This is a genomic window from Lactobacillus sp. M0393 (genome assembly GCF_016102025.1).
Classification (GTDB): Bacteria; Bacillota; Bacilli; order Lactobacillales; family Lactobacillaceae; genus Lactobacillus; species Lactobacillus melliventris.
Genome location: NZ_JACFPK010000005.1, coordinates 1 through 201,865 on the forward strand (window position 1 = coordinate 1; position 201,865 = coordinate 201,865).

Genomic DNA, 201,865 nt, shown 5'->3' on the forward strand with positions numbered 1-201,865 from the left:
AAGATGTCCTCCTTTTTTATGCAATAAAAAACCTATTAACAGCTTACCACATGGATAAGTCATCAACAGGATAAATTATAGAGCCTTTAATCTTAAAGTTTTATTTTCAAGTACATAGTGTGTAAAATGTGCATGTTTAAATTCAATATCGTCATAATAATGAGCAACCTCAATCACTGTACAATCTAAATTTTGAATAATTTTATTTATTTTGTCCGACATTTTTGGATCTAAACTAGAAGTTGCTTCATCAATTAAAATAATTTTTTTATTAAAAAGAAGAGCTCTAGCAATTTCGATTCGCTGCCGTTGTCCACCAGATAAGTTTTTCCCACTTTCACCATAATATCTATTTAAAGCATCGTTACCTAGTTCATTAATCAATCCTACTTTTTCAAGAACAAATAAACAATCTTTAGTTGAGAAATCCTCGCCTAAAGTTAGATTAAAACGCAAAGTATCATTAAATAAGTTGGGATTTTGTCTTATATAAGCAATCCTACCAGATTCGAGAATATTGTTTATTTTACTATTCTTTTCCCTCAAATAAATTTTTCCGCTACTTGGTTTAATAGAACCCTGAATCAAATTAAGTATTGTCGATTTACCAACACCAGAAGCTCCTGTAATCAAAATTTTTTCTCCAAAAGTAATATTTAAATTCAAATTATTGATAATCTGTTTACCATTTGAGTACGTAAAATAAACATTTTCAAAACAAATTTTTGGCTTAATATCTTTCGATATTTTTTTAGGAGCTTTAAATTCAATCATATGTTCACTATAAGATTTTCGAATTTCTTGAGTAGTTTTTATCTTACTAAGATACTCTGAAACTGTTCCTAATGGACCTACGACTCTGTCACTAGCCATAAAAATACCAATCAAAGCTGCAGAAGATATCTTTCTTTGAATAACTAAAAGCAAGCCAATACCAATAGGTAAAATATAACTAACAACTGAAAGAATTGAAGCGACAAAAAAAGTAACAGCTTGCCAGTTATTCATAAGTAAATAAGAATTTTCGGATTCATTTAAATACTTATCTGTATCATTGTACATATACTTTTCAGCTAAATAAGTTTTGATAGTATTGGCTCCATTAAATAAATCAGTTACCTTACTTAAAAATCTACTACTATCTTCCTGCCACTTTGAAGAAGTGGCAGTTAATTTTTTACCAAAAATCTTTGGAGTTATCATAGGTAATAAAGAAAATAAAATAAACAAAATTCCAATAGGTATGCTTAAACTTAAAATATAAATTCCAGAGATTAATGCCATTAACAAAGACGCAAATACTTCAAACATCAGACTAAAGTAATCTGTTTCAACCAATTTAAAATCATTAAATATTTTTGAGACATTATCCGCAGTATCACTACTAAAAGTTGAAGTATTAATTTGCCCATAAATAAAATTACTTTTGAGCTTTACATTAAGCTTTTTTATTGCTAAATTTATTAACATTTTTCTTAAAGTCATTGAAAAATACACAATAGCCATTGCTGAAAAGCTTTTGACAGCATAAAACATTACTTCTAAAAATGTTGAGTTATGATTAAAATTTGCTATAGAAGAAAGTACCTGTGCCAAAACTACTCCATCAAATGATGAAATAATTGTTGTTATTATTATTGAAAATACGAGCCAATTAGGTAACCATCTAATTATGTTTTTTATTTTCATTTTTATCACCGTTGTATATTAAATTAATATATAATACTTAATTGATTGATATTCTATTTTTGGAAAACAAATACCAATACCACCACTTTTCAGGAGTCTTAACTATTATACTGTTTATCAGTCTGTGAATATTATTATTAATCTGTCCTACTGTCATATCTTTTATATTTATCTTGGAATAAAATCTTAATTCATAATGAGGAAAATCATCTATTCTTGTAAAAGTAACTGGTTGTATATTTGAATTATTTCGTTTAGCTAAGGCTGCTAATCCGTACGCTACGGGAAAGAAATTATCTAAATACTTAGTACGATACTTGGGTTTAGGACCTAATGTATATTCTGGAAATTCAAGTATATTTTTTGAATTTTTTAATAAATTATCCAACTTAAAAAGAGCATTAACTGGGTTAGATGTGTCTAAAACTTCTGTTATGTACTTTTTTAAGCTCGATAACATTACATCTAAAATGGACCGCATATGCTCCCCTTCATCACCATTAGCTAATGGAACATTTTGAATTTTTAAACTCGCCAATATTATTGGTATAGAATAAAAATCTCCCCAATGTGGACTAAAAATTATCGTATTTCCTCTCTTAATATCATTTAATTTTTCTTCATTTATAATAATTAAATTATTTTTTAGAAAACACTTTGTCTGAGAAAATAAATAAACAAATATAGCATCAGTTTCTTGAAACAAAATATAGTTAGCCCATTTTTTGCTCAGTGACTCTTGGTTTTTTAAATTAGTAAACTTCATGGCTTTACTTGCAATTGTCACAAGGTCTTGAATATTTTCTTTTTTTCGTTTATTTCAATTTGTCTAATTAAAGAAATTTCTTTCCAAATCAAATCAAGTTGATTACTTTTTTTTAATACTTGGAAAAGACGTTGATCATCTAGATCACTCAAATACATAGAAAAATCATAAATCATTCTGTTGACTCTTTTCTTATCATAGTCTTTCTTATTTGATACAAGTTCATATCAAACTCATTAAAAGAGTTTATCAATAACAAGTTATCATTATTATGGCTCTTTTGCTATACTTTTAGTTTCTGCCTTGATATGATTAAATCACCACAAAATAAATACAAAAAGGTGGAAACTAACATGTACAAAGATTATATCACAGGCCAAACTGCTTTAACACTTAATTTAGACTTTACTATTCCTAATAATCACTTAGCGACCGTGATTGGTTGGTTCGTTGACTCGATCCCAGAAGAAGTTTTGCTGGGTGATACTGCCAAAACTGGGCGGCCTGCTTATCACCCGGCTATGATGCTGAAGATTTTGCTCTTTGCTTATTCTCGCAGAGTGTTTTCAGGCAGAAAGATTGAGCTGCTGCTAGCAGAAAATCTGCCGCTGATGGTATTAGCTGAGCACCAGCAGATTTCATATCATACGATCAATAACTTTAGATCAAGCGACCACGCTAACGAATTGGTTAAGAAAAGCTTCCTTTACTTTACTAATCTTTTAGAGGCAGAAGGCCTGATCAATGAAGGGGCGCTCTTCATTGATGGCACAAAAATTGCAGCTGATGCTAATCGCTATACTTTTGTTTGGCGCAAGGCAGTCGAGAAGTTTCATGAAAAGTTAAAAGGTCAAGCGGTTGAGCTTTATGACGAACTGATTACCAAAGAAGTCGTTAAAGCAATGGCGCAAGAGCAAGTGCAGACCAGCCAAGGTTTGACCGAACTAGCGCGTGAAACCGAAGCTGAGATTGAAAAACTGACTGAGGAAATTGCGCAAGAGCCTAAAGTCATTCCTGGTGGTTCTCCTAAAAAAGCCAGAAGACGTGGTCTTAAGAAGCTGCTTCATCAGCTAAAAAAAGATTATGTTCCTAGAATGAAGAAATATGAAGAAGCAGAAAAAATCTTTGCCGGGCGCAATAGTTATTCTAAGACAGACCATGACACGACTTTCATGCATATGAAAGAAGATCATATGAAGAATGGGCAGCTCAAGCCAGGCTACAATATTCAAGCAGCGACTACGAATCAATATGTAGTTGACTTTGCTTTGTATCCTAATCCAACTGACTTTAAGACCCTAGAACCATTTTTAAAACAAATGACGACACTGGATAAGTTTGACAAGATTGTCGCCGATGCTGGTTATGGCAGTGAATATAACTACTCACTGCTAGAAGACAAGTATTCAAATAAAAAGTACTACATTCCCTATACTATGTACGAAAAGGAACAAACTCGGAAATATAAGAATGATCCGACTAAGCTGATTAACTGGTTCTACAATGAAAAAGACGATTACTACCTTAATCAAAATGGCGTTAAATTCAACTTCAAATATTATAGCCAGCGCCAGGAGCGCTCGACTGGTCAAGTACGTGATTTTAAGGTCTATGAAGCAGATGAAGTACAACTAACGCCGGAACTAGAGCAATTGGCAAAAACCAAAAGCGGATATCAACGCCAAGTACGCTATAATCCTAACTGGCAGTACTTAAAAGAAAAAGCCAAAGCAGTTCTCCAAAGTCCCGAAGGCAGACACAACTATAGCATGAGAAAGTATGATGTCGAGCCCGTTTTCGGGCATTTGAAGAACGTCTTTGGCATGCGCCGAACCCATTTAAGAGGGAAAAAGAAGGTAGAAACCGATGTTGGAATAGCCTTCATGATGATGAATTTAAGCAAATATTGGCACAGAAGCTGGCCTAAGGACTATTCTTTTTTATTCAAGAATAAAAAAAGACAGAAAAAGACGATCAAATTAAGAGTTAAATTGATCGTCTTTTGTTATCTGGGAGTTAGTTTTTTCCCGGACACTTTTTGTTTATATTTTAAAATTATAAAAAGTACTTTATTGTTTCTTTTGTAATAAGAACGTAATATAATTACATTATTATTACTAAAAGATGAAATAATGAGGTATAAAAATGAAAAAGGACTTTCATAAATTTTCTAAAACTGTCATAGCTGCGGCTTTGCTAAGCCTTCCTGTCGGAGCAGTTTTTTCTGTAAACAATGTTGGAGCAAAAACTGTTACAAGCGCAGAAAAACTCTTTCACTATTCTAAAAAGACTTTGTCCAAAAAGTTTGCTAAGGCCGGTTATGTTTTTAAACTAACTGATGCCACAAAGGGAGCCTTATATAAGTCTACTGGTAAACCCTATAGTACTAAAGTCATTAAAAAGATTGTAAAGAACAATACACTTTTTAAAGTTAAAAAAGTTACGCCAATTCATAATGGCATGTTTGTGGATTTAGTTTCAAAAGATGGTAAATATAAGGGTTCTACTACATATCTAACTGGTATATATAACAAAAATACAGAAGATGAAAAGCTGAAACCTTTGGTGCAGGCAGAGCTGGATGTTATGACAGCTAGAGATAATAATAAGCCAACTGCAGAACTATTAGCTAAAGCTGAAACATTAGCTAATGAATTGACAGGACACGAAAAGAAAATCGCACTGACATCTATCAAAGAACTAAAAGAATTCGTTAAGTATGGGACTATGGGAGAAATACCAGTGCTATTAATTGGAAAGTATCCTGATTAATTAAAGGAATAGATCAAGTATAGAATTATGTGGTAATACAGCTACTACTGATTGAAAATTGTTCAAAGACTTATTATAGATAAGATAAATAATATAGTTTAAGTAAAATATAAAGCCTGAAGTATGATTGCTTCGGGCTTTTTTATTAAATAATTGTTTGTATGGCTTGCAGGAAGACGTACTTTTTATTTGAGAAAAAAATTTTTTATTCTGATTGAGAGTTATAATAAAAAAGTAACTAAAATGAAAGGTCAATTAAGGAGTTATAAATGCTATTAGGTTCAATAGAAGCTGGCGGTACCAAGTTTGTTTGTGCAGTCGGCAATGAAAATTATCAAATTAAAGATCAAACAACTTTTCCCACCACGACACCAGAAGAAACTTTACAGAAAACAGTGGATTACTTTAAGCAATTTGCCGTTGATGCCATTGGAATTGCATCTTTTGGACCGATTGAGGTGCGGAAAACAGCACCTAATTATGGCTTTATCACTGATACACCCAAAAAGGGATGGAACAATACTGACTTTGTCGGATTTTTGACTAAAACAATTAAAGTCCCAGTTTTCTTTACTACTGATGTTAATGGTTCGGCTTTTGGGGAATACGTGATGTCACAGTTATCAAATGAAGATGTTGACTCTCTTGTTTACTATACAATTGGTACTGGAGTAGGTGGCGGAGCTATTATTAATGGTAAGTTGGTAGGCTCTTTAGGCCACCCTGAAATGGGTCACGTAAAAGTTAAACGTCATCCAGATGACTTGGATTTTGCAGGAATTTGTCCTTTTCATAAAGATTGCCTGGAAGGTTTAGTTTCAGGTCCTACTTTTGAAGCTCGCCTTAATAAAGCCGGTAAAGATGTGCCGCTTTCAGATCCTGTTTGGGATATTATGAGTTACTACGTAGCTCAGGCTGCCTTGCAAGTCACCTTAATTTTACGACCTGACAAAATTGTTTTTGGCGGCGGTGTTACTAGTGAAAAGTTTCTAGAAAAAGTGCGGCGTGATTTTGCGACATTATTGAATAATTATGTCCACGTGCCGCCATTGGAGCAATACATCACTATGCCGGAAATTAGTAATAATGGTTCTGCGACTGTTGGTGACTTTGCTTTGGCAAAACGGTTATTGAGAGAATAATTCATTTTAGTAATTTTACAAAAATAGCGAAACCTGAAATTAATTTTTTTAATTTCAGGTTTTTATTATGGAACATATTTTTACTCAGTGGATTTCTAGCCTGTACTTTTTTGGATTGTAACCGTATTGTTTTTTAAAATAGGAACTAAAAGACCTAGAATTTGAAAAACCATTTTTAAAGGCAATTTTATTGATTGATAAGTCTGTCATTGTTAAGTCAAAGTATGCATGTTTTAAACGCACTTTAGTTAAGTACTCTGAAAAAGAAATACCTGAATGCTTTTTAAAAAATTTAGAGAAGTATGTGCTAGAGTATGAAAATAATTTGGCAGTTTCCGCTAATGTTATTGGATAATGATAATTTTCTTCTATATAAATCATTATTTTTGATAAAATTTCTTCGTATTTTTGAGAGGTATTGATCATCTGTGTATCAAAATCTCCTACTTTAAATTCGGTCAACAGTAAAAAAATAATGTCATTAATACAAGCTTTTATCCTAAAACTTAGCTCTAGCCCTTGATTTCGTTCTTGAATAATATTTAATTCTTCCATATAATTTCTTAATTTTACTAAGGAAATATAATTTTTATCAGATAGTTTTGTGTCAAATTCATAAGTGCTAAAAATATCTTTATATTCACACAAACACTCTTTTTCAATGGTTAGTCGTAATAGTTGAAATGGCACTTTTGATTTTATTGAATGACTTTTAAGACTATTTATAAAAAGTATTCTATTTTTTGTCAAATTATGATTTTTAGAACCAATTTTAACTGTTGCATTGCCTGAATAGCAAAGTAATAGTTCGAAAGAATTATGCCACCGACTTGATTGTGAAAAATTATTACTTTTATTTGAAATAATATTAGTCGAATATAATTGCTTAACCTTATAGTTCATCGGCATGTAACTCATTTTTGTTTTCCTTACTTAATTATGTTGTAGCAAAAGTTTGCACAAAAGAAACTAATTATTTTGTTTTTGGTAGCGCTTTATTTTAATAAACTAAATTTAGATTAAGTGCTTAATTATTTTTTGTCAAAACAATTTTTTTAGAAAGGAAAAATAGAATGAACGAAAACAAAGCGACATTAACTGACAGATTTACTGCTGTGGCAGCTAAAATTGCTAATATTACTTACCTTAAGATTTTAAGGGATGCTTTCCAAGTTATTATGCCAATGTTTATCTTAGCTGGTATTGGTACATTATTAAATAGTGTAATTTTTCCAGCTTTAACGAATGGCGATTTGTTAGCAAAATTGCAAGTATTTGGAACTTTAATTAGTAATGCAACATTAAATATTTCAGCAATGCTCGTTGCGCCGATGATTTCATATTATTTAGCAAAGGCTAGAAAATTTGATTCCCCAATGTCTGCCGTAATAGTTACAATTGGTAGTTTATTTGCAATTATGCCAATAATTAATCAGGCTACGATAAAAGGCACCGATAAAGTGACAGAAGTTATTGGAGTAGTAACTTTTGACAAAATTGGTACTAACGGTATGTTTGCTGGCATTATTATTGGCTTTGTGGCGACAGAAATTTTTATTAAATTGTCAAAATTAAAGGCTTTAAAAATTAATTTAGGGCAAGGAATTCCTCCTGCTGTTGCTACTAGTTTTGAATTAATGATACCAATTTTCATAACCATTTTAATTATCTGTTTAGTATCAACTCTCTTAGTTGATTTATGGAATACAAGTGTAATTGATTTTATTACAATGGCTATTCAAAAACCTTTAACTAAAGTTGGTAATAGCTTTATTGGTTTTACATTTTTATTTGCGCTTGCGAATTTTGTGTTTTCAATTGGTATTCACCCTTCAACCATTACAAGTTCAATTATGAAAGCTCCTCTTATGGTTGCTATGAATGAGAATATGACTGCAGCAGCAGCTGGTCGTCAAGCTCCTAATATAATTAATTATTCATTTAGACTTGTTTTTGGTCAAATGGGAGGTACGGGTGCTACACTTGGTCTTTTAATCGCTATTTTATTATTTACAAAATATAAGCCGTTTAAACAGGTATCAAAATTAGCTCTTGCTCCTGCAATCTTTAATATTAATGAACCAATTGTATTCGGACTTCCAGTAGTATTTAATGTTTCTTTGATGATTCCCTTTGTGTTGGGGCCAATTATTGGAACAACAATAGGTTACGCAATGACAGCTATAGGTTTTATTAAGCCACTAACAGTATTAGTCCCATGGACTATTCCTCCATTCATTAATGGCTTTTTAGCCAGTGGAGGAGATTGGAAAGTAGTTTTAGTGCAAATTATCATAGTAGCAGTTCACGTTATATTATATCTGCCATTTTTGAAAGTATCAGAAAAGATAGCAAAACAACAAGTTGACTAAATATTTATAGTTTGAGGAGCATCATGAATAGTAAAGTTTTTCCAGAAAATTTTTTATGGGGTGGAGCAGTTGCCGCTAATCAGATAGAAGGTGCCTGGCTTGAAGACGGCAAGCTACCAAGTGTAATTGATACAGTCGTTGGTCTTCACTCCCGAAAACCAAGTATCAAATGGAATCAAAATAAGAAAATATGGGAACTTAATCTAGATCCTACAAAAACTTATTTGACTCATGAAGCGATCGATTTTTACCATCATTTTGACGAAGATTTAGAGCTAATGCATGAGCTTGGCTTGAAAGCTTTTCGAACAAGTATTGCTTGGTCTAGAATTTATCCAAAGGGTGATGAGGATAAACCAAATGACAAAGGATTAGAGTTTTATGATCAGCTTATTGATACCATTATTAGTAAAGGAATGGAACCAATAATAACGTTGAGTCATTATGAAACTCCATTTAATTTGGTAGCTAAATACGGCGGTTGGACTAACCGTAAAATGATCGATTTTTTTATTAAGTATTGTCAAACTGTTTTTCAGCGATATAAAGGCAAAGTTCACTATTGGATGACTTTTAATGAAATTAACAATTTGATGAAATATCCTTATGTAGCGGGTGGTATATTACCGATACCACCTAGAAATCTAGATGATCCTCTATCTGATATAAGTTTAAAAGATTGTTTTCAGGCTAGTCATAACATGTTTGTGGCAAATGCACGAGCTATTCAGATATTAAGAAAGATTGACAGCAAAGCAAAGATGGGACTAATGTGTAGCTTTTCTCAGCTTGCACTATATCCTAATACCCCAAATCCCAAAAATGTTTTTGGTGCTTATCTTTTTACCAGAAAATCATTTTTCTTTAGTGATGTAATGTGCCGGGGACATTATCCTATGTATATTATTCGTTATTGGAAAGAAAGTAATTTAGCTCCAGAAATTGAGCAAGGGGATTTAGAACTAATTCAGAATTTTACATGTGACTATATCGGATTTAGCTATTATAAAAGTAGTGTCTTTGATGTAGATAAAAAAATGAAAGTAGATACTGGAGGGCCGATTGGTATTGAAAATTCCTTTTTAAAGGTGAAAGCACCACAACCTTGGAACTGGCCGATTGATCCCGAAGGGTTACGTTATGTTTTAAACATATTAACCGACCGTTACGAATTACCCCTTTTTATTGTAGAAAATGGTCTAGGTATGGATGAACATCCAGATAAAAAAGGCTGCATTTATGATAAAGAACGATGTGACTATCTTAAGATGCATATAGAGCAAATTGCTAAAGCAATTCAAGATGGTTGCAATGTAATTGGTTACTTATGGTGGGGGCCTATTGACATTGTTTCAGCTGGTACAGGAGAAATGAAAAAACGCTATGGCTTCGTTTACGTTGATAGAAACAATGACGGTAGTGGCACTTTAAAAAGAATCAAAAAATTTAGTTTTAACTATTACAAGCAAATCATTGAATCGAATGGGACAGATCTTTGAGAAAATCGTTAACAAACAAAAACGGCAGAGCTGATACTCTACCGTTTTTTGTATTTCACAATTTTAGTCTAATAAATCAAACTTAAGTGTTGCTAGATTATGACCTTCATTGACCATGTTACCCAGCAGTTCAATAGTGTTGTTGTAAACTTGATCAGCCATCTTTTGGTTGGCCTCAGTTAATAAATCTTCAGCTTCTTTACCTGAAAGACCAGCTGCTTTTTTATCAGTTTCATGTTGAATGAAGTGACATTGTGCCAATGATTTTTGCTCAAAGTCATTTTCTAGTTCACCGTAGACCTTAAAGTTAGTGTCACCCAATTGTGCTGTTAATTTGTTTAACCAGAAAATTTTATTCAAATCGAACTTTGGACCAGTCTGGAAACTGGCTGGTGTGTTGTTGACATTCGTGTAGAATGGGACAAAGCTGTTAAAAGTATTTGGACCAAAGCAAAGCCATTGCACGCCAGCAATTTCTTCAGGCACGTCATTTCTAACTTGCAGGATATGAGTTTCGAAGTTGCGATTAAGGGCAATTGGACGGAAAGTCTTCTTTTGTTCAGGGGTACCTTGATCGCCATAAGGATCAAATGGCGTATCTTGATAGTGAGAACTCTCGATAAAACAAATATCCTCAATACTAATCTTACGGTTAGCATGACAAATAAAAGGTTGGTCTTGATCACTTGGTTTGCCACCGAATTCTGGATCAAAGTAATTGTGAACAAACCAGGCACGTGGATTGTTGTAATGAGCATCTTTAATAGTTGAGCTACCAAAGATATGCCGCATGTTGTAACCATCGCGGTCAGGATTTAAGTGGTATTCCTTAATCAAGTCTTCTAAGGTGTCATCAGCTAAGAAGCCATCTTTACCAAAGTGGAATTCGTCGATATTCAAACGGTTAGGAGCAACAACGTAGGCGTCATCAGGAATACGGCGTGCAATCCAGTGGTGGCCACCAATAGTTTCCAGGTACCAAACCTCATCGTGGTCGGCAAAAGCCATACCATTCATTTCGTAAGTACCGTATTTTTCCAGCAAATAACCAATCCGTTTAACGCCATCAAGGGCACTGTGGATATAAGGCAATGTTAAAGTAACAAAGTCTTCTTCACCAAGTCCACCCTCAGTAACCAGTGGATCAATCCCTTGAATACGTGCGTTAGTGGTAATAGTTTCAGTAGCAGTCATTGCTACGTTTTCTGAGTTAATTCCGGCTGCACCCCAGATGCCGCTTTCGCCAGAAACATCAGGTGCACTGGTATAACGCAAAGGCTTTTCTGCTAAATCTGCATCATCAATCTTTTGGTGACTAATGACACTTTCATAGTGCTTAGGTTGCTTTTCAGGGGTAATAAGTTCAAACCCTTCAGGAATTATTTCACGGCCACCATCTTCACTTCTGGCAATCATAGCTGAACCGTCAATGGTGGCATTTTTGCCGACAAGAATAGTCGTACATTCTGCTTTTTTCATCTTATCTGTCCTTTCAAATTACTTAATCTATATTGTATTAAAAAAGGCGGGCTGTTTGCAAAAAAATGAGTAAACTTAAACCTAAATTATTATTACTTTTACGAAGTTGGGATTTTAACTAAATTCTAATTGATGATTGACGAAAAATGTAAAAGTTGTTTTACTAAAATAGTCAAATAAGTTTGACAGGAGAGTGAACTAGTGAAAAATAGAATTGCTCAATTGCGTAAAAGCAAAGGTACTCACAGGCTCAATTAGCCGAAACTGCTCATGTTACTCGGCAAACAATCAGCGCCATTGAAAATGATAAGTATGATCCATCTTTAGGACTCGCTTTTCAGTTGGTGCAGATATTAGGGGTAACAGTTGATGAATTATTCCTATATGAAGGCGAGAATTAAAATGATTAATACTAAGAAAAACATAATTTATGGTGCGTTTTCATACTGCTACCTTGATTAGCAAAAAACCGGTAAACTACTTTTGTGCTAAGTCGCTGTGGCATTGCCCGCATCTGTGAAATGAAAGAATTAGGCTAATGACTATAGAAAAATTTTTACAAGAAAAATTGCAAGCAGACTTAACAAAGATCACACACGAGTCACAAAACAGCACTTTTGTTGGTGATAGTGCAAAATTTGAGCAAAAAATTTTTGTCAAAGTCTTTGCACAAGCAGGAAAATTTTTAACTGAAAAAGCTGTTAACGAGCAACTAAATACTCGTGTATTAGACTCTTTTGTTGTCAAACAGACGCAACAATTTGTTTTGGTCATGAAAGATTTGGCGCCTTCTGATATTAAAGAAGAAATCAATCCTGATATGGTATTTAACATGGGCATAGAATTGTCTCACTTCCATCAAAAAGTCAAACCATTTTCTGGCATATACCAAAATAATCAACTATTCAATAAGGCAAAACGCGACATTGATAACTTAAATAAGCCCGAAATCAAAAACAAGCTGCTGAAATTGCTAGCACAGTTTACAGCCGAAAGAGCAGGTATTGAAAAAGATTTAACAGTTCATGCAAATACTGTTTTACACGGAGATGTCGGCTTGCGCAATTATAAAATCGTTGCCGGTCATCTTAGTTTAATTGACTTTGAACGAGCGCGCATGGGAGTAAATTATCAAGACTTCATTAAGCTTTTTTACCAGGACTTTGGTTTAAATAAAGAATTGATCGTTTCTTTTGTCAAAGGATATGAAAAATGTGGTCAGAAAGTTGCAATTACTCCAGTGACACAGGCCTTTCTCATTTTTATCACTGCTATTGGAATTATGAAGTATACAGAAAAGATTGTGGATAAGCCATTTGAAAAAATTGGAGAGCAAATGCTTGCAACTTGCAGTTTATTTCTAAATACAGGGAGTTCGGAGGAGAAATTAACCAACATGAATGCTATTATTCTCTAAAAGTAAAAAAGCATCTTCTTACCTGAAGATGCTTTTTTGGGGTAAATAGAATTATCTCAAGGGTAAAGACAATTTCATTTACGTGATATTTGCAGTTTGAGTATTTTGTTTTGCTTTTCTATCACCTCCTTTAAGTAAAAAGTTTAGAATTGTTGCGGATAAGCTAGTAATCACGATGCCGTTGCTTAAAAACAATTGCACAGTAGCCGGTAGATTTTTGAAAAATTGGGGATAAATAGTAACACCGAGTCCCAGTCCAATTGAGATAGCAATAATTAAGACATTGTTATTGTCACTTAAATCAACTTTGGCCAGTGTCTTGATACCTTGAACTGCAATCATAGTGAACATTACGAGCATTGCACCGCCCAAAACTGGGGTAGGGATGATAGTTACCATTGCGCCAATTTTAGGTAACAAACCCATAGCCATTAGTAGACCACCGGCCCAGTAAATCGGACGTTTAGTTTTAATGCCTGATAATTGTAAAAGGCCGACATTCTGCGAAAAAGTGGTATAAGGAAAAGCATTAAATAAACCACCAAAAATCTGCGCGATACCTTCTGCGCGGTAGCCTTTTTTCAAATCTTCTTCAGTTACGTCATGGTGTAAGAGGTCACCGATGGCGAAGAATACGCCAGTTGATTCGACCATTGAGACTAAAGCTATGATGATCATGGTCAGACTGGAAGACCATTCAAATTTCGGCACTCCGAAGTAAAAGAGTTGAGGTAGGTGGAACCAAGATGCTTCCATTACGGGAGTGAATGAAACGAGTCCCATGCAAGCGGCAATACCAGTTCCGGCAACAAGACCGATTAAAACTGAAATTGACCTGATGAATCCTTTAGTCCAAATTTCTAATGCCAAGATGATAAACATGGTGCAAAAGGCTAGAAACAGGTTTTGACCACTGCCAAAACTTTTAGCAGCTGAATTGCCACCACCCATGTTTTGAATTGCGACCGGAACGAGGGTTAATCCAATAGTAGTAATTAATGTGCCTGTTACGACAGGCGGAAAGAATTTTTTGATTTTAGCAAAAACGCCTGAGATTAAAACGACAAAAATCCCGGCAACAATGATGGCACCATACATGTCGTTGATTGAGAATTTCTGCCCAATCATTTGCAAGGGGGCAACCGCCTGAATGGCGCAACCTAAAATGACAGGAAAACCAATACCGAAGTACTTGTTGCGCATTAATTGTAATAGCGTAGCTAGGCCGCACATGAAAATGTCAATTGAAACAAGGTAAGTCATTTGTGCAGGAGAAAATTTTAATGCATTGCCAATTAACAGAGGTACCGCAACAGCACCGGAATACATTGCTAACAGGTGCTGTAAACCTAAAACAGCTGCTTTTTGCTGACTAACTTCTTTTTCTGCCATTAGTTTTCTCCCACAAAACGTACTTGATTGTTAGCTAAACTAGCGATTTCTGCCAATGCTTCAAGGCGATAGCCGTGTTCTTTAATCCAGTCGCTGCCGCCTTGGAAAGTTTTGGCTACTACGATACCAACACCAGCTACCTCAGCACCAGCCTGGTTAGCAATATTAATCATGCCTTTAACTGCTTCACCGTTTGCCAGAAAGTCATCAATAATTAACAGGTGATCATCTTTGTGCAAAAATTTTTGTTCAACACAAATTTGATTAGTGACTTTCTTGGTGTAGGAATAAACATCTGCCCAATAGACAGCATCATTAAGTGTAGCTGGCTTTTTCTTGCGGGCAAAGACCATTGGCACATGTAATTCATAGGCTGCCATTATTCCAGGGGCAATTCCGGAAGCTTCACAGGTCAACACCTTTGTGACACCACTATCCTTAAATAGCCGACTAAATTCTTCTCCGACTTTCTTCATTAGTTCGGGATCTACTTGATGATTTAAAAACGAATTAATTTTTAAAACGTTACCGGGTAGAACTTCTCCGTCACTGCGAATCCGGTCTTCTAATAACTTCACTTTTTCCTCCTTCAAGACAAAAAGGGCTTTTCCTACCAAAACTATGGTAAAAAAAGCCCTTTAAACCAGTATTTTAACTACTTTAAATGCATATTATCCATAGTTCAGAATTTACGGTTCTGAGTAGAAACTGCCGACCACATTACGGCAATATATAGATTTTTATTTTGCTATTGCAAGCATTGTAACAGAGTCGCATAATATGTGCAAGATTAATTTTAAATGAAATTGCGAATTATATTAAGTAAATAGGTATAAATAATTCGTAAAATCTCTCTTTAGAGCTAAAAAATTATTGACCACTGCTGCATTTCTTAGTAAAGTTGATATAGTATGAATTTAGTGAGTAAAGGAGCTTGGATGTCGGTGAAAAAGAATATTAGTGATTTTGATGAAATTATTGTGCTGGATTTTGGTAGTCAATATAATCAACTAATCACACGCAGGTTGCGGGATTTTGGGATTTATTCCGAGTTGTTGCCCCATGATATTAGTATGGACCAAATAAGAAAGATTAATCCCAAAGGGATTATTTTTTCTGGGGGTCCTAACAGTATTTACGACCAAAATGCTTTGAAAGTAGATCCCGCAATTTTTAAGTTGGGCATTCCTATCTTAGGTATTTGTTACGGGATGCAACTGATGACTTCTTATTTAAACGGCAAGGTTGAAAAAGCTGCTAATTCTGAATATGGTCGTGCCGACATCGAGGTTGAAGACACTAACTCCGTTTTATTTGCTGGGCTGCCCAAAGATGAGTATGTGTGGATGAGTCACGGTGATTTGGTCACTAGTACTCCTGCTGGTTTTGAAACAGTCGCTTCAAGTAAGAATTGTCCAATTGCCGCTATCGCTAACGATCAAGCTAAAATGTATGGTATTCAATTCCACGCGGAAGTGCGCAATACGCAGTATGGCCTTGATATTTTGCGTAATTTTGCCTTTAAAGTTTGCGGCGCTACGGCTGATTGGTCAATGACCGATTTTATTGACTTGCAAATTGCTGAAATTAGAAAAACCGTGGGGGATAAGAAAGTAATTCTGGGACTATCTGGCGGGGTAGACTCCAGCGTCACCGCGACACTTTTACACAAAGCGATTGGCAACCAGTTGACAGCCATTTTTGTGGATCACGGCATGTTGCGCAAAAATGAAGGCGATGAAGTAATGGCTGCCTTGAACCGTGATTTAGGCGTTAACATTATTCGGGTAAATGCCCAAGAGCGCTTTTTAAATAAACTGAAGGGTGTCACCGATCCAGAGCAAAAGCGTAAAATCATTGGCAAAGAGTTTATTGAGGTGTTTGCGGATGAAGCAAAGAAAATTAAAGATGTGGACTTTTTAGCCCAAGGCACCCTTTACACTGATGTGATTGAGAGCGGCACAAATACCGCCCAGACAATCAAGTCGCATCATAACGTTGGTGGGTTACCTAAAGATTTACACTTTAAATTAATTGAACCTTTGCGCAAGTTATTTAAGGACGAAGTGCGTGAACTAGGTGAAAAATTAGGCATTCCGCATGATTTAGTTTGGCGGCAGCCATTCCCGGGACCCGGTCTGGGCATTCGCGTTCTCGGCGAAGTAACTGAGGACAAACTCAAGCTTGTGCGTGATAGTGACGCAATCCTGCGAGATGAAATTAAAAAAGCCGGTTTACAGGAAAAAGTATGGCAATACTTCACCGTTTTACTTGGTATCAAATCCGTTGGCGTGATGGGTGACGGTCGCACTTACGACTATACCATTGGTATTCGTGCTGTTACATCAATTGATGGGATGACCGCTGACTTTGCTCGCTTGCCGTGGGATGTTTTACAAAAAATTTCAACGCGCATTGTCGACGAAGTGCCAAACATTAACCGCGTAGTTTATGATGTTACCAGTAAGCCACCATCAACGATTGAATGGGAGTAAGAGGGTAAATTAGCTCTGTTAGCTACTAGCTTTCAGAGCTTTTTATTTTCATTCGCAATTTTTATGAGCGAACATGTTTAATATTTTTATTTTATAAAAATGAGTTAGAAATAGTTTCTTTAGTTGTTTAAAACAAAGTTAATATCATAAAATAATATTAAAGATTGCATTAATGTAAATTTTTGAGGAAAATAGCAGTATAAATGCGTATTAATAAGGGAGGTGTTTTTAATGGTAACTAGATTAGACATAAATCCACGTGTTTTGGCTTATTATATTGACAATTCCGGTGTTTCTAAAGATTATTTACAAATGAAAGTTCAGAATATTGATGCTTTTTTAGACGGCAGTAAAACCCCTACTTTTAATCAACTTTCAAAAATTGCTAAACTTATTGATGTGCCGACTGGCTTGCTGCTTCTTTCAGATCCAGTTGAGGCTGATAAGAATACACTTAAATTTAGAACGATTAATTCAAATCGGATTGAAAAGATTAGTAATGAACTTAGAGATACGATTGTTGAAATGCAAACAAAACAGGATTTTCTGCGAAATGAAATTGATTATGAACTCGATTTTATCGGAAAATATTCAATTAAAAATGCTTACCAGCAAGTTGTAGATGATATTCGTAATTATCTCGATATTCCAATTAACTATCAGAAAAATGCGGGAAAGAATGCGTTGAAATATTTTAGAGATAAAATGAGTCAAATAGGCATTTTTATCTTCTTTAATGGATCGGTAAAAAGCAACACGCATCGAAGTTTGTCGCTAGAAGAATTCAGAGGCTTTGTCTTAAGTGACAAAAAAGCTCCCATTATTTTTGTCAATTCTAAGGATAGCGAAGCAGGTCGATTATTTACACTTGTTCATGAATTAGTTCATCTTTTTCTTGATCAGGAAGAAATATTCAGTTTAGTTGATACAGGATCATACAAGTTTGATCCCACGGAAACTTTTGTTAATAGAGTTACAGCGGAAATATTGCTGCCAAATGAGGAAATTAGAAAACTGAATAACTACGATATTGAATTTTTAGCTCACGAATTTCCTGTTAGTAAATTTGTTATTGTACGTAAATTGTATGACATGAAAATTTTGAAAAAAAATGAATATGATGAAAAAGTTTCACAGCTAAAAGAAGAATTTGCAAAAATCCCGGTAGATAAAAAAACTAGGGGTGGAAACTATGATAATAATATCAGATTTCGTTTTGATCAGACCTTTGTACATTATATTGAAAATGCAATAAAACAAAATAAGATTACTTATACGGACGCTTTTAATATTGCTGGTGTTAGTTATAAATCGTTTAAGATTCTGACGGGGGGCAGAATGTAATGGAAAAATATTTGCTGGATACTAATATCTATATAAATTTTTATGAACGGTATTATCGGGTAAAGTATTTTCCCAGTTTTTGGGCTAAGCTACCTGCCATTTTAAATAAATATGTTGTCATTCCCGAAATTGTGGTCGATGAAAACTACCAAGCCCCTAAATTTAGAAAATGGTTGGATAAAAATTATTTAAAAGAAATAATAAACCATAAAAACTATGCAATACAATGGGCCAAAGTACTACAATATATTGACGACTGTGAATATTATAAAGATGAAGCTTTATCAGCTGACAGAGGATGGGCACATGAGAAAATTGCAGATCCTTGGCTTATTGCTATTGCAAAAGAAGAAAATTTAACCATTGTAACAAGTGAAATTCGGAATCCTAATTTGCACAATCCAAATTGTAATAAGGCCGCAAAAATACCTGATGTGTGCGATGACTTAGATGTTGATTGCATTGACATGAATGATTTCTTTGAGAAAATCAATTTGTGTATTTGAATTTTTAGATCGAGCTAGTTATTTACTAAACTAAAAATAGCAAGAGTTGAAAAACAATCAGAACATAATAAGTTGAGAACAAATTGGTGCTAAACTGATTTGTAAAAATTAAGTTTGTTCTGATTGTTTTTATATATAAGTCTTTGAAAAAAGGAGCAGCAAATATGACGGAAAACGTATTATTTCAACACGGGACTATGCAAATGTTGGTTGAAGGCTTGTTGGAAGGTACTTTACCGCTGTCAGAATTGTTAAAGCACGGCAATATCGGCATTGGAACGGGTGATGGCGTTGATGGTGAAATAGTAATATTGGACGGTGTCGGTTACAAAATAGATGTTAGTGGTCCGGCTGTGAAACTGCCAGATAACTTTAAAGTGACTTATGCTGACGTTAGTTTTGCGGATTATCACAAATTCAAAAGCTATCAAAATGTCGAATTGGCGGAAATGCTAAAAGATGTTTTGACCAAAAATAACGCCCAAAATCAATTTTTCGCAATATTGACTAAAGGTGTTTTCCAAAAAATTCGCACGAGATCTTCTAAAAAATCTCATAAGCCATATCCGTCTCTAGGGAAAATTGCGGAAAATCAAGTCGAATTTGAAACTGAAAATATCACTGGAACAATGATTACTTATTATATTCCATCTGTTTTTCAGGGTGTTGGAGTATCAGGATTTCACAATCATTTTTTGGCCGACGATTTAAGCTTTGGCGGTCATGTTTTGGCAGCTACAGTGAAAGATGTAACAGTCAGCGTTCAGCCAATAGAAGACTTTGAATTGCATTTACCGATAGATAATCAGGAATTTTTAAATGCCAATTTAAGTGACACCAGCAAGTTGGACAATGTTATTTCGAAGTCGGAATAAATTTATTATTAAGATAAAAATAAGGAGTGTTCAACTATAGTTGAAACTATAATTGAGCATTTTTTAATGACTCAAATTTTTTAAAAATAGAGTGGCTAATAATTTTAACAATACACTTCAGAAAGTAAGAATTTACCAAAGAAGTAAAAAACCTTTTAATTACTGTCATTACTGTAAACCAACAAATCAAAAATTAAATACTTTTCCACTAATTCTTTTTAAAGAATTAGTTTTTTATAACCAGCCATTATATTTTGCTTGCTAATTTGACACCCGTACTCATTCATTTTATTATTAGATAAATTTAATAAAATTGATTTAGCATAAAATGAAAGACGCAAGCACATGACATTAAAGGGACTGATTGGCTCCAATAAACGACGAGCAATTTTTATTATCTTACTTTATTTTATTTTCGCTGTTACCGGCTCACTTGACCAATATTTTTTTCAATTTGCAGTTAACGGACTTAGTGTGGGCAACTTGCCTGTTTATATTCGCTGGCAATTAATTGAATTTATCCCGGTAGTTTGTGGTGTATTTATTCTGCCTTTAGCGACTTACCTTTTTAACGCACAGATTCAGGAATATCTTGATCAATTAAGAGGGCAAATGGTAGATCATTTTTATACTGAAAACGATGCGACAGTCGCGCAAATGCAGAATTATCTGCAAAGCAATCTCGACGCTTTAACCAACGATTTTGCTCTGCCCTGGGTTAATGTTCTTAGCAATTTGTTCATCATTTTGCTTTCTGCCGGTGTCCTTTTTAGCTTAAACTGGTCTTTTGTTTTACTAACTGCAATTTTTGTTCTAATTGATTTAAGCTTACCCAAAATAATGGCGCGCATGACTTCAGAGGCAAGTAGAAAAGTGATGCAAAATACCAGTGCCTTTTTAACAGGAATTGGCGAGTGGATCAATGGCTTAAATGAACTACGGAGGTACCATTCATGGACGATCTTAAATAAAGAAATGAGCAGCTACGCTGAGAAGTTGGAAAAGTCTAAAGTCAATCAAATCAATAAAAACTGTGCTTCCAATACAATTAATGGAATTGGCAATACCTTAGGGCAAATGTCCATTGCCTTTTTAGCGGGCATCCTGTTTTTAACTGGTCAAATAAAAATTGGGGCGGCATTAGCTTCGACTTCTTTTGCTTTTGGTATTTTTTCAGCTGTATCCTCCATTACAAGTGCTGCGGTCAAGATTAAATCTACTAAAAATATCAATCAAACTACGGCTAGTTTGATTTCTAACACTAAATCCAAGCCGAATGGATCATCTGCTCAAATTGCTCAAATTGAAATTAAAAATTTGGCGCTTAAATATCCTAATGGTCCAATAATTAAATACCCTGATTTTGTGATCAATAAGGGTGAAAAAGTTTTGCTTACAGGTGACAGCGGAACTGGCAAGTCAACACTGTTCCATGCTCTTTTGGGTAAGATCAAGCCTTATCAAGGACAAATTATTTTTAGAAATAATGCGGGGCAGATTTTTCAACCAAATTTAAACCGGATCAGTTACATTGCTCAAGATCCGCAATTGTTTCCAGGAACAATTGCGGAAAATATCGTGATGTTTCATCGACAATTGTTGGATCAAGTGCCTAATTTAATTAATAAAGTGCAATTGCAAAGCGACATTGCGAGATTTCCCCAGGGGACTGATACCCAAGTTGATTTGGATAAAAACAATTTATCCGGTGGTCAAAGACAAAAGATTATCCTTGCCAGATCAGAAATTTTCGCTGATGAAATTATTTTGCTGGACGAAGCGACAAGTGCCATTGATAGTAAAGCAACTAAGCAAATTATTGCTGAACTTGTTCACACTAATAAGACTTTGATCATGATTGCTCATAATCTTAATTCTGAAGTTAAAAATATGTTTGATAAAACGATTCGGTTATCAAGCCAGAAGGAGAACCACAATGACTTTTAAAAACTTCTTTCATATTAATCGAATTCGTTTCATATTCATTGTGCTTTTTAGCCTTTTGCAACCTTTGGTTTTAATTGGCGCATCATACTTAAATATGTGGGAATTTACCGCTTTGCGCCAGCATGACGGCCAAGCCTGGTTGTTAATCATTACTTTTACAACATTAGCTTATCTTTCGTCGTATGCTTTTGACTGGGGTTCTGAATATTTACTGACACGACAAGTTCAAGAATTTAATCACACTTTAAGAAGCAAAATAGTAAGCCACGTCTATCATGACCGTAAAAATTATCAAAATTCGCAAGTTAAAAATCGCCTGACTAATGATCTTAATACGGTTAACAATCAGTCCTTTAACTTAATTCCTGTCATTTGCAATTTTCTAGGCTATGTTATTTTCTCAGTAATTGCCCTGCTGACTATGCACTGGAGTTTGTTGCTGCTTATCTTAATTTCGGTAGCCGTTTCCCTGATTTTACCCAAAATAATTGAAAAGCCACTGCAAAAAGCTACGGAGAAAGTATCCCATCAAAACAGACAATATTTGGATCTGATTGAAAAATGGTTGAGCGGTATTGCTGAGTTAGAGCGGTATCTTGCTGGCGATAAATTAACTAGCGTGATGCACAAGGGCGCTCAGGATTTAGAAAAAGCCAACCTCAAGCAGACAAGGGAACAACAAGTTCTGTCCATTATTACCAATGGTGTTGCGCAAATTATGATCCTGATATTGTTCGTCTGGACGGGTATTTTAATTAAAAGCGGACTAGTCACGTTTGGTGCGATTGCGGTTATCGGTAATTTTAGCCACTATATTTCGCTGGCAATCGAATACTTGCCATTCTATTTCGGCTTAATTAAGGGCACCAAAACTTTAAGAAATAATGTTACTGCAGCGACTTTACCAGTAAAAACCGATGAACAAAACTTAGCAACACCTTATGCTTTTAGTACAAAAGATTTGGCAGTTAGTTTTCCTAATGGTGAAACTTTGAATTTCCCTGATATCACTGTCAATTATGGTGAAAAAATTTTACTATCAGGTGACAGCGGAACAGGCAAATCAACTTTATTTAAACTACTTTTAGGGATTTTGCCACCGAGTTCGGGGAAAATAGCATTTAAGGATCAAGAGGGAAAAGTGATTAAACCGGATTTAGCTAAAATCGGCTACATTGCCCAAGATCCTGTTTTATTTCCCAGCACCATTAAAAACAATATTACAATGTTCAATCCCAAATTAGACTTGCTGGCCGAACCTGCAGCTCTAGCAGTAGGTTTGGGCGCAGATATTGCCAAGTTTTCTCATGGCTTGAATACAGAAATAAACTTGCAAAAACTAAATGTTTCTGGCGGCCAAAGGCAAAAAATAATTCTTGCGCGCTCGCAAATACATGACAGTAAAATCTTACTGATTGATGAAGGCACAAGTGCAATTGATCAGGCAGGAACCAGAGCAATCCTGCAAGAACTCCTTGAAATGCCAGGCACTGTCATTTTTATCGCCCATAATTTTGATAAAAACCTGCAACTGCTGTTTGACCGCGAGATTCATCTAAGTAAATAGTGATAGTTAAAAGGCGTTAATCAAATTTTTGATTAACACCTTTTTTTATTGTTTCAGTGCAGCAACTGAATCACGCAATTTCATCTCAGGGTGATGTACCACTGAAGCAAATTTCTTACCATTTATTAAAGCTAAAATTCCTTTGCCTGCCTCTTGACCAACGGAAGTTCTCTGATAATTCATAGTCGTCAGGCTAGGGTTTAAGTAAGCAGATGAATCGTAGTTATCGAAACCAACTACAGAAATATCCTGGGGAATTTTGATTTTTAGCTTTTTCAATTTGTCAATGACTAAAACAGCTAATTCATCATGATAACATGCTATTGCTGTAGGCGGTTCGGGACTATTTAAATAGATATCAATTTTTTTACTAATAACAGAGAAAGGATCATGTGAGCTGTACATAATTAAATTACTACTAGCTAAATTAACATTATTTTCCTGATAAGCAGCGATAAAGCCCTTCATCCGTTCGACCCCTTGAAGATCGTCTGTTTGAAAGATACCTAAAATTCGGCGATGATTTTGCTGCAATAAATAAGTTGTCAATTCATTTTCTGACTCTCTATCCGAATTCACAATAGCAGGGAAATTAAATTCAGAGTATTCCGCATTAATAAACAATAAGGGTATTTTGCTTTTTGCAATCCGGCGGTAAATATCGGCATTTTGGCAAGGCTTGGCACTTTCACTGGGTTCAACGATTAAACCGGCCACTTGTGAATCAAGCATTTTAATCAAACTTGATCGTTCAGTTTGAGGATAGTTATGAGTATTAGCTAAAAGCAAAGAATAGCCCTGTGGTTCAATTTCCGAATCAATTTGAGCAATAATCTTGGGAAAAATGTAATCTGCAATGTGAGTACAAATTAATCCGATGGTTTTGCTTTGTGGATTGGCTTGCCATTTTTTATTCCAATCCTGGATGTACATTCCGCTTCCTTGGACTTTGTAGATTAAATGCTCATTTTGCAATTCAGTTAAGGCTTTTCTAACAGCATAACGAGTGACCTTGAAGCGGCGCATTAACTCGTCTTCTGTCGGTAGTTTTTGGTTAACTTCATAATTACCAAATGTTATTTCATTTTTAAGTGTTTCCACAACGTTTATGTAATCGCTTTTCATTGTACAATCTCCTAAAATTCATTTGAATAAATTTTAGCTAATATTTTTAAAATTATTGTTCTTTAATTAAAATCATAACATAGTTCAATTTTAAAAGGTAACTTATATTTATCTTTTGCTGAAATATTGGCATTTTTATAAAGAATAAAGGTATAAACGTAAACAATAAATTTATGCTAAAAAAGCCCAATAAAAATAAATAAAATTTCTAAAATAGCTAAAATGCCGTGAAATTAAGAGTTTAGAAAGCTTAAAAATTTTCAAAAACATTCGAATGAATTTTTAATACTATTGAATTATTCAAATAAAAAATATATCATGAAAGTGCTTTCCAAAGAAAGCTAAGGATAGAATTCTACCGTGAGGAAAGAGGCGTTTAAATGAACATTACTAAAATTGTTCAACTCATTCAAAGGGGGCAAACAGCATTAGGAATTGAATTCGGTTCTACGCAAATTAAGGCAGTTTTAATCAGCCCTGATTTTCAGCCGCTGGCTTCTGGCAGCTTTTCATGGAAAAACAGATTGCAAGATGGTATTTGGACCTATTCTGAAGGAGATATTTTAACTGGTTTAAGGCAAAGTTATGCCCAGTTAGCTGCTATGGTCAGCAGTAAATATCATGTCAAAATTGAAAGAATAGGAGCCATAGGTGTTAGTGCAATGATGCACGGCTATTTGGCGTTTGATACTAATGGCAAACTGCTAGTCCCATTCAGAACATGGCGTAACACCATTACGGAAGATGCAGCAGAAGAACTAACCAAGCTGTTTAACTTTAATATTCCTTTACGTTGGAGCATCGCTCATTTATATCATGCGATACTGCAAAACGAGTATCATGTTAAAGATATTGCTTACATCACAACTTTAGCTGGTTATGTTCACTGGAAATTATCTGGTGAAAAAAATATTGGAGTTGGGGACGCTTCAGGAATGTTTCCAATTGATAGTGATGGTCAGTTTGACCAAACATGTCTTCGCAAATTTTCTAGTTTAGAAAAGGTGAAACAGTATCCGTGGCAAATCGAAGATATTTTACCTCAAGTTTTAAAAGCTGGTGAAGTTGCAGGCTATTTAACTGAAAAAGGGGCTGCTTTACTTGATCCAACTGGTACTTTAAAAGCCGGTAGTGTTATGGCACCACCTGAAGGAGATGCTGGAACCGGCATGATTAGTACCAACAGCGTTAGACTGCGCACAGGAAACATCTCTGTTGGTACATCAGAATTTTCAATGGTTGTTTTAGATAAGCCTTTGCAAAAAGTACACAGGGATATTGATATTGTGACAACTCCCACAGGACTGCCAGTGGCAATGGTTCACATAAATAACTGTTCTTCAGATATTAATGCTTGGTCGCAAGTTTTTAGCGAATTTGCAGGTAGGTTAGGTAAAAATATCAGTGCAGACGAACTATTTAGCACTTTGTTTTTAGATACTACAAAGTCAGATCCTGATGCCGGTGGCATAGTTAACTATAGCTACTTTTCAGGTGAGCCGGTAACGAAGACAACAGAAGGAAGGCCGTTGCTAATTAGAACACCTAACAGCAAATTTACTTTAGCTAATTTTATGTTGGCAGAGCTTTATTCAGCTTTTGCACCACTCAAGATTGGAATGGATATTTTAACTAATGAGGAGAAAGTGACAACGGATGTCATGATTGCTCAAGGTGGACTATTTAAGACGCCTGTTGTGGCTCAACAAGTTTTATCTAATGTTTTGAATATGCCAATTTCCGTTATGACTAATGCTAGTGCTGGTGGTCCTTGGGGTATGGCAATTTTAGCCCAATATGTATCATCCGGTGCTCAAGAAAAGCTGGAGGACTATTTAGATGAGAAGGTTTTTGTTGACTCGGAGATAATGACACTGAGTCCTGAACAAAAAGGAGTTGCAGGTGCGGGCAAGTACATTGAGCGTTACCGTTCGGCTCTATCTTTGGAAAATTCAGCGTCTATTTTGAAAGATGAGGAACGTTAAATGCTGGAGCAACTAAAGGAAGAAGTTTACAAGGCTAATATGCAGTTGCCTCAATTAGGATTAGTTACTTTTACTTGGGGTAACGTTTCTGGAATTGATCGTGATCAAGGATTATTTGTCATTAAGCCCTCAGGAGTTGAATACGATAAGCTAAAACCTGAGGACATGGTGGTAGTTGATTTGGCGGGCAAAGTAGTCGAAGGAAAATTGAATCCATCAAGTGATACTCCCACACACACATATTTATATAATCATTTTCCAAAGATTGGTGGGATTGTTCATACTCATTCACCTTGGGCAGTAGCTTTTGCGGCTGCCAAGATGGATATTCCAGCACTTAACACCACACACGCCGATACTTTTTACACAGATGTTCCAGCAGCTGACGCACTGACAAAAGAAGAAATTGCAGAAGATTACGAAGGCAATACTGGCAAAACTATCGTCCGTACGTTTGATGAGCGCCACTTAGATTATGAAGCTACACCAGGAGCCTTAGTTAGTCAACATGGTCCGTTTTGCTGGGGGCAAACACCAGCCCAGGCTGTTTATAATGCCAAAGTTTTAGAAGTTGTAGCTGAAGAAGACTATCATACGCTGCAATTGACTAGAGCAAACAGCCGGCTGCCCCAATACTTGTTAGACAAGCATTATTACCGTAAGCATGGCAAGGATGCATATTATGGTCAAAATAACGCGCAATCACAGACGCATGCAAAAAGAAGATAAAAATTTAGGAGGAAATAATTATGGAAACTAATACTTATACTAATCCCTTAATAATTCAAAGAGCGGATCCGTATATTTATAAGCATACAGACGGCTACTATTATTTTACAGCCTCTGTACCATCTTATAATCGCATTGAATTAAGAAGAGCAAGAACCCTTGAAGGACTGGCACATGCAGCTCCCAGAACTATTTGGCGTAAACATGATAGTGGAGAAATGAGCCAATTAATATGGGCACCGGAAATTCACTATATTGATGGTAAGTGGTTCATTTACTTCGCTGCAGCAGAAACAAAAGAATTAGATAAAAATGGTATGTTTCAACACAGAATGTTTTGCATCGAATGTGATGAGGGTAACCCGATTACCAAGGAAGAAAATTGGATTGAGCATGGTCAAATAAAGACTGGTATGGACAGCTTTTCATTAGATGCAACCTGTTTTGAATACAAGAATGTCTTGTATTATGTTTGGGCTCAAAAGGATCCAAATATTAAAGGAAATTCAAATATTTATATAGCTGAAATGGAAAATCCATGGACATTAAAGACTAAGCCTGTAATGTTAACCAAGCCTGAGTATGATTGGGAGACAAAGATTTTCTGGGTAAATGAAGGTCCTGCTGTAATTCATCATGGTGATAAGTTCTTCCTTACTTATTCAGCAAGTGCAACTGATGAGAACTATTGTATGGGTATGCTTGTGGCTTCAGACACAGCAGATTTGTTAGACCCTACCAGCTGGAAAAAGAGTTCAAAGCCGGTATTTCAAAGCGATTTAGCACATCACCAATATGGACCTGGTCACAATTCATTTACCAAGGCAGAAGATGATAAGACTGATATTTTAGTTTACCACTGCAGAGACTATACGGATATTAAAGGAGATCCTTTGTACGATCCAAACCGTCATACTAAGATTCAGGCTTTCACTTGGGACGAAAATGGCATGCCTGTTTTTGGTAAACCAGTTCCGTATAACTATCAGTAATAAATAGAGGAGAAAAAATGAATAGTGAAGTAAAAAAAGAAAATAAACATTTTTGGGGTTTCCCGTTTACCCATTTTAGTTACTTCTTTATTTGGGCAACTGTAAATGGTTACTTGACTCTATGGATGGAGCAAGTAGGTCATCTAAATGGCGCGCAATCAGGTCTGGTGTTCTCAATGATGGCAGGAATTTCACTAATCTTCCAGCCTTTCTTTGGAGTAATCTCTGACAAATTGCTTTTCAGGAAAGATTTGATATTAATTATTGGTGTAGTAGGAATTTTTATCGGGCCTTACTTCCAATGGGCTTTCATACCATTAATGAAAATTAATTCATTTTTGGTTGCCTTTGTTACCGGTGTTTTCCTCAGCTTTGTTTTAAATGGTGGTGTTAGTGTAGTTGAACAATACGTTCAGCGTGCTAGTTTAGCCAACGGCTTTGAATATTCCCACTCACGTTTAGGTGGTTCTTTAGCCGGAATTGTGGCTTCATTAGTAGCAGGTCGTCTGTTTCTGTGGAAACCAGATTCAATTTTCTGGATGTGTTCTATTGCTGCTATAATTTTTGTTTGCTTGTTGTTGTTTAGCGATAAAATTAATATGGATAATGCATCAGCTGCCGGTGATACATCTAATTCATTAAATATGCAGATTGTTGGTTCCGTATTTAAGAATAAGAACTTCTGGTATTTATGTATCTTTTATGTTGGTGCATCAGCTATCTTTGATGTTTTTGATCAGCAATTCATTATCTTTTTTAAGACATTCTTTGCTACTGCAGCTCAAGGTACTTTAGTATACAGCTATATGTCATCTGCTCAAACTTTAATCGAATTTATCTTAATGTTTCCAATGCCTTGGATTATCAATAAGATTGGAGCTAAAAAGGGCTTAATTGCTTATGGCTTTTTAACTTGTATTCGTATTTTAGGTTCTGCTTTATCTCCAACTTGGGGTTGGATAGTTGTATTTAGACTGCTGGCTGGTCTGGAAATGCCATTGCTTTTAACTTCAATCATGAAATACATTGCCGGTGCGTTTGATATTAGATTATATGCTACTGTTTATGCATTAGCTTCAAACTTTGCCAAGCAAATATCTGTTTTTATCTTTTCATCAGTAGCAGGTCATATGTATGATGGTTTTGGTTATCAACATACATATGTCATGATGGGTATCTTCGTCTTTGTTATTACTCTCTTTTCAGCATTTGCTTTAAAGAAAGAAGACCCAGTACAAGCTGGTGAAGTTGCAGAAAGTAACGCTTCAAGTAGTACCCAATCAAGTTCTGTGGAGAATAAATAATGGTAAAAGCCTCTTTTAAAATTAATTCAGACAATATAATCGGTAAAATTGACCCACGTATGTGGGGCTCTTTAACTGAGCAGCTAGGTCGTTGTGTTTATAACGGTATTTATCAACCGGATCATCCTTTAGCTAATAAAGATGGTTTTCGCACCGATGTAATTGAAGCTATCAAGAAATTAAAGGTTCCCCTAATTAGATATCCAGGAGGAAACTTTGTTTCAGGCTATAACTGGGAAGATGGCATAGGTCCTAAAGATACAAGACCTGTCAGACTAGATTTAGCATGGAAAAGTATTGAGACCAACCAATTTGGTTTACACGAATTTTTAAATTGGTGCAAATGTATTGGTGCTGAAGCTGATATGGCTATTAATCTAGGTACCCGTGGAATAGATGCCGCTCGCAATTTGATCGAATACTGCAACTTTCCAGGTGGTACTTATTGGAGTGATTTGCGCATTAAGAACGGTCAAAAAGAACCATTCAATATTAAATTATGGAGTCTCGGTAATGAAATGGATGGAGAGTGGCAAATAGGTCATAAAAATGCCCATGAATATGGTAGATTGGCTCATGAAACCGCTAAGGCAATGAAAATAGTTGATCCTTCAATTGAATTAATAGCTTGTGGAAGTTCGCTACATACTATAGATACTTTTGGCTCATGGGAAGAGACTATTTTAGATAACGTTTATGAAGATGTAGACTACTTATCACTTCATCAATATTATGAGGACAATGATCACGATATTAAAAAATTCCTTTCGTCTTCAGTTGATTTGGATAGTTTTATTAGTGAAGTGGTTTCTATTTGTGATGCTGTTAAGGCACGTAAGCGCGTAGATAAGACCATGTATTTGGCTATGGACGAGTGGAATGTTTGGTACCATTCAAAAGAAAATGATGATAAACAAAAACCATGGCAAGTAGCACCACATTTGTTAGAAGATCATTATACATTTGCGGATGCACTTGTGGTAGGTTCACTCGCTCTAACTTTATTAAAGCATGCTGACAGGATTAAGATTGGCTGCTTGGCACAACTGGTAAATGTTATTGCGCCAATTATGACTAACAATGAAGGAACCCCATCAGTATGGTATCAATCAATCTTTTATCCATTTATGCAAATTTCAAACTTTGCACAAGGCGAATCGCTTAAGGTTGATAGTAAAGTAGAAAACTATACTGTAGTAAACAGAGACGTACCATATCTCAGTTCAGCTGTAGCAGTCAACAAAGCAACAAATGAAATAGTCTTATTTATTGAAAATAAGGCTGATGAACCAGCACAGTTTGAATATCAACTCTGCAATTTTCCAAATGTCAGCTTAAAAAAAGCAACTCAATTTGCAGGGTATGATCTTGACGCGACAAATGAAAATCAATTAATGCATATTTCAGATTTAAAAGATGTTGCTATCGACAATAATACTGTGAAAGGAAAACTCGATGCATATTCATGGAATATGATTCGTTTAAGTCTTTAATTAATTATTGTTAAAGCTTAGTTTAGACATTTTTAAAAATAAAAGGAGGACAAATAATGTTAAATGTACCAAAATATGAATTTTGGTTTGCAGTTGGTAGTCAACACCTTTATGGTGAAGAAACCTTGCGCAGTGTAGCTGAAGATGCGCAAAAAATTGCTGACGGTTTAAATGAAAAAGGCAATTTACCTTACAAGGTTGTGTTTAAAAAGGTTTTAACTACAGCTGATGAAATTACCCATTTTATGAAAGAAGTCAATTACAGGGATGAAGTTGCCGGTGTAATCACATGGATGCATACATTTTCACCCGCTAAAAACTGGATTCGCGGTACAAAACTATTACAAAAACCGTTGTTACACTTTGCAACCCAATTTTTAAATTACATTCCTTATGACACAATTGACTTTGACTATATGAACTTGAATCAAAGTGCTCATGGTGATCGTGAATATGGCTATATTAATGCTCGCTTGCAAAAGCATAATAAGATTATCTATGGCTATTGGCAGGATCCAAAGATCATGAAGCAAATTGCTGACTGGGAAAATGTTGCAGTTGCTTATGATGAATCGTTCAATTTAAAAGTTTGCCGCTTTGGTGACACGATGCGGAATGTGGCCGTTACTGAAGGTGATAAGGTTCAAGCTCAAATTCAATTAGGCTGGACTGTTGACTATTACGGTGTTGGCGACTTAGTTGCTGAAATGGCAAAAGTCAAAGAATCTGAAATCGATGACGAATTTGCTGATTTGAAAGCAAAATATATTTTAGTCCAAGGCGCTATGGATCCAGATGCTTACAATAAAACGGTGCGCTACCAGTTAAAACAGTATATTGCAATGAAACATTTCTTGGAGCGCGGTGGCTATACCGCTGTTACCAGCAATTTCGAAGATTTACATGGACTAGAGCAATTACAAGGTTTATCAGCTCAACTGTTAATGCGTGACGGCTATGGCTTTGCAGGTGAAGGTGATTGGAAGACTGCAGCCTTACTGAGAACTTTCAAGATCATGACTCATAATCAAAAGACTGCCTTCATGGAAGATTACACTCTTGATCTGCGTCCGGGTCATGAAGCAATTTTGGGCTCCCACATGCTTGAAGTTGACCCGTCGATTGCCTCTGAAAAGCCACGGGTTGAAGTTCATCCATTGGATATTGGCGGTAAAGCTGATCCGGCCAGATTAGTCTTTTCAGGTTCTGAAGGAGACGCTATTGATGTTACCTTAGCCGACTTTAGAAATAACTTTAAGCTTGTTACTTATGCAGTTGATGCTCATAAGGCTGAAAAAGAAACACCACACTTGCCTGTAGCTAAACAATTATGGACCCCAAAGGTAGGCTTAGAAAAAGGTGCTACTGAGTGGATCAAAGCTGGTGGTGGTCACCATACTGTCTTCTCCTTTGCAGCAACAGAAGGTCAGGTTACTGATCTTGCAACAATGTATGGCATTGACTTATGCAGTATCAAATAAAATCAAATCGCTAACTAATAAATCCCAAACACATACGCTTAAGATTTCTTAGAATAAATACACTATTTCAATAGTATAATTGAAGTAGTGTATTTTAGTAATGCGATCAAGTAAACTGGAGAAAAAGATGGAAGACATTGAGGAAACATTTGAAAATTATCAAGGTAACGAAATCAAAAAAGTTACGTTAAAAAATGATCATGGCATAACAATTTCATGCTTATCGCTGGGAGCTGTCTGGTACGAATTTTTGGTACCAGATAAAAATAAACAACAAAAGAATTTGTTGATGAACTTTGATCATTGTGCAGATTATTATTCTAACGGTTTATGTTGCTGCCAATCAATTGGACGTGTAGCTGGCAGAATTAAAAAAGGCCAGTTCACTTTAGATAGGGTTAATGTGCAAGTTCCCACCAACGAAAATGGCAATACACTGCATGGTGGTAATAACGGCTTTCGCTTTTTAAACTGGCAAGTGCAAACCGCTAAAACTGCTAACAGTGTAAGTGCAATATTTACACACCAGATTAAAGAAGATCATGATGGATTTCCTGGCGATATGCTGGTTACCATTACCTATACTTTAGATAATGAAGATAAAGTAACAATCTCTTATAAAGCTGAAAATGGTACGCAAACAACACTGTTTAATCCTACTTGTCATGCTTACTTTAATTTAAGTGACCAGCCTAATTTAAGTACGCACGAAATTAAGATAAATAGTAAGGAACATTTACAACTTGACCCTGAGTTAATTCCGACTGGAAAAATGCTGGCAAATGCCAATACTCCGTATGATTTTCATGATTTTAACAATTTAGCTGCTGCATTAGAAGCCAATAAAGGTTTCGATGACGCGTTTGTTATTAATGGCACGGAAAATCAAATGAAATCTGTGGCTACTTTGAGAGAAAAAGAAAGTGGCCGTCAAATTACTATTTCAAGTGAAAGCAATTGTTTAGTGATGTATACCATGACGCAGGAGCAAACTGGAGTAAAATTTAAGCGGGATAACGGTTCAATTGCGCAGCCAAGTGAAGCTGTCGCTTTAGAAGCGCAAATATTACCAGATGCAATTAATCACCGAGATTTTGGAGATATTGTTTTACCTGCTAATACTACCAAGAAACATCAAATCGTTTTTGCTTTTGAGCAGCATTAAGTTTCTATCAAATCATATGTGGAAGGCTACTAAATGTAGCCTTTTTTATATTTCATGATTTAATTTCGTCTTTTTGTGTTGAATATTTGGTTGCTTATCTATAAGTTTGCTACAAATTTTTATTTTATTAGTATGATGGCTCTAATTAGAAAAAGGAGATGCCAATTATGCTGATTGAAACAAAAGAACTGACGAAAAAATTTGGTAATAAGGTTGCTGTCAGCAAAGCTAATATTCAAATTAAAGAGGGCCAGCTTGTTGCTTATTTAGGAACAAATGGTGCGGGTAAATCTACCACGATTAATATGCTAACCGGATTATTAAAGCCTACTTCAGGTGTCATTTCATATGCGGCAGATTTGAAAATAGGCTTAGTTTTTCAGAATAGCATTTTAGATAATGAGTTAACGGTTAAAGATAATCTTTATTTAAGAGCAAAGATGTACCGCAACTTTTCCCAGGAGTGGCTTGAACAATTAATTGACTTAATCGGTATTAAAAATTTTTTAAAGCAAAAGTTCGGCACTTTATCAGGCGGTCAAAAGAGAAGGGTAGACATAGCCAGGGCTCTTATTTGTAAACCAAATTTACTGTTTCTAGACGAACCAACTACAGGGCTTGATATTCAAACCAGAAATGCTATTTGGGAATTATTGACCAAACTGCAACAACAACAAGAACTCACTATTTTCTTGACAACGCATTATTTAGAAGAAGCTGAAAATGCTGATCAAATGTACATTTTGGAAAATGGTCGAATCCTAGCTAGTGGTTCTGCTGCAGAAATTAAGAGCCAATATGCTCCTAATAAATTAATACTCACCGTTGGCGATATTCAGTCTTTGAACACTAATCAAAAAGTTATTCGGCTTAATCGTGAGCAAGTTGAAATTGATTCCTTATCAGCGCAAGAAACCATTGAATTATTAAAAAACAATCAAGCAAATATTGCTGACTTTACTTATTCTAAAGGAACGATCAATGATGCGTTTTTGCAGATTACAGGAAAGGAGATACAATAAATGGTTGCTTTGTTTCGCAGAAATTTAAAAATCTATTTTTCTAACATTACTGGTGTAATTATGTCATGCCTCGGTGCACTGATATCTTTCTTTATTTATATTGGCTTTTTGCAAAACAATCTAGAAAAAAGTTGGCAAAATTTACCACATGTTACTAAAATATTAGATTTGTGGATGATAGCCGGTATTGTTGCAGTTTCTGGTATTACTACGGCTTTTCAAGCTCTTGGCCAGCAAGTTACTGATCAAGAAACTCATGCTGTTGCCGATTTTCAACTGACAGGTTTATCACAATTCAAACAAAATCTTGCTTATGTTTTGAGCGGGGGAGTAGTTAGCTTCCTTATGCAAATAATCACGTTTATTGTGATGGCAGCTTATTTTGCACTAGTAGATAAAGTAAAAATTCCTCAAGAAGCATATCTACCTGGGCTTGTATTTATTTTCGTGGGTGCAATTGCAGCAACTTTACTTGATGAGATAATTGTGCTGTTCATGCATTCCAGCACTACTTTTAGCCGATTTTCCGCTGTATTAGGTGCTGCTGCCGGTTTCGCGGTTGCGACTTATTTACCATATGGTATATTGGTTTCTGGAGCACAAAATTTGGTAAAATTAGTACCAAGTAGTTATGAGGCAGCTGCTCTAAGAGGCTTTTTACTTAAGCCAACATTAGCTACTCTCCCCACTAATGTAAAACGGCATTTAATTAATTATTTAGGGATACAGTTCAAAATTAATAGTAACAGGCTAAATAATATGCTTGTTTTGCTATTAATGATTGCAATACTAATTTTAGTGATTATTATGCTTTCGCTTATCACTGATAGAAGGCGCAATAAGTAAAGTGAAGATTGAATTTAAGACGGACTCTGCTTTAAACAAAGAAGACATTGAAGTTGAAATTAAGGCAGCTCAAAAAAGTGAAGTAGTTGATAATTTAATAGATTATTTGCATAAATTCGGCGAAAAGAAATATCATCTTTTACCAATTAAGGTAGAAGACCGCATAGTAACAATTAAACCTACTGAGATTATTAAAGTAGAAATCCAAACAACAGATATCACATTTTATACTACTAAAGACATAATAAAAACCACTGGTCGCTTATATCAGGTACTTGAAAAATTGGGTGATGGGTTTATTCAGGTTTCTAAACATGGCATTATCAATATTAATTTTCTGGAATCGATAGAAGTAGGCTTTGCAGGAAATATGATCGCACTTTTAAAAAATAATTTAAAAGCTGACGTTTCCAGATTATATTTGCCGGCATTAAAAAAAGAATTGGGGCTATAAAAATGAGAAAATTGAGTAATTTCATTAACTATTTCTTTACCGGTGTGGGCTTTGGTGCAGCTACTTATTTGATAATACTGACTTTTGCTTCTCCTAGTATTCCTACCCGTTTAGGTGTTATTTCTGTTTTTATTATTTCAGGGTTAATAGGCATTTTATCAATGATTTTTGCAATGGATGTACCACCTGCTATTGCCTTCAGTGTTCATATCATAGGCACATTTTTACTGGTGTTATTAATGTCTTGGATAAATAAGTGGCCGATTAATTTTTGGTTGATAGGCGTATTTATATTAGTTTATATCGTTATTTGGCTAATTGTTATTTTGTCGCAAGTACACACGGTGAATAAAATCAATTCTAGAATAAAAAAAAGAAATTCTAAAAAATAGAATTGATTAAATTTGCTTTACTTTTTAAATATAAAATATGTTTTAAAATCATAAATCATCAGTTATATTTTATCCTTATGCTCTAAAATTATTGCAATTTAGAATAACAAGTTTAAATTACTTATGTAGGAATAAACAATAGGAATATTATGGTGATCTCAAGAAAATAGCTAAAAATTTAGATAGTATCTAAAAAAAGCATTGAGCAATAAAGCTCAGTGCTCTTTTAGATTAGTAAAAAAATTTAAAGTCAAATCACAAAAAACTCACTTTGCTAATTCTATTTCGTTCTTTTCAGCCACTCTAAAGAAAGGCAAATAGATAAAAATGCCAATCACAATCAATAGAGTTTCAAAAATAACATTTCGCCAATCCATTGAACTAATATAGGCTTGGAAAAAGTACGGTGTGAATGATGGATCAACTATATAGCCTAAACCAATCCAGTGCAAACTTTCTGCCACATAAGTCAAAACTAAGTTAATTATTGGTGCGATTAAAAACGGAATTCCTAGAATAGGATTAAAGCAAATAGGTGCTCCGAAAATGACTGGTTCGTTTATACTACAAATTCCTGGAATAATTGATAATCTACCCAAAACTCGGAATTTTTCCACTTTACTTGTCATCATCAAAAGAACTAATGCCAAAGAATTTCCTGACCCGCCTAAAACTGCAATCCGAAACATTTGTAAATTCATAATATTTGTTGGCATATTTCCCTTGGCAACCAGTGCAGCATTTGCGCCAGTAGCAGCTATTCCAGTAGCGAATATAATGGGGAAAATAACGTTACTACCATTAACTCCGATTAACCAAAGTAGATTTCCAATTGTAACGATTAAAATATAGCCCCACAAGCTGTTAGCAAGAAATGTAGCTGGCGTAAGGCATTTAATTATAAAGGTCGTAAAATCAGAATGTGTAATGCTGACAAGGATTAAATTTGCTCCATAAAAAATGACAATATTTACTAAGAGCGGAATCAAGGAATTGATAAAATTTGCTACCATTGGTGGAATTGTTTCAGGAAGCTTAATTTTCCAATTCTTTTTATCAATTAACTTATTAATATCTACGGATAGAAGTCCAATTATAATCGCTACAAATAATCCATTTGTACCTAAATTGTTTAAACTAATACTATTATTTTTGTTAACGGTAGTTGTGACCATTAGGTAAACCACCATTGAAATCATTCCGTCTGTTTCAGGATGAAAGCGGTGATTTCCTTTGCTGAGTTCATAGGCAATACCAAAGGCACTAATCATCCCGAATATACCCATAGTCATATTGTACGGTAAAGTAATTTGAGCAGAATGGGCTATAGCCCAATATTTCCAACCAGCGATTAATTTAACAAAGAAATTGGCTGTTGCCGGATTATATTTCTCTATTATTATTGGTGGATTTGCTAATATTAGGAAAAATGAACCAATAACTAAAAAGGGCAATCCAAAAAGCATGCCATTAGAAATGGCTTGAAGATGTTTTTCATTTCCTATTTTTTGGCCAATTGGGGTTAAAGTTTTATCAAGTTTGTTAATGATAGAGTATTTTCCCATTTTTTGTTTAGTCATAGTTTTCTCCTATTGAATAAAAGCAGCATTAAACTTGATAAGTGTTAAATTTAAAAGCGTTCTTAATAACCTTACTTTCATCCCAATTTTCTTTGATTTTGTGATATTCCTCCCAATAATTGTTGCTGACTTTAAGTTGTGGGGTAACTTTAGAATCAACTTCCAAAAAATGCATACTGCCACGATGCATTTTTTTACCTCTAGTTGTATGTTTATCCAATGCATAATCTGGTATCTCTGGAACATAGCCTAAAGCAAATTTTTTAATAATAATATTTTTAAGAAGATCGGACGAACGGTCTTTAGTTGATTCACAAAGATAGCGAATTGCGTGAACAAACATCATTGCCCTATCAGGTTCATTATAACTAAAGCTTTTTCTCATTTGGTTAAGACTGTTAATCAATATTGCTGCTTGAGGGTTTCCCATACCGATATCTTCAACTGAAATTGCTTGAAGCCGGCGCCAAAGTTTTTCTTCCATATCTGGAGATGAAATATACATTTCGTAAGCAAATTCACAGGCAGCTCTCTCTTTTCCCTTGCGGATTGATTTTTGCAAAGCAGAAATTACTTCATCTGCAGCCAAGCCATTACGAGTTTTTGTTCTAGCCCAAGGATCAGCTAGAAACTCAGAATTGTTAGTTGGATTGAGATTGTTTTTTTCTTCAGCCATAATATTCCTTTCTTATTTATGAAAAGTTTTATATAAAATTTAAAGTATATAAATTTAGAAAATAAACTAATTTGAAGAATCTAAATAAGCTATTTAATTAGTTGTTAAATAAAACTATTAATTATCTATCCCATTATTTCGACTCACTCTTTTGTGCAAAAGTTATATTTTCTAAACAAATTTATAATAATAAATTAGGTCAAAAAATAAAGATTTTGCACCTTTTTGTGAACATGTTTTTATTTATTAAAAATATGTTTATTTTTAGCCGTTTATTTAATAAAAATAATTCAAAACAAAAAGCTTATGGTATTGAAAATAATTCAAGCATAAGCTATATAGTTAGAAAAATAATTTTAAATTTTTTTATACAAAAGTGTGCTAAAAAAAGGATATTTAATTAAAAAGTTCCTATTAAGCCAAACAAAAAATGTTGTTGAAAGAATAATTGATCGGATTATATAATACATTATGAGTAATAATTTGTTTCAATTTGAGGATATTGGTCATTTTTTAACTTATTGAAACTGTATTTATATTTGTAAAAGGAGAAAAACAGTGAGCATAGAAACAGTTTGTGAAAAGTATCAATTGAATGCAGATGAAAAAAGAATATTAATATACATGAATAAGAATCGCGCAAGTTTAAAAAATATGAGTATTCGAAAATTAGCTAAGAAGACATATTCTTCACCAAGTTTTATTATAAAAACTTGCAAAAAAATGAACTTATCAGGATATTCTGAACTCGTTTTTCTGATAACAGATACACCTGTTTTTCCTAGTAATTTAGAAATGGATTTTCAAATAAAAAAATACACAAAACCTTTTCTAAAGCTCATGAATAAACACAAAAATTCAATGATCATGATTTTAGGGAGTGGATTTTCACAAAATTTAGCAAACTATATGAATGAGTACTTAAATATGAATGGCTTGAGGTGCACGGCAAACTCCCATTTGGAATTGCTGAGAGAAAACGGAAACGTGCTAATTATTGCTATTAGTAATTCCGGAGAGACAAAAAGACTAGCTGAATTATGTGGACAAGCTCACGATAATGGATGTGATGTATTAGCCTTTGTTGGCGACAAAAGTTCTACTATTGCAAAGCATGCTACTCTTACAATAAGTACAGAAACTTTTAACCCTTCATCATTTGACAGTCATTATCCACAGCTATTTTTTGGTACCACATTAATCTATTTTGAATTATTAATGAGTAACTTTCTATTAAATAAATAAAGACGTATAATTTTATTTCAAGTGCTTAATATTATATTTGAGTGGTTTATAAATAGCTTTTAAGTACGATTTTTCTTTTGCACATAAACATAAACCGGCCAGCCACTAAGCGTCAGTAAAATACCTGTAAGTGATAAAAGTGGCTGGGTAAACGTGGTGGTAACAACAATAAATAACGCACCACAGATTGCTAGAATTGGTGGAATAGGGTACCAGGGAGTTTTGTATGGTCGTAAAAGATCTGGTTGTTTTTTACGTAAGATAAGAACTCCTAAAAATAATAAAATTGAAAAAATCCAGGAAACATAGACTAACATGTTTGTTAATGAGTCAAATGTACCGGAAAAAATCATAATGGTGGCAATTACGCATTCAAAAATCATACTGTTTGTAGGCACGATAGTTTTAGAATTTAGTTTGCTGAAAAAGCCTGCAGCTGGCAGCTTCTTTTCTTTACCTAAAACGTAAGGCATTCTTGATCCCAAAAGAAGGTGTCCATTAATGGCACCAAACACGGATACCAATATTCCTGTAGCGACTAGAGTGCCACCTACACTGCCAAATAGTTTTTTAGCAGTAAGCAGAGCTGTTGTTTGGTTACCTACGACTTTAGACCAGGGGATAACTCTGACATAGCTCCAATTAAGAAGAGTGTAAAAGATTGTTACTCCGAAAAGTCCCCAGATGATCGCTTTGGCCAACGTTTTTGCCGGGTTTTTAATTTCACTGGCTAAATTACCGATACTTAGCCAGCCGTCATAGGCAAAAAGTACGGCCAAAAGAGCTTGCCCAAAAGCCATTGCACCTGAAGCAGAAGAAATGTGTGGTGCTGGAGCACCAGCTAATTGGTTAGGCCCTCTGTAAAACAAAGCAAAAATGATAATTGCCGCAATTGGGAGTAGTTTAATAACTAAAGTTATTTTTTGCACTTGACCGCTCAATTTAGAACCGATCCAATTTATCAATAGGATTGTCAACATGACAATTAGGGCAATTACCGTAGTAGACAAGCCCTTAAAATGTGGTATTTCTTTTAACTGAGTGGCAAACACGATTGAAAGTGCTGCAATATTTGCTGGATAATAGACAATTATCAGAGACCAGCCAAAAAGAAAGGCTATTTTAGGTCCGTAAATTTCTTCCAGATATCTGACAGGTCCACCATCTTTAGGATAAATTGACGCTAATTCAGCTATGCTTAGTCCTGCCATTAGTGTGATAAAACCGGCAAAAGGCCAAACGATGATACTAAGCCATGCATTATGAGTCAATGCGGAGACATTAGCAATTTTAAAAAAAGCACCGCCACCAATCATGGTGCCCATGACAGTTGCTAATGCGGCGAAAAAGTTAAGTTCTCTTTTCATATTTTTACCTTACTTATTTAAGTTAAACTGTATTATATTCTTTCTCTAAGAAAATAAAAAGAACTGTTAACGCCACTTAAGCAAAAATAAATAAAAATTAAATGAAAAAATTACAAAACTCAGGTTTTGTTGCAAGCAGATTTTGATATGATATGATTTGAGTTGAATCAGGCAAAAATTTTATTTTTGAGGAGCAGAAATGAATAAAGTTACAGTTATTGGCAGTATTAATTTGGATACCAACTTACGTGTCAAGCAAATGCCCAGACCCGGTGAAACAATTCATGCTACAGATCACTATTCAGCTGCGGGAGGTAAAGGTGCTAATCAAGCAGTAGCTGCAGCTAGAGCAGGATCTGAGGTAAGTTTTATTGGCGGAGTTGGCGCTGACGCACCAGGAAAAGAAATGCTGAACTTGCTTAAAAGCGAAAATATTGATACTAGTGGCATAATTACTGCCACTAAAGAATCTACTGGTCAAGCATTTATCACGGTTGATGACAATGGTCAAAATTCGATTACTATTTATGCTGGAGCTAATTACGCTTTTGGAGCAAATGAGGTTTTGCAAAACCAAAGTTTAATAAAAAATGCAGATTTTGTTATAGCACAGTTTGAAACACAGCTTGCAGCTACAATTAAGGGCTTTGAAATTGCTCATGAAGCAGGTGTTAGAACAATTTTAAATCCGGCTCCAGGAATGGCTCAAATTCCTGCAGAATTACTGAAACTGACCGACATCATTACACCAAATGAAACAGAGGCTGAAACTATTACAGGCGTTAAAGTAACTGTTGAAAAAGCCGCACAAAAGGCTGCTGCTAAATTGCACGAGCAAGGCGTGGGTACAGTTATCATTACTATTGGCGATAAGGGTGCATTTTATTCTTATCAAAGTAAAAATGAGCTCATTCCTGCTTTTAAAGTTAAAGCTGTCGATACTACAGCTGCTGGTGACACATTTATTGGGGCAATGGCAAGTGTGTTGCACCCAGATCTGTCCAATTTAAAAGAAGCCATTCTTTTTGCCAATAAAGCCTCGTCACTTACCGTTCAAAAGTACGGTGCCCAACCTTCAATTCCTTATAGAAAAGATATTAAATAAAAACCCAAAAGTATTTGTCTTTTAAAGATTAAGATTCAAAAATTTTTTCTTTAAATTGTAACCTTGAAAGCCCTATCTTTGTATAATAGAGGAGTAATTGAGTTTGGCTGACAATATGTCAGATATTTTAAGGGAGAGGTACTTAATTATGACAACAAAAATAGGTATTATTGGTGACGGTCACGTTGGTTGCACTGTTGCTCACGAATTAATAATTTCAGGATTAGTCGATGACTTGGTAATGATCGACGTTAATGAAGGCAAAGTCAAAGCCGACGCAATTGATTTTGAGGATGCTATGGCTAATTTGCCAAATCATGCCAACATTATTGTTAATGACTATGACGCATTGAAAGATGCCGACATTGTCATTAGCACTTTAGGTAAAATATCTTTAGAAACACAAGGCGATCGTTTTCAAGAATTGGAATATAATAAAAAACAGCTGAGTCCGATTACAGAGTCTATTAAAAATAGCGGCTTCAACGGAATTTTGATTGTTATTTCCAATCCGGTAGATGCAATTACCAGTCTTTATCAGCAACTAACAGGCTTACCAAAAGAGCATGTGATAGGAACTGGAACTTTGCTAGATACAGCCAGGATGAAGAAAGTTGTTGCTAAAAAGTTTAACGTCGACCCTCGTTCTGTGAGTGGCTTTGCACTAGGTGAACATGGTAATTCGCAATTTACTGCCTGGTCAACTGTAAAAGTATTCGAAAAGCCTATAACTGAACTAGCTAAGAATGAGTCATGGCAACCAAGTGACCTTGAGGATGAAATTAGATTCGGTGGCCAAACTGTTTTTATGGGTAAGCATTACACTAACTATGGAGTTTCCGCTGCTGGCGTTAGAATTGTTCGTGCTGTTTTGACAGATTCTCGGACTGAATTGCCTGTTTCGAGTTATCAAGAAAAATACGGTACATATATGTCTTATCCAGCAATTGTTGGCCGCGAGGGAATTGTCCGCAAGATTGATTTACAATTAACTGCGGCAGAAGAAGAATTATTGCAAAAGTCTGCTGCAGCAATTAAGGAAAAATCACAGGCTTAAAATTAAAAAAGTCAGTTTATATGATAATACCCCCAAATTGTGAACAAATTTGGGGGTATTATTGTGGTTAAATTATTAATAATCAATTCAAAAAATTATACTCTAAAAACGGTGCTCAACTTATTAAGCTAATGCTTGAGTAACTTGACTCTTTTTATTAGGTAAATCTTCAAAGCCTAAAACTAAAGTCATAACAAAAGACACAACTGCAGCAATAATCATAGCAATGATAGCTGTCCATAAATTATTTAAATTATTAGGATTTGCTGGATTAATCCACATTGGTAGGGTAATTAGTCCTGGCGTCATAAAAACATATGCATTTAACCCCATGAAGCCCGCATATAGTCCCCCACAAAATCCACCAATCATACAGGCATACATTGGTTTACGCAAACGCAGTGTGACACCATATAAACATGGTTCAGTTATACCAGCAAAAAGCGCTGTTAAACCTGCTGAAATCGCAGTACCTCTAAGCTCTGAATTTTTTGTTTTGAACGCAATTGCTAAAGTTGCAGATGCTTGGGTGATATTATGCATAAGCGTTAAAGCTCTAGTTAATGGATCTACACCATTTTTATTAATTGCCTCGAGTCCAGCAATTGCCAGTGCTGAGTGCATACCGGTTGTGACTATCCAAAAATAAACTAGCGCTAACAAGGCCAATGACAAAGGTCCTAATTTGCCACTTAAGAAAAAGACAATTTTAGATAAGGCAAAAGATACTGCCGTCATTGCAGGACCTATGGCTATCAATGTTAACGGAACAATAATTAGGATGGTTAATAATGGTGACATAAAAGGCTTAATGGAATTCAACAAGTGCTTATCTAAGAAGCGCTGGATATATGACATTATCCAAATTGCCATGATTGCTGGAATAATAGTGCTGCCATAACTAATAGACATTACTGGTAGTCCAAAGATAGATAACGGCTTACCGCTTGCCACCAATTTGATAAAAGTTGGATTTAATAATGCACATCCAACTAGCGCTGCCAGGTAAGAGTTGGCTTTGAATTGTTTTGCTGCTGCTAAGGCTACAAAAACTGGTAAGAAATAAAAGGCAGAATCAAATATTAACAACAAAATTTGATAAGTCATATCCTTTTCGGATACGAGATGCACCATTTTAGCAATTAAAATTAAACATTTTCCCATACCACCTGCTACTAATACTGGTATTAGAGGAGTGATACATCCAACAATCGCACTTAAAACTTTAGAAATTATGTTTGTATGTTCTTTACTTTGGATTTTAGGTACTTCTTGGGCTTCAGAATTGTTGCCATTTTCGATTGCTATTAATTCTTGAAAAGCGTTATAGACATCATCAACACGATTACCAATGACTATTTGAATTTGGTCTCCCTGCTTAACAACACCTATTACTCCAGAAATTAATTTGATTTTTTCAATATTTATTAATTCTGAATTTTTAGGAATTATTCGTAAACGAGTCGCGCAATGCCAAGTTTTTTCTATATTCTGTTTTCCGCCAACCAGTGGCAATATAGCTTGAGCAATTTCTTTACTATTCATTATTAGTTCCTTCTTTCTCAAACAAATTTTTCCCTTGAGAATCAATTACTTGCCGATACCAATAAAAGCTTTTTTTAGGCCAGCGTCGTTGTGATCCCTGTCCTTTATTATTACGATCGACATAAATAAAACCATATCTTTTATCCATTTCTGCCGTGGAGGAGCTGACAATATCTATCAATCCCCAAACCAAATAGCCTATTACTTCAATGTGGTCTACGTTAATTACTTTTTCTAGCTGGACAAGATGTTGTTGATGATAGCTGATTCGATAATCGTCAATAATACTTTTATCATCATTTACAACATCTTGCGCCCCTAGGCCATTTTCAACAATAAACAGAGGAACCTGAAAGCGATTATATAAATCTTGACAGAGAATTCTTAATCCTAGAGGGTCTATTTGCCAACCCCAATCGCTTTGCTTCAAATAAGGATTGCTTTTACCCTTAATTGTGTTACCTTCTACTTGGGCTACATTTTTTTCTGTTCCAACAGTTACTGACATGTAATAGCTAAAGGCTAAATAATCACAAGTACCTGTAGAAATTGTTTTTAAGTCCTGATTAGTGATATCTAAATTTAGATCTTCTGTTAACATCTTGAAGGTCGATCTGGGGTAGCTTCCTTTTATTTGAACGTCACCAGACAAGTATGTATAATGTCTTAATTGCTGTGCCAGCATGCTATCTTGCGGTTTACAAGAATAAGGATATGCGGTCAAGCCTGTAATCATACAACCAAAGTGTGCTTGAGGATCAATTTTTCTGCCATATTCAACAATCTTTGCACTAGCAACATACTGATTGTGCATTGCTTGGTACTCATTCTTTTTGGTAATCAAGTTAGCTGTTAACCCTGCACTAACAAAAGGATGCCTTAGCACACTGTCTATTTCATTAAATGGTATCCAATAATTCACTAAGTCATGAAATAAATCGATTGCTGTTGTAGCAAAATGGATAAAACTTGCCATGACTTCACGACTAGTCCAGCCGTTATTTTCAACTACTAGTTTAATTGGCATTTCATAGTGTGATAATGTGACAACAGGTTCAATATTATGATCTCGTAAAGTTTTAAATAAATTACGGTAATAAGTAACAGCTTTATTATTAGGTTTAGATTCACTTCCCGTGGGAAATAATCTTGTCCAGGCAATTGACATTCGAAAAGCATTAATATGCATCTGTGAAAGTAAGGCAATGTCATCCTGATAATTATGATAAAAATCAATCCTAGACCTTTTAGGGTAATATTGGTCATTTTGATCTTTTAAAAAATCATTGATTTTTTCAACTGAAAGATGATTTTGATCAGTAGCATTACATTGCATAATATCAGCAGTTGAGGGGCCTTTTCCGTCTTCATTCCAAGCTCCTTCAGATTGATTAGCTGAAATGGCACCGCCCCATAAAAATTTTTTAGGAAATAACTTTGTCCTTTTCATACAGAAACCTCTAAACTTTTCAATATATGTTAACGCTAACATTATGGCTAAACTTTATCATTAAATTCAGTTATGTGCAATGGCACAATGTATGAAAATATATTGTGCAAAAGATCAATTAGGAGAATAATATGCTTGATATAGACACACTTATTAAATTAAATTATCAAAAAATGACGCGGCAAGAACGAAAAGTAGCTGATAATTTAATCAAATATCCCAGATTTGCTCTCGAAAAAAATATTTCAAATTTAGCTCTGAGCATAAATGTCTCTCGTAATACCATTACAAGGTTTTGCAAGGCGCTTGGTTTTAGCGGATACGCGGAATTTAAATATGAATATAGTAAATTTATCAATCGCAATCTACGAAATAAAACCAGTTGTAATAATAATTTTATTCATGAAATAGTCACCACATATAAAGACAAAATCGGAGAGATTGAAACAAAAGGGAAACTTGAAAATAAAGATATTATGCAGTTAGCAAAAAGTATTGTTCAAGGCAAGCCACTAAAAATTATAGGAACGGGTAAATCAAGTCCGGTAGCTCAGCAAATGAAATATAGTTTACAAACTCTGGGTATTTATGCTCAAATAATGGATTCAATCTACTATTCTAATGATTTTAGCTATTTGTTTAATAAAGATGATGTAGTTTTAGTTTATACTGTGTCTGGGCACAGCATTCTAACTAATGCTGTTATGAAGGGTGCAATAGAGAAAAAAGCTAATGTCTACATGGTTACAACAAATGAAAACATTGATGCACCTTTGAAATCACTTTTCGTATTGCCTAATGTTAGTGTTAATAACTCTTTTTTATTCAGTAATCATACCTTTTTCTACATTTTTAATGATATTTTATGTAATTATATTGATATTTTGCTAAATAATGAAAGCTTGTAAGTATAGGGAAAAATTATCAATCATTTACAAAAAGCGTTAAGCGTAACTCAAGATAATTTGGGAATGCTTAACGCTTTTTATATGCAGAATTGAATTTTGTGAACGAGTAATCAATTCAATTAATTGACAAAAAGTAAGTAAGCGCATAGCATTAGAGACACTTATAGTTGCTAACAAAAAGGAAGTGAAAATAAGGAGAAGGCAAGTCTGACTATAAAAGGGAAAATAACAGTGATTCCTGATAAAAGTAGTTGGAACTTAGTTTTTCACTTGTTGCGATGGTGTTAGCAATTATGACATTTAAATCTGCGAATAAATCTGATTCGTAGATTTTTTGTTTTTCTGACTGCTTGATTCTCTAACTCTTAGATCAGGTCGTCTACTTAAAAGTGGGAGGTAAAAAATGAGTTGGCAGATAATTACACAGAGTTTGCCTATTTTTTTGAAAGCCTTTGAGTTGACCCTTTGGCTATCGTGTGAGGGAATTGTGTGCTCAATCCTCGTGGGTATTTTTTGCAGTTTAGTGCAGTATTTTAAAGTGCCCGTTTTGCATCAAATAGTCACAGCCTATGTGGAATTGGCACGAAATACACCTTTATTGATCCAATTATTTTTTCTATATTATGCTTTTCCAGTCATTGGCTTAAAAATGTCGGCTCAAACTTGCGGGATTATCGGTCTGGTATTCTTGGGTGGAGCATACATGGCTGAAGGCTTTACAGGCGGTTTTGCCGGGGTCAGTCCAAGTCAAATTGATGATGGCAAAGCCCTAGGGATGAATAACTTGCAATTAGCACGTTATGTGGTCTTTCCACAGGGTTTTGCTTTGAGTATGCCAGCCTTAACGGCTAACGTGATCTTCTTAATCAAAGAGACATCAATCTTTTCGGTTATTGCAATTCCCGAGCTGACTAACACTGCTTTGGACTTGATCGGGCTGTATTACCGTTCCAATGAATATCTACTGGTATTGGTCATAGCCTATGCCATTATTTTGATTCCGGTTATTTTGCTTTTAAACTATTTAGAAAGGAAGGTTCGCTATGGCACATTCGGCGATTAATGTTTTGTTTACCGGTAATAACTTCAGTAGAATTTTGCAAGGCCTGTGGACCTCCGTTTGGATTGCTGGGGTTAGCTTAATAATTGGCTTAATTTTGGGCACGCTTTTAGGAATATTGCGGACTTTACCTAATAAAATAATGCGCTTCATTTTACGACTGTATCTGGAATTTTTTAGAATAGTTCCCACAATCGTATTACTCTTCTTATTTTATTATATTTTGCCACGTACCTTCCATATTAACTGGCCAGCTAGTTGGATGGCGGTTTTAGCATTTTCTTTATGGGTTGCAGCTGAATTTAGCGATATTGTTCGTGGCGCACTTGAATCAGTTCCACTTGTGCAAAAAGAATCGGGCTTGGCTTTAGGCTTAAGCAGAATGCAACTCTTGCGCTATGTCTTATTACCTCAAGCTGTGCAATTGGAACTACCGGCAACTATTAATCTGGCAACAAGAGTAATCAAAACGACTTCTTTATTAATGATGATCAGCATCATGGACGTGATTGCTATTGGTCAACAGATTATTGAAGCTAATAATCAAAAATATCCAACAGCCGTTTTTTGGATTTATGGTCTGATTTTCTTCCTGTATTTCATAATAGATTATCCGTTATCAAAATGGTCTAAACGTTTAGCGGCAAAGCAGAATAGGTGAGGCAAATGACAAAAGAAGTTTTACGAGTTGAACATTTAAATAAGTTTTATGGCGATTGGCAGGCTTTGCATGATATTAGTTTCACCCTTCATCAAGGCGAAGTTTTGACATTATTAGGACCTTCCGGCTCTGGCAAAAGTACGCTAATCAGGTGCCTAAATGGTTTAGAAGATTTCAAGAGTGGCACGATTTATTTTAAGGGTGAGAAAATTGCAGCCACTTCCAAAAACTGGCAAGAGTTACGCCAAAAAATTGGCATGGTTTTTCAAAGTTATGATTTATTTCCCAATTTTACGGTTCTTGAAAATATTTTGTTAGCGCCAGTAAAGGTGCAAAAAAGAGCTGAAGATGAAGTTAAAAAAGAAGCTTTAAAGCTGCTAAAACGCGTTGGGTTAGAAAAGTACGTTAATTCTTATCCCCGTGAACTGTCTGGTGGACAAAAGCAAAGAATTGCTATTGTTAGGGCGTTAGCCATGCATCCCGAAATAATGCTGTTTGATGAAGTTACAGCTTCTCTTGATCCCGAAATGGTTCGAGGAGTTTTACAAATTATGACTGACTTATCCCAAGTTGATCATATGACAATGATTATTGTGACCCACGAAATGAATTTTGCGCGTCAAATAGCAGATCAGGTTTTATTTCTTGAAAATGGCAAAATTTTAGAAAACACGCCAGGGAAAGAATTTTTTAAACATCCCCAAACAGATAGGGCACGCGCTTTCTTAACAAGTATGGATTTTTAAGGAGAAAATAATGCAGAAAAATAAAAATAGAAATATTATCATCACCGTTTTAATTGTCTTGATAATTGTAGTGGCAGCTTTTTTTGGCATTAAGTCAACAAATAATAATAGTAACAAAGCTAATGAAAGCAGTGTGAGTGCAATTAAAAAGCGGGGCACGTTACGAGTTGCCGTATTTGGCGATTTACCGCCATATGGTTGGGTTGATGACAATGGTAATCGCGTAGGCTACGACGTTCGTCTTGCTCGCCAAATGGCTAAGGATATGGGTGTTAAGGTTAAATTTACCCAAGTAAATGCCAATAATCGTGTTGATACTTTAAATTCGAATAAAGCCGATATAGTTTTAGCTAACTTCACTGAAACACCAGAACGTAAACAAGTCGTTGATTTTGCAAAACCATACATGAAAGTATCCGTTGGGGTTATTTCACCTAAGAATGCTCCGATTACAAGTGCCAAACAGTTAAAGGGCAAAAATTTAATTGTAAATAAGGGCACAACAGCAGAAAATTACTTCACAAAAAAAGGCGGAGTTGATTTACTGAAATTTGATTCCAAAACGCAGCAGTTTAATGCTTTTAAAAACAAACGTGCTGTCGCTTTAGCGGATGACAATTCATACCTCTATGCTTGGGTCAAAAAGAATCCTAATTATACAGTCGGAATTAAAAACATTGGTCCTAATCAATTTATTGCCCCCGCAGTTAAACAAGGGAATAAGTCACTTTTAAACTGGACTAATAAAGAAATCACTAGATTGGCAGACAAAAAGTTCTTCACAGATGACTATAATAAAGAACTCAAACCATATTTTGGCAAGGAAGTTAAACCAAGCGACATTGTTTTAAATTAACTCTGCTGCTATAATAAATAAGTCTTGAATTTTACTATTAAAAATGTTAAGGTATTAAGCGTTAATCGATTAATCTATGACTTGAAATAGGAGTCATGGCAAAGGAGTAATAAATATGAAACAAGGTATTCATCCAGATTACCAACAAGTAGTCTTTATGGATTCAGCAACTGGTGCTAAATTTGTTGCTGGCTCAACATTAAAGTCCAAAGAAACAGTGGATTATGAAGGTAAAACTTACCCATTGATTCGTGTTGAAATTACTTCGGATTCTCACCCATTCTATACTGGCAAGCAAAAGTTTGCTCAGGCCGATGGTCGAATCGAAAAGTTCAACAAGAAGTATGGCATGAACAACAAGTAATATCTTCAATCTGGTGGAAGGCAGTCCCATTGGGGCTGCTTTTTTATGTAAAGCCTAATTGTTATACTACATAAATAAGGAGTATAATTAACTACTTCAGCAAAAACTCTTTTCGGCTAGGAGATAAAAAGATGAAAATGCAACTGGCAGAGATAGCCAAAGCAATAAATTCAAAGTGTGAAGGCAACGATCAGACCGTTATTACTTCTGTTGCCTTTGATTCTAGAAAAATCGCCGCTGGTGGATTATTTGTCCCACTAAAGGGCGAAAGAGACGGTCATGACTTTATCAGCAGCGCAATTAGCAACGGTGCAAGTGCCACATTATGGCAGAAGGATCATCCCAATAAACCCGACAATATTGCAGTTTTAGAAGTGGATGATCCATTAAGCAGTATGCAGCAATTGGCCCAATATTATTTAAATAAAGTCAATCCTACTGTAGTTGCCATTACAGGTTCAAATGGTAAGACTACGACCAAAGATATGACGGCAGCAGTTTTAGCAAAAAGGTTTAATGTGCATAAAACTGCTGCTAACTTTAACAATGAAATTGGCGTACCCATGACAATTTTAGATATGAAACCAAATACTGAAATCTTGGTTTTGGAAATGGGGATGGATCATGCAGGGCAACTTCATCAACTAAGTAAACTAACCCGCCCTGATGTCACTGTCATTACAATGATTGGTGAGGCTCACATTGAATTTTTAGGTTCTCGTGCTGGAATTGCTGATGCCAAGATGGAAATTACCGATTTCTTACGCGAAGATGGTGAGTTCATATATAACGGGGATGAACCGCTTTTACGTGAACGGGCGGCAAAAATACCACAAGCAAAAGTTACCTTTGGTTTTGCAAAAAATGATACAGTTTATGCAACAGGTTATCGCAGTTACAAGCATCATGCTACTTTTACGATTAATAATTCTGCTCATAAATTTACTATTCCTATGATTGGCAAACATAATGTTTCTAATGCACTTTCGGCTCTTTGTGTTGGCAGGCATTTTGGTGAAAGTGATGAAGAAATTGCCACAGCCTTAGAAAAGTTCACTCCGACAGCGGATAGAATGGAATGGGAAAAAGGCGATGTAGGAGAAGATATTATGAGCGATGTTTATAATTCCAATCCTACTGCTGTGCGTGCCGTGATAACCAGTTTTGGTCAGATCCAGGTTCCAGCTGGAAGTCGCAGGATCGCCGTTTTGGGTGATATGTTAGAATTAGGCCAAAGATCTGCCAAGCTTCACGCTGGGCTGGCAGATTGTCTTGACCCGCAGGTAATTAATGAAGTTTATTTGTATGGTACAGAAATGAAAAATCTGGCAAATGCACTTAAAGAAAAGTATAAACCAGAGAATTTGCATTATTATACCCCAGAACAAATGCAACACATGGTTTCAGATTTAAGAAATGATATTAAGCCGAATGACATTGTTGTTTTAAAGGGTTCGCATGGAATGCACCTGGAAAAAGTAGTAAAACGGCTTAGATAAGGAGAATTTAGTGAAATTTTCAGAATTAGGATTAAAAGATGAGCTTTTAAAAGCAATTAAGCGCTCAGGCTTTGAAGAAGCAACACCAATACAAGAGCAAACAATTCCTTTGGCTTTAGAAGGCAGGGATGTAATTGGTCAAGCTCAGACAGGTACTGGTAAGACTGCGGCCTTTGCGCTGCCTATCTTGCAGAACTTAGATAAGCATAATAAGGTAATTCAGGCTTTAATTATTGAACCTACTCGTGAATTGGCCATTCAAACTCAGGAAGAACTGTTCAGACTGGGTCGCGATGAGAATGCTCGCGTGCAAGTTGTTTACGGCGGCGCTGATATTGGACGGCAAATTCGTTCACTTAAAAATCATGTGCCTGCGATTTTAGTAGGTACACCGGGAAGATTACTTGACCACTTAAAGCGCAAGACAATTGACTTAGAAAATGTTAATACCATTGTTTTAGATGAAGCTGATGAAATGCTGGACATGGGTTTTATCCAAGACATTGAAAGTATTTTAGGCTATGTTAAAAACCGGAAACAGACACTACTGTTTAGTGCGACGATGCCTAAACCGATTTTGAACATTAGTGAAAAGTTTATGCATAATCCGGAAATTGTACGGATTAAAACTAAAGAACTAACTGCAGATTTAATTGATCAATACTTTGTTCGGGCAAAAGATTCAGAAAAATTTGACATCATGTGCCGTTTGATTGATGTTGAAAGCCCAGATCTGGCAGTAGTATTTGTTAGAACTAAACGCCGTGTTGACGAAGTTACCAGGGGACTTCAGGCCCGTGGCTACAATGCAGCGGGAATTCACGGTGATTTGACCCAAGCTCGCAGACTTACTGTTTTAAAAAGGTTCCGTGCTGGTAAACTAGATATTTTAGTTGCTACAGACGTGGCTGCACGTGGATTGGATATTTCGGGCGTTACTCACGTCTATAATTACGATATTCCGCAAGACCCCGACTCTTATGTTCACCGCATCGGTCGTACCGGCCGTGCCGGACAAAATGGTAGTTCAATCACTTTTGTTACGCCAAATGAAATTGGTTATATGCGTACAATAGAGCAATTAACCAAGAAAAAGATGACTCCTTTGCGTCCGCCATCTGATGATCAGGCTTTAAGGGGCCAACTTAAAGTGGCTAAATCTAAGATAGAAGACATAATGAAAGATGATCTATCTAAATATACTGATGATGCCAACGAATTATTAGAAAATTATTCAGCAGTTGATTTGGTATCAGCTTTTCTGAAGAATTTGTCAAAAGATTCTTCAAATGTTGAGGTCAAAATTAGTTCTGAAAAACCATTGCCGTATAAGGGTAATGGTCGTGGTGGCCGCGGTCGCTATAGTCATGGCAGAAATAGTCGTGGAGGCTATCGCGGTGATCGTAACCGCAGCCGCGGCAATTATCGTGGAGGCCATTCTCGCCGCTCCGGTAATGGCAAAAATTTTATTATTAAAAATAAAAAAGGGTAATGTTTTTACTAAAAAGAGTTGTGACAGTTTACAACTCTTTTTTGCTAATATACTTTTATTATTGTGAGGATAAGAAAATGATTGTTGGAGTTGGCATTGACGCTGTTGAAATTGAGCGAGTTAAAAAGATAGTAGCCAAAGGGGATAACTTTGCCCGCAAAGTTTTGACCCCAAAAGAATTTGCCCAATACCAAAAACTAGCAGGCAGACGCAAAGTAGAATATTTAGGCGGCCGCTTTTCAATTAAGGAATCTTTTGTTAAAGCACTGGGAACCGGTTTTAGCAAAGAAGTTGGTCTGCAAGATATAGAAACTTTATGGGATAAAGTAGGACATCCGGTCACAACCTCACCTAAATTTGCCGGCAAGATTTTTCCTAGTATTACTCATGATAGACATGAGATAGTTACATTAATTGTTTTGGAGAAGTAAGAAATGGTACCTGGAATTCATAGACCTGCAGCTGTGTGTGTCGATTTAGCTGCAATAAGACAAAATATTCAAGAAGAAATTAAACATTTGGCGCCAGGACAAAAACTGTTTGCCGTTGTTAAAGCAAATGCATATGGCCATGGTGCAGTAAGAGTAGCTCAAGAAGCAGTTAAGGCAGGTGCCAGCGGCTTTTGTGTTGCCATTTTAGATGAAGCTCTGGAATTAAGACAAGCCGGAATAGTCCAGCCAATTTTGGTACTGGGCGTTACGCCCGTAAAGTATGCCTCACTTGCAGCTGTGAATGGTGTCTCATTAGCTGTGCCTAACTTAAAGTGGCTCAAGGCAGTCGAATCTAACTTGATTCAAGATCAGCTGCAACTAAAAATTCATTTGGCAGTAGATTCCGGAATGGGACGCATTGGTTTTAGTGGAGATGATGAATTTATTGCCGCAAATGAATTATTATTAAATAATCCCAATTTTGATGTTGAAGGGCTGTTTACGCACTTTGCCTCCGCAGACAGCAGCGATGATTCATATTTTCAAGTGCAAGTCACGCGCTTTAACCACTTTAAAAAATTGTTGAAAATAAAACCCAAATGGATTCATGTAGACAACACTGCAGCCAGTGTTTTTGATAAAAAAGTTCATAGTGATCTGGTTCGTTTTGGTATTGGCATATACGGCCTGAATCCGTCCTCAAATCCTGCAAGTGCTGACTTAGAAACCGCAATTAAGTTAAAGCCGGCTATGTCTTTTGTTAGTGAACTGGTACAAGTCCATACTATTCACAAGGGTCAGGGTGTAGGTTATGGTTCAACATACATTGCTGACGAGGATCAAATTATTGGTACAGTTCCAGTAGGTTATGCTGATGGTTTTATTCGCAAATTTCAGGGTTTTAAAATTAAAGTTGGTTCTGAATACTGTCCTATTGTCGGTCGCATTTGCATGGATCAGTTAATGGTGCAATTGCCCTATGAAATGGCAGTAGGAACTAAAGTAGTTTTGATATCAAATGATCCGGTAGCGCCAAATTCTCTCAAAAAAGCTGCTGACTATGTTGACAGCATTCATTATGAAGTTGCTTGTTTACTAGATGATCGTTTGCCAAGAAAATATTATAATTGACAATAAATAAAAGCACATCGTCTCGATGTGCTTTTATAGTAGCAAAAATTAATTGCTTTCGTCTTGGTTAATGTAAACACCAGGATTTTCATCACTCATAAGGGTCATACCGGCCTGTAAGTCTTCAATTTCAGCGACAACATAACCTTTCTTTTCAAGACGTTTAACGATTTCTTTTAAAACGTCTTCGGTGAGCCCAGCAGGTAATGTAAATAAAATACGTCTTACAGCATTATCTGTTTTACCAGCAGTAGGTGCGTCCAGGCTCATTACACCCGCTATTGCACAGTACTTACTGATAATTTTGCTCATTTTTGCTAAATTACCCCTTGAATTATCAGTTAAAACAGTGAGAACATACGACCCATTTTTAATATTCCAGGCATCTGATAACATATCGAGCAATCTTGAGTGCGTCAAAATACCATAGAATTTGTTCTCTTCGTCTAACACTGAAATGTAAGGCAAGTCCTTAATTGTGAAGAAAACTTTAAAGAAAGGCGAATTAACCTTGATAGTTTTAGTGGCATTTTTTAATAAGTAGGTAACTGGCAAATTCATATCCTTACCTTGAGATTTATGGCGGTAGATATGCATTTTATAAATATTACCACGGAAAATTGTGCCAGTGTCGTCCAAGATTGGCACACATCGGAATCCAGAATCTTCCAAAGTTTTTAAAGCTTCTTCAAGCGTAGCGTGTTCGTTGACTGTGGTTAAATAATCTTTTTTAATAACCAAAGATTTGATTAGCATTAAACTGCCTCCGTTGTAAAAATAATCTAAACGATTATATCATATAAATGAAAAAATTAGATTAAATGAAAATTAAAAGAAAAACATTATTCAAATTGATTTTAGCACTTGCCGTACAAATTAAAAAGCCTAATTAATCAATGAAATCAAAGTGTAATAGTCTTTATGGAAACCAGACCGATTGATTGTGCTATCATTAATAAGACTATAAATAAGGGGAAGTTAAATGAAAATTATAGCAGGTCTAGGTAATCCAGGCAAAAAATATGATGGAACAAAACATAATACAGGCTTTATGGCTTTAGATCACTTTTTACAAAAAAATGCTTTAAATTTGGAAAGAGCAAAGTTTGAAGGTAAATATACTAAACAAAAAATAGCGGGAATTGACGTGATTTTACTTGAACCACAAACTTTTATGAATGATTCAGGCAGATCTGTAGCCCAATTTGCTCATTTTTTCAAAGTTGAGCCCCAAGACATTTTGATTGTTCATGATGACATGGACATGCCATTAGGTAAAATCCGTATTCGTGCAAATGGCAAATCTGGAGGTCATAATGGTATTAAAAGTATTATTCGTGATTTAGGCACCAATAATTTTAACAGACTGAAAATTGGTATCCGCCATCCAGCAAACGTAACAGAAGCAAGTGTAGTCTCCTGGGTTTTATCACCGTTTAATACTGAACAAAAACAGTTGATGGATGAAGCTTTTGCCACAGCTAGTGAAGTCATAACTGACTTTATTGCAGGCAAAAGCCCACAGTATTTAATGAATAAATATAATTAAAATGCGTTTAACTAACATTATAGAAAAAGATCATGATCTGATAAATTTTATTGCTAATACTAGCAACACCAAAAATTCTTTGATCACCGGAGCTAATGCCGGTGCTTTTGATTTGCTTTTGTGCCAAATAGTTGAAACTTTAAAAAAGCCGCTAGTGGTTTTTGAAGAAAATGAAAACAAGGCCCAAAAACTATATAGTGAACTTAATGCAATTATGCCTGAAGACAGAGTGCAAATTTTTCCAGTAGATGCATCGATAGCGACTCAAACGGCAGTTACTTCGCCTGATGAATTAAGTAGTCGTATTCAGGCGCTTAACTTTTTGCTGAGTCAGAACCAGGGCATCGTGATTACTACTCCGCAGGGCTTACAGTATAAATTGTCTAAACCGCAAGAATACCAAGCAGCAAGACGGGAGTTTGAGCCCGAAAAAGAATTTGATTTAGCTGAACTGACTAATTGGTTTGTGCAGGTAGGCTTTCGCCGCGAAAATCTGGTAGCTAAACCTGGCGAATTTGCATTACGAGGAGATATTCTAGATGTTTACCCACTTGACCGCGAAAATCCTGTCAGAATTGAATTTTTTGGTGACGAAATTGATACTATAAAAGAATTTGATTTAGCCAGTCAACGCAGTCAAAAGCAGATTGATAAAATAGTCGTTACTGCTGCTCAAGATCGCGTTTTTGCCGCTGATAATTTTAAACGTGCTGCACAGAAGATAGCAAAAGCTATGGCAGATTCTCCTGCTGGTGAAAAGGAAGTTAAGGAACATTTTGCGGAGTCCTTAGACGAATTAAATAGCGGTTCATTACCTCAAAACTACACTTTTTTAACAGACTTTCTGATTGATAATCCTGATAATCTCCTTGATTATTTAGCAAGTTCTGGCTTGGTTCTGCTTGATGACTGGCCGTTAATTGAGCAGGCTGTTAAAACAGTAGATGAACAGAATGCCGGTTTTATTGCTGATGAACTAAAAACTGGTGCTATGATACCTGGCCAACAGCTATACAGTGACTTTCATAGAAATTGGGCGCAAGATAAACATAGTCACCTTTATTTTTCATTATTTCAACGCAGTATTGGTCGCGTTAAGCTAGGGCAATTATTTGACTGGCAGACAAGAGAACCTGAGCAGTTTTTCAGTCAGATGCCTCTTATCAAGTCTGAAATAGCATCATATCAGAAAAAACAGCAAACGGTAATTTTGCAGGCAGATAATAATAAGAGGGCAAAACAAATTAGTCAGACGATGGCTGAGTTTGGCATGGATGTGGCAATTGTTAAGCCAGATGACCTAGTCGAGAAGCAAACGCAAATTGTGGTTGGCGAGTTTGCCAGCGGCTTTAATTTACCCAATAATAATCTGGTTTATTTAACTGAACGAGAACTTTTTAACAAAGTAACGCACCACAGTCGCCGTATTAAAACCATGGAAAATGCCCAAAGACTGCGCAGTTATACTGAATTGAAACCAGGCGACTATGTTGTTCACGTTAATCATGGAATTGGCCGCTTTGAAGGTATAAAAACTTTAGAAAATAATGGTGTCAAAAGAGACTATATTACTATTACCTACCAACATGGTGATCAATTATTTGTTCCCGCTGACCAGCTGAAATTAGTGCAAAAATATGTTGCTTCTGAAGGCAAAAGACCACATGTTAACAAGCTAGGTGGTAGTGAATGGGCAAAGACCAAGAGTAGAGTTCAATCTAAGGTCGAAGATATTGCCGATGAATTAATAGATTTGTATGCCAAAAGAGAAGCGGAAAAGGGCTTTGCTTTTTCAAAAGACGATGATTTGCAACGGCAGTTTGAAGATGCTTTTCCTTATGTCGAAACTCCGGACCAACTGCGTTCAATTAAGGAAATCAAACATGACATGGAACAAGAAAGGCCGATGGACAGGCTACTTGTGGGTGATGTTGGCTTTGGTAAAACTGAAGTAGCCTTAAGAGCAGCGTTTAAAGCGATTGAAGATAACAAGCAAGTTGCCTTTTTGGTACCTACAACAATTTTGGCACAGCAACATTATGAAACTATCCATGACCGGTTTAAAAATTTCCCCGTCAATTATGCTGTTTTATCCCGTTTTCAAACTCCAGCTGAAGCCAAAAAAATTACTGAAGGTTTAAGAAATGGCAAGATTGATCTAGTGGTTGGAACGCATAGATTATTGTCAAAAGATGTTAAGTTCAAAGACTTAGGCTTACTCATTGTTGATGAAGAGCAAAGATTTGGCGTAAAGCACAAAGAGAGGCTTAAAGAACTGAAAACCAACATCGATGTTTTAACGCTGACTGCAACACCGATTCCTCGTACGCTGCACATGTCAATGATTGGTGTGAGGGATTTATCAGTTATGGAAACCCCGCCATCCAATCGTTACCCGATTCAAACCTATGTAATGGAACAAATACCAAGCGTTGTTAAGGAAGCCTGTCTGCGGGAAATTCAGCGTGGAGGACAAGTCTTCTATTTGCATAATCGTATTGGTGATATTGGTGATGTTGTGCTGGAACTCGAAGCTCTCATGCCTACAGCCAGGATTGTCAGTGTTCATGGCCGTATGAGTAAAAACCAAATGGAAGATATTCTGTATCGGTTTTTAAATAGAGAATTTGATATCTTGGTTACAACTACCATCATTGAAACCGGAATAGACATGCCGAATGTCAATACCATGTTAATTGAAAATGCAGATCATTATGGCTTAAGTCAGCTTTACCAGTTGCGTGGCAGAATTGGTCGTAGTGCTCGCTTGGCGTACGCTTATTTTTTATATCAGCCCAATAAGGTTCTGACAGAAATTGGAGAAAAAAGGTTGGATGCCATACGTGATTTTACCGAACTTGGATCAGGATTCAAAATTGCTATGCGTGATTTGTCAATTCGTGGAGCTGGCAATATGCTTGGAGCAGAGCAGCATGGCTTTATTGACAGTGTCGGGTATGATCTGTATTCACAAATGCTTTCTGATGCAATTAAAAATCGGAAAAACAAAAAGAAAGTCAGAAAGAGCAACGCTGAAATTGATATGGGACTTGAAGCATACATTCCAGAAAAATATATTAGTGATCAAGAAGAAAAAATCGAATTTTATAAGAAAATTAAATCTGCCAGTCCTGCTGATATCGAGCAAATTAAAGATGAGTTAATTGATCGCTTTGGTAATTATCCTGAACCGGTCGAAAATTTACTGGCAATTTCACAGTTAAAGGCTGAAGCAGATTTAGCACAGGTCAGAAATATTACCAAAATTAATAACCAGCAGGTAAAAGTTGAATTTGGATTAGAAGCTTCAAAAGAATTACAGGGACCTAATATTTTTAAGGCTCTTGAACATGTTTCATTTAAAGCAAAAATCAATCTTTCTCCGGCTAACAGGCTGATTGTGTTGTTGGAACTTCCTGATAATCTGCATCAGAGACAATTGTTTACTAATTTAATTACTTTTATGACAGCTGCCAGTGATATTATTCAAAGATAGGAGAAAAAATGAGAATTGATAAATTTTTAAAAGTTTCCAGACTAGTTAAAAGGCGTCCGATAGCTAAAGAAATGGCTGATCAGGGTCGAATTAAGGTAAATGATCACGTGGTTAAATCCAGTTATGGCGTTAAGATTGGCGATATTATCGAAGTAGGTTATGGTTCTAAACAGGTAAAAGCTAAGGTTTGTGCAATTAAAGAAACTACTAAAAAAGCAGAAGCCAGTGAATTATATGAATTAATAAATTAGTTTGGTCTTTAATGACATTTATAGGTGGTCTTGTTATAATTAAAATAGTATTTGTTTTTGGTAGTAGAGGTCAAAATTATGAACGGTCCACGTATATACAATTCAGTTAGCCCGGAGGAGCAACTGGCTCGTCTGAAGCGTAAACAAGAAAAAAGAGCAAAAGAAGTCCACCGTGTAAGACGTAATCGCATTGTTGCGTTTTTCGTTGCTATTTTTGCGTTTTTAGGAGTACAGATTGGCGTTACGCACTCTCAGACAGAACATATTAACAGTCAAGTGCGGACTTCTAAGAAGGAATTGAAGAAAATAAATAATCAAAAACAAGTTTTATTAGCTAAGCGCAATGACTTGAAGGATAGTGATTACGTGGCTAAACTGGTTCGTTCTAAATTTTTGTACTCTAAGCCAAACGAAACAATTTACAATTTACCTGAAGGAAAAAACAATAATTAATGAAATATCAAGTTGGACAGAGAGTTACAGGTATTATCAATAATATTAATGACTTAGGCATCTTTGTCACTCTTTCTCATCATCAAACAGGGCTAATTCATCATAGTGATTTTAACAATAATTGGTTGCGGGAAAAGAATAATTATCGTGTTGGAGAACAGATTCGCGTAGTTGTCCTTCATAATTATAAAGGCAAAATCGCCCTTTCAAGAATGAGGGTTAATGATCCGGATTTAATTGATCATACTAACCCTTTTTCTAATACTAAAATGGCAGATTTTACCAAGACTTTAACGCAAACTGTGAATGATGCCCAAAAAGAAATAAAAAAATTAGAACAAGATTTGGTCAGTTATGCGGATTGATGACTTTTTTAAGATAAATCATTTGCCGCTGGCTGCTAAAACCCTTGTAGTTGCAGTTAGTGGTGGACCAGATTCATTAGCTTTATTGGACTTGTTATACCAAATAAAGGAGCAATACCGTTTTAGACTGCTGGCAGCTCATTTGGATCATCAACTTCGGCTTGACTCTTTTAAAGAAGAAAAAGTAATTTCTGCATATTGTCAAAATAAAAGTATCGAGTTAATTAATGAAAAATGGCCTAAATGTTTACAACCTATAGTTGGCGTTGAAGCTGCTGCCAGAAAATATCGTTATGATTTTTTAGTTAAAATAATGCGCAATTATCAGGGAGATTATTTACTAACGGCACATCATATGGATGACTTGCTTGAAAATATTCTACTTAAATTTATTCGCTCTGGTAATCCTAGTGAAATGAACAGCTTGAAGGCAATTAGCAAAATGCAGGGAATGACTTTGCTAAGGCCCCTTTTGAATATTCAAAAAGCTGATTTATTAAAATATGATAAAAGGAACCACATACCATACGTAATCGATCAAACTAATAATGAGGACGATACTTTGCGCAACAAGTTGCGTCATCATGTGATTCCTTTATTAAAAAAAGAAAATAAGCAAATTGGTCAAAATGCTCTTAGATTTAGTAAAGAGGTTAGTTTGCTAACATCAATCGTCGATGAAAGATTTGCTCAGTTTGACCAGCCGAAAAAGTTTTTAAATGTAGCATATCGTCTAAAAACTAGTGCTCTCAAACAATTGAATAGTGAGCAAAAGCAGGCTTTTTGGCAACATTTTATATGGCAGACCTGGCAGGAGCGAGTCAATCAAAATTTGGCGAATTATACGTTACTTGTTTATCAAGGCTTTTTTTATCTTTTTAAACAGTTGCCAGCTAGGCCAGCAAATAAAGAAATTATTCTCGATCAAGTATTTTCATTTAATAAGCGTAAATTTTTGCTTTCTTTAAAAGCAGACAAACCCTATAAATTGCTTGGAAGTTTTGGGGCAACTAATAAAAAGCAATTAACCACAGGGTCAATTTTACCCGGAACAAAGCTTTTATTAAAAGATGGCAGCCATGTAAAGAGCAAGAAAAAGTTTGCTCAAAGTGGTATTCCGAATATATTGCGGCCATACTGTTTGACTATTTATGATGGTGATAAAGTGGTTTTCATTGAACAGACTTATTCTAATCAGCAAGTGTGTTCTGGTGAAAAATGCTTTTATTTATATGAAGATAATTGATAAAAATTTTTAAATTATTAGAGTACAGATGAAATTTGTGATAAACTTTTATTCGTATATCTCTAGAAACTTTGCGGAGGTTTTATATGAAAAATAACCGGAATCGGCTGTTTTCAAACGGTTTATTCTATATAGTTGTTTTCCTGCTTTTAATAGGAGGAATCAACTGGGCAATTGGCGGATCAAATAATTCTGGTAGCAGTGAGAATATTAGTTACTCTGAATTTGTAAGTGATTTGCGTAAGGGAAAAGTTAAAAACTTTAATGTTCAACCTGCAAATGGTGTTTATACTGTTTCAGGTAGCTATAAAGAAACACAAGAAAGTAAAAACCAGTCAGATAGTAATTTTGATTTTTTTAATGGCAATTCAGGATCAAAAGTAACACGGTTTTCCACTACGATGCTACAAAATGATTCCAGCGTATCCAACGTGCAAAGACTAGCTCAAAAGAGCGGTACTAAGATGACGACTCAGGGTGAGTCACAATCTGGAAACTGGATCTCGACTATTGTCATGCTTGTGCCGACCATTCTTTTCATAGTTATGCTTTGGATGATGGTCAGTCAAAGTGGCGGAGGCCGAGGCGGCAACGGCGGAATTATGAATTTTGGTCGTTCTCATGTTAAGCCTGAGGATCCCAAGAAGAATAAAGTGCGCTTTTCTGATGTTGCCGGCGAAGAGGAGGAAAAGCAGGAACTGGTAGAAGTGGTTGAATTCTTAAAGAATCCGGCTAAATTTACCAAGTTAGGCGCTAAGATACCTTCAGGTGTTTTACTTGAGGGTCCTCCGGGTACTGGTAAGACATTGCTGGCTCGTGCCGTAGCGGGAGAAGCAAATGTTCCTTTCTTCTCAATTTCAGGTTCAGACTTTGTTGAAATGTTTGTCGGTGTTGGTGCCAGTCGTGTACGTGACTTGTTTACTAATGCCAAGAAAAACGCACCAAGTATTATTTTCATAGATGAAATTGATGCTATTGGGCGCAGACGTGGTGGTAATGCCAGTGGCGGCGGTAACGATGAACGTGAACAGACTTTGAACCAGTTGTTAGTTGAGATGGACGGCTTTGAAGGCAATGAAGGCGTTATTGTTATTGCAGCTACCAACCGTTCTGACGTATTGGATCCAGCTCTATTGCGGCCAGGTCGTTTTGACAGAAAAGTATTAGTTGGTACACCTGATGTTAGAGGCCGTGAAGCTATTTTGCGCGTTCACGCTAAGAATATGCCTTTGGCCGATGATGTTGATTTAAAGGAAATTGCTCGTCAAACACCAGGTTTTGTTGGTGCAGACCTAGCTAACTTACTTAATGAAGCTGCACTGCTAGCAGCCAGACGAAACGGTAATAATATTACTGCTGCAGATTTGGATGAAGCTGAAGACCGTGTCATTGCGGGTCCTGCTAAGAGAAACAGTTTGATTTCTCAAAAGGAAAGACGCAGAGTTGCCTTTCACGAGGCTGGTCACTCCATTTGTGGTTTAGTGCTTAGTGATTCAAGAACGGTGCGTAAAGTTACTATCGTGCCTCACGGCAGAACAGGTGGCTATAACTTGATGTTGCCTAAAGATGATCAGTTCCTGCTAACCAAGAAGCAGTTAATGGAACAAATCGTTGGTCTGATGGGTGGTCGTGCTGGTGAAGAGGTTGTAGTTGGAGACCAGTCAACAGGTGCTTCTAATGACTTCGAACAAGCCACACAGATTGCCCACAGCATGGTGGTTAATTACGGAATGACTGACTCATTAGGAATGGTGGAACTTGAAAAAGAGGGCGAAACTAATCCTTATGGTTTTAAACCGTATAGTGAAGCAACTTCAGCTAAAATTGACGAGGCGGTTAAGAAATTACTTGATGAGGCCCACGCTAAAGCAGTTGAAATTGTTAAAAACAACCGTGAAAAACATCGCATTATAGCTGAAGCTTTACTTAAGTATGAAACTTTAGATGAAAAGCAGATTATGTCTCTGTACACAACTGGCAAGATGCCTGAAAAAACGGAGCAAGAATATCCAAGCGAATCCAAAGCATCAACTTATGAAGAAGCTAAGGCTGCTGCTGAAAAGAAAGAAAACCAATCGCAGAAGAAAAATACTGTAAATTCCGAAAAGGCGCAGGAAGAAAGAGATGTCTTTCTAGAGTCACCCGCCCAAAAGAATGAGGAAGCAGAAGAAAGTAATCCTGAGAATCCAGAAAAAGCTGAATTCCCCAAAGAGTCTGAGCTAGATTCAGAAGAAAAAACATCTGATTTTAAATCTTCTGAGTCAGAAAAGGATTCTGTGGATCAGCAAGATTCAAAGGATAATGATAATTCACATAGTGAAGATGATCATCCTCAAGAATAATAATTAATAGGGCCTACTTTAGGCTCTATTTTTTTAGGAGAATAAAATGAGTGATTATTTAATTAAAGCAATTGATAAGACTAAAAATTTACGTTTGTTAACGATTACTGCCAAGGATTTGGTTCAAGAAGCACAAACCCGGCATGATACTTGGTCAGCTTCTTCCGCTGTTCTTGGACGTACTTTGCTCGCGGGTGTTTTACTGGCAGGAGCAGAGCTCACAGATAAGGAAGAATTGACGATCAGACTTTTGGGCAATGGTCCAGTAGGTCCAACGATAGTCACAGCCAAATCAGACTTAACTGTTAAGGGTTATGTTAAAAATCCCCATATTGCTTTACCACCAAAAGAAAATGGTCATATTGATGTTAAAAAAGCCGTCGGTGCAGGATGGCTTGAAGTTACTAAAGATTTGGGCTTAAAAGAGCCCTATACGGGTCAAGTACCTATTGTTTCTGGTGAGATTGCAGAAGATATTGCATATTATTTAACCAAATCTGAGCAGATTCCTTCGGCTGTTGGCTTGTCAGTTTTTGTTAATCCCAATAATACTATAGGTGAGGCAAGTGGATTTATGCTGCAAGCATTGCCGGGTGCTTCAGACAGTTTAATAACTAAGACTATTGAACGAATCAATAAGTTGCCAGCACTTTCTAGTGCTTTTTTGACTGGTTTGACTCCTGAAAAATTGGCAACTATGATTCTCGACGATGACTGTAAGATTTTAGAAAAAGATGAAGTTGCCTTCAAGTGTGATTGTTCTAAGGAAAAGTATGGTAAGATTTTAGCAACAATGAAGAAAAGTCAGCTTGAAACCATGATTAATGAGGATCACGGAGCAGAATTGACCTGTAGTTTTTGTGGTAATAAATACCACTATACAGAAGATGAATTAAAAGCAATTTTGACTAAAATTAATTAATAAGTTATTGTCATATAAGTGATAAGTATGTTTTATTCATTTTAGTTAAAATTTTGAAAAGGAAAGAAAATGGTTGGGAAATATTTACGACAGGTAGCTGATAGAATTGGAATACTAAAAATAGTATTTTTTGGTGTGTTTCTTTTTGTCGCCTATGCCGTGTATTTTGCACAACCATATTTAATTACTGCATTATTTCAAGCCCATTTAAGTACAAATTTGCAAATATTGTTAGTCCTTGCTCTTGCAGTCTCATTGATGATGATGCCGTTAATAAACAGTTGTAATAATTCATTTATTCAGGCTGTAAGAAAATTTTCTAAACAAATTTTATGGGAGTCAATTGTTAATAAGCCTTTTAGCTACTTTTCTGATAAGCCAGTGGGAAAGGTTCAAAGCTACATTAAAGATGTTTCATTTGCATGTCGAGAGTTGGAGCAATCCGGCCTGGAAGTAATAGTGCAAATGTCTGTCATGCTTATTATGTATACAATAATGTTAAGTCTACAAAATATCTTTGTCGGTATTTTGTATTTATTATTCTTTATTAGTTATATGTTGATTTCGGTGTGGATGGCCAGACGAAATAGGGATAATGTAGCTGCATCGCTTAAAAGTGCTTCTAAAGTCAACGAATATATCATTGATTATTACAGTAACATTGAAACGATTTTATCAACTAATTCCAAAGACTTTGAAGAACGGAATATGGATAAAATATTGAATGGTGAACAAAAGACTTTTATCAAAGTTCAACGAATTACTAACGAGGCATCTCTGTTTCAGCAATTTTTAATTGTGATTTTGGCTTGCATTATTACGGTTTTAGGGCAATTTTTAATTGGCACTAAAGAAAATCAAGCACTCTCTTTGATCCTCATTCTGCTATATTCTATTGTTAATTTGTCTGGCTTTGGTACCCAGTATTTAGCGATTGAAGAATTTCTCAACAGAATTCGTTCTGGCCTCTCGGAATTAGAGTACGGGGAAAAATCAACTGAGCATCCATTACCTGTTCAATTCGATTCAAATAAAAAAGCAATAATCTTCAAACATCTCAGTTATTCTTACAAAAAGAAACAAGATGTTTTTAAAGATTTGAACTTAGAGTTTAAAAAAGGCAGAATAACCGCACTTGTAGGACCTAACGGCACTGGTAAAAGTACGTTACTTAAACTGTTAACTGGTTTTTATCAGCCACAAGCTGGTCAAATTATTTTGCCTTTTGCCAGTAAGCCACAACTTATGTACTTGCCGCAAAATGCACAATTATTTAACCGCTCAATTATGGAGAATATTTGCTACCCCGATAATAAAGTTTCACCTGATATTTTGCTAAAACTGATTGAAGAAATCAATTTAACCACCTTGATTCATTCTGTTACCGATTTAACCAATAAAACACCAGGAGACTTTAAAAATAAAATATCTGGTGGTGAAAAACAAAAGATTTTGTTTTTAAGAGCTATTGTTGCGAAACCCCAGATTTTATTATTAGATGAATTTACCAGTAACTTAGATGAAAAGACTATTACTATTGTTTACCACATGATCAAAAAATATTTGCCAGGGACTACTATTATCAGTGTCGTTCATCGTTTTGAAGAATTGCAATATTATGACGAAGTGGTGCGACTAGAGCAGAATTATAGCTAAAAATCATGCCCACTTTTTCGGCTTTTCTAGAGATTAAAAGTGCGGTTAGTACCAACTTTGCTATAATGAAAGAGTTGAATGAAAAGTAAAGGAGAAAATAAATGCTAAACGTATATATAGTTCGTCACGGCCAAACGGACACTAATAAAACTTTTGGTATAAATGGCTCAGGAACTAACTTACCATTAAATGAAACAGGCAGACAACAAGCTGAAAATTTACGCGACAGTTTTGACATTAACAAGATTGATTATGTATATTCCAGTCCTTTAAAAAGAGCGCGTGAAACAGCAGAAATTTTAAACCAGGGTAAACATGAGATTTTGATTGATGACCGTTTAACCGAAATGAATTATGGCAACTGGGATGGTAAAGATGTTCACGAAATAATTGCAAAGTATCCTCAAGTATTTGATGAACTGGGTTATTTCAAAGAAAATTACAGTGATTATTGCACCGGTGAAACCTACCAGCATTTGGCAGACAGACTAATGGATTTCTGGCATGACCTAATTAATAATCATGAAAATGAGTCGGTTTTATTAGTGTTTCATGGCACTGCTTCTCGTTCTCTGGTCCAGAATGTTTTGCAGATACCTAAAATTGCTTTGGTTGGTGAAATACAAAATGCTGGTGTAATTAACATTTCAGTTGATGAAGCTAGCCAAAAACCGTTTTTGCGTTATTATAATAGAGTTGCACCTGGAAAATTTTTTATCGAAAAGTAATTAAAGATTGATATAGATATCAAGGGTTAACTTTTTGTTACGAAAAGTACCATGAATTTTGCTTATAGAATCCTTTTTGTTATGATGTTAAAGTATTTGAAAGGATGATTTGGTGAATAATAGCTGGAAAATTCGCGAAATAACCATCCCAAACCGGGTTGTTGTAGCGCCGATGGCCGGAGTATCGAATTCGGCTTTTCGGATGATTTGTAAGAAATTCGGTGCCGGCTTGGTTGTGTGCGAGATGATTTCTGATCATGGAATCATTTATCGTAATAAAAAGACAATGTCGATGATGCAGGTTGATCCGCGTGAACACCCAATGAGTATTCAAATTTTTGGTGGTACAGAGGAAACACTGCTTGAAGCGGCACAATATATTGATCAACACACGGCGGCTGATATTATTGATATTAATATGGGGTGTCCGGTGCCAAAAATTACTAAGACCGATGCAGGGTCGAAGTGGCTTTTGGATGCTAACAAAATTTATCAAATGGTGCACGCCGTAGTCCAAAATGTTTCTAAGCCCGTTTCCGTTAAAATGCGGATTGGTTGGGATCGTAAGCATATTTTTGCGGTTGAAAATGCCTTGGCTGCCCAAGAAGCGGGTGCCAGTATGATTGCGATGCACGGCAGAACGCGGAAACAAATGTATGCCGGTGAAGCAGACTGGGAGACGCTTCATGAGGTAGCTCAAGTACTTGACGTGCCATTTGTTGCTAACGGCGACATTACAACACCTGAACTTGCTAAAAAGGCCTTAGATGAAATTGGCTGTACCGCCGTCATGATTGGCCGCGCTGCTTTAGGTAATCCGTGGATTGTCAAAGATATGGTGCATTATTTAGACACTGGTGAAAAGCTCGCACCTCAGACGGTTCGTGAGCGGGTAGCAACTGCTAAACACCAGTTGAAGGGCCTAGTAGATCTTAAAGGTGAAAAAATTGCTGTCCCAGAGTTTAGGCAACAAGCAGCATATTATTTGAAGGGAATTCCCCGTTCAGCCCGTACTCGTGCTAAAATAAATGAAGTTTGGACGGCACAAGAGGTTTATGACTTACTTGACAATTTTGTTGAGGACTACGAAACAAGGCAAGCACAAAAGGCTGCTAGAAGCGAAAATAGAAAGATAATGGAGGAAAAGTAATTGGCTAAAAGTGAAATGAACGACCAATTAATCGTTCGCCGCCAAAAAATGGAAGAATTACGCGAAAATGGGATTGAGCCATTTGGCATGAGAAAATTTGATCGGCAAGATTTGGCTCGAACTTTAAATGAAAAATACGCACAAGATGATAAGGATGAGTTAAATAGCGAGCTCCCTAAGACCAAAGTTGCTGGCAGAATGTTGGCAAAAAGAGGTAAGGGTAAAGTTGGTTTTGCTGATCTTTATGACAGAACTGGTAAGATTCAGATTTACGTTCGTAAAGATATCGTCGGTGAAGAAAACTACCAGATTTTCAAAAAATCTGATATTGGTGACTTCTTAGGTATCGATGGCGAAGTGATGAAGACCGATACTGGTGAATTAACCATTCGGGCTTTGCACGTAACTTTCTTATCTAAAGCTTTACGGCCTTTGCCAGATAAATACCATGGTTTGAAAGATGTTGAACAAATCTACCGTCAACGTTATTTGGACTTAATTACTAATCACGAAAGTTATGAACGTTTTGTTAACCGGACTAAGATTATTCAAGCAATCCGTGATTTCTTGAATGGTAAGGACTTCTTGGAAGTTGAAACGCCAGTTTTACACAATATCCCTGGTGGTGCTGAAGCTCGGCCATTTATTACTCACCACAATGCTCTTGATATTGACTTATACATGAGAATAGCACTTGAATTACCTCTTAAGCGCTTGATTGTCGGTGATATGGAACGGGTTTACGAAATTGGTCGTGTGTTCAGAAATGAAGGTCTAGATACTCACCATAACCCAGAATTTACTGAACTGGAAACCTATGCCGCATACTGGGACTTCCACGATGTGATGGATGAAGCAGAAGGCATTATTCGGGCAGCTGCTAACGTTGTTACGGATGATGGTAAGGTAACTTACCAGGGTACCGAAATTGATCTTGGCAAGCCATTCCGTCGTGTTCACATGGTTGATTTGATTAAAGAAAAAACCGGCGTTGATTTCTGGAAAGAAATGAGCGTTGAGGAAGCAACTAAGATTGCTGAAGATCATGATATCAAGGTGGAAAGCTTTTGGAAGGTTGGTCACATTATTAACGCTTTCTTTGAAAAATACTGTGAAGAAACAATTGTTGACCCAACCTTTGTCTATGGTCACCCAGTTGAAATTTCACCACTGGCTAAAAAGAATGCTGATGATCCTCGGTTTACTGATCGCTTTGAAATCTATATCATGGGTGAAGAATACGGTAATGCCTTTTCTGAATTGAATGACCCAGATGATCAACGTGAACGGTTTGAAGCACAAATGGCAGAGCGTGAAGCCGGTAACGATGAAGCTGATATGATTGATGAAGATTACTTGCGGGCAATGGAATACGGAATGCCGCCTACAGGTGGTCTCGGCATCGGTATTGACCGTTTGGTAATGCTTTTAACTGATGCACCAGCAATTAGGGATGTTTTACTCTTCCCAACAATGCGTCCTGAAAGAATTGAAGACATCGAACGCGAAGTTGAAGAAGACATGAAAAAGAAAAAAGATAATTAACATAATATGTCTGTAAAAAGCAAGACTTTAATTTTAATGGTTTGCTTTTTTGTAACCAATTAATAGTAATGGCTGTAAGTCACTTTTTAACATTAAATCTAACTGAAAGAGAAAAGTTTAAATGACTATTGTATATTTTGTTCGGCATGCCGAACCAGACTTAAGTAATCACAACGACTTAACCAGGCCGTTATCCAAAAAAGGGTTGGCTGATTGCCAAAAATTAGTAGAATATTTTAGCAATCAAAACATAAGTGCCATTTATTCCAGCCCATATAAACGCGCGGTTGAGACTATTCAGCCCGTTGCCAAACAAAAAAAGTTAAAAGTTAAGCGAATTGAAGCTTTTAGAGAAAGAAAAGTCGGTGATAGCTGGATTTCTAACTTCCATGAATTTTGTGAATCCCAATGGGCTAATTTCGATTATAAATTGCCTAAAGGCGAATCTTTACGACAAACGCAACAAAGAAATATTAAGGCCTTGGAATTTGTCATTAAGAATCACGAAAAACAGCGAGTAATTATTGCCGGTCATGGCAACGCTATTGGCACGGTCATTAATTATTTTGACCCTACCTTTGACTACTTAAAGTTTAAGGCCATTCAGCCAATTATGCCTTTTATTGTTAAATTTTCGTTTGCAGATGAGTTTAAACAATATCGGATAATTAAATTGTGATAAGTTGGCTAAAAAGACCAGAAAAAGGTTGTTTGATCAATAGCCCATTTCGGTATAGTATTTCGTGATTTTTTCCTTTAAAATAACCTGTAAATCTTTGGTAGCATCAAAGAAGAAGTACCAGTTTTGTAAAAGGCGTAACCAAGTACTTAATTTACGCCATGACAGCAAATCGTCTTTTTGCAATTCCTGATATCGCGCTACGTCGCTTTGATTAATAAGTTCAATGAAGCTGCTAAGGGCAATTTTGTCAGTTTTAACACCTTGGTAAAAGGCAAAAGCAAGGCGCTGCTCCTCATCATCGACAAAGGGCGCGTCCATCTTTTTAAAAATTGTCGGGATTATTTGCATAACCCTGCTTTGCTCCTGTTTCAAAAACTTAGGATGGCTTAAAGCTGCCCCCAGAAAGTCACTACCGTGGGCAATGCTATGGGCCCAGCCTTTGCCTTCAACATAGCCGCGATAATCTTTTTCACGCAGGAGGTAGTCAATGCTCCATGCAAAAAGCTGCTTTCGTTGCTCGTTCGTCAAAATTTCCGTTTCCTGATCTGTTTCGAGTATGACGGAGCCTAATAAGGCACTGAATGATCTTAAAAAAACATTGTCATTTTGTGGTTTAGCAATATCTTTAAAGAGCTTCTTTTCTGTTATAAATGTATTAATAATAGTTTGTTCTTGCTCATGAGTAAATGCGCGTTCTAAAAAGCCGCGGGCAAATAAAGTATAGACAAGATCATCGCGAATAACTGGATCTAAGTTACCGATATTGCCCAGCAACAATTGCACTTGATTATCCGTAAATTTTAATTCGCCTTCGGGGCATCTGACTAATTTTTCTAGGCTATGTTTCATTTTTAATCACCAACCTTAATACAGAATTTTTCATTAATTATATATCTTGATCAATTATCAGAGCTATAGGTGGGAGGTAATTATTACTAAAAGATCGTAGAAGTTCAAAGTTTTTTCCTTTGCTGACTCCCAAAAACGCTAGGTTTGATGTGCCAGTTGCAATTTCGTGAATTTTTTTGTCAAAAAGGGTTGCAAATCAGATAGGGTTTGCTATAATAATATTTGTCTTGCGGAAGTAGTTCAGTGGTAGAACATCACCTTGCCATGGTGGGGGTCGCGGGTTCGAATCCCGTCTTCCGCTCTAAAAAATAAAAACTCACCGCGCGGTGAGTTTTTTTGTTAATCGGGAAATAGCTCAGCTTGGTAGAGCGCTACGTTCGGGACGTAGAGGTCGCAGGTTCGAATCCTGTTTTCCCGATAAAGAAGATTTTGCCTTTATATCAGATGGCTTAAACGCTGGTATAAAGGCATTTTTGTTTTTTTAAATTTTCTGAAACTAGCTCAAAATGAGCTAAAAAACTTCATATTAGACTTCATATTTTTAAGCAGACGTGCAAGTGGGCTAATCTTAGATATTTAGCTAATAGAATAGTTTCATAGTAAAAGGCGTTGATACATCGGTAATTTAGAGGGATGATAAGTCCTTTGAAAGTTGTTCAGAAAATCAAAAAAGAGTTTTAATTGGAGTCTATATACTTGATAAACTCAATCGTGATATAAGTGGAGAATATTGGTTATAAACAATTATGCTATTACTATTTAAAGCACACAGCGATTGATGAGTTTATTGGCAATTTTACTAGAGCTCAAAAAAGTATGAATCTTAACCCTTCATTTAAGTTACTAAAATAAGCTGCAATACTATTCTGTGTACTACAATTTTTTTTTAAGCCTTTACTTTAGACTAAATTTGCTTTAAGGAAAAACGTTTTGGTTTTTTAAGGTTTTCATTTTCAACAGAACATTCCCCCAATAGCTGAAACGGGTTTTTGCTGCATTGCTACTCCTAATTGAACTCATCACAAAACTTTTGTTGTTTTACATTCAGTTTATGTTTCATATCATTTCATTATCTATCGATTTTTGTGCATAAAAATAGCCGAGTTATTAACTCGACTATATTATTTAAGTTTTACTCAACCTTTTTAAAACTCGTATTAAAGGTTTATTATTCTGAATCTGATTATTTCTATATTCATGTATAAGTTGTTCTTCTTGTTTACTTCTAGGCCTAGATGATTTTCTGATTTGTTCTTCAGAAGGAGAAATTAATCTAAATTTATTTTCCATGATGTTATCCTCCTACCTTCCTAATTCTACAAACTACCACAATTAAATTCAACTGTCTATTATTTTAAACTGTGGAACGTAAGTTATAAGGTAATTAAGCATATCAAAATCTACTATAACATGGTCCTTAATAAATAATTTGACGTTTTCTTCCGAATACTCATCATTAGCAATTTTAAGTGAAACGTTATAGAGCTGTTTTTCTAAGTCCGTTTTTGGCCCTAAATTAAAGATCAAAAAATTATTTTGCAAAAAGTCTACAGTTGCTAATAAAGCTGTTCTTTTGTTCCCATTGCTAAATGCCTGGTATCTGGCGATTGTATACCATAGACTAGCAGCTTTAGTGATTATTGTTGGTAGACGATTTTCTCCGAAAACAATTGAATTCTCAACTCTGTATAATAAGTTTTCAATTATGCCAGGCTCTTTTAAATAATAGTCACCGCTATATGATTCTTCATTAAAAATTTCTTGAGATTTAAAGTTTAGTTCACAAGTTCGTTTTACTGTTAAATAACTTATCGGCTGAGCTATAGCCAGTAACCTCTTTAAACCATTTAAAGTTGGAATTTCCATAATTGATGTACCATCTTCATTTGGCACTATCTTATTCCTATTGCTTTCGGTAGGTATTGGTTTCCACTTTTCTTTGGTAAGTAGTCCCTCACCAATTATTTCAGCAAATTCATTTAATTGCATTGTATTATCTTTTGCGTTGGGATCAAAAGGAAAAATTACAAGTCCATCATATTCTTGGTTTTTATAGTGAAATCTTTGCATACTGTTTCTCATATAAAAATTATATTATGTTCAAATTTTATCATTATCTTTAGGAAGCGTATTGGCATTATAACTTCTTCTGTTTAGTTCTCGAGTATAAATTCTTGTCACTAACCATTTAGAATACTCAAAGCAATAATATAAAAAAACAGTTATAAAAGCTAGTTTAAGGAAATAAATATATTGAATTTTATTAGGTGAAAACAATACATTTATTTTTAGATTAGGGCAACATTTGTTAGCATAACCAGCTGTAATCAATTATTTTATAGTTTTTTAACTTAATGGTTAGTATTCTTCAATGTACGAAATATCTTATACTTCTGGAAAGGCTAAAATCGACTTCATATGTCGAAATTATTGCTATAATCGTTGATATAAAGGTATTTTAAAAACTGAGTACAATATCTGTTTTCCCGATAATATATAGATTTATTCTCATGCTGGTAATTTATTTTTGCTAGTATGAGAATTTTTAGTTTTTTGGAAGTTATAACAGCCCACTAAGATTTTTGCACAAGTATTCTGTTGAAAAATTTATTTCTAATTTAAATAATAAAGAAGGATTGGGTCGCACGAAGTGCTTGTCTTTGATATAATGATTGCAAAGTTTTTTGACATGACACTTATATTTAGCCTCAAACAGAATATTTTACAAATTCTCAAAAAGGTTTATAGTGTATACACGTCATTTTTAAAGGTGGTGCTATGATGAAAAAATCTTATACGACTAGTGCAAATCAAGTATTAGAAATTGCACGAGAGCAAGCACAGAATTTTCATCATCGTTTGATTGGTACTGAACACATACTACTTGCGATGGTAATTGAATCTGATGGTGAAGCCGGCAAAAATTTGCGGGCTTGGGGTGCAACACCGAAAGCGATTCGTGAAGAAATTGAACGTTATACAGGCTATGGCTCAGCTGGCAAAACCAGTTACATGCAGATGTCACCACGCCTCAGCATGGTTTTGGCATATGCTGGCACTTTAGCTGAACGAGAAGGTTCTGCTAAAATTAAAACCTGCCATATTTTATTAGGAATGGTCCTCAATGAGCAGATATTGGCTTCTGTGATTTTGCGTAATTTAAACATTGATCTTGATGGTTTGCGTAATGACATCCTGCACAGTTTAGGTGAAGATGAACAAGATATGGATGAAAATGATCAAGAGGATAGCAGTTGGTCAGGTTTTAATGGCTCTGAAGAAAGCACCAGTAGAAATTCCAGCACACCAACTCTTGATCAGGTTTCAGTCAACCTCAACGAGAGGGCTGAAAATGGTGAAATAGATCCAGTCATTGGGCGTGATCGTGAAGTAGCACGAGTGATTGAAATTTTATCTCGGCGTAATAAAAATAATCCTGTGTTGATTGGTGAACCAGGTGTAGGCAAGACGGCAGTGGCAGAAGCCATTGCAAGCGCCATTGTTGCTAAAAAAGTACCGCACGATTTATTAAAGAAGCAAGTGGTCTCACTGGATTTAGGTGGACTTGTTGCTGGTACAAAATATCGTGGTGAATTTGAAGACCGGATGAAAAAAATCATCAAGGAAATTACTGAGAATGGCAATATTATTCTCTTTGTTGATGAAATGCACACTCTCATTGGAGCTGGAGGCGCTGAAGGCTCGATTGATGCTGCGAATATTTTAAAACCATCTCTAGCTCGAGGTGATATTCAAATGATTGGTGCTACCACTTTTGATGAATATCAAAAATATGTTGAAAAAGACCAGGCTTTAGCTCGTCGGTTCCAAATCGTGAGGTTAAATGAACCTTCTCGTGCTGAAACTTTAGCAATTTTGAATGGCTTAAAACCAAAATACGAAAAATTTCATCATGTAAAAATATCTAATTCTGCTTTAGAAAATGCAATTGATCTTTCTAGCCGCTATATTTCTGAGCGTTATTTACCAGATAAGGCAATTGATTTAATTGATGAGGCAAGTGCTGCAGTTAAAATTAAGTCAGGTAAAGGTTCTAACAATCAGTTATTACAACTTAATGATCAAATCGAGAAAGTCATTGGCGAAAAGAATCATGCTGCAGTTAACCAGAATTTTGCTAAAGCTGCACAACTCCAGGAAAGACAAAATAGTTTGCAAAGAAGACAAGATGAATTAACAACAAAGCTTGATGAATCAACTAGTAAAGGTGCTATAGTTCAACCTGAAGATGTTGCTAAAGTAGTTTCTAATTGGACCGGTGTTCCCGTTACCCAAATGAATCGGGATGAAACTAAACACTTAGCCAATTTGGAAAAAGACTTACATAAGCGCATTATTGGTCAGGACAAAGCAGTTTCTGCTGTCAGCAGGGCGGTCAGGCGAAGTCGCAGCGGCATTAAAGATGAAAATCGACCAATTGGTTCATTCCTATTTTTAGGTCCGACAGGGGTCGGTAAAACTGAACTAGCAAAAGCAATCGCTGCAGCAATTTTTGGCTCTGAGAACAACTTGATTAGAATTGACATGTCTGAATATATGGATCAAATAGCTAATAGTAAATTGATTGGTTCTGCTCCGGGCTATGTTGGCTATGATGAGGGCGGGCAGCTAACTGAACAGGTTCGCCGCCATCCATATTCAGTAGTATTATTGGATGAAGTTGAAAAAGCTCACCCTGATGTATTCAACTTGTTGCTACAGGTTTTGGAAGATGGCTTTTTAACCGATTCCAAGGGCCGTAAAGTAGACTTTAAAAATACTATTATTATCATGACTTCCAATTTGGGTTCCCGTTCATTATTTGAGACGCAGGCTCTAGGATTTAATGCTGATAATACTAGTCAAACCAAGCTGCGGCAAGATCGCGTTCGTCAAGCACTTAAAGAGTTCTTCAGACCTGAATTTTTAAACAGGATTGATGAAACTATTATTTTTGACGAACTTGATCAAAAGCAATTACGTCAAATAGTTACGCTTTTAACTCGTAAATTGATTGACCGCTTGCATAAACAAGGAGTTCAACTGAAAATTTCCACAGCTGCTTTGGATAAGATTGCAAAAGATGGTTATAATCCTGAAATGGGAGCAAGACCGCTGCGCCGTGCAATTCAGAAGGATATTGAAGATAAGATTGCTTCAATGCTGATTAAAGGTGACCTTAAGAATGGTGATATTCTTAAAGTTGGGTGCAGTCATAATCACTTAAAATTTGATGTTTTGAAACAAAAAGATAATAATTTAGTCGGCGCAAAGTGAATTAATTGACACACGAATTTTATTTTGTTATAGTAGTGCGTGATTAAAAAGCTGATTTTCAGGATTTTGCTGATCTATTGTCCAGCAAAATAATAATAGACAAAAACGACAAAGGTTGTTTTTGTCTTTTTTATGCATAAATTTCCGGCTTTTTGAAATTGTAATCAAAATGTAATATTAGCTTTCTCTGACAGAAAGGGTGTTTTCTCCTTGTTAAATGGACACGTAGTGAATTTTGGCAAACATCGGACAAGGCGCAGTTTTTCCCGCATTAAAGAAGTGCTGGATCTGCCTAACTTGACAGATGTGCAAACCGAATCATACCAATGGTTTTTGGATGAGGGTATTAAAGACGTTTTTGATGATATTATGCCAATTAGTGACTTTTCAGGTAAGCTTTCCCTGGAATATTTGGGCTATAAACTGCAAAAACCAAAATATACCGTTGATGAAGCACGTGATCATGATGCAACTTATGCTGCACCAATGCACGTTACTTTAAAACTGACCAATCAAAAAACCGGTGAGATTAAGACTCAAGATGTTTTCTTTGGTGATTTACCATTAATGACTGAATCTGGCTCATTTATTATTAATGGTGCTGAAAGGGTCATCGTTTCTCAATTAGTTAGATCACCAAGTGTTTATTATTCTGGTGATTATGACAAGAATGGTCGGCAAATTTTTGGTACTACTGTGATACCAAACCGTGGTGCCTGGCTTGAGTATGAAACTGATGCTAAGAATGTTTCTTACGTTCGCGTTGATCGTACTCGTAAATTGCCACTAACTGTTTTAATCAGGGCACTGGGAATTAGTTCGGATGACGAGATTTTAGACCTCTTTGGTCAGAGTGATACATTGCAATTCACTTTGGATAAAGATGTACATAAGAATCCGGCTGATTCTCGTGTAGCTGAAGCGCTAAAAGATATTTATGAGCGCCTGCGTCCCGGTGAACCAAAAACGACTGACTCTTCACGTTCACTTCTTTATGCACGTTTCTTTGACCCACGTCGCTATGATTTAGCACCCGTTGGTCGATATAAAGTTAATAAGAAGTTATCTTTAAAGAGTCGCTTGTATGGTCAAACTCTGGCAGAAACTTTGGCAGACCCTGATACAGGTGAAATTATCGTTAAAAAGGGTACAGTTGTGACCCATGAAGTGATGGATACTCTAGAAAAGTATCTTGATCGCGATGACTTTAAGATGGTTACTTATCAACCATCCAAAGAGGGCGTTTTACCTGATCCAATTAATGTTCAAGAGATAAAAGTTTACTCGAAGGTAAATCCTGAACGTGTTGTTAAATTAATTTCTAACGGTCATATTGACAAAAAAGTTAAGTATTTAACTCCAGCTGACGTGGTTGCTTCTATTAATTATTTCTTCTTGTTGCAAGATGAAATTGGTAACACTGATGATATTGATCACTTAGGTAACCGTCGTATTCGTCGTGTTGGTGAATTGTTGCAAAACCAGTTTAGAATTGGTTTGGCCCGGATGGAACGTGTTGTTAGAGAAAGAATGTCAATTCAAGACCCTTCAACTGTGACGCCGCAACAATTAATTAATATCAGGCCAATTGTGGCAAGTATTAAAGAGTTCTTTGGTTCATCACAACTGTCACAGTTTATGGACCAGCACAACCCGCTGGGTGAATTAACTCATAAGCGCCGTATGTCTGCTTTGGGGCCTGGTGGTTTAACACGTGATCGTGCTGGATACGAGGTGCGGGATGTTCACTATACTCAATATGGTCGTTTGTGCCCAATTGAGACTCCTGAAGGTCCTAACATTGGTTTGATTAACTCTCTTGCTACATACGCAGTTATTAATAAATATGGCTTTATTGAAACGCCATATCGTCGGGTTTCCTGGACCACACACAAGGTAACTAATAAAATTGATTACCTCACCGCTGATGTTGAGGATAACTACATTATCGCTGGTGCCAATACTCCACTTAATCCGGATGGTTCATTTAAAGATGATCTTGTTTTAGCACGTCATAAGGAAGATAACGTCGAAGTTAGTCCAGATAAAATTGACTACATGGATGTTATTCCTAAACAAGTTGTTTCTGTTGCTTCAGCATGTATTCCGTTTTTGGAAAATGATGACTCTAACCGTGCTTTAATGGGCGCTAACCAGCAAAGACAAGCTGCACCTTTAATTAATCCTCACAGCTGTCTTGTTGGTACTGGAATGGAATATCGTGCAGCACATGATTCCGGTGCAGCAGTTTTGGCTAAAGCCGCTGGTACAGTTGAATATGTCGATGCCAACACTATCAGAGTAAGACGTGCTGACAGTACACTAGATAAGTACACTCTGGAAAAATATCGTCGTTCAAACAACTCGAAATCATACAATCAGACTCCTAACGTTAAGTTAGGCGACAAAGTTGTAAAGAGTGAAGTAATTGCCAATGGACCAACAATGGATCATGGCGAATTGGCTTTGGGTCAAAACCCAGTTATCGCTTTTATGACTTGGAACATGTATAACTACGAAGATGCCATCATGCTTTCTGAACGTCTGGTAAAAGATGATGTTTACACTTCAATCAGTATTGAAGATTATGAATCAGAAGCCCGTGACACTAAACTTGGCCCTGAAGAGATTACACGTGAATTGCCAAACGTTGGTGAGGATGCACTTAAGGATCTCGATGGTCAAGGTATTGTCCGTGTAGGTGCTGAAGTTCATGACGGAGACATTTTGGTAGGAAAAGTTACGCCTAAGGGTGTTACTGAACTATCAGCTGAAGAAAGACTGCTGCATGCCATTTTTGGTGAAAAAGCTCGTGAAGTGCGTGATACCTCATTACGTGTTCCTCACGGTGGTGGCGGTATTGTCCGTGATGTCAAAGTTTATACTAGAGAAAATGGTGATGAACTATCTCCTGGTGTCAATACCTTAGTTCGTGTTTACATTGCACAAAAGAGAAAGATTCAAGTTGGCGATAAAATGTCTGGCCGTCACGGTAACAAAGGTACTGTTGCCGCAGTTGTACCAGAAGAAGATATGCCATATTTACCAGATGGTACTCCAGTTGATATTTGTTTAAACCCAATGGGTGTTCCTTCACGTATGAATATTGGTCAGCTTTTGGAATTACACCTTGGCCGTGCTGCAGATAACTTGGGTATTCATGTTGCTACACCAGTATTTGATGGAGCAAGTGAAGACGATGTTTGGGATACTGTTCATAAGGCCGGTATTGATAAAGATGGTAAAACAGTTCTTTATGATGGCCGTACCGGTGAGCCTTTCCACAACCGGGTTTCTGTTGGTATCATGCACTATCTGAAGTTGACCCACATGGTTGACGACAAGATTCACGCACGTTCAATTGGGCCTTACTCATTAGTAACGCAACAACCTCTTGGTGGTAAAGCACAGTTTGGTGGACAGCGTTTTGGTGAAATGGAAGTTTGGGCTCTGGAAGCTTATGGTGCAGCATACACTTTGCAGGAAATTTTGACTTATAAATCAGATGATGTTGTTGGCCGTGTCAAAGCTTATGAAGCTATTGTCAAGGGTGAAAGAATTCCAAAACCAGGTGTTCCTGAATCATTCCGTGTCCTAGTTAAAGAATTGCAATCTTTAGGATTGGATATTCGTGTTCTTGACATGAATCATAAAGAAATTGAATTGCGTGATATGGATGATGATTCAAATGAGCATTTGAACATTGATACTCTTTCAAAGATGGCTGAAGAGCAACAAAAGAAGAAGTTGGCCGCAGAAACTGCAGATTCTGAAGATAATGAAGAAGCAGCAGAGGAATTGGATACCCCTGTAGATCAGTCTGACGATGATAATAAGATTTCTCAATAAGTAGGAGGTTAAACTTTTGATCGACGTAAATAAATTTGAAAGCATGCAAATTGGCCTTGCATCTCCGAATAAAATTCGCAGCTGGTCATACGGTGAAGTTAAAAAACCAGAAACTATTAATTACCGTACTTTAAAGCCGGAAAAAGATGGTTTGTTTGATGAACGAATTTTCGGACCGACTAAGGATTGGTCATGTGCATGTGGTAAATATAAAGGTGTGAGATACCGCGGGATCGTCTGTGATCGTTGTGGTGTTGAAGTTACCTCCTCTAAAGTTAGAAGAGAACGAATGGGTCATATTGAATTGGCCGCACCAGTTACTCATATTTGGTATTTTAAAGGGATTCCATCAAGAATGGGACTCATTTTGGATATTTCTCCGAGGCTTCTTGAAGAAGTTATCTATTTTGCAGCTTACATTGTAATTGATCCTGGTGATACCGATCTTGAATTTAAACAACTTTTAACAGAGGCAGAATACCGGGAACAGAAAGAAAAATACGGTAATCGCTTTACGGCCAAAATGGGTGCTGAAGCAATTCGTGATTTGTTGCGTAAAGTTGATTTAAATAAGGAAGTTACCGATTTAAAGAAAGAATTGGAAACTGCTACTGGTCAAAAACGTACACGTGCTATCAGAAGACTTGATATTCTGGATGCATTTAAAGATTCTGGTAATAAACCGGAATGGATGGTTATAGATGCTGTCCCAGTTATACCACCAGACTTGCGCCCGATGGTTCAACTTGAAGGTGGACGGTTTGCGACCTCTGACCTAAATGATTTATACAGAAGAGTAATTAACCGTAACAATCGTTTAAAGAGACTGTTAGATCTAAATGCACCTAATATTATTGTGCAAAACGAAAAACGGATGCTACAAGAAGCAGTAGATGCTTTAATCGATAATGGCCGCCGTGGACGTTCTGTAGTAGGACCAGGTAACCGCCCGCTGAAATCTTTATCGCATATGCTTAAAGGTAAGCAGGGACGTTTCCGTCAGAACCTGCTTGGTAAACGTGTTGACTATTCCGGTCGTTCCGTTATTGATGTTTCACCAAAATTGAAATTCTATCAATGTGGTGTTCCGCGTCCGATGGCCTTGGAATTGTTTAAACCATTTGTCATGCATGAGCTTGTTAAGCGTAAGATTGCTACAAATATCAAGAGTGCTAAGCGGAAAATTGACCGCGAAGACGATGATGTCTGGGATGTACTTGAGGATGTTATTAAGGAAAGAACGGTATTGCTAAACCGTGCCCCTACTTTGCACCGTTTGAGTATTCAGGCCTTCGAACCAGTTTTGGTACCTGGAAAGTCCATTCGTCTGCACCCACTTGCTTGTGAGGCTTACAACGCTGACTTTGATGGTGACCAGATGGCGATTCACGTGCCTCTGTCAGATGAGGCTGTTGCTGAATCAAGAATGTTAATGCTGGCTGCTCACCATATTCTTGCTCCTAAGGATGGTAAACCAATTGTTACTCCATCACAGGATATCGTTTTGGGTAACTACTGGTTGACTCAGGCTGAAAAGGGTCGTGAAGGTGAAGGAATGATTTTCAATTCACCTGATGAAGCGACAGTTGCTTACACTAACGGTGACATTCATTACCACACTATTATCGGAATGTCTGCTGACTCAATGCCGAAGAAAGCATGGCCTAAAGGTTATGAACATGGCATTTTTGTTACTACATACGGCAGAATCATTTTCAATCAAATTTTCCCAGAAGATTATTTCTACGTTAATGAACCAACTGAAGAAAACTTGAATAATCCTCTTGCTGCCAAGTACTTCTTGGAGCCTGGCGAAGATATTCATGAGAAAATTGACAGCGTGGCAAATGACTTGATTTCTACACCATTTAAGAAGTCCTTCTTGTCTGATTCTATTGCTACAATTTACAAGTATTACAAGGTTCAAAGAACTTCAGAATATCTTGATGATTTGAAGACTTTAGGCTATACCAGTTCGACCACTTCTGGTATTACGATTGGTATGACCGACGTTCCCGAAATTCAGGATAAAGATGAAAAAGTTGCAAAAGCCCACAAACAAGTTGATGTGGTGTCTAAGCAGTTTAGACGTGGTTTAATTACCGAACAGGAACGTCATGATCGTGTAATTAGCATTTGGAATGATTGTAAGGATCAAGTCCAAGATGAAATTGCTCAGATTTATGACCCGCGTAATCCTATTACCATCATGGCTGACTCTGGTGCGCGTGGTAATATTTCAAACTTTACCCAACTTGCTGGTATGCGTGGCTTAATGGCTACTCCAAACGGTGGTTTGTTCGAAATTCCAGTTACTTCCAACTTTAAGGAAGGCTTGTCAGTTCTAGAACTGTTCATGTCAACTCACGGTGCACGTAAGGGTATGACGGATACTGCTTTAAAGACTGCACAATCTGGTTACTTAACTCGGCGGTTAGTCGATGTTGCGCAAGACGTTATTATCCGTGAAGATGATTGTGGTACCGATCGCGGTATTGATGTTCACGCAATCATGGAAGGTGACGAATTAATTGAGCCACTCTACGATCGCTTATTGGGACGCTTTACTGCCGAAACGGTTAAAGATCCTAGAACCGGTGCCACAATTATTGGTCGTAACGTCATGATGGATGAAAACTTGGCTCACCAAATTTGCGATGCAGGTGTGACTAATGTAAAGATTAGATCAATCTTAACTTGTGACACGCCACACGGTGTTTGCCGCAAGTGTTATGGTATGAACTTAGCTACAGGTGAAGAAGTTGAAGTTGGTGAAGCAGTTGGTACTGTTGCCGCTCAATCAATTGGTGAACCTGGTACGCAGCTGACTTTGCGTACTTTCCACAATGGTGGTGTTGCCGGTGCTGAAGATATTACTCAAGGTCTTCCTCGTGTGCAAGAGTTGTTTGAAGCTCGTAACCCTAAGGGTCGTGCCATAATTTCTGAAGTTGATGGTGTAGTTGATTCAATTCAGGAGAATCCTGCTGAACATACTCGTGAAATCACTGTTAAAGGCAGAATCGATACTAGAAGTTATAGCGTGCCTTATACTGCTTCGGTAGCTGTTGCCGAGGGCGATGAAGTTCAACGTGGCGATAAGTTAACTCTTGGTTCAATTGATCCGAAAGAGTTGATTCAAGTTACCGATACTTTAACTACTGAAGAGTACATTCTGGTTGAAGTCCAAAAAGCATATAGAATGCAGGGTGTTGATATTTCTGACAAGCACGTCGAAGTATTAACCAGACAGATGTTACAAAAAGTTCGTGTGCTTGATCCTGGTGAGACCGACTTGTTGCCTGGCGAGATTATGGATATTGGTCAATTTAAAGATCGCAACACATCTGTGATTATTTCTGGTGGTATACCTGCAACTGCACAAAGTGTAATTCTGGGTATTACCAAAGCTGCCCTTGAAACTAACAGTTTCTTATCAGCTGCTTCATTCCAGGAAACAACTCGTGTCCTAACAGATGCTTCTATTCGTGGCAAGAATGATCCATTACTTGGATTAAAGGAAAATGTTATTATCGGTAAGATCATTCCAGCTGGTACTGGGCTTCCAATTTATCGTGATATGGAACCCGAGTCAGATGTAAAGAAACCTAAATCTGTTTACTCAATCGCAGACATTGAGAAGAAGATGAAGGAAGCCGATCAGGCTAGGGAATCATAAACTCAATTAATCAAAAAAACTGTTCCGTTAGAAATTCCTAAAGGAGCAGTTTTTTGTTTACCCGCAATTTTTACTTTAAAATCTTACCAAATATAATATATGATATTGTCCATAAAATAATGCCAACAATCAGAAAGAAACCGAATATTTTTACTAAGTCTAGTATTGATTTTGTTGGAAACCAGCCGCTGAATACTAAACAAGGATATACGGTAACCAGCATGATTAGAAAATGAACGACAGATTGTTTTGTTAATGACCAACTTTTGACATCATAAATAACAGAGGTTGCTGCAACTGCAGTTATTATTAGTTCCGTGATAAATGTCGATTTAACGCTATAATCATCGATATATTGTAATTTCATAATCCATGAAAATATACTCATAATAATAAAAGGTATACCTCCACGTATTATTGCAGATAAAATATAGTGCATGATTTTTCCCCTTAATTAATTTTATATATAAGATTTTATTATAGGCTAAATCGTAATAGAAGATACGGGTTTTAGCTAAATGAGTTTTATAGTTATAACCCAGCTAAAAAATTTTGTCATTTGTAATTTTATGAATTATTAGTGATAATTTTATTAAATAATGTTATAATCGGAAAAAGGCACGAGGGAGATGTTGATGGTGAAAGAAGACGATTTTTCTTTAAAGAGACTTGTATTATTAGCATTATTAACTGCGATTAACGTCGTTATTAGTCGAATTTTCATTATTCCTATGCCTTTGACTCACGGTAATATTAATTTATGTGATGCAATTATTTATTTAGTGGCACTTTTGTTTGGTCCTGTAGCTGGAGGTGTAGTTGGTGGTCTTTCCGGATTTCTACTTGATCTTCTGGGTGGATACGGCCAGTTTATGCTCTTTTCTCTTGTTGTCCATGGTTTAGAAGGTTTCTTTGTTGGATTAGTCTTTAGATACTGGAACTTAAAAAATCAAGTAGTTAAGGGAGCTGTTGCCGGAGTTATAGGAGTATTTTTGATGGTTGCCGGGTATTTTGTTACTAATACAGTCCTTTATACTTGGGCAGCTGGCTTTGCCAGTCTTTTTACCAACACAATTCAAGGAGCAGTTGGGATAGTATTAGCCCTAGTACTACTGCCGAGTTTTCAGAGCTTGATGGCAAGATACAGTTAACATATGCTTGAAAAAATAATTTTATGGTTTATAGGAGCTGCCATCTTATTTTATTTAAGATGCAGCTTTTTATTTACATAAAAGTTGAATGATTAAACCAATATAAATGAAAGGAATAAATGCTACAGGTTCTTTTTTGCTTACCTCATCCCCAATAAAAAAGCTAAGTAAAATAATTGAAGCAGTCAAAAAAGTTAAATTTGCAAATTTAGGGTCAAAACAAAAAGTTAAAACAAGATAGATTATTAAATCTCCCTTGCCAATTTTATTTTTTATTGTTTCATAAAGAAAAAGTAAAAAAATGGGACAAAACTCCACTAAATCTGTAATATTGATTTGCTCAAAAGTTTTAATTATACGCAAAGCTGAAATAAAAAGGGTTGGAGCAACGAACGCAATATCAAACTCTTTTGACTGATAATCACTGATAGCAGCTAGGAGTATGTTAAACAAGACAATCGCTGTGATTGCATCAGGAGGATTGCTAAAATCGATCTTAAGGAAAGTAAACCCTCCTAAAAACTCTGTTACAAAATATTCAGCAGGAATCTGAATTTTGCAATAACGACAACGACCTTTGAGTAATAAGTAAGAAATTAATGGTATCTCATCAAATATGTTTAGTTGCTGATTACAGTTAGTGCATTTTGACCGGCTAAAAATAAAGTCTTCTTTTCCAGCTCTTTCGACAACAACGCAGGCATGAGAAGCCAGACAGGTTCCAATCAAAAAATTGCTAATTTTAAAAATCAAGTTCATTTTATTACCCCACTAGAACTAAATACGAAAAAACTAATATAAATTTTTTAGCTAATAAAAATAATTTGCATTTTTGATTCAAGCGAGTACAATAGTCATTGTGTATTTTGAAGATTTATCTGGGACCAAAAAAAAGAAACTCCTGGATGTGTGAACAAAATAATTTTTTTAGGAGGAAAATTTAATGCCAACCATTAACCAATTGGTAAGAAAAGGCCGTCACAACAAGACGACTAAATCAAAGTCACCTGCTTTAAGCTACGGCTACAACAGTATGAAGAAAGAGCTAGTAGCTAACCCAGCACCTCAAATGCGTGGAGTAGCTACTCGTGTCGGTACCATGACACCAAAGAAGCCAAACTCAGCTTTACGGAAATATGCTCGTGTTCGTCTTTCAAACTTAATCGAAGTAACTGCATACATTCCAGGTGAAGGCCATAATTTGCAAGAACACTCAGTTGTTTTAATTCGTGGTGGTCGTGTAAAGGACCTTCCTGGTGTTCGTTATCACATTATCCGCGGTGCGTTAGATACTGCGGGTGTTGATGGTAGAAAGCAAGGCCGTTCCAAGTACGGTGCCAAGAAAGATTAAGGAGGAGTAAATAATGCCTAGAAAAGGACATGTTGCTAAAAGAGATATTTTAGCGGATCCAGTATACAATTCAAAGCTCGTAACCAAGTTGATCAACCACTTAATGATTGATGGTAAGAGAGCTAAGGCATCTTCAATCCTTTATGATGCTTTTGACATTGTTAAAGAAAAGACTGGCAAGGAGCCACTCGATGTTTTTGAAGAAGCTATGAACAATATTATGCCAGTTTTGGAAGTTAGAGCACGCCGTATTGGTGGTTCAAACTACCAGATCCCAGTAGAAGTTCGTCCTGAAAGAAGAACTACTCTTGGTTTAAGATGGTTAGTTTCATATGCTCGTTTACGTAATGAACATACTATGGATGAACGCTTAGCTAATGAAATTATCGATGCTTCAAACAATACTGGCTCAGCTGTTAAAAAGCGTGAAGATGTTCACCGTATGGCTGAAGCCAACCGTGCATTTGCACACTATCGTTTCTAATTTTTTAGGGAAAGGAAAAAATCTATGGCTAATAAGCGTGAATTTCCATTAGAAAAAACACGTAACATTGGTATTATGGCCCACATTGATGCGGGTAAGACTACTACTACAGAGCGTATTCTTTATTACACTGGAAAAATCCATAAAATCGGCGAAACCCATGAGGGTGATTCCCAAATGGACTGGATGGATGAAGAAAAAGAACGTGGTATTACCATTACTTCAGCTGCTACTACAGCACAATGGCATGATTACAGAATTAACATTATTGATACCCCAGGACACGTTGACTTCACTATTGAGGTAGAGCGTTCACTTCGTGTACTTGATGGTGCTGTTACTGTTCTTGATGCCCAAGCCGGAGTTGAACCTCAGACTGAAAATGTTTGGCGTCAAGCTGAAACTTACGGTGTTCCTCGAATTGTTTTTGTAAACAAGATGGACAAGATTGGTGCAGATTTTGATAATTCTGTTAAGTCTTTACATGAACGTTTAAATGCCAATGCTCTGGCTGTTCAAATGCCAATTGGTTCTGCAGAGAGCTTTGAGGGTGTTATAGACTTACTCAACATGGTAGCTGATGTTTATGATGAAGATAAACTTGGTTCCAAGTGGGACACTATTCCTGTTCCTGATGAGTATAAAGAAGAAGCAGAAAAGCGTCGCGGTGAGTTAATTGAACAAGTAGCAGACGTTGATGATGACATCATGGAAAAGTATCTTAATGGTGACGAAATTTCCGTTGATGAATTAAAGGCTGCTATTCGTAAAGCTACATTGGATTTGAAGATTTTCCCAGTATTTGCAGGTTCAGCATTTAAGAACAAGGGTGTGCAAATGATGCTTGATGGTGTAGTTGACTACTTACCATCTCCATTAGATGTTAAGCCTTATGTTGCTCACGATCCAAAAACTGGTGAGGAAGTTGAACTAGTTGCTGGAGACGAAAAGCCATTCTCTGCTTTAGCATTTAAGATTGCTACTGACCCATTTGTTGGTCGTTTAACTTATATTCGTGTTTACACTGGTTCACTTGAATCAGGTTCATATGTTTTGAATGCTTCAAAGAATGGCCGTGAACGTGTTGGCCGTTTGTTGCAAATGCATGCCAACTCAAGAAGTGAGATTCCTGAAGTCTTCTCAGGTGATATTGCTGGTGCCATTGGGTTAAAGAACACTACTACTGGTGATTCCTTAACTGATCCTGACCACCCATTAATTTTGGAAAGTTTAGAAGTTCCAGATCCAGTTATTCAAGTTTCAATTGAGCCAGAATCTAAAGCTGACCGTGATAAGCTTGATGTTGCTTTGCAAAAATTGACTGAAGAGGATCCAACTTTTAGAGCAGAAACTAATGCAGAAACTGGTCAAACTTTGATCTCCGGAATGGGTGAATTGCACCTGCAAATCATGGTTGAACGTATGAAGCGTGAATTCCATGTTGAAGCTAAGATTGGTGAACCACAAGTTGCCTATCGTGAAACCTTTACTAAGCCTGCTAAAGCACAAGGTAAGTTTGTTCGTCAGTCTGGTGGTAAGGGTCAATACGGTGACGTTTGGATTGAATTTACTCCAAATGAAAGAGGAAAAGGTTACGAATTTGAAGATGCCATTGTTGGTGGTGTTGTTCCTCGCGAATTTATTCCAGCTGTTGATGCAGGTCTGCAAGAATCCATGAAAAATGGTATCTTAGCTGGTTACCCGTTGATTGATGTCAAGGCTAAACTTTATGATGGTAGTTACCACGAAGTCGACTCATCTGAAGCTGCCTTCAAGGTTGCTGCTTCATTGGCTTTGAGAAATGCGGCTCCTAAAGCTGGTGCTGTTATCCTTGAACCTATTATGAAGGTTCAAGTAATCACACCTGAAGATTACTTAGGTGACGTAATGGGCTCCATTACAGCTCGTCGTGGTACAATGGATAATATGCAAGACCGTGCTGGAGCTAAGGTGTTGAATTCAATGGTTCCACTTGCAGAAATGTTTGGTTATGCTACTACTTTGCGTTCTTCAACACAGGGTCGTGGTACGTTTACAATGGTCTTTGACCACTATTCACCAACTCCTAAATCTATCCAAGAAGAAATTATTAAAAAGCGTGGGGGTAACGCAGAATAATTTCTGATAGTTAATGGGGTATAATTTTAAAATTGATATAAGAGCTATTGGTAGATCCAGTAGCTCTTTTTTATGCGCAATGTAATTTTAATAATAAACTCTGTCTTTATAAACTAGATTTTGTCATGTCAACCTAACCTAGTTATTTTCACCAAATTGAGCAAAAACATTGCTATAAAATATTTCCTGTTGTATTTTAGTTGCTGCTAAAAAATATTACTTTATAAAAGTTAAAATTTTATAATTGCTGATATAAAGTCAAGAAAAATATCCTTTAAGCCTTGATATTCAAGCTTAAAACAGGTATACTATCTTTTGTGTGTCTAGGGCTTTTTCTGCCCTAAAAGCACATTTTGTTGTAAAGCGTTGATACAAAAGGTTGCGGCACACCAGGCTGCATTGCCACAGAGGTAGTGCCGGGAATTTTTGTGGAAGCTAGTCATCTTTTAAAGAAGACGTTGAGGAGGTAATTTAATGGCAAGTCAATCAATTCGTATCAGACTTAAGTCATACGAACATGGTATTCTCGATGAATCAGCTGCTAAAATTGTAGCTACTGCTAAGAGAACTGGAGCTGAAATTTCAGGTCCTGTTCCACTGCCAACAGAAAGGGTATTGTTTACTGTTTTACGTTCACCACATATGAACAAAGATTCACGTGAACAATTTGAAATTCGTACGCATAAGCGTTTAATCGATATTTTAAATCCAACACCTAAGACTGTTGACTCTTTAATGAAGCTTGATTTACCAAGCGGTGTTGACATCGAAATTAAACTTTAATTTTTAAAAGAAAGAGGTGTAATCATGACCAAAGGAATCTTAGGAAGAAAAGTTGGTATGACCCAAATCTTCACTAAAGATGGTATCCTTGTGCCTGTAACTGTTGTTGAAGCTACTCCTAACGTTGTTATGCAAGTTAAGACAGTTGAATCTGACGGCTACGAAGCAATTCAATTAGGATACCAAGACAAGCGTGAAGTTTTGAGCAACAAACCAGAAAAAGGTCATGCTGCAAAAGCAAAGACTTCGCCTAAGCGCTTCATACGTGAAATCCGCGGAGTTGAGCTTAAGGACTACGAAGTCGGCTCAGAAGTTACTGTGGACACATTTAAGGAAGGCGACGTAGTTGACGTCACTGGTACTACAAGAGGTCATGGATACCAAGGTAACATTAAACGTTGGGGCCAATCACGTGGACCAGAAACTCACGGTTCAAGATATCACAGAATTCCTGGTTCAATGGGTTCCATCATCAACCGTGTTCCTAAGGGCAAACGCCTGCCAGGACACATGGGAATGAAGAAAGTTACCATTGAAAACTTAGTAATTGAAAAAGTTGTAGCAGATAAGAATGTATTGTTAATCAAGGGTAATGTACCTGGTGCTAAGAATTCATTGCTTACTGTTAGATCTGCTGTAAAGAATAATAAATAGGAAGGAGGACTAGAATGGCTAATTTAAAAGTTATCGATCAAAAAGGCAAAGATGCTGGTGAAGTTACTTTAAATGATGATGTATTTGGTATTAAGCCAAATGAAAGCGTAGTTTTTGACGCAATTATCAGACAGAGAGCTGGCAGACGTCAAGGTACCTCAAAGGTCAAAAATAGATCCGCTGTTCGCGGCGGTGGTAAGAAGCCATGGAAACAAAAGGGTACTGGACGTGCTCGTCAAGGCTCTATCCGTTCCCCACAATGGCGTGGCGGTGGTGTAGTTTTCGGACCAACTCCACGTTCTTATGCATATTCAATGCCAAGAAAGCAACGGCGCTTGGCTATCAAGTCTGTTCTTTCCCAGAAATTGATTGATGAAGATTTAGTAGTTTTAGATCAACTGACAATGTCAGCTCCTAAGACCAAAGAATTCAAGTCAATCTTGGACGGCTTAAAAGTTGAAGGCAAAGTTTTAGTTGTTTCTGATGATAAGAATGTTCAATATTCAGCTAGAAACTTGCCAAACGTTAAGGTAATCACTGCTAATGGCTTGAATGTTGAAGATGTTGTTAATTATGACAAATTAGTTTTGACTAAAGAAGCTATTGAAAAGATTGAAAAGAATGTTGAGGGGGCTTCAACGAAATGAGTGCACATGATATCATTTTAAGACCTGTCATTACTGAAAAGTCAACGAACTTAATGGATGATAAGAAGTACACTTTCAACGTGCTTTTAACTGCAACCAAGACTCAAGTTCGTGATGCTGTTGAAGAAATTTTTGATGTTAAGGTTAAAAAAGTTAATATCATGAATGTTCGTGGTAAGGATAAGCGTGTTGGCCGTTATTCAGGCAAAACCGCTCGTACCCGTAAGGCAATAGTTACCTTAACTGAAGATTCAAACGATATCAAAATTTTCAAAGACGATAGCAACAATAAAGAAGAAAATAAGTAATAGGAGGTCAGTCAATTGGCTATTAAAATTTATAAGCCAACCACAAATGGTCGCCGTAATATGACTACTTCTGACTTTGCTGAAATTACTAAGAGCAAACCAGAACGTACCCTACTTGAGTCACAATCACATACTGCAGGTCGTAACTCTTATGGTCATATTACAAGTAGACACCGTGGCGGTGGACATAAGCAAAAATACCGTATCATCGATTTTAAGCGTAATAAAGACAATGCTAAAGCTGTAGTTAAGGCTATCGAATACGATCCAAACAGAACTGCTAATATTGCACTTCTTCACTACACTGACGGTATTAAAGCTTATATCCTGGCACCAAAAGGTTTAACAGTCGGCGATGTGGTTGAATCTGGTGCTAACGCAGATATTAAACCAGGAAATGCTTTGCCTTTAAAGAACATTCCAACTGGTACTTCAATTCATAATATTGAATTAAGACCTGGCAAAGGTGGTCAGCTTGTTAGAAGTGCTGGAGCCAGCGCTCAAGTTTTGGGCAATGATGGTAAGTACACATTAGTTAAATTACAAAGTGGTGAGGTTCGCAAGATTTTATCAGTTTGTCGTGCAACTATCGGTGTCGTAGGTAATGAACAACATTCATTAATCCAATTAGGTAAAGCTGGACGTAGTCGCTGGTTGGGTAGACGCCCACAGTCTCGTGGTTCCGTAATGAACCCTAACGATCACCCACATGGTGGTGGTGAAGGTAAGGCTCCTGTAGGTCGTCCACAACCGATGACTCCATGGGGCAAGAAAGCTCGTGGTATTAAGACTAGAAATAGTAAGAGAGCCAGCGAGAAATTGATTGTTCGTCACCGTAAGGGTAGCAAATAATAGAAGGAGGGTAATTTAATGAGCCGTAGTATTAAAAAAGGGCCTTTTGCTGATGCATCTTTATTAAAGAAAGTTGATGCACAAGCAGACACAGATAAAAAACAGGTTATTAAAACTTGGTCACGTCGTTCAACTATTTTTCCTTCTTTTGTTGGTTTGACTATAGCTGTTTACGATGGTAGAAAGCATGTTCCAGTATACATTACTGAGGACATGGTTGGTCATAAGTTAGGTGAATTTGTTCCAACGAGAACTTTCCGCGGACACAAGACATCTGACGACAAGGCTACTTCAAAATAGAGAAAGGAGAAACACTTAAATGGCAGAACAAGTTAGTTCAGCTAGGGCAGAGGCAAGAACAGTTCGTATTGCTCCAAGAAAAGCACGTTTAGTCGTTGATTTGATTCGTGGCAAAGACGTAGCTGAAGCATTGGCAATCTTGCAATTTACGCCTAGAGCTGCTTCCCCAATCGTTGAAAAAGTTTTACGCTCAGCAATTGCAAATGCAGAACACAATTACGATCTTGAAAGTGCTAATCTTTATGTGTCTGAAGCATACGTAAACGAGGGAGCTACTTTAAAGAGATTTAGACCACGTGCCAAGGGTATGGCTTCTCCGATTAACAAGAGAACTAGTCATGTAGTTGTAGTAGTGTCAGAAAAGAACGATTAAGGGAGGTATATTAATGGGTCAGAAAATTAACCCAAATGGTTTTCGTCTCGGCGTGATACGTGACTGGGAATCTAAATGGTATGCTGACAGAGGATACAAAGAAACCTTAAATGAAGACCTGCGCATCAGAAAATTCATTGATAAGAAATTAAAGAATGCCTCTGTTTCTACTGTTGAAATTGAACGTGCAGCCAATAGAATCAACGTATCAATCAATACTTCTAAACCAGGTATGGTGATTGGTAAAGGTGGTTCTGAAGTTGAAGCATTGAGAAGAGAATTAAATGCTTTGACTAAAAAGCAGGTTCACGTTAATATTATTGAAATTAAGAAGCCAGATCTTGATGCTAAATTGGTAGCTGAAAGTATTGCTAGTCAACTTGAAGCTCGTATTGCTTTTAGACGTGCTACGCGTCAAGCAACTCAAAGAACAATGCGTGCCGGTGCTAAAGGAATCAGAGTACAAACTTCTGGTCGTTTAAATGGTGCTGACATGGCAAGAAGAGAATGGCATACAGAAGGCCGTGTTCCATTACAAACTTTAAGAGCTGATATTGATTATGCTTGGGTAAATGCTTACACCACCTATGGTGAAATTGGCGTTCAAGTATGGATTAACCGGGGTGAAATCTTACCTTCTAAAAGTAAGAAGCCCGAAAAAGCTGCGAAGGGAGGAAACAAATAATGCCTCTAGTACCAAAAAGGGTAAAACACCGTCGTGAGTTTCGTGGTAAAATGCGTGGTGCCGCTAAGGGTGGTAAAACTATCGCTTTTGGTGAATATGGATTAGAAGCCCTTGAATCCCACTGGATTACTACTCAACAAATCGAAGCTGCTCGTGTTGCGATGACTCGTTATATGAAGCGTGGCGGTAAAGTTTGGATTAGAATTTTCCCTCAAAAGTCTTACACTGCTAAAGGTGTTGGTGTACGTATGGGTTCTGGTAAAGGTGCACCAGCAGGCTGGGTAGCTGTAGTCAAGAGAGAAAAGATCATGTTTGAAATTGGTGGCGTTAACGAAGCAACTGCTCGTGAAGCTTTGAGACTTGCTGCAACTAAGCTTCCAATTAAATGTAAGTTCGTGTCTAGAAGTTCGGAAGTAGGTGGCAATTCTAATGAAGGCTAAGGAAATCAGAGCATTAACCACTGATCAAATGTTAGACAAAGAAAAACAATACAAAGAAGAACTCTTTAATTTGCGTTTTCAACAAGCAACGGGTCAATTAGAAAATACCGCTCGCCTAAGCAAAGTCCGTAAAAATATTGCTAGAATTAAAACAATTCTTAGTGAAAAAGCATTGGAAAAAGATTAGTGGAAGGGAGTTATTAACTTGAGCGAATCAATCGAAAGAAATCATCGTCACGTATATCAAGGCCAAGTAATTTCTGATAAGAATGACAAAACTATCACTGTAGTTGTTGATACTTATAAGAATCACCCTGTTTACAAGAAGCGTATCAGATATTCAAAGAAATACTACGCACAAGATGATAAAAATGAAGCTAAAGTTGGCGATACTGTTCGTATCATGGAAACTCGTCCATTATCTCGTACAAAGCGCTTTCGTTTAGTTAAAATTGTTAAAAAATCTGTTTAATTTTGCGGATTTAGTGAGGGGAGGATTATATAGTGATTCAAAATGAATCCCGTTTGAAGGTTGCTGATAACTCAGGTGCCAGAGAACTTTTAGTTATTAGAGTCTTAGGTGGATCAAGACGTAAGACTGGTAACATTGGTGATATTGTGGTAGCAACTGTTAAACAAGCAACACCAGGTGGCGTTGTCAAAAAAGGTGACGTTGTCAAGGCCGTCATTGTTAGAACAAAATCAGGCGCCCGTCGTGAAGATGGTTCATACATCAAATTTGATGAAAATGCTGGAGTAGTTATCAATGCAGATAAGAGCCCACGCGGTACTCGTATCTTTGGGCCTGTTGCACGTGAGCTGCGTGAGCACGACTTTATGAAAATCGTCTCTCTTGCTCCTGAAGTCTTATAATAAGTGAGGTGCACTGATGTTTGTTAAAACTGGTGACAAAGTAAAAGTTATTGCCGGAAAAGACAAAGGTAAAGAAGGCATTGTTTTATCTGTTAATGTTAAAAAGAACCGTGTGGTTGTTAAAGGCGTTAATAAGATTAAAAAACACCAAAAGCCTTCACAGACTAATGCTAATGGTGGTGTAGTTGAATCAGAAGGTTCAATTCACGCATCAAACGTTAAAGTCATTGCAAAGTCTGAAGGCAAAGCAAATGATAATAAAGAAGAAACTAAGAAGTAGAAGGGAGGACACAAATGGCAAATTATTTAGCTCAAGAATATAAAGAAAAAATTGTTCCTGCATTGCAAGAAAAGTTTGATTACAGCTCAGTTATGCAAGTACCAAAGATTGAGAAAATCGTTTTGAACATGGGTGTTGGTGATGCTGTTTCCAACGCTAAAAACTTAGACGAAGCTGTTGAAGAATTAACTTTAATTTCAGGTCAAAAGCCTTTGGTAACAAAAGCCAAAAAGTCAATCGCTAACTTCCGCTTGCGTGAAGGTATGTCTATCGGTGCTAAGGTTACACTTAGAGGAGATAGAATGTATGACTTCTTGTATAAGTTAATCAGTGTTTCACTTCCTCGTGTTCGCGACTTCCGCGGTGTTTCAAGCCGTTCATTTGATGGTCGTGGTAACTACACTTTAGGTATTAAGGAACAATTAATTTTCCCAGAAATTGACTTTGATAAAGTTAATAGAACCAGGGGTTTGGATGTTGTTATCGTTACTACTGCCAATACAGATGAGGAAGCTAGAGAACTTCTAAGTCAATTTGGTATGCCGTTTGCAAAATAATGGAGGACATTAATGGCTAAGACATCACAAAAAATTAGAAATCATCGTCCTGCTAAATTTTCTTCACGTGAATACACTCGTTGCGAGAGATGTGGTCGCCCACGTTCTGTTTATCGTAAGTTTGGCTTATGCCGTATTTGCTTGAAAGATTTAGCTCACAAAGGTCAAATTCCAGGCCTTAAAAAGGCTAGTTGGTAATACGGATAGGAGGATAGCATAAATGGTCATGACAGATCCGATCGCAGATTACTTGACTAGAATTAGAAATGCCAATATGGCAAAGCACAATTCAGTTGAAGTTCCTGCATCAAATATTAAAAAATCTATTTCAGAAATTTTGAAACGCGAAGGCTTCATCCGTGATTACGAAGTTACCGATGACAACAAGCAAGGTATGATTAAGATTTTCCTGAAATATGGTCCTGACGGAGAACGTGTCATTTCAGGCTTAAAGCGAATTTCTAAGCCAGGTCTTAGAACTTACGTAAGCGCTGAAAATTTACCTAAGGTACTTAATGGCTTAGGTATTGCCATCGTTTCTACTTCTGCTGGTGTAATTACCGACAAGGAAGCAAGACAAAAAGATGTTGGTGGCGAAGTTATCGCCTATGTATGGTAATTCTGACAGAAAGGAGAACAATCAATGAGCCGTATCGGTTTAAAAACAATTGAAGTCCCAGATAGTGTCACTGTTACCAAGAAGGGTGACAATATCACTGTTAAAGGACCTAAAGGTGAATTAACCAGATATTTCGATCCAAAAATCACTTTTAAACAAGAAGATGGTAAAATTAACTTCTCACGTTCTAGTGAAAGCGACAAAGCTCTTCATGGTACTGAGAGAGCTAATTTAGCCTCTATGGTTGAAGGTGTGGTTGATGGATATAAGAAAACTTTAAAGTTAATCGGTGTTGGTTACCGTGCAACAGCACAAGGTAATAAACTCACTTTAAATGTTGGTTACTCACACCCAGTTGTAATGACTGCACCAGAAGGTGTTTCAGTGAAAGCTACTTCAGCTACAGACATTGAAGTAGAAGGAATTTCTAAGCAAAATGTTGGACAATTTGCTGCTGAAATTCGCGATGTACGTCCACCAGAGCCCTACAAAGGTAAAGGTATTCGTTATACTGACGAATATGTACGTCGTAAGGAAGGTAAGACAGGTAAATAGAAAATAATTTTTGAGGTGAAATTGTGATTTCAAAACCAGATAAGAACAAATTGCGCTTAAAGCGTCACAAACGTATTCGTAGCAAAATTTCTGGTACTGCTGAGCGCCCACGCTTAAGCGTTTTCCGTTCAAACAAAAACATCTACGCTCAATTAATTGATGACGTAGCGGGTGTAACGCTAGCAAGTGCCTCAACTTTAGATGATGCTGTAGCTAAGGATCAGACTAAAGTAGAACAAGCTCAAGCTGTTGGCAAGAATATTGCTGAAGCAGCGAAAGCTAAAAACATTACTAGTGTAGTGTTTGACAGAAGTGGTTATTTATACCACGGCCGTATTTCAGCTTTGGCAGATGCCGCTCGTGAAAACGGATTAGAGTTCTAGGAAAGGAGATAAATACATGGCAAACCGCAACGATTCTCGCAATAATCGCAGAAATAAGGACGACATCGAAGATCAGTTAGTAGCAATTAATCGTGTCACCAAGGTTGTCAAGGGTGGTCAACGAATGAGATTTGCTGCCTTGGTAATCGTTGGCGACAAAAAAGGTCGTGTAGGCTTTGGTACTGGTAAAGCTCAAGAAGTTCCAGAAGCAATCCGTAAGGCCGTTGAAGCTGGTAAAAAGAACATGATCAAAGTTCCTAAGGTTGGCACTACTATTCCTCATGAAGTAATTGGTCATTATGGCTCAGGTAATATTATGATTAAACCTGCTCCAGCTGGTTCTGGTGTTGCTGCTGGTGGTGCCGTTCGTATCGTTATGGATATGGCTGGTATTGCTGATGTTACTTCCAAGTCACTTGGTTCTAATACTCCAATTAATGTTGTTCGTGCAACAATAGATGGTTTGAAGAAACTTAGAACAAGTGAAGACGTTGAAAAGCTTCGTCACGCTGAATTAGATTAGGGAGACAGAATAAATGACTGAATTAAAAGTTACTTTAATTAGAAGTGCTGTACACCGTCTGCCTAACCAAAGAAAAGTTGTGAAAGCTCTTGGTTTAGGTAGAATTAACAGTACAACTACTTTACCAGACAATGCTGCAACTCGTGGTGCATTGATGAAAATTGCCCACTTGATTTCAGTTGAAGAGATTAATAATTAGTTAATTGAGGAGGTGCCAAATTAATGAAGCTTCATGAATTACATGCTGCTGAAGGTTCACGCAATACTAGAAAACGTGTTGGTCGTGGTACTTCAAGTGGTTTTGGAAAAACTTCTGGCCGTGGCCAAAAGGGACAATTGTCTCGCCAAGGCGGTCATACCCGTTTAGGCTTTGAAGGTGGTCAAATGCCATTATTCAGAACTATGCCAAAGCGTGGATTTAAGAACGTTAACCGCAAAGAGTATGCAATCATTAACTTAGATGATTTAAACAAGTTTGAAGATGGTAACGAAGTTACAGTTGCTAGTCTTAAAGAAAAAGGTTTGGTAAAGAAAGAATTATCAGGCGTTAAGTTGCTTGCAAAAGGTGAGTTAAAAGTTAAGTTAAACGTAAAGATTAACAAAGTTTCCGCCGCTGCGAAGAAAGCAGTTGAAGATGCAGGCGGATCTGTTGAGGTGATCTAATGTTTTCGACCTTGAAGAACGCCTTTAAGGATAAAGAAATTAGAAATAAAATTTATTTCACACTCTTTATTCTTTTGATTTACCGAATTGGAGCTAATATCACTGTTCCAGGTGTCAACGCAAAAGCGATTACTCAAGTTGCACAAACTGGTTTGGTCCCAATGCTGGATACTGTTTCTGGTGGTGGACTTGATAACTATTCAATATTCTCTTTAGGTGTTTCACCTTACATTACTGCACAAATTGTTATTCAACTTTTACAAATGGACATAGTTCCAACGTTGGTAGAATGGGGTAAACAAGGAGAAGTAGGACGCCGTAAGACTAATAACGTAACCCGTGTGCTTGCATTGTTTGTGGCATTTATCCAAAGTATTGGTATCACGCTTGGTTTCAATGCTTTGACTGAGATGGGGTTAGTCAAGTCACAGACTTGGCAGTCCTACTTTGAGATTGCAATTGTAATGACTGCCGGAACAATGTTGCTAACCTGGTTAGGTGATGAAATCACTGATAAGGGTCTGGGCAATGGAGTTTCTGTTATTATTTTTGCAGGTATTATTGCTAGGCTACCGCGAGGACTGTGGCAGCTATATAAAGAAGACGTTATTAACAACAGTGTGAGTGATCGTTGGCAAGGGATTTTGTTCTTCATCGCGATTATCATTGCAATACTTATCGTAACGCAAGTAGTTACATGGGTAGAACAGGCAGATCGCCGAATTCCAATACAATATACAAGAAGAGCAACTATTAGTGGCTCTGAAAGTTTTTTGCCATTGAAAGTTAATGTTTCTGGTGTTATTCCAGTTATTTTTGCTAGTTCTTTCATCATCACACCGGCAACAATTTTAATGGCTTTCCAAAAGTCTCAAGGCGACCAGCAGTGGTACAAGATAATGACTAATATCTTTAGTATGCAAACTACACCTGGGGTTATAATTTATACTGTTTTAATAATTCTATTCACGTTCTTCTATGCTTTTGTTCAGGTTAACCCTGAGAAGCTGGCAAAGAACTTGCAGAAGCAGGGCGCTTATATCCCAAGTGTTTGGCCGGGTAAAGATACACAAGATTATGTTTCTAAGGTATTGATTAGATTATCAACAGTAGGATCTGTATTTTTAGGACTTGTAGCTTTATTACCACAACTTGCTACTAATTTTTGGGATTTACCAAGTTCAATTGGATTAGGCGGTACCAGTCTTTTAATTGTTATTGGTGTCGTCTTGGAACTATCTCGTCAAATTAACGGATTGTTAATGAAGAGAGAATACGTTGGATTCATCAGATAGGGACGGATAAATGATTAATATATTTCTTTTAGGTTTGCCTGGTGCTGGCAAAGGTACGGTATCAGAACAAATTGTCGATAAATATCATCTAACTCATATTTCAACTGGGGATATGTTTAGAGAAGCAATGGCTAATGAGACTAAAGTTGGTCTTGAAGCTAAAAGTTACATTGATAAAGGTGATTTGGTACCGGACGAAGTTACTGCCAAATTAGTTGAAGAACGTATAGGGCAACCTGATATTAAAGAGGGTTACATCTTAGATGGTTTTCCACGGACTATTGTTCAGGCGGAACTTTTTGAAGATATTGCTAAACGCGTCAATAAACAATTAACAAACGTAATTTCACTTGAAGTTAAAGAAGAAACTTTAGTAAAACGTTTGTCAGCACGCTTTATGTGCAAAAATTGTGGTGCTACTTATAATAAGATTACAAAAATGCCCCAAGTTAAAGGGACTTGTGATCGTTGTGGCAGTCATGACTTTTATCAACGTGAAGATGACAAGCCTGAAGTAGTAAAAAATCGTTTAGAAGTAAATGAAAAGATGAATACACCGCTAAAGGACTTTTACCAGAAAAAAGGTTTGTTAACTGTTGTTGATGGTGAACAAACCCCTGAAGAAGTTTTCAAGAATGTTGATGCGGTTTTAAGTAAAAAGCAATAATTTGTATATTTACTTTTCCGTGTTATAATTTCAAAGTATGACTGTTTAAATGCGGAGGAACGGCTTTGGCAAAAGATGATGTCATAGAAGTAAAAGGTAAGGTTGTTGATACCTTGCCTAATGCTATGTTTAAAGTTGAATTGGAAAATGGAGCAGTGATTTTAGCACATGTTTCCGGTAAGATTAGAATGCATTATATTCGAATTTTACCTGGAGACCGTGTTACAGTTGAACTTTCTCCTTATGATTTAACTAAAGGTAGAATAACTTATCGATTTATAAAGTAATAACGGAGGGAAACATGAAGGTTAGACCATCTGTTAAACCAATGTGTGAACATTGTAAGATAATTAAAAGAAATGGTCGTGTAATGGTTATTTGCTCTGCAAATCCAAAGCACAAGCAACGTCAAGGTTAGAAAAATAGGAGGTGCAATTTATGGCACGTATTGCTGGTGTTGACTTACCAAGAGATAAAAGAATAGTTGTTGCATTAACTTATATTTATGGTATTGGTGAACCAACAGCACAAAAGATTTGTGCGGATGCTGGTGTTTCTGAAGACATACGTTCAAAAGATTTGACTCCAGATGACCAAGAGAAGCTTCGTGCAGAAGTTGATAAATACCGTGTTGAAGGTGACTTACGTAGAGAAGTCAGCATGAACATTAAGCGGTTAATTGATATTGGTTCATATCGTGGTATTCGCCACCGTCGTGGACTTCCAGTTCGTGGTCAAAATACCAAGAATAATGCTCGTACACGTAAGGGTAGTAAAAAGAATAAATAAAAATTTTAAGGAGGTTTATTGATGCCTAAAACAGCACGTAAACGCCGTGTGAAGAAGCACGTTGAAAAAGGCGTTGCTCATATCCATTCTACGTTTAACAATACTTTAGTCATGATTACTGACGTTCAAGGCAATGCAATTGCTTGGTCTTCAGCTGGTGCATTAGGCTTTAAAGGTAGTCGTAAGTCTACACCATTTGCGGCACAAATGGCAGCCGAAGCAGCAGCTAAGAGCGCAATGGATCAAGGCATGAAACATGTTGAAGTTTCTGTTAAAGGTCCGGGTGCTGGCCGTGAATCTGCTATTAGATCGCTACAAGCGACTGGGCTTGAAATCACCGCAATTCGTGATGTTACCCCAGTTCCTCACAATGGTTCTAGACCACCAAAACGTCGTCGTGTTTAATTTTGTTCTTAATGAAGGACATTGCGTTTTGAAAGGGGCCTAGTAATGATTGAATTTGAAAAACCAAATATTACCGTTGTGGACCAAGAAAAGTCGTATGGTAAATTTGTTATTGAACCACTTGAACGAGGCTTTGGTACTACTTTAGGTAACTCATTACGTAGAGTTTTACTGACATCTATCCCAGGTACAGGACTTGTTTACGTTCAAATAGATGATGTCTTACACGAATTCTCAACCGTTCCAGGCGTAAGAGAAGATGTCGCTAAGATAATCCTGAACCTTAAGAAACTTGAATTAAAGTCTTTTTCAGATGAACAAAAAATTATTGAAATTGACGTAGAGGGTCCGGCTACTGTAACCGCCGATGATCTCAAAGCTGACGCTGATATTCAAATCCTGAATCCTGACCAATATATTTGTACTATTGCTGATGGTGGTCATTTGCATATGCAAATCGCTGTCCAAAATGGCCGTGGCTACGTTGCAGCAAGTGACAACAAGAGTGAGGATATGCCAATTGGGGTTATTCCGGTTGATTCTTTGTTTTCACCAATAAAGAAAGTTAATTACCAAGTTGAATCAACTCGTGTTGGTAAAAGAGACGATTTTGATAAGCTCACCTTAGAGATTTGGACAGATGGTTCAATCAAGCCTAACGATGCCCTCAGTTTCGCTGCTAAAATTTTAGTCGCACACTTTAAAGTGTTTGAAACTGCTGATGCAAATACTAAATTCAATGATGTGATGGTTGAAAAAGAGGACGATACGGCAGAAAAGAAGCTTGAAATGACAATTGAAGAGCTTGATCTTTCTGTTCGTTCATACAATTGTCTTAAACGTGCCGGAATTAATACACTGCAAGAACTGACTGATAAGACAGAAGCAGATATGATGCGTGTACGCAATTTAGGACGGAAATCGTTGGAAGAAGTTAAAAACAAGTTAGCTGACTTGGGACTATCACTTCGTCAAGAAGATTAATTTCGAAAAATAAAGGAGGTAAACTGATGGCATACCGTAAATTGGGACGAGACAGTGCACATAGAAAAGCAATGTTAAGAGAAATGACTACTCAATTGATCATGAATGAACGCATTACTACTACTGAAACACGTGCTAAAGAAGTTCGCAAGACTGCCGAAAAGATGATCACTTTAGGTAAGCGTGGAGATTTAGCCGCAAGAAGAAGAGCCGCTGCTTTTATTCGTGATGAAGTTGCAGATATTCATGAAGAAAAAGATGCAGTAGTTGTTAAATCAGCTTTACAGAAGCTTTTTAGCGATGTGGCACCTCGTTACAAAGACAGAAATGGTGGTTACACCAGAATTATGAAGCTTGCTACTGCCCGTAAAGGTGATGCAGCTCCAATGGTTATTTTAGAATTAGTTTAATTCGAATAATCTAAACTTAATAGCTATTAAGAATTATCCGTGAGAGTGAGAATAAGCGTTAAGATGATGACGAAAGTTTAGTCTAGCTTAGATGAAGTAATTTATCCCTCCTCATGGATGATTTTTTTTGCTTTAGATTTTAGTTAATAGACAGTGTTCAAATAAAACTTAATTGACTTTTACCTCATATTCAGTTTTAATACTTTAATTTAGTGAGGCAAAATGAATTACACTGCTGCAAACAAAGTAAAAATCACTTAATTAAAAGCTACTCCTTTTTGATATTGCTAAAATTTATTAAAAAAAAGCCAGATAGTAATGATAAAAATAGAAAGATTGCAAACTTTGTTCAGAAATCATAATATTTTTGGTACAATTGAATCAGACTTTTTAGGATGGTGAGAGTATGACAACTGACAGTATTATCAAAATAAAAAATGTAAGCTTTACGTATCCAGAGTCAGAAACTCCCGCTATAGACAACATTAGTCTTGATATTAAACGGGGTTCATGGACATCAATTATTGGCCATAATGGCAGTGGCAAGTCGACAATTATCCGCCTGATTAATGGTTTACTGGTACCTGATGAAAAAGGAAAACCTGAAATTGAAGTGGACGGCTTAAAACTAAATGATGATACGGTTTGGGAAGTTCGAAACAAAGTTGGAATTGTCTTTCAAAATCCTGACAATCAATTTGTGGGAGCTACAGTGGCTGATGATGTCGCATTTGGCCTAGAGAATCGCGGAGTTTCTCACACTGAAATGGTAAAGATTGTTCCTGAAGCAATTAAAGCGGTGGGGATGAGCGAATATATCAATGCTGAACCAGCAAATCTTTCAGGAGGACAAAAACAAAGAGTAGCAATTGCTGGGATACTGGCTATTAAGCCCAAAATTATTGTGCTGGATGAAGCTACGTCAATGCTTGATCCTGAAGGTAGAGACCAAATATTATCAATAGTGCAAGCGATGAAGAATAAATATGACTTGACAGTAATCTCAATTACGCATGATATTGATGAAGCTAATATGGCTGACCAGGTTTTGGTAATGAATGATGGTAAATTAATTACTAAGGGCAGTACTAAAGATGTCTTTAGTCAAGTTGATCTGTTAAAAAATTTGGGCTTGGATGTACCATTTTATGAGCAAGTTAAAGCAAAGTTACTGGCTGACTCTGTTAAAATTCCAGCTAGTATAGATTCAGAAAAAGAGTTGATCAATTACTTATGTCAATTAAATTCGAACATGTAAGTTACATTTATTCTCCAGAAACACCACTTGAAAAAAAAGGTTTAGACAATGTTTCTTTTAAGCTGCAAGATGGTTCTTTTAATGCAATAATTGGTCATACTGGTAGTGGTAAATCGACACTTATGCAACATTTTAATGCTCTAATTAGACCTACATCTGGGAAAATAGAAATAGCTGGCACAACTATCACACCAGAAACTACCAATAAAAATTTAAAAGAATTGAGAAGACATGTTAGTCTGGTTTTTCAATTTCCAGAAGCACAGCTATTTGAAAATACAGTAATAGATGATATTGCTTTTGGACCTAAAAACTTTGGTTATGATAATGAAAAAGCCCTTGCAAGTGCCAGGTTTTGGCTAAAAAAAGTTGGTTTACCTGAAGAGATTGGTAAACGATCACCTTTTGAGTTATCTGGCGGACAAATGAGAAGGGTAGCGATAGCTGGTGTTATGGCTTATGAGCCAGATATTCTCTGTTTAGATGAACCAGCCGCTGGTCTTGATCCTGAAGCACGTAAACAAATGATGGCTCTTTTTTCTGAGTATCAAAAAGAAGGACATACTGTAATATTAGTTACTCATAATATGGATGATGTAGCTAATTATGCTGAAAATGTTTTAGTCATGGAGCACGGTAAAATGATTAAACAAGCTGCACCAAGAGACATTTTTAAAGATCGTAATTGGTTACAAGAGCATCATTTAGAAGAGCCTAAGCCATCCTTGTTTGCAACTAAATTGCAAAACTATCAGTTTGCAAAATTACCATTAACTATAGCTGACTTGGTAAAAGATATAGAAACCAATTTAAAGGAGTGAGAATGTGAGTAAAATCTTAATTGGCCGGTATGTAGCTGGTGATTCGATAATTTATCGTATGGATCCAAGAGGAAAATTACTAGCAACTATTATTTTTATTTTATTCGTATTTTTAGCCAATAATCCAGTTTCTTATCTAATTGTAACCATTTTTAGTATAGCTGCTGTAGCTGCCACTAAGCTAAAACCAAAAGTCTTTTGGGATGGAGTTAAACCCCTAATTTGGTTAATTTTGTTCACATCCTTTTTGCAGTTGTTTTTCTCAGTTGGTGGAACCGTCTATTGGCAGTGGACAATTTTTGCATTGTCTAGTTATGGTATCACTAATGCTATTTATATTTTTATCCGCTTTACAGTGATCATCTTAATTTCTACAGTAATGACTGTTACTACTAAACCACTTGAAATTGCTGATGCTATTGAATGGCTATTAAAACCGTTGAAAATAGTTCATGTTCCAGTCGATAAAATTGCTCTAATAATGTCAATAGCTTTACGATTTGTACCAACTTTATTTGATGAAACTTTAAAAATTATGAATGCCCAACGTTCACGAGGCGCAGATTTTAATAATGGCGGACTTGTTACCAGGGCAAAGGCGATTACTCCTCTCCTGGTTCCGCTATTTATTAATTCGTTAGAAACAGCAATCGATTTATCAACTGCGATGGAATCGCGTGGTTATCGGGGAGATCAAGGCAGGACAAAATTCAGAATCTTAAAATGGTCCAATGTTGATCTTATTAACTTGTGTTATTTCATTTTACTATTAGGGCTTTTATTAATATTTAGGACACATTAATGACAACAAGATATAAAATGACGGTTGCTTATGACGGACACCTTTTCCATGGCTTCCAGTATCAACCACATCAAAGAACTGTGCAAGGAACGATTGAAACTGCCTTATCTAAAATGACTAAGGGCAAAAATGTGGTTGTTGAGGGTTCAGGTCGTACTGATGCAGGAGTTCATGCATTGGGGCAGGTAATTCATTTTGACTATCCTGATAAACAAATTCCACCAGAAAGAATGATTTGTGCGTTAAATTCGCTCATGCCGCTCGACATTGTTTTTAAAAAATGTGACATCGTAGATGAAAATTTTCATGTGCGATATAGCGCTAAAGGTAAGTGGTATCGCTATCGCGTTAGTTTAGACAGATTTGTCGACCCCTTTAAGCGTCTATATACGGGACATTATCCTTATCCAGTTGATGTGGAAAAAATGAAAAAGGCTTCTCTTGATTTACTGGGAACACATGATTTTACCAGCTTTGCAGCTAGTGGTGGCCAAATTAAGAACAAGGTTCGTACCATGTTTTATGTAAATATCCAAAAAGATAAGCAGAATAATGAAATTGTCTTTGATTTTATCTGCTCTGGTTTTCTTTACAATATGGTCCGTATTTTAGTAGCAATGTTATTAGAAATTGGTAGGGGTAAGCGCCCTGTTAATGATATTCCCCGGGTAATAATGGCAAAGGATCGGGAGCAGGTAAGAGAAACTGCTCAAGCCAGTGGATTATTCTTATACCATGTTTTTTATGATGATATACCTAAAAAATATAGGCTCGACAGGGAATAATATTGACTTTTTAGTTGAAAAGAATTATTATATTTAAGTATGTTTGTCCACGATAGGCCCCGGAATCTTATTGTTTTCAAACAACGTATAAACGGAGGAAATTAAATTGCGTACTACACAGTTAGCAAAACCTAATGAAATTGAACGTAAGTGGTATGTTATTGACGCAACAGATGTATCTTTAGGTCGTCTGTCAACAGCAGTAGCAACTATTTTAAGAGGTAAGAATAAGCCTCAATATACACCAAACGTTGACACTGGTGATAACGTCATTATAATTAATGCCGCTAAACTAAAGTTAACAGGTAAGAAAGCTACTGACAAGATTTACTACCATCACTCTGATTACCGTGGTGGCATAAAGGCCACTCCAGCTGGAGACTTGCTGGCTAATAATCCAGTTAGATTAGTTGAATTGTCAGTTAAGGGTATGCTTCCTAAAAACACTCTTGGTCACCAAGAATTTATGAAGATGCATGTTTATGCTGGTGCTGATCACAAGCACGAAGCACAAAAGCCTGAAGAATTAGACATTAACAAATTAATCTAGGAGGTTAAATAATGGCACAACAAGTTGCATATGCAGGTACCGGTCGGCGCAAGAATTCTGTTGCACGTGTTCGTTTAGTACCAGGTAGCGGCAAGATTACCGCTAATAATAAAGATATTGATCAATACATTCCTTTTCCTAATTTAGTTAAGGATTTGAAGCAACCATTGACTTTGACTGAAACTGAAAATCAATATGATGTTAAGGTTAATGTCAATGGCGGAGGTTTCTCAGGTCAAGCTGGAGCTATTCGTTTAGGAATTGCTCGTGCTCTTCTTGAAGTAGATCCTGATTTTCGTGGTCCACTGAAGAAGGCAGGTTTCTTAACTCGTGATCCAAGAATGGTTGAACGTAAGAAACCAGGTCTTAAGAAGGCTCGTAAGGCTTCACAATTTAGTAAACGTTAATCAGTACGATTATATCAAGATTTCAAAGCACGTCATGGTTCACACCATGACGTGCTTTTTTGGTACTTTTTAACTAAATTCACACACTTTCACATCAATACTTAAAAAAAGCAATATGCTGTTTGACTTTGATAATCCTAATTTGAAGTAGTTTAATGGTTATATATATGATGTTGCAATCTTAGTGAGGTATAAAATGGGTTCCAAACCGGTAATAGATGTGCTAAATTTAAGTAAGCGGTACGCAGATTTTCAACTACAAATTAACAATTTGAAAATAAATGAAGGAAGTATTGTTGGTTTAGTTGGTGAAAATGGGTCAGGTAAGTCAACTTTTTTGAATTTACTATTAAATCAAATAAAAAGTGAAATAGGCAATGTAAAAATTTTTGGTTTAGATTATGTTAAAGATGAAAACCAGATAAAACTTAACTTAGGTGTAATTTTGGAGCAAAATTATTTTCCAAACTCATTTTCTGTTCAACAAATTGAAAAAATGCTAGAAAAAATTTATCCCCGGTGGGATAAAAAACTCTATCACAATTTAATTGATGAGTTTGATTTGCCTACCAATAAGCCTATTAGTAATTTTTCAAGAGGGATGCTTGTTAAATTAAATTTTGCTGCCACCCTTTCTCATCATCCTAGACTCTTAATTGCTGATGAAGCAACCAGTGGGCTTGATCCAATTATAAGGAAAGAAATCTTGTCTTTGCTAAAAGAATATGTAAGCGATAATCAAATGACGGTATTATTGTCTTCACATATCTTAAGCGATTTAGAACAAGTTGCTGACTATTTTGTTTTTATTAAAAATGGCAATATTTTATTAAAGGGTGGCTGGAGCGAATTGCTTAACCACTATACAATTAAAACCGAAATAATAGGCTTGCCATTGAAAAACATCAAATATAAATTATGCCAAGATAACTTGGTTCAATATCTAGTTGATGTATCACAAGAAAGTGTTGATTATAAAGATTATGCTTCATTAGAAGAAATATTGCTATTTTTAGTAAAAGGAGTGAGGATGGATGAAGGGACTTCTCTATAAGGATTTGCAACTTATTTTAAATAAGGTAAGTTTAATAGGTAGATTGCTAATTATATTTGTACTACTTTTGGTGACAATTTTTTGTAGAGAGTCTGGAACGATTTTTCTTTCAATCATTGGACCGATTGGTTTAGCATCAATACCAACTAGTCTATTAGTTGCTGACCAAGAAAATGGATGGAACAGATTTGTCGGTATTTTCCCTATTCCTAAAAAAAACATAGTTTTGGCTAGATACATTTTTTGTATTTCTTTAATTCTATTTATTAGCTTTATAACTTTAATTTTAAGCATTGGCACTGCTCTGATTTTCCAACAATTTAGTCTGCAAATCCATATATTGATAGCGATAATTGGCTTATTGATTGGTATCATGTATGTAGTTCTCTTACTTCCAGCAGTTTATGCTTTCGGTACGTTTGGCAGCACGATCGTAAATGTACTGGTCTTAATCCTTATCATGGGAGTGATTTATATTTTGCAGAAAACGACTTGGGGTCTATTGTTCATCACTTGGATTAGTAATACTAATTCTTTACTGCTAGTAATCGCAAGCTGTATCTTAATTGCAGTAATATCCATCGTTTCAATGATAATTTCAACAAAAGTATATTCCAACACATTTAAGTAGTTAGGAGCTTGAACTATTATGAGTAAAAAATTATATCATCAAATAGCTGTTGCTTTAGCAATAGTTTCAATTGTACTCGCAGTCGGGATACTAATCTGGGGAGAAAAAGGGACTGCTTTTATTGCAATTATTCCCGCTGTAATTGCAGATTTAATAGAACGGAAGGTAAAGAAAGTAAAATAATTAAGCTTTTTATTCCTAACTTTTTAGAAAGACACTGGCTGTGTAGGCAAGTGACATTCCAATTTATGTTCTATTAAAATAATTAACTGGGAGTGTCCTACAAGATTGTAACCAAAGTAAGTTATTGAGTGGTATGAGTTGCTTGTATTTATAAGCTCAGTTCATATATTTTGGGAGTAAATTAACACCACTCACATGAAGTTAGTAGAAATTTATTGAAACAGTGTTTTTCAGAAAAGTGTGGGAATACCTGATATTAAAAGCTTTTTGAAATTTAGTCAAATAAATGTTATTCAAACTAGGTCTTAAGAAAGCGCGTAAGGTTTTACAATTTAGTAAGCGCTAATTATTTATTTTAACGAATTACACCATTTATTATAAAAATTTAAGGCACCAACATAAGTTCGGTACCTTTTGTTTAGATTAGATAGGATTAAAGTAGAATTATGACAAAAACTGAATTAACCCGTTTTCGCATTAAAAAAGGAAAAGAAGCGAAGGCACAGGAATGGATGGACTTTTTAAATAAACATCATCAAGATACTGTAGCAACAATGGCGGGAGAAAGAATGTATATTGAGACTGTATTTAAAGAGGAGTGTGCGGATGGTTACACATACTTTTATTGGTATTCTATGCAAGGAGAAGGAGGAAATGCAGTCGAAGATTCGGATAGTTATATTGATCAAAAACACTTAGAATATTGGGACGAGTGTATAGATACTGCATATAGGCCAGTGGATATGAAAGTGATGGAAAAACTAGTAGCACCTAAAATCAAAAGTATTATGGATGCTGATTAAATAAAAAATCTAATAAGGTGTAGTTATTTGAATAAAAGAAAGGCAAAAAACGTCAGATATTTGATGTGAACCCTAAAATTAGGACACTTTATATTAGCTGCTAACTGAGGACTAACTGCCGATATTCAATCGGAGTTAGTCCTTTTAGTTTGATCTTGATTCTTTTCTGATTGTAATACTCAATGTAGTCTCTGATTGCGTCTTCCAGTTCAGTGAGATTCTTAAACTGCTTTTCAAAGCCATAAAACATTTCTCGCTTGAGTATCCCGAAGAAGCCTTCCATTAACCCATCATCAAGCGAATTGCCCTTGCGTGACATTGACTGGCTAATGCCATGGTTTTTGAGCCACGCTTGAAACTGACCATTTTGGTATTGCCAGCCTTGATCGGTGTGGAAGATCAAGCCATTCAGTGCCGGATGCTTGTCCCAGGCCTTTCTTAACATATCCATGGTCTGTTTAAGATTAGGGCTGCGGGAAATAGTATAGGAAACAATCTCTTGGGTGCAGCCGTCAATGATCGGTGATAAGTAGGTCTTTTGCCCCTTGAGCTTGAACTCAGTTATATCCGAATACCATTTGTGATTGGGGTAAACCGCACTGAAGCTGCGTTTAATCAAGTCAGACTTAATCGGACCCTGAGTGCCGCGATAGCTGCTGTATTTGTGCCAGCGTTTACTGACTATGCCAAACAATTTCAGCTTGTTCATTAAGCGCTGCACCTTTTTATGGTTGACTAATAAACCGCGACGTCTTAGTTCTGCAGTAATGCGGCGATAGCCATAGCGGTGCTTGTGTTCCTCATAAATGGCTTTGATTTTAGCCATTATTTCTCGATTATCCCAATCTTTGTCCTTCTTCTTTAAAGTGTAGTAGTAATTACTACGGGATAAGTGCGGCAGGTCAGGATTGGCATTAATGGTATCAAGAATAAAAGTTACGCTGACTTTAAGCTCGCGCCTTAGTTGGGTAACTGCCTGGGCTATTTCCGAGGCTTGCGGTTCTTGGTCCGCTGGTCGACTAAGACGCTCAATTTTTTTACGAATTCGTTCTCGATTTTCAGCTTCAAGTTCTGCTGGCGTAAGCGTTCGTTCTCTTGCTTGAGCCGATGATTTTCCTGTTTGATCAGCTGTTCTCTTTTGGTCATGGGGCGGTCGTCCTCTCTGCTTGTTAACGATATTATACCCATTTTTACGATATTCGCGCAGCCAATTAGACAACATGCCACGACTTTTTAAACCTAAATCTAGTGCTACGTGATAAAGGGGTTCATGGTCAACTATGATTCGCTTGAGAGCTTGCTCCTTAAAATTACTTGTATAAGCAGTGTAAGGCTGATCTAAAATAGCTAGACCGTGACGGTCAATTAAAGCTAACAAGTAACTAATATTAGTCCTGCCAACCCGATAACGCTGACTTAGCTCAGCAGGGCTGATTTGATAATCGTGCCAAAGATGATAGATTTCAATTTTATCTTGTTTAGATAATTTAGACATAAAAATGACCCCCAAATTTGTCCTAAATTTGGGGGTCATATCAATTATCTGGCGTTTTTTAATGTTGCAATTATTTATTCATATCTTAAAGCAGTGATGGGATCTAATTTTGCTGCTCGTTTGGCAGGCAGTGTTCCTGCTAAAAAGGTAATTAGACAGATGATGCCAATAATTAGTAAGCTACTAGTCCAGTTGAACTGAATTAAGGTAAAACCATCCAGTCCTTTTAAGAATGACTTAGCAGCAAAATTGTTTATGGCACTACCTAAGCCCATTGCCAGTAATAATCCCAATGAAGAGCCAAACAAACCAATTAAGATCGCTTCGCAGCTGAAGATGGAAAATACTTTACCTTTGCTAAGCCCTAATGCCTTCATAAGACCAATTTCTTTTGTACGATCTCTCACTGACATGTACAGGGTATTAATTACTCCAAAGCAGGCAGCTACTAATGCGATAGCTCCAAAAACAATTAAAACCCCAGTGACTGCGTTGAATGTTAGGAAAAGTTCATTGACTGCTTCCTTAAGAGTCATACCGGAATATCCTTTTTTAGTTAAATTATCCTCAACTTTCTTAATGCTGCTGGCACTCTTGTTAACAGGAGTAGCAATAACACTAACATACTTATCTTTTAATGCATGCGGAAGACCTTTTTGGTTGGCGGCAATTATTTTTCGCCCTAAGCCATTACTGTAAATAGCAAAACCTTTTGATACTATACTATCGTTTCTGACTCCAACAACCGTAGCAGATATTTTTGTTTTTTTCTTGGTAACGGGTGATTTTGTCACTAGAGTAACTTTTTTACCGAGTGCATCTTGAGCATTTTTGAAACCATAAGATTTAACCATTGGTTTAGTGATTAAAATCTGGGCCTTTTTTCCGCTAGTTGCAACTTGGTGACCAACTTTCAGGTCGTAATTGATTCCTTCCGTTATTTGCGCAATTATAAGATATTTAGTTTTATTAGGGCCTTGGACATAGTCAACATCACAGTCCTTTAACGCTTTAAAATCTTTTAAGCCTTTAACAGATTTGATTTTTTTAACGTCGTTTTTGTCCATCATACCATCAGCGTTTTGACTGCTCTTCTTGGTATTATATTTTTGAAGTTCATTCGTATCTTGACTGGAACTCCCAGGCAAAATTGACATTTGCTCAGTTTTACCAACATTGCCGACTTGCTTTTTCAAATAATCATTAACACCATTATTAATACCCATAGTAATGGCAATAGTTAGGGAACCAATGAAAACAGCAATAATGGTTAGGAATGTCCTTCCTTTATTGTGCCATAAGTTTGTAGCCGCCGAGTTAAGAATATCATGAAATCTCATTGCTGTGTTCCTCCTACCACTTGACCATCTTTAATCTGAATCTGACGTTCACACTTTTTGGCTAAATCCGGATCGTGGGTAACAATTATTAAAGTGATATTTTTTTCTTGATGTAATTTAAATAAAATATTTTCAATATTCTCGCTGGTAGCTGAATCCAAATTTCCTGTCGGCTCATCAGCAAAAATGATTTGGGGATCATTGACTAAAGCACGTGCAATACAGACCCGTTGCTTTTGTCCCCCTGATAGAGCACTGGCCTTATTTTTGACTTTACTTTCTAATCCAACTGCCTTGATTGCTGCTAGAGCTTTTGTACGGCGCTCTCTGCCTGTGACTCCAGCTATTTTTAGAGGGAGCATGACATTTTCCAATACGCTGTCTTGAGCGTTTAAGAAAAACTGTTGAAAAACAAAACCAAATGTTTGATTGCGCAGCTTATTTAATGCTTTATTCTTAATTTTACTTGTGGGTTCATTATTTAAAAAGACGCTGCCAGTAGTGGGGTGGTCAAGAAGTGCCAGGATGTGCATCAAGGTAGACTTACCCGAACCACTTTTGCCAATGATAGCCACCGAATCACCTTTGTTAATCTGTAAATTTATTCCACGTAAGGCATCAAACTTAGTTGCACCTTTGCCATAGGTGCGAGTTACACCACGAGTTTCAAGTAAACTCATAGATTTTCCTTCTTTCTTTGTATCACTGTAATATATATATAATACACCATGACTAAAAAAAGGCAAATATTTTTTTAAAATAATTTCAGATTAGGCAAACCAGGGTTCCATAACTTTTATCTCTGGTTTTTCAAAATCAATTTGTGTTAGCGCGCCGTATGGCAGAGCAGCACGGGGATAAGCATGTCCAATATTTACATTATATAAAATTGGTGTATTAAAGGTAGCAGTCTCTTCCAGTAAGACTTTTTTATACTCAGAAAAATATTTTTTATCCTGCGGTTTACCAACTAAAATAGCCCGCACATTGCCTAAAATACCCACTTCAGCCAATTTAGCTACTTCTTTACGATAAAATTCAGGAGCTGGTTTTTCTTCGCATGTTTCTATAAATAATATTTTATCTTGAGCTTCTTCCTCTGTAAGCATGAGATGATATTGACTGGCGATAGGCGGTTCGTCTTCATAACGATTAGGGACTAAGTCATCGTAAAGGCTATCAATACAACCACCCCATAGTCTTCCCAGAATTTTTCTGTGACCGCGTAGCACCTCATAACCAGTATCTTGGTGGTTTATCCTTTTTTTGCCAACTTGGCTGATTGAATAATCAGTTCTTTCTTCATACCAGGTTTCACTAGCAGGAATGATGGTTGCAGGTGAATTCTCAAAATAATGATTTAAAGTTTTTTTGGTGTAAGGTAAAAGTTCGTTTTCTAGCTCTGCAAAATCAGTTAAAAAGCTTGGACCATAAAAAGTTTGCATTCCTAACCTGTAAAACATTAAATGATTATTCGTGGTATCAGAAAAACCACTAAACAACTTGGGATGCTCAAAAACAGCAGTTTTAAATTCCTGATCTGCCATTAAATAAGGCAGTGTCTTGTAGGTATCATCCCCACCAATTGCGGCAATGATTCCTTTGATATCTGGTTCTAAAAATGCTGCTTTTAAATCGGCAGCGCGTTCAGCAGGATGACTTTTGATGTATTTAATACCGCTGAGAGCATGGGGCATAAAAACAGGCTGTAAACCAAGTTGCTTCATGTGCTTAATTCCTTGTTTAAGTTCATGAGAAGCAAAATTCTCTCCCAGAGTACCAGCTGATAAACTGACTATTGCTATCTTATCTCCAACCTGAAAATGTTGTGGTTTCATTAACATAGATTGAACCTCCATTATTAAAAATAGTTATTAGTTTTTAATCTTACTATAAAAACTTGGCCTAGAAAACCTTAGTGAATGTGTAAATTTAAGAAACAAACAAAGGGATAAAGGTTTACAAAATTTGAGAATGCAAAAATAATTCAGTGAAAGTTCCATTAATTGCTTGAAAGCATTTTGATTAAGCTCTACAATATTATATATAATATAATAATGAAGGAAATAATTATGACGATAGTAATTTCAAATCGTCTTCTGGATGGAGTTGTCTTAGCTTTTATTAAAGAAAACAGTGGTTATAGTCGTGGAATAACAAACTGGGCTAAAACAACTTTTGGTATTTCTAAGTCTGCCATCTATCCTGTCTTGAAAAGATTAAGGGAAAACAAATTCTTATTAGTTGGTACCAGGCTTTTTCAGGGAAGAAGCAGGAATTACTACCAAATTACTGCTTCAGGTAAAGCAGAATTAAAAACAATTAAAAAAGAGTGGTACAGTTTTAGCACTAAGATAAATCAAATTATGGGAGAAGAAAATGAATAAAGTTATTGATAATTATATTTTGCAGTTAAAGCAAAATCTTGTTAATTTGCCTAATTCTGATATGCAAGATGTTGTGGAATTTTATCAGGAGTTTTTACTGGACGGCAATTACCATAACGAATCAGAGATAATTGCTGAGTTAGGTATTCCCAAGCAATTAGCACGCAAAATTATGGCGGACTATTCAGTTTCAATACCTGAAAGAGAAGAGGCACACAAAACCAGCTCCAAGTCTAACTTAAAAACCATTTGGGTTATTTTATTGGGAGTTCTGGCTGCACCTATCGGCATACCATTAGCATTAGCAGCAGTAATAGTTATGGTAGCAGTATTGATTGCATTGGCCGCAATCTTTATTGCTTTAGCTATCATTATTACCTCTTTATTCATCGCTGGTGCTTTTATATTGATTAGATCGTTTGGACTGCTTTTTGGTGGCTACTGGGCTTCAGGCTTTTTCTATGTTGGAGGAGGTTTAGTTTTAACATGTATCAGCTTAATGCTATTCCCAGTAATTATGAAGTTTATTCGCTTCCTAACTGCAGAATGTGCTGCTTTTTTTCAACACATTGGCCGGAAAATTTTCAAGCAGCGTTACTATAAAACCAATGTTTAGATGAGTGAGGAGGATTGGATTAATTATGAAAAAGTTTTATCGTATATGTGGATTGGCCATAACTGTTGGTCTTGTTATGATGCTCGTTGGCTGGTCTAATAACGGTGTAAGACCAATAATTGCTAATCATAACCACTTTACTTTGACCGCTATTGATGATTCTACGCTCACACGTATATATACTTCAAACCACAAATTTAATAAAGTTTTTATTCAAACTGATTCCTCTGATGTTTTTCTTCATTCGGGCAAAAAATACCAAGTTAATGTTACTGGAGTTAATCCAGATGCAGTACAAGTCAAATTAGCAAATAACCGTTTGGATATCTATGAGCCCAGACCTATTGCAATCAATTGGCGTAAAATTGGTTCCAAAATTGACGTAACTGTCCCTCAAAATGTTCACTATACCGAATTTGATAGCGACAGTGACCACGGAAACATCAGGTTAAAAGACCTGAAAGCTAATGCAAATTTTGTGAGTTGTATAGATGGTTATTTAGATATTGATAATATTGACGCGAAAAATACAAGTTTAATAACTGGTGGCAACCATAGATTAACAATTAATAACTCTGATCTGGGTAATGCAGAAGTTAAAATAGATGGAGGTTGGTGCAGACTTTTAAATTGTCGTTCAACAGTGACTCTGGATGCTTCTAACGCTAATATTACAGTTAACAATTCACAACTTAGCAATAGAAATTCTTTTACTTTACAAAGTAGCAATTTAGTAATTAAAAATACGCCTAACCTAAGTTACCAGTTGACAGCAGATGGCAAAGCAATTAGGTATAAGGGTTCAAAGCCTTATGAAAACTTCATCAAAAAGAACTCCAAGAAAAATTTTCTTTTGGTTGATTCAACAGAAGGAACTATTACTATTAAGTAAAAATTATAGCAGGCTCTTTTATCATCAAACTAAGTCCTGAAAGTCAAATAACTTTCAGGGCTATTTTTATAGTTAAACTTTTAGAAAAAACTTAGATTATAAAACGGCTTGTATTAAACAAACCTAGTTAAACAGGATTATGACTACATTAAATATGATTTTTCCAATTTAAATGGAAAATACTTGTACTTACAAATTAATTATTAAAAGATAATATATTTATTGAAAAGGTTTTCAAATAAGAAAAGAAGTGAAGACATAAATGAAATTTTCTGCCGATGATGTTTTTTTAGATGTCAATGAAGCTAGCGTAGAAGACTTTTTACAATATGCAGCCAAAGCGGCATATGATGCAGGCTATACCAATGACATAGAAAAATTAGATCAAAGTTTTTTGGCAAGAGAGCAAGAATTTTCAACAGGACTTGAAGATGGCTTTGCAATTCCGCATGCTAAAACAACAGCGGTTAAAAAACCGGGTTTTCTTTATTTTAGATTAAGTCAGCCTTTAAACTGGAAGACATATGATAAAAAGCCAGTCACTGATGTTTTTGCATTGATGGTCCCACCCGAAAATGCAGGAGACAAACATTTGCAAATGCTGGCCAATTTATCAACGGCATTGTTGGAAAAAGATTTTAAAGAAAAATTACGCAGCCTTTCTTCTAAAGAAATGATTGCACAATTTATTAATGAAAAGATTGGAGAATAAAAAATGAATGTAGTAGGAGTTTCTGCTTGTCCAGCAGGCTTGGCCCATACCCCAATGGCAGCTAAGGCTTTAGAAAAAGCTGGTAAGGAATTAAATTGGAATGTCAAAATTGAGCAACAAGGAATGATGGGACCAGTTAACGCTATTTCCCAGAAAGAAGCAGATGCAGCTGATTTTGTCTTAATTGCTTCTGATCAAAAAATAACTAGTATGGACAGATTTAAGGGCAAGCCAGTTATTCGAGTAGATATTAACACTTGCATTAAGTCACCTAAAGCTGTTTTGAAGAAATGTGCTGCTGCAATTAAGAAGGAGAATTAGTATGAAAAGAATTTTGAAAGAGTGGGAAGGAGCAATCATGAGTGGGATCTCATACATGATCCCAACTGTTATCGGTGGTGCACTTGTTGTTGGTGTACCGCAATTGATTGGTATGTGCTTTGGCTATGGTAATTTATCTAAGTTTGCTAAAACCGGTGGCTTTTTCCATATTCTTTATCAAATAAACTCAGTAGGTTGGATTGGTATTGGCTTAGTTAACTTGGTAATTGGTGGCTATATTGCTTACGCTCTCGGTGACAAACCAGCTTTAGGTGCTGGTTTTATCGGTGGTCAGTTAGCTACTAATAATCAACTTGGCTTTATTGGAGCCATCGCTGCTGGACTCATTGCCGGCTATGTAGCACGTTGGTGCCGCAAGATTAAAGTTCCAGATAAATGGAATTCGGCAATTGAACTTATTGTCATGCCGCTTTTAACTGTTGGCTCAGTGGCGCTCTTTGTAGGTGTTATTTTAACGCCACCACTAGCTTGGATTAATAATGGCTTAACATCTTGGGTTAAGTATATGGTCGAACAAAAGACTAATGCTGTCTTATTAGCTGCCATTATGGGAGGCATGATCGGTGTTGACCTGGGTGGACCAGTTAATAAAGCAGCTTGGGGAGTAGGAAACTTCTTCTTTATAGAAGGCATTTATCAGCCATGTTTATATACCAACATTGCTATTTGCGCTATTCCAATGGGTTATGCGCTTATGAGTTTCATTTGGCCTAAGAAGCGCTTTTCTGCCGAATTATTAGAAATGGGACATAACAACTTAATTATGGGAACTTTTGGTATTACTGAAGGTGCGATTCCATTCATGATGAAGGCCCCACAACTGATAATTGTTAATGTACTTGGTGGAGCTCTAGGTTCGGCCACAGGTGCATTTTTAGGAGTGAAATCCCATATTCCACCTTTAGGCGGTTTACCCGGAATTTTGACTGCAGATAATATTTTTGCTTATCTTGCTGGTATTTTTGTTTGTGCTTTATTTATAGCTATAGTTGCACCATTAATTGCTGACTTTACAGATAAGGATTCATCTGGTGATGAATCAGTGAGTGACGACGACATCGAGTTAAATATTCAGTAGAAATAAAAACTATAGTTTAAGAAAATATTCCTTTTAAGCTATAGTTTTTTTATTTAGGAGACAGAATGATAAAAAAAGTTTTTGTTGTCCCGCATACTCACTGGGACAGAGAATGGTTTTTTACTTCAGAACGAGCTAAAGCATATTTAATCAAAGACTTAAAAGATGTAATTGATCATTTAGAAAAAAACGAAAAGTACGGTAGCTTTTTATTAGATGGTCAAACTTCTTTAATTGAAGATTATTTATCTTGGCGTCCGCAAGATATTGAGCGTGTAAAAAAATTAGTTAAAGAAAAGAAACTTTTCTTAGGACCATGGTATACCCAAACTGATCAGTTCATGGCATCTGGTGAAAGTATCATTAATAACCTCAGAATCGGGACAAGTGCCGCATCAGATTTAGGCGGATACATGAATGTAGCTTATGTGCCGGACTCGTTTGGTCAAGAGTCAAGTTTGCCGCAAATATACTCTAGTTTTGGCATCAAAGATGCAGTTTTATATCGTGGCTTTTCAATGGCGGACACTAAAAAATCTGAATTTATTTGGCAGGGTGAAGATGGTTCCCGAATCAATGTGTTTCGCATGGCTTGTGGCTATTTTATCGGGGGCGTAATTGATGAAAATAAGTTATCAGCATTAATGAAAACTGAACCCTTCAAAACTGTAGTCCAACAAGCAACAACAAATAACATTTTATTTCCGAATGGTTCAGATATGGCTCCATTAAGACATGACTTGCCAGATTTAATTACAAAGTTAAATGATGCTAACGAGAAAGAATACCGATTTAAGGTAGCATCGTTGCCAGAATATATTGACGCAGTGAAAAAAGATAAGCCTGACATGGCAGTGGTTAGAGGTGAGCAGGATTGTGGCAAAGATATGCGTGTTCACAAGTCGATCTATTCTTCTCGAGCAGATATCAAAAAATTAAATACGGAATTACAAAATTATCTCACTAACATTGTACAGCCTGTTTTATCCATGGGCAGTTATTTTGGTCTAGATTATCCTTTTGCAGCAATAAAAAGCTTGTGGCAAAAAATGGGTAAAAATGCGGCACACGATTCAATGGGTAATTGTGTATCTGATAGAGTTAACAATGCGATAAAAATGCGGTATCTGGAAGTGAAGGATACTGCTGAAAGCTTAGTTGATTCTACTTTACGGTTCATTTCTACACATATTAAAAGTGAAAAGCATCCGATTACTTTGACAGTATTTAATACATTGCCCTTTGTAAGAGACGAAGTAATTAATAAGACTCTGTATATTCCAAGTCGCAATTTTAAGATTGTCGATTATGAAAACAATGAGATAGCATACGAAATTAATTCAATCAAAGATAACACTAATTTGATAAAGGGTGCTACTATCCAACTAAATCCGGGAGAAAATATTTATACCCCGAAAAAAGTTTACTGTATCAACTTGAATATTGATTTTGGTGAAATTCCGCCTTATGGTTATAAGCAATTTTACCTAATACCACTTGAGGACAAGGAAATAGAGTTAAATAAATTAGCAATTGCTGATACGAAAATTGAAAATGAGTATTATCAAATTTCTGTTAACACAGATGGCAGTTTGAATATTTTAGATAAACTGAATAAAAAGCTTTATTCAAATCAAGCAATTCTAGAAGAAAACGGTGACGGGGGAGATTCATATAATTATTCACCTGCAAAAAAAGATTTAATAATCTATTCGACTAGTCAAAAACATCAGGTGCAGGTATCTCATGGTAAATTGGAAGATAAATTAATTATCTTGTTTAATTACATGGTTCCTAAAAATTTGGAAATGAGAAGTCAGGGAATAACCGACACTAAAATGCCTGTAAAAATGGTTGTTAAATTAACCAAGTCCGCTCAAATGATTAAGTTTAAAGTTCAAGTTGATAATACTAAGCCGTTGAGTCACAGACTCTGCGTTGATTTTGCTAGTCAACTTGATACTAATTTTAGTATTGCAGATATTCAATTTGGCACAATCAAACGTCCTCTTGCAAAAGAGAAAGACTTAGCAGATTGGACGCAAAATCAAGAAAAATGGCAAGAAAAACCAATTTCTATCAATACAATGCAAAGTTTTGTGTGTCTTTCAAATGCTAAAAGAAATATAGCTGTTATTCCACAAGTGGTCAGAGAATATGAGTGTACTAGTAAAAAAGATTCTGTTATAAGGCTAACTCTTTTCCGCACTTTTGGCATGCTAGGCAAAAGTGATTTATTATATCGTCCTGGTCGCGCCTCCGGGGATGAAACAGTCCCGACGCCTAACGCGCAATTAAATCATAAATTGGAATTTAAATTTGCACTGACTACAGGACAATCCAGTTATGATCAGTCAAATTTAGCTAATGAAGTTAAAGACTACGAATCTCCTTTGCAAGTCTATGAATATGCAGAATTTTTAAACGGTAGGCTAACTTTTCCACTGAATCTGTGTAGACAGTTTTTAGAACCTGAATTTAGCTTATTTAAAACTGAAAACAAGTTGACAGTAAGTACAATTGAAAGATCAAGGTCTGGTCTAGGATATTGTTTACGACTCTATAACCCCAAATTTCACCAAGTGAGTGAACAAATTACGTTTGCTAAACAGCCAAAGATAGTTCAACTAGTTGATTTAAGGGAGCGTATTTTACAAGATTTAAAAATTAAGAATAAGCAAGTAATTTTACCAAAAATTGGGCACGCTAAGTTTATGACAATTTATTTTGAGTTTTAGGAGATATTATGGTTAAAGCATATTTTGTTAATCACACTCATTGGGATCGTGAATGGTACTTTACTACGCAAGATGCACAGGTATTGAGCGATCAATTATTTACAGAAGTATTGAACGAACTTGAAGAACATCCGGAGGCTAATTTTACTCTTGATGGTCAGATGTCTATTGTAGATGAATACGTTGAGATTCATCCTGAAGCCAAAGGTAGAATTCATAAATTAGTTAATCGGGGACAACTCTTCATTGGGCCTTGGTATACTCAAACAGACGCTCTTGCCCCTAATGCTGAATCTTTAATAAGAAATCTGATTATCGGAATTTTAGATGCCAGACAAAATTATGGTGAACCGATGCTATTAGGTTATTTACCAGATACCTTTGGCTTCAACGCTAATTTACCGATGATTTTAAATCAAGTGGGAATTTATGACTTTCTATCATGGCGCGGTACGAATTTTAAAAGACAAACTAAATCCGTCTATTTTAAATGGAAAGCGTTAGGTGGAAAAGCAGTATTTGCTGCCAATTTCCCTTTAGGCTATTTTACTGGGCAAATAGATCTGGAATCAAAGCGCAATTTAAAGGACTTTGTCAAAAATCGGCTAGATAAAGGGATAGATTTTGAAGCATTACATGGCAATAATTCTGAAGTCCTTGTACCTTCCGGCATAGACCAAATGAATATAATTCATGATCTTTCAAAGACAATTGCTCAAGTAAATCAGTATTCTAAACATGATGTTTTAATTAGTTCATATCCAGAATTTATGCAAAAATTGCGGACAAAAAAATTACCTGAATTTCAAGGAGAACTAAGATATCCAACTTATTCCAGAGTTCATAGAACCATTTGCTCTGTCAGATCTAGAAATAAACGTAAAAACTTTAAACTTGAACAAGTTATAACTCGGCGTTTGGAACCTTTAATGGTAATTGCTCAATATGCAGGTATTCCAATTTCAAATGGCATAGTTGTTAAGTTATGGAAATTGTTGTTCAAAGCGCAACCACACGATACGATGGGGGGCAGTGTTACTGATAACGTGGCGTTAGACATCAATGAGCGCTACAAACAGGCTTTTGAAATAGCAGATGGTTTAGAAAATTACATTAAGAAAAGGTTGGCTCAACGGCTTTCATTATCAGATCATGACGTTTTGGTTTTTAATACTGATCCTTATAGCTTTAAGGGACGGAAAGTCGTAGAAATTATTTCCAGTTCGTCTAATGTTAAGTTTCCAACTCAAAATAAAGCAGTCATTGTGGACTGTAAAGAAGTCAAATCTAGACCTCATATTATGCAGTTAACTCCTAATGGTTATGAATTTAAAGATGAATCTGGCTATTTCAAATTAAAAGTTAGTTTATATATCGAAATGAAGGGATTAGGATATCAGGTTATTCATTTTGAGAATAGTGAGAGCGTAGTGCCTAAGCTTAGGCTACAAAAGGGCAGTTCAATCGCAAATAAGGAAGCCACAGTTAATTATCTGGATGGCAAATTTAATTTAGTTACTAAAAATAAAACTTTTACGGATGTCATCAGTGTTTATGATCAAGCAAATGATGGTGACACATATGACTTTTCGCCACTGAAAAATGATCGCGAAATGCGCCTTCCGTGGCAGGGAAAAATTAAGGTTGCTAAGGCAAAAGAGATCGAGACACTGCAATTAAGTGGTTCCTGGTCATTACCTTACGATTTAGAGGACAGAGCTAACAGTCAAAATGCGAAGCAAGTAGCGGTAAATTTCAAGCTTACTTTGACTATGGTTGCTAATTCTCCAGTGATATCAGCTAAGTTGATAGTGGATAATCAAGCTCTTGCTCACCGCTTAAGACTTAGATTAAAAACTGGTCTTGAGACAGATAATGTTCATGCACAAATCCAGGGTGGATTCAGAAGAACAACTAATGAAAAAATTGCTGATAACTGGAACGATGAATTTGTTGAAAAACCGGTGAATATTTATATTTTTGATCGTTGTGTCGGTATGAATAATTCAAAGGTAGGATTGTACTTTTTAGGAGAAGGTCAAAAAGAATATGAAAAAAAGGATGATTCACTTTTTATTACTTTAATGGCTACAACTGGTCAGTTGGGAAAACCAAACTTATTATGGCGACCAGGCAGAGCTTCAGGTGACACTACTTCCGTTGGCCATGTGATGATGCCTACTCCAATGGCACAAGAGTTGGGTGTTAATGAGTTTAATTTTGGCTTATATGTTCCAAGCGGAAGTCAATTAAGAGAAGAAAAACTGTCTCAAGTTATTTCTAAATGGTATTCTCCTTCAGTCAGTTACCAAATGCAGAAACATAATTTGTTCGTAAATAGACTAGATAATAAATTGTGGGATGTGGAGTTTGCACAAAATTTGCCTCAACTTAAGAAAACCGAAAATTGGCTGAATATTAACAGTGACATTGAAGTTGCTGCACTTTATTTGTCTTATACAATAAAAAAACATTTGGTACTGCGTCTGTCTAATATGACTAACACAGAAAAAGATGTTTCATATCTTAAAAATAAAGATTTTATTGAAGTTGATGGCTTAGAAAAAATTATTGCACAAGATTTTAAAATTGCGCCTTATGACATGATTACTTTAGTAAAAAAGATTTAGGTTAAGCGCAAGTATTTACTGAAAGAAGTGCAAATGAAAATGAGGTGATAATTTGAAACTATCCTATAAACGATTAGGACAAATTCTTGAACTTTTGTTGAATGATTCTGCCAATCGCTACGTTTCAACCTCCTTTTTAGCACAAAAGTGTCATGTAAGCACTAGAACTATCAGATCCGATATTCAAGCTTTAAATAAAGAATTAACTATTTTTAAGGTGACTATCAAAAATAAACGGGGTGCTGGTTTTTATTTAACAAATGTAGATGCAGAAACTAGAGCTAAGTTACTCAAAGTTGCTAAAAGTGATTTGCCAGTTACTAGGTCAGAGGAGCGTATTGCTGCAGTTGAGCAATATTTACTGGTAAATGATAGGGTAAAACTATCAGATATAGTGGAAAAGTTTTTCATTAGTGATAATACCTTTTTTTCATACCTTGTAACTATCAAAAAAGAGTTTAGCAAATTTAATCTTAAGGTTAATAAATCAAATGATTATTATAGAGTAAAAGGTTCTGAAGCAGATAAACGAAACTTTATTATTGCAAAGTTAATTAATAAAAAATCAGATAATTATATTATTGACTTCACGGAAAAAGAAAGAACTATTTTAGCTAATGTCGATCTAGATAAGTTAAAAAAACTTATCCATGCATTTTTAAGACATTATAGTTATCATATTTCTGACATTAACACTAAAAATATTATTTTACATTTCGCACTAACTATTTCACGAATCAAATTAAACTTTCACTTGGAAGCAAGTACACATGCAAATATCAAAAAGGATGTACTGAAAAATTTAAAAGAATTATTTGTAAAAATAGAAAGTAAATTTGCAATTAAACTAAATCAAAAAGAAAAAGATGATTTGGTATATCATTTTGCATTAAACTTTCCTGAATGTGTTATTTATACCAATAAGTCTAATGCTAAAGAAAGTATTGCAAAAGCGGTCACCTTTTTCCTGCAAAATATTAAGAGTGAATTTGCTATCAACCTATTAAACGATCAAGAATTGCGGGTGAATTTAATTCAGCATTTGACGAATTTAGTTAAGATTAAAAAAGTAAATGGTAAGCGTAAAAACCCATTATTAAATGTGATCTTGTCGACCTTTCCGTATGCCTATGAAATTACTGCCTATTCTGCTCCCATTTTGGAACACATGCTAGATCTTAAATTAGATGACGATGAGTTGTCTTTTATAACTCTTCATATTGGTGCTTCAATTGAAAGACAAGGCAATCGTTCTTCAAAAAAGAATGCTGCATTGATCTGTGGTTCTGGAGTATCAACTGCAGTTTTGGTAAGGGCAAAATTGGAAACACAGTTTGCCTCGTTTTTGAACATTACCGGTACTTATACTTATGATGAATACTTAGAAGGCAAAGCAAATAATAACGATTTTTTGATTTCAATGGTACCTATTAACAATGCTGCCGTGCCAGTAATACAAATAGATTTAGCAAATTTTCACAATGATATGTTACAATTATCAGATTATTTAAAATCTCTCAATAATCCATATCGGACAATTGATAAGTTGTTTGATGAAGATAATATTTATCTATTAAAAGAGAAATTGTCTAAAAATGAACTCTTAAATATGTTAATTAAAAAATTAGAGCAAAAAAAGATCGTCAATAAAGACTTCAAAGAAAAAGTATATGAAAGAGAAAAAATGTACTCAACAGCAGTTGGTGGTAAAATTGCAATACCGCACTCTTTAGGCTATGCTACCAATAAATCTAAGGTTTGTTTTGCACGTCTTTCACAGCCGATTATGTGGGATGAAAAAAATGAAGTGAAATACGTTTTTTTATTAGCAATTGCTCGACAGGACTATTTAAGTATTCAAAAATTATTTGATTTTATTGTCGATTTACAGACTAATTCTACATTTAGAGATATTATTGATAAAAGCTCTACTCCTAAAGATGTTAAAACAGCAATCAGTAAATTGATTCAAAATAGTTATTGAGATGATCTGATTTTAAATAATTAACTAGAAAATAATGGCTTTTTGTCAACAGGCATTACAACATTTTTAATTATTTATTTTAGAGGATCGTAATATTCCTTGGTTAATGTAAGTACATTAGCAAACAATTTATATAATTAATAAAAGCACAAGATTTGGATTTCCAACTTGTGCTCTTTGTTTGTATATTACTGAAATTTAAACCTGATTTAAAGTTAATTCGCCTTGATCGTATCTGTTTCTAATTATAGTACTAAAGGTAGTACCTAATTAAATTTATAGAATTTTTCAAAACCACAAAGCATTTTTAAGATATGTTAAAGTACCTTCAGTTAACCCATCATCAAGGAAATTGTTTTAAGTTCCATGGTTTTTAACCATAAAAATACCCCCAAATTTGTCATAGACTTTGGGGGTTCATACCAATATTTATTGACTTTTATTTATATATGAGTTTCAATTTTTAATCATTCAATATCGGCATGGTTTTGTATCATTTGTTCCTCTGTAATATTAAGTTCTTTCATTAATCTCAAAACGATGCTGTCAAATAGAAGTAGTGAAAACTGTTCAAACAAAGCTCCCATTGGTTGAATAGATTTATTGTGCTCAAATTTAGATTGGGCATTAATTTGCACAACTATTTCACAAAATTGCGCTAATGGACTATTGTTATCAACAGTAAAGAGAATTTCTTTTAAACCGTTATTTTTTGCTATCTTCGCCTGGGCTATTAGTTTCTCTGATTTTCCCGAAGCAGAATTAAATATTAATAAGTCATTTGAATGTGTATGAGGAGAAGAAATTTCTCCAACAACGCTAACTTCTAGTCCCAATTGCAGTAACCTGTTAGCAAAGGATTTTATCATTAAGCCTGAACGACCTGAACCTGAAAAATAGATATGATTACTATTTATTATTAATTGACAGATTCTATTTAAAGTTTTTTCATCTACTGGATCATCAACATTATTGATTTCTTCGCATATTTTTTTTAATTCAAATGCCATATATTTTCCTAATTCAATTTTTGATAAAGATATTCTTCTAACTCTTTATCTTTCTTATTTTTAACACTTTGTAGAAAATCTTTATTTTGAAATAGTTTCATAAGGGTACGCAACATGGTTAAATGTTCATCACCTTTTGCTAAAGCTAAATTAAAAATAAAACTACATTTCACATCTTTTGATTTATCATCCATGCGACCAAATTTTACTGGATGAGAAAATCGAACAAAGCTAACACTGCTTGTGTTGACAAAGTTTTGATTTCCATGTGGAATCGCAATGCCTAAATCAGAATTAACTTGTAATCCTGTAGGAAAATCTTTTTCCCTTTCAATGCAGGCCTTAGTAAATTCATTAGATATTAATTTTTCAGCTAATAACGGTTTTCCAGCAATTTTGATAGCTTTTTGATAGTCTGGAATAATATCATTATTTGATTGTACAAAGATTTTCATTATTTGGTCAGCTCGTCTTTTATTTCTTCTAAAACTGAGTCCTCATTTATACCCGTTAAAAGGGCAGTTCCTACAATTATTGGTGTTGTAACATTTGGCTTATCCAATTTAGTGGATGAAACGATTAAATCATAGCCATTGAAAACATCATCTGTGCAGTCCATCAAAGATTTTTTATCTAAATTCACGTCAGAAACGCTTTGGTCATTCAAATAATCTTGTAGTTCTGCCAACATAACAGAAGATGATGCAATTCCATTTCCACAAACTACTAACACTTTTTTCATGATATATCTCCTTAATTTCTATTTAGCTAAAGAATTTTGTCTACGTTCATACTTTTTAAGCCAATAACCAAAAGCAACTATTATCACGGCAATCACAATATATGACCACAAGCCAAGACGAGAAGCTTCAGCAAACAAACCTGTAAATGGATTAGCTGATGGATTTAATGATGAATACATAACGCCATTTTTAGCACCACTGCCAAATTCTCTGAATACTTGGGTTGTTGGTTTGGCCATCCAAGAAGCTATATATAATCCTGGAGTAAACATTAAAATTGAAGTAATCCAAGTTCTAATAATGTTGCCATGAAAAATAGGAACCATACATGCAATAAAGAATACAAATTGGGATAAGTCACCCATCGGCATGACTTTATTGCCAGGAAGAAAGACTGCAATAATTTCGATGACTGGGATTAAAAGCAAGGCTGGTGCAATTACGTCAGGATTTCCTATTACTAGTGCAGTATCCATACCTACTGTAATATCACGGCCTTTGAAGGCTTTAGTCATTTTCTTTCGAACAGCATTTGATAAAGGCACCAGACCTTCCATCATGATGGAAGTCATTTTTGGTAACAAGAGCATAACGGCTGCTAGGTACATACCTAAATGTAAACTTTGAATTATTGTATCGCCAGGATTTGACCAGTTATAACCTGCAAACCCCAAGAGAACACCAATGATAAAACCTACAATAGTGGGGTCACCAAACACGCCAAATTTTTTCTGAATAGTTTCAGCGGTTACATTCCATTTTCTGACTCCTGGAATATGATCAAAAATCCAATTCATAGGGTAGGCAAAAATCATATATGTATTTGCAACGGGGTGTGAAATAGAAACTCCTTCAGGTAAATTAAAGAATTTTTCATTCTGCTTAGCTCCTAAATCAGCCATAAATAATGCCCACATATGAAAAATACCAGCGGTAAGTAAACCATACCAGAAATTACCAGAGTAAGCATATACAATCGCGCCCATTGAGGCGTTCTGGTGTAGGTTGAAAACATCAACATTTATACAGTCTGTCAATTTTAACAGTAATAAAATAATATTAATACCTACGCACAAAGGAATTATAACTGCTCCGACTTTTGAGCCGAAACCCATAACTGCTGTCGCTGCGCCACCAACGTCAATTGCTTGCAATGAAGAGCCAGTTCTTTTAGCTAAGCCAGTAATTGCTGGTTGCATTTTATCAAGCATGAAAGAAGTGACCATGGTCAAAGCTATAAAACCAATACCAACTTTCATGGCAGAAGAAATTGATTCTGCCCATGACCGACCTACAGCTTTCATTAACACTAAAAATATTAAAGGAATAAAAATAAAGTTACCAAGATTATTAATAAATTGAGTAATTATTTCCATTTTTAACTCCTATTCTTCCGTGAAACCCATGTTCCAAGCTACATAATCAGGCTTTTTCAGATTACGGTCATCATCTTTTTTGGCTTCCAATAAGTTTGCTCTAGAATTTGGTCTGGAATTTTTAAAATCAAATGGTTCATCTAAGAAAGCATCAAGTACCATTTCCATGTAAGGTAAACCATTTACTCTCGCTCCCAAGCCTATGATTTGGACATTGTTGCTTAACCTTGCCCTTTTAGCAGAGTACGGATTAGTTACTGCTGTTGCTCTTATACCCCAGTGTTTATTAGCCTGCATAGTAAAACCAATTCCTGTGCCACATATATATACACCTAATCTGCACTCATCTTTTTGAATAACTTCTGCCATCTTATCAGCTAATTTAGCAAAAGTATTCTTGCCATCTTCAGGCTTTTTAACGGGATCCCAAACGACTCTGTAATTCTTTTCTTCCTCCAAGTATTTCTTGATGGCTTCTTTCCGCTCGAAACCAATATCATCACATGCTATTGCTATTTTTTTCATACAATTTCCTTTCTGTAAACGCTTAATGTTATTACAAAGCCAATTATAAAATTTGTTTTAATTGGTGTCAACCGCAAAAATATACTTTTTTAGTAATTAAAAGCAATTAAAACCAATTTTTATAGCATAGAAGTAACAAAAATTATAATCTATGATATTCTTGAGTAAAAAGTTTAAAAGGTGAGTAAATAAATGAAATTAACGAATAAAAGAAGAAATGATATTTTAACTGAAATCATAAAGAAAGGTAGTGTTACAGTTCATCACCTTTCAAACGAATTTTCAGTTAGCTACGAGACTATCCGTAAAGATTTAACTTTCCTAGACCAAAAAGGTTACATTATTAAAGAACATGGTGGAGCGACAGCCTTAAATAGTCTTATTGAAAACTCGTTTACTGTGAGACAAGAAAAGCAAATCAAATTAAAAAAATTAATAGCAGTTGCAGCATTCAAACTTATATTAGATAATTCGTCGATTATTCTTGGGTCAGGTAGCACAGTTTTAGAGTTGGCAAAATTATTAGTAGCTAAAAAGAATTTAAAAATTTATACTGATTCTTTTCCTGTAGCAACTGCGTTAGCAAATTCAGACAATGAACTTTATTTTTTTGGTGGAAAAATTAGAGCTAAATCATCCTCGGTTTATGGGGGATGGACTAATGAAGCAATTAATAGTATAAAAGCTAATATGTGTTTTATAGGTTCAGATAATTTTGCTGGTCATAACGGTCCAACGACGCCTTCATATTCTGATTATGGTGTTGATAAGCTTTTATTAGAGCATTCAAATAAAAAATATGTTCTAGCTGATTCTACTAAATTTGAAGGATCGAGTCTTTATCAAATAACAAATTGGGAAAATATAACTGCCTTAATAACTAATGTAATTTCGAAAGCTCAAGTAGATAGTTTGGCTTCTTTAACTAATATTATTCAAGCAAAAAATTCTTAAGTAAAAAAGACAATTAGCAATTAAGAACATAAAAAATAACCAGTCAGTACAAAAGTGGCTGGTTATTTTAATAAATTTAGTTTTTAATCAACTACAATCGTGTCGTACTCTTATTTGAACATAATCACTGTTAACGGCTTATAAAAGAAGTAAGAATTTTTGCTTAAGCTGTGTTGACAAAAAAGTATGTTCGACTATTAGTCAGATTTTAAAAAGTAATTTATAAAACGCTTTAAATAACAAAATTAATTATTTAGCAAAAAATTGAGCTTTTTCAGCCTTATAATGCTAACAGTATAAGCATTAAAGTAGCTCAAAAATAACAATTCATGTAAAATAATAATAAGCTTGTATAGGAAAGAGGATGCTTAGTTTAGAAATTAAATTTTTAAGCTAAAGACAATTTATAAAAAACGTTGTTAATTAACAACTACTTTTTAAATACTAAATGAGCAGAAAACTTCGGATAGCTATCAGAGGCTTTCTGCTTTTTTAAAAGTAAATAACTCATTGTCTTTAATACATAAAATTAAATTGAGGCCTTTAAAGAGCCAAATAACTTCGGTAAATTAACTTATCTATACAAACAGCTTAACTGTAATTTATTTCATAAGCGAATAATGGAGGAGATAGCATGTCCCAAAAGTCAGAACTACTATTCACGAAAACCCCCAAGTCCGGTTTAACTGCTGCTGAAGTAGAACAAAAGCGCGGTGAATTCGGCACTAATGAGTTGCTCGAAAAACGCCCGGTTCCATTGTATAGAAAAATATGGCATCATCTTAAAGATATTTCATCTCTTGTGCTTTTATTAGCAATAATTCTAGCGACATATATGGCTGTTTTTCAAAACGGCGGTTGGACCAAAACCATTGTAATCAGCCTAATTTTGGTCATTAATGTGGTAATTGGAATGTACCAGGAAGCTTCTGCGGAAAGATCACTTGCAGCTCTCAAAGAAATGAGTTTGCCAACAGCTAATGGTCGGCGTGATGGGCACGATGTGACAATCGCTGCTGCAGAACTAGTGCCCGGAGATTTGATTTATCTTAACACTGGTGATCAGGTTCCAGCAGATGCTGTGATTTTAGATGAAACTAATTTGGCGGTTGATGAAGCAATTTTAACCGGTGAAAGTTTACCTGTTTCTAAAAAAAGCTTTCAACCAAAAAATAATTTGACTAGTGATGAACGTGTGTACTCAGGAACTTCAGTTGTTAGTGGCCGGGCATTTGTTCAAGTTAATGCAATTGGTATGGCAACTGAGCTCGGTAAAATTGCGGGTCTTTTAAATGAAACTCATAAACGGGAAACTCCTCTTCAAGGTAAGTTAGACAGCCTGTCAAAATGGATGACATTTTTTGCTGGTCTAGGTGGACTGATGATTTTTGCCTTAAGCATAGGACTGCAAAATAATAGCTTAACTGATAGCTTAATGATTGGGCTATCTTTAGCAGTTGCGGCTGTACCTGAAACTTTGCCAATTATTGTTACTATCAGTTTATCCCGCGGTGTCAAAAGAATGGCTAACCGCAATGCTATTATCAGACAGATTGGTGCCGTAGAAACAATTGGCAATGTTGACGTTATTGCGACTGATAAAACAGGTACTTTAACTCAAAATAAAATGACTATTACCAAGTATTGGACTCCAGAAACCGGCATTAAAAAAGCTGCTGATTTACCAGACGCTGGTCAAAATTTGTTAAAGATGTTAGGTTTAGCTAATAATGCTAAAATCATGGAAAAAGACGGTTCAGAAGAAGTTGTTGGTGATGCTACTGAAGTTGCAATTGTGAACTGGTTACACGCGCAGGGAAGTTCTCGCCAGCTGTTAGAAGAAAAAGCCCCTCGGATAGCGGAAGATCCGTTTGATTCTGATAAAAAAATGATGTCCACTGTCCATCGTCTAGATAATGGCAACCAATTGGTAATTGTCAAAGGGGCTTGGGATAGATTACCCTTAGATGAAAAAGAACCAATTAAAGCGGGCCAAAAGGCTCATGATGATCTGGCTAGAGCAGCGCTAAGGGTGCTGGCAGTAGGATATAAAATAATTCCTGCTACTGCTGATCCAACCAATTGGAATGAAAATAACTCTAACTTGCAGCTTGCAGGTATGATTGGCTTAATTGACCCACCTCGGCCGGAAGCAAGAGCGGCTGTTCATAGAGCAAAACAAGCAGGTATCAAAACCATAATGATAACTGGCGACCATCTTGTGACCGCTGAAGCAATTGCTAAAGAAATTGGCATTTTGGAGTCAGGCCAAAAAGCAATTACAGGAACCGATTTACAGAAAATGTCGGACACTGAATTAAAAAATTGTATTCAAGATATCAGTGTTTATGCTCGTGTTACTCCTAGTGATAAAATTCGGATAGTTCAAGCTTGGCAAGAACTTAATAAAACAGTTGCCATGACAGGTGATGGTGTGAACGATGCACCAGCATTGAAAGCTGCGGATGTTGGTATTGCCATGGGTATCACAGGCACAGAAGTGGCAAAAGAATCTGCGGATATGGTTCTGACTGATGATAACTTTGCTACAATTATTAAAGCTGTGGCGGAGGGTAGAACAGTCTACCAAAATATTATTAAAGCGGTAGAGTTCTTAATTGGTGTTAATTTTGCTCAAATGTTCTTAATGGTTATCAGTACAATTTTGGGTTGGGGTGCACCACTATTAGCTGAACAATTATTAATTATCAATGTGCTTGCCGATGGGTTACCAGGATTCTTTATTAGTAAAGAACCGGGTGAACCAAATATAATGGATCAAGATCCAATAGGTAATGAGGAGAGCCTTCTTGGACGCGGATTAATGCAAAGAATGATTGTTAGAGCGACAACTTTCACAGTTTTAACTCTGGGAGTTTACGCCTATGGTAAATTTGTTATTTCACCTAATGACGCGCAAGTGAGTATGACTTTAGTCTTTTTAGTTTTAGCCCTTGGCTCCATGATTGATATCTACGCTATTAAAGATTCTCAACCAATCACTGTGCAAACATTTAAATCCAATAAAATGCTTAATTGGGGACTGTTACTAAGTATGATACTGGTTTTATCGCTGACACTCTTACCTCGTTTGCGACAGTTTTTGCACTTGGCCTTGCTACCCGTTCAAGGCTGGCTGGTCGTTTTGATTGGTAGTTTAATTCCTATTTTTGTTTTGGAAATGAATAAACGTTTGACTAGCAACATTAAAATGGAAGTAGAAAAAAATAGTTGCTAAAGAATTGATTTCAAAATAAGTCTTGAAAGTTGTCTTACTTTTAGGGCTTATTTATTTTGTCAAAATTGTTAAGCGTTTTACATTTTTTATAGTTAAATAATTAATTATTATTGACATATAAATGTAATAAAGTTACAATTTCGTTACAAGTAATTAATATAGTTTGCTTTTTGAGCTTTGAAAATGAAACACAAGTATTTGAGAACAGTTTTATGTTCTACAGTCACCCTTTTTTCCTTTACGGCGCTGGCTAATTCAACTATAGTTAAAGCTGAAAATATTGACACCGCCAAGTCAGCAGCGGTTAGTCGGACAACCGAACCGGGTATGACCGTTACGCCTGCTAAACGGTTTGCTAAAGAAGGTTACGTATTTAAATTGGCACGGAATGCTGTTGTTTATCCCGCAGTTAATGATGTTATCAATGATACTTCTAAACCATTTGGCAAAAGCTGGGTTAAGAAAATGGCAGATAAAAATGTCAAATTTAAGATTACTGAATTTGGTACCAGTAAGGTTGAATTACTCGCGCATATAGTTGATCAAAGTGGCAAAAATCACGGCTGGGTTAGCTTCTTTAATGGCGATCTTTATAATAAAAATGTTAAGAAAAAAGCTTTACAGCCATTGATCAAAGCAGAATTAAAAGTCATGGATTTACAATTTGAAGGCAAAAAGCCGTCATTGATTCCTGCTAAAAATGAGGCTCGAAAGTTACAAGGTCAAAACAAAAAGATTGCCAATAAATCAATAAAGGAAATAAAAGGCTGGATTGCTTATAAAGGAGATTTAGCTTATACACATTATCCATCATTATTGGTTGGTAAATAGTGATTATTTATAAAAATGAGTCTAGGAAATACTCTAACCTAACTAAAAAGGCTGACAGATCACGTCAATAAAACGTTGATTTGTCGGTCTTTTTAAATTGTAAAATTTTTTAATTTAACTTCAAAGAGCCATTTTTCCTAGACTCATTTTGTTTCAAATAGAACAATTAAAAGACTAATGACTCAAATCAACTGGTAATAAATTTTAAGCTAGAGCTTTTTGTCTTTTAGTTTCTAATACTTTAAAGTCGTGTTGAATAGATTGAGTGATTTTAGACGTTGTGTCAGGGTCCAGAACAAACTTGGTCATTGTTGGGCAGTCTTCGGGTTGAATATATAAACTTCTGCTTGAAACATCATATCCTGCCCAGTAACCAGAATAATCACATTTGTCTTCACCCTCGTGAAGATGTTCTAGTCCCCGTGGAATCATGACGGATTTAAAGACGTTATATAATTGTGGAATTCCTTGATCAGAGTGGAATGGTGCTAAAAATTTAGAAATAAATGTACCACGAACAAAACGTGATGGTGCGGTATAGTCACCGGGTAAACCTAATAATCCAGAACCACTTTCAATTTGTTTAATATCTAGTTGATCAGTAATTTGGTGATGACCCAAATTGTGATTAGTTAAATGTAAGTAATTCCGTAAATTGTCAAGATGCCAAGGATATTCCGGACTATTGGTCATCACACCAATGCCATCATAAATTTTGAAGGCACCATTGTTAACTGGTTCTATGATTACGCTTTTGCCGCTAGAATCACTAAAGGTATAATGCATTGGAATTGGAGTAGGGATGCCCGTGTCAGCATGTTCCCAATCAGGATAATTAGTTTTTTCCTGACCTAAATGTTTGAATGCTTCTTTAATTTCTGCGATAGAACCAAAATTACTTAAAACATAGGCAACAACTTCTTCACCAATGATTGGCTTTAATCCGCGCTTTTTAAGATTTTCTACTGTATCCCAAGAGGCCTCTTCTAAAAATTGTGCATCTCCTACGATTCCAGCACTATTAATGCCATCGTTAAAGAAAAGCGAATCATTGACGTTGATACCCATAAATGGATATTTAGTCGTCCAACTTTGGTGCAAACCTTTTAATTCATAATTTGCAGGAAATGTAGTCATTTTGCTATCCGCACTTGGTTTGAAGGGGTCGAAGGTAAAGTCCATTGTCCGTCCCCAAAATACGTCCCCACTATCTGACTTGATTGCAATAGTTGTGCACATTTTAATACCTCCTGTTATTAAATTTTAAGTGTAATTTAATTCTATCATGTTTATTTAAAGCTAGGCAATTAAGTGCTTTGTTTCTGGTTTTGACTGAAAAAGTTAGTAAAGTATTGAATAATCATAATGGCAAAATAAAAGGGTGAAGCAGTTAAGCTTCACCTTTATTATTGGTGTTAAATTATAAACTGTCTTGAATATTATCGGCTAGGTAATTGTATAGCATGCCCACCTTTAGGTTCTTAGTGTCAATTCCCAGCGCTTCCGCAATTGCGTATGCAAATGCCCAGGCAGTTGCAGGACCACGACTGGTAATTACTTTGTGAACATTATCAGTAACAGTAATAGTTTCCTTGAAATGTCCGCTTGGAGCATCTTTTTTAGTTTGTTCTTCAAAGCCAGGGTAGCAAGTATAATCAGCATCAGCTATAACGCCATAACGGGCAAGAGCAATGGGGGCAGCACACATTGCGGCATCCCATTGGTTAGCGTTATGCCGTTTTATCATCAGATCTGCCAGTTTTTTATTATCCCGTAAATTTTCTGCTCCGGTTGTTCCACCTGGAAGAGCTACTACGTCATAATCCAATAGACTATCGTCAACAGTTTTATCACAAGTAAGTTTGATATTGTGTGCACCATTTACCCTTGTACTAGTAAGCCCAACCATATCAGCTTGAATACCTAAGCGTCGTAATACATCAATAACGCTTAAACCTTCAACTTCTTCACAACCATCGGCAAAAATCACAGCTACTTTTTTCATTTGTTTTACCTCACAATTCTTATACTTTATTATAAACTAGCTTAATTCTAGGTAAAATAATAAATCACTTAATTTATTTAAATGTAAGGTTGGGTGAGGGCTAATTGGCATTTTTACTTTTTTAGGGGCAAGCCAAAGAGAATCTAGGTTAGCATTTGCGGCACCCTGAATTTCATCGACTAAGTTTGTACCAATCACTAGACAAGTAGCTGGCGACAGATTTTGCTGGTGCAATATTGTTGTCAAAACCTTTTTATCTGGTAATTTACTAGTCAAGTCATCTTTAAAATAAACTGCGGAAAAATAATTTAATAGTTCTGTGCTCTGCATGCGGGATGAAGCCACGTCCTTTTTTTCTTTTGTCAGCAAAATCAAGTTAACTTTATTTTTCACTTCATCTAAAAAAGGCAAGACATCTTTATTTAACTGATCTTGTTTTTGCAGCTGGTTGTCAAAAGCCTGTTTCGCAGAAATCCAGTCATTTTTAAAGAATTCCTGCAAAGTTAATTTAATGCGTTCATCAAATCCTAGTAATTTAATCTTTTCCTGTACTGAGTTATATTGTATGCGCTGAGCTGGACCAAATTCTCTGCCTGCCAACTTCAAAGTCTGACTAAGTGCATTTAGTTCTGCAACTTTTTCGTTTAATAAGCTTCCTTCAAGAATAAAAATTAAAGTTTCATATTTTGCCAAGTGTACTTTTCCTTTCATTAACTAACCCTCTGCATTATAACGATTAGCTAAGCTAAATTAAAGACAAATATTTATGAACAAGTTTTTACTCATAATTTTTCTGAGTTCTCACACAGCCACCTGAATAGTTTTATTATTTTTACCATAGTTCAAGGATTTTTGATTAACATGTTAAAAATTATTGTTTTTTGTAAAAATTGTGATACTATTTAGATAAATATCTAATTAGATATTTGTCTAAATAGAAAGGAAACTAATGTGAGCTTTGAAACTAGTTTTAAAGCATTGTCCGATCCAGTGCGTCGCAAAATATTGCAGCTTTTAAAAAATGGACCAATGTCGGCAGGAGATATTGCTAATCATTTTAATATGACTAAAGCTACTATTTCCTACCACCTTAATATGCTGAAAAAGGCTGATTTAATTGAAGAGGAACACGAAAAAAACTTTATTTATTATTCGCTAAACACTTCTATTATAGAAGAAATTATGGGTTGGTTTGTGGACCTGAAAGGAGATCATGATGAAAAAGAATAGTATTCGTCAAACAGAATTAATCTCGTTTCTGCTAATCTTATTTCCAATTTTGACCGGAGCATTTTTATATAATCGTTTGCCGCAAAAAATGGCCACACACTTTGGGATGACTGATATGCCAAATGCTTTTAGCAATAAATTATGGGTTATTATTGGTCTGCCTTTTTTGGGAATTATGCTTCAAGTAATGGTTTTTTTTATATTACACAATCAAAAAGAAACCAAAAATCTTGATTTTAAGATAGTTAATATTACCCTTTGGCTTGTTCCTGTTATTACTAATATCGTAAATCTGTCACTTTATGCCTATGCACTGGGTCATAAAGTAAAAGGCTCCTTTATACTTAGTGCTTTTTTGGGACTGTTCTTTATTATTTTTGGTAATTATCTGCCTAAAGTTAGTCCTAATCATGTCGTTGGCATTAAATTACCATGGACTTTGAATAATACGGAAAATTGGCGTAAAACACACAGATTTGCCGGATGGATCTTTTTTATCAGCGGCATTATTCTGCTTCTAACTTCTTATTGGGAAATGTATTGGACGGTTATATCCGTCACTATTATAGTTATTTTGATTCCAACTTCTTACTCATATTTATTGAGTAAGAAAGGGTATTAAGTAACTTAAGAAACTGAGAGATGAATTTAAAGTAAAATATTTATTTTAAAGAAGAATGGGCTTTATTATCGACTAAAGTTAATTCTTTTTTTGTGTGCAAAAACTGTATGTTTCAGTAATTATTAGTTAAAGACAAATTTGTTAAAGCCAATTTCATTATTAAATAGATAATTGGTCAGAATTAAAATACCTGCTTAAATTATTTTGCAAGAGCATTATAATAGAAATTAACTTTAAAAAGGGAGTTAGTTTGAATGGCAGCTATTTTTTCAGTAATTTTTATCTTAATTGGAGGCGTGGCCAGTGGATTGTTGTCGTCAGTAGCTTCAATGGCTTCTCTTGCTTCATATCCGGTATTACTAGCTGTTGGTATTCCACCAGTTTATGCCAACGTCACAAATGATGCTGCCTTGATTTGGACTAGTATTGGTTCTACTATTTCTTCGACAAAGGAACTTAAAGGACATTGGCACCAAGTTGCCTTTTACTCGATATTTACGGTTGTAGGTTCTTTAATTGGCTGTCGTTTATTATTAGCTTTCCCATCGAGTGTTTTTGAAAAAGTGGTACCAATTTTTATTGCTGGTTCGGGTGTTTTAGTAATTGTTTCAGGTAAGCATCATAGTTTAGAGCCGCATAAAAGACCACTGTGGCAGGAAATTTTTTATATTGCTGCATTATTAGGTATGGGCGTTTACACTGGCTATTTTGGAGCAGCCGGCGGAGTAATTGTGCTGGTTTTGTTAACTTATATTACTGATGAAAAGTTTATTGTCGTTAATGCAATCAAAAATGTCATCTGCGGCCTGGCTAATCTGGTAGCACTAATTGTCTTTATTTTTACTTCGCGTATATATTGGCTGCAGGCTATTCCTCTTGCTATCGGCATGTTTATAGGTGGCTATTTGGGGATGGATGTCTTGCGCAAAGTTCCGGCCAAATATGTCCGCATCTTTATTGCAACTTTAGCTTTTATTCAAGCTGGGTATTTCTTTTACAAAGCATATATGTTATAGTTTAAAACACGCTATAAAGGAAGGAGAATGCAAATTGGCAACGGAAATTTATTTTGTCCGCCACGGCGAAACAATGTTTAACCAGTTAAACAAAGTTCAAGGATGGTGTGATTCTCCCTTAACGGTTAAAGGAATTAATGATCTGAAGATTACTGCGCGAGCTTTAAGTCAAGTTCATTTTGACAATATGTATTCTTCTGATTTAAAACGTGCAATTGATACAGTTCACCTGATGAAAGATGCCAATCAAGTTTCAGAAATCGGTAAAATAAAAAAATTACCCGAATTTCGGGAAGTATTTTTTGGTTCATTTGAAGGTGATGATATTGAAGATACATGGAGACAGGTTGCACTGGCAGCAGGTGTTGGACCACAAACAGATGTAACCAAAATTATCAATCAAGTTGGTATTTATGAGTTTCGCGAAGCAACCAAAAAGGCCGATCCACGTCATTTAGCTGAAAATAAAAAAGAACTGGATGAACGAATGGTAAGGGCGATTAATGTTCTTCATGAATTAACTAAAAATGAAAAGAGAGTTTTGTTAGTTTCTCATGGTGATTTTTTAAAAACCCTGGCAATTAAATATTGGAATCAGAGTGACGGTCTTCATGATATTAATTTTCCCAATAATGGTAGTGTAACTCGGGGAATACTTCGTGAAGATGGCAATTTTGAAATTATAGATTATAATATAAATGCTGAAGATATGTAAAGTCCTGCTTAAAAGTAGGACTTTTTTCGCCCTTAGGCATTGAAAGGAAATTTATGAAGGATCACACTACAAAGAAATTTGCGTATGTAACTGGGTTGAATGTTGTTATTACGGCCGCTGAATTTATTGGTGGATTTGTTTCGGGGTCTTTATCCTTATTATCAGACGCAGTTCATAATCTCAGCGATGTTGGTGCAATAATTATTTCGTTTGTAGCTCACATTATCAGCAATAGGCGCAATAATAGGAACAAAACTTTTGGTTATGAGCGGGCTGAAACTTTGGCTGCTTTTACCAATGGTATTATCTTAATATTAATCAGTATCGTCCTATTTATAGAAGCGATTGAAAGATTTTGGACACCTACCAAAATTAGTGGTGGTGTTATGCTTATCGTTGCCATTATTGGACTAGTGTCAAATGTAATCTCAATGCTCGTGATGAATCAAGGTGGCGAAAAAAACCTAAATGTGCGCTCTACATTTATGCATATGCTGAGTGATGCTCTTTCAAGCGTAGCAGTGGTAATAGGTGCTATTTTTATTTACTACTGGCACATTAGCTGGATTGATCCCTTAATGACCTTACTGGTTTCAGTTTTTGTGTTTCATGAAGCTTGTGAAATAACAGCCAAAGCAGCAAATGTCTTAATGGAATCCAATCCCGATATTGATTTGGAAGAAGTTAATAGAATTGTTTTATCGTTTCCAGAAATAAAAAACATTCATCATGTACATCTGTGGCGTTATAGCGATCGTTATATCATGCTTGATGCACACGTTAATGTTGATCCTGATTTGACTGCTAGAAAGTTCGAATTACTGACTCAAAAAATTAGTGCAAAATTGCAAAAATTAGGTATTAACCATATTAATTTTCAAGTTGAATGTGAACGCGGAAAAAATGATAAAATGATTGTAACTGATCGAGAGTAAGTAGGAGAAAGATAATTTTGAAAATCAGTATTTTTACTGCTGTTATCGTTTTGATAGTCGGCTTATATGATATTGCCTATGCTTATAACAGACGGTATCGCAATCATAATCATGGAGCAACTCCTTTTATGATATTAGGCATCATTTTTACTATTAGCGGTTTGATTTTAATCATAATGCACTGGGTAAAGTAAAATGGTTAAATTGGTATTGTTAAGACATGGTGAAAGTACAGCCAATAAGTCTAATGTATATACTGGCTGGAACGATGTTGGTTTAACTGTTAAAGGACGAAAACAAGCAGAATCCGCCGGCAATTTAATTAACCAAATTACTGATTTTAAGCCCACACAAATTCATACTTCTGTATTATCTCGGGCAATTGTGACAGCTAATATAGTGGCTGATATTTGTCATTTTTTATATTTACCTGTTACTAAGACTTGGCGTTTAAACGAAAGACATTATGGCAAATTACGTGGGATAAATAAAGACGAGTCACGCAAAATATTTGGTAAACAGCAAGTGTTAGAATGGCGACGTGGCTTTTACGCTGTTCCTCCTTGGGGTGAAAAAGTGACTTCTAGACGCTATGCCAGTTGTGACATTCACCTCTTGCCAAGAGCTGAAAGTCTTTATCAAACACAAAAGAGAGTGTTACCTTATTATCAAGATAATGTAGCCAACAGGTTAAAAATGGGTGAGGATCAATTAGTCGTGGCTCATGGTTCAAGTTTGCGGGCACTAATTAAAAAATTGGAGAATATCAATGATCACGATATTATCAAGCTTGAGGTGCCAAATGCAGAGCCAATAATTTATACTTTTGATCAACATTTAAAAATTATTGATAAAAAGATTTTACGCAGCTTTTAGTTCAATAGTAAGGATTTCTGCAATTATATGTTAAAATTTAATACGATATCATTTAAATTTTACATTTTTAGTTTGGAGTAGAGGCATGCGTAAAATATTTTTATTACGAGGCGCACCCGGCTCTGGTAAATCTTCATTTATTTCTCGTCATCACTTACAGCCATATGCAATTAGTCGTGATCAGATCAGATTGTTATTGGCGAATCTAACCTATTATTATGAAGAAGAAACAGATTGCTTACATCAAGTTATTCCCCGTTATGCAAACGAGCAAACGGAAAAAGTGGTGGATTACCTCGTAGAAGAAAAAATGAAACGCGGCGAAACAGTTATTGTAGATAGTACGCATATTTTTACGGAAAACATCGAACATTATCAGTCCTGGGTCGAGCGTTATCATTATGAGTTATTTGTCGTTGATTTAATGTATCATAAAACTTTGCGAAATTTATTAAATCGTAACGAAATACGCAGACAGTATGATTGGGTTAAGCCTAATGTGATTAGGGAAATGTTTTTATCATATCAAGATAACTTTGATGTGCCTGAGTGGGCGCATGTGATAAGCCCTAATCAGTTAGGTAAAGCATTATCGCAAAAGGAAAGTAATTTGGATCATTTTGCTCACGTCATCGCAATTCCTGATAAAGTTACAGAAGAGAACTTTCCTCATGTGCATATTTCCAATTTTTATTTTTCTTTTAATGATTTATTTACAGAAAAGTATGGTACATATCGTAATGTAGTTACGATTGGGAAAACCAAGGATGAAGTTGTCAATCAGTTTCGCTTACCGTTTTTTGTATTTAAATTTCATCACAAACATTTTTTGATTTCTGCGTATCCGGTTAGAAATGAAATGCTTGATCCTATTAAAAAGGTTAAAAGTGTTTGGTCATATTCTACGGGACTAGCTAATCCGGCTGATTTTTTGGAGCAATTTCCTCAAAGCCGGCCGCAGCATGTGCACCAGTTTAATTTATGTAAATTACATCCGGATAGATTATTACATATTTGGTAATAGCCTTGAAAAGAGTTTCGACAAGACGAAACTCTTTTTTAATATTGAGAATTCCTTTTCAAGCCTTGCTGGTAAATTATAATGAAGTATAATTTAATTGTTAGTATGCTGATAGCGCTTTTAAAAGGAAATGAAAACAAATGAAAATTAAAGAACTCAAGCAAGAATTTAGTAAAATTTATCACCAAGAACCAACCAGCTGTTATTTTTCGCCTGGTAGAATTAACTTAATTGGTGAGCACACAGATTATAATGGAGGTCATGTATTCCCTTGTGCAATATCTTTAGGAATTTATGGTGCAGCCAGTCCGCGGACTGATGAAAGATTTTGCTTTTATTCTGCTAATTTTGCCGCTATGGGCGTAGTAGAAACTGATATGCACCAGCTGCAGTTTGCAAAGGAAGATTCATGGGCAAACTACGCAAAAGGGATGCTGCATTTTATGCTCGAAGATGGGGCAAAGATTGATCATGGTCTTAATATTTATATTAATGGCAATATTCCTGATGGTGCCGGATTATCTTCGTCTGCAGCCTTAGAAATGTTAATTGGCATTTTATTGCAGGATCAATTTCAATTATCTTTTTCTAAGTTAGAAATCGTTAAACTGGGAGTCAAAACCGAAAACGACTTTATTGGCGTCAATTCTGGCATTATGGATCAATATGCAGTTGCTATGAGTAAAAAAGATCACGCCATTCTGCTGGATACTGAAAAGGTAGAGTCTGAGCTGGTACCCCTTGATTTGAAGGATAATGTCATTGTTATTATGAATACTAACAAAAAAAGGACCTTAGCAGACTCAAAATATAATGAACGTAGAGCAGAATGTGAAAAGGGACTGCACTTTTTGCAGGAGAAACTGTCATTTCAGTCGCTTGGTGAATTGGATAATTTAACTTTTGATGAGAATAGTTATCTTTTGCCAACAGAAAACCTGCTGAAACGCTGCCGTCATGCAGTCTGGGAAAATGAACGCACATTAAATGCTGAAAAAGCACTGCAAAAGGGTGATTTAAATGAATTTGGTCACTTAATGAATGCCTCACACGTCTCTTTAGAATATGACTATGAAGTGACGGGTAAAGAACTTGATACATTGGTTCATACTGCCTGGAAGCAACCTGGAGTTTTGGGTGCAAGAATGACTGGTGCTGGTTTTGGTGGCTGTGCGATAGCTTTGGTTGCCAAAAATAAAGTTGAAGCTTTTGAAAAAAATGTCGCTGATATTTATCAAGAAGAAATTGGCTACTTACCTTCATTTTATATTGCAGACACTGCTGATGGTACAAAAGTTTTATAATGTTGGAAAGTTGAGATGGATAAAACGAATCTAATTGATAATTTTATTACGCAAGTTATTGCCCACAGCGATTTTACTGAACTTGATCGTATTTATTTGAGAAATAGAATTTTGGCCCTTGTTGGTGATGAGGCCAGAAAAGTAACAACCAATAAGGAAGATCTACTGGATCTTAAAGACGAGTTGATTCAGGCTGCTCAAAATTCAAGAAAGTGCCCAGCTAATAATTCCGCTAGGGATGCCCTTGATGCACAATTAATGAATTTGATTGTCCCTAGACCAAGTATTGTTAACCGCAATTTCTGGCAAACTTATGAGAGCTCACCACAAAAAGCGATAGCTGACTTTTATCAAATGGGTAAAGATAGCAATTATATTAAAACCAGAGCTATTGCAAAAAATATTTATTTTACAGCTGCAAGTAAATACGGCGACCTAGAAATTACGATTAATCTTTCCAAACCGGAAAAAGATCCTAAAGAAATTGCTGCAGCTAAAAATGCCAAAGTAAAATCATACCCAAAGTGTCAGTTGTGTATGGAGAATGAGGGCTACCTAGGTCATGTAAATTATCCTGCGCGTACCAATCACCGTATCATTCGCTTTCATTTAGGAGATGAGACCTGGGGCTTTCAATATTCTCCTTATGCATATTTTAATGAGCACTGTATTTTCTTAGCGCCAAAGCATGAACCGATGGTAATCAATGAACAAACTTTTGCTAATTTACTGGAAATTGTGGCTAAATTTCCGGGCTATTTTGTTGGTAGCAATGCGGATTTGCCAATCGTAGGCGGTTCGATTTTAGCGCACGAACATTATCAGGGGGGCAAGCATCGCTTTCCGATGGAAAAAGCACCAATTGATAAAAAACTTAATTTTAAGGGATTCGATGATGTCGAAGCAGGTATCGTCAAGTGGCCTATGTCTGTGATCCGTTTACGCGGTCTGAATAAAAATAGCTTGATCAATTTAGCAAATAAAATTTTAATAAACTGGAGAAAATATAGTGATGAAAAAGTAGCAGTTCGGGCATTTACTAACAGTATACCTCACCATACTATTACCCCAATTGCACGTTTACATGAACAAACTTATGAACTTGATTTAGTCCTCAGAGACAATCAGACTTCAGATAAATATCCTGATGGAATTTTCCATCCCCATGCTGATGTACAGCACATTAAAAAAGAAAATATCGGCTTAATTGAAGTAATGGGATTAGCAATTTTTCCGCCACGATTGAAGCCCGAGTTGCTTGAGGTAAAAAAGTTTTTGCTTAACCAGCCTAACAGTATTGCACCTATGCATCTTGACTGGGCTAAGGAAATTAGCAGTAAGTATGAAATAACAAATACAAATGTGGATCAAATTTTGCAAAAAGAATTAGGTCTTGTTTTTGCTCGCGTTTTAGAAGACGCAGGAGTTTTCAAACAAACTTTAGAGGGTAAAGCCGCTTTTATGCGTTTTGTTAAGAAAGTAGGTCTATGTTAAGTTTTTAATTTTATTTAAGTAATCATATGAATAAAGGCAACAATAAGAGCATTTTTTAATAGGGGAAAATTAGTTTTTTCTTAACTTTTTTGGCATACTATTTTAGTTTATAATTAATATTATACATTATATAGTATTCAAAGATATATTTGCTAAGAGGACTTCTGCTAATGCTAAAACGAACCCAAAAATTTGTTCTTATTTTTCTAATTATTTATTTTCTTATGATTACCTGGCAGTTTTTTATAGCCGCTAAATCTGAAGCAGGATTAATACCATTAAAGGGCAAAGCAGTTGACATTTCTGTTATGCTTTTCTTTTCAATTCAGCCTAATGGTTGGAACGAAAATATTATAAATTTAGTTATTTTGTTGGCCTTGGTACCTATCTTTGGAGCTGGTCTCTTAATCTATTTTAAAAATAATAATATGTTTAGCGCTGTCCAGCAAAGAATTGGATATCATGGTTTTATCAAAGCAGGGATTATTCGCTCGTTTATTATTGGTGTAGTATTTTCTTTAATAACTAATCTTTACCAGTTAGCATTAATTAACTCATTTTATTATCCCTTTTTCTTTAAAACCAGACCTATCAAATTATACATTGGTGCAAGACCAGGATATTTTTCCACTAACCAACTAATTGACTTATGTTCGTATGTTATATTATCTGCTATTGGCTGGGGTATTTTTGCTGTTTTAATTTTCAGTATTGGTCTGTTTGTATCAAAAAATAGTATTTATCTAGTTTTGGGCCCGTGTGTAGGGCTGGGTTTAACCTTATTGTCATTCATAATATCACTGGGCAATGAATTTTTGCTCTTTCTCTCGTATTTGTGGTTTCCATTTGCTGTACTTGCACCGGGACAGTTTGCGCTAGGTTCTCGCTTGCCACCGATTAATTCATATTTGCTTTTTATAGTAGTGGCATTGGTTTATCTGTCACTTGCTGCTTACTTAATTAAATTGTGGCAGCAGAAAAGAAAGCTGGGCTAATTATGCGCTTAAAGCGAATATCCTGCAGACTTGTTTTAAATGGTTTTATCGTATTTTTGATAGGACTAATGGGAAGCATTATACTTATAAAAACAGGTTCACCGGAAACCATGGAATTGCCAAACGAATACCTCAATTTTCACATGGTATCACTGTATTTGCAACCAGCGGTCTTCTTGCTATTTTATAAGCAGATACTTACTTTTCGTAACATCAACGTGTTTGTGACGGTGCGAAAAAAGAATAAGTCGATGATCATGCACTTAATGGTACTGGCTACAATTTATTGTTTAATTTTTGTATTAGGTCTTTTTGTTCCGTATTTTTTTACTGATTACCCTTTATTTAAATTTGGTAACCCAATTGTAGGCATTGAACTCATACTACTACATGTTCTGGCTTTTTTGCTTCTACTTTGGCTGTTAGTTGGTGGCTATAACTGGCATAGGCCTTATTTATTATTGCTAATGGCGATAATCATAGATTTAATTTATCACTACTATATAGAAAAAAATATTTTAATAAATTATAGTCCCGTGTATGACGAGTTATATCGGGCTATCCATGAAATTTATGGTGGCTTTTAAGGAGAAATAATGTTAGAGCTTAAGCAGATAAAAAAGTCATTTGGTCAGAAGCTGGTTTTAAAAAGCGTATCTTTGACAGCTAAGCCAGGAGAACTAATTCATGTTTCAGGTATTAACGGTTCTGGGAAGTCTACCATTTTTAAGATTATTACCGGCTTGTTAAAAGCAGACAGCGGTGAAATTAAGCTGGATGAAAATGATATTGTTGGGGCATTAATTGAAAATCCCAATTTCTTGGAATATGAGTCAGCCATGTCTAACCTTCATTTTCTGGCTAATCTTAACAAGCGCTTTAATGAGAAAGAAGTTAGGGCTTTACTACAGTACTTTATGCTTGATCCTGACGATCCGGAACCCATAGTCAAGTATTCTGTTGGTATGAGGCAAAAGGTGGGCATCATCCAGGCTGTGATGGAAAACCAAAATATTATTTTGCTTGATGAGCCGACACGTGGAATTGATCAAGAGAGCGTTGGTTTATTTGTAGCTATGCTAAAAAAATTGAAAAAGCAAAATAAAACTATAGTGGTTGCCAGCCATGATCAAATTAATGAACTTAAATATGATCGTCAATTCGTATTGCAGCGGGGAATACTACAGGAAAAACAACTTTAAGTACTTATTCAAAGCGTATAAAAAAGCATTGGGAAAACTGCTAGGTGATATAACCACCAAATTTCTCAATGCTTTTTAATATTTAAATTTTTGAACGGAAATAATAACTTTATTTAAAAGCCAAAGCGCCCATTGGGTCCCATGGTAGTAATTGGATCGGGTCCTTAGCTCCTTCATCAAAGGCTGTTCTTAAATCATCAGGTAAGAATTTCTTGTTAATAACTGCTTGGTAGACAAAATCATCAAACCAAGAATCACTCATTACGAAGTAGCCTTTAAAGCCAGGTTTTTCTCCCCAGGAATTTTCAATCTTCCATTTAGTAGGCTTGTCATCGACTAAGTCGACGCCGGTGATAACCATGGCATGATCCATCATGCTTTCGCTGGAATCAAGTTTATCACCCTTAGACATTGAAAAATCAACGTCAAATAATTCATCACGTTTGTAAATATTGGTATCAAGCAAGCCTAGCTGTCTTTCTGAATCCTTACCAACATTTGAACCAAACCAAACAACTTCTCCGGCTTTTAGTTGTTTAATAATCAAGTCTTTCATTTCAGAAATCTTAACGTTAAGATGGCGTACTTGTCTGCCGCCAACAACATTACCCAAATACTCAACTGAAAAGACTTTGTGATATGGTTTATCATCAGTAGGAGAGTTAATGATTGAAATATGATCTTCCAAGTTCATGCCCACAAATTTATCAAAGAATTCTTTAGGAGTGATACCAGCTTCACGGTGGTAATTACCATCATCATCTTTATATTCAAAGTCAAATTTCTTTGGTGGTACGCCTAATGAAATAGCTAAAATGCGGAAAACATCATTTAACAATTCGTTTTTACGTTTTTCAATTTCGTCTACTGACTTACCTGCATTGACCAAATCGCGTAATTCTAAGCCGTCTTTACGCAAAAGAGTATTTAAAGTATCATTTAAGGCTCCAGAATTGTTCGAATTGGCAGTTTCTGGGTAAACAGACTTGGGTACAATACCATACTTTTCAACTAATCCACATAACATGTCCCATTGACCACCATCTTGTTGGGGGGTTGCGAATAGGAAGCTAACTTTACGGTCACCGAGTGGCTTCTTAGCTGACGCAATTACATTTTCGAAGAAGAAGTTTGATTTTTCAAATTTGTCCCAGAAGTTAGTGTAATTTTGAGATAATTCAAAATCCTTAATCTTATATTCTTTTTGCAATGGGTGACGCATAGTATTTAATGCAGAAAACATCCAGCAGCGACCAGACTGCTTTTGATCAGCAGGCTTACCGGTATCAATTTCTACTGAAAAAGTAGGCGTTAAATCAATTTTGGATTGTAAATTTTGACTTGCCTTAAAAATGCCGTTTTCTTGAGCAGCATGACTGGCAATATTAATTCCAGCATGATTTGATAAGTCTTTTGTAAATTTATCAATGGCTGCACTTGTAATTTCTTTTGTCATTTATATTAAAATCCTCCTTAAACAAACTAATACTATTTTAGCCTAACTAAATAAAGTAGTCTATCTTTGAAAATTTAATTATTGTTAAAAATATATTTGCTTTTGCTTTACCTATTTAATCTGAAATGTTTATATATTTTTGTTAGCTGGATTTGGCTTATGATACCAGATCGAATGAAATTCCGAATGCTTCTCAAAGTATTTAATAACTAAAGGATCAAGTGGCCAAACACGTAAGTGAGATTCTTGAGCAATAAACATTACTGTTGCCATTTGTTTGTGTAAAATCTTGTTACTGTCTATTTTGGGGTTGATAAAGAAATGGTTCATTATCCAGACAGTAGCGTCTTTGCGCTTAATTTTATCCATGGTCCAGCTGCAAATAGTTTCGCCATTATCATCATCTTCGCGAAAAAATTGGTGAGGGTTATCTAAGTTAAACATTTATTCTTCCTTCAAACTTTAATATTTCAGCTAATTTTATCAAACTAATTATATAAGATTTTAAAACACAGCAGTAAATTAATGTAAAATAGTGTTTAAAGATTTTTAAAGGAGATAAGTATGGAGAAAATTCGGGGCTTTGAAATTGTATCTAAATATAAAAATAAAAATGTGGCGTTACCTAGAAGACAAACAATTGCCAGCGCAGGCTATGATTTAGCAGCAGCAAAAGACGTTTTAATTCCCAGTATTTGGCGGCTTAATTTTGTGCGTATTTTTCGGTTAATTCGTAATGGTCATCAGCTATACGAACAAGACTATGAAATGGCCGAACATGTGCTCAAGCCGTTTTTGATTCCGACAGGTGTAAAGGCTTATATGCCTGAAGATGAAGTGTTAATATTGGCTAACCGCTCTTCAAATACTTTTAAAAAAAATCTTTCTTTGCCAAATGGCGTGGGCGTCATCGATGCGGATTATTACAATAATGATGACAATGAAGGTGAAATTTTCGTGCAGTTAATTAATTATGGTGTTAGACCAATTCAGATTCACAAGGGGGATCGTATTGGTCAGGGAATTTTTGTGCATTATTTAAAAACCGATGATGATCTGCCTATTGACAGGCAAAGGCTAAGCGGTTTTGGCTCAACTAATAAGAAGGAAAGCTAAATGGCAAAACTTAAAACAAAATATAAGTGTCGTTCTTGTGGCTATATTTCTGCCAGCTATTTAGGACGCTGTCCTAATTGCGGTGCCTGGAATCAGTTTGAAAAGGAAACTGAAGCGGTGCAAAATCGTTCAACTAAAGGCAGTCCTAGTCGCTTGATCAAGAAAACCGGAATAAGTGAACCGGTTAAGCTGGAAAATGTTAAGGCTGAAAAAGAAGAACGCATTCAGACTAGTATGGAAGAATTGAACAGGGTTCTAGGTGGGGGCATTGTTCCAGGCTCCTTAGTCTTAATCGGTGGTGATCCAGGAATTGGCAAATCAACTTTAATGTTGCAAATCATGAGCGAACTAGCCGGTAAATATAAAGTATTGTACGTTTCCGGTGAAGAATCAGCTAATCAAATCAAGTTAAGAGCAGATCGCTTGGGACTGCCGGCTAATGATATGATGCTTTATCCAGAAACTGATATGGAAGATATTCGCCAGCAAATTGCCGCTTTAGCACCTGACTTTGTTGTCATTGACTCAATTCAAACTATGAATGAACCTAGCTTAGACTCAATGACGGGTTCAGCATCACAAGTAAGGGAAGTTACAAGCGAGTTAATGAAAATAGCCAAAATGGATGCTATTACCGTTTTTGTTATCGGCCATGTTACAAAAGAGGGTGCGATTGCCGGCCCTAAAATTTTGGAGCACATGGTTGACACTGTTCTTTATTTTGAAGGTGATGAACACCATGCCTACCGTATTTTGCATTCCGTTAAAAACAGATTTGGCGCAGCTAATGAAATCGGCATGTTTGAAATGGTTAATAATGGTTTAAAAGAAGTTACTAACCCGTCTGCTATTTTTTTGGATGAGCGTTTACCGAAGTCAACCGGGTCTGCTATTGTCGTTTCACTCGAAGGGACTCGTCCTATTTTGGCAGAGATTCAGGCATTAGTTACACCCACTGCTTTTGGCTATGCTAAAAGAACTACATCTGGTATTGATTATAACCGCGCTGGACTGCTTTTAGCAGTTTTGGAAAAACGGGGCAACTTAATGTTGCAAAATCAGGATGTCTATTTAACAGCTACCGGTGGAATACGCGTTAACGAACCCGCTGTCGATTTGGCTGTAGTGATGGCTATAGCGTCAAGCTATAAAAATCAGGAAATTTTGCCCACAGATTGTTTTGTAGGCGAAGTCGGTTTAACTGGTGAAGTAAGGCGAGTTAATCAAATAGATGCGCGAATTAAGGAAGCAGCAAAAACTGGGTTTAAGCGTATTTTTATTCCCAAACATAATATGCATACCAGCCTGAAAAACGCAGATATTGAAATTATTCCGGTTTCAAGTATTCCGCAAGCATTAAAACTGGTTTTAGGCTAACGAATATTGAACTTTTTGACTATTACGCGTAAACTTAAATTGTTTATATTTACTTTTTGAAAGAGGCATGAATTTTGGCTAAACAAAAAATTCGGGTAAGATATGCCCCAAGTCCAACGGGGCATTTACATATTGGTAATGCACGGACTGCGCTATTTAATTACTTATTCGCGCGGCATAATAAGGGAACTTTTGTTTTAAGAATTGAGGATACGGACCAGAAGCGTAATGTTGCAGGCGGTTCAGAGTCGCAAATGGAAAACCTGCACTGGCTCGGCATCGATTGGGATGAAGGTCCTGATAAAGGTGGCGCTTATGGCCCATACCGTCAATCTGAGCGTAAGGATATTTACAATAAATATATCAAACAGCTGATTGATGAGGGCAAAGCTTATTATTCTTATAAAACTGAAGAAGAATTAGAAGAGCAGCGTGAAGAACAGCGGGCAATGGGCATTGCGCCCCACTATACTTACGAATATGAGGGCATGACAGCTGCTGAAATTGCTCAAAAGCAAGAAGAAGCAGAAAAGAAGGGCTTAAAGCCGGTTGTTCGTATCCACATTCCTGAAATGGAAACATATTCTTGGGATGATATTGTTAAGGGACATCTAAGTTTCGAATCTGATACCATTGGTGGCGATTTTGTCATTCAAAAGCGCGATGGTATGCCAACTTATAACTTTGCTGTTGTTATTGATGATCATCTGATGGAAATCACTCATGTTTTGCGTGGAGATGATCACGTTTCAAACACCCCAAAACAATTAGCGGTTTATGAGGCATTAGGCTGGCAGCCGCCAAAGTTTGGTCATATGACTTTGATTATTAATTCTGAAACAGGTAAGAAACTTTCTAAGCGTGATGAATCTGTTTTACAATTCATTGAACAATATAGAGATTTAGGTTATTTGCCTGATGCAATGTTTAACTTTATTACTTTATTGGGCTGGTCTCCTGTGGGCGAGAGTGAAATTTTCAGTCAACGAGAATTAATTAAGCAATTTGATCCTGCACGTTTGTCAAATTCTCCTGCTGCTTTTGACCAGAAAAAACTGGAATGGATTAACAACCAGTATATTAAGAAAGCTGACCGGGACACTCTTTTAGATTTAGCACTTAATAATCTGCAGGAAGCTGGTTTGGTTGAAAAAGATCCCAATCCGGAAAAGCTGGAATGGGTCAGACAATTAGTTAATATTTATTCTGTCCAAATGTCTTATACAAAACAAATTGTGGATCTGGCAAAGATTTTCTTTAATGCACCTAAAGATTTAAGTGAAAAAGAAATTGCGGAAATTCGTCAGGATGAAGCCAGACCAGTAATTGAGGAATTTAAAAAACAAATTGATTTAATTCCCCGTTTTACTGCACCGCAAATTATGAATGCGGTACAAGCAACTCGCCAAGCAACTGGGATTAAGGGCAGACGCTTGTTTATGCCAATTCGAATTGCTACTACCAGGTCAATGGTAGGACCAGGAATTGGTGAAGCGATGGAGCTCTTAGGCAAAAAACGCGTATTAGAGCATCTGGACTTAACATTAAAACAAATGAGTGAAAATGGCTTGTAAATAAAAGCAGCGTATTATTCCGTTATTGAATGAGTAATACGCTGTTTTAGTGTATATTGGAAAGGAACTTGGCTACGTTAAGATTAAATCTTTTGCTTGTTAGGATTTGTCACGGTTTCTGGTAAAATGAGAATATAAGATTTTAGAAAGGCAAGTCAGCCGCTGTGAAAATTTATAATACTTTAACTAATACAAAGGAAGAATTTAAGCCGATAGTGCCCGGACAAGTGACAATGTATGTTTGTGGACCAACGGTATATAATTACATTCATATTGGTAATGCCAGAAGCGTCATTGCTTTTGACACAATCAGACGTTATTTAGAATTTCGTGGGTTCAAGGTTAACTATGTGTCCAATTTTACAGATGTAGATGACAAGATGATTGCTGAAGCTCAAACTGAACATCTGACTGTCCCTGATTTGGCTGCAAGATATATTAAAGCTTACCTAGCAGATATTGCTGCTTTAAATGTTGAGCCTGCTACTAAAAATCCTCGTGCTACGCATGAAATCACTGCGATTATCAAATTTATCCAAAAACTAATTGATAAAGGATATGCCTATGAATCAGACGGGGATGTCTATTATCATGCCCGGAAATTTAAGCACTATGGTCAACTTAGCAGTCAAAACATTTCCGAACTTGAAGAAGGGGCTTCTAAGCATATTAATGCTGCAGAACAAGAGCGTAAAAAAGACCCGATTGATTTTGCCTTATGGAAAAAGCAAAAAAGTTCATCTGAAATAGCTTGGAAATCGCCTTGGGGAATGGGTCGGCCTGGTTGGCACATAGAATGTTCAGTGATGGCTATTAAATATTTGGGAGAAACCATTGATATTCATGGTGGGGGCCAAGACCTGGAATTTCCCCATCATGAAAATGAAATTGCACAAAGTGAAGCTGTAACAGGAAAAACCTTTGTTCATTACTGGATGCACAATGGTTTTGTGACAGTCGGGGCAGATGCAGAAAAAATGTCCAAGTCACTGCACAATTTCGTGACTGTCCACGATTTACTGCAAGAAGTGGATCCACAAGTATTGCGCTTTTTTATGGCAAGCGTTCAATATCGCAGACAAATTAACTATTCAGCGGAAAATCTAAAACAGGCGCAAATTATTTTACAGCGGTTCAAAAATACATTTAATAACCTGGAATACCGACTAAAAGATGAATCAGTTAGTGAAAAGTCAGAATCTCTAGCCGCTAAAATTAAAGACACTGAACAAAAATTTATCACAGCTATGGACGATGACTTTAATGTGCAGAATGCTTTAACCGCCATTTATGATTTATTACCAGAAATTAATGCTAATATTAATGCAAAAAATGCTGATAAAGGTGCTCTTAAAAAAGCGGCTAAGCTTTTAACAAGCTGGCTGGCTGTTTTTGGAATAGATGTACAGCGCTTAATTACCACTGAAAATCAAAATAATGATGAGCAAGTTCTGCGACTAATTAAAAAACGTGAAAAAGCACGTAAAAATAAAGATTGGGCACAAAGCGATGCACTGCGTGATGAATTAAAGCAAATGGGCATCACAGTTGAAGATACCCTGCAAGGAACGAGGTGGCTACGTGAGTAAAACTAAAATAATGATAGAAAATGATGTTAATCCAGAAACGTTAAATGGGCAAACTTTAGCTTATCTTGGGGATGCTGTTTATGAGATATTTATTAGGCGTCACCTCATTAAATGCGGCATTGTTAAACCCCAGTCTTTGCAAAGACGGGCAACCCATTACGTTTCGGCTAAGGCACAGGCAGCATTAATTACAAAACTGCAAGAAGATAATCTGCTGACAGCAGATGAAATTGCAACTTTTCATCGCGGAAGAAATTCAAAAACTTATACGAAAGCCAAAAACACCAGTTTAGCCACTTACCAATTATCTACAGGTTTTGAGGCAGTTTGGGGCTACTTGGAACTTTTAAACAAAAGAAATCGCATTGAAGAATTAACTGAGTGGTGTATTAAAACCATTGAGAATGGGGGCATTGAAAAGTATGACTTCAAGTGACAAGGATTTTGTCTATGGCCGGCATGCTGGACTGGATTATTTAAGAACACAAGATGCTGATCACATTAACAAAATTTTCTTGCAACAAGGAATAAAGGAAAATTTTGCTAATGAAATTTATGCCCTGGCTAAGCAAAAGGGCTTAATTATACAAACTGTTCCTAAAAGTAAATTGGATAAGTTAGTTCAGGGTGAGAATCATCAAGGACTAGTTTTAACAGTTGCGAGTTTCGAATATGCTGATTTGGAACAATTATTAGAGCAATTTGCTAATACTAAAGAGGATCCATTTTTATTAATGCTTGATTCAATTGAAGATCCCCACAATTTAGGCTCTATTTTAAGAACTGCTGATGCAACTGGCGTTAATGCAATTATCATTCCTAAAAGAAGAGCTACTGGTTTAACTTCTGTGGTGGCCAAAACTTCAACTGGTGCGATTGATTATGTGCCAGTAGCACGGGTAAATAATCTTGTACAAACTGCAAAGATGCTTAAAAAGCGGGGCTACTGGCTTTTTGGTACTGATATGAAAGGCACAGATTATCGTCAATGGAATAGTAATGGTAAAACAGTTTTGGTAATTGGCAATGAGGGTAAAGGAATATCACGACTTCTCAAAGAGCAGATGGATCAGATGTTGACTTTACCCATGATCGGTCACGTACAATCACTTAATGCCAGCGTCGCTACAGGCGTTTTGCTTTATCAGATGCTTAATAGTAGAAATCCACTCCCATAATTTCGTAACACTTTGGTTTAACCAGAGTGTTTTTTTATTGCAAAATTCTAAAAAACTCTTTTTAGTTTAATGCGGCTTTAACAAATTTAACTTTTTGTCATGGCTAAGTTAACACAAAAAAATAGTTGCTGAATTTGAACCTAAGTTCGATTTTTAGGATATTTTGGTTGTTGTATTCTTCAGAAAAATTTACCAAAAGGAGAAAGTAAATGAAGGATACTGAAAAAACTATTAAAAGTGAGGCGGAATTAATTCAGCAAATTAAAGAAGGTGATGATGAGGCGCTAATAAATTTGTGTCGGCTTTATAAACCTTTGATTAATAAAATTAAGAACATATATCATGTTCGCTACTATGATAGTCAAGACTGGGAGCAGGATGCGATGATTATTTGTCATGAATCGGCGATTGGTTTTGATTTAAATAAAGGAAAATTCAGCAGCTATTATAAGACCAGGCTTACTAACCATGCGCGATCTTTGGTTAGGTATGACAATGCTTATCGCAGACAGGCGTTGAAACAATCAATTTCTTTAGAAACGGCAAAGAAAAATCATATTTTACCCCTAAATAAATCCTTTGCCTCCATACCAGAAATACCTTTAAGTGAAAACATTGCTATTTTAACCGCAAGATTATCTGATTTGGAAATTAATGCTTTGCTAGTGGGATTAGGCATTAAGGATCAAGAAGATGTAATCAACAATTTAAAGATCAGCCAGCTAACTTTAGCGAGAGCGCGCTCGCGCCTTGTACAAAAAATGCGCCAAACATTGCTTAGTTAGTATTTTTATAGTATACATTTAGAAAATGCGGTATAATTTAACTTGTAGAATAATTTTTAGGAGGTAGTTAAGATGGCAGAAGATGTTATGAAGACTGCATTGTTAGATCGTCACATGAAAGAAGTTTTTGACTGGAGTGATTCAGATCTTCCAGTTAGAGATGCTCTTTGGGATTATTTTATGGAAAAGAATGGTAAAGATACCATTAAGACTGAGGAAGCTATGCTCCCATTCCTAAAAGATACTGACGATAAAATCGAATCCTTCGTAAACGAAAATCTTAAGAAGTAAATCCGACTAATACAATGTTCTACGCACAGTGGTCACGCAATAGTTTGGCCACTATAAAGCAGCTGCTTGAAGAAGCAACTGCTTTTATTATATTTTTGTAAGCTTGAACTTAATCAAGTTTATAGGTAATTATTAAATTAATTGCTTAAGCAATTAATTTTTGCTAAAATACAATAGTTTGGAAGTGAGATTATGGCAGTGAAAAAAGCATCATTGGCCTGCAGTATTTGCGGCTCTCGTAATTACTCAATCACCGCAAGTAAAAATCGCACTCAGCGGCTCGAATTAAAAAAGTTTTGTAAACATTGCGGTAAAATGACTTTACATAAGGAAACGAGGTAAGTTATGGTTAAATTTTTTAAAAGTGTAGCTGAAGAAATGCGTTTGGTCACTTGGCCAACATTTAAACAGAATCGTCATGATACAGCAATCGTAATTGTTTCCTCAATTTTGTTTGCAGCATATTTAGGTTTGCTTGATTTATTGCTCACCAATATTACACAAATTGTTATGTAATAGCACAGTTTCTCTGTTTGTGGTACAATTGAATAAGTTATAAAAGTCTTCTGACGTGGAGGCTTTTTTGTTTGCCAAAAATAAAAGGAGAATTTCTAATAATGGTAGAAACAACTAAGAAGCAGTGGTATGTACTTCACACTTATTCAGGATATGAAGATAAGGTTAAATCAGATCTATTGTCACGTGCACAAAGTATGGGAATGCAAGATTATATCTTTCGCGTTATGGTTCCTGAACAAGAAAAAATTGAAAAAGTAAATAATAAGAAAAAAGAAGTAGAAGAAAAAATCTTTCCGGGCTACGTTCTGGTGGAGATGGTAATGACGGATGAAAGCTGGTTTGTCGTGCGTAATACGCCAAATGTAACTGGCTTTGTGGGTTCACACGGTGGTGGCTCCAAACCATCTCCTCTTTTAGAAGAAGAAGTAAATAGACTCTTACGCCAACAAGGTGAACCGGCTAAAAGACCACAAATTGACTTTGAAGTTGGGGAAACTGTTACTATTATTGATGGCGCTTTTAATGGCGTTGAAGGCAAAATTACTGAAATTCAGCCTGATAAATATAAGTTGTTTGTTTCGGTTGACATGTTTGGCCGTGCTACTACCACTGAGCTTGACTATGATCAAGTGAAGAAGATTAGTTAATAAATAGGTCAATTATTGCAAAATTGCTAAATTGATGATAATATATTAAAGTACTTTTATTATTGTGGGAGGAAAAGTAGGTAACTTTTCCATTTTAACCACGCACGGAATCAAGGAGGTTTTGACCGTGGCAAAGAAAGTTGTAAATGTTGTTAAATTACAAATTCCAGCTGGTGCTGCAACACCCGCTCCACCAGTTGGTCCAGCTTTAGGTCAAGCAGGTATTAACATTGTTGGTTTTACTAAGGACTTCAATGCTAGAACTGCTGACCAAAAAGGCATGATAATTCCTGTAGTCATCACAGTCTACGAAGATCGTTCATTCGACTTCGTAACTAAGACTCCACCAGCTCCAGTTCTTTTGAAACAAGCTGCTAAGATCGATAAGGCATCTGGTGAACCTAATACCAAGAAAGTTGGTAAGGTTACCAAGGATCAAGTTAAGGAAATTGCTGAAACAAAGATGAAGGACCTTAACGCTGCTGATGTCGAAGCTGCTATGCGGATGATCGAAGGCACTGCTAGAAGCATGGGTATCGAAGTCGAAGACTAATCCTGTTATTTATAACAATTTAGGTGGGAGAGTTTAAACTCGCTTGACCACATATTAAGGAGGAAATCACATGCCAAAGCATGGTAAAAAATATTTAGAAGCTGCTAAAAAAGTAGATTCAAAGAAATTATATTCAGTTGCTGAAGCAATTAAATTAGTTAAAGAAACTTCATATGCAGGCTTTGATGCATCAGTTGAGGTTTCATACAACTTAAGCGTTGACCCTAAACAGGCTGACCAACAAATTCGTGGTTCACTGGTATTGCCTAACGGTACTGGTAAGACCCAAAAGGTGATTGTTTTTGCCGATGGTCCACAAGCTGAACAAGCTAAAGCGGCTGGAGCTGACGAAGTTGGTTCTGACGATCTGGTTGAAAAAGTACAAAATGGCTACTTAGACTTTGATGTTGTTGTTGCTACACCAACAATGATGGCTAAAGTTGGTCGCTTAGGTCGTATTTTAGGACCTAAAGGCTTGATGCCAAACCCTAAGACCGGTACTGTAACAATGGATATTGAAAAAGCCGTTAAGAATGTTAAGGCTGGTCAGGTTGAATACCGTGTTGACCGTCAAGCTGCTATTCATGCTGCTATCGGAAAAGTTTCATTTACTGATGAACAGTTAATTGAAAACTTTGATGCTTTACGTGACGTTATTTTACGTGCACGTCCATCAGCAGCTAAGGGTCAATACATTAAGAGCGTAGCTGTGGCTGCAACCTTTGGCCCTGGAATTAAACTTGATCCATTAAATTTGGACTAAAACAAAATAGTTAACTAAAGCAACTTTGCTATCTTGGCAAGTTGCTTTTTTTCTCTTTGCAAGTATTTATGATTGGTCTATGGTGAAAGTTTTGATAAACTAAAGCTGAATTTATTTGTCTAATTGAGGGAATTATTATGAAAAAAAGTAATTTGGGTGTACTGCTAGCATTAATCTTGTTTATACCCCTTTTTTTAACTGGCTGCAGTCAAAACCGGGAAAAAATTACTATAGTTGGCTCCAGTGCCTTACAGCCTTTAATAGAACAAGCAGGTAATGATTATCACCTGGCCCATATGAGCAGCAATATTGTGGTTCAGGGCGGAGGTTCCGGTACCGGTTTAAGTCAAGTGCAAGCCGGAGCTGTTGAAGTGGGTACTTCAGATGTTTATGCGGAAACACAAAAAGGTATTGATGCCAAAAAATTGGAAGATTTTCCAGTCGCTGTAGTGGGAATTGTTCCGATTGCTAATAAAGGCGTTGGGGTTAAAAATTTATCACCGAAACAGCTTTCCGATATTTTTACCGGCAAAATTACAAACTGGCGTCAAGTAGGTGGCAAAAATCAGTCAATCATTGTGATTAATCGTTCACGTGGCAGTGGTACAAGATCTACATTTGAAGATTTGATTTTAAAAGGAAAAGACGCGGTAAATTCTCAAGAGCAAGATTCTAACGGTACGGTTAAAAAAATTGTTAATTCAACACCTGGTACTATTTCTTATATTTCTTTTCCCTACGCAAATGACCAAAATATTCAAAAAATAAGTATAAATCATGTTCAGCCCGAAAATAAAAATATTCCTACGAATAAGTGGCCGCTTTGGTCCTATGAGCATATGTATACAAAAGGCAAGCCCAATAAGGCAACGGCCGCTTTTATCAAATATGTACTAAGTAAAAAAGTACAAAAAGATTTGGTTCCCAAAATAGGCTATATAAGTGTTCACGAAATGAAAGTAACACGCAATAGTCAAAATAAGGTTACAAAGATAGGTAAATAAAATGGCAAAAAAAGAACAAGACTTACAGCAAGTGGTTGAAAATGCAATTGCCGAACAAAAAGTACCTCACGTTAAGTTTAAAGGCATTGATCCTAAAAATATTGATGTTGATCGTCTGACCAAGCCATCAAAAGAGACCCGACAAGAGTGGTGGGGCAGAGGACTAACATTTTTAGCAATTATCTTAATTGGCATACTAATTATTGCAATTATTGGCTTTGTTGGGATGCATGGCTTGGCCACTTTCATTGATAATAAGGTAAATATCTTTCATTTTCTTTTTTCTACTGACTGGAATCCCGGTGCTGGTAAGAACCACGTTGGGGCAGCAGCAATGATTGTAACTTCGTTTGCAGTAACTCTACTTGCAGCGCTAATTGCGACACCTTTTTCCATTGCCGTAGCACTATTTATGACTGAATATGAATCAGGCAAAAGGGTGCAACTATTGCAATCGGTAATGGAGTTATTAGTAGGAATACCATCCGTAGTTTACGGCTTTATTGGTTTAATGGTAGTGGTTCCGGCTGTCAGAACTATTTTTGGCGGAACAGGTTTTGGTATTTTAACAGCAACATTAATACTTTTTGTAATGGTTTTGCCGACAATTACTTCTCTAACTGTTGATGCGTTTAAAGCGATTCCTAAGGATTTGCGTAAATCTTCCTCTGCATTGGGCGCGACAAAATGGCAGACTATATATCACGTTGTTTTAAGGGCTGCGCGTTCCCGTATTATGACAGCTATTATCTTTGGTATGGCTCGTGCTTTTGGGGAGGCCCTGGCTGTTCAAATGGCAATCGGAAATGCGGTTCTAATGCCTTATAACTTGGTAAGTCCGGCAGCTACTTTAACAAGTCAATTGACTAGTCAAATGGGTAATACTGTTATGGGGACTTTACCTAATAATGCGTTATGGTCATTGGCACTTTTACTGTTAATTATGTCATTGGTGTTCAATTTCTTAGTACATTTAATTGGAAAGAAGAGTTAGTAGTATTATGAATGCAAAAAAAACAAATCGAATTGCTACTGGCGTAATTTACTTTTTAGTGGGAATTGTTATATTGCTTTTGGTGGGAATTTTAGGTAATATTTTGGTTTCCGGAATCCCACACTTATCTTGGCATTTCTTAAGTTCAGCCTCATCATCCTTTGAAGCAGGCGGCGGAATTAGAGACCAACTGTTTAATTCTCTCTACCTTTTACTTCTAACTTTGATTATTTCCCTGCCAATCGCTCTGGGAGCTGCTATTTATTTAGCTGAATACGCCCCAGACAACTGGTTTACGCAATTGATTAGAACTACTATCGAAATTTTGAGTTCATTACCATCAATTGTTGTTGGTCTTTTTGGCTATCTGCTATTTGTAGTTCAATTTGGCTTGGGCTTTTCCATCCTTGCTGGTGCTTTAGCACTAACTTTTTTCAATTTACCTACTTTGACCAGTAATATCGAAGAAGCAATTAAAGGTGTTCCTCAGACGCAAAGAGAAGCCGGCTGGGCTTTGGGGCTATCAAATTGGAAAACTATTCACGGTATTGTTTTACCAGCTGCCCTTCCTGGAATAATTACTGGCGTGATTTTGAGCGCCGGAAGAGTTTTTGGCGAAGCTGCTGCTTTAATTTACACCGCTGGGCAGAGCGGCTCTACCGTAGATTATTCAAACTGGAATATGTTTAGTCCTACTAGTTTTTTAAATATTATGCGTCCCGCTGAGACATTAGCTGTACACATTTGGAAAGTAAATACTGAAGGTATTATTCCTGATGTTAACGTGGTGTCTGCTGCGACTTCAGCGCTGTTAGTAATTGTGGTTATCATCTTTAACTTTGGTGCACGTGCACTTGGCAACTGGATCTATAAACGGCTAACCGCTGCCAAGATAAAGTAGGAGGGTTCTTATGGAAAATTGGCAAAATCAAAAAAGCTACATTAAGACCTTTGCTGAGGATGAGTGTGCAATATCAACGAAAAATTTGAGTGTTTTCTATGGTGGTACTGTCCAGAAGTTGTTTGATGTCAGCTTGGGCTTTAAGAAAAATACAATTACTGCTTTAATTGGAGCTTCTGGATCAGGAAAATCAACTTTCTTGCGCTCACTTAATCGTATGAATGATCGGGTAGCCCGGGTTGATGGCAGCATTATGTTTCATAATCTTGATGTTAACCAAAGTAAAATTAATGTCTATGAATTGCGTAAAGCTATCGGTATGGTTTTTCAAAAACCAAATCCTTTTCCTAAATCGATTAGAGAAAATATCACTTATGCTTTGAAAGCTAACGGTCAACAGAACAAAAAGAAACTAGATCAGATAGTTGAGGAAAGTCTTAGAGCTGCAGCTTTGTGGGATGAAGTCAAAGATAAGCTAGATCAGAGTGCTCTAGCTCTTTCTGGGGGTCAGCAGCAAAGACTGTGTATTGCTCGAGCCATTGCTTTAAAACCAGAAATTTTACTTCTAGATGAACCGGCCAGTGCCTTGGATCCGGTGTCTACTGCCAAGCTTGAAGATACGCTGAAGCAACTGCGCAAAAAATATACCATGGTTATGGTAACTCACAATATGCAGCAGGCTTCAAGAATTAGTGAGTATACAGCATTCTTTCATCTGGGACATGCGCTAGAATATGATACTACAACCAATATTTTTACTAATCCTCAAGGTGAAATCACTGAAAAGTACATTCAAGGTAGTTTTGGATAAAGGTGGCGTTATTAATGACAAATGTAATGGAGGCAAAAAATGTTAAACTTAAATACGGCAATTTTGAAGCCTTACATGGAATTAGTTTAGCATTTCCTGCCCAAAAATTGACCGCCTTGATCGGGCCTTCTGGTTGCGGCAAATCAACCTTCTTGCGTTGCCTAAATCGCATGAATGACGATATTGATGATATTAAAATCACCGGTGAAATTTTGTTAGAAGGTAAAGATATCTATCATTCTCATATCGACTTAGTTGCTTTACGTAAGAAAGTGGGTATGGTATTCCAGCAACCAACACCGTTTCCGTTTTCAGTTTTTGATAACGTCGCTTACGGCTTGCGTATAGCTGGGGTCAAAGATAAGGAACTGATTGAGCAGAGAGTTGAAGAAAGTTTAAAGCAAGCTGCAATTTGGAACGAAACAAAAGATAGCCTGCAGCGCAATGCCCTTGCTTTTTCAGGAGGACAACAACAACGTATCTGCATAGCCCGGGCGCTGGCAATTAGGCCGGAAGTGGTTTTGCTTGATGAACCAACTTCTGCTTTAGACCCAATATCAAGTTCTGAAATTGAAGAAACGTTAATGGCATTAAAGCAAAAATATACTTTCATCATGGTGACACACAACTTGCAACAAGCGAGTCGGGTTTCAGACCAAGTAGCTTTTCTAATGAATGGTGAGTTGATCGAATCTGGTTCGACACAGGAAATGTTCTTGTCACCTAAGAAAGAAATGACAAACAATTATCTTAATGGCCGTTTTGGCTAAATTTGGAGGTGGATTATGCACGAAATATTTTTAGACGAATTGAAGAAATTGAATGCTCGGTTTATGGAGATGGGAGTTTTAGTTAATGACCTGATCGATAGAGGTACGCGTTCTTTCGTCGAACATGATAAAAAAGCAGCGCAACAAATGATTGCGGAAGATAAGGAAGTTGCCAAAGAGGCTGTTAAAATAGAAAAAAAGGCTTTGGAACTAATGGCTTTACAGCAGCCGGTTGCGACTGACTTCCGAGTTGTTATCAGCATTTTAAAAGCTACAACAGACTTAGAAAGAATAGGAGAAAATGCTAATAGCATTGCTATTGAAACTGTCAGAGTTAAAGGTAATCCACGTCTGCCAGATGTTGAAAAGATAATTTCCAACATGACTCATCAGGTGCGCGAGATGCTGGTACAAGTATTAACGGCTTATGTTCAGGAAAATGAAAATGATGCCAGACAAATGGTACTTGGTCATGCCAAAGTTTATAAGGATTATAAAAACGCCAGACAAATGATTATAGACGGAGTTGAACAAGAACCTGATGCTGCAGTGGCTTCTGCCAGCTATTTTGTCATTATTAGATTACTTGAAAGAATTAGCGATCACATTGTGAACTTGGCGAGTTGGGTAATTTATAAAACTTCGGGTGAATTATTCGAATTAATTAAGCCTGATCCGAAAGAAAAATAATTAACTTGCATTTAGAATATAATCCTGTTATATTTAATAAAGTAAATTCTACCTAAGACTCGGGTGGCATGACGCCTTAATTTCCCGCCGAGGCCAGAAGATAATGAAGAGTTTGAAGCTCCATGTCTTTCTTGGCATGGAGTTTTTATTTGGGCCTGATGGAATTTATTATTAATTTGATGGAGGTGAAATCGAGTGAGTAAAGCTGCTATTGCTGAAAAAGAGAAGTTCGTTGACGCGTTTGCTGAAGAACTTAAAGCTGCAAAAGCAATCTTGGTAATTGATTACCTTGGCTTAACTGTTGAAGAAGTTACTAACATGCGTAAGGAACTTCGTGAAAACGACGTTAACATGAAGGTTGTTAAGAATACTTACTTAAGACGTGCTGCTGCTAAGGCTGGTATTGAAGGCCTTGAAGAGACTTTTGTTGGTCCTACTGCTGTAATTTATACTGATAATGCTGAAGATATTACTGAACCAGCACGTATTGTTTCTAAGTACGAAGATAATTATGATGTTATCGACATTAAGGGTGGTATGCTAGAAGGCAAATTGACTTCTAAAGAAGAAATCAAAGAGCTTGCTGCCATTCCTGGACGCGAAGGTTTACTGTCAATGCTTGTTTCTGTATTACAAGCTCCAGTACGCAATTTCGCATATGCTGTTAAAGCTGTTGCTGATTCAAAAGATGAATCTGCAGAATAAATAATGTAATTTATATCTAAAAATTTTGGAGGATAAAATAAGTATGGCTTTAGATACTGATAAGATTATTGAAGACTTAAAAGGTGCTTCAATTCTTGAATTAAATGACCTAGTAAAGGCTATTGAAGATGAATTTGGTGTTTCTGCTGCTGCTCCAGTTGCTGCTGCAGGTGCTGCTGGTGGCGAAGCTGCTGCTAAGACATCATTTGATGTTGAATTGACAGAAGCTGGCCAAGAAAAGGTTAAGGTTATTAAGGCTGTCCGTGATATTACTGGACTTGGCCTTAAGGACTCAAAAGATCTTGTTGATGGCGCTCCTAAGAACGTTAAGGAAGGCGTTTCTGAAGACGAAGCTAATGACATTAAATCTAAGCTTGAAGAAGTTGGCGCTACAGTTACAGTTAAATAATTGTAGTCTAGCTAACCAAGCTAATAAAGGACGTATTTGCGATAAGCAGGTACGTCCTTTTTATATTACTTAATGTATTAGTTTTACAATACATCTAAATTATATAACCACATTTATCACCTTATAAAATAATAAAAAAGATAGTTATTTAATTATAAAATGGTTAGTGCTATTATTGATTTAAAATGTACAAAAAATAGAAGGAGAAGTAAATGAAAAAGATTAATTATCATAAACTTGTGGCTGCAGCAGTAGCAATCACAAGTATTGCAAGTGGGTTATTTGTTGATTCAAGGATTACTGCAGCTAAGTCAGTTTCAGGCAGTATCGTCTTGAAAGCGCCAGCAGTAAAAAGGGTGAAGGTCAAAAGAAAAGCAAATCTATATAACAATAAAGGGCGCAAGTTAAAGAAAAAAGTTTTGAAAAAAGGCAGAAAATTAACTGTTATTAAAAAAGCCACCAAAATAAGAGGTAAGAAGTTTTATTTTGTGACTAAAAATGAGCTGATTTTGGCCAAAGATGTTACTACTTTAAAAGCGAAAGCTAAAAAACCACAAAAGTTGCCGGCAAATCCGACAAACCCTTCCGCTACCCAAGATAAAGTAACACCACCAAATTCGACCAATACGAATACAACTCAGACTGCTAAAAAGAACGCAAAAATTGAAAGTTTTTCTCTTAGTGAATTTAGACAAGAATTTTTAAAAAAATTGAATGAAGAAAGAGCTCAACGTGGACTTAATGCTGTTAGTGAAGATGCTAATCTTGATGAAGTAGTTCAAAATAGAACAAAATTATTGCCTGATAATTTTGCACATGTTGATGCCGCTGGCAATTTCATTTTGAATGATTTCTTTAATAAAGCAGGAGTCAAGCGTCACAGTACAGCGGAATGCTTAGCAATGTTTCCTTGGGGTGTAGACGTGAACCACTCAGACAATAGTTTGCTTGATGCTACGAAAAACGCAAGCAGTGCATTAGTTGCTGACAATATGATTTACGAATATATCTATAATGATGCTGAATCTAATTGGGGTCACCGTGACATTTTACTCGATCCGAGTGCCAAAACAATTGGTCTGGGTGCAATAGCAGAAAATGAAAGCGAGCAGATATATTCTTCAGTTGGTGTAATTTATTAATTACTAAACTTAAATAAAAGTTTTAATTATAAAAATAATAAATCTAATTATGTTTTGAAATAGGTTTCTAACATAGTTAGATTTTTATTTTGTTTGCAAAAATACTATTGTCCGCTAAAATTAATTAGATAAGGTTTTAAGAAATGAGCAAATTATGACTGATAAAGAAAATCAAATGTATTTCACTGAAAATCCTACTTCCGCGCATAATGAACGTGTCATTGACTATCAAGTTAATGGGATTGATCTTAAATTTACTACTGATGCAGGAGTTTTTTCAAAAACGCGCATAGATTACGGTTCAGGTGTCTTAATTAAAGAAATGGCAAACATTGTTTTCCCTCAAAATAACATTCTGGATGTCGGAACTGGTTATGGTCCTATTGGACTGTTTGCAGCCAAATTTTGGCCCGATCAAACTGTAGATATGGTTGATATTAACGAGCGAGGACTGGTTCTGGCAAAAGAAAACGCTGCAGTTAATGGAATAAAAAATGTCAATATTTATAAGTCAGATGTTTACGAAAATGTTTCTGACGAACCAAAATTTGGTTTAATTGTGACTAATCCGCCTATTCGAGCAGGAAAGAGCGTTATTTCTAATATCTTAAATGGTGCCAAGAGCCACCTTATCCAAAATGGCGTTTTGTTAGCCGTAATTCAGAAGAAGCAGGGAGAACCCAGTGCGCGCAAATTGCTAATTAAAACTTTTGGCAACTGTGTGATATTAAAAAGAGATAAAGGTTACTATGTATTGCAGGCGGTGAATAGGTAATGCCATTTTCAAGCGCTGACAAAAAGAATTTTATGCAACTAGCTTTTAAACAGGCCGAAAAAGCGCAAAGCTTGGGGGAAGTTCCAATTGGCGCCGTAATAATTGCGCCAGATGGGCAAGTTATTGGAGAAGGGTTTAACCGGCGAGAATTAGACCAAGACGCGACGCAACATGCCGAAATGATTGCAATCAGGCAAGCTTGTTCAAAGCTTGGTACCTGGCGTTTAATTGACTGTAGTCTTTTTGTCACCTTAGAACCTTGTCCAATGTGTGCGGGTGCAATTATTAATTCCCGCATTAAAAATGTCTTTTTTGGGGCACTTGATCCTAAAGCTGGTGCAGCTGGCAGCGTGGTTAACCTTTTTGAAATAGCTAAATTTAACCACCATCCCCATGTAATTCGTGGACTATATCGTGAAGAAGCCAGTCAAATGCTGAAAAGCTTTTTCAAAGAGATCAGACAAAAGCAGAAAGCAGCAAAAGACTCTGGTAAAAATTTCGCAAATTAGTGGAAAAATACTGTAAAATAAGGTAATATATCTTATGGGCAATGTTTGACCTCCAAAGCGTGTCAGGACCGGAAGGTAGCAGCACTAAGGTTGCTCGGGCATGTGCCTTTTATTAGATAATTACAAACTCTTAACTCTTTCGCAAGAGTTAAGAGTTTTTTACTAGGGAAGACTGATCAATGGCTTATCAAGCGTTATACCGCAAATGGAGACCGCGCACTTTTGCTAGTGTGATTGGTCAAAATGATATTACGGATACTTTGAAAAATGCAATTAAGCGCGGTACAATCTCCCATTCCTTTTTATTTGCTGGGCCACGTGGTACTGGGAAAACTTCCTGTGCCAAGATCTTTGCTAAAGCTTTGAATTGTACCAACCTGCAAAGCGGTGAACCATGTAATAAATGTGCTAATTGCCTGGCAGCTGATAAAGGTGCAATGGCGGATATTATGGAGATTGATGCGGCTTCCAATAATGGTGTTGATGAAATACGCGACATCAGAGATAAAGTAAAATACGCACCAACTCAAGGTAAATACAAAGTATATATCATTGATGAAGTCCATATGTTGTCAATGGGTGCATTCAATGCTTTGCTTAAAACATTAGAAGAACCGCCAGAGCACGTTGTTTTCATCTTAGCTACTACCGAACTGCAAAAAGTGCCGGCAACAATAATATCAAGAACTCAGCGTTACAATTTCAAACGTATCTCTCAAGCTGACCTAGAAAAGCGAATGAAGTATATACTGGAGCAAGAAAAGATCAGTTATGAAGATAAGGCTTTGGCTGTGATTGCTCAGGTAGCTGATGGTGGTATGCGGGATGCTTTGAGTATCTTAGACCAACTGTTGAGTTTTGACAAAAACAAAGTTGAGTATGATTCGGCTCTTGAAATAACTGGATTTGCCGCTAAAGAAAAAATTGAACAGATTTTATTAGCTATATTGAATGAGGATGCAACTAAAGCATTATCTTTAGCACAAACCGAACTTGCTAATGGTGCTAGTACGAAAAATATTTTAGATGAACTTATTGAAATGGCGACTAATGCCTTAATGGTTATTAAAACCAATGACAGTAGCCAAAATTTCTTTCTAAGCGACGACTTTGTTGATCAGATTAAAGAAGTTGCTCCTGAACGCTATTTTCAATTGATTACTGCGGCTAATACCGCATTAAATGATTTACGTTATACTAATCAGCAGCAAATTCCGCTAGAAGTATTTGTAGTTGAATGTGCTGGGAAAAAGGCTAGTACGGCGGACTCTAAGAATGTTATATCAGGGTCTACCAATTCTCAAAATGCTGACCTGGATTTGACGAAAGAAATAGCAGCATTAAAGAAGCAAGTTACGGCTTTAACCAAAAAAGTTGCCAGTTTAAGTAAAAAACAAACTAGGAACAGCGATCAGATTTTTCATCTTGACAATGCTGCAGCCGACCGATTTGATAAAAACAATGGCAAAGGTTCTAAAATAATGTCTGCCGCAAAACCTAAAAAAGCAAATAAAAACCGAAAAAAGGCCAATCAACAAAATCGTAAGCAAGTTTACCATGTGTTAGAAAATGCCACGAAGGATGACCTCACCGCTATCAAAAATGTTTGGCCCGATTTGCAATCTGTTTTGGGTGTTTCGCAAAGAGCTTTGTTAGATGTACTTGAGCCGGTTGCTGCTAGTGCGAATCAAGTAGTAATGAAATGTAAATACACCCTTTGGTTTGAAAAAGCTAGTGAAGATGGCAATTTATTAGATATTTTGACTGAAGAAATTGCTAAATTTACTAAGCATAGTTATGAAATAGTGCTAGTACCTGATGAAGATTGGGCCACAGTACGTAAAGAATTTATACAGAAACATGGTAAAGAATTACTTGATAAGCAAAAGCAAAAAGATTCAGAATCAGAACAGGCTGAATCAGATAAGCAGATAGTGGATAAAGCCAAAGAGTTATTTGGTGACACAGTAAATGTTAAAGACTAAAATTTAAGGAGAAAAGATAATGAGTAAAAGACCTAATTTTGGTGCCATGGGCGGTATGAATATGCAACAAATGATGAAACAGGCCAAAAAATTGCAAGAGCAAATGGCTCAGGAACAAGAAAATATTACCGCCCAGGAATTTGTGGGCAAATCTGCAGATGATTTAGTCGTAGCTACTTTTAGTGGTGATCGTAAATTAAAAAATATTACCATTAATAAGGATGCAATCGATCCGGATGATCCAGATATGCTGCAAGATTTAGTTATTGATGCCGTTAACAAAGGTCTGCAAGAAATTGATCAAGCTACGCAGCAAAGTTTAGGCAAGTATACGAAGGGTATGATTTAATTGCAATATCCAGCACCGATTGCGCATTTAATTGATTCTTATATGAAATTACCTGGTATTGGTGAAAAAACAGCAACAAGGCTTGCTTTTTATACTCTTGATATGCCAGATGAAGATGTTCACGGCTTTAGTACAGCACTAACAGAGGTAAAAGAAAAGCTTCATCGCTGTTCTATTTGTGGCAACATTACGGAAAAGGATCCGTGCCTAATCTGCAGTAATCCTGAACGTGATCAGTCGACTATTATGGTGGTTGAACAGCCTAAAGACGTGATGGCTTTTGAAGACATGGGTGAATATAGTGGTCTATATCATGTTCTGCACGGTGTTTTATCACCAATGGATGGTATTGGGCCAGAAGAAATTAATATTAAGTCACTGATTGTTCGCTTGCAAAAACAGGATGATGTCAAAGAGGTTATTTTAGCTTTAAATTCAACTCCCGAAGGTGAATCAACAGCGATGTATATTAGCAAACTAATTAAGCCTGCTGGAATTAAAGTAACCCGCCTGGCTGCTGGTTTGGCTGTCGGTAGTGATATTGAATATGCTAATTCGATTACTTTAAAAAGAGCGGTACAAGGGAGAACTTCAATCTAATGGCTCGTAATAAAGTTAAAAAAATGGGTGACGAATTGCTAATGACCACAATTGAAGATTTGCAGGAGCAGATTGCTGTTCAAAAAAATCTTGATCCAACGACACTTGATATGTCTGAGGATAACGTGGTATCAGGTAAAATTTTAAGAGCAAAATATTCTTTTTTATATAATGAAGCTCGTCATCGTCATACAAGATTTAGTGGTTTTTCTAATGCGATTTCAGACTAAAAAGTCCTTAGTGAAAGGACTTTTTATTTTGCACAAAAATTAAAAGTACGTTGGGGTGTTCATATAAAGAGAACTCTTGTAAAATAGAAACATGGAGAGTTTTATGAAAAGTTATTTTATCAGTTTCGAAGGGCCGGATGGGTCAGGAAAAAGTACAGTTTTAAAGCAAGTTGTAGCTCAAATAGGTCCTAGACTTAAGACACAATATCTAGTAACTAGGGAACCTGGAGGCTCAAAAATTGCAGAAAAAATTCGGCAATTAATTTTGGATCCTGTGAATGAAGAAATGTCCGCTAAAACTGAAGCATTGCTTTATGCAGCGTCTCGCAGCCAACACATGTTTGAAACTGTGATACCGGCTCTTAAAGCTGGTAAGGTAGTTTTCTCTGATCGATTTGTTGATAGTTCACTTGCTTATCAAGGAGCAGGACGAGATTTGGGTATTGCCGCTGTGAAACAGATTAATGATTTTGCCACCAGTAAAATTGAACCTGATCTCACTATTTTTCTCGACGTTAAACCGCAAATTGGCTTAGACAGGATTGCCCAAGAACGAGCTGGTCAAGAAGACCGTTTGGAACAGGAAAAATTAATTTTTCATCAAAAAGTTTACCGGGGCTATCAAGAAGTAAATCAAGCTTATCCTAAAAGAATAGTGGTAGTTAATGCAAATAAACCACTCAATTTGGTTGTAGAGGATTGTGTTAAAATAATTGCAAACCGATTACCAGCAGATTTGTTAAAGGACTGATTAAGATGAAATTAATAGTTGCAATTGTTCAAAAAGAAGATGCTAACCGTTTGCAGCGTACCTTTGTTAAAGAGAGTATTCGCGCAACTAAACTTGCTACAACAGGTGGATTTCTTAGTGAAGGTAATACGACCTTTCTTATCGGTATAGATGATAAGCATGTTAAACAAGTTTTGCGTATTATCAAGGATGAATCCAAATCACGTGAAGAATATATGAATCCGAATATGGTAATGACAGGCTTTGATATTAGTAGTCAACCGATAAAAATTACAGTTGGTGGGGCTACTTGCTTTGTCTTGCCTGTTGAAGAATTTAAGCAATTCTAATGTCTGTCAATATTAAGGAAGCGGGCCAGAAGCAAACTGAATTTTTGCGTCAGGCATTTGAACAAAATAAACTGGCCCACAGTTACTTATTCGTTGATGCTAATGAAATTCAGGCTTTAAATACAGCCTATTGGTTAGCCTGTCTTTTTAATTGTAGTGGTAGTAAAAAACCAGATGGTACTTGTCAAAACTGCCGGCAGATTATTTCAGGCAATCACCCGGATGTTTTGCTGGTAAAGCCCGAAGGCAAGCAAACTTTGGGCATCGATCAAGTACGCATTTTAAAAGAAGAATTGGCTAAAAGTCCGGTTCAAAGCAGTGTCCGTTTCTTTTTTATTAATGAAGCACAAAAGTTAACTTTGCCTGCAGCTAATGCTTTGCTTAATTTACTAGAAGAGCCTATTGCACCTGTCGTTACAATTTTAATCACCAATAATACTGATCAAATTTTGCCAACAATTCGGTCACGTACTCAGATTATTAATTTTGCGAATAATGACAAAGAGAATGGTAAAAGTGCGGAATTATTAGCAAATGGCTTCAGTCCTAGTGAAGTTAGCGAGCTGGAAGATACAACTAAATTAGATAAAGATACTAAATATTTTTACCAAGAGATGATTGAGCACAACTCATTATCACTTGTCAGCGCGCACCAGTTGGCAGAAATAGCAAGAAGCAAAAGTGAACAAAATTATATTCTCTTTTTACTTAAGAAATGGGCACAAGAGGATTTAGACAATAATCATCAAGATGATGGAGCAAGAATGCTAAAGTATTTGCTTGAAATTGATAAGATGCAGTACAGCAATGTTAGTTTTCGTAATTTACTTGATTTTCTTGCTTTGCAGTGGAAACGGTAGGTGTTCGTGGTGGATTCATATTCAAAGTTGGAGCAGCTTCACGATTCGATGGTCAGCATGACCAAAACAATCGAAAGTTTAGAGAATAGTATTTTAGAGACTTTAAAAGAAAATACTGAATTAAAAGTAGAGAATCAATTGCTGCGCGAAAAAATGGACAAAATGAATAATGCCCACAATAGTACCGTAAAAACTCAAAGTGGCCTTGAATCTTTGCGGCAAATTTACAGCTCAGGTTATCATATTTGCAATATGTACTATGGCTCTCACCGTGATCCTAATACAGACTGCATGTTTTGCCTGGATATTCTTGATAATTTCGGTGAAAAAAAGAAGAAACATTAAAGGACTGATCAAATGCAGAGGCAAAGTAGTTATGCCCAAGAAAATGGTAAGCTTTATCTAGTGCCAACTCCGATTGGTAATTTGGAAGACATTACAATTAGAGCAAAAAAAGTTTTACAGGAAGCTGATTATATTGCAGCTGAAGATACCAGAACAAGTGGCATCCTACTTGAAAAAATTGGGGTCCATAATCATATGCTTTCTTTTCATAAGTATAATTCAAAGGAAAGAGCGCCCGAATTGATTAAATTAATGACGAAGGGTGCAGTTATCGCAGAAATTAGTGACGCTGGAATGCCCGTCATTTCTGATCCGGGATATATCTTGGTGCAAGAGTGTATCAAAAATAATATTCCAGTTGTCCCTTTACCAGGTGCTTCCGCCTTTACTACTGCCTTGATTGCCTCTGGCTTTGATGCTCAGCCATTTACTTATTATGGATTTTTACCGCGGAAAAAGAGTGAGCAAAAATCCTTTTTTGAACAAATGAATAAAGCACGCGCAACTTCTGTTTTTTATGAAGCACCACATAGATTGGTTAAAACTCTTAATAATTTGTCCGAAATTCTGGATTCTGAGCGTCAAATTGTTGTCGCCAGAGAACTGACTAAGATTCACGAGGAGTTTGTTCGTGGTACAATCAGTGAAGTAACTACTTATTTTGAGCAAAATGCGCCGAGAGGTGAATTTGTGATTTTGGTTTCACCAAATACCAAGCAAGCTGAAAAATTATCTTGGACTGCACTAATTGCGTTAGTAGAGCAGTTGGTTGCTAAAGGAAAAAGCAAAAAAATGGCAATTAAGGAGATTGCTCAGGAAAATCACGTTTCAAAAAATGAGTTATATGAACGTTATCATCAAAAGTAGGTGAAATTATGAAGTACAGTGAAAAACATATTGTAAATTATTATGAATGTGATGAAAATAAAAATTTAAAATTACCTGCGATGATTGATTTGATGATGAGTGTTTCGGAGCATCAATTAGATTCAGGTAATGGTAGTACTAACGCCTTGACCAAAAGGGGATTAGGTTGGGTCGTGACGCAATATCATATGGAAATTGCCCGCCTGCCCCATCCAAATGAAGAAATTATACTTACAACTGAGCCATTTGGCTATAACCGTTTTTTGGAATATAGAAATTATGTATTTACCGATCAGACTGGAAATGAGTTGATAACAGTAAAAAGTGAATGGGTTTTATTTGATTTAAAGACCCGCAAATTAGTATCAACTGATAAAGAAATGATGGCTGAATTGGGAATACCCCTCTTGAAAAAGCTGCCTCGTTTTCCAAGACTGCGGGTCCAGGAAAATTACGAGAAAAAACGGCAGTATCGCGTACGCTATGATGATTTGGATACCAACCATCACATGACTAATGGTCACTATTTTAATTGGTTTCTTGATACGCTTGACCGCGATTTTTTAAAAAATCATGTCGTCAAGACTATTGATATTAAATTTAATCTTGAGGTCCGTTATGCGCAAACGCCATATGCATGTGTAAACTTAATCAAAGATGGTGGCACTATAAAATCATTTCATGCGATTGCGGATGAAGACAAAAAGGATAAAGCTGTTTGTGAACTAACTTGGCGCAAAGTATAATATAATTATTTTTTGTGTTCTAACATAATTTAATTAAAGAAAGAAAGTGCTCCAAATGACTATTAAAGAAATGTTTAAGGTCGAATTGCGTGATCTTGTACTCTTAGGAATTATTGTCGCAATGAAGATCATTCTTAGTCGTTTTACAGTCGGATCAGCTGTTGTTCATGTAAGTTTGGGCTTTATCGGAAGCGTAATGCTGGGATTCTTATTTGGACCTATATGGGGCAGCGTTGGCGGTGGAATCAGTGATTTGGTTTCATCGGCTTTATTCGGTAATCAAGGGGGCTTTTTTATCGGCTTTACCCTCAGTGCAATGATTGGTCCGTTTATTTATGGCTTGGTATTTTATCAAAAGCCAGTCAAAATTTGGCGCATTATTTTGGCAACTTTATTAGTGACAGTTGTTGTTAATATCGGCTTAAATACACTTTGGGTTCATCTTTTATATGGTATGGACTACTCTGTCGCGCTTATTCAGCGAATTCCGAAGGAAGCTATCACCCCCTGGGTGGAAATGATTGTTAGTTATTTTGTTTTGAACGCAATTTCAAGGGTTAGGATTAACAGGTAATTTTCGAAAAGAGTAAAAATATTTTAGAATGAAAATTTTGAGTATGTCGACCGCGACAAATAATTTAAGTGTGGCTTTAAATGACGATGCTAAAATAATTACGGAAAAGAATGAATTTGACCAGCGTAATCACAGCGCGCATTTGGATCCATTAATTGCCGAAATTTTGAAAGAAAATAATCTAAGATTGGCAGAAATCGATCGTTTTGCCGTTGCAATTGGACCAGGGTCATATACTGGATTACGGATTGGTGTAACTACGGTAAAAATGTTTGCCAGCATTTTACATAAAGAGGTAGTAGGCATATCTACTTTACAAGCACTGGCTGCAAGTTGTGCAGAAGAAGGCACTTTAATAGTGGCTGGAATTGATGCTCGTAATGATAATTACTTTGCGGGTGCTTATGTCAATAAGGAAGATGATTGGGGTCCTGAATGTGTAATACCTGATGGGCACTATCATATTGACACACTTTTAAGCGCAGTAGCAGAATATTGTGCAGATAACAATCTGGAAAATGTTATTTATGTTGGTTCTGGCTTTGAAAAACAAAAAGAGGCCATCAAAAAGATAAATATTCCCTTTAATTTTGGGACAGAAAAACAAAATCTTGTTCATGGCGGCTTAATAGGCAAGCTGGCTGTGAATGCTCAACCCGATGATCCTGATCAGTTGTTGCCAAACTATTTACGGCGCACACAGGCTGAAATTGATTGGCATAAAAAGACCGGAGAAGCATATAAACCTGATAGTAACTATGTGGAAGAAGTTTAAGTATTTCTGGCCTTTTTTGTTTGTAGCGCCAAAGAAAAAGTTTGTTGACTTTATTCCTGAAAAATTTATTATCAATCACTCTATCCTGAATATTAGACAAGCGCAAATTGAGGACATTTCTGCGATATTGTTACTTGAGCAAAGTTTATATCAAGGAGAGGAGCCTTGGAATAGAGCAATTTTTCAAACTGAATTGGGCAAAAAGAATTCACTTTATTTACTTGTGCTGCAGTCGCAATTGGTAGTTGGGCTAATTGGTGTCCGCATTGATTTTAAGCAAGCCCACATTACCAATTTAATGGTTGATTCCGCTTGGCAAAAAAGGGGTATAGGTACTTATTTAATTAGAAAAGTAATTGAAATTGCCCAAGAAAAAGGCTGTGAGGAACTTAGCCTGGAAGTTAGAGAGGATAATTTGAATGCCCAAAAGTTATATCAAAAATTAGGTTTTGTTACAACTTTCGTCTGGCCCAATTATTATCAGGATTCACAGCAAAACGCGTTTAACATGGTGCTTAAATTGGCAAGTGACTAAAAGAAAGGGAATTAAATTGGTAAATAAAAAAGACATCCGGATTTTAGCTTTTGAAAGTTCTTGTGATGAGACTTCGGCTTCTGTTGTTAAAAATGGCAGAGAAGTTGAAAGCTTGATAGTTGCAACTCAAATTAAAAGTCACCAGCGTTTTGGCGGCGTTGTTCCTGAAGTTGCTAGTCGTCATCACATTGAAGTGATAACGCAAATTACCAGGGAAGCGTTAAGTGAAGCAAAAGTAACTTGGAATGATATCGATGCAATTGCTGTCACCTATGGTCCGGGCTTAGTCGGAGCCCTGTTAATTGGTGTTAGTGCAGCTAAAGCGGCCTCAATGGCTACAGGCATCCCCCTAATTGGTGTTGATCATATTATGGGCCACATTATGGCGGCGCAGTTAAAAGAAGAGATTACTTATCCGGCTCTTGCACTGCAAGTTTCTGGTGGTCATACAGAGATTGTATTATTAAAAGATTCAACTCACTTCGAAATAGTTGGTGATACCAGGGATGACGCAGCAGGTGAGGCTTATGATAAGATTGGCCGAGTTTTAGGAGTTAATTATCCAGCTGGTAAAACAATAGATGAATGGGCTCACCAGGGGCAGGATACCTTTAATTTTCCCCGGGCAATGATTAAAGAAGATGATTACGACTTTTCTTTTTCAGGGCTAAAAAGTGCATTCATTAATACTTGTCATCACGCTGAACAAATTAACCAAAAAATAAATAAATATGACTTAGCGGCCAGTTTTCAAGCCGCAGTAATTGATGTTTTAGCAACTAAAACAATTAGGGCAATTAAGCAATATCAGCCGCAGACTTTCATCATGGGGGGTGGTGTAGCCGCTAACCATGGTTTACGGGACAGAATGAATAGTGAAATAGCAAGTTTACCGCAAAATATTCAGCCCAAAGTCATTTTGCCTGATTTAAAGCTTTGCGGTGACAATGCTGCGATGATTGGTGCAGCGGCATACAATTTGTATCAAGAAGGAAAATTTGCTGATCTAACTTTAGATGCTGATGCATCATTAGAATTACCTTACGCATCAGAAATGCTGCAATAAAATAAATAATATCAGGATCAAGACAAAATCCCTACGAAAAAAGGCGTTGAGTTCAACGCCTTTTTGTTGTTCTGAAAATAGTTTTTTCTCAGAATCTTTGTAAAAAGCAAACAAAACGTATTTATCACACGGCTTAGAATTACCATTTTCATAAAACATGCGCGTTTTACCCGTATTTTCGGTCAACAAAACTTTCTGTATGACAGAATTATATTTCTGTAATACGCTATTCATTAATTTCGTACCAATTTCCCGACTTTGATAAGCAGATTAACCAGTAACTCTTGGATATAAATGAAGGTCAGACCATTACCAACTACTCAGATTAATCCAACTAATTGGTTATGATTATAAGCACTAATAGCAAAAAGCGAATTTGCCACTGCCTTTTGCAGTTGCTAGGGATTTTGTGTATAAGAACTCCAACCGACGCTGGTGTATAAATTGATGAGTTGGTCTAAAGTAATATTTTGGTCAACTATATATTTCATTTTTATTCCTCCTTTATTAATTAATAATTGAAGAGCAATAAGTAATTTTCCCATGCGTATCTCCCATTTCATTTCTTATAAAGCCAGCAAAATTATCTCTTTTAGTTTAAACAACTACAATTTTAAAAGCAGCACTAAATTCATCAAATTTTGCTAACAAAAAATTTATTAATAGTTGGCGAGGTAATTTACAGCAAGTTAAAATATAAAAACAGCAGATAAAAAGGCTGATTTGTTTCTATTTTTGTTGTGCTTACTTGATATATTGTTTTAGTCAAAGCTATCCAGTTCAGTCAGTGCTTTTTCCCAAGCATCATTTGTATCGTCCAGATGTTTTTGTACAGCGCTAAGCTGTTCTTGCAAGGGACCTAATTTGTCAAAATTAGTGGCAATTTCAGGATCAGCCATTTGAGATTGAATATCTTTTTGCTCTTTTTCCAGCTTTTCAATTTTATTTTCGGTATTTTCAACTTCTCTTTGCAATTTACGTTTTTGTGAATCGCGCAATTTTTGCTCTTGATAAGAAAGTTTATTTTTATTTTCGTCTACTTTTGCTGCCGTATTGTTTGCTGCCGACTGGTTCTCTGTAACAATGTTTTGTTTGTTTTTTTCATCTAAATAATAGCTATAATCACCCTCGTAAACATGAGCACTACCATCTTTGATCTCCACAATCTTATTAGCTAATTGATTGATGAAATAGCGGTCGTGAGAAACAAACAATAAAGTACCGTCAAAATCCTGCAAAGCTTTTTCTAATACTTCTTTCGCCTCAAGATCCAAATGGTTAGTAGGTTCATCCATCAGCAGAAAGTTGTTATGTTCAAGTGATAATACAGTTAACGTTAATCTCGCTTTTTGACCACCAGATAATTGTCCGACAGTTTTATCAATATCTTTTGCCGTAAACAAAAAACTGGCTAAAATGGAACGAACATCTTTTTCAGGCATTGTTTTATGCCGGTCCCAAACTGTATCGATTACCGTTTTGGTTGGATCAAGTCCTTGTAGTTCCTGATCATAATAGCCGATATCAAGGGATGCACCATATTTAATTGAGCCTTTTTTCGGTTTCAATTCTTTCATCACGGTTTTTAGTAAAGTTGATTTACCAATACCATTTTGACCAATTACGGCTACGCGGTCGCCTTTATTTATTTGCAGAGAAATATCGTGCACCATTGTTTTTGTTGGATAGCCAATTGTTAAATCACGTAAAATTAAAACTTCTTTACCAGATGGCCGCTCGCTTTGAAAATTAATGCGTACTTTGCTTTTGTGTTTTGGCGGAGTAATTCTTTCCATTTTCTCCAATTGCTTGCGGCGGCTTTGAGCTCGTTTAGTAGTTTTGGCTCTGACAATATTTTTTTGAATAAATTCTTCGTCTTTTTTGATTTGCTCTTGCTGCTTTTCATACGCTTCTTCTTGCTGGCGATCACGCAGCTGCCGTTCAGCAACATAAGCGGAATAATTACCCTTAAAGGCAGTTAATTTGCCAAATTGCAATTCAAAAATCTGTGTGGCTAAATTATCTAAGAAATACTGGTCATGGGAAACAACTAAAATAGCACCAGAATAGTTTTTAAGATAACTTTCCAGCCAGTCCAGAGTGTCTAAATCAAGATAGTTGGTAGGCTCATCAAGTAATAGCAGAGCAGGTTTGCGCAGTAGCAATTTAACAAATGAAAGTCTGGTTTTTTCTCCTCCGGAAAGACTTGCGATTTTTTTGGACCAAGTTTCTTCGGGAAAGTTAAAGCCATTCAAAATACTTTTGATATCAGCCTGGTAGGTGTACCCTCCTTGCTGCTCAAAGTTGAATTGCAGTTGATCATATTGTTTTAACAGATCATTTTGTTTGGGGTTTGCAGCGATGTCTTGCTGTAAACTTGTGATTTTTTTGCTCATATTAATTAATGAAGTAAAAACAGACAACATTTCTTCCCAAATTGTTTTACTTTCATTTAGACCATTTTCTTGGGCAATGTAGCCGACATCTATGTTTTTATTGATGGTGAAGTCACCATGTGTGGCTTCTTCCTCGCCAGTCATAATCTTAAGCAGGGTTGTTTTACCAACCCCGTTAGGTCCAATCAGACCAATTCTGGCATTTGCGTCAATTGAAAAATTGACATTTTTAAATAATGTGTTGGCACCGAATTGTTTTTCTAAATCGTGTCCTTGTGCAATTATCATAATTTTTCACCTAAAAACCATTTTAGCATACGTAGTGAAATTCTTGTGTGAGAGTTTGATGGATATATGAAAGAAAAAGAGCAAAAATACAGCTTTTTAAGCGTGAATGAATAAAAATACCAGTTTCTATTATCAAGCCTGTTACCATTATGCTAAAATTTAAAAGATTGTGAAAAAAATGTTTGCAAATGACGTAAATTTATAGGTAAAATAGAATTGATTGCTGAGAAATTCACAAGAACGAATTATGGTTACTTAATTAAGTTGGAGGCTTCTTAAATGGAAAAAATCAAAATACCAACGGCAACGGCTAAAAGGTTGCCGTTATATTACCGTTATCTTATTATCTTAAATGAGGCTGGCAAAGAAAAAGTTTCTTCGACTGAATTGTCTGAAGCTGTTCAGGTAGACAGTGCTTCAATCAGACGTGATTTTTCTTATTTCGGCGCTTTGGGCAAAAGGGGTTATGGCTACGATGTAAAAAGTTTACTTTCTTTTTTTAAAAAGATTTTAAACCAAGACACTTTAACAAATGTTGCTTTGGTTGGCGTAGGTAACTTGGGTCATGCTTTATTAAATTACAATTTTAAACGTTCAAATAATATTCGCATTTCTTGTGCTTTTGATATTGATGAGAAAATTACCGGCAGAATTCTAAGCGGTGTGCCTGTCTATGATATGAGTGAACTTAAAAAGCAGCTTAGTGACCAACAAATTTCTATTGCGATTTTAACGGTGCCATCTGCGGCTGCTCAGAAAACTGCTGATGATATGGTAGAAGCTGGAATTAAGGGAATCATGAATTTCACCCCAATTCGTTTATCTGCACCAAGTGGCATTAGAATTCAAAACGTTGATTTGGCTACTGAGTTGCAGACACTTATTTACTTTCTTGATTCGGATAAGAAAAAATAGTTTTAAAAAGCAAATTAGCACTTTTTTACTCAAAGTGCTAATTTTTTCTTGCATTTTTTCATAAAAGGGGTTATTATCATAAATGTAAGTTAGCACTTGACAAATAGGAGTGCTAATGGCACATAAAAGAGATTAAAATTTAATTTTAGGAGGGACAAACGTGTTACAACCAATAGGTGATCGCGTGATCGTAAAAGTTAAAGAAGAAGAAGAAAAGACTGTAGGCGGAATCGTCCTGGCTTCTAATGCTAAACAAAAGCCGACAGAAGGTGAAGTAGTTGCTGTTGGTGAAGGTAACTTTGCTGAAAATGGCAACAAAATACCTATGACTGTTAAGGAAGGCGACGTTGTTTTATATGACAAGTATTCTGGTACAGATGTTAAATACGATGGTCAAAAATATTTAGTCCTTCACGAAAAAGATATTTTAGCAATTGTTAAGTAATTAAGGAGCGTATAAAAATATGGCAAAAGAAATTAAATTTTCAGAAAAAGCAAGACGTTCCCTGTTAAAGGGCGTTGACAAATTAGCTGATACTGTTAAGGCTACTATTGGTCCTAAGGGTAGAAACGTTGTTTTGGAGCAATCTTACGGCAACCCAGACATTACTAACGATGGTGTGACAATTGCCAAGGCAATTGAATTAAAAGACCACTATGAGAATATGGGTGCTAAGTTAGTTGCAGAAGCAGCACAAAAGACCAATGATATTGCCGGTGATGGTACTACTACTGCGGTTGTTTTAACCCAAGCAATTATTCGTGAAGGTATGAAGAATGTTACTGCTGGTGCTAACCCTGTTGGTGTTCGTCGCGGTATTGAAAAAGCCACAAAAGCTGTAGTAAATGAATTACACAAGATTAGTCACACTGTTTCTTCAAAAGACCAAATTGCTCAAGTTGCTTCAGTTTCTTCAGCTTCAAAAGAAGTTGGTGATTTAATCGCTGACGCAATGGAAAAAGTTGGTAATGATGGTGTTATCACTATTGAAGACTCACGTGGTATTGAAACTGAATTATCAGTAGTTGAAGGTATGCAATTTGACCGTGGTTACCTGTCACAATACATGGTAACTGATAATGACAAGATGGAAGCTGATCTTGACAATCCATATATCTTAATTACTGATAAGAAGATTTCTAACATTCAAGACATCTTGCCATTGTTACAAGAAATTGTGCAACAAGGCAAATCACTTTTAATCATTGCCGATGATGTTTCTGGTGAAGCTTTGCCAACATTAGTTTTGAACAAGATTCGTGGTACATTCAATGTTGTTGCTGTTAAGGCTCCTGGCTTTGGCGACCGTCGTAAAGAACAATTGCAAGATATTGCCGCTTTAACTGGTGGTACAGTAATTACTGAGGACTTAGGGCTCGAATTAAAGGACACTAAGATTGACCAACTAGGTCAAGCTCGCCGGATTACTGTAACTAAGGACTCAACTACTATTGTTGATGGTTCAGGTTCAGATGAAGCAATTAAAGACCGTGAGGACTCAATTAGAAAGCAAATTGCAGAAACTACTTCTGACTTTGACAAGAAGAAATTACAAGAGCGTCTGGCTAAATTAACTGGTGGCGTTGCTGTTATTCATGTTGGTGCTGCTACGGAAACTGAATTAAAAGAGCGCAGATACCGCATTGAAGATGCTTTGAACTCCACTCGTGCAGCCGTTGATGAAGGCTATGTTGCTGGTGGTGGTACTGCTTTAGTAGATGTCAAGGACGCTGTTAAGGACCTTAAAGGTGACAATGCTGATGAACAAACAGGTATTAACATTGTCTTAGAAGCTTTGACTGCTCCAGTTCGTCAAATTGCTGAAAATGCTGGTGAAGATGGTTCAGTTATCTTGAATAAGCTTGAAGGTCAAGAAAATGAAGTTGGTTACAATGCAGCCAACGGTAAATGGGAAAACATGGTTGGAGCCGGAATTATCGACCCAACTAAGGTAACCCGTACTGCTTTACAAAATGCTGCGTCTATTGCTGCCTTGTTATTGACTACTGAAGCCGTTGTTGCCGAAATACCAGAAGATAAACCTGCCGCTGATCCAAATGCAGGTGCTGGCAATCCAGGTGTGATGTAATTTAGTTTTTATTAGTTAATTAATAAATCCTACTAGCAATCCTGTGGGGCTTGCTGGTAGGATTTTTGCTTTGAAATTTTGCTTACAGAATTTGATAAGTAATTGCTGCCTTTACATAGGAAGGAATATTAGTGGAATATTTAAGTTTACTAGGTATTGTAGTTATAGTGATTGGCTTTGCGCTGGGACTTGATACCATAGCCGTTGTTATTATTGCTGCTTTAATTACAGCCTTAGTTTCAGGAATTGATTTTGTCTCGTTTTTGACAATTTTGGGTAAAGGATTTATGGATAATCGCATGGTTTCCCTGTTTTTTCTGACTTTACCGACAATTGGCATTTTAGAAAGACATGGCTTAAAGCAAACTGCTGTTAATTTGATTAAAAAAATGAAAAAATTGACGCCAGGTCGTATTTTCGATATTTACCAAGCCATTCGTGAAATTGCTGGTGCCTTTGGTATATCTCTACAAGGACACGTCCAATTTATTGCGCCACTAATTAATCCAATGGCACAAGCGGCCGGTAAGGTTAACAGCGAATTGACGCCTCTTGAAGTAGACCAAATCAAAGGTAGGGCGGCTGCAACAGAAAATTTTGGTAATTTCTTTGCCCAAAATTTATTCGTAGCTTCTTCAAGCGTTCTACTTATTGCAAGTACTATGAAATCACTGGGTCACCCAGTTGATCCTAGTGGCATAGTTCTATACACTTTTCCAGTTGCAATCATCAGTTATATTTTATGTGTGGGTTACAATCATGTGTTTGACCAAAAATTACTCAAACAGCAAGAGAAGTAGGAGAAATAATGGATACTTTAATCAATAATATTTTATTAGCGTTCTATATCTTAATCGGGCTGTTTTTCTTGGCTGCAGCAATTGAGTCTTGGCGTGATCAATCAAATCCTGTGCGTTGGGGTACCGGGCTTTTCTGGTTTTTGTTTGCAATACTATTCTGTTGTGGGCAATGGCTTTCAAATGCAATTAACGGTGCAATTATTATAATTATTGCCTTGTTATCTCTGTTTAAACAGGTTCGCGTAGGGCACATCAGGGATTTGGATGAAAAAGTTGCTCAACAAACGGTTAAACGCATTGGCAACTGGATTTTCTTACCAAGTATCTTGCTAGCAGTTTTAGCTTTGCTAATAGCCCAATTTACTAATCTAGGTGGCCAAGTAGGTATAGGTGTGGCAGCAATTGTTTCACTTGTTATTGCACAAATTTTGACAAAAGCAAATGTGAAAGTTGTGTATGAAGATACTCAGAGAATGGTTCGCTCTGTCGGCTCTGCCGGAATTTTACCACAATTGCTCGCTACTTTAGGTGTGGTATTTACAGCTTCAGGTGTGGGACAAGTTACTGCTAAGGCTATTTCCGGACTTTTTCCTATTGGAAATCATTTGTTAGGAGTTACACTTTATTGTGTTGCCATGGCGCTGTTTACTGCTATTATGGGTAATGCATTTGCGGCCTTTGCAGTTATTACTGCTGGAATTGGCATCCCTTTTGTTGTGGCACAAGGAGGTTCACCGGTTGTAGTTGCAGCTTTAGGGATGACTTCGGGTTATTGCGGTACGCTGTTAACACCAATGGCAGCAAACTTTAATACCCTGCCCGTTGCTCTTATGGAAATGAAAGATCAACTAGGCGTAATTAAACAACAATTTCCGATCGCAATCAGCATGTTGCTTATTCAAATTATGCTAATGTATTTTTTGGCATTTTAAGACAGTAAGGAGAAATATAATGAAAATTCTTGTAACAGGTTTTGATCCATTTGGTGAAGATAAAATTAATCCTGCGATCGAAGCAGTTAAACGGCTGGATAATGAAATCGCCGGAGCACAAATCATAAAACTTGAAATACCAACAGTTTTCGGTGATTGTGCCGATGTGGTTCATGAAGCTATTCTGAAGGAAAAACCTGATTATGTTTTAAATATTGGACAAGCTGGTGGCCGCTATGGTCTAACTCCCGAACGAGTGGCAATTAATTTTGATGATGGTCGCATTGCCGATAATAAAGGATACCAACCACTTGCTACACCTATTCAGGCAGACGGTCAAAATGCATATTTCACGCAACTGCCTGTTAAGGCAATGGCGCGGGCAATTAGGGAAGCTGGGCTTCCAAGTTCAGTTTCTACGACGGCAGGTACATTTGTCTGCAACCACATTATGTATCAAGTGCAGTATATGATTGATAAAGAATTTCATGACTTAAAAGCTGGCTTTATGCACATTCCGTATTTACCAGAACAAGTTGTTGCTAAACCAGAAACTCCTTGTCTGAGCTTAGCAGATGATGTAAAAGGTATTACGGCTGCAATTAGTGCAATTGTGAAGATGGATGGCAAGAAAGATTTAGCAAGTATTGAAGGAAATATTGCCTAATTTTTTGAATTATTTATATGTGTTGTGAGAAGAGATCGTTTTACTTGCGGTCTTTTTTCTTTTAATGAATAGTTTAGCGTATAATAATAACAGTAATGCAGAAAAGAAGGAGAATAATGGCGCAAACAAACCTGACTCCGATGATGGAGCAATATCACCAAATTAAAAAGCAATATCCCGATGCCTTTCTTTTTTATCGGGTGGGAGATTTTTACGAATTATTTGAAGACGATGCAATCAAGGGTGCCCAAATTTTGGAATTAACCTTGACTCACAGGTCCAACAAAGCCGAAAACCCTGTTCCTATGGCAGGAGTACCTCACGTGGCAGTGCAATCTTATGTAGATACACTGGTTGAAAAGGGTTATAAAGTAGCTTTATGCGAACAACTTGAAGATCCGAAAAAGGCCAAAGGAATGGTTAAACGTGGTATTATCCAACTTGTGACTCCCGGAACCTTGATGAATGACAAACCCAGTGAAGCCAAGGAATCGAATTATCTTACCTCTGTTGTAACTACCAAAAGTTGTTTTGGATTGGCATACAGCGATTTATCGACTGGTGAAATTTATGCCACTCATTTGAAGAGCTTTGCAGCTGTTTCAAATGAATTATTATCATTACGCACACGGGAAGTTGTTTTCAAAGGTCATTTAAATGATCAGGATAATGACTTTTTTCATAAAGCAAATATTACTGTATCAGAGCCGGTAGAGTTAACTGGCAAACATGCGGAGATTTCCTTTGCTGAACAGGATCTGACAAACTCTGCTGAAAAAGCTGCTGTAAAACAGCTGGTAGGATATTTATTACAAACTCAGCTTCGTAGTTTAGCGCATTTACAAGTCGCTAAAAGCTATGAAGTCAATCAATATTTACAAATGTCGCATACTGTGCGGGATAATTTAGAATTGATCGCATCTGCAAAAACAGGTAAGAAGATGGGTTCACTTTTTTGGGTGCTTGATAAAACACATACCGCAATGGGTGGACGCTTGTTAAAACAATGGCTTGCTCGGCCATTATTATCCGTTGAACAGTTAAACAGGCGCCAAGAGATGGTACAGGCGTTAATTGATGAGTACTTTACGCGGGAAAATATTAATGATGCTCTCAAGGGTGTTTATGACTTAGAACGCTTAACGGGGCGAATTGCTTTTGGTAATGTCAATGCCAGAGAGTTATTACAGTTGGCTCATTCTCTTAATGCCGTACCAACAATTTTGACAGCAATGCAAAAGGCTGAAAATAAAAATTTGCAAAATTTTGCCAGTCAAATTGATCCTTTAAAAGGAATTGCTAAATTGATTACGGATACTATTGTTGATCAGCCTCCAGTTCTGACTACCGAAGGAGGATTAATCAAGGATGGTGTTGATAGTCAATTAGATCGTTATCGGGATGCTATGAATAATGGTAAAAAGTGGCTGACTGGAATGGAGCAGAATGAACGTGCTCAAACGGGTATTGATAATTTAAAAGTTGGTTATAACAAGGTCTTTGGTTACTATATTCAAGTTACAAATTCAAATAAGAGTAAGGTTCCTTTAGACCGGTATACGCGTAAGCAAACTTTGACCAATGCAGAGCGTTATATTACCCCAGAACTTAAAGAACATGAAAATCTTATTTTAGAAGCACAAACCAAATCAACAGATTTAGAATACGATTTGTTTGTTAAATTAAGAGAAGAAGTCAAAAAATATATTCCAGCATTACAAAAGTTGGCTGGACAAGTAGCTCAACTTGATGTCTTTTGCTCTTTTGCTCAGGTGGCTGAAGACAATAATTATTGCAGACCTCATTTTCATACCGATAATCAAGATGTCAAGGTAGTATTAGGACGTCACCCAGTAGTTGAACAAGTGATGAAAGCTGGTTCCTTTATTCCAAACGATGTTAAGTTAACAGAAGATACTGATATCTTTCTGATAACAGGTCCTAATATGTCAGGTAAAAGTACATACATGAGGCAGCTGGCTCTTATTGCGGTAATGGCTCAAATAGGATCATTTGTACCAGCCGATAGTGCTGACTTGCCGATTTTTGATCAAATTTTTACTCGTATTGGAGCAGCTGATGATCTGATTTCTGGTCAAAGCACGTTTATGGTCGAAATGACTGAAGCAAATGATGCTTTACAACATGCCACTAAACGCAGCTTAGTTTTATTTGATGAAATCGGTCGGGGAACAGCCACTTACGATGGTATGGCACTGGCTGGTGCTATTGTGCAGTATTTACATGATGAAGTTGGAGCCAAAGTTTTATTTGCTACACACTTTCACGAGTTAACAGCCTTGGAACAGACCTTACCTCATTTGAAAAATATTCATGTAGGAGCAACTGAAAAAAACGGCAAGCTGATTTTTCTCCATAAAATTTTACCAGGACCTGCAGATCAAAGTTATGGAATCCATGTTGCGCAACTTGCTGGTTTACCGAGAAAGGTTTTACGCCAAGCTACTAAGCTGCTTAAAAGACTTGAAGCTCAAGGTAGTAATTTGGGACCGGCTTCAACACAACTTGATTTATTTAGCTCAAGTAATGAGCCGGCCGAGGAACTACCAGTTGGTGCAGAGTCAGATTCTGCCAGTGAATTGACTGACAAAGAAAAAGATATCCTAGATGAAATTTCTAATCTTTATTTGGCAGATCAAACACCGTTGCAAGTGATGCAACTGGTGGAAAATTGGCAAGAAGATTTAAAGGATGAAAACTAATCATGGCACAAATACATGAGCTTTCAGTTAATCTGTCTAATCAGATTGCAGCTGGGGAGGTAATTGAAAGACCGGCAAGTGTGGTCAAAGAGTTGGTCGAGAATGCGATTGATGCTGGCAGTAGCAGAATTAGAATAGATTTTATTGATGCTGGTTTAAAACAGATTGTAGTTCAAGATAACGGCTCGGGGATCCCTAGTAATCAAATTGATCTTGCTTTTACCAGACATGCTACCAGCAAAATAAAAAGTGAACATGATTTGTTTAATGTCAGTACTTTAGGCTTTAGAGGAGAAGCTTTAGCTTCGATTGCTGCAGTTAGTCATGTTGAAATTTTAACTAATTCTTCTGGAGCAATTGGAACGCGAGCTGAATTTTCTGCTGGTGTTAAAAAAATGCAGGAAGATGCTGCAGCAAGACAAGGTACTCAGATAACTGTCAAAGATTTATTCTATAATACCCCGGCACGGTTGAAATATTTGCGCAGTCCCAGGACTGAGATTATGAAAACAGTAGATATTGTTAATCGCCTTGCATTAGGATACCCAGAAATTGCCTTCACTCTAATGAACGAAGGAAGGATTCTGCTTAGAACTGCTGGTAATAATAATTTACGCCAAACGGTATCAAGTGTTTATGGCCGCAATATTGCTGAACGAATGTTGCCTTTTAAAGGTAGTGATAATGATTTTGAAGTGAGTGGTTTAATATCCAAGCCAGAACTCACGCGATCTACTCGTAATTTTATTTCTATTTTGCTTAATGGCCGTTACATTAGAAATTTTAAGTTGGCAAGTGCAGTGATGGCTGGTTATGGTAATAATCTTACTGACAAACATTACCCTATTGCAGTTATTAAAATCAAGACGGACCCCTTATTGGTTGATGTCAACGTTCACCCCACAAAGCGGGAGGTTCGCTTATCTAAAGAAACAGAATTGAGTCGCTTGATTACCAGTGCTATTAGTAGTGTGCTTCTGAAAAATGACGTGAAATCTGATGCATTGAGTAATTTACATTCAAGTAAAGAAGATACACTGGTTGATCAACTTAAGTTTAATTTAAACAAAAATGTAGTAGAAACGAAAAGGCCAAATGCAGGAATTGCGGAAATTAATGAACAGCCTCCAGCAGAAATCAAACACATTCAGCATTCACAGTATGTGAATTTGGATATTCCGCGAGACGATGAACATTATCTCATAACTGCGACATGGGATGATAATGTTGTCAAGCAATGCAGTTTAACACCCTTTACTAGTAAAAATACTAATAATGAGATTATTTCAAGCGGTGATGAAGTGTTAGCAGCAAGCTTAGCCGAGTTAAGTTTTGTTGGTCAAACCCCAATGTTTATTATTGCTGCTAATAATGATGATTTATACTTAATCGATCAGGTTGCAGCCAGAAGACTGCTTTCTTTTCAAAAAATCATGCGTGAACTTTCAAGCTCTAAAATCAACCAGCAGGGATTGCTGAGTCCTTTAATTTTAGAATTTGGCAACCTGGATTTTTTGCAAATAAAAGAAAAGATGGCGGACATCAAAAAAATTGGGATTTTTTTAGAAGATTTTGGTCAAGATACCTTTATTTTAAGATCATATCCCACCTGGTTGAAACAAAATATTGAGCATTCTATTCGCAAGATTTTAGACTTGTTTTTAAATGTTGATCAAAGTAATTCTCGAAATTTAATTAAAAGAATAGCGGCCGATCAAGCTCAACGAGAAGTTTCGGGACGTAAAAAATTGACGGCTGCTGATTGTGGTGCAATTTTGACCAATCTGAGACAAATTGCTGATCCTTATCATGACGCTAAGGGCAATTTGGTGATTGTGCGCATCAGACAAAGTGATTTACGCAAAATGTTTAAGAGGAATAAATAAGATATGTATGAATACTTTCAGGGTGTTATTGTCACAATCAAACCTGATTTTGTAGTAATTGATGTAAATGGAATTGGTTATAAAGTTTTTAGTCCCACACCTTATGCTTATCAAGAAGGACAAAAGGCGCGCGTTTTTATTGAACAAATTGTACGGGATACCGGTATCACTTTATATGGCTTTCAGACTGAGGATGATAAGGGACTGTTTTTAAAGCTCCTAAGTGTAAGCGGAATTGGTCCCAAGTCTGCTTTAGCCATCATGGCGGCTGAAGATAGTAATTCATTAGCAAAAGCCATTGAAGAGGGTGAAGTAAAATATTTAACCCGCTTTCCAGGCGTTGGTAAAAAGACTGCTTCACAAATTGTGTTGGATTTAAAAGGTAAATTAGGCAGCTTTGTTAAGAACGCAAATAAGGCGGCTTCGGCAGAAGTATCTCCTGAATTAAATGACGCATTATTAGCATTATTAGCGTTAGGATATACCAAAAAAGAAGTAGATAGAATTACACCAGCTTTAATTGCAGAGGAAAAAACAACTGCGGATCAATACATTAAAAAGGGATTGGCACTTCTCTTAAAGAAGTAAATCTTGTTATAATGAAAATGACATTTAAAAGGGAAGTGAAACAGGTGACAGAAGATAAAAATAATATTGTTTCTGGAGAAGTTCAAGGCCAAGAAGAAGAACAAGCTGAGTTTTCTTTGCGCCCCCAGTCATTAAATGAGTACCTGGGTCAAAAACGCGTTAAAAAAGAAATGGCAGTTTATATTAAGGCTGCCCAAAAAAGGGATGAGGCTCTAGACCATGTGTTATTGTATGGCCCTCCTGGACTGGGTAAAACAACATTAGCTTTTGTGATAGCTAACGAACTTGGTGTGCATTTAAAAAGTACAAGTGGCCCGGCGATAGAAAAAGCGGGCGATTTGGTTGCCCTTTTAACTGATCTCGATCCTGGAGATATTTTATTTATAGATGAAATTCATCGTCTTGCCAAGCCTATTGAAGAAGTCCTGTATTCAGCGATGGAAGATTATTATGTTGATATTGTAATTGGAGAAGGACAAACTACTCACGCCGTTCACGTTCCCTTGCCCCCATTCACGCTTGTTGGTGCTACTACTTTGGCTGGCCAGCTGTCAGCTCCCTTACGTGACCGCTTTGGTATAGTTGAGCATTTGCAATATTATACGGTTGAAGAACTTGAAAAAATAATTTCTCGTTCCAGCAAAGTTTTCAATATTGAAATTGAACCCCAGGCAGCACACGAATTAGCTCGCAGATCACGGGGAACTCCCAGAGTAGCTAATCGGCTATTAAGACGAGTAAGGGATTTTGCCCAGGTGAAAGGAGAAAAAGTAATTTCTTTTGCAACCACAGCAAGTTCTCTTCAACAATTGCAGGTTGATGAAGAAGGACTAAATCAAACAGATCGCAAAATTTTACGGGTAATTATTGAAAATTATCATGGTGGACCAGTAGGTATTAGAACTTTAGCTGCTAATACTGGCGAGGACGTGGAGACAATTGAATCCCTTTATGAACCATATTTAATGCAAAACGGGTTTTTATTAATGACACCCAGAGGCAGAATGGTGACAGAGAAGGCTTATGTTCATTTAGGCCTGCCGCTGCCAAACAAGTAATGCAATTGTTCGTTATTTTCTGTATAATAAATATTTAGACAATAATTAATTTTAATTTGAGGAGTGTAAAAGTGAATAATTTATTTTTAGCACAAGCAAATGGTGCAGGTAGTAGTATGTGGACAATCATAGTTTTTGTAGTTTTGATTGCTTTTATGTACTTTATCATGATTAAGCCACAAAAAAAGCAACAACAAAAGAAAATGGAAATGATGAACCAATTGAAAAAAGGTGACAATGTCATTATGATTGACGGTCTTCACGGCAAAATAGATTCAGTAAATACTAAGGATAAAACGGTTGTGCTGGATGCTGATGGCATTTACTTAACATTTAGTCGAATGGCTGTACAACAAATTTTACCAGCTAATACGGCAAGTGCTGAGCCTGCACCAACACCATCACCTTCTGATGACGCTGAAAAGCCAGCAGAAAGTGAATCTGCTCAAGCTTCAAAAGAAGAGCAAAAACCTGCTGCTCCTGCAGAAAAACCAGCTGCAGCCAAACCAGCTGATGCAGCTGATGAAACTCCAGATGATGGATCAAAAGAAAATTAAAACAATCTTAAGTGCCATGGGGGCACTTTTTTGTTAGTAAAATTTATTTAGCTTAAAAAGTAAATATTGCTCAGGGCGCGAGTTTAACGGCAAAATAGTATAAAATGATGTTAGTGTAAAAAGGTATGAGAAAGGATTTTTTCATGAATAACATTCCAGTAATTATGATTATCTTTGGTGGTAGTGGTGATTTAGCGCATAGAAAGCTGTATCCTGCACTTTTTAATTTATATGAACAGGGCCTAATTCACGATAATTTTGCCGTAATTGCAACGGCTCGGCGACCATGGTCACATGATTTTTTACGCCAGCAAATATGCGATGCTGTGCACGAAACGCATGCTGAAGTAAACGAAAATGATTTAGTTGCTTTTGCCAGTCATTTTTATTATCAGTCACACGATGTAACCAACATTGAACACTATGAAACTCTGAAGAATTTGGCACAAGAATTAGATGATCGTTATAGTGCGCAGGGAAATCGTATCTTTTATATGGCAATGGCTCCCAAGTTCTTTGGCACAATCGCTGAACATATTAAAGATCAACATTTGACTAGTACCGGCTTTAAACGTATTGTTGTTGAAAAACCCTTTGGAAGAGACCTGGCAAGTGCAGAAGAATTAAACCAGCAGATTACTGCTTCCTTTGCTGAGGATGATATTTTTAGGATTGATCATTATTTAGGTAAAGAAATGATTCAAAACATTCTGCCTATGAGGTTAACTAATCCTCTAATTAAAAATATATGGAATAATCAGAATATCAAAAATGTTCAGGTCACTTTAGCAGAACAGCTGGGAGTCGAGGCTCGTGGCGGCTATTATGAAACTTCAGGCGCTTTACGTGATATGGTGCAAAATCATATTTTTCAGATTATTACCCTTCTAGCAATGCCGGAGCCAAAGGATTTGACCTCGCAAAGTATTCACGAGGCTAAGCAAAAACTTTTAGACAGTATGGTAATTCCGACAGAAGACGAGATTGCGCGTCATTTTGTGCGGGGGCAATATTTGGGTAGTGATGTTACCTTTGGGTATCGGCAAGAACCAAACGTTGCTGCCGATTCAAATACAGAAACTTTCGTTGCTGGAGAGGTTAAATTTAAAAAGGGTCCTCTTGCTGATTTGCCAATTTATTTTAGGACCGGCAAAGAAATGCGGGAAAAGAAAAACAGGATTGATATTGTTTTAAAACACATGTCTAATCAATACGGTAAAGCTCATTCAAACAACATATCAATTATAATAGATCCACAGATGCAAATTTTTATTACTATTAATGGTAAAAAAATTAATGAACCCGGAATTCGCAGGGAAAATCTAAGCTATGGCTTTACAAATGAAGACCAAAAACAGGTACCAGATGGCTATGAGCGTTTACTGCATGATGTTTTTGTTAATGATTCAACCAACTTTACTCATTGGAGTGAATTAAAGAATTATTGGAAATTTATTGACCATGTAGAAGAAACATGGCAAAAAGAAAATGAAAATGGTCAAGAGCCAGAACAATACTTGCCGTACAGAATGGGTCCAAAATCAGCAAATAAAATTTTCGAATCAGCTACCGAGCGCTGGATTTATGAGTAACTTTGATGACGGTCTTTTACCACAAAATGACACTCACAGAAAGATTATTCACCTTGATATGGATGCTTTCTATGCTGCAGTTGAAACACGTGATCATCCTGAACTAAAAGATAAGGCGCTGGTAATTGGTCAAGATCCCAGAAATTATCATGGCCACGGCGTTGTTGCTACGGCAAATTATATTGCTCGCCAGTATGGCGTCCATTCAGCTATGCCATCAATTAAGGCTTTAAAGCTCATACCGCCGGATAAACTGGTATTTAAGAGCCCTGATTTTAAAAAGTATCATAGTGTTTCTGCTGAAATTCATCAGTTGATGCATGAAATTACTGACAATGTTCAGTCTATTGCACTGGATGAAGCATATTTAGATGTTACTGAAAATAAGCTGGGATTAACTTCTGCTTTGCAAATCGCGATTGATCTGCAGGTAAAAATAAAAAAAGAAATAGGTTTAAATTGTTCTTTCGGCGTAACCTATAACAAATTTTTAGCAAAAATGGGTTCCGAATATTCGAAGCCTTTTGGTCGAACTATTATTTTGCCCCAAGAAGCTAAAGAATTTTTAGCCGTACAAAAAATTGCTCAGTTTCATGGTATTGGGCCTAAGACGCAAGCTAAGTTAGCTGAAATGGGTGTCTACACGGGACGCGGGTTGCAAAAAATGCACGTTCGTGATTTAATAAAACATTTCAACCGCATGGGTTATTTAATGGCGGAACATGCAAATGGCATTGATTTGTCGCGGGTAATTCCTGATGATGAGCGTAATCGCAAGTCTATTGGGATTGAACGCTCGTATGAACCCAGTGTATACAATGAACAGACCGCTCTTACCAATTTGCGCAACTATGTTAATGATTTAGCTGACAAGTTAATTGAACGCAATTTTTATGCCAATACGGTTGTCTTAAAAATTCGCAATAGTGATTTTAAAACTGTTACGAAAAGGCGCAAGCTTGAACATGCTACTAATAATCCATTAGAATTATATGACGCAGCTAAAGATCTTTTTGAGCCCATTTCTAGCTCGTTTTTAAATGATGGTATCAGGCTTTTGGGGGTAACAGCTACAGATTTTACAGAGGCTGATTATGAAAATATGGATTTAGAATTATTTTCTCAATAAGAAAAAATTTTGTTAAAGTAAAACCGCTAAAATTAAGAAGGAGAATAGATATGAGTACTTTTACAGAGATATACCAAAAAATTACGCAATATGACACGATTATATTGCATCGTCATACCAGTCCTGACCCTGATGCTCTAGGCTCTCAGGCTGGACTTGCACGTTCTTTAAAACTGCAGTTTCCAAGTAAGAAGATCCTATGTGCTGGAGAAAATGATGAGGGTGATCTGTCTTGGATCAATCAGATGGATCAGGTGACTGAAAAGGATTATCAAGGAGCCTTGGTAATCACCACCGATACAGGAAATACTGCCCGCATTTCTAACAAATTATATAATAAGGGTGATTTTCTGATTAAAATTGACCATCATCCGGATGTTGAACCATATGCAGATATGAGTTATGTTGATGATCATGCACCTGCTGCGTCACAAATCATTGCTGATTTCATTATTACTGAAAAAATGCCGCTGACTGCAGAAGTGGCCTACCCTCTTTATGCGGGTATTGTTGGTGATACAGGTAGATTTATGTATCCTGAAACAACTGACCATACTTTTAAAATAGTTGCTAAACTGGCAGCAACCGGAATTAATATTAATGAAATTGCTCGCAACATTAGTGACGTTACCTTTGAACAGGCAAAATTACAGGCCGTCGTTTTGGAATATATGAAAGTTGATTCCTGTGGTGCAGCCTATGCGATTTTATCCCAAGATACTCTGCATAAATTAGGTGTAAATTCGGAACAAGCTTCATGCACGGTTTCTACTCCTGGAAGAATTAAGGATATCATTGCCTGGAATGTTTTTGTGGAAAAGCCCGACGGCAGTTATCGAGTTCATTATCGTTCAAAGGGCCCAGTAATCAATGAACTGGCAGCCAAACATGATGGTGGTGGCCACGCATTGGCAAGTGGAGCTAATGCTAAAGATATAGCTGAAGTGAAGCAAATATTTACGGAATTAGTTCAAGTAACCAAGGAATATCAAGAGGAACATGAATAACATTTTTGAAAACGAAAAGTTAAGTCCAGCACTAAGACAAGGTCTGAAAAAAATAAACTTTGTTAAACCGACTGAGGTGCAGGAAAAAGTAATACCTGTTTTACTGGCACACAAAAATGCTGTAGTACAGGCAGTTACGGGATCGGGTAAAACTCATGCTTTCTTAATCCCTGTAATGAATGAAATCAATGAAAAATTGCCGTATCCACAAGCAATTTTGACTACTCCTAGCAGAGAACTTGCTCAGCAATTATATCAAGTGACTCGTCAATTAAGGGATGCTGCCGGATTAAATATTTCGGTTGCCCAATTGGCAGGAGGCACTGATCGGGAACGCCAACTTGAAAAAATAGGTAGGCACAAACCACAAATTATCATAGCTACTCCTGGTAGGCTTCATGATTTTGTTGCCAAAAAGATTTTACCATTAGACTATGTCACAAATTTTGTCATTGATGAAGCTGACATGACTTTAGATATGGGTTTCTTGGGTGAAATTGACTTTATTGCGCAGAGATTGCCTCAAAATTGTGTTTTAACAGCTTTTTCTGCCACAATTCCTGTTAAATTAGCTAACTTTTTACGCAAGTATATGGCTAAACCAGAAACCATTATTGTAGATAATCCTACAGTTATTTCGCCAACAGTAAAAAATGATTTACTTGATGTCGGATCTAAAAATCGAAAGAAAATGCTATATCAGTTACTAACAATTGGTCAGCCTTATTTAGCACTTATTTTTGCTAATACCAAGCAAACGGTAGATGAATTAACTGAGTTTCTTATTAAACAAGGGTTAAGAGTTGCTAAAATTCATGGCGGCATTACTGAACGTGAACGAAAAAGAACCATGAGAGAAGTAGAAGCTGGACAATTTCAATATGTCGTAGCCACTGACTTGGCCGCGCGGGGGATTGATATTGCAGGTGTTAGTCTAGTCATTAACTATGAAATTCCGCGTGAATTAGAATTCGTAATTCATCGTATTGGCCGAACTGGTCGCAATGGCATGAGTGGCCATGCTATTACTCTAATTCGTGAAGAAGAAATGGATCAGATTTTTAAGTTAGAAAATATGGGAGTCCATTTCGATTTTGTGGAAATAAAAAATGGGGCTCTAGTACCACGTAAACATTACCATAGCCGTAAAACAAGGCAGTCGTCTTCTCAAAGTCTTGATAATAAGATGCGTGGCTTGGTTAAGAAAGCTCAAAAGAAGCGTAAACCTGGTTATAAGAAAAAGATTAAGCGTGCTATCCAACTAGATAAGGCGCAAAAGAATAAAATTGAGCAACGTAGTAAAATTCGTAAGGCAAAGCGCCAAAGAAAAATGAAGCGTAACAATTAATCTTAATTTTAAAAATAAACTACATTTAGTTTGATTCAAATGATTGATGCAAACGACTAATTTCTGGTTTTAATCCAAATTAGTCGTTTTATTTTGCTTTGCAAAATACAAAGAATGGATTTTGTTTTAATAATACTGTTAGTCTTTAAAAATAACGCCATTATTTTTAAAGAAAGTATTGCTTGTCATAACCATTATTGCTATACTTATGGCACCATAAGTAGGAGCGATGAAAATGAAATTGACAAAAACTGAGGAAGTTCTTGTTTTTGAGCTATCAAGATACAGCGTGGAAAAGTATACTGTTACTAAATTTTGTCAGAAATTAGACATTAACCGTGGCGCTTTTTATAGAAGATACAGTAATATTTGTGATTTATTTACTTCAGTCTTAACTTTGCAAACCAGACGAGCCTTACGCAGTGTGGGAAATGAATCAATGGATCGAATGTTTTATCGCATGTTGAAAAAAATTAAAGAAAATAAGACTTTTTATGGCAATTTGCATAGAATTGCCAAGGATCCGCCATTATTTTATCGCGTGTTAAGAAAAGAATATGCTTTAGCCATAGAGAATTATATGCGACCTAGAGGACCATTTTCGGTGCGTAAAGTTGAACTGGTAGCAAACGGAATATACGCTATTATATTCAATTGGGTTGTTGACGAATGCAGGCATGATATCAGGGATGTTTATCAAAGTATTCATTTGTTACTAACACATATAGAGCAAACAATAAGAAGGACTGAATAAGCCCCTTTTGCTAGTGTTTTACTGGTAATAATAATTTTTTGCAAAAAAGACTTGCAAAAAAGAAAAATACTTGCTAGTATTAATAACTGTCGTCGGGCAATGAGCCGCAAGGCAAGAGCACGAAGACAGCGTTAAAAAATCAAGCAAAAGCAGTTGACAAAAGTCAATTGTTTTAGTAAGATAATAAACGCTGTCCGGTAAGACGGCAAAACAAGTCAGAAAAAAGTGCTTGACAAAAACGCTTGAATCTGGCAAAATAAAAAAGCTGCTTTAGCAGCAGGTAGTACCTTGAAAACTGAACAATGTTTTCGCAAAAATGTGCGGGTTTAAAGAACCCAAAACAAAAGAGCGAAGTCA

Annotated in this window: 208 protein-coding genes, 2 tRNA genes, 1 other RNA gene, 1 riboswitch and 1 other annotated feature; of the genes, 178 read left to right on the forward strand and 33 right to left on the reverse strand. The window is 36.3% G+C overall.

What is annotated here, in order from left to right; genetic code table 11:
- Window positions 1-75: 75 nt before the first annotated feature.
- Window positions 76-1,689 (reverse strand): ABC transporter ATP-binding protein, encoded by a 1,614-nt coding sequence (locus H3R29_RS04790; protein ID WP_109586373.1) that lies wholly within the window; start codon window positions 1,687-1,689, stop codon window positions 76-78.
- Window positions 1,690-1,726: 37 nt separating this feature from the next.
- Window positions 1,727-2,476 (reverse strand): hypothetical protein, encoded by a 750-nt coding sequence (locus H3R29_RS04795; protein WP_156962768.1) that lies wholly within the window; start codon window positions 2,474-2,476, stop codon window positions 1,727-1,729.
- 332 nt (window positions 2,477-2,808) lie between these two features.
- On the opposite strand from H3R29_RS04795, the gene H3R29_RS04800 reads away from it, so the two are divergent.
- The 3 genes from H3R29_RS04800 (at window position 2,809) to scrK (ending at window position 6,369) form a co-directional block, all read left to right on the forward strand.
- Entirely contained in the window at window positions 2,809-4,542 is a 1,734-nt protein-coding gene (locus H3R29_RS04800) for an IS1182 family transposase (RefSeq protein ID WP_198202763.1), read from the forward strand.
- Between the two features lie 58 nt (window positions 4,543-4,600).
- A complete protein-coding gene (locus tag H3R29_RS04805) occupies window positions 4,601-5,227 on the forward strand; it encodes a hypothetical protein (protein ID WP_122037924.1) in 627 nt (208 codons plus the stop codon).
- 269 nt (window positions 5,228-5,496) lie between these two features.
- On the forward strand, window positions 5,497-6,369 hold the full coding sequence (scrK, locus tag H3R29_RS04810; RefSeq protein ID WP_198202762.1) for a fructokinase ScrK: 873 nt from the start codon (window positions 5,497-5,499) through the stop codon (window positions 6,367-6,369).
- Window positions 6,370-6,453: 84 nt separating this feature from the next.
- Here scrK and H3R29_RS04815 read toward each other — a convergent pair whose 3' ends face one another.
- Window positions 6,454-7,272, reverse strand: coding sequence for an AraC family transcriptional regulator (locus tag H3R29_RS04815; protein WP_167334248.1), 819 nt, complete (start codon window positions 7,270-7,272; stop codon window positions 6,454-6,456).
- 170 nt (window positions 7,273-7,442) lie between these two features.
- Between H3R29_RS04815 and H3R29_RS04820 the strand changes: the two genes are divergently transcribed.
- Together H3R29_RS04820 and H3R29_RS04825 are read left to right on the forward strand one after the other, a co-directional pair.
- On the forward strand, window positions 7,443-8,741 hold the full coding sequence (locus tag H3R29_RS04820) for a PTS sugar transporter subunit IIC (protein WP_198202761.1): 1,299 nt from the start codon (window positions 7,443-7,445) through the stop codon (window positions 8,739-8,741).
- Window positions 8,742-8,764: 23 nt separating this feature from the next.
- On the forward strand, window positions 8,765-10,240 hold the full coding sequence (locus H3R29_RS04825) for a glycoside hydrolase family 1 protein (protein WP_198202760.1): 1,476 nt from the start codon (window positions 8,765-8,767) through the stop codon (window positions 10,238-10,240).
- 63 nt (window positions 10,241-10,303) lie between these two features.
- On the opposite strand, the gene H3R29_RS04830 is transcribed toward H3R29_RS04825, so the two are convergent.
- Window positions 10,304-11,719: a C69 family dipeptidase gene (locus H3R29_RS04830; protein ID WP_198202759.1), complete on the reverse strand. Its 1,416-nt coding sequence runs from the start codon at window positions 11,717-11,719 to the stop codon at window positions 10,304-10,306.
- A gap of 287 nt (window positions 11,720-12,006) precedes the next feature.
- Between H3R29_RS04830 and H3R29_RS09150 the strand changes: the two genes are divergently transcribed.
- Both H3R29_RS09150 and H3R29_RS04840 read left to right on the forward strand, forming a co-directional pair.
- A complete protein-coding gene (locus H3R29_RS09150) occupies window positions 12,007-12,120 on the forward strand; it encodes a helix-turn-helix transcriptional regulator (protein WP_370567387.1) in 114 nt (37 codons plus the stop codon).
- A gap of 137 nt (window positions 12,121-12,257) precedes the next feature.
- Entirely contained in the window at window positions 12,258-13,136 is an 879-nt protein-coding gene (locus H3R29_RS04840) for a phosphotransferase (protein WP_198202758.1), read from the forward strand.
- A 78-nt stretch (window positions 13,137-13,214) separates the two neighbouring features.
- Here H3R29_RS04840 and H3R29_RS04845 read toward each other — a convergent pair whose 3' ends face one another.
- Both H3R29_RS04845 and H3R29_RS04850 read right to left on the reverse strand, forming a co-directional pair.
- The gene (locus tag H3R29_RS04845; RefSeq protein WP_198202757.1) at window positions 13,215-14,528 is read right to left on the reverse strand and encodes a nucleobase:cation symporter-2 family protein; all 1,314 of its coding nucleotides are present in this window, start codon (window positions 14,526-14,528) and stop codon (window positions 13,215-13,217) included.
- Window positions 14,528-15,106, reverse strand: coding sequence for a xanthine phosphoribosyltransferase (locus tag H3R29_RS04850; RefSeq protein ID WP_187156700.1), 579 nt, complete (start codon window positions 15,104-15,106; stop codon window positions 14,528-14,530). Before H3R29_RS04850 ends, H3R29_RS04845 begins: the two co-directional genes overlap by 1 nt.
- An 80-nt stretch (window positions 15,107-15,186) precedes the next feature.
- Window positions 15,187-15,284: riboswitch (purine riboswitch) on the reverse strand.
- 182 nt (window positions 15,285-15,466) lie between these two features.
- Here H3R29_RS04850 and guaA point away from each other — a divergent pair.
- The 6 genes from guaA to H3R29_RS04880 all read left to right on the forward strand — a co-directional run bounded on the left by guaA (window position 15,467) and on the right by H3R29_RS04880 (window position 23,262).
- Window positions 15,467-17,023, forward strand: a complete 1,557-nt coding sequence (gene guaA, locus H3R29_RS04855) for a glutamine-hydrolyzing GMP synthase (RefSeq protein WP_198202756.1) — start codon at window positions 15,467-15,469, stop codon at window positions 17,021-17,023.
- 231 nt (window positions 17,024-17,254) lie between these two features.
- Window positions 17,255-18,367 (forward strand): ImmA/IrrE family metallo-endopeptidase, encoded by a 1,113-nt coding sequence (locus H3R29_RS04860; protein ID WP_198202755.1) that lies wholly within the window; start codon window positions 17,255-17,257, stop codon window positions 18,365-18,367.
- Window positions 18,367-18,873, forward strand: a complete 507-nt coding sequence (locus H3R29_RS04865; RefSeq protein WP_198202754.1) for a DUF4411 family protein — start codon at window positions 18,367-18,369, stop codon at window positions 18,871-18,873. The genes H3R29_RS04860 and H3R29_RS04865 overlap by 1 nt, the downstream gene beginning before the upstream one ends.
- 164 nt (window positions 18,874-19,037) lie before the next feature.
- Entirely contained in the window at window positions 19,038-19,748 is a 711-nt protein-coding gene (gene budA / locus H3R29_RS04870) for an acetolactate decarboxylase (RefSeq protein WP_198202753.1), read from the forward strand.
- A 345-nt stretch (window positions 19,749-20,093) separates the two neighbouring features.
- Window positions 20,094-21,695: an ABC transporter ATP-binding protein gene (locus H3R29_RS04875; RefSeq protein WP_198202752.1), complete on the forward strand. Its 1,602-nt coding sequence runs from the start codon at window positions 20,094-20,096 to the stop codon at window positions 21,693-21,695.
- Window positions 21,685-23,262 carry an ABC transporter ATP-binding protein gene (locus tag H3R29_RS04880; RefSeq protein ID WP_198202751.1) on the forward strand — a complete coding sequence of 526 codons (1,578 nt, stop codon included), beginning with the start codon at window positions 21,685-21,687 and terminating at the stop codon, window positions 23,260-23,262. Before H3R29_RS04875 ends, H3R29_RS04880 begins: the two co-directional genes overlap by 11 nt.
- Window positions 23,263-23,307: 45 nt before the next feature.
- Here H3R29_RS04880 and H3R29_RS04885 read toward each other — a convergent pair whose 3' ends face one another.
- Window positions 23,308-24,387: a GntR family transcriptional regulator gene (locus H3R29_RS04885; RefSeq protein ID WP_198202750.1), complete on the reverse strand. Its 1,080-nt coding sequence runs from the start codon at window positions 24,385-24,387 to the stop codon at window positions 23,308-23,310.
- A gap of 380 nt (window positions 24,388-24,767) precedes the next feature.
- On the opposite strand from H3R29_RS04885, the gene H3R29_RS04890 reads away from it, so the two are divergent.
- The 11 genes from H3R29_RS04890 to H3R29_RS04940 all read left to right on the forward strand — a co-directional run bounded on the left by H3R29_RS04890 (window position 24,768) and on the right by H3R29_RS04940 (window position 36,250).
- Window positions 24,768-26,372: a xylulokinase gene (locus tag H3R29_RS04890; protein WP_198202749.1), complete on the forward strand. Its 1,605-nt coding sequence runs from the start codon at window positions 24,768-24,770 to the stop codon at window positions 26,370-26,372.
- The gene (locus H3R29_RS04895) at window positions 26,373-27,101 is read left to right on the forward strand and encodes an L-ribulose-5-phosphate 4-epimerase (RefSeq protein WP_198202748.1); all 729 of its coding nucleotides are present in this window, start codon (window positions 26,373-26,375) and stop codon (window positions 27,099-27,101) included.
- Window positions 27,102-27,121: 20 nt separating this feature from the next.
- A complete protein-coding gene (locus H3R29_RS04900) occupies window positions 27,122-28,093 on the forward strand; it encodes a family 43 glycosylhydrolase (RefSeq protein WP_198202747.1) in 972 nt (323 codons plus the stop codon).
- Between the two features lie 17 nt (window positions 28,094-28,110).
- Window positions 28,111-29,397: an oligosaccharide MFS transporter gene (locus H3R29_RS04905; RefSeq protein ID WP_122026383.1), complete on the forward strand. Its 1,287-nt coding sequence runs from the start codon at window positions 28,111-28,113 to the stop codon at window positions 29,395-29,397.
- A complete protein-coding gene (locus H3R29_RS04910) occupies window positions 29,397-30,890 on the forward strand; it encodes an alpha-N-arabinofuranosidase (protein ID WP_232352226.1) in 1,494 nt (497 codons plus the stop codon). Before H3R29_RS04905 ends, H3R29_RS04910 begins: the two co-directional genes overlap by 1 nt.
- Before the next feature lie 56 nt (window positions 30,891-30,946).
- Window positions 30,947-32,371 (forward strand): L-arabinose isomerase, encoded by a 1,425-nt coding sequence (gene araA / locus H3R29_RS04915; RefSeq protein WP_198202746.1) that lies wholly within the window; start codon window positions 30,947-30,949, stop codon window positions 32,369-32,371.
- A 127-nt stretch (window positions 32,372-32,498) separates the two neighbouring features.
- Entirely contained in the window at window positions 32,499-33,536 is a 1,038-nt protein-coding gene (locus tag H3R29_RS04920; RefSeq protein ID WP_198202745.1) for an aldose epimerase family protein, read from the forward strand.
- A 167-nt stretch (window positions 33,537-33,703) separates the two neighbouring features.
- On the forward strand, window positions 33,704-34,558 hold the full coding sequence (locus tag H3R29_RS04925; RefSeq protein WP_198202744.1) for an ABC transporter ATP-binding protein: 855 nt from the start codon (window positions 33,704-33,706) through the stop codon (window positions 34,556-34,558).
- Window positions 34,559-35,404 carry an ABC transporter permease gene (locus tag H3R29_RS04930; RefSeq protein WP_122026379.1) on the forward strand — a complete coding sequence of 282 codons (846 nt, stop codon included), beginning with the start codon at window positions 34,559-34,561 and terminating at the stop codon, window positions 35,402-35,404. It abuts the gene before it with no gap.
- A gap of 1 nt (window position 35,405) precedes the next feature.
- Entirely contained in the window at window positions 35,406-35,858 is a 453-nt protein-coding gene (locus tag H3R29_RS04935) for a LytTR family DNA-binding domain-containing protein (protein WP_046325395.1), read from the forward strand.
- Window positions 35,859-35,860: 2 nt separating this feature from the next.
- Window positions 35,861-36,250 carry a DUF3021 family protein gene (locus H3R29_RS04940; protein ID WP_122026378.1) on the forward strand — a complete coding sequence of 130 codons (390 nt, stop codon included), beginning with the start codon at window positions 35,861-35,863 and terminating at the stop codon, window positions 36,248-36,250.
- 266 nt (window positions 36,251-36,516) lie between these two features.
- On the opposite strand, the gene H3R29_RS04945 is transcribed toward H3R29_RS04940, so the two are convergent.
- Both H3R29_RS04945 and H3R29_RS04950 read right to left on the reverse strand, forming a co-directional pair.
- Window positions 36,517-37,815, reverse strand: coding sequence for a PTS sugar transporter subunit IIC (locus H3R29_RS04945; RefSeq protein WP_122026711.1), 1,299 nt, complete (start codon window positions 37,813-37,815; stop codon window positions 36,517-36,519).
- 43 nt (window positions 37,816-37,858) lie between these two features.
- Window positions 37,859-38,506 carry a hypothetical protein gene (locus tag H3R29_RS04950; RefSeq protein ID WP_122026377.1) on the reverse strand — a complete coding sequence of 216 codons (648 nt, stop codon included), beginning with the start codon at window positions 38,504-38,506 and terminating at the stop codon, window positions 37,859-37,861.
- Between the two features lie 558 nt (window positions 38,507-39,064).
- On the opposite strand from H3R29_RS04950, the gene H3R29_RS04955 reads away from it, so the two are divergent.
- The gene (locus H3R29_RS04955; RefSeq protein ID WP_174795033.1) at window positions 39,065-39,751 is read left to right on the forward strand and encodes a MurR/RpiR family transcriptional regulator; all 687 of its coding nucleotides are present in this window, start codon (window positions 39,065-39,067) and stop codon (window positions 39,749-39,751) included.
- Between the two features lie 59 nt (window positions 39,752-39,810).
- On the opposite strand, the gene H3R29_RS04960 is transcribed toward H3R29_RS04955, so the two are convergent.
- Window positions 39,811-41,118 (reverse strand): APC family permease, encoded by a 1,308-nt coding sequence (locus tag H3R29_RS04960; protein WP_198202743.1) that lies wholly within the window; start codon window positions 41,116-41,118, stop codon window positions 39,811-39,813.
- A 199-nt stretch (window positions 41,119-41,317) separates the two neighbouring features.
- Between H3R29_RS04960 and rbsK the strand changes: the two genes are divergently transcribed.
- Together rbsK and H3R29_RS04970 are read left to right on the forward strand one after the other, a co-directional pair.
- Window positions 41,318-42,223 (forward strand): ribokinase, encoded by a 906-nt coding sequence (gene rbsK / locus H3R29_RS04965; RefSeq protein ID WP_198202742.1) that lies wholly within the window; start codon window positions 41,318-41,320, stop codon window positions 42,221-42,223.
- Window positions 42,224-42,371: 148 nt separating this feature from the next.
- A complete protein-coding gene (locus tag H3R29_RS04970) occupies window positions 42,372-43,280 on the forward strand; it encodes an L-lactate dehydrogenase (RefSeq protein WP_198202741.1) in 909 nt (302 codons plus the stop codon).
- A 123-nt stretch (window positions 43,281-43,403) separates the two neighbouring features.
- On the opposite strand, the gene H3R29_RS04975 is transcribed toward H3R29_RS04970, so the two are convergent.
- Together H3R29_RS04975 and H3R29_RS04980 are read right to left on the reverse strand one after the other, a co-directional pair.
- The gene (locus tag H3R29_RS04975; protein ID WP_198202740.1) at window positions 43,404-44,825 is read right to left on the reverse strand and encodes a PTS transporter subunit EIIC; all 1,422 of its coding nucleotides are present in this window, start codon (window positions 44,823-44,825) and stop codon (window positions 43,404-43,406) included.
- Window positions 44,818-46,275: a glycoside hydrolase family 1 protein gene (locus H3R29_RS04980; RefSeq protein ID WP_198202739.1), complete on the reverse strand. Its 1,458-nt coding sequence runs from the start codon at window positions 46,273-46,275 to the stop codon at window positions 44,818-44,820. Before H3R29_RS04980 ends, H3R29_RS04975 begins: the two co-directional genes overlap by 8 nt.
- A 131-nt stretch (window positions 46,276-46,406) precedes the next feature.
- Between H3R29_RS04980 and H3R29_RS04985 the strand changes: the two genes are divergently transcribed.
- The 10 genes from H3R29_RS04985 to alr all read left to right on the forward strand — a co-directional run bounded on the left by H3R29_RS04985 (window position 46,407) and on the right by alr (window position 55,423).
- Window positions 46,407-47,183, forward strand: a complete 777-nt coding sequence (locus tag H3R29_RS04985) for a MurR/RpiR family transcriptional regulator (RefSeq protein ID WP_198202738.1) — start codon at window positions 46,407-46,409, stop codon at window positions 47,181-47,183.
- A 403-nt stretch (window positions 47,184-47,586) separates the two neighbouring features.
- Window positions 47,587-48,246 (forward strand): amino acid ABC transporter permease, encoded by a 660-nt coding sequence (locus H3R29_RS04990; RefSeq protein WP_198202737.1) that lies wholly within the window; start codon window positions 47,587-47,589, stop codon window positions 48,244-48,246.
- Window positions 48,227-48,904 carry an amino acid ABC transporter permease gene (locus tag H3R29_RS04995; protein ID WP_110446454.1) on the forward strand — a complete coding sequence of 226 codons (678 nt, stop codon included), beginning with the start codon at window positions 48,227-48,229 and terminating at the stop codon, window positions 48,902-48,904. Before H3R29_RS04990 ends, H3R29_RS04995 begins: the two co-directional genes overlap by 20 nt.
- 5 nt (window positions 48,905-48,909) lie before the next feature.
- The gene (locus H3R29_RS05000) at window positions 48,910-49,650 is read left to right on the forward strand and encodes an amino acid ABC transporter ATP-binding protein (protein ID WP_198202736.1); all 741 of its coding nucleotides are present in this window, start codon (window positions 48,910-48,912) and stop codon (window positions 49,648-49,650) included.
- A 10-nt stretch (window positions 49,651-49,660) separates the two neighbouring features.
- Entirely contained in the window at window positions 49,661-50,506 is an 846-nt protein-coding gene (locus H3R29_RS05005) for a transporter substrate-binding domain-containing protein (RefSeq protein WP_198202735.1), read from the forward strand.
- Window positions 50,507-50,621: 115 nt separating this feature from the next.
- Window positions 50,622-50,870 (forward strand): type B 50S ribosomal protein L31, encoded by a 249-nt coding sequence (locus tag H3R29_RS05010; protein ID WP_046325385.1) that lies wholly within the window; start codon window positions 50,622-50,624, stop codon window positions 50,868-50,870.
- Between the two features lie 131 nt (window positions 50,871-51,001).
- On the forward strand, window positions 51,002-52,369 hold the full coding sequence (gene murF / locus H3R29_RS05015; RefSeq protein ID WP_198202734.1) for a UDP-N-acetylmuramoyl-tripeptide--D-alanyl-D-alanine ligase: 1,368 nt from the start codon (window positions 51,002-51,004) through the stop codon (window positions 52,367-52,369).
- Between the two features lie 10 nt (window positions 52,370-52,379).
- On the forward strand, window positions 52,380-53,861 hold the full coding sequence (locus tag H3R29_RS05020) for a DEAD/DEAH box helicase (RefSeq protein WP_198202733.1): 1,482 nt from the start codon (window positions 52,380-52,382) through the stop codon (window positions 53,859-53,861).
- A 77-nt stretch (window positions 53,862-53,938) separates the two neighbouring features.
- Window positions 53,939-54,292, forward strand: a complete 354-nt coding sequence (gene acpS, locus H3R29_RS05025) for a holo-ACP synthase (RefSeq protein ID WP_174795023.1) — start codon at window positions 53,939-53,941, stop codon at window positions 54,290-54,292.
- A 3-nt stretch (window positions 54,293-54,295) separates the two neighbouring features.
- A complete protein-coding gene (gene alr, locus H3R29_RS05030) occupies window positions 54,296-55,423 on the forward strand; it encodes an alanine racemase (RefSeq protein WP_198202732.1) in 1,128 nt (375 codons plus the stop codon).
- Window positions 55,424-55,471: 48 nt separating this feature from the next.
- Here the strand turns inward: alr and cbpA are convergent, their stop codons facing one another.
- Window positions 55,472-56,179, reverse strand: a complete 708-nt coding sequence (gene cbpA / locus H3R29_RS05035; RefSeq protein ID WP_174795021.1) for a cyclic di-AMP binding protein CbpA — start codon at window positions 56,177-56,179, stop codon at window positions 55,472-55,474.
- Window positions 56,180-56,405: 226 nt separating this feature from the next.
- On the opposite strand from cbpA, the gene pth reads away from it, so the two are divergent.
- From pth to H3R29_RS05100, 13 genes are all read left to right on the forward strand, one after another.
- On the forward strand, window positions 56,406-56,972 hold the full coding sequence (pth, locus tag H3R29_RS05040) for an aminoacyl-tRNA hydrolase (protein ID WP_198202731.1): 567 nt from the start codon (window positions 56,406-56,408) through the stop codon (window positions 56,970-56,972).
- 1 nt (window position 56,973) lies between these two features.
- On the forward strand, window positions 56,974-60,468 hold the full coding sequence (gene mfd, locus H3R29_RS05045; RefSeq protein ID WP_198202730.1) for a transcription-repair coupling factor: 3,495 nt from the start codon (window positions 56,974-56,976) through the stop codon (window positions 60,466-60,468).
- Between the two features lie 8 nt (window positions 60,469-60,476).
- A complete protein-coding gene (locus tag H3R29_RS05050) occupies window positions 60,477-60,719 on the forward strand; it encodes an RNA-binding S4 domain-containing protein (RefSeq protein WP_198202729.1) in 243 nt (80 codons plus the stop codon).
- 75 nt (window positions 60,720-60,794) lie between these two features.
- On the forward strand, window positions 60,795-61,172 hold the full coding sequence (locus H3R29_RS05055) for a septum formation initiator family protein (RefSeq protein WP_181413672.1): 378 nt from the start codon (window positions 60,795-60,797) through the stop codon (window positions 61,170-61,172).
- Window positions 61,172-61,537 carry a S1 RNA-binding domain-containing protein gene (locus H3R29_RS05060; protein WP_198202728.1) on the forward strand — a complete coding sequence of 122 codons (366 nt, stop codon included), beginning with the start codon at window positions 61,172-61,174 and terminating at the stop codon, window positions 61,535-61,537. Before H3R29_RS05055 ends, H3R29_RS05060 begins: the two co-directional genes overlap by 1 nt.
- Window positions 61,527-62,783 (forward strand): tRNA lysidine(34) synthetase TilS, encoded by a 1,257-nt coding sequence (gene tilS, locus H3R29_RS05065; RefSeq protein WP_198202727.1) that lies wholly within the window; start codon window positions 61,527-61,529, stop codon window positions 62,781-62,783. The genes H3R29_RS05060 and tilS overlap by 11 nt, the downstream gene beginning before the upstream one ends.
- 86 nt (window positions 62,784-62,869) lie before the next feature.
- Entirely contained in the window at window positions 62,870-65,125 is a 2,256-nt protein-coding gene (gene ftsH, locus H3R29_RS05070) for an ATP-dependent zinc metalloprotease FtsH (RefSeq protein ID WP_198202726.1), read from the forward strand.
- A gap of 46 nt (window positions 65,126-65,171) precedes the next feature.
- Entirely contained in the window at window positions 65,172-66,047 is an 876-nt protein-coding gene (gene hslO / locus H3R29_RS05075; RefSeq protein ID WP_198202725.1) for an Hsp33 family molecular chaperone HslO, read from the forward strand.
- Between the two features lie 69 nt (window positions 66,048-66,116).
- Window positions 66,117-67,703 carry an ABC transporter ATP-binding protein gene (locus tag H3R29_RS05080; RefSeq protein WP_198202724.1) on the forward strand — a complete coding sequence of 529 codons (1,587 nt, stop codon included), beginning with the start codon at window positions 66,117-66,119 and terminating at the stop codon, window positions 67,701-67,703.
- A 101-nt stretch (window positions 67,704-67,804) separates the two neighbouring features.
- The gene (locus H3R29_RS05085) at window positions 67,805-68,431 is read left to right on the forward strand and encodes a histidine phosphatase family protein (protein ID WP_187156668.1); all 627 of its coding nucleotides are present in this window, start codon (window positions 67,805-67,807) and stop codon (window positions 68,429-68,431) included.
- A gap of 112 nt (window positions 68,432-68,543) precedes the next feature.
- Window positions 68,544-69,581: a tRNA dihydrouridine synthase DusB gene (gene dusB, locus H3R29_RS05090; RefSeq protein WP_198202723.1), complete on the forward strand. Its 1,038-nt coding sequence runs from the start codon at window positions 68,544-68,546 to the stop codon at window positions 69,579-69,581.
- Window positions 69,582-71,126, forward strand: coding sequence for a lysine--tRNA ligase (gene lysS / locus H3R29_RS05095; protein ID WP_103752357.1), 1,545 nt, complete (start codon window positions 69,582-69,584; stop codon window positions 71,124-71,126).
- A 121-nt stretch (window positions 71,127-71,247) separates the two neighbouring features.
- The gene (locus H3R29_RS05100; RefSeq protein ID WP_103752358.1) at window positions 71,248-71,805 is read left to right on the forward strand and encodes a histidine phosphatase family protein; all 558 of its coding nucleotides are present in this window, start codon (window positions 71,248-71,250) and stop codon (window positions 71,803-71,805) included.
- A 36-nt stretch (window positions 71,806-71,841) separates the two neighbouring features.
- On the opposite strand, the gene H3R29_RS05105 is transcribed toward H3R29_RS05100, so the two are convergent.
- Complete coding sequence (locus tag H3R29_RS05105; RefSeq protein ID WP_198202722.1) at window positions 71,842-72,657, reverse strand: DUF2785 domain-containing protein; 816 nt, start codon at window positions 72,655-72,657, stop codon at window positions 71,842-71,844.
- A gap of 229 nt (window positions 72,658-72,886) precedes the next feature.
- Between H3R29_RS05105 and H3R29_RS05110 the strand changes: the two genes are divergently transcribed.
- A tRNA-Gly gene (locus tag H3R29_RS05110) sits at window positions 72,887-72,958 on the forward strand.
- Window positions 72,959-73,001: 43 nt separating this feature from the next.
- A tRNA-Pro gene (locus tag H3R29_RS05115) sits at window positions 73,002-73,075 on the forward strand.
- A gap of 707 nt (window positions 73,076-73,782) precedes the next feature.
- Here the strand turns inward: H3R29_RS05115 and H3R29_RS05120 are convergent.
- Window positions 73,783-73,947, reverse strand: a complete 165-nt coding sequence (locus H3R29_RS05120; RefSeq protein WP_156962767.1) for a hypothetical protein — start codon at window positions 73,945-73,947, stop codon at window positions 73,783-73,785.
- A 48-nt stretch (window positions 73,948-73,995) separates the two neighbouring features.
- Complete coding sequence (locus tag H3R29_RS05125; RefSeq protein WP_198202721.1) at window positions 73,996-74,727, reverse strand: type II toxin-antitoxin system death-on-curing family toxin; 732 nt, start codon at window positions 74,725-74,727, stop codon at window positions 73,996-73,998.
- Between the two features lie 711 nt (window positions 74,728-75,438).
- Between H3R29_RS05125 and H3R29_RS05130 the strand changes: the two genes are divergently transcribed.
- The 3 genes from H3R29_RS05130 (at window position 75,439) to rpoC (ending at window position 85,459) form a co-directional block, all read left to right on the forward strand.
- Window positions 75,439-77,934 carry an ATP-dependent Clp protease ATP-binding subunit gene (locus tag H3R29_RS05130; protein WP_198202770.1) on the forward strand — a complete coding sequence of 832 codons (2,496 nt, stop codon included), beginning with the start codon at window positions 75,439-75,441 and terminating at the stop codon, window positions 77,932-77,934.
- Between the two features lie 210 nt (window positions 77,935-78,144).
- Complete coding sequence (locus tag H3R29_RS05135) at window positions 78,145-81,783, forward strand: DNA-directed RNA polymerase subunit beta (RefSeq protein WP_198202720.1); 3,639 nt, start codon at window positions 78,145-78,147, stop codon at window positions 81,781-81,783.
- A gap of 16 nt (window positions 81,784-81,799) precedes the next feature.
- Window positions 81,800-85,459 (forward strand): DNA-directed RNA polymerase subunit beta', encoded by a 3,660-nt coding sequence (rpoC, locus tag H3R29_RS05140; protein WP_110446433.1) that lies wholly within the window; start codon window positions 81,800-81,802, stop codon window positions 85,457-85,459.
- Between the two features lie 70 nt (window positions 85,460-85,529).
- On the opposite strand, the gene H3R29_RS05145 is transcribed toward rpoC, so the two are convergent.
- Window positions 85,530-85,898 carry a DUF3021 family protein gene (locus H3R29_RS05145; protein WP_198202719.1) on the reverse strand — a complete coding sequence of 123 codons (369 nt, stop codon included), beginning with the start codon at window positions 85,896-85,898 and terminating at the stop codon, window positions 85,530-85,532.
- Window positions 85,899-86,094: 196 nt separating this feature from the next.
- Here H3R29_RS05145 and H3R29_RS05150 point away from each other — a divergent pair, with 196 nt between their 5' ends.
- Complete coding sequence (locus tag H3R29_RS05150; protein WP_198202718.1) at window positions 86,095-86,610, forward strand: ECF transporter S component; 516 nt, start codon at window positions 86,095-86,097, stop codon at window positions 86,608-86,610.
- Between the two features lie 69 nt (window positions 86,611-86,679).
- On the opposite strand, the gene H3R29_RS05155 is transcribed toward H3R29_RS05150, so the two are convergent.
- Window positions 86,680-87,369, reverse strand: a complete 690-nt coding sequence (locus H3R29_RS05155; RefSeq protein WP_198202717.1) for an A24 family peptidase — start codon at window positions 87,367-87,369, stop codon at window positions 86,680-86,682.
- Window positions 87,370-87,553: 184 nt separating this feature from the next.
- Between H3R29_RS05155 and rpsL the strand changes: the two genes are divergently transcribed.
- The 42 genes from rpsL (at window position 87,554) to H3R29_RS05365 (ending at window position 111,902) form a co-directional block, all read left to right on the forward strand.
- The gene (gene rpsL, locus H3R29_RS05160; RefSeq protein WP_110446429.1) at window positions 87,554-87,961 is read left to right on the forward strand and encodes a 30S ribosomal protein S12; all 408 of its coding nucleotides are present in this window, start codon (window positions 87,554-87,556) and stop codon (window positions 87,959-87,961) included.
- Between the two features lie 13 nt (window positions 87,962-87,974).
- Window positions 87,975-88,445 carry a 30S ribosomal protein S7 gene (gene rpsG, locus H3R29_RS05165; protein WP_034980476.1) on the forward strand — a complete coding sequence of 157 codons (471 nt, stop codon included), beginning with the start codon at window positions 87,975-87,977 and terminating at the stop codon, window positions 88,443-88,445.
- A gap of 24 nt (window positions 88,446-88,469) precedes the next feature.
- The gene (gene fusA / locus H3R29_RS05170) at window positions 88,470-90,563 is read left to right on the forward strand and encodes an elongation factor G (protein WP_046325358.1); all 2,094 of its coding nucleotides are present in this window, start codon (window positions 88,470-88,472) and stop codon (window positions 90,561-90,563) included.
- Window positions 90,564-91,037: 474 nt separating this feature from the next.
- Window positions 91,038-91,346: a 30S ribosomal protein S10 gene (gene rpsJ / locus H3R29_RS05175; RefSeq protein ID WP_034980470.1), complete on the forward strand. Its 309-nt coding sequence runs from the start codon at window positions 91,038-91,040 to the stop codon at window positions 91,344-91,346.
- Between the two features lie 24 nt (window positions 91,347-91,370).
- Window positions 91,371-92,000, forward strand: coding sequence for a 50S ribosomal protein L3 (rplC, locus tag H3R29_RS05180; protein WP_122026350.1), 630 nt, complete (start codon window positions 91,371-91,373; stop codon window positions 91,998-92,000).
- 14 nt (window positions 92,001-92,014) lie between these two features.
- Window positions 92,015-92,647, forward strand: a complete 633-nt coding sequence (gene rplD, locus H3R29_RS05185; protein WP_198202716.1) for a 50S ribosomal protein L4 — start codon at window positions 92,015-92,017, stop codon at window positions 92,645-92,647.
- Window positions 92,644-92,955: a 50S ribosomal protein L23 gene (rplW, locus tag H3R29_RS05190; RefSeq protein ID WP_046325355.1), complete on the forward strand. Its 312-nt coding sequence runs from the start codon at window positions 92,644-92,646 to the stop codon at window positions 92,953-92,955. The genes rplD and rplW overlap by 4 nt, the downstream gene beginning before the upstream one ends.
- Before the next feature lie 15 nt (window positions 92,956-92,970).
- The gene (gene rplB, locus H3R29_RS05195; protein WP_034980459.1) at window positions 92,971-93,807 is read left to right on the forward strand and encodes a 50S ribosomal protein L2; all 837 of its coding nucleotides are present in this window, start codon (window positions 92,971-92,973) and stop codon (window positions 93,805-93,807) included.
- 18 nt (window positions 93,808-93,825) lie between these two features.
- A complete protein-coding gene (gene rpsS / locus H3R29_RS05200; RefSeq protein WP_038523755.1) occupies window positions 93,826-94,107 on the forward strand; it encodes a 30S ribosomal protein S19 in 282 nt (93 codons plus the stop codon).
- A gap of 19 nt (window positions 94,108-94,126) precedes the next feature.
- Window positions 94,127-94,480: a 50S ribosomal protein L22 gene (rplV, locus tag H3R29_RS05205; protein ID WP_034980453.1), complete on the forward strand. Its 354-nt coding sequence runs from the start codon at window positions 94,127-94,129 to the stop codon at window positions 94,478-94,480.
- A 13-nt stretch (window positions 94,481-94,493) separates the two neighbouring features.
- On the forward strand, window positions 94,494-95,165 hold the full coding sequence (gene rpsC / locus H3R29_RS05210) for a 30S ribosomal protein S3 (RefSeq protein ID WP_198202715.1): 672 nt from the start codon (window positions 94,494-94,496) through the stop codon (window positions 95,163-95,165).
- Window positions 95,165-95,605: a 50S ribosomal protein L16 gene (gene rplP / locus H3R29_RS05215; protein WP_046325353.1), complete on the forward strand. Its 441-nt coding sequence runs from the start codon at window positions 95,165-95,167 to the stop codon at window positions 95,603-95,605. The genes rpsC and rplP overlap by 1 nt, the downstream gene beginning before the upstream one ends.
- Complete coding sequence (gene rpmC / locus H3R29_RS05220; RefSeq protein WP_046325352.1) at window positions 95,595-95,792, forward strand: 50S ribosomal protein L29; 198 nt, start codon at window positions 95,595-95,597, stop codon at window positions 95,790-95,792. The genes rplP and rpmC overlap by 11 nt, the downstream gene beginning before the upstream one ends.
- Before the next feature lie 18 nt (window positions 95,793-95,810).
- Complete coding sequence (gene rpsQ, locus H3R29_RS05225; RefSeq protein WP_034980439.1) at window positions 95,811-96,077, forward strand: 30S ribosomal protein S17; 267 nt, start codon at window positions 95,811-95,813, stop codon at window positions 96,075-96,077.
- Between the two features lie 32 nt (window positions 96,078-96,109).
- Window positions 96,110-96,478 (forward strand): 50S ribosomal protein L14, encoded by a 369-nt coding sequence (gene rplN / locus H3R29_RS05230; protein WP_034980437.1) that lies wholly within the window; start codon window positions 96,110-96,112, stop codon window positions 96,476-96,478.
- A 16-nt stretch (window positions 96,479-96,494) separates the two neighbouring features.
- Complete coding sequence (gene rplX / locus H3R29_RS05235; RefSeq protein ID WP_046325351.1) at window positions 96,495-96,758, forward strand: 50S ribosomal protein L24; 264 nt, start codon at window positions 96,495-96,497, stop codon at window positions 96,756-96,758.
- Between the two features lie 14 nt (window positions 96,759-96,772).
- Window positions 96,773-97,315 (forward strand): 50S ribosomal protein L5, encoded by a 543-nt coding sequence (gene rplE / locus H3R29_RS05240; RefSeq protein ID WP_046325350.1) that lies wholly within the window; start codon window positions 96,773-96,775, stop codon window positions 97,313-97,315.
- Between the two features lie 12 nt (window positions 97,316-97,327).
- Window positions 97,328-97,513, forward strand: coding sequence for a type Z 30S ribosomal protein S14 (locus H3R29_RS05245; RefSeq protein WP_034980430.1), 186 nt, complete (start codon window positions 97,328-97,330; stop codon window positions 97,511-97,513).
- Between the two features lie 22 nt (window positions 97,514-97,535).
- Window positions 97,536-97,934, forward strand: a complete 399-nt coding sequence (gene rpsH, locus H3R29_RS05250; protein ID WP_046325349.1) for a 30S ribosomal protein S8 — start codon at window positions 97,536-97,538, stop codon at window positions 97,932-97,934.
- 24 nt (window positions 97,935-97,958) lie between these two features.
- Window positions 97,959-98,489, forward strand: a complete 531-nt coding sequence (rplF, locus tag H3R29_RS05255) for a 50S ribosomal protein L6 (RefSeq protein WP_034980425.1) — start codon at window positions 97,959-97,961, stop codon at window positions 98,487-98,489.
- A 23-nt stretch (window positions 98,490-98,512) separates the two neighbouring features.
- Complete coding sequence (gene rplR, locus H3R29_RS05260; protein WP_046325348.1) at window positions 98,513-98,872, forward strand: 50S ribosomal protein L18; 360 nt, start codon at window positions 98,513-98,515, stop codon at window positions 98,870-98,872.
- 16 nt (window positions 98,873-98,888) lie between these two features.
- Window positions 98,889-99,395: a 30S ribosomal protein S5 gene (rpsE, locus tag H3R29_RS05265; protein ID WP_046325347.1), complete on the forward strand. Its 507-nt coding sequence runs from the start codon at window positions 98,889-98,891 to the stop codon at window positions 99,393-99,395.
- A gap of 13 nt (window positions 99,396-99,408) precedes the next feature.
- The gene (rpmD, locus tag H3R29_RS05270; protein WP_198202714.1) at window positions 99,409-99,594 is read left to right on the forward strand and encodes a 50S ribosomal protein L30; all 186 of its coding nucleotides are present in this window, start codon (window positions 99,409-99,411) and stop codon (window positions 99,592-99,594) included.
- 23 nt (window positions 99,595-99,617) lie between these two features.
- Window positions 99,618-100,058, forward strand: coding sequence for a 50S ribosomal protein L15 (gene rplO, locus H3R29_RS05275; RefSeq protein ID WP_046325345.1), 441 nt, complete (start codon window positions 99,618-99,620; stop codon window positions 100,056-100,058).
- On the forward strand, window positions 100,058-101,353 hold the full coding sequence (gene secY / locus H3R29_RS05280; protein WP_174795012.1) for a preprotein translocase subunit SecY: 1,296 nt from the start codon (window positions 100,058-100,060) through the stop codon (window positions 101,351-101,353). Before rplO ends, secY begins: the two co-directional genes overlap by 1 nt.
- 10 nt (window positions 101,354-101,363) lie before the next feature.
- The gene (locus H3R29_RS05285) at window positions 101,364-102,020 is read left to right on the forward strand and encodes an adenylate kinase (RefSeq protein ID WP_046325343.1); all 657 of its coding nucleotides are present in this window, start codon (window positions 101,364-101,366) and stop codon (window positions 102,018-102,020) included.
- A 65-nt stretch (window positions 102,021-102,085) separates the two neighbouring features.
- Window positions 102,086-102,307 (forward strand): translation initiation factor IF-1, encoded by a 222-nt coding sequence (gene infA / locus H3R29_RS05290; RefSeq protein WP_034980408.1) that lies wholly within the window; start codon window positions 102,086-102,088, stop codon window positions 102,305-102,307.
- A 14-nt stretch (window positions 102,308-102,321) separates the two neighbouring features.
- The gene (gene rpmJ, locus H3R29_RS05295) at window positions 102,322-102,438 is read left to right on the forward strand and encodes a 50S ribosomal protein L36 (RefSeq protein WP_006729432.1); all 117 of its coding nucleotides are present in this window, start codon (window positions 102,322-102,324) and stop codon (window positions 102,436-102,438) included.
- Between the two features lie 20 nt (window positions 102,439-102,458).
- Entirely contained in the window at window positions 102,459-102,809 is a 351-nt protein-coding gene (gene rpsM, locus H3R29_RS05300; RefSeq protein WP_034980405.1) for a 30S ribosomal protein S13, read from the forward strand.
- A 21-nt stretch (window positions 102,810-102,830) separates the two neighbouring features.
- Entirely contained in the window at window positions 102,831-103,214 is a 384-nt protein-coding gene (rpsK, locus tag H3R29_RS05305; protein WP_034980403.1) for a 30S ribosomal protein S11, read from the forward strand.
- 45 nt (window positions 103,215-103,259) lie between these two features.
- On the forward strand, window positions 103,260-104,198 hold the full coding sequence (locus tag H3R29_RS05310) for a DNA-directed RNA polymerase subunit alpha (RefSeq protein WP_046325342.1): 939 nt from the start codon (window positions 103,260-103,262) through the stop codon (window positions 104,196-104,198).
- Window positions 104,199-104,224: 26 nt separating this feature from the next.
- Window positions 104,225-104,608: a 50S ribosomal protein L17 gene (gene rplQ / locus H3R29_RS05315; protein WP_046325341.1), complete on the forward strand. Its 384-nt coding sequence runs from the start codon at window positions 104,225-104,227 to the stop codon at window positions 104,606-104,608.
- Between the two features lie 406 nt (window positions 104,609-105,014).
- A complete protein-coding gene (locus tag H3R29_RS05320) occupies window positions 105,015-105,866 on the forward strand; it encodes an energy-coupling factor transporter ATPase (RefSeq protein ID WP_198202713.1) in 852 nt (283 codons plus the stop codon).
- A complete protein-coding gene (locus H3R29_RS05325) occupies window positions 105,842-106,687 on the forward strand; it encodes an energy-coupling factor transporter ATPase (protein WP_198202712.1) in 846 nt (281 codons plus the stop codon). The genes H3R29_RS05320 and H3R29_RS05325 overlap by 25 nt, the downstream gene beginning before the upstream one ends.
- Before the next feature lie 4 nt (window positions 106,688-106,691).
- Window positions 106,692-107,489 (forward strand): energy-coupling factor transporter transmembrane protein EcfT, encoded by a 798-nt coding sequence (locus H3R29_RS05330; protein WP_046325338.1) that lies wholly within the window; start codon window positions 106,692-106,694, stop codon window positions 107,487-107,489.
- Entirely contained in the window at window positions 107,489-108,274 is a 786-nt protein-coding gene (gene truA, locus H3R29_RS05335) for a tRNA pseudouridine(38-40) synthase TruA (RefSeq protein ID WP_198202711.1), read from the forward strand. Before H3R29_RS05330 ends, truA begins: the two co-directional genes overlap by 1 nt.
- A gap of 106 nt (window positions 108,275-108,380) precedes the next feature.
- On the forward strand, window positions 108,381-108,824 hold the full coding sequence (rplM, locus tag H3R29_RS05340) for a 50S ribosomal protein L13 (protein ID WP_045928442.1): 444 nt from the start codon (window positions 108,381-108,383) through the stop codon (window positions 108,822-108,824).
- A gap of 11 nt (window positions 108,825-108,835) precedes the next feature.
- Window positions 108,836-109,231: a 30S ribosomal protein S9 gene (gene rpsI / locus H3R29_RS05345; protein ID WP_034980394.1), complete on the forward strand. Its 396-nt coding sequence runs from the start codon at window positions 108,836-108,838 to the stop codon at window positions 109,229-109,231.
- Between the two features lie 184 nt (window positions 109,232-109,415).
- Window positions 109,416-110,285: an ABC transporter ATP-binding protein gene (locus tag H3R29_RS05350; RefSeq protein ID WP_370567615.1), complete on the forward strand. Its 870-nt coding sequence runs from the start codon at window positions 109,416-109,418 to the stop codon at window positions 110,283-110,285.
- Window positions 110,266-110,916, forward strand: coding sequence for an ABC-2 transporter permease (locus H3R29_RS05355; protein ID WP_198202709.1), 651 nt, complete (start codon window positions 110,266-110,268; stop codon window positions 110,914-110,916). Before H3R29_RS05350 ends, H3R29_RS05355 begins: the two co-directional genes overlap by 20 nt.
- Before the next feature lie 18 nt (window positions 110,917-110,934).
- A complete protein-coding gene (locus H3R29_RS05360; RefSeq protein WP_181413657.1) occupies window positions 110,935-111,099 on the forward strand; it encodes a hypothetical protein in 165 nt (54 codons plus the stop codon).
- 446 nt (window positions 111,100-111,545) lie between these two features.
- Entirely contained in the window at window positions 111,546-111,902 is a 357-nt protein-coding gene (locus H3R29_RS05365) for a DUF6176 family protein (protein ID WP_198202708.1), read from the forward strand.
- Window positions 111,903-112,002: 100 nt separating this feature from the next.
- Here H3R29_RS05365 and H3R29_RS05370 read toward each other — a convergent pair whose 3' ends face one another.
- From H3R29_RS05370 to H3R29_RS05385, 4 genes are all read right to left on the reverse strand, one after another.
- The gene (locus tag H3R29_RS05370; protein ID WP_305067112.1) at window positions 112,003-113,397 is read right to left on the reverse strand and encodes an IS3 family transposase; all 1,395 of its coding nucleotides are present in this window, start codon (window positions 113,395-113,397) and stop codon (window positions 112,003-112,005) included.
- A gap of 74 nt (window positions 113,398-113,471) precedes the next feature.
- Window positions 113,472-114,737 (reverse strand): ABC transporter permease, encoded by a 1,266-nt coding sequence (locus H3R29_RS05375; protein ID WP_198202707.1) that lies wholly within the window; start codon window positions 114,735-114,737, stop codon window positions 113,472-113,474.
- On the reverse strand, window positions 114,734-115,417 hold the full coding sequence (locus tag H3R29_RS05380) for an ABC transporter ATP-binding protein (protein WP_198202706.1): 684 nt from the start codon (window positions 115,415-115,417) through the stop codon (window positions 114,734-114,736). The genes H3R29_RS05375 and H3R29_RS05380 overlap by 4 nt, the downstream gene beginning before the upstream one ends.
- A 90-nt stretch (window positions 115,418-115,507) precedes the next feature.
- Window positions 115,508-116,581 (reverse strand): S66 peptidase family protein, encoded by a 1,074-nt coding sequence (locus tag H3R29_RS05385; protein ID WP_232352228.1) that lies wholly within the window; start codon window positions 116,579-116,581, stop codon window positions 115,508-115,510.
- A gap of 228 nt (window positions 116,582-116,809) precedes the next feature.
- On the opposite strand from H3R29_RS05385, the gene H3R29_RS05390 reads away from it, so the two are divergent.
- The 9 genes from H3R29_RS05390 to H3R29_RS05430 all read left to right on the forward strand — a co-directional run bounded on the left by H3R29_RS05390 (window position 116,810) and on the right by H3R29_RS05430 (window position 128,116).
- A complete protein-coding gene (locus tag H3R29_RS05390) occupies window positions 116,810-117,124 on the forward strand; it encodes a PadR family transcriptional regulator (RefSeq protein WP_198202705.1) in 315 nt (104 codons plus the stop codon).
- A complete protein-coding gene (locus tag H3R29_RS05395; RefSeq protein ID WP_198202704.1) occupies window positions 117,117-117,740 on the forward strand; it encodes a DUF1700 domain-containing protein in 624 nt (207 codons plus the stop codon). Before H3R29_RS05390 ends, H3R29_RS05395 begins: the two co-directional genes overlap by 8 nt.
- 25 nt (window positions 117,741-117,765) lie before the next feature.
- Complete coding sequence (locus H3R29_RS05400) at window positions 117,766-118,632, forward strand: DUF4097 family beta strand repeat-containing protein (protein ID WP_198202703.1); 867 nt, start codon at window positions 117,766-117,768, stop codon at window positions 118,630-118,632.
- 262 nt (window positions 118,633-118,894) lie between these two features.
- Complete coding sequence (locus H3R29_RS05405) at window positions 118,895-119,344, forward strand: PTS sugar transporter subunit IIA (RefSeq protein ID WP_110446411.1); 450 nt, start codon at window positions 118,895-118,897, stop codon at window positions 119,342-119,344.
- 3 nt (window positions 119,345-119,347) lie between these two features.
- On the forward strand, window positions 119,348-119,665 hold the full coding sequence (locus H3R29_RS05410; protein ID WP_198202702.1) for a PTS fructose transporter subunit IIB: 318 nt from the start codon (window positions 119,348-119,350) through the stop codon (window positions 119,663-119,665).
- A gap of 1 nt (window position 119,666) precedes the next feature.
- Window positions 119,667-120,764 (forward strand): PTS fructose transporter subunit IIC, encoded by a 1,098-nt coding sequence (locus H3R29_RS05415; RefSeq protein WP_110446410.1) that lies wholly within the window; start codon window positions 119,667-119,669, stop codon window positions 120,762-120,764.
- A 65-nt stretch (window positions 120,765-120,829) separates the two neighbouring features.
- On the forward strand, window positions 120,830-123,502 hold the full coding sequence (locus H3R29_RS05420; protein WP_198202701.1) for a glycoside hydrolase family 38 C-terminal domain-containing protein: 2,673 nt from the start codon (window positions 120,830-120,832) through the stop codon (window positions 123,500-123,502).
- 8 nt (window positions 123,503-123,510) lie between these two features.
- On the forward strand, window positions 123,511-126,132 hold the full coding sequence (locus H3R29_RS05425; protein WP_198202700.1) for a glycoside hydrolase family 38 C-terminal domain-containing protein: 2,622 nt from the start codon (window positions 123,511-123,513) through the stop codon (window positions 126,130-126,132).
- Window positions 126,133-126,184: 52 nt separating this feature from the next.
- Window positions 126,185-128,116 carry a PTS sugar transporter subunit IIA gene (locus tag H3R29_RS05430; protein ID WP_198202699.1) on the forward strand — a complete coding sequence of 644 codons (1,932 nt, stop codon included), beginning with the start codon at window positions 126,185-126,187 and terminating at the stop codon, window positions 128,114-128,116.
- A gap of 467 nt (window positions 128,117-128,583) precedes the next feature.
- Here the strand turns inward: H3R29_RS05430 and hxlB are convergent, their stop codons facing one another.
- Genes hxlB through H3R29_RS05455 form a run of 5 tightly spaced genes read right to left on the reverse strand, consistent with a single transcriptional unit; the run spans window position 128,584 to window position 131,770 of the window.
- Complete coding sequence (hxlB, locus tag H3R29_RS05435) at window positions 128,584-129,126, reverse strand: 6-phospho-3-hexuloisomerase (RefSeq protein ID WP_046325317.1); 543 nt, start codon at window positions 129,124-129,126, stop codon at window positions 128,584-128,586.
- A gap of 8 nt (window positions 129,127-129,134) precedes the next feature.
- Window positions 129,135-129,581: a PTS sugar transporter subunit IIA gene (locus H3R29_RS05440; RefSeq protein WP_046325316.1), complete on the reverse strand. Its 447-nt coding sequence runs from the start codon at window positions 129,579-129,581 to the stop codon at window positions 129,135-129,137.
- Window positions 129,581-129,868 carry a PTS galactitol transporter subunit IIB gene (locus H3R29_RS05445; RefSeq protein ID WP_046325315.1) on the reverse strand — a complete coding sequence of 96 codons (288 nt, stop codon included), beginning with the start codon at window positions 129,866-129,868 and terminating at the stop codon, window positions 129,581-129,583. Before H3R29_RS05445 ends, H3R29_RS05440 begins: the two co-directional genes overlap by 1 nt.
- An 18-nt stretch (window positions 129,869-129,886) precedes the next feature.
- On the reverse strand, window positions 129,887-131,245 hold the full coding sequence (locus H3R29_RS05450; protein WP_198202698.1) for a PTS galactitol transporter subunit IIC: 1,359 nt from the start codon (window positions 131,243-131,245) through the stop codon (window positions 129,887-129,889).
- A 9-nt stretch (window positions 131,246-131,254) separates the two neighbouring features.
- The gene (locus tag H3R29_RS05455; protein WP_046325313.1) at window positions 131,255-131,770 is read right to left on the reverse strand and encodes an RpiB/LacA/LacB family sugar-phosphate isomerase; all 516 of its coding nucleotides are present in this window, start codon (window positions 131,768-131,770) and stop codon (window positions 131,255-131,257) included.
- A gap of 192 nt (window positions 131,771-131,962) precedes the next feature.
- On the opposite strand from H3R29_RS05455, the gene H3R29_RS05460 reads away from it, so the two are divergent.
- The 3 genes from H3R29_RS05460 (at window position 131,963) to H3R29_RS05470 (ending at window position 136,793) form a co-directional block, all read left to right on the forward strand.
- Entirely contained in the window at window positions 131,963-132,724 is a 762-nt protein-coding gene (locus tag H3R29_RS05460; RefSeq protein WP_046325312.1) for a DeoR/GlpR family DNA-binding transcription regulator, read from the forward strand.
- Between the two features lie 634 nt (window positions 132,725-133,358).
- Window positions 133,359-135,962: a cation-translocating P-type ATPase gene (locus H3R29_RS05465; RefSeq protein WP_198202697.1), complete on the forward strand. Its 2,604-nt coding sequence runs from the start codon at window positions 133,359-133,361 to the stop codon at window positions 135,960-135,962.
- Window positions 135,963-136,145: 183 nt separating this feature from the next.
- Window positions 136,146-136,793, forward strand: a complete 648-nt coding sequence (locus H3R29_RS05470) for a hypothetical protein (protein ID WP_198202696.1) — start codon at window positions 136,146-136,148, stop codon at window positions 136,791-136,793.
- 204 nt (window positions 136,794-136,997) lie between these two features.
- On the opposite strand, the gene H3R29_RS05475 is transcribed toward H3R29_RS05470, so the two are convergent.
- The 3 genes from H3R29_RS05475 to H3R29_RS05485 all read right to left on the reverse strand — a co-directional run bounded on the left by H3R29_RS05475 (window position 136,998) and on the right by H3R29_RS05485 (window position 139,491).
- Window positions 136,998-138,032 carry a linear amide C-N hydrolase gene (locus tag H3R29_RS05475; protein ID WP_110446399.1) on the reverse strand — a complete coding sequence of 345 codons (1,035 nt, stop codon included), beginning with the start codon at window positions 138,030-138,032 and terminating at the stop codon, window positions 136,998-137,000.
- 181 nt (window positions 138,033-138,213) lie between these two features.
- Window positions 138,214-138,798 carry a DJ-1 family glyoxalase III gene (locus H3R29_RS05480; protein WP_198202695.1) on the reverse strand — a complete coding sequence of 195 codons (585 nt, stop codon included), beginning with the start codon at window positions 138,796-138,798 and terminating at the stop codon, window positions 138,214-138,216.
- Between the two features lie 36 nt (window positions 138,799-138,834).
- A complete protein-coding gene (locus H3R29_RS05485) occupies window positions 138,835-139,491 on the reverse strand; it encodes an HAD family hydrolase (RefSeq protein WP_187156772.1) in 657 nt (218 codons plus the stop codon).
- Between the two features lie 258 nt (window positions 139,492-139,749).
- On the opposite strand from H3R29_RS05485, the gene H3R29_RS05490 reads away from it, so the two are divergent.
- The 13 genes from H3R29_RS05490 (at window position 139,750) to H3R29_RS05550 (ending at window position 150,208) form a co-directional block, all read left to right on the forward strand.
- Window positions 139,750-140,028 carry an autorepressor SdpR family transcription factor gene (locus H3R29_RS05490; RefSeq protein ID WP_110446397.1) on the forward strand — a complete coding sequence of 93 codons (279 nt, stop codon included), beginning with the start codon at window positions 139,750-139,752 and terminating at the stop codon, window positions 140,026-140,028.
- The gene (locus tag H3R29_RS05495) at window positions 140,012-140,650 is read left to right on the forward strand and encodes an SdpI family protein (RefSeq protein ID WP_198214719.1); all 639 of its coding nucleotides are present in this window, start codon (window positions 140,012-140,014) and stop codon (window positions 140,648-140,650) included. The genes H3R29_RS05490 and H3R29_RS05495 overlap by 17 nt, the downstream gene beginning before the upstream one ends.
- 254 nt (window positions 140,651-140,904) lie before the next feature.
- On the forward strand, window positions 140,905-141,666 hold the full coding sequence (locus H3R29_RS05500) for a sulfite exporter TauE/SafE family protein (protein WP_046325305.1): 762 nt from the start codon (window positions 140,905-140,907) through the stop codon (window positions 141,664-141,666).
- 34 nt (window positions 141,667-141,700) lie between these two features.
- On the forward strand, window positions 141,701-142,381 hold the full coding sequence (locus tag H3R29_RS05505; protein ID WP_046325304.1) for a histidine phosphatase family protein: 681 nt from the start codon (window positions 141,701-141,703) through the stop codon (window positions 142,379-142,381).
- Window positions 142,382-142,434: 53 nt separating this feature from the next.
- The gene (locus H3R29_RS05510; protein ID WP_187156643.1) at window positions 142,435-143,316 is read left to right on the forward strand and encodes a cation diffusion facilitator family transporter; all 882 of its coding nucleotides are present in this window, start codon (window positions 142,435-142,437) and stop codon (window positions 143,314-143,316) included.
- Between the two features lie 14 nt (window positions 143,317-143,330).
- Window positions 143,331-143,510, forward strand: a complete 180-nt coding sequence (locus H3R29_RS05515) for a hypothetical protein (RefSeq protein ID WP_198202766.1) — start codon at window positions 143,331-143,333, stop codon at window positions 143,508-143,510.
- A 1-nt stretch (window position 143,511) separates the two neighbouring features.
- Window positions 143,512-144,192 (forward strand): 2,3-diphosphoglycerate-dependent phosphoglycerate mutase, encoded by a 681-nt coding sequence (locus H3R29_RS05520; protein WP_198202694.1) that lies wholly within the window; start codon window positions 143,512-143,514, stop codon window positions 144,190-144,192.
- A gap of 85 nt (window positions 144,193-144,277) precedes the next feature.
- Window positions 144,278-145,213, forward strand: a complete 936-nt coding sequence (locus tag H3R29_RS05525) for an AAA family ATPase (RefSeq protein WP_198202693.1) — start codon at window positions 144,278-144,280, stop codon at window positions 145,211-145,213.
- A 140-nt stretch (window positions 145,214-145,353) separates the two neighbouring features.
- A complete protein-coding gene (locus H3R29_RS05530; RefSeq protein ID WP_198202692.1) occupies window positions 145,354-146,517 on the forward strand; it encodes a galactokinase in 1,164 nt (387 codons plus the stop codon).
- Between the two features lie 15 nt (window positions 146,518-146,532).
- Complete coding sequence (locus H3R29_RS05535; RefSeq protein WP_198202691.1) at window positions 146,533-148,011, forward strand: UDP-glucose--hexose-1-phosphate uridylyltransferase; 1,479 nt, start codon at window positions 146,533-146,535, stop codon at window positions 148,009-148,011.
- Window positions 148,012-148,181: 170 nt separating this feature from the next.
- A complete protein-coding gene (locus H3R29_RS05540) occupies window positions 148,182-149,006 on the forward strand; it encodes a hypothetical protein (RefSeq protein WP_198202690.1) in 825 nt (274 codons plus the stop codon).
- Between the two features lie 68 nt (window positions 149,007-149,074).
- Complete coding sequence (locus tag H3R29_RS05545) at window positions 149,075-149,593, forward strand: hypothetical protein (RefSeq protein WP_146207095.1); 519 nt, start codon at window positions 149,075-149,077, stop codon at window positions 149,591-149,593.
- A 9-nt stretch (window positions 149,594-149,602) separates the two neighbouring features.
- Complete coding sequence (locus tag H3R29_RS05550; RefSeq protein ID WP_198202689.1) at window positions 149,603-150,208, forward strand: ATP-binding cassette domain-containing protein; 606 nt, start codon at window positions 149,603-149,605, stop codon at window positions 150,206-150,208.
- A gap of 109 nt (window positions 150,209-150,317) precedes the next feature.
- Here the strand turns inward: H3R29_RS05550 and pepC are convergent, their stop codons facing one another.
- A complete protein-coding gene (pepC, locus tag H3R29_RS05555; protein WP_198202688.1) occupies window positions 150,318-151,664 on the reverse strand; it encodes an aminopeptidase C in 1,347 nt (448 codons plus the stop codon).
- A gap of 129 nt (window positions 151,665-151,793) precedes the next feature.
- Window positions 151,794-152,108, reverse strand: a complete 315-nt coding sequence (locus H3R29_RS05560; RefSeq protein ID WP_198202687.1) for a hypothetical protein — start codon at window positions 152,106-152,108, stop codon at window positions 151,794-151,796.
- A gap of 120 nt (window positions 152,109-152,228) precedes the next feature.
- Here H3R29_RS05560 and H3R29_RS05565 point away from each other — a divergent pair, with 120 nt between their 5' ends.
- The 39 genes from H3R29_RS05565 (at window position 152,229) to tsaD (ending at window position 180,778) form a co-directional block, all read left to right on the forward strand.
- On the forward strand, window positions 152,229-152,780 hold the full coding sequence (locus tag H3R29_RS05565) for a dUTP diphosphatase (protein ID WP_198202686.1): 552 nt from the start codon (window positions 152,229-152,231) through the stop codon (window positions 152,778-152,780).
- A complete protein-coding gene (gene radA, locus H3R29_RS05570; protein WP_198202685.1) occupies window positions 152,781-154,157 on the forward strand; it encodes a DNA repair protein RadA in 1,377 nt (458 codons plus the stop codon).
- Window positions 154,158-154,231: 74 nt separating this feature from the next.
- The gene (gene gltX, locus H3R29_RS05575; RefSeq protein ID WP_198202684.1) at window positions 154,232-155,731 is read left to right on the forward strand and encodes a glutamate--tRNA ligase; all 1,500 of its coding nucleotides are present in this window, start codon (window positions 154,232-154,234) and stop codon (window positions 155,729-155,731) included.
- Window positions 155,732-155,895: 164 nt separating this feature from the next.
- Window positions 155,896-157,320, forward strand: coding sequence for a cysteine--tRNA ligase (cysS, locus tag H3R29_RS05580; protein ID WP_198202683.1), 1,425 nt, complete (start codon window positions 155,896-155,898; stop codon window positions 157,318-157,320).
- Window positions 157,313-157,756 carry a Mini-ribonuclease 3 gene (locus H3R29_RS05585; RefSeq protein WP_046325289.1) on the forward strand — a complete coding sequence of 148 codons (444 nt, stop codon included), beginning with the start codon at window positions 157,313-157,315 and terminating at the stop codon, window positions 157,754-157,756. Before cysS ends, H3R29_RS05585 begins: the two co-directional genes overlap by 8 nt.
- Window positions 157,743-158,498: a 23S rRNA (guanosine(2251)-2'-O)-methyltransferase RlmB gene (rlmB, locus tag H3R29_RS05590; RefSeq protein WP_198202682.1), complete on the forward strand. Its 756-nt coding sequence runs from the start codon at window positions 157,743-157,745 to the stop codon at window positions 158,496-158,498. The genes H3R29_RS05585 and rlmB overlap by 14 nt, the downstream gene beginning before the upstream one ends.
- A 209-nt stretch (window positions 158,499-158,707) precedes the next feature.
- Complete coding sequence (locus H3R29_RS05595) at window positions 158,708-159,283, forward strand: sigma-70 family RNA polymerase sigma factor (RefSeq protein ID WP_198202681.1); 576 nt, start codon at window positions 158,708-158,710, stop codon at window positions 159,281-159,283.
- Between the two features lie 72 nt (window positions 159,284-159,355).
- Complete coding sequence (locus tag H3R29_RS05600; RefSeq protein WP_110446376.1) at window positions 159,356-159,574, forward strand: hypothetical protein; 219 nt, start codon at window positions 159,356-159,358, stop codon at window positions 159,572-159,574.
- 192 nt (window positions 159,575-159,766) lie between these two features.
- Entirely contained in the window at window positions 159,767-159,916 is a 150-nt protein-coding gene (rpmG, locus tag H3R29_RS05605; RefSeq protein ID WP_084619582.1) for a 50S ribosomal protein L33, read from the forward strand.
- 3 nt (window positions 159,917-159,919) lie between these two features.
- Entirely contained in the window at window positions 159,920-160,090 is a 171-nt protein-coding gene (gene secE, locus H3R29_RS05610) for a preprotein translocase subunit SecE (RefSeq protein ID WP_046325285.1), read from the forward strand.
- Between the two features lie 101 nt (window positions 160,091-160,191).
- Window positions 160,192-160,740, forward strand: a complete 549-nt coding sequence (nusG, locus tag H3R29_RS05615) for a transcription termination/antitermination protein NusG (RefSeq protein ID WP_038523578.1) — start codon at window positions 160,192-160,194, stop codon at window positions 160,738-160,740.
- 127 nt (window positions 160,741-160,867) lie between these two features.
- Window positions 160,868-161,293: a 50S ribosomal protein L11 gene (gene rplK / locus H3R29_RS05620; protein WP_046325284.1), complete on the forward strand. Its 426-nt coding sequence runs from the start codon at window positions 160,868-160,870 to the stop codon at window positions 161,291-161,293.
- Between the two features lie 70 nt (window positions 161,294-161,363).
- Window positions 161,364-162,056, forward strand: a complete 693-nt coding sequence (gene rplA, locus H3R29_RS05625) for a 50S ribosomal protein L1 (protein WP_038523574.1) — start codon at window positions 161,364-161,366, stop codon at window positions 162,054-162,056.
- 137 nt (window positions 162,057-162,193) lie between these two features.
- Complete coding sequence (locus H3R29_RS05630; protein ID WP_046325283.1) at window positions 162,194-163,060, forward strand: phosphate ABC transporter substrate-binding protein; 867 nt, start codon at window positions 162,194-162,196, stop codon at window positions 163,058-163,060.
- A gap of 1 nt (window position 163,061) precedes the next feature.
- Entirely contained in the window at window positions 163,062-164,054 is a 993-nt protein-coding gene (pstC, locus tag H3R29_RS05635; RefSeq protein WP_046325282.1) for a phosphate ABC transporter permease subunit PstC, read from the forward strand.
- A gap of 7 nt (window positions 164,055-164,061) precedes the next feature.
- Window positions 164,062-164,955 (forward strand): phosphate ABC transporter permease PstA, encoded by an 894-nt coding sequence (gene pstA / locus H3R29_RS05640; protein WP_046325281.1) that lies wholly within the window; start codon window positions 164,062-164,064, stop codon window positions 164,953-164,955.
- A gap of 10 nt (window positions 164,956-164,965) precedes the next feature.
- Window positions 164,966-165,766, forward strand: a complete 801-nt coding sequence (gene pstB / locus H3R29_RS05645) for a phosphate ABC transporter ATP-binding protein PstB (protein ID WP_046325280.1) — start codon at window positions 164,966-164,968, stop codon at window positions 165,764-165,766.
- 14 nt (window positions 165,767-165,780) lie between these two features.
- On the forward strand, window positions 165,781-166,536 hold the full coding sequence (gene pstB, locus H3R29_RS05650) for a phosphate ABC transporter ATP-binding protein PstB (RefSeq protein ID WP_046325279.1): 756 nt from the start codon (window positions 165,781-165,783) through the stop codon (window positions 166,534-166,536).
- 15 nt (window positions 166,537-166,551) lie between these two features.
- Window positions 166,552-167,226: a phosphate signaling complex protein PhoU gene (phoU, locus tag H3R29_RS05655; RefSeq protein WP_174794972.1), complete on the forward strand. Its 675-nt coding sequence runs from the start codon at window positions 166,552-166,554 to the stop codon at window positions 167,224-167,226.
- A 33-nt stretch (window positions 167,227-167,259) separates the two neighbouring features.
- Window positions 167,260-167,383: a sequence feature (ribosomal protein L10 leader region), on the forward strand.
- Between the two features lie 38 nt (window positions 167,384-167,421).
- Complete coding sequence (gene rplJ, locus H3R29_RS05660; RefSeq protein WP_046325277.1) at window positions 167,422-167,931, forward strand: 50S ribosomal protein L10; 510 nt, start codon at window positions 167,422-167,424, stop codon at window positions 167,929-167,931.
- Between the two features lie 43 nt (window positions 167,932-167,974).
- Window positions 167,975-168,340, forward strand: a complete 366-nt coding sequence (rplL, locus tag H3R29_RS05665; protein ID WP_046325276.1) for a 50S ribosomal protein L7/L12 — start codon at window positions 167,975-167,977, stop codon at window positions 168,338-168,340.
- Window positions 168,341-168,552: 212 nt separating this feature from the next.
- Entirely contained in the window at window positions 168,553-169,482 is a 930-nt protein-coding gene (locus H3R29_RS05670; RefSeq protein ID WP_198202680.1) for an SLAP domain-containing protein, read from the forward strand.
- A 154-nt stretch (window positions 169,483-169,636) separates the two neighbouring features.
- Window positions 169,637-170,257, forward strand: coding sequence for a class I SAM-dependent methyltransferase (locus tag H3R29_RS05675; RefSeq protein ID WP_198202679.1), 621 nt, complete (start codon window positions 169,637-169,639; stop codon window positions 170,255-170,257).
- Window positions 170,257-170,766 carry a tRNA adenosine(34) deaminase TadA gene (gene tadA, locus H3R29_RS05680; RefSeq protein WP_232352230.1) on the forward strand — a complete coding sequence of 170 codons (510 nt, stop codon included), beginning with the start codon at window positions 170,257-170,259 and terminating at the stop codon, window positions 170,764-170,766. The genes H3R29_RS05675 and tadA overlap by 1 nt, the downstream gene beginning before the upstream one ends.
- A gap of 27 nt (window positions 170,767-170,793) precedes the next feature.
- Window positions 170,794-170,891: signal recognition particle sRNA small type (ffs, locus tag H3R29_RS05685), an RNA gene on the forward strand.
- A gap of 54 nt (window positions 170,892-170,945) precedes the next feature.
- The gene (gene dnaX / locus H3R29_RS05690; protein ID WP_198202678.1) at window positions 170,946-172,751 is read left to right on the forward strand and encodes a DNA polymerase III subunit gamma/tau; all 1,806 of its coding nucleotides are present in this window, start codon (window positions 170,946-170,948) and stop codon (window positions 172,749-172,751) included.
- Between the two features lie 19 nt (window positions 172,752-172,770).
- Window positions 172,771-173,100: a YbaB/EbfC family nucleoid-associated protein gene (locus H3R29_RS05695; protein WP_046325272.1), complete on the forward strand. Its 330-nt coding sequence runs from the start codon at window positions 172,771-172,773 to the stop codon at window positions 173,098-173,100.
- Window positions 173,101-173,700: a recombination mediator RecR gene (gene recR, locus H3R29_RS05700; RefSeq protein WP_046325271.1), complete on the forward strand. Its 600-nt coding sequence runs from the start codon at window positions 173,101-173,103 to the stop codon at window positions 173,698-173,700. It begins immediately after the preceding gene.
- Window positions 173,700-173,930, forward strand: a complete 231-nt coding sequence (locus H3R29_RS05705; RefSeq protein WP_046325270.1) for a YaaL family protein — start codon at window positions 173,700-173,702, stop codon at window positions 173,928-173,930. The genes recR and H3R29_RS05705 overlap by 1 nt, the downstream gene beginning before the upstream one ends.
- 103 nt (window positions 173,931-174,033) lie before the next feature.
- Window positions 174,034-174,681, forward strand: coding sequence for a dTMP kinase (gene tmk / locus H3R29_RS05710; RefSeq protein ID WP_046325269.1), 648 nt, complete (start codon window positions 174,034-174,036; stop codon window positions 174,679-174,681).
- Between the two features lie 5 nt (window positions 174,682-174,686).
- Window positions 174,687-175,010 (forward strand): cyclic-di-AMP receptor, encoded by a 324-nt coding sequence (locus H3R29_RS05715; RefSeq protein ID WP_046325268.1) that lies wholly within the window; start codon window positions 174,687-174,689, stop codon window positions 175,008-175,010.
- Window positions 175,010-175,870, forward strand: a complete 861-nt coding sequence (locus H3R29_RS05720) for a DNA polymerase III subunit delta (protein WP_198202677.1) — start codon at window positions 175,010-175,012, stop codon at window positions 175,868-175,870. Before H3R29_RS05715 ends, H3R29_RS05720 begins: the two co-directional genes overlap by 1 nt.
- A gap of 9 nt (window positions 175,871-175,879) precedes the next feature.
- Complete coding sequence (gene yabA / locus H3R29_RS05725; RefSeq protein WP_034980509.1) at window positions 175,880-176,215, forward strand: DNA replication initiation control protein YabA; 336 nt, start codon at window positions 175,880-175,882, stop codon at window positions 176,213-176,215.
- Between the two features lie 12 nt (window positions 176,216-176,227).
- On the forward strand, window positions 176,228-177,082 hold the full coding sequence (gene rsmI / locus H3R29_RS05730) for a 16S rRNA (cytidine(1402)-2'-O)-methyltransferase (RefSeq protein WP_046325266.1): 855 nt from the start codon (window positions 176,228-176,230) through the stop codon (window positions 177,080-177,082).
- An 8-nt stretch (window positions 177,083-177,090) separates the two neighbouring features.
- Window positions 177,091-177,828: an acyl-[acyl-carrier-protein] thioesterase gene (locus tag H3R29_RS05735; RefSeq protein WP_198202676.1), complete on the forward strand. Its 738-nt coding sequence runs from the start codon at window positions 177,091-177,093 to the stop codon at window positions 177,826-177,828.
- A 55-nt stretch (window positions 177,829-177,883) separates the two neighbouring features.
- Window positions 177,884-178,402 (forward strand): folate family ECF transporter S component, encoded by a 519-nt coding sequence (locus tag H3R29_RS05740; protein WP_198202675.1) that lies wholly within the window; start codon window positions 177,884-177,886, stop codon window positions 178,400-178,402.
- A 28-nt stretch (window positions 178,403-178,430) separates the two neighbouring features.
- On the forward strand, window positions 178,431-179,177 hold the full coding sequence (tsaB, locus tag H3R29_RS05745) for a tRNA (adenosine(37)-N6)-threonylcarbamoyltransferase complex dimerization subunit type 1 TsaB (protein WP_198202674.1): 747 nt from the start codon (window positions 178,431-178,433) through the stop codon (window positions 179,175-179,177).
- Window positions 179,161-179,712 carry a ribosomal protein S18-alanine N-acetyltransferase gene (rimI, locus tag H3R29_RS05750; RefSeq protein WP_198202673.1) on the forward strand — a complete coding sequence of 184 codons (552 nt, stop codon included), beginning with the start codon at window positions 179,161-179,163 and terminating at the stop codon, window positions 179,710-179,712. Before tsaB ends, rimI begins: the two co-directional genes overlap by 17 nt.
- A gap of 16 nt (window positions 179,713-179,728) precedes the next feature.
- Window positions 179,729-180,778 carry a tRNA (adenosine(37)-N6)-threonylcarbamoyltransferase complex transferase subunit TsaD gene (gene tsaD, locus H3R29_RS05755; protein ID WP_198202672.1) on the forward strand — a complete coding sequence of 350 codons (1,050 nt, stop codon included), beginning with the start codon at window positions 179,729-179,731 and terminating at the stop codon, window positions 180,776-180,778.
- A gap of 761 nt (window positions 180,779-181,539) precedes the next feature.
- On the opposite strand, the gene H3R29_RS05760 is transcribed toward tsaD, so the two are convergent.
- Window positions 181,540-183,462 carry an ABC-F family ATP-binding cassette domain-containing protein gene (locus H3R29_RS05760; protein ID WP_198202671.1) on the reverse strand — a complete coding sequence of 641 codons (1,923 nt, stop codon included), beginning with the start codon at window positions 183,460-183,462 and terminating at the stop codon, window positions 181,540-181,542.
- A gap of 279 nt (window positions 183,463-183,741) precedes the next feature.
- On the opposite strand from H3R29_RS05760, the gene H3R29_RS05765 reads away from it, so the two are divergent.
- The 16 genes from H3R29_RS05765 (at window position 183,742) to H3R29_RS05840 (ending at window position 201,508) form a co-directional block, all read left to right on the forward strand.
- A complete protein-coding gene (locus H3R29_RS05765) occupies window positions 183,742-184,377 on the forward strand; it encodes a redox-sensing transcriptional repressor Rex (RefSeq protein WP_046325257.1) in 636 nt (211 codons plus the stop codon).
- A gap of 160 nt (window positions 184,378-184,537) precedes the next feature.
- Complete coding sequence (gene groES / locus H3R29_RS05770; protein WP_122026291.1) at window positions 184,538-184,822, forward strand: co-chaperone GroES; 285 nt, start codon at window positions 184,538-184,540, stop codon at window positions 184,820-184,822.
- A gap of 19 nt (window positions 184,823-184,841) precedes the next feature.
- Window positions 184,842-186,467, forward strand: a complete 1,626-nt coding sequence (gene groL, locus H3R29_RS05775) for a chaperonin GroEL (protein WP_198202670.1) — start codon at window positions 184,842-184,844, stop codon at window positions 186,465-186,467.
- A gap of 131 nt (window positions 186,468-186,598) precedes the next feature.
- Window positions 186,599-187,267 (forward strand): DUF969 domain-containing protein, encoded by a 669-nt coding sequence (locus H3R29_RS05780; RefSeq protein WP_198202669.1) that lies wholly within the window; start codon window positions 186,599-186,601, stop codon window positions 187,265-187,267.
- Between the two features lie 8 nt (window positions 187,268-187,275).
- Complete coding sequence (locus tag H3R29_RS05785) at window positions 187,276-188,199, forward strand: DUF979 domain-containing protein (protein ID WP_198202668.1); 924 nt, start codon at window positions 187,276-187,278, stop codon at window positions 188,197-188,199.
- Between the two features lie 19 nt (window positions 188,200-188,218).
- Window positions 188,219-188,866 carry a pyroglutamyl-peptidase I gene (pcp, locus tag H3R29_RS05790; protein ID WP_198202667.1) on the forward strand — a complete coding sequence of 216 codons (648 nt, stop codon included), beginning with the start codon at window positions 188,219-188,221 and terminating at the stop codon, window positions 188,864-188,866.
- A 140-nt stretch (window positions 188,867-189,006) separates the two neighbouring features.
- Window positions 189,007-191,589 carry a DNA mismatch repair protein MutS gene (gene mutS, locus H3R29_RS05795; protein WP_198202764.1) on the forward strand — a complete coding sequence of 861 codons (2,583 nt, stop codon included), beginning with the start codon at window positions 189,007-189,009 and terminating at the stop codon, window positions 191,587-191,589.
- Between the two features lie 2 nt (window positions 191,590-191,591).
- On the forward strand, window positions 191,592-193,475 hold the full coding sequence (gene mutL, locus H3R29_RS05800; RefSeq protein WP_198202666.1) for a DNA mismatch repair endonuclease MutL: 1,884 nt from the start codon (window positions 191,592-191,594) through the stop codon (window positions 193,473-193,475).
- A 3-nt stretch (window positions 193,476-193,478) separates the two neighbouring features.
- On the forward strand, window positions 193,479-194,063 hold the full coding sequence (gene ruvA, locus H3R29_RS05805) for a Holliday junction branch migration protein RuvA (RefSeq protein ID WP_187156606.1): 585 nt from the start codon (window positions 193,479-193,481) through the stop codon (window positions 194,061-194,063).
- A gap of 17 nt (window positions 194,064-194,080) precedes the next feature.
- Complete coding sequence (ruvB, locus tag H3R29_RS05810) at window positions 194,081-195,121, forward strand: Holliday junction branch migration DNA helicase RuvB (RefSeq protein ID WP_370567386.1); 1,041 nt, start codon at window positions 194,081-194,083, stop codon at window positions 195,119-195,121.
- A 71-nt stretch (window positions 195,122-195,192) separates the two neighbouring features.
- On the forward strand, window positions 195,193-195,678 hold the full coding sequence (gene yajC, locus H3R29_RS05815) for a preprotein translocase subunit YajC (RefSeq protein WP_187156605.1): 486 nt from the start codon (window positions 195,193-195,195) through the stop codon (window positions 195,676-195,678).
- Between the two features lie 143 nt (window positions 195,679-195,821).
- Entirely contained in the window at window positions 195,822-197,270 is a 1,449-nt protein-coding gene (zwf, locus tag H3R29_RS05820) for a glucose-6-phosphate dehydrogenase (RefSeq protein WP_198202665.1), read from the forward strand.
- Window positions 197,263-198,399, forward strand: coding sequence for a DNA polymerase IV (gene dinB, locus H3R29_RS05825; RefSeq protein WP_232352231.1), 1,137 nt, complete (start codon window positions 197,263-197,265; stop codon window positions 198,397-198,399). Before zwf ends, dinB begins: the two co-directional genes overlap by 8 nt.
- 50 nt (window positions 198,400-198,449) lie before the next feature.
- Window positions 198,450-199,406 carry a bifunctional oligoribonuclease/PAP phosphatase NrnA gene (locus H3R29_RS05830; protein ID WP_198202663.1) on the forward strand — a complete coding sequence of 319 codons (957 nt, stop codon included), beginning with the start codon at window positions 198,450-198,452 and terminating at the stop codon, window positions 199,404-199,406.
- Entirely contained in the window at window positions 199,399-200,754 is a 1,356-nt protein-coding gene (locus H3R29_RS05835) for a DEAD/DEAH box helicase (protein ID WP_198202662.1), read from the forward strand. Before H3R29_RS05830 ends, H3R29_RS05835 begins: the two co-directional genes overlap by 8 nt.
- Before the next feature lie 235 nt (window positions 200,755-200,989).
- A complete protein-coding gene (locus H3R29_RS05840; RefSeq protein ID WP_046325242.1) occupies window positions 200,990-201,508 on the forward strand; it encodes a TetR/AcrR family transcriptional regulator in 519 nt (172 codons plus the stop codon).
- Window positions 201,509-201,865: the final 357 nt, after the last annotated feature.

Coding starts and splice junctions, on each gene's coding strand:
- H3R29_RS04790 (WP_109586373.1), bottom strand. CDS start 1,689: ATGAAAATAAAAAACATAATTAGATGGTTACCTAATTGGCTCGTATTT.
- H3R29_RS04800 (WP_198202763.1), top strand. CDS start 2,809: ATGTACAAAGATTATATCACAGGCCAAACTGCTTTAACACTTAATTTA.
- H3R29_RS04805 (WP_122037924.1), top strand. CDS start 4,601: ATGAAAAAGGACTTTCATAAATTTTCTAAAACTGTCATAGCTGCGGCT.
- scrK (WP_198202762.1), top strand. CDS start 5,497: ATGCTATTAGGTTCAATAGAAGCTGGCGGTACCAAGTTTGTTTGTGCA.
- H3R29_RS04815 (WP_167334248.1), bottom strand. CDS start 7,272: ATGAACTATAAGGTTAAGCAATTATATTCGACTAATATTATTTCAAAT.
- H3R29_RS04820 (WP_198202761.1), top strand. CDS start 7,443: ATGAACGAAAACAAAGCGACATTAACTGACAGATTTACTGCTGTGGCA.
- H3R29_RS04825 (WP_198202760.1), top strand. CDS start 8,765: ATGAATAGTAAAGTTTTTCCAGAAAATTTTTTATGGGGTGGAGCAGTT.
- H3R29_RS04830 (WP_198202759.1), bottom strand. CDS start 11,719: ATGAAAAAAGCAGAATGTACGACTATTCTTGTCGGCAAAAATGCCACC.
- H3R29_RS04840 (WP_198202758.1), top strand. CDS start 12,258: ATGACTATAGAAAAATTTTTACAAGAAAAATTGCAAGCAGACTTAACA.
- H3R29_RS04845 (WP_198202757.1), bottom strand. CDS start 14,528: ATGGCAGAAAAAGAAGTTAGTCAGCAAAAAGCAGCTGTTTTAGGTTTA.
- guaA (WP_198202756.1), top strand. CDS start 15,467: ATGTCGGTGAAAAAGAATATTAGTGATTTTGATGAAATTATTGTGCTG.
- H3R29_RS04860 (WP_198202755.1), top strand. CDS start 17,255: ATGGTAACTAGATTAGACATAAATCCACGTGTTTTGGCTTATTATATT.
- H3R29_RS04865 (WP_198202754.1), top strand. CDS start 18,367: ATGGAAAAATATTTGCTGGATACTAATATCTATATAAATTTTTATGAA.
- budA (WP_198202753.1), top strand. CDS start 19,038: ATGACGGAAAACGTATTATTTCAACACGGGACTATGCAAATGTTGGTT.
- H3R29_RS04875 (WP_198202752.1), top strand. CDS start 20,094: ATGACATTAAAGGGACTGATTGGCTCCAATAAACGACGAGCAATTTTT.
- H3R29_RS04880 (WP_198202751.1), top strand. CDS start 21,685: ATGACTTTTAAAAACTTCTTTCATATTAATCGAATTCGTTTCATATTC.
- H3R29_RS04885 (WP_198202750.1), bottom strand. CDS start 24,387: ATGAAAAGCGATTACATAAACGTTGTGGAAACACTTAAAAATGAAATA.
- H3R29_RS04890 (WP_198202749.1), top strand. CDS start 24,768: ATGAACATTACTAAAATTGTTCAACTCATTCAAAGGGGGCAAACAGCA.
- H3R29_RS04895 (WP_198202748.1), top strand. CDS start 26,373: ATGCTGGAGCAACTAAAGGAAGAAGTTTACAAGGCTAATATGCAGTTG.
- H3R29_RS04900 (WP_198202747.1), top strand. CDS start 27,122: ATGGAAACTAATACTTATACTAATCCCTTAATAATTCAAAGAGCGGAT.
- H3R29_RS04905 (WP_122026383.1), top strand. CDS start 28,111: ATGAATAGTGAAGTAAAAAAAGAAAATAAACATTTTTGGGGTTTCCCG.
- H3R29_RS04910 (WP_232352226.1), top strand. CDS start 29,397: ATGGTAAAAGCCTCTTTTAAAATTAATTCAGACAATATAATCGGTAAA.
- araA (WP_198202746.1), top strand. CDS start 30,947: ATGTTAAATGTACCAAAATATGAATTTTGGTTTGCAGTTGGTAGTCAA.
- H3R29_RS04920 (WP_198202745.1), top strand. CDS start 32,499: ATGGAAGACATTGAGGAAACATTTGAAAATTATCAAGGTAACGAAATC.
- H3R29_RS04925 (WP_198202744.1), top strand. CDS start 33,704: ATGCTGATTGAAACAAAAGAACTGACGAAAAAATTTGGTAATAAGGTT.
- H3R29_RS04930 (WP_122026379.1), top strand. CDS start 34,559: ATGGTTGCTTTGTTTCGCAGAAATTTAAAAATCTATTTTTCTAACATT.
- H3R29_RS04940 (WP_122026378.1), top strand. CDS start 35,861: ATGAGAAAATTGAGTAATTTCATTAACTATTTCTTTACCGGTGTGGGC.
- H3R29_RS04945 (WP_122026711.1), bottom strand. CDS start 37,815: ATGGGAAAATACTCTATCATTAACAAACTTGATAAAACTTTAACCCCA.
- H3R29_RS04950 (WP_122026377.1), bottom strand. CDS start 38,506: ATGGCTGAAGAAAAAAACAATCTCAATCCAACTAACAATTCTGAGTTT.
- H3R29_RS04960 (WP_198202743.1), bottom strand. CDS start 41,118: ATGAAAAGAGAACTTAACTTTTTCGCCGCATTAGCAACTGTCATGGGC.
- rbsK (WP_198202742.1), top strand. CDS start 41,318: ATGAATAAAGTTACAGTTATTGGCAGTATTAATTTGGATACCAACTTA.
- H3R29_RS04970 (WP_198202741.1), top strand. CDS start 42,372: ATGACAACAAAAATAGGTATTATTGGTGACGGTCACGTTGGTTGCACT.
- H3R29_RS04975 (WP_198202740.1), bottom strand. CDS start 44,825: ATGAATAGTAAAGAAATTGCTCAAGCTATATTGCCACTGGTTGGCGGA.
- H3R29_RS04980 (WP_198202739.1), bottom strand. CDS start 46,275: ATGAAAAGGACAAAGTTATTTCCTAAAAAATTTTTATGGGGCGGTGCC.
- H3R29_RS04985 (WP_198202738.1), top strand. CDS start 46,407: ATGCTTGATATAGACACACTTATTAAATTAAATTATCAAAAAATGACG.
- H3R29_RS04990 (WP_198202737.1), top strand. CDS start 47,587: ATGAGTTGGCAGATAATTACACAGAGTTTGCCTATTTTTTTGAAAGCC.
- H3R29_RS04995 (WP_110446454.1), top strand. CDS start 48,227: ATGGCACATTCGGCGATTAATGTTTTGTTTACCGGTAATAACTTCAGT.
- H3R29_RS05000 (WP_198202736.1), top strand. CDS start 48,910: ATGACAAAAGAAGTTTTACGAGTTGAACATTTAAATAAGTTTTATGGC.
- H3R29_RS05005 (WP_198202735.1), top strand. CDS start 49,661: ATGCAGAAAAATAAAAATAGAAATATTATCATCACCGTTTTAATTGTC.
- H3R29_RS05010 (WP_046325385.1), top strand. CDS start 50,622: ATGAAACAAGGTATTCATCCAGATTACCAACAAGTAGTCTTTATGGAT.
- murF (WP_198202734.1), top strand. CDS start 51,002: ATGAAAATGCAACTGGCAGAGATAGCCAAAGCAATAAATTCAAAGTGT.
- acpS (WP_174795023.1), top strand. CDS start 53,939: ATGATTGTTGGAGTTGGCATTGACGCTGTTGAAATTGAGCGAGTTAAA.
- alr (WP_198202732.1), top strand. CDS start 54,296: ATGGTACCTGGAATTCATAGACCTGCAGCTGTGTGTGTCGATTTAGCT.
- cbpA (WP_174795021.1), bottom strand. CDS start 56,179: ATGCTAATCAAATCTTTGGTTATTAAAAAAGATTATTTAACCACAGTC.
- pth (WP_198202731.1), top strand. CDS start 56,406: ATGAAAATTATAGCAGGTCTAGGTAATCCAGGCAAAAAATATGATGGA.
- mfd (WP_198202730.1), top strand. CDS start 56,974: ATGCGTTTAACTAACATTATAGAAAAAGATCATGATCTGATAAATTTT.
- H3R29_RS05050 (WP_198202729.1), top strand. CDS start 60,477: ATGAGAATTGATAAATTTTTAAAAGTTTCCAGACTAGTTAAAAGGCGT.
- H3R29_RS05060 (WP_198202728.1), top strand. CDS start 61,172: ATGAAATATCAAGTTGGACAGAGAGTTACAGGTATTATCAATAATATT.
- tilS (WP_198202727.1), top strand. CDS start 61,527: ATGCGGATTGATGACTTTTTTAAGATAAATCATTTGCCGCTGGCTGCT.
- ftsH (WP_198202726.1), top strand. CDS start 62,870: ATGAAAAATAACCGGAATCGGCTGTTTTCAAACGGTTTATTCTATATA.
- hslO (WP_198202725.1), top strand. CDS start 65,172: ATGAGTGATTATTTAATTAAAGCAATTGATAAGACTAAAAATTTACGT.
- H3R29_RS05080 (WP_198202724.1), top strand. CDS start 66,117: ATGGTTGGGAAATATTTACGACAGGTAGCTGATAGAATTGGAATACTA.
- H3R29_RS05085 (WP_187156668.1), top strand. CDS start 67,805: ATGCTAAACGTATATATAGTTCGTCACGGCCAAACGGACACTAATAAA.
- H3R29_RS05100 (WP_103752358.1), top strand. CDS start 71,248: ATGACTATTGTATATTTTGTTCGGCATGCCGAACCAGACTTAAGTAAT.
- H3R29_RS05105 (WP_198202722.1), bottom strand. CDS start 72,657: ATGAAACATAGCCTAGAAAAATTAGTCAGATGCCCCGAAGGCGAATTA.
- H3R29_RS05120 (WP_156962767.1), bottom strand. CDS start 73,947: ATGGAAAATAAATTTAGATTAATTTCTCCTTCTGAAGAACAAATCAGA.
- H3R29_RS05125 (WP_198202721.1), bottom strand. CDS start 74,727: ATGCAAAGATTTCACTATAAAAACCAAGAATATGATGGACTTGTAATT.
- H3R29_RS05130 (WP_198202770.1), top strand. CDS start 75,439: ATGAAAAAATCTTATACGACTAGTGCAAATCAAGTATTAGAAATTGCA.
- H3R29_RS05145 (WP_198202719.1), bottom strand. CDS start 85,898: ATGCACTATATTTTATCTGCAATAATACGTGGAGGTATACCTTTTATT.
- H3R29_RS05150 (WP_198202718.1), top strand. CDS start 86,095: ATGGTGAAAGAAGACGATTTTTCTTTAAAGAGACTTGTATTATTAGCA.
- H3R29_RS05155 (WP_198202717.1), bottom strand. CDS start 87,369: ATGAACTTGATTTTTAAAATTAGCAATTTTTTGATTGGAACCTGTCTG.
- rpsL (WP_110446429.1), top strand. CDS start 87,554: ATGCCAACCATTAACCAATTGGTAAGAAAAGGCCGTCACAACAAGACG.
- rpsG (WP_034980476.1), top strand. CDS start 87,975: ATGCCTAGAAAAGGACATGTTGCTAAAAGAGATATTTTAGCGGATCCA.
- fusA (WP_046325358.1), top strand. CDS start 88,470: ATGGCTAATAAGCGTGAATTTCCATTAGAAAAAACACGTAACATTGGT.
- rpsJ (WP_034980470.1), top strand. CDS start 91,038: ATGGCAAGTCAATCAATTCGTATCAGACTTAAGTCATACGAACATGGT.
- rplC (WP_122026350.1), top strand. CDS start 91,371: ATGACCAAAGGAATCTTAGGAAGAAAAGTTGGTATGACCCAAATCTTC.
- rplD (WP_198202716.1), top strand. CDS start 92,015: ATGGCTAATTTAAAAGTTATCGATCAAAAAGGCAAAGATGCTGGTGAA.
- rplW (WP_046325355.1), top strand. CDS start 92,644: ATGAGTGCACATGATATCATTTTAAGACCTGTCATTACTGAAAAGTCA.
- rpsS (WP_038523755.1), top strand. CDS start 93,826: ATGAGCCGTAGTATTAAAAAAGGGCCTTTTGCTGATGCATCTTTATTA.
- rplV (WP_034980453.1), top strand. CDS start 94,127: ATGGCAGAACAAGTTAGTTCAGCTAGGGCAGAGGCAAGAACAGTTCGT.
- rpsC (WP_198202715.1), top strand. CDS start 94,494: ATGGGTCAGAAAATTAACCCAAATGGTTTTCGTCTCGGCGTGATACGT.
- rplP (WP_046325353.1), top strand. CDS start 95,165: ATGCCTCTAGTACCAAAAAGGGTAAAACACCGTCGTGAGTTTCGTGGT.
- rpmC (WP_046325352.1), top strand. CDS start 95,595: ATGAAGGCTAAGGAAATCAGAGCATTAACCACTGATCAAATGTTAGAC.
- rplX (WP_046325351.1), top strand. CDS start 96,495: ATGTTTGTTAAAACTGGTGACAAAGTAAAAGTTATTGCCGGAAAAGAC.
- rplE (WP_046325350.1), top strand. CDS start 96,773: ATGGCAAATTATTTAGCTCAAGAATATAAAGAAAAAATTGTTCCTGCA.
- H3R29_RS05245 (WP_034980430.1), top strand. CDS start 97,328: ATGGCTAAGACATCACAAAAAATTAGAAATCATCGTCCTGCTAAATTT.
- rpsH (WP_046325349.1), top strand. CDS start 97,536: ATGGTCATGACAGATCCGATCGCAGATTACTTGACTAGAATTAGAAAT.
- rplF (WP_034980425.1), top strand. CDS start 97,959: ATGAGCCGTATCGGTTTAAAAACAATTGAAGTCCCAGATAGTGTCACT.
- rpsE (WP_046325347.1), top strand. CDS start 98,889: ATGGCAAACCGCAACGATTCTCGCAATAATCGCAGAAATAAGGACGAC.
- rpmD (WP_198202714.1), top strand. CDS start 99,409: ATGACTGAATTAAAAGTTACTTTAATTAGAAGTGCTGTACACCGTCTG.
- rplO (WP_046325345.1), top strand. CDS start 99,618: ATGAAGCTTCATGAATTACATGCTGCTGAAGGTTCACGCAATACTAGA.
- secY (WP_174795012.1), top strand. CDS start 100,058: ATGTTTTCGACCTTGAAGAACGCCTTTAAGGATAAAGAAATTAGAAAT.
- H3R29_RS05285 (WP_046325343.1), top strand. CDS start 101,364: ATGATTAATATATTTCTTTTAGGTTTGCCTGGTGCTGGCAAAGGTACG.
- rpmJ (WP_006729432.1), top strand. CDS start 102,322: ATGAAGGTTAGACCATCTGTTAAACCAATGTGTGAACATTGTAAGATA.
- rpsM (WP_034980405.1), top strand. CDS start 102,459: ATGGCACGTATTGCTGGTGTTGACTTACCAAGAGATAAAAGAATAGTT.
- rpsK (WP_034980403.1), top strand. CDS start 102,831: ATGCCTAAAACAGCACGTAAACGCCGTGTGAAGAAGCACGTTGAAAAA.
- H3R29_RS05310 (WP_046325342.1), top strand. CDS start 103,260: ATGATTGAATTTGAAAAACCAAATATTACCGTTGTGGACCAAGAAAAG.
- rplQ (WP_046325341.1), top strand. CDS start 104,225: ATGGCATACCGTAAATTGGGACGAGACAGTGCACATAGAAAAGCAATG.
- H3R29_RS05320 (WP_198202713.1), top strand. CDS start 105,015: ATGACAACTGACAGTATTATCAAAATAAAAAATGTAAGCTTTACGTAT.
- H3R29_RS05325 (WP_198202712.1), top strand. CDS start 105,842: ATGTCAATTAAATTCGAACATGTAAGTTACATTTATTCTCCAGAAACA.
- truA (WP_198202711.1), top strand. CDS start 107,489: ATGACAACAAGATATAAAATGACGGTTGCTTATGACGGACACCTTTTC.
- rpsI (WP_034980394.1), top strand. CDS start 108,836: ATGGCACAACAAGTTGCATATGCAGGTACCGGTCGGCGCAAGAATTCT.
- H3R29_RS05355 (WP_198202709.1), top strand. CDS start 110,266: ATGAAGGGACTTCTCTATAAGGATTTGCAACTTATTTTAAATAAGGTA.
- H3R29_RS05360 (WP_181413657.1), top strand. CDS start 110,935: ATGAGTAAAAAATTATATCATCAAATAGCTGTTGCTTTAGCAATAGTT.
- H3R29_RS05365 (WP_198202708.1), top strand. CDS start 111,546: ATGACAAAAACTGAATTAACCCGTTTTCGCATTAAAAAAGGAAAAGAA.
- H3R29_RS05370 (WP_305067112.1), bottom strand. CDS start 113,397: ATGTCTAAATTATCTAAACAAGATAAAATTGAAATCTATCATCTTTGG.
- H3R29_RS05375 (WP_198202707.1), bottom strand. CDS start 114,737: ATGAGATTTCATGATATTCTTAACTCGGCGGCTACAAACTTATGGCAC.
- H3R29_RS05380 (WP_198202706.1), bottom strand. CDS start 115,417: ATGAGTTTACTTGAAACTCGTGGTGTAACTCGCACCTATGGCAAAGGT.
- H3R29_RS05385 (WP_232352228.1), bottom strand. CDS start 116,581: ATGTTAATGAAACCACAACATTTTCAGGTTGGAGATAAGATAGCAATA.
- H3R29_RS05390 (WP_198202705.1), top strand. CDS start 116,810: ATGACGATAGTAATTTCAAATCGTCTTCTGGATGGAGTTGTCTTAGCT.
- H3R29_RS05395 (WP_198202704.1), top strand. CDS start 117,117: ATGAATAAAGTTATTGATAATTATATTTTGCAGTTAAAGCAAAATCTT.
- H3R29_RS05400 (WP_198202703.1), top strand. CDS start 117,766: ATGAAAAAGTTTTATCGTATATGTGGATTGGCCATAACTGTTGGTCTT.
- H3R29_RS05405 (WP_110446411.1), top strand. CDS start 118,895: ATGAAATTTTCTGCCGATGATGTTTTTTTAGATGTCAATGAAGCTAGC.
- H3R29_RS05410 (WP_198202702.1), top strand. CDS start 119,348: ATGAATGTAGTAGGAGTTTCTGCTTGTCCAGCAGGCTTGGCCCATACC.
- H3R29_RS05415 (WP_110446410.1), top strand. CDS start 119,667: ATGAAAAGAATTTTGAAAGAGTGGGAAGGAGCAATCATGAGTGGGATC.
- H3R29_RS05420 (WP_198202701.1), top strand. CDS start 120,830: ATGATAAAAAAAGTTTTTGTTGTCCCGCATACTCACTGGGACAGAGAA.
- H3R29_RS05425 (WP_198202700.1), top strand. CDS start 123,511: ATGGTTAAAGCATATTTTGTTAATCACACTCATTGGGATCGTGAATGG.
- hxlB (WP_046325317.1), bottom strand. CDS start 129,126: ATGGCATTTGAATTAAAAAAAATATGCGAAGAAATCAATAATGTTGAT.
- H3R29_RS05440 (WP_046325316.1), bottom strand. CDS start 129,581: ATGAAAATCTTTGTACAATCAAATAATGATATTATTCCAGACTATCAA.
- H3R29_RS05445 (WP_046325315.1), bottom strand. CDS start 129,868: ATGAAAAAAGTGTTAGTAGTTTGTGGAAATGGAATTGCATCATCTTCT.
- H3R29_RS05450 (WP_198202698.1), bottom strand. CDS start 131,245: ATGGAAATAATTACTCAATTTATTAATAATCTTGGTAACTTTATTTTT.
- H3R29_RS05455 (WP_046325313.1), bottom strand. CDS start 131,770: ATGAAAAAAATAGCAATAGCATGTGATGATATTGGTTTCGAGCGGAAA.
- H3R29_RS05460 (WP_046325312.1), top strand. CDS start 131,963: ATGAAATTAACGAATAAAAGAAGAAATGATATTTTAACTGAAATCATA.
- H3R29_RS05465 (WP_198202697.1), top strand. CDS start 133,359: ATGTCCCAAAAGTCAGAACTACTATTCACGAAAACCCCCAAGTCCGGT.
- H3R29_RS05470 (WP_198202696.1), top strand. CDS start 136,146: ATGAAACACAAGTATTTGAGAACAGTTTTATGTTCTACAGTCACCCTT.
- H3R29_RS05475 (WP_110446399.1), bottom strand. CDS start 138,032: ATGTGCACAACTATTGCAATCAAGTCAGATAGTGGGGACGTATTTTGG.
- H3R29_RS05480 (WP_198202695.1), bottom strand. CDS start 138,798: ATGAAAAAAGTAGCTGTGATTTTTGCCGATGGTTGTGAAGAAGTTGAA.
- H3R29_RS05495 (WP_198214719.1), top strand. CDS start 140,012: ATGATGAAAAAGAATAGTATTCGTCAAACAGAATTAATCTCGTTTCTG.
- H3R29_RS05500 (WP_046325305.1), top strand. CDS start 140,905: ATGGCAGCTATTTTTTCAGTAATTTTTATCTTAATTGGAGGCGTGGCC.
- H3R29_RS05510 (WP_187156643.1), top strand. CDS start 142,435: ATGAAGGATCACACTACAAAGAAATTTGCGTATGTAACTGGGTTGAAT.
- H3R29_RS05520 (WP_198202694.1), top strand. CDS start 143,512: ATGGTTAAATTGGTATTGTTAAGACATGGTGAAAGTACAGCCAATAAG.
- H3R29_RS05525 (WP_198202693.1), top strand. CDS start 144,278: ATGCGTAAAATATTTTTATTACGAGGCGCACCCGGCTCTGGTAAATCT.
- H3R29_RS05530 (WP_198202692.1), top strand. CDS start 145,354: ATGAAAATTAAAGAACTCAAGCAAGAATTTAGTAAAATTTATCACCAA.
- H3R29_RS05535 (WP_198202691.1), top strand. CDS start 146,533: ATGGATAAAACGAATCTAATTGATAATTTTATTACGCAAGTTATTGCC.
- H3R29_RS05540 (WP_198202690.1), top strand. CDS start 148,182: ATGCTAAAACGAACCCAAAAATTTGTTCTTATTTTTCTAATTATTTAT.
- H3R29_RS05545 (WP_146207095.1), top strand. CDS start 149,075: ATGGGAAGCATTATACTTATAAAAACAGGTTCACCGGAAACCATGGAA.
- H3R29_RS05550 (WP_198202689.1), top strand. CDS start 149,603: ATGTTAGAGCTTAAGCAGATAAAAAAGTCATTTGGTCAGAAGCTGGTT.
- pepC (WP_198202688.1), bottom strand. CDS start 151,664: ATGACAAAAGAAATTACAAGTGCAGCCATTGATAAATTTACAAAAGAC.
- H3R29_RS05560 (WP_198202687.1), bottom strand. CDS start 152,108: ATGTTTAACTTAGATAACCCTCACCAATTTTTTCGCGAAGATGATGAT.
- H3R29_RS05565 (WP_198202686.1), top strand. CDS start 152,229: ATGGAGAAAATTCGGGGCTTTGAAATTGTATCTAAATATAAAAATAAA.
- radA (WP_198202685.1), top strand. CDS start 152,781: ATGGCAAAACTTAAAACAAAATATAAGTGTCGTTCTTGTGGCTATATT.
- rlmB (WP_198202682.1), top strand. CDS start 157,743: ATGACTTCAAGTGACAAGGATTTTGTCTATGGCCGGCATGCTGGACTG.
- H3R29_RS05595 (WP_198202681.1), top strand. CDS start 158,708: ATGAAGGATACTGAAAAAACTATTAAAAGTGAGGCGGAATTAATTCAG.
- H3R29_RS05600 (WP_110446376.1), top strand. CDS start 159,356: ATGGCAGAAGATGTTATGAAGACTGCATTGTTAGATCGTCACATGAAA.
- rpmG (WP_084619582.1), top strand. CDS start 159,767: ATGGCAGTGAAAAAAGCATCATTGGCCTGCAGTATTTGCGGCTCTCGT.
- secE (WP_046325285.1), top strand. CDS start 159,920: ATGGTTAAATTTTTTAAAAGTGTAGCTGAAGAAATGCGTTTGGTCACT.
- nusG (WP_038523578.1), top strand. CDS start 160,192: ATGGTAGAAACAACTAAGAAGCAGTGGTATGTACTTCACACTTATTCA.
- rplA (WP_038523574.1), top strand. CDS start 161,364: ATGCCAAAGCATGGTAAAAAATATTTAGAAGCTGCTAAAAAAGTAGAT.
- H3R29_RS05630 (WP_046325283.1), top strand. CDS start 162,194: ATGAAAAAAAGTAATTTGGGTGTACTGCTAGCATTAATCTTGTTTATA.
- pstC (WP_046325282.1), top strand. CDS start 163,062: ATGGCAAAAAAAGAACAAGACTTACAGCAAGTGGTTGAAAATGCAATT.
- pstA (WP_046325281.1), top strand. CDS start 164,062: ATGAATGCAAAAAAAACAAATCGAATTGCTACTGGCGTAATTTACTTT.
- pstB (WP_046325280.1), top strand. CDS start 164,966: ATGGAAAATTGGCAAAATCAAAAAAGCTACATTAAGACCTTTGCTGAG.
- pstB (WP_046325279.1), top strand. CDS start 165,781: ATGACAAATGTAATGGAGGCAAAAAATGTTAAACTTAAATACGGCAAT.
- phoU (WP_174794972.1), top strand. CDS start 166,552: ATGCACGAAATATTTTTAGACGAATTGAAGAAATTGAATGCTCGGTTT.
- rplL (WP_046325276.1), top strand. CDS start 167,975: ATGGCTTTAGATACTGATAAGATTATTGAAGACTTAAAAGGTGCTTCA.
- H3R29_RS05670 (WP_198202680.1), top strand. CDS start 168,553: ATGAAAAAGATTAATTATCATAAACTTGTGGCTGCAGCAGTAGCAATC.
- H3R29_RS05675 (WP_198202679.1), top strand. CDS start 169,637: ATGACTGATAAAGAAAATCAAATGTATTTCACTGAAAATCCTACTTCC.
- tadA (WP_232352230.1), top strand. CDS start 170,257: ATGCCATTTTCAAGCGCTGACAAAAAGAATTTTATGCAACTAGCTTTT.
- dnaX (WP_198202678.1), top strand. CDS start 170,946: ATGGCTTATCAAGCGTTATACCGCAAATGGAGACCGCGCACTTTTGCT.
- H3R29_RS05695 (WP_046325272.1), top strand. CDS start 172,771: ATGAGTAAAAGACCTAATTTTGGTGCCATGGGCGGTATGAATATGCAA.
- H3R29_RS05705 (WP_046325270.1), top strand. CDS start 173,700: ATGGCTCGTAATAAAGTTAAAAAAATGGGTGACGAATTGCTAATGACC.
- tmk (WP_046325269.1), top strand. CDS start 174,034: ATGAAAAGTTATTTTATCAGTTTCGAAGGGCCGGATGGGTCAGGAAAA.
- H3R29_RS05715 (WP_046325268.1), top strand. CDS start 174,687: ATGAAATTAATAGTTGCAATTGTTCAAAAAGAAGATGCTAACCGTTTG.
- H3R29_RS05720 (WP_198202677.1), top strand. CDS start 175,010: ATGTCTGTCAATATTAAGGAAGCGGGCCAGAAGCAAACTGAATTTTTG.
- rsmI (WP_046325266.1), top strand. CDS start 176,228: ATGCAGAGGCAAAGTAGTTATGCCCAAGAAAATGGTAAGCTTTATCTA.
- H3R29_RS05735 (WP_198202676.1), top strand. CDS start 177,091: ATGAAGTACAGTGAAAAACATATTGTAAATTATTATGAATGTGATGAA.
- H3R29_RS05740 (WP_198202675.1), top strand. CDS start 177,884: ATGACTATTAAAGAAATGTTTAAGGTCGAATTGCGTGATCTTGTACTC.
- tsaB (WP_198202674.1), top strand. CDS start 178,431: ATGAAAATTTTGAGTATGTCGACCGCGACAAATAATTTAAGTGTGGCT.
- rimI (WP_198202673.1), top strand. CDS start 179,161: ATGTGGAAGAAGTTTAAGTATTTCTGGCCTTTTTTGTTTGTAGCGCCA.
- H3R29_RS05760 (WP_198202671.1), bottom strand. CDS start 183,462: ATGATAATTGCACAAGGACACGATTTAGAAAAACAATTCGGTGCCAAC.
- H3R29_RS05765 (WP_046325257.1), top strand. CDS start 183,742: ATGGAAAAAATCAAAATACCAACGGCAACGGCTAAAAGGTTGCCGTTA.
- groL (WP_198202670.1), top strand. CDS start 184,842: ATGGCAAAAGAAATTAAATTTTCAGAAAAAGCAAGACGTTCCCTGTTA.
- H3R29_RS05785 (WP_198202668.1), top strand. CDS start 187,276: ATGGATACTTTAATCAATAATATTTTATTAGCGTTCTATATCTTAATC.
- pcp (WP_198202667.1), top strand. CDS start 188,219: ATGAAAATTCTTGTAACAGGTTTTGATCCATTTGGTGAAGATAAAATT.
- mutS (WP_198202764.1), top strand. CDS start 189,007: ATGATGGAGCAATATCACCAAATTAAAAAGCAATATCCCGATGCCTTT.
- mutL (WP_198202666.1), top strand. CDS start 191,592: ATGGCACAAATACATGAGCTTTCAGTTAATCTGTCTAATCAGATTGCA.
- ruvA (WP_187156606.1), top strand. CDS start 193,479: ATGTATGAATACTTTCAGGGTGTTATTGTCACAATCAAACCTGATTTT.
- ruvB (WP_370567386.1), top strand. CDS start 194,081: ATGACATTTAAAAGGGAAGTGAAACAGGTGACAGAAGATAAAAATAAT.
- zwf (WP_198202665.1), top strand. CDS start 195,822: ATGAATAACATTCCAGTAATTATGATTATCTTTGGTGGTAGTGGTGAT.
- dinB (WP_232352231.1), top strand. CDS start 197,263: ATGAGTAACTTTGATGACGGTCTTTTACCACAAAATGACACTCACAGA.
- H3R29_RS05830 (WP_198202663.1), top strand. CDS start 198,450: ATGAGTACTTTTACAGAGATATACCAAAAAATTACGCAATATGACACG.
- H3R29_RS05835 (WP_198202662.1), top strand. CDS start 199,399: ATGAATAACATTTTTGAAAACGAAAAGTTAAGTCCAGCACTAAGACAA.
- H3R29_RS05840 (WP_046325242.1), top strand. CDS start 200,990: ATGAAATTGACAAAAACTGAGGAAGTTCTTGTTTTTGAGCTATCAAGA.